Raw genomic sequence first — 179,119 nt, forward strand, 5'->3', positions numbered from 1 at the left:
TCAGCACTCACCGACGCGGCGGGAGGAGGGTGGGGGGTGGGGGTGCCCCGGGCGGGCCCGGGGCCCTCCTCCCGCCGCGACGGCGGGGAACCCCCACGGCGCGCCCGGTGGTGCCGTTCCGGGCCGGGGGCCGCCGGTTGGGGAGTAGCGGCCACGCCGTGGGGGTGGTTTGGGGGTCAGGAGGCCGTGACGGCCTCCTTCGGTACCGGTACCGGTGCCGCGCCGTGCGCGCCGTCGTCGGCCAGCGCCGCCTCGTCGAACGGCAGCCGACCCGCGAGGACCTCGTGCGCACGGGCCGTGTCGATCTCCTTCGTCCACGTGCCGATGAGGACGGTCGCCACCGCGTTGCCCGCGAAGTTCGTCATGGCGCGGGCCTCGCTCATGAAGCGGTCGATGCCGACGATCAGGCCGACCCCGTCGACGAGATCCGGGCGGTGGGACTGGAGGCCGCCCGCGAGGGTGGCCAGACCCGCGCCCGTGACGCCCGCCGCACCCTTCGAGGCGACGATCATGAACAGCAGCAGGGACACCTGCTGGCTCAGTGACAGCGGATTCCCCATCGCCTCGGCCACGAAAATCGAGGACATCGTGAGGTAGATGGCCGTCCCGTCCAGGTTGAACGAGTAACCCGTCGGCACTGTGATGCCGACCACCGGCCTGCTGACGCCCAGGTGCTCCATCTTCGCGATCAGGCGCGGCAGCGCCGACTCCGACGACGACGTCGACAGGATCAGCAGGAACTCCCGCCCCAGGTACTTGAGCAGGGCGAAGACGTTCACCCCCGCCACCAGCCGCAGCAGGCTCCCGAGCACCACGACCACAAAGATCAAACAGGTCACGTAGAAGCCGAGCATGATGACGGCCAGGGACTTCAGCGCGTCCACGCCCGTCGCCCCGACCAGCGCGGCGATCGCGCCGAACGCGCCCACCGGCGCCGCCCACATGATCATGGAGAGGATCCGGAAGACCAGCTTCTGGATGTGCCCGATCCCCCGCAGCACCGGCTCGCCCACCGGGCCCATCGCCTGGAGCGCGAAGCCCGTGAGCAGGGCCACGAGGAGCGTCTGGAGCACCTGGCCGCCGGTGAAGGCGGAGACGATCGTGGTGGGGATGATGCCGAGCAGGAAGTCCGACGTGGACTCGTGCGCGCCCTTGGCCTGGGCCTCGCCCGCGTGCCGCAGCGCGTCCGTGAGGTGGAGCCCGCTGCCGGGCTCCAGGATGTTGCCGACCACCAGGCCGATGGCCAGGGCCACCGTGGACATCAGCAGGAAGTACCCCAGTGCCAAGCCGCCGACCGCGCCGACCTTGGCGGCCTTCCGCACGGACCCGATGCCGAGCACGATCGTGCAGAAGACGACCGGCGCGATCATCATCTTGATGAGGTTCACAAAGCCCGTGCCCAGCGGCTTGAGCTCCATGGCCGTGCCCGGCGCGGCGAAGCCGACCACGACACCGACGAGCACCGCGCCGATCACCGCGAGATACAGATAGTGGCTCCGGTCCGGGCGGGCGGCCGACTGCTCGCCGGGGCCGCCAGGGCCTGCCGGGCCGGCCGGCTCGTCCGGTGGTGGGGGTGACTGCGCTCTCACGGTGGTCACGGTGATCTCCTCAAAGGGTTCTCGTGGGGTTCTCCCGAGGAAAAAGTGGGGTCGCGGAGACTATGCACGGCCCTGTGACGGTGGTCACGCTTATGTGCATTACGTTCATGAACCGGCCAACAGGCACACTGTCGGCCATGCGCAGACCTCGCATCCGTCTCCCCCACAGCCTGGCCGGCCGGCTCTTCGCGACACAGATCGCGCTGGTCGCCGCCGTGGTGGCCGGGTGCGCGACCTTCGCGTACCTCGCCGACCGGGACCAGGCCGTGGAATCCGCCCGCCGCCAGGTGACCGCGGCCGCCGTCGCCGTCGCCGCCTCCCCCTCCGTACGGGAGGCGGTACGGGAACGGGACCCGGCCGTCCGCCTCCAGCCGTACGCCGAGCAGGTCCGCAGGGACACGAGCGTCGACTTCGTGACCATCATGAGTCCCGACGGCGTCCGCTGGACCCACCGCGACCCCCTCCTCATCGGCGAGCGCTACCTCGGCCACATCGAGCCCGCTCTGGAGGGCCATACGTTCTCGGAGACGTACACGGGCACGCTCGGCCCGTCCGTACGGACCGTCGCGCCCGTACGGGACGAGGACGGCCGGGTCGCCGGGCTCGTCAGCGCGGGCATCACCGTCGACGCGATCAGCGCCCAGGTGCGCCGCCAGGTCCTGGTGTTCGTCGGCGTGGCCCTGACCGTGCTGGCGTTCGGCGGCGCGGGCACGTATCTGCTGATCGCCCGGCTGCGCCGGCACACCCACGGCATGAACGCCGCCGAGCTCGGCCGGATGCGCGACTACCACGAGGCCGCGCTGCACGCGGTCCGTGAGGGGCTGCTGATGCTCGACGGGCGACACCGGGTCGCGCTGGTCAACGACGGCGGCCGGGAACTCCTCGGCCTGCGCGGGGACGTGATCGGCCTGCCCGTCACCGAGCTGGGGCTGCCGCCGGGGCTGACCGGGGCCCTGCTCGCCCCCGGGCCGCGCGTCGACGAGGTGCACCTGACCGACGAACGGGTCGTCGTCCTCAACACCAAGCCGGTGGCGGGCGGGAAACGCCACGGCACGGTCGTCACCCTGCGCGACCACACCGAACTCCAGGCGCTCTTGGGCGAGCTGGACTCCGTACGCGGCTTCACCGAGGCGCTGCGCTCGCAGGCGCACGAGGCCGCCAACCGGCTGCACGCCGTGGTCTCCCTGATCGAACTGGGCCGCGCGGAGGAGGCCGTGGAGTTCGCCACCGCCGAACTCGAGCTCGCCCAGGCCCTCACCGACCGGGTCGTCGCGGCCGTGGCCGAGCCGGTCCTCGCCGCGCTGCTGCTGGGCAAGGCCGCCCAGGCCAACGAGCACGGCGTGGAGCTCGTCCTCACCGACGACAGCCACGTCGACGACGGGCTGCTGCCGCCCGGCCTGTCCGCCCGCGACCTGGTGACGATGCTGGGCAACCTGATCGACAACGCGGTGGACGCGTCCGGCGCGAGCGGCACCCGGCCGCCCCGGGTCACCGTCACGGTCCGGGCGGACGGCGCCGAACTGCTCCTGCGCGTCGCCGACACGGGCCCGGGCGTACCGCCGGAGGCGGTGGACGAGATCTTCCGCCGCGGCTGGTCGACGAAGGCGGTGAAATCAGCCCGTCCGGCGTTCGAGGACACCGCCTGCGGCGCGGCCCGGGAGCCCGGGGGCCCGGACTGCGGCACCCCCCTCCCCCACGGCCGCGGCCTCGGCCTCGCCCTCGTCCGCCAGGCCGCCCGCCGCAACGGCGGCACCGTCGCCCTGGCCGACGCCCCCGCCGGTGGCGCCGAGTTCACCGTCCGGCTGCCGCTTCAGCACGTCCGCACCACCGAAGGAGTCCCCGTATGACCACCGTGAGCCCGATGGGTCCGATGGGTTCGATGGGCCCGGCAGACCTCGTGAGCCCGCCGCAGGCCATCCGCGTGCTGATCGTCGAGGACGACCCCGTCGCCGCCGACGCCCACGCGCTGTACGTGGGCCGGGTGCCGGGGTTCAGGGTCGCGGGGGTGACGCACTCGCGCGGGGACGCCTCGCAGTTCCTCAAGCGGACGCCGGTCGATCTGCTGCTGCTCGACCTCTACCTCCCCGACGGCCACGGCCTTCAGCTGCTGCGGTCGCTGCGCGCCGCCGGGCACACGGCGGACGTCATCGCGGTGACGTCCGCGCGCGACCTCGCGGTCGTCCGGGAAGGCGTCTCGCTGGGCGTCGTCCAGTACGTGCTCAAGCCCTTCACCTTCGCCACCCTCCGCGACCGCCTCACCCGGTACGCGGAGTTCCGCGCCGCCGTGGGCGAGGCGAGCGGTCAGGAGGAGGTGGACCGCGCCCTCGCCGCCCTGCGAGCCCCGCAGCCCGCCGCGCTGCCGAAGGGGCTGGCCGGGGACACCCTTCAGGCGGTCATCGACAGCGTCCGGGCCGCCGGTCCCGAGGGCGTCTCCTCGGGCCAGACCGCCGACACCGTGGGCGTCTCGCGGATCACCGCCCGGCGCTATCTGGAACACCTCGTGGAGACCGGCCGCGCCGCCCGCGCCCCGCAGTACGGCCAGATCGGCCGGCCCGAACTCCGCTACCGCTGGCTGACGTCCACGCCACGCTGAGGCTCGCGGGGTACCCCGTACGGGCCCGCCGTGTGCGCGTGCCGCGTGGCGGGCCGGGGAACGCAGTACTCGACAGGCGCCGAAGGTGCCGGTGCCGCAGGTGCAGGAGGTCGAGCCGTGCGCCCCACCACCCCCGCCCACACCCCCGTACTCCTCGTCGCCCTCACCGCTCTCGCCGCCGCCTCCTTGGTGTCGTGCGGAAGCGGTTCCGGTGACGACGACCCGAACACGGTCAAGGTCGCCTACCAGCGCAGCACGGACAACAAGGTCCGGATCATGGACGACTACCTCGCCATGATCAAGAAGCGGTTCGAGCAGGAGAACCCCGGGAAGAAGCTGCGGCTGCTGCCCATCCAGGCCTCCCAGGAGGACTACTACACCAAGATCCAGCAGATGATGCGGTCCGCGAAGACCGCCCCGGACGTCGTCCGTGAGGACACCTTCCTCATCAACTCCGACATCACCAGCGGCTATCTCAGACCTCTGGACGACAAGCTGGCCGGCTGGAAGGACTGGGACCGCTTCGTGCCGGCCGCCAAGGCATCGGCGCGGGGCGCGGACGGGAAGACGTACGGGGTGCCGGACGGCACCGACACCCGCGCCCTGTGGTTCAACAAGGAGATCTTCGCCAAGGCCGGGCTTCCCGCCGACTGGCGGCCCCGGACCTGGAACGACGTCCTCGACGCCGCCCGCGCCGTCAAACGCGCCGTCCCCGGGGTCATCCCCCTCAACGTCTACACCGGCAAGGGCGCCGGCGAGGCCGCGACGATGCAGGGCTTCGAGATGCTGCTGTACGGCACGGGCCCGGACCCGCTGTACGTACCGGCGAGCCGGAAGTGGGTCGCGGGCAGCAAGGGCTTCCGGGACTCCCTGGACTTCGTCCGGACCGTCTACGCCGAGAAGCTCGGCCCGGACCCCTCCGACGCCCTCGACCCCAACATCTCCACGCATGTCACCACCGAGTGGCTCCCCGCCGGAAAGCTGGCCATCGACCTCGACGGCAACTGGCTCGGCAAGTACTGGATCGCCCCCGGGGCGAAGCCCTGGCCGCGCTGGACGTCGGTCATGGGCCGCGCAGCCTTCCCCACCCAGGACGGCGGCGCCCCGGGCCGGGTGAGCCTGTCCGGCGGCTGGACGTGGTCGGTCAGTGCCAAGTCCGTGAAGGCGGATCTCGCCTGGCGGGCGATCTCGTTCATGCAGACGCCGGAGAACGCGACGGAGTGGACCGTGCGCGACGGCGGGATCGCCGTCCGGGACGACGTGGCCGCCGCCGCGAAGTACCGGGCGTCCATGGCGGGCATCGACTTCTTCACCGACCTGGTCAAGGACACCCACTGGCGCCCCGCCCTCCCCGTCTACCCCCGGGTGTCGAACGCCGTCCAGGAGGCGATGGAGTCCGTCACGACGGGCGACGCCGACGCGGCGAAGGCGGCGCGGACGTACGACGAGCGGCTGCGGTCGATCGTGGGCGGGCAGGGCGTGACGACGCGATGACCGCCACCACGCACCGGATGCGCCGGGTGGCACGCTGGCTCCCCCTCGCCCCGGCCACGGCCCTGCTGCTCCTCTTCCTGGCGGGCCCGGTCGCGTACTGCGTCTGGCTCGCCTTCACCGACACCCAGCTGACGGGCCAGGCCACCGCGTCCTTCGTCGGACCGGCCAACTTCCGCCGGGCGTTCGGGGATCCGGACTTCCGTAACGCGGTGGTGCTGACGCTGGTCTTCACCGTGGTTTCCTCCCTTCTCGGGCAGAACTCCTTGGGATTCGCGCTGGCGGCTCTGATGCGACATGCGTCGAAGGCCGTACGGACGGCGACGGGCACGGTCGTCGTCGCGGCCTGGGTCGTGCCGGAGATCGTCGCGGGGTTCCTGCTGTACACGTTCTTCAACCGGCGCGGCACGCTCAACGCGGTGCTGGAGATGCTCCATCTCCCGCAGCAGAACTGGCTGTTCACCCTGCCGATCCTGGCGGTGTCGTTCGCGAACGTCTGGCGCGGCACGGCGTTCTCGATGCTGGTCTATTCGGCGGCGCTGGCGGAGATCCCGCAGGATGTGACGGAGGCGGCGGAGGTCGACGGCGCGCGTGGTCTCCGCCGCTTCTGGCACATCACCCTGCCGCTGCTACGGCGCTCGATCGGCACGAACCTCATGCTCAACACCTTGCAGACGCTGTCGGTCTTCGGCCTGATCTGGGCGATGACGCGCGGCGGCCCGGGAAACCGCAGCCAGACGCTACCGGTGTTCATGTACGACCAGGCGTTCCTGAAGTCGCTGATCGGCTACGGCACGGCGGTGGCGCTGCTGCTGCTGGTGGTGGGGGCGCTGTTCGCGGCGGTGTACGTACGGCTGCTGCGGGAGGAGGTGTAATGCCGGGCTGCAAATGCCTCTAGCCCGCCACCTGGACCGGCGGGTTGGGCTTGATGACGGCGTAGGGCGCCCCGAAGGGGTCCGCGAGCCAGGCCATGCGGCCGACGTCGGGGACGTCGGAGGCGGGCATCAGCACCTTGCCGCCGGCGCCCTGGGTGTTGGTGACGACCTCGTCGACGTCGGTGACCGCGAAATACGGGATCCAGCGCGGGACTTCCGACTCGTCCCGCAGGGGGACGACGCCGCCGAAGGAGGCCTCCTGAAGCTCGCCCTCCGCCGTGGACAGGACCGTGTACGTCATGCCGGGGACCTTCATGTCCTCGGAGCGCCAGCCGAAGAGGCCACGGTAGAAGGCCTTGGCGGCGGTGGGGTCGCCGGTGTGGAGCTCGGCCCAGCACAGGGCGCCCTCGTCGGAGGCCGCCTCCAGGCCCTCGACGGCCGCGGGCTGCCAGACGGCGAATTCCGCGCCGCCCGGGTCGGTGAAACAGCCCATCCGCCCGGCCTCCATCACGTCGAACGGCGCCACGCGGACCGTGCCGCCGCCCTTCTCGACGGCCTGGGCCGTGCCATCGGCGTCGGGCGTGCGGAAGTAGACCGTCCAGGCAGAGCTCGCGGCCTCGTCGGTGAGGGGGCCGAGGGCGGCGACGGTCCTGCCGCCGAGCTTGAAGAAGCCGTATCCGCCGGACTCGGGGCCGGCCGACTCGAAGTCCCAGTCGAAGACACGGCCGTAGTAGGCGGCGGCCGCATCCGTGTCGGGGCTGCCGAGGTCCAGCCAGTTGGGGGCGCCGGTGACAAAGTTCGTGGTGAGCATGGTGGCGTGCTCCTTCGGGACTCCGCGAGACCTCCGCCGGGTTTCCCCGGCCGGATCCCAGTCTCGCACCGGCCACTGACACTCGCCCGGGGAGCGGCGACGGGACCGGGCGTCACCCGAACGGAGCAGCCCTCCGATCGCCGGGCGGCGCGGGGAGGGAGACGATGGAGGTGCCGGGCACACCGGACCGGTCGTGGCCGTCGTGCCCGGAGCGACGAAGAGAGACGAGACTGACGAAGAGAGACGAGACCGAAGAGCGACGAAGGGAGTCCGACCATGGCCCGTACCGTCGGCGAACGACCGCTCAAGTGCCGCGACATCATGCACGAGGGTGTCCGGTGCGTCGGGGCGCACGAGTCCCTCTTCGAGGCCGCGAAGCTGATGCGCGAGCTGGGTGTCGGTTCGCTGCCCATCTGTGGCGACGACAACCGGCTGAAGGGCCTGGTCACCGACCGTGACATCGTCGTGGAGTGCGTGGCCACGGGCCGCGACCCGGCGTCCGTCGAGGCCGGGTCCCTGGGCGGCGCGCTGCACTGGATCGACGCGGACGCGAACGCCGCCGAGGCGCTGGAGTCCATGGAGATCCACCGGATCAAACGGCTGCCGGTGATCGACGTGGCCGACGGCCATCGTCTGATCGGCATGATCAGCGAGTCGGAGCTCGCCAAGAACCTCACGGACGAGCAGATCGCGGAGTTCGCGGGCCGGGTCTACGCGGCCCCCTAACCGGGCCCGCGCAAACACCTCGCGCAACACAGGAAAGTCGATGGAGGCGGGTCAGCATGACCAGAGCCAAGGACATCATGCACGAGGGCGCCCAGTGGATCACGCGTGACGAGACGCTGTCCCGGGCCGCCCAGGTGATGCAGATGCTCGACGTGGGCGCCCTGCCCGTCAGCGACGACAACGGGCGGCTGTGCGGCATCATCACCGACCGCGACATCGTGGTGAAGTGCCTCGCCCAGGGAAAGGACCCGGCCAGGACCACGGCGGGCGACATCTGCGAGGGGACGCCGCGCTGGATCGACGCCGGAGCCGATGTCGAGGACGTCCTCCACGAGATGGAGAGCCACAAGATCCGCCGACTGCCGGTGATCGAGAACAAGCGGCTGGTGGGCATGATCAGCGAAGCGGACGTGGCCCGGCACCTGCCGGACAACCAGGTCGCCGAGTTCGCGGGAATGATCTATTCGACGGCCAAGTGACGCTCCGCTCCTTTACGTTCACCGCGTATCTGGGCAGGGGTGACGGCACGTTCTAGCCTTGGGCCATGAGACGCGAACCTGCTGCTCTGGAAGGGCAGCGGCGGCGCCTCCGGCTGGGCCGGATATGCGCGTTGTCCGGGGCGGTCGTCTCCTGCGGCGCGCTCGCGGTGGGCGTGTGGGCGGACCCGGACGCCTCTCCGGAAGCTCCCGCGTGGATCGCAGGGGCGGCGGTGGGAGCGGGGACGGTGGCTTTGCTGCTGGAGCGCGCCTTACCGGGGCCGGCCCGGCCGGCTATGACGCGTGCGGCACCTGCGGCACCCGCGCAGCCCCCACAGCCTCCTGGGCCGGACTGGCCGGTACCGGCGCCCCCGCCCGTGCCATTGCGCCGCTCGCGTGCGATGCCGCTGACAGCGGTACTGCTGGCGGGGACGCTGCTGATCGCCGCCGCCTGGACGGCCTTGGTCCTCCCCGGCAGCGGGGGCCCCGGGGAAGGGGCCCCTCCCACGCGCCCGGCGCCGGGCGCCCCGGCAACGGAGAAGCCCCCCGCGGACCGCACCGGTCCGCCCCCGGGCCGCACGGAAGCCCCGGCTCCTGGCGCCTCGCCCCCGGACACCACCGGCGCCTCCCCACCGAGCCCCACCCCCGTAACCGTCCCCACGCCGATCGTGCCCGTACAGCCCGTACAGCCCGTCCCGCCGGTCGCCGCCACGGCTCCCACTTCCAAGGACGGCGGCGCGGACCCGGCAGCGTTGATCACCGCCATGGGCGGTCTTCTGACAGCGGTCAGCGGCTGTGTCACGGCGGCCGCCGCGTTGATGCAGGCCCGCGCGGCGGCGCGGCAGGCGGCACCGGGAACGCCCCCGGAACCGCCGCCCCCGTAGACCCGGGACCGGGTACGCCCTCTGCTCTCCGGCCCCTCCGCGCGCTACGCTCCGAGCGGCTGACCGCGCACGTCGCGCACGGAGGTGCCATGCGCCCGTCCCCCGCCTTCGTCCTCCCCCGCCGGCTTCGCCGGCGGCTGGCCGCCGACGCCGCGTTGCTCGTGCTGCTGGCCGCCTTCGCCGCTCCGCTCGTCTGGCTGCTGCTGGCGTCCGTCGACGCCGAGGCCGGGCTGCGGGTGCGGACGCCCACCGGGCCGACGGCGGAGAACTTCTCCGCCGTCCTCACCGACGAGATCACCTTCACGCCCATGCTCAACAGCCTGCTGCTGTGCGGCGGGGCGACCCTGCTGACGATCGTGTGCGCCGCGCTCGCCGCGTATCCGCTGTCGCGTCACCGGTCGCGCTTCACCAGGCCCTATCTGCTCGGCGTGCTCTTCGCGACGTGCCTGCCGATCACGGCGGTCATGGTGCCGGTGTACGGGCTGTTCGTACGCATCGACCTGATCGACACCATCCAGGGCACCGCGCTCTTCCTCGCCACCGCGCAACTCCCCTTCGCCATCTGGCTGATGAAGAACTTCATGGACGGTGTGCCGGTCGTCCTCGAAGAGGCGGCGTGGACCGACGGCGCGGGCCGTCTCCAGACGCTCGTACGCGTCATCCTGCCGCTGATGGGGCCGGGGCTCGCGGTCGTCACCATCTATTGCTTCATCATGATGTGGGGCAACTTCTTCGTCCCCTTCATGCTGCTGCTCACCCCGGACCGGCTGCCCGCGTCCGTCAGCATCTTCACGTTCTTCGGGAACTACGGGCAGGTGGCCTACGGCCAGCTGGCGGCCTTCTCGATCCTCTACTCGACGCCCGTCGTCCTCCTCTACGCCCTCATCGCCCGCCGCCTGGGCGGCGGCTTCGCACTGGGCGGGGCGGTGAAGGGGTGAGGGGACGGCTCAGTAGAAGCCCAGCATGCCGGGCGAGTCGATGTCCACGGTGACCACACCCGGCGGGTAGGCGTCCTCGTGGCTGGTCAACAGGATGGACATGCCCGTGAATTCGGCTCGCGGCAGGGCGCAGTAGAGGGCGTGGCAGGTGTCGGGGCCGCCGTAGCCGTCACGGATCATCTTGCCGACGCTGACGGAAGCGACGGTGTCGAGGGGGTCCACGACTACAGAGGAGTACGAGAGCGCTTGGCGAGAGGCGTTCTCCTCGTCCGCTTCGGCCTGCATGAGGCACAGCGCGGGAATGATCAGGCGATCGCCGGGTGTGCGGGCCATGTTGCCCGCGAGCATGTTCAGCGTCTTGTGACCGCGGAAGACCGCCTTGACCGCACTGGTATCAAGGATGATCACGCGGCGGCTCCCCGCCCCTGCTGGGCGCTCCGGGCAGCCCGGGCCTTCTCGGCGGCGATCTTGTAGATGTTGCCGAGGATGTCGGGCGCCTCGTCGAATTCCTCGTCGCTGATGTCGATGCCGATCAGCTCGCGCGCGTGCTCCCGGTCGGCGGCCAGCCGCTCCGCCCGCTGCGCGGCGGTCGGCTGCTCGGCGGCCAGGGCCTCGACCAGCTGGCCGAGGGTCATGCCGCGTTCCTTGGCGAGTTCGGCGAGGTGATCGCGCGTCTCTCTGGTGACCTGGATCGTCGTAACGGCCATGTCTGCACCATAGACCACCTACAGCGTCGGGTTCCGCTGCTTTCACCCCTGAGTGCATCCCACACATCGTGAGGATGAGCCCCGTCCGTCTGAAGTACTACGCGCCCGTGCCGTCACGGGACCCGAGACCGACCCCGTATTCCGGTCGTTCGGCTGACGTTTCGCGGGTGGGCGGCGGAAAGGATTGGAATCGCTGATTCCCCCCTTTCCCCACCCCTCCGGAGGAGACCCGTGTCCTACACGGCCGCTTACGCCGTCCCCCGCTCGCCCGCCGGCGCCGTCGCCGCCCGTGCCACCGGGCTGAGCAAGGTCTACGGGCAGGGCGAGACCCGGGTGGCCGCCCTGGACTCGGTCTCCGTGGAGTTCCGGCGTGCCGAGTTCACCGCGATCATGGGGCCGTCCGGTTCCGGCAAGTCGACGCTGATGCACTGCATGGCGGGCCTGGACTCCATCTCCTCGGGCTCCGCCCGGATCGGGGACGTCGAGCTCGGCACGCTGGGCGACCGGCAGCTGACGCGGCTGCGCCGGGACCGGGTGGGGTTCGTCTTCCAGGCGTTCAATCTGCTGCCCACGCTCTCCGCGCTGGAGAACATCACGCTGCCGCTGGACATCGCCGGCCGCAACGCCGACCCCGAGTGGCTGGAGCGGATCGTCGCGACGCTGGGGCTGTCCGGGCGGCTCGCGCACCGGCCGAGCCAGTTGTCCGGCGGGCAGCAGCAGCGCGTGGCCGTGGCCCGGGCGCTGACCGCCAAGCCCGAGATCGTCTTCGCCGACGAGCCGACCGGCAATCTCGACTCCCGCTCCGGCGCCGAGCTGCTGGGCTTCCTGCGCGAGTCCGTCCAGGCGCTGGGGCAGACGATCGTCATGGTCACCCACGACCCGGTCGCCGCCTCCTACGCGGACCGCGTGATCTTCCTGGCCGACGGCCGGATCGTCGACGAGCTCCGCCGACCCACCGCCGACGCCGTACTCGACCGGATGAAGGCCTTCGACGCCAAGGGCCGTACGAGCTGATCCCCGCCGGACCGAATCCCCAGGACTGAATCCCGAATCATGTTCCGTACCGCCCTGCGCAATCTCCTCGCGCACAAGACCCGGCTGATGATGACCGCCCTCGCGGTCCTCCTCGGCACCGCCTTCGTCTCCGGCACCCTCGTCTTCAGCGACACCGTCGGCGGCGCCTACCGCGACCGGCTCTCCAAGAGCCTCGACGACGTCGCCGTCTCCGTCACCGCGGGCGGCCCCCGCACCGACGCCAAGGAGCAGAGCGCCCTCGACGCCGGGATGGTGCGGCGGATCGCCGCCATCCCCGGCGTCGCCTCCGTACGGCCCTCCGTCAGCGGCCTCCCGATGATCGCGGACCGGCACGGCGACCCCGTCGGCGGCGAATGGGGCAGCGACGGCGCCAACTACGTCCCCGGCAAGGACGGCAAGGACAGCCGCTACCCGCTCGTCAAGGGCCGCGGCCCCGCCGCCGAGGGCGAGATCGCGCTGGACGGGAAGACCGCCGACAAGGTCGGCGCCACGCTCGGCGGCACCGTCCGCATGGCCGTCGACGGCCCCGTCGTCACCAAGAAGCTCGTCGGCATCGTCAAGACCGACAACCCCCGGGTGAGCGCGGGCGCCGGCATGGCGCTCTTCGACACCGCGACCGCGCAGAAGCTCTTCGGCAAGCCCGGCGAGTACAGCGAGCTCGTCGTCTCCGCGACCCGCGGCACCGACCAGACCGCGCTCACCGCGAAGGTCCGCGCGATGCTGCCGAAGGGCTTCGAGGCCACGAGCGGCCAACAGCTCGCGAACAGCCAGTCGAAGATGGTCGACGAGCAGACGAGCTCGATCCGCAAGACCCTGCTGATCTTCGCGGGCATCTCCCTCTTCGTCGGCGTCTTCATCATCGCCAACACCTTCACCATGCTGATCGCCCAGCGCACCCGTGAGATCGCGCTGCTGCGCGCCGTGGGCGCCACCCGTCGTCAGGTCGTGCGCTCGGTGCTGATCGAGGCCGGGCTGCTCGGCCTGGTCGCCTCCGCCCTGGGCTTCGTCCTCGGCCTCGGTGTCGCCAAGGGCCTCCACCCGGTGCTCAACCTGACCGGCGGAAGCCTGCCCGACGGCCCGCTGGTGATCGAGCCGTCGGCCGTGCTGTCCGCCCTCGCGGTGGGCGTCGTGGTGACCGTGCTCGCCGCGTGGCTGCCGTCCCGCAAGGCCGCGCGGATCGCCCCCGTCGAGGCGCTGGCCTCCGTCGAGGCGGCCCCGGCCGCCCGTGGCCTCGTGGTGCGCAATTCCATCGGCGCCGTGCTCACCGCCCTGGGCGTGGGCCTGATGCTGTACGTCACGAAGTTCAAGGACAGCGACGGCATCAACTACGCGATGGCGGGCTCGGCGCTCACCCTCGCCGGCCTGATCGTCCTGGCCCCGCTGCTCTCCCGCCCGGTGGTGCGGCTCTTCGGCCGGCTCGCGATCCGCGTCGCCGGTATCAGCGGCAAGCTCGCCCGCGAGAACGCCCTGCGCAACCCGCGCCGCACCGCCGCCACCGCCTCCGCGCTGATGATCGGCCTCACCCTGATCACCGGCCTGACCGTGGGCGCCGTCTCGGCGGACCGGGGCATGTCCACGATGGGCGAGCCGGACATGACGGCCGACTACAAGGTCAGCTCCAACAGCTACCAGGGACTCTCCCCCGAGATCGCCCGGGCGCTCGCCGGGCAGCCCGGCGTCGCGACGGCCGTACCGCTGCGGACGACCGGCTTCCAGCACGAGCAGCGCCCGGGGTCGGTCACGGGAACGGACGTCCGGGAGCTGGGCAAGGTGGTCGACGTGACCGTCGTCAGCGGCTCGCTCGCCGACGTCCGCGGTACGACCGCCGTCGCCGTCTCGGACAAGTTCGCGGCCGAGGGTCGTCTGACGGTGGGATCCACGCTGCCGATGGCGTTCTACGACGGCAAGAAGGCCACCCCGCGCGTCGTCGCCGTCTACAAGGACAGCCACATCCTCTCCTCGGTCCTCTCCGCCCCCGCCCTCGTCGACCCCCACCAGGACAAGGCGCGCGACGACCAGGTGCTGGTGAAGGCCGAGCCGGGCAAGGCGAAGGACCTCGCCGGGAAGATCAAGGAGACGCTCGGCAAGAACCCGGTCATCAAGGTCCAGAGCCAGGACGACCTGCGCCGCGCCGGCGCCGGGAGCATCGACGACATCCTCTACTTGATGTACGGGCTGCTGGGCATGGCCGTGGTCATCGCCGTCATCGGCGTCGTCAACACCCTCGCCATGTCGGTCTTCGAGCGGACCCGGGAGATCGGGATGCTGCGCGCGATCGGTCTGGACCGGCGCGAGGTCAAGCGGATGGTCCGGGTGGAGTCCGTGATGATCGCGATGTTCGGCGCGGTGCTGGGCGTCGGGGCCGGTGTCTTCCTCGCCTGGTCGGGCGGCCACCTGCTGCGCTCGTCCTTCCCGCAGTACGAGATGGTCGTGCCGTGGGGCCGTATCGCGGTGTTCCTGCTGCTGGCCCTCGCGGTCGGTGTGCTGGCCGCGGTCTGGCCGGCCCGCCGGGCGGCGAAGCTCGACACGCTGGAGGCCATCGGGGCGCAGTGAGCCCCGGGAGCGTATGAACGAGGGCCCCCGTCCGACTCGGTCGGACGGGGGCCCTCGTTCATACAACTCGACGTACAAGAGGTGGACTAGAAGACGGACTCCGCCTCGTCCATCCGGGCCTCCGGGACGCGCTTGAGCTCGGTGACGGCGTCGGCCAGCGGCACCATCTCGATGTCCGTGCCCTTGAGCGCCGTCATCTTGCCGAAGTCGCCCCGGTGGGCGGCCTCGACCGCGTGCCAGCCGAAGCGGGTGGCGAGGACGCGGTCGTACGCGGTGGGCGTGCCGCCGCGCTGGACGTGGCCCAGGATGACCGGGCGGGCCTCCTTGCCCAGGCGGCGCTCCAGCTCGGTGGCGAGCTTGGTGCCGATGCCGGCGAAGCGCTCGTGGCCGAACTGGTCTATGGCGCCCTTGGCGTAGTCCATGGACCCCTCGGCCGGATGGGCACCCTCGGCGACACAGATGACGGCGAACTTCTTGCCCCGGGCGAAGCGCTCCTCGACCATCTTGACGAGGTCTGCCGGGTCGAAGGGACGCTCGGGCAGGCAGATGCCGTGGGCGCCGCCGGCCATGCCGGACTCCAGCGCGATCCACCCGGCGTGGCGACCCATGACCTCGACGACCATCACCCGCTGGTGGGACTCGGCGGTGGTCTTGAGACGGTCGATGGCCTCCGTCGCGACGCCGACGGCGGTGTCGAAACCGAAGGTGCGGTCCGTGGAGGAGATGTCATTGTCGATGGTCTTCGGGACGCCGACGACGGGCAGGCCCGCGTCGGAGAGCATCTTGGACGCGGTGAGCGTGCCCTCGCCGCCGATGGGGATCAGCACGTCGATGCCGAGGTCGCGGGCGAGCTCCTTGGAGCTCTCGCAGGCCTCGCGCAGCCGGGCGCGTTCCAGGCGGGAGGAGCCGAGGATGGTGCCGCCGCGGGCCAGGATGCCGCTGACGGCGTCCAGGTCGAGCTTGCGGTGGCGGCCGTCCAGCAGGCCCTTGAAGCCGTCCTCGAAGCCGATGACCTCATCGCCGTGGCCGACGAGCGCCCGGTGCACCACCGAACGGATGACAGCGTTCAGGCCGGGGCAGTCGCCGCCCGCCGTGAGGACTCCGATGCGCATCGTGCTGTTTCTCCTGCTCGCTACTGGTACCTGTGAGCCAGGCCGATTGTTTCATGGGCCGACGGCCCGCGTCGCATTCCGCCATCACCCTCCTGACGGGCGCTTTATCCACGAGCGCAGGTATTGTCAAGAGGTCAAGCCCACCCTAACGGGTTTATTTTCAGTCGAGAACTAGCCGAGTAGGAGAGCACGCGTGACGCGCAGCGTGTACGTGACCGGGACCGACCGGGGCGACGGGCGCCAGGTCATCGAGCTGGGAGTCATGGAGCTCCTCACCCGCCATGTCGAGAAGGTGGGTGTCTTCCGCCCGCTCTTCCACGGCGACGGCCCCGACCGCCTCGTCGACCTGCTGCGGTCGCGCTACCGGATGGCGCAGTCCCCCGAGAGCGTGGTCGGCATGACCTACAACGAGGCGGCCGCCCTCCAGGCCGAGCGGGGCACGGACGAGCTCGTCTCCCAGCTCGTCGAGCGCTTCCACGCCGTCGCCCGCGACCACGAGTACGTCCTCGTCCTCGGCACCGACTTCGTGGGCACCACCCTCCCCGACGAGCTGGCCCTCAACGCCCGGCTGGCCAACGAGTTCGCCGCGTCCGTGCTCACGGTCGTCGGCGGCCAGGAGCAGTCGGCCGAGTCGGTGCGGGCCGAGGCCCGCAACGCCTTCCGCGCCTACCAGTCGCTGGGCTGCGACGTCGTCGCCCTGGTCGTCAACCGGGTGGCTCCGGCCGACCGCGAGGCCGTCGCCGAGCGACTGTCCGCGAGCCTGCCCGTGCCCTGCTACGCCCTGCCCGAGGACAGCGCGCTGTCCGCGCCGACCGTGCGCCAGATCGTCCAGCAGCTGGACGCCGAGGTGCTGCTCGGCGACGACTCCGGGCTCGCCCGCGACGCCAAGGACTTCGTCTTCGGCGGCGCCATGCTGCCCGTCTTCCTGCCCGCCCTGACCGAGGGCTGCCTGGTGGTCACCCCCGGCGACCGCGTGGACCTGATCATCGGCGCGCTGGCCGCGCACAGCGCGGGCGCCCCGGCCATAGCCGGTGTGCTGCTGACCCTGGACGAGCGCCCGGGCCCGGACATCCTGGCGCTGGCCGGCCGGCTGGCCCCGGGCACGCCGGTGGTCTCCGTGCCCGGCGGGTCCTTCCCCACCGCCGCCGAGCTCTTCGCCATCGAGGGCAAGCTGGAGGCGTCCTCGCCGCGCAAGGCGGAGACCGCGCTGGGCCTCTTCGAGCGCCACGTGGACACCGCCGAGCTGACGAACCGCATCTCCGTGGCCCGCTCCGAGCGCGTCACGCCGATGATGTTCGAGCACGAGCTGATCCAGCGCTCCCGCTCCGCCCGCCGCCGGGTCGTCCTCCCCGAGGGCACCGAGGAGCGCGTGCTGCGCGCCGCCGACGTGCTGCTGCGCCGGGACGTCTGCGACATCATCCTGCTGGGCGAGGAGGACGCGATCCGCAAGCGCGCCGCCGAGCTGAGCATCGACCTGGCCGACGCCCAGCTGATCGACCCGACGACCTCGCCGCTGCGCGAGCGCTTCGCCGAGATCTACGCCAAGGCCCGCGCCCACAAGGGCATGACCGTCGAGCTGGCCCACGACGTCGTCGCCGACGTCTCCTACTTCGGCACCCTGATGGTCCAGGAGGGCCTGGCCGACGGCATGGTCTCCGGCGCGGTGCACTCCACCGCCGCCACCATCCGCCCCGCCTTCGAGATCATCAAGACCGCGCCGGGCGCCCAGATCGTCTCCTCGGTCTTCTTCATGTGCCTGGCCGACCGGGTCCTGGTCTACGGCGACTGTGCGGTCAACCCCGACCCGAACGCCGAGCAGCTCGCGGACATCGCCATCCAGTCCGCCGAGACCGCCGAGCAGTTCGGCGTCGAGCCGCGCGTGGCGATGCTGTCGTACTCCACCGGCACCTCCGGCTCCGGCGCGGACGTCGACAAGGTCCGCAAGGCCACCGAGCTGGTCCGCGAGCGCCGCCCCGACCTCAAGGTCGAGGGCCCGATCCAGTACGACGCCGCCGTAGACGCCCGCGTCGCCGCGACCAAGCTGCCCGGCTCCGAGGTCGCCGGCAAGGCCACGGTGCTGGTCTTCCCCGACCTGAACACCGGCAACAACACCTACAAGGCCGTCCAGCGCTCGGCCGGCGCGGTCGCGGTGGGCCCGGTCCTCCAGGGCCTGCGCAAGCCCGTCAACGACCTGTCGCGCGGCGCGCTGGTCCAGGACATCGTGAACACCGTGGCGATCACCGCCATCCAGGCCCAGGGCGAGCAGCGCGGCGAGCGCGTCGAGCCCTGATCCGCCCCGCGGGGCCGGGGCACCACGCCCCGGCCCCGCACCCATGAGACCTCCGAACCCCCACACGGAAAGCCCAGATGACTTCCAACGCCACCCGAGTCCTCGTCCTCAACTCCGGCTCGTCCTCGCTCAAGTACCAGCTGCTCGACATGGCCGACGGCGCCCGGCTGGCCGCCGGTCTGGTCGAGCGCATCGGCGAGGAGACCTCGCGGCTGGCGCACACCCCGCTGGCCTCCGGTGGCGACAAGCGTGAGCGCACCGGCCCGATCGCCGACCACGACGCCGCCCTCCAGGCCGTCGCGGCGGAGCTCGCCGCCGACGGGCTGGGCCTGGACTCCCCGGAGCTGGCCGCGATCGGCCACCGCGTCGTGCACGGCGGCAGCGAGTTCACCGAGCCGACCCTGATCACCGACGAGGTCGTCGCGGAGATCGAGCGCCTGATCCCGGTGGCGCCGCTGCACAACCCGGCCAACATCACCGGCATCCGCACGGCCCGGGCGCTGCGCCCGGACCTGCCGCAGGTCGCGGTGTTCGACACCGCCTTCCACACCACGATGCCGGAGTCGGCCGCGCGCTACGCGATCGACACCGCGACGGCGGACGCGCACATGATCCGCCGCTACGGCTTCCACGGCACCTCGCACGCCTACGTCTCCCGCGAGACCGCGAAGCTGCTGGGCAAGGCCCCTGAAGAGGTCAACGTCATCGTCCTCCACCTGGGCAACGGCGCCTCGGCCTCCGCGGTGAAGGGCGGCCGCTGCGTCGACACCTCCATGGGCCTCACCCCGCTGGAGGGCCTGGTCATGGGCACCCGCTCCGGCGACCTGGACCCGGCGGTGCTGCTGCACCTGTCCCGCAACGCGGGGATGTCCGTCGACGAGATCGACTCGCTCCTCAACAAGAAGAGCGGTCTGATCGGACTGTGCGGCGACAACGACATGCGCGAGATCCGCCGGCGCATCGACGAGGGCGACGAGCGGGCGGCGCTCGCCTTCGACATCTACGTGCACCGGCTGAAGAAGTACATCGGCGCCTACTACGCGGTCCTGGGCAAGGTCGACGCCGTGGCCTTCACCGCGGGCGTGGGCGAGAACGCGGCCCCGGTCCGCGAGGCCGCCGTGGCGGGCCTGGAGGAGCTGGGCCTGGTCGTGGACGCCGGGCTGAACGAGATCCGTTCGGGCGAGCCGCGGCTGATCTCCCCCGAGTACGCGCGGGTGGCGGTGGCGGTGGTCCCGACCGATGAGGAGCTGGAGATCGCCACGCAGGCGTACGCGCTGGTCAGCTCTTGATCGGCGGATGCTTCATAAACCGTTCCTTGGTCTTTCCCACAGCTCGAATATTCCGCTCCGAAACAAACCGATAGGATCTGCCCCATGCGCCGTTCCAAAATCGTCTGCACCCTGGGCCCTGCCGTCGACTCCTTCGACCAGCTGAAGTCGCTGATCGAGGCCGGTATGAACGTGGCCCGTTTCAACATGAGCCACGGGTCCCACTCGGAGCACGAGGAGCGGTACAACCGCCTCCGCAAGGCCTCGGAGGAGACCGGCCGCGCGGTGGGCGTGCTGGCCGACCTCCAGGGCCCGAAGATCCGCCTGGAGACCTTCGCGGACGGCCCCGTGGAGCTGGTGCGCGGTGACGAGTTCGTCATCACCACCGAGGACGTCCCGGGCGACCGGACGATCTGCGGCACGACCTACAAGGGCCTGCCCGGCGACGTCGTCAAGGGCGACCAGGTCCTGATCAACGACGGCAACGTCGAGCTGCGGGTCACCGAGGTCGACGGCCCGCGCGTGAAGACGATCGTCATCGAGGGCGGTGTCATCTCCGACCACAAGGGCATCAACCTGCCCGGCGCGGCGGTGAACGTCCCGGCGCTGTCCGAGAAGGACATCGAGGACCTGAAGTTCGCCCTCGCCATGGGCTGCGACATGGTGGCGCTGTCCTTCGTCCGCGACGCCAAGGACGTCCAGGACGTCCACCGCGTCATGGACCAGGTCGGCCGCCGCGTGCCGGTCATCGCCAAGGTCGAGAAGCCGCAGGCCGTCGAGAACATGATCGAGGTCGTCATGGCCTTCGACGGTGTGATGGTGGCCCGTGGCGACCTGGCGGTGGAGTACCCGCTGGAGCGCGTCCCGATGGTGCAGAAGCGCCTGATCGAGATGTGCCGCCGCAACGCCAAGCCGGTGATCGTCGCGACCCAGATGATGGAGTCGATGATCACCAACTCCCGTCCCACGCGTGCCGAGGCGTCTGACGTCGCCAACGCCATCCTGGACGGCGCGGACGCGGTCATGCTCTCCGCCGAGTCCTCGGTCGGCGCCTACCCGATCGAGACCGTCAAGACGATGTCCCGCATCGTCGAGGCGGCCGAGCAGGAGCTCCTCTCCAAGGGCCTCCAGCCGCTCGTCCCGGGCAAGAAGCCGCGTACGCAGGGCGGTTCCGTCGCCCGCGCCGCGTGCGAGATCGCGGACTTCCTGGGCGGCAAGGCCCTGGTCGCCTTCACCAAGTCCGGTGACACCGCCCGCCGGCTGTCCCGCTACCGCACGGCGCAGCCGATCCTGGCCTTCACCACGGACGCCTCGACCCGCAACCAGCTCACGCTGAGCTGGGGCGTCGAGACCTATGTGGTCCCGCACGTGGACAACACGGACGCGATGGTCGACCTGGTCGACGCCGAGCTGCTCAAGCTCAAGCGTTACACCGAGGGCGACATCATGATCATCACGGCCGGCTCCCCGCCCGGCATCCCCGGCACCACCAACATGGTGCGGGTGCACCACCTCGGCGGCGAGAACCGCTAGGTTCCGGCGCCGGTACGCGCACGACGGCCGTGGCCGCCGTCCCCCTCGCGGGGGCGGCGGCCACGGCCGTTATTGCGGATACGTGCCGTCGGTCAGGTACTGGCGGAGGTTCGGGATGTGCAGCGTCCCGCCGAACTGCCCCGCCTGACGGATCTTCACATGGGTGAAGAAGATCGGGATCGGCAGCTTCAGCCCCGGGATCAGCGGCGGCAGGTGCGTCGGCGACTGGGTCGACGGGAGGACCCCGAGGAGATTCCCCTTCAGCTCCTCCGTGTACATGGTGATCTTGTCGCCCTTGGCGGCCTTGAGCGTCGAGGTCGTCCCCATCCCGGCCACGTGGTACTGCTTCCCCCGGCTGTTGACGATCTGGTGCAGATCCCTGATGTCCAGGGCGTCCGCGGTGAACTTGAGCACCTGCTTCTGCTGCCCGTTCGCCATCGTGATGCGCTTGACGCCCTCGTAGGTGAGACCGGTGAGGGTGAGCCTGCTCGCCTCCAGGTACCAGGGCTGCCCGGGAAAGGCGCGCTTCTCGTTCTCGTCGACGACCGTGCCCTTGGGACAGGGAACCGGCGGCTTGTCGCCGGCCTCCCCGGTGGGCGAGGGGGTGGGCGATTCCGTGGCGGACGCGGAAGGGGACGGGGTCGCGGAAGGGGACGGGGTCGCGGACGCCTTCGGTCCGGTCGTCGGCCCGGGCTGTCCGGCTCCCGGCGTGGCCTTGCCCGCCTGCGGCTGTGCCGACCGCGCCGACGGTGACGGCGCGGGCGACGGTGCGCGCGAGGGCGACGTCGACGGGCCGGTCGCGGTGGTCGGCGCGGCCGGCTGCGCCTCGCTCTTCCGGCCGGTCAGGATGTCGGTCAGCTTCTCGCCGAGACCCAGCGGATCCAGCGGGTTCACCTTCTTGGAAGGCGAGGAAACCGGTGCCGGAACGCGATCCGGTACGGGCGTGGGCTTCGCGGACGCGGACGGCGAGGGCTGCCCCTCGGGTACGGGCACGGGTGCGGGTATGGGCTTGGCCTTGGCCCCCGGGGCCCCCACGGCCCCGGGGCTCGCGCCCGTGCCCGTACCCGGGCTTTCGGTCGGCCCCGGGCTCGCGCCCGTGTCCTTCCCTGCCTGCGGCGAGGGCGTCCCGCCCTCCGGCGTCTCCGGGGTCACGTCCGGCGCGGTCACGCACCCCGCGTCCCCAAAGGGGTTCAACGGCTGTGCGGGCTTGGCCTGGGCCAGTGTGGGCGTGAGGCCCATGCCCATCAGCACGGCACCGGGCATCGCCGCCAGGGCGACCGCCTTGCCGGCCGGCATGTTCAGCCGGGCCAGCAGCGGCTTTCTCGGCGCGGCGTGACGCGGACCGCGCACGCCGCCGTGTGCGTGGTCAGTCGGCACGGTGCCTCCCCGCAAACTCGTCGGCCGGCGCGGGCTGCGGCTGCCCCGGCGCCCAGGACACCCCCAGGCCACCGCCGATCAGCGCCAGCAGGAATCCGATCAGGAAGGCGCCGAAGTTGGAGACGACGAGGGAGACCAGCGCGAGGAGGATCGCGGCGACACCGGCGAAGACCCTCGACTGCGGCTGGTACCACATGGTCAGGCCCAGCACGATCAGCAGCACGCCGATGATCAGCGATCCGGCGCCGGCCGTCGTGGCCATCCGGAACTGGAGATCGCCCAGCGAGACCGTCTGGTACGGGATGTACATGACCGGGACACCGGCCAGGATGCACAACAGCCCGCCCCAGAAGGGGCGTCGGCCCCGCCAGTCCCAGAACGAACGGCGGGTGCGGCCGAGCGTGTCGATCAGCCGTGGTCGCGTATCGGCGCTCATGGTGTACAGCTCCTCGGGACTGGCGAATCGGTGATGCGTGGCGCTCACGGACGCGGACGCGGTCGCGGCCACGAACGCGGTCGCGGAGGGCGGCCGGGTCCGGGCGTGGGCCGGGCGGCCCGGTCCACGCCCGTCCCGTCACTCCAGCTCCGAGTCCTTGAAGCACTCGTTCTTGCCGAAGCCGACGCTCATCTTCAGGCCCTTGAGAGTGAAGGTGCCCGCCGTGGTCGCCCACGCCCGCTGCTTGGCATTGGTGAAGGTGACCTTCTTGGCCTGCTGGGCGAACGAGCCCGGCACGTACTTGTCACCGGCGTGCGGGCCGGGGCCCTTGCCGGCGCCCTTGCCCTTGAGGGTGTCGTCCACCGAGACGCCGATGTCGATGTCCTCGAACTCCGCGTCGGCCTTGAGGACGTCCGCGTCGATGTAGAGCTGCTTGGCGTCGACCGCTTCCTTGTCGCCCGCCTTGAGCACCATCGAGACGTCCTGGCCGATGAGCGGGATGGGGACGACGACGGACTGGCAGAGATTGTTGATCGTGGCGTGGTTCACGCCGACGACCGCCACGGGATGGGCACCCTTCGAGTTCTGCTCGAGAGCGCCGTACTGGACGAAGTCCTCGCCCACCATCTTCCCGGCCGCGACCTTGAACTGCTGGCCCGAAACACTGAACGACGCCGCGAGGGCGCCCTGCGCGACCGCCACACCGACCGCGGCCGAGGCCGCGACACCGGGCACCATGACGACGGCGAACCTGCGCCATCTGGTCCCACCACGAGTCCGGTCCTTCACGACTTTCCTCCTTCTCGGACGTACATCCCCGGTGCGGGCCGGCGGCCCGCGCGGGGATGGGAGAAGAGCTACGTCCTCGGGAAGAAGAGCACCGTGGCGTCCGCTGGCGCCTGCCGCGCCCGTCACACACCGGCGATCACCCCCGAGCGACAACCACTGGCCACGCCTTCGCGCAACCGGCGGAACAGGCCCCGCCGTTGACGCACGGGGACCCCCCTGTCCCAGAACCGGCGGATGTGCCGCCGGCCCGCCCGGTGGGGACCCGCGACCCGCGCACGACCGACGGCCGGGCGGGGAGCGGACCGGGCTGGCCCGATCGTGGTCCATCGCGGGCCGGGGCACAAGAGGTTGATTACTTGCGAGTAACGAGCGGATAACCAACGGACGGCCGGTATGTATCGGCACTTGGCCGCACGACGCCGGAACGTAACCGCGACCGAGGGGGCACAACAGAAAAACCCGGGCGAATGCCCGGGTTTTCCTTACCGCGCGTAACAGTGGCCGCGTTTACCAAGTTTTGGTAAAGCGCAGTCGCCCGTTCCGCCTGTGACGAGGGAGGGACGAGTGCCCGTCGAGCGCCCGTCAGAACAGGGCGCGGGACAGCGCGGTACGCGCCGCCGTCACCCTCGGATCGTCGGGACCGATCACCTCGAAGAGCTCCAGCAGCCGCACGCGCGCGGCGTCGCGGTCCTCCCCCGCCGTCCGCTTCACGGCGTCGATCAACCGCCCGAAGGCGTCCTCGACATGCCCGCCGACGAGATCGAGATCGGCGGCGGCGATCTGCGCGGTCACATCGCCCGGCGCGTCGGCGGCCGCCTTGCGCACCGCCTGCGCGTCCATGCCCTGGACCCGCTGGAGGAGCTGCGCCTGGGCGAGCCCCAGCTTGGCCTCGGCGTTGGCCGGGTCGTCGGACAGCACGTTCTCGTAGGCGCGGACGGCACCGCCCAGGTCACCCGCGTCCAGCGCGTCGTGCGCGGCGGACAGGGCGATGTCGTGGGGGCCGGCGGGCGCCTGCGGCGCGGCGGCCTCGCCCCCCTCTCCCGGCTCTCCCGGCGCGACGGGCGCGCCCACGATGCCGAAGCGCTGCTCCGCCACCGCGATCAGCTGGTCGAGCACCTGACGGATCTGGGCCTCGGGGGCCGCGCCCTGGAACAGCGGCAGGGCCTGGCCGGCCACGACGGCGAACACGGCCGGGATGGACTGGACGCCGAACTGCTGGAAGAGCAGCTGATTGGCCTCGACGTCCACCTTGGCGAGGACGAAGCGCCCCGCGTATTCGTCGGCCAGCCGCTCCAGCAGCGGGCCGAGCTGCTTGCACGGCTCGCACCAGTCGGCCCAGAAGTCGATGACGACGGGCACCTCGGCGGACCGCTGAAGGACCTCCGCCTCGAAGCCGGCCTCGTCGACGTCGAAGACGAGGCGGCCCGCTGCCGGGGCCACACCCTGGCGCACGGCCTCCGCGCGCACCTGCTCCGCCTTCTGCTTCGCTTCCCCGGCCGCCTTCACCGCGGCGAGGTCGACCACTCCACTCATGGACATATTCCGTGGCTGCATGGCCCTATCCTCCCCCCTCGGCACGGCGAACCGGAAAACCGGCGGACAACGGCTGACTGTCGGCACCGGGTCCCCACCGGGCGCCTGTGGTTGTCGCTCTTACGCTACGAGCCGTAGCGTAACTGCAACGACCACTCCCCGGCCCTGTGATCTGCCTCATACCCGGCGACCTACTCGGCGGTAAGGTCCCTCCATGAGCTCCACCGCCCCTCCCCCGGCCCGCCGCACGGGCCGCCCCCGCAACGCCGAGGCCGACCGCGCCATCCTCGACGCGACCCGCGCGGCCCTGGTCGAGCTGGGCTGGGGCAAGCTGACGCTGGGCGACGTCGCGACCCGCGCGGGAGTCGCCAAGACCACCCTCTACCGCCGCTGGGCGGGCAAGAACGAACTCGTGGTGGACGCGGTGGCCGCCCTCTTCGACGAGCACCTGGAACTCCCCGACCGCGGCAGCCTCCAGGCCGACATCGAGGGCGTCGTCCTCCAGTTCGCCGCGCTGCTGGAACGGCCCGAGACCAAGACGGCCCTCATGGCGGTGGTGGCCGAATCCACCCGCGACGACGCGCTGCGCGACCGCATCCGCTCCGCGATCGTGGACCGCCAGAAGTCCCTGGTCCTCCTGGGCCGAGCCCGCGCCCAGGCCCGCGGGGAGCTGCCCTATGAAGAGGACACGGCCGCGGCACACCGCAACGCGGACCTCATCTTCGACGTCATCGCCGGCGCGGTGGTCCACCGCACCCTGGTAAGCGCGAAACCGGTGGACCCGGAGTGGGCGAGCGGCCTCGCGGGGCTGCTGGTGGGCGGGCTGGCATCGATGGCGGGGCCAGGGGGCCAGACATCGGGTCATGGGCCTGCCTCCGCATAGGCCCGCGCGAGGGCCGGGCGGCCTGCGGGGCACCTACCGGGCAGCCGGCATGTTGCCGTGCCGCCAGTCGTCCACGCGCTTCCGGATGCCGGGAACCATGGGAAGCGCGTCGATCTCCCCGGGCTCGAACCAACGGACGTCCGTGGACTCCTCGGACACCGCCAGACACCCCGCCACCTGGCGCGCCAGAAAGCAGATCGAGAATTCCTGCCGCACCTCGCCGTCGTCGTAGGCGAAGACGTGCCGAGGGTTGGAGTACGTACCGACGATCCCGATGACCTCGACGTCGATTCCGGTCTCCTCTTTGGTCTCGCGCACCGCGCAGTCCGGCAGCGACTCGCCGATACGCATCCCGCCCCCGGGGAGCGCCCACATGCCGTTGTCGCGGCGGCGCTGGAGGAGGACGCGCCCGGCGTCATCGACCACGACGGCGGAGGCAGCCGGAACGAGGCTGTTCGCGGCCGGGGCGTGCGGATCGTCCTCGTAGTCGCGCCTACCCATCGCGTCATTCTCCTCCCCATACCGGAGTTCCCCGGTTCCACAGTTGCTCGACGTGCGAGGCGAAGCGGTCGAACATGCCGTCGTTCTGGTGCCGGCGCAGATGCAGCGTGGGAGCATCGTGCCCGACGTGATGAGTGAGCAGGGGAGTCACGATCATGTCGTCATCGAAGCGGAACACCGAGAGGTACGCGTGCCCGTCGCTATACCTCGCGTCAATGCCTGCCTGCTCCTTGATCTTCTCAAGCTCGGCGAGCGTCACGCGGATACGAGTGGAGAGGGTCAGCGCGACCCCCTCCTCCTGCTCCCGCGCCTGTGTCAGGTCGCTCTCAGGATGGCCGAGCAAGAACCGCACACGGCACCCCTGCGTCGCCTTACGGCGCAGCGCCGTCCCGAACCGTGCTTGCTCGAGCCAGAGAAAGTAGTTCGTGTACCCAGCGAATGCCAGTTCCCGCTCCGCCTTGGTGATCAGTGAGCGCCACAGCGACGACGGACAAGCAGAGCGGTATGGATAGACCGAGATGACTTCACGGTCCGGCCCAACCTTGATCGCCTTCTTCGCGGCTGCCGGCCACAACACGGCTTCGTCCTCTCCGACCGCTTCGCAGACCGCCCAGCGGTGCCGGGCGTGAGGAACCCGTTCCGGCCTGGTGATCCATCGGCCAACGGTCTTGACGTCAACGCCGCACCGATCAGCCAACTGGCGGTCGGTCACCCGCGCCTGAGCCATGGCACGGCGCAGTGCTTCGTTCACGGATACCCCCAGGGACGTTTGGAACGCTTCGCAACGTACTCCGACTCCGTGCCCAACGTCCCCGGAAGGCGGTAGGAACGCCCCGTCCGGTTCGCAAGTGTTGGTTCTTGACCGAAGAAACCCCCGCGACCGCGCAATCGGTCCGGGGGCGTGGCCAACGCTGAAAAGGAGCGTCGACATGCGCAACTCTAGCTCGAAGCGGATTTGGTGGCTGAGGAAGCTCCTCGGTCTGGACCTGCATGCCCCCACCAGCGCCCCCGCACTTCACCAGGCGGCACCGCCGCCTGCCCCCACCCCGCACAACCGCGCTCAGGTGCCCCAGAGTTACCAGTGCGCCCCTCTTTCGGGCGGCGAGTACGTCGTGATCGCGACGGCCCACGGTCTGAACATCGTGCCCAGGCAGCCCTCGTGCGAAGAAGAGGTGAACCGGTGAACGCCTCCACGAAGACCCCCGTCGGCTCGTATGCCCTCGACCCCGTCTGGTACAGGGTTGGCCGAGTGGTGAGCATCGGCCGCGACGGCGTCAGGCTCAGGCCACTTGAGGGCGAAGGCGGCTCGGACTGGGACGCACACCCGTGCTTCCTTCGACCGGCGACGCCCAACGAAGTGATGTCCGCGAAGGTCAAGGCCGCGAACGCCGCCGCAAGAAGGGGAAGATGAGCACCCACGCGATCGTTCAACTACATAGCTCAGGTGTCATGCCCCCGGGCCCCAGAAGTGCCGCGAGGGGATAACCGCCAAACACCCAGGGGCCCCGACGGATCTTCATCCACCGGGGCCCCTGACGCCTACATGTGAGTTAGCCGCTATGCCTGTGCAAGCCGGTCGATCCACCGCCGACATACGTCCACGGTGACGGGCTCAAACAGTTCTGGGGTCGACACTTCGAAGAGGAACTGGGTCAGCAAATCAACATCTGGCTCGTCGAACTCCAAGCGATCCAGCATATGCACCGCTCCGGACCACTTAGGTAGTTCAACGATATTCAATTCTCCCGCTACGCACCGTTGCAGGACATCCCTGACAACAGTGCGATTCAGGCATACTGGAGGCCCATCGTGCCGATCACAACGATTGGCGTCTTCAATCAAGCCGTCCAAGGAGGCATTCCATCGGATCAGGCTAGTAAGCGCCGCACATGTCTCTGAGCCCATACTCGGCGGAATCCTTACTTGAACTTGACGTGGGCAATGTTCCCATCCGGAAGGAACGTCGTCTTGATGGTCATCTCCGTAACACCTTCGGAGTTAACTCGCTTCCGGTAGATCGCGAAAGACTTCGGAACTATCCCCGGGACCTTGTAACTGAACTCGGCGCCACCTCCAGCGAGGCGGACTATCTCGGGGATCTCAGCTGCACCAGGACTCCCCTTCATAAACTTGGTTAAACTCTTCCGCAACTCAGGAGAAAGATCATCTACACCACGCGCCGCCGCAACCTTTTCTCCCCGCGTCAGCTTGACAGCACAAGCTCCACTTGAATTATGGACGAGCACCGGAGTTGATCCCGCAAGCACATAGTACGTGTGGAGACCTTCAATAGAAAGGTTGTAGGTACGTGCGCGTTGATCGTAGGGGCGATTGGATTGAACCCGGAGCGCGGTTTGATCACTGCTCAAGAGACTGTTGCCGGGCTTTAGGTCCCCAGCTTCGAGCCACTTACGCTCCGACGGGCTCCAGAACGGGTGCTCGTGAGTTGCGGTGAGCTTCTCAAGCCCGCCCGGGGTGTCGATCGTCAGTTCATTGAAGTGCTTGTCGTCTTCCGTGACGATCAAATGGGCAACTCGACGTGGTGCCGTCTTCCCGCTCAGCGGGTCGGCTGCAAGGACCTGATCGCCTTGATGGACGTCCTCGATATTCTTTGTCGATCCATCGCCCATCAGCACTTTGGTGCCCGCCAAGAAGCATTTGCAGCCTTTTCGGAAGAAGCGCGTTTTCTTTACGAGCCATTCGACCCCTTCCGCCGCCTTCCCGCCCAACTTGGCAAGCTTCCCGCCCTTACCCACCGGGCCGATTGCCAAGGCTGCCCACCCGCAGGTCTTGTTGAAGCCAAATTCCTCCTTACACTCGAGGACAGCAGGACCATCAAGCAAGTTCCAGACGAACTTTTCTTCCTTGGTCCATGTCTCCGGGTCATCCCAGCGATATCCGTCTGGCAGCAAGGGGCGTACTTTACGGTCCCGGGCCTGGGCTTCTACTTCTTCGCGCTTGCGCTTTGCTACCGCTTTAGCCTCTTCGTGCGCTTGATCCTCGGCGTTCTTCTGAGCGAGTGCCTCTTCATATTCGATCGCCTGCAGTTCGAAAACGCGCGCTTGGACCTTTGCTGTATAAACCTTGGCGGCATCGGCATCTTCGCCGGCCTGCCGTGCGTATTCTTCTGCTATATCAGCCGACGCATATGCATCGTCGGCGAAGGAACTGGCCCAATCAGCCGATGTTTGAGCCTGGTCTGCATATTCTTCTGCGGCTGCGGCATCGCTTTCTGCGGCGGCAGCTGCCTCGGTGGCTGACTGTGCCGACTTGGCTGCATCTGTTGCCGATACTTCAGCCTGCTGTGCGAATCCCTTGGCCTGCGAGGAGTATTCAACTGCCTTACCTGCCGACTCGGCCGCTTGATCCGCATACTTCTTCGCGTCCGTAGCTGCTTTATCAGCCGTCAGCGCCGCGATGGCTGCTTCGGCGGCATTCTTCTGCGCGGTCGCGGCGGCTACCGACGCTTCGGCGATGAGCTGTTTGACCGAGGCTATGTGCGTCGCGGCAAGGTGGTCCTGACGAGCCGTGGCGTACTGCCCCATCTGGATAAAGGCATGCAGGTACTCGCGTGGCGCATGAAGAGCGACCTCGGCCGCCGCCTTGGTTTCGGGGCCTCCGCTGTCTGTGAGCTGGGTGGCACGGATGCGCTCGTCGATCTCCCGGGCGGCGTACTGGCCTTCGCTGATGAACTCCCGCAGCTTGTCGACCGAGCCGCTCAGGAGGACTTCGCGTGCCTCATCCTTGACCTTGCGGCCACCGGCGTCGGCGATCTGAGTGACACGGATCTGGTAATCGGTCCGAGCGGCCTCGTGCTGGCCCTTGCTCAGGAACTCGCCGATCTGCTTCGCGTCGCCCTTGAGCGCCTCCTTCGCTGCCTTGCGGACGTTGTCGAGGCTGCTTTCCAGAGCCAGGCGCTGGACCTCCCCGCGATCGTCCTCAAACGTGGCCTGCTGCAGACCGGTCCGTAAGTATTCGCGGATTTTGTCGTCGCTGCCGGCGAACGCGGTTTTGGCTGCCGCCCGGCTCCAAGGACCGCGAGCCCTCATCGCCCAGACGGCCACCTTGCGGCCCTTGACGGCCATCTCCTTGGCGTCGACGCCCGGCTTGGCTGCCTCGGCGGCCAGGCGGGCCGCCTCGTCGTCGAGATCCTTGCGCTTCTTCTCCGCACGTGCCGCTTCGGCCTTGGCCTTCTCCTTCGCCTGCGAAAGTGCCTTGGCCTGCGCGATCCTGGCGTTCTTCCTGGTCTCGAGCTCCTCTTCCTCGACCTGCCGGGCGACGTCCTGCACCTTGCGTGCGGTGGCCACAGCGGAGTTCGCTTGATCGGCTGCCTCCTGGGCGGCCTTCGCATGGTTCTTGGACTGCTCGGCCGCCGTGGCCGCTTCACCGGCGTGCTTGGCGGCTTCTTCGGCCGCCTTCGCCGCGTTCTCGGCGTGCACAGCGGCGGAGCGAGCAGCCCGCTCGGCCTCGTCCGCCGCGCCCGCAGCGACCCTGGCCAGGTACTGAGCTCGCTTGGCCGCACGAGCGGCCTCCCGAGCCTGGCTGCGAGCCGTACCCGCCCATTCGCGGGCCAGTGCGGCCTGCTCAGCTGCCTCACCCGCGTACCCGCCGGCCTCGTCCGCCGAAGCGGCTGCCACTTCAGCGTTCTCGGCAGCGCTGATGGCCGCACTTACGGCGACATCAACAGCTTGGGCAGCGGCCTTGGCCTGTGAAGCAGCCTCCGCCGATGTGACAGCAGCCTTGGCCGCGTTGTGCGCGACCTCGGCGGCCTCCTTTGCCGCGTCCGCAAGACCGGCATCCATAGCAGCGCCCGCAGCGGCGTCACGCGCTCGTGCCCCTGCCTCGGCAGCAGCTGCGGCCGCAGCCGAGGCCTGAGCCGCGGCATTCGCGGCCATCCTCGCCGCGTAGTTGGCGGCCTGCGCAGCCCCGATGGCCTCCTGTGCCGCCTGAGCAGCGCCTGCCGCGGCGTCCGCCGCACGGCCTGCGGCATCGGCAGCCCGGCCCGCGTCCTTGCCTGCTGCCTTCGTCTCGGCTGCCGCCCTCTTCGCGGCTTCCTTGGCCAGTTCTGCTGCCTTCACCGCGCGTTCCGAAGCCGCCTTGGCCTCTTCGGTCTGCCGCTTGGCGACTTCACCGGCTTCCTTCGCCTGCTGGGCCAGCTGGGAGACGGTGGCTCGCTCCTGGTCACGGGAACGGGCGATGTACTGGCCGACGTTCAGGAACTCCCGGATGTCCTCGATAGAGCCCCGTAGCGCGACCTCAGCGGCTTCCTTCGTCGCCGGTCCGCCCGCGTCCAGGATCCGGGTGACCCGGATCTTGTCATCGGAGTCGCGCGCCTCGTACTGGCCCTCGTCGATGAACTTGCGGATGTCCTCCACGGACCCTTGGAGCGCGGCCGTCCCTGCTCGCCTGACCGCAGGGCCGCCGGTGCTGACGATGCGCGTGGCCGCGATCTTCAGGTCCGTCTCATGCGGCTCTTGCCAGCCGTCCTTGAGGAAGTTGTGCAGGTCCTCGGCGGAACCAGTAAGGGCGTTGTACGCAGCCTGCCGGACTTTCGCCCCACCCGCCCCAGCGATGCGGGTCGCATCGATGAGGTCATCGCTGCGCTCAGCGGCGTCCTTGCCTTCGGCGAGGAACTTGCGGACGTCCTCGTCGCTCCCCATGAGCGCGGCTTCGGCCGCTGTCTTGACGTGGCGTCCACCGAGCTCCCATAGGTCGACGACTCGGCTCCGATCAGTGACGAGAGGAGCCCCGTCACCGTTCACCGGTGTCCCGTCCGCCGCAGCCGGTCCCGCCCCGAGCAGACCTAAGACGAGCGCCATCGGGAGCAGGCGCAGGCGCAGCGTATGCATGCCGAGCCCCCGCATCCCCCCGGATCTACTCAAGTAGAGGTTGTCTCTCACTACTGAATTCATTCCTTGTCACATACCGAGTGCCGTACTTCGGCGCGGTGAGCATAACCGCCCTTTGGGGCCTGCATAGCTCGTTCTTGACCCTGGTTTAACGGTTAACCCGGCACCGGTCGGGCAGATTGACTTCGATTCCTCCGCCCCATCGTCGACATACTCGAAGTAACGCACTCATTCAGGTCAAATAATGGCCTGAATGAGATTCAACGACCCATCGAAATCAGGCGAGATGATAGCTTTCGCCGAACTGCCTTTATCTCGCTATTACGCACGGCTGTTGCCGTTGCATTCACCTGTAAGGAAACTCTGGTGATATCGCACGCACGCAAGACGCTCTTTGCAGGCGTTGCCGGTGCCGTTTCGGTCGTCCTCGGCCTCTCGGCCCTCGGCGTTGCCGTAGCCGATCCGGCTCCTGGCGGCGATGACGACACACCGCCCACCGGGGTGGAGACCTTCAGCTACCCCGACGCGGCAAAGATCCAGGAGGAGCGCGGAATTACCCTGCGCAAGGGCGACGGCCACATCCTGCTCGCCGACTGCGGTGTCTCGAATGACATCGCCATCATGACGTCGAAGACGCACCCTGGACAGAACCCCAAGAACACGTACTGCTTCAAGGTGACCGGCGACGGCAAAAACGGCTACCTCACCCTCGAAGTCCCCGAAACCTTCAACATCATGACCGGTGGCCATGCGGTACGGGCGACCGGCATCGTTGCCGGGCGTACAGAGACCGTCGAGGTCAACAGCAAGAAGAAGGTCGGCAGCATCGGCGAGGGCAAACCTGACCAGGACGACAACACCGCGATCCTGGTCGAGCTCCGGCTCATCGGCTGACGGCCGGCCTCCCGCACCACCAGCACAACCGCCTTTTCTGCCTCAGACAGGAACACCATGCCCGCCAGACAACCGCGGATAGCCCGGGTGGCCGGACTGCTTGCAACCACTGCCGCGACGAGCCTATTGATCGCCACTCCGGCTGTTGCCGTCGTGGGTGACGGCGCCAAGGACGGCGCGTTCACCTTCACAGCAAAGCTCACCATCGGCGAACAGCACGGCTGCTCCGCCGCCCTGGTCGATGAGCAGTGGCTGATCACTGCCGCCAGTTGCTTCGCCGACAGCCCCGCACAGGACTTCAAGATCGCCGCTGGCGCACCCAAGCTCAAGACCACGGCAACCATCGGCCGTACCGGCACCACCGGTGAAGCCGGCCAGACGCGGGACGTCGTGGAACTTGTCCCTCGTCAGGACCGTGATCTCGTCATGGCCCGCATGGCTACTCCAGTCACCGGCATCGCTGCGGTGGGCCTTCCCGCCAAGGCCCCGACCGTGGGTGAGGACCTGCTGATCGCCGGATACGGCCGCACCAAGACCGAGTGGGTTCCGGACCGCCTGCACAGCGCCACGTTCTCCGTGGCTTCGGTCAAGGACTCGACGCTCCGCCTCACAGGCAAGTCTCCCGACGCCGTCATGTGCCAGGGCGACACCGGCGGGCCGGCATTCCGCCAAGTCAACGGCCGCTACGAACTTGCCACAGTTCATAGCCGTTTCTGGCAGGGCGGTTGTCTCGGCTCCGACCCCAAGGAAACCCGCACCGGAGCCGTCGACACTCGCGTGGACGACGTCACCGGCTGGATCCAGCAGGTCCGTTCCCTGCCCAAGCGGTACGCGACCACCACGGGTGACTTCGACGGCGATGGCAAAGCCGACGTCGCCATGCTTACGGACTACGGCCCGTCGAAGGACGGCATGAGCCAGGCCGCCCTGTGGGTGCACACCGCCAATGGTGAGGGCTTCAGGGAGCCGCGCGTGGTGTGGGAGACCGGCGCGGCGGGGGCGCTCGACGCCTGGCGGTGGGACGGCAGCAAGCTGACGTCCGGTGACTTCAACGGTGACGGCAAGACCGACATCGGCGTCCTCTACGGCTATGGCAAGACCAGCGATGGTGCCAGCAAGACCGGCCTGTGGACCTTCACCAGCAATGGCAACGGCTTCAACGCCCCCGAGAAGGTGTGGGAGAGCGGCTCGGGTGCCTGGAAGAGCTGGAACTGGGAAAACAGCAAGGTGACCGCCGGCGACTTCAACGGCGACGGCAAGGCCGACCTGGCCGTCCTCTACGGGCTGGGCAAGAACCCGCAGGGGCGCAACGAGACCACGCTGATGACCTTCACCAGCAACGGCAACGGCTTCGCCGCCCCCGTCAAGGTGTGGGAGAGCGGGACGGACAGCTGGAACTGGAACACCAGCAAGCTGACGTCCGGCGACTTCAACGGCGACAAGAAGGCCGACCTCGCCATCCTCTACGGGTACGGCAAGACCAGCGACGGCCGTAACGAGACCGCTCTGTTCTTCACCTCCAACGGCAACAACGGTTTCAGCGAACCCCACAAGGCCTGGGACAGCAACGCGTGGACGAGTGGCGGGCGGAGCTGGAACTGGGACACCAGCAAGGTGGCCGCCGGTGACTTCAACGGCGATGGCAAGGCCGATGTCGCCGTCCTTTACGGCTATGACAAGACCAACGATGGCCGCAACAAGAGCGCCCTGTGGATGTTCTACGGCACCGACACCGGGTTCCGTGACCCCCTCAAGCTCTGGGAGAGCGGCGTCCCGGGCTCCATCGACGCCTGGAACTGGAACGCCAGCGAACTGACCGCCGGGGACTTCAACGGTGACGGCAAGACCGACGTCGGCATCACCTACGACTACGGCCAGAGCACCGACGGCCGCAACGAGACCGGGCTCTGGACCTTCACCAGCAAGGGCGACGGCTTCAACGAGCCCCGCAAGGTCTGGACGAACAAGCTGTAGCACGGATTGATCTCGATGATGGGGGGCCGGCTCCTTGAAGGAACCGGCCCCCCATCATCACTTCACGGAGTTGTCTCACCCAAAGCGATTGACTGCCGGGCGAGGCCCGACTCCGGGAATTCAGAAACCCGCCGGTTCCGTGTACGTCCCCCACTCGGCCCGCAGCGCGTCGCAGATCTCCCCCAGTGTGGCCTCGGCACGTGCGGCATCCAGCATGGGGGCGATCATGTTGGAACCGTCGCGCGCGGCGGCCACCATCGTCTCCAGACAGGCGCGGACGCGGGCGTCGTCGCGGCGCGCCCTGCGGTCGGCCAGAACGCGCACCTGCTCGCGCTCCACCTCGTGGCTCACCCGCAGGATCTCCAGGTCGCCGGTGACCGAGCCGTGGTGGCAGTTGACGCCCACGACGCGCTTGGCGCCCTTCTCCAGGGCCTGTTGGTGGCGGAAGGCGCTCTCGGCGATCTCGCCGGTGAACCAGCCGTCCTCGATGCCGCGCAGGATGCCGGAGGTCATGGGGCCGATGGGGTGCCGGCCGTCGGGGTGGGAGAGCAGGCCGCGTTCCTCGATCCGGCCGAAGATCTCCTCGGCGTCGGCCTCGATGCGGTCGGTGAGCTGCTCGACGTACCACGAACCGCCCAGCGGGTCGGCCACGTTGGCGACGCCCGTCTCCTCCATCAGCACCTGCTGGGTGCGCAGGGCGATCTCGGCGGCCTGCTCGCTGGGGAGGGCCAGGGTCTCGTCCAGGGCGTTGGTGTGGAGGGAGTTGGTGCCGCCGAGCACGGCGGCGAGGGCCTCGACGGCCGTCCGTACGACGTTGTTGTACGGCTGCTGGGCGGTGAGGGAGACCCCGGCGGTCTGGGTGTGGAAGCGCAGCCACTGGGCCTTCTCGGTGCGCGCGCCGTAGATCTCCTTCAGCCGGCGGGCCCAGATCCTGCGCGCCGCGCGGAACTTGGCGATCTCCTCGAAGAAGTCGACGTGGGCGTCGAAGAAGAAGGACAGACCGGGGGCGAAGGCGTCGACGTCGAGGCCGCGGCTGAGCCCCAGCTCGACGTAGCCGAAGCCGTCGGCGAGGGTGTAGGCGAGCTCCTGCGCGGCCGTGGCCCCCGCCTCGCGGATGTGGTAGCCGGAGACGGACAGCGGCTTGTAGGCGGGGATGGCGCGGGCGCAGTGCTCCATCAGGTCGCCGATCAGGCGCAGATGGGGCTCGGGCGGGAAGAGCCACTCCTTCTGGGCGATGTACTCCTTGAAGATGTCGGTCTGGAGCGTGCCGTTGAGGACGCCGGGGTCGACGCCCTGGCGCTCGGCGGCGACGAGGTACATGCAGAAGACGGGGACGGCGGGGCCGCTGATGGTCATCGACGTGGTGACGTCGCCCAGGGGGATGTCCTTGAAGAGGATCTCCATGTCGGCGGCGGAGTCGATCGCGACGCCGCAGTGGCCGACCTCGCCGAGGGCACGGCCGTCGTCGGAGTCGCGGCCCATGAGGGTGGGCATGTCGAAGGCCACGCTCAGCCCGCCGCCGCCGTTGGCCAGGATCGTCTTGTAGCGCTCGTTGGTCTGCTCGGCGTTGCCGAAGCCGGCGAACTGGCGGATGGTCCAGGTGCGGCCGCGGTAGCCGGAGGCGTACAGGCCGCGGGTGAAGGGGTACTCGCCGGGCCAGCCGATCCGTTCGAAGCCCTCGTAGGCGTCGCCGGGGCGGGGTCCGTAGACGGGGGCGACCGCCGCGCCGGAGAGGGTGGTGAAGTCGGCGTCGCGCTTGTGGGCCGCGTCGAACCGGGCCTGCCAGCGGCGGCGCCCCTCCTCGATCGCATCTGCGTCCATGGTGGCCTCCGCCGCCTCGGCATTTAGTAGGACGTCCTAGTAAATCCTCGCGCAAGAACGCCCCGGACACAAGGGACGTGTCCGGGGCGCGCCGAGGTGCCGAGAAAGCGGGGCGGGGGCGTCAGGCCCGTACGGGACCGTCCGCCTCGTCCGTGACGACCGGCTCCAGCTCGCGGGAGACCTTGCGCTCGACCACGAACGCGGCGCCCGGGATGGTGCCGGCGATCAGCACCCACGCCAGCTTGCCGAACGGCCAGCGGGCCTTGGAGCCCAAGTCGAAGGCGAAGACCAGGTAGAGGACGTACAGCCAGCCGTGCGCGATGGCCACGACCCGGGTCGGGCCCGCGGCGCCGTCCATGTCCAGCAGGTACTTGGCGATGACGCCGATCGTCAGGAGGACCAGGAGGGCACCGGTGACGTACGCCATCACGCGGTAGCGGGTCAGCACGCTCTTCTTCATGCAGGCGAGCGTAACGGCATGTTCCGGGGCGATCTTCGCCGCCCCGCCCTACGCGTTCTCGTCGGCGGCGACGTCGCCGCCCGCCTCGTCGCCGCCCGCCTCGTCGCCGTCCTCCTCCGTGAAGTCGTCCGCCGCCACCCGCAGCGGCCGCAGCACCCGGAAGATCTCCGCGCACTCCTCGGCGTCGTACGCGCCGAGCCCGAAGTCCATCGCCATCAGGTCCCGGGTGGCCGCGTCGACGACCTCACGGCCCTTGTCGGTGATCGAGGCGAGCGTGCCCCGGCCGTCGTTGGGATTGGGGCGCTTGTCCACGAGACCGGCCGTGACCAGCCGGTCCACGGTGTTGGTGACCGAGGTCGGGTGGACCATCAGCCGCTCGCCGATCTTCGACATCGGCAGCTCGCCCGCCTTGGAGAAGGTCAGCAGCACCAGCGCCTCGTAGCGCGCGAAGGTCAGCCCGTACGGCTTGACGACCCCGTCGACCTGGCCCAGCAGGATCTGGTGGGCCCGCATGATCGAGGTGATCGCGGCCATGGACGGCACGGACCCCCAGCGCCGCTTCCAGAGCTCGTCGGCGCGGGCGATGGGATCGAAGGGGAGGCTGAGCGGCTTCGGCACGGCATCGAGCGTACCCGTCGGCCCCGCCCCGGCCGGGCCTGTTCCGGATTCCGGACATCCCCGGTCAGAACCGGGCCGGGCGGCACCGGGCCGGTACGCGGGCCGCGTTACGCCGGGTCCACCGCCTCGCGCACCAGCTGCACCGCCGACTTCAGGCTCAGCCCGGGCTCGGCCCGGCGCAGCGCCCGTACCGCGTGGACCTCCTGCTCCCGGGGGTCCACACCGGCCGTGGCGAGGATGCCGCGCGTCCACTCGGCCCGGATCTCGCGCTCGGGGCGGGCGGCGTGGAGCGCGATCAGGCCGGCGGCCCGCTCCAGGCCCGGCCGCTCGGCCTCGCTCGCCGTCTCCAGCGCCTCGCGGACGGCGTCGGCCAGGGCCTGCGAGTCGCGCAGCACGACGACGCCGGGATCCATGTCCCTGCCCTTGTCCCTGCCCTTGTCCCCGCCCTGGTCCCTGTCCTTGCTCCTGCCGAACATCGGGCCGCCTTCCTCGTTCTTGATCAGCGAGATCGTACGACCTCGCGGACGACCGCCGCGACGGCCACCGTCCCGACGAGCCCCGACCCGGCGACCACCATGTGCGGGGGCGCGAACTCGGCCGCCGCGCCCGCCAGGGCCATGCCGAGGCCCTGGACGGTCATCGTCCCGGCCGACAGCACCGTCATGGCGCGGCCGCGCAGTTCCTCGGGGACGGCGGCGATGAACCACTGGTCCGCGCCCAGCGTGTACGCCGTGCCCGCCCCGGCCACCGCCGCGAGCAGCAGCGACCAGCCGAGCGAGGGCCGCAGCGCGTACAGCAGGAACGGCAGCAGCAGCGCGGCCGCCAGCGGCAGCGCGATCCGCTCCCGCGTGCGCGGCCGGAGCAGGGCCCCGGCTAGCACCTCGCCGGTGATGGCGCCCACCGGCATGGCGCAGAGCAGCAGCCCGGTGGCCGTGGCTCCGGCGCCGAGGTCGTGGGCGTAGGGCGCGGCGAGGGACTCGGGGGTGACGAGGAAGAACGGGGGGATCCAGGAGAGCAGGATCAGGGCGCGTATCCGGCGGTGCGCGAACAGCTCGCGTATCCCGGCCAGGGAGGCCGTCATCAGCCCGCCTCCGCCCGCGCCGGAACGCGCGGAACGGGCGGGGCGCCGCCGGGTGCCGAGGCGCAGCAGCGCGGCCGAGGCGAGGAAGCCGACGGCCGTGGCGACGAGCGCGGTCCGTGGCGCGACGACCGTCAGCAGCACTCCGCCGGCCGCGAAGCCGACGAGCTGGGCGCCCTGCGCGACGACGCGCAGCAGCGAACGTCCCAGGACGAAGAGGTCGCCCTCGCCGAGGATGTCGCCGAGCGTCGCGGCCCGCGTCCCGGCGAAGACGGGCGCGACGGCGGCGTTGAGGCACCGCAGGGCGAGCAGCGCGGCCACGGGCGTGCCGGGCAGCGCCATGGCGACGGCACCGGCGGCGCACAGCAGATCGCAGGTGACCAGGACGCGCCGGGCGGGACGCCGGTCGGCGATCCCGGCGAGCAGGGTGCCGCCGAGTACGTACGGCAGGAATCCGAGCGCGAAGGTGAGCGCGCTGAGCAGCGGCGAGCCGGTCATCCGGTAGACGAGGACGGACAGCGCGATCTCGCCGACGACGATGCCGAGCAGGGACAGCGTGTGCGCGGCGAAGACGGCGCGGAACTCGTGGACGGCGAAGACGGCACGGTAGGGGGAGCGCGGAGGAGCGCTGGACGTCGTGGACATGCCCAACAGCGTGCTGGGCGCGTTGTGGCCCCTCTAGTCTTTCGGCCTCACCCGAAAGAAAGGACCACGGCGTGCCGTTCCACATGCGCTTCGAGGCGGACGACCTGTTGCGCTGCCGGTTCGGCGTCTCCCCGCTGTGGGAGACCCATCAGGCCCTCTACACGCTGCTGCGGCCGCGCCGGCACGTGTACCACCTGCCGTGGCTGCGGCGGATGCGGGAGCCGCTGGCGTCGCTCGACATCTCGTGGCTGTCCCTGGTGATCCCGGACCGGGGCTACCACCCCGATTTCCTGTGCCCTCCGCCGAGCGGCCCGCTGGACTCGTTCGAGGACGAGCTGGCGCGCGTACGGGCCACCGACCCGGACCGGGTGCGCGAGGAGCTCACGCGCTCGCTGGCCGAGACGCCCGGCGCGGCGGACTCGGCTCGGGGCCGGGCGATGCTGGCCGACCCGGAGGGCGCGGTACGCGAGCTGACGGCGGCCCTCGAACGGACGTGGCGGACGGTCCTCGCCCCGGACTGGCCGCGGCTGCGCGCCCTGCTGGAGGCGGACGTCGTCTTCCATGCGCGGCGGCTGGCCGAGGGCGGTCTGGAGCGCCTCTTCGCCGACCTCCACCCGTCGCTGACCTGGGCGGACGACACCCTGACGATCCACCGGCCCGGCCACCACAGCCGCCGGCTGGGCGGGCGGGGCCTGATGCTCGTCCCCAGCGTCTTCACCTGGCCGGAGGTGATCGGCGGCTTCGACCCGCCGTGGCAGGCGACCCTGGTCTACCCGGCGCGCGGCATCGGCGGCCTCTGGCACACCCCACCCCCGGCAGCCCCGGACGACGCTCTCGCCCGCCTCCTCGGCCCCAACCGCGCCGCCCTCCTCACCACCCTCGACGAGCCGTCCTCCACCACGACCCTCGCCGACCGCCACGGCCTGGCCCTCTCCTCGGTCTCGTCCCACCTCCACGTCCTCCGCGACGCGGGCCTCCTGACCTCCCGCCGCGAGGGCCACCGCGTGCTGTACGAACGCACGCCACTGGGGACGGCACTGCTGGGGGGTTGAACTTCCGGGTACGGGCCCCGTCAGACGCGGGCTTCCTCGCGGAGGGGCCGCAGCCCGGCGCGTACGCGGTGCCGAGGGGCGTCGGCGTCCCCGCGTCGGCCCGTCGGAGTCCGCGAAGCCCGCGTCGCAGACCAGCAGATCGGGGGTGGTGTGGTCGTCCGGATCGCCGGGCATCGGGACCGAGACGACTTGGAAGAGGCTCAGCCGCTCAGGCAGCGCCAGTCGCAACTGGTCGTAGAGATTGTTGACGATTCCGGCTTGCTTGCCTACAAGCCTGGGCTCCATCACCAGAACACCGTGGATGATCTCCGGCGACCCGGCCGGAAAACGGAAACGCCCTCCCCCACGAGGGGAAGGGCGCCCGATGGCCGGTGGACCCGTCGGTCAGGACGACAGGTACCGCTCCACCGTCTCCACCTTCGACGTCAGTCCGTCCGTCACTCCCGGCCGGATGTCGGCCTTGAGGACGAGCGAGACGCGGCCGCAGCGGGCCTCGACCGCGGCGACGGCGCGCTTGACGACGTCCATGACCTCGTCCCACTCGCCCTCGATGGACGTGAACATCGCGTCCGTACGGTTCGGCAGTCCGGACTCGCGGACGACGCGGACGGCGTCGGCGACGTATTCGCCGACGTCCTCGCCGACGCCGAGCGGCGACACGGAGAAGGCGACGATCATGCGTTGATCACGCTTTCCTTGCGGGCGCGGGCGGCGATGACCGTGGCCTCGGCCTCGCGGCGGAGCATGCGGTCGGCGAAGAAGCCGCCGGTCGGCAGGACGGAGAGGACGAAGTAGAGGGCGGCGGTCTTCAGCTCCCACTTGGTGCGCGACCAGGCGTCGATCCAGAAGACGACGTAGATGATGAAGAGGATGCCGTGGACGGCGCCCATCACCGGCACCGCGTTGAAGTCGGTGGTCCGCTTGAGCACCGAGCAGAGCATCAGGAGGAGGAAGGAAACACCCTCCGGCACCGATACCAGGCGGAGCCGACGCAGGGCGGAGGCGGTCTTGAGGTCCACGGGGCACACCTTCGGTCGCTAGTGGCGGGACGGTCACAGCTTGTGATGGCGTTCACAAGCCGCTCCATTGTCGCAGTACTGCAACGGATCAATGGCTTGGGGTCCGTTCCGGGCGTTCCGAGGGCCCTGGGGCCTGTTGGAGCCGTATGTCCGCCCGCTAGCGTCGGGGCGTGGCTCAGTTTCGGCTCCACGGGAGCAAAGTCCTCGCCGTCGACATGACGGGGGACGCGGTCAAGGCCAAGAACGGCTCGATGGTCGCGTACGAGGGCGAGATGGCATTCAAGAAGATGACGGGTGGCGGTGACGGCCTGCGCGGCATGGTCACGCGCCGGCTCACCGGTGAACAGATGGAAGTCATGGAGGTGAAGGGACACGGCACCTGCTACTTCGCCGACCGGGCGAGCGAGATCAATCTCGTCGCGCTGCGCGGGGAGACCCTGTACGTCGAGTCGAGCAACCTCCTGTGCACCGACTCCGCCCTCCGTACCGGCACCACTTTCACCGGTCTGCGCGGCGCCTCGCAGGGCAACGGCCTGTTCACCACCACCGTGGAGGGCACGGGCCAGGCGGCGATCCTCTCCGACGGCACGGCGATCGTGCTGCGCGTGACCCCGCAGATGCCCCTCCAGGTCGACCCGGGCGCGTACATCGCGCACACCGGCCGGCTCAAGCAGCACTTCCAGTCGGGCGTCAATTTCCGCACCTTCATCGGCGAGGGCTCCGGCGAGGCGTTCCAGATCCGCTTCGAGGGCGACGGGCTCGTCTACGTCCAGCCCAGCGAGCGCAACACCGTCGGGGGTGACCTCTGATGCCCTTCCGGCTTCTCAATTCACGCATGGTCGAGGCCCAGGTGATCCCCGGGCAGCGGCTGTTCAGCCAGCGCGGCGCGATGCTCGCCTACAAGGGCGACGTCTCCTTCACCCCCAGCCTCACCGGCGGCCAGGGCGGCGTCATGGGGATGATCGGCCGCCGGATCGCCAACGAGGCCACGCCGCTGATGTCCGTGGAGGGCAGCGGCACGGTGATGTTCGGCCACGGCGGGCACCACGTCCACGTCATCGAGCTCACCGGCGACACCCTCTACGTCGAGGCCGACCGGCTGCTCGCCTTCGACGGCACCCTTCAGCAGGGCACGATGTTCATGGGTTCCCAGGGCGGCGTGATGGGCATGGTGCGCGGCCAGGTGACCGGGCAGGGCCTGTTCACCACCACCCTCAAGGGGCACGGCGCGGTCGCCGTGATGGCCCACGGCGGCTTCATCGAGCTGCCGATCACCGGCGGGCGGCCGGTCGTCGTCGACCCGCAGGCCTATGTCGCCCACCGCGGCGAGGTCCGCAACAAGCTGTCGGCCGCGCTCGGCTGGCGCGAGGTCGTCGGCCGCGGCAGCGGCGAGGCCTTCCGGCTCGAGCTGTCGGGCCAGGGCACGGTGTACGTCCAGGCGTCGGAGGAGAAGCTGTGACCAGCCCCGTCATCCACGACGCGTCGACTCTCCCGAGCAACGACAACGTCAACCCCTACACCTTCAGCGTCGACCTCAAGGGGCAGTGGTTCCTCCAGAAGGGGAAGATGATCGCCTACTACGGGCAGATCAACTTCCATGGCATCGGCCACGGCCCCCTCGACCGGCTGATCGCCGGCAGCTTCCACTCCCCCCTCCACGCGGCGGACTGGGTCGTCGCCGAGGGCCACGGCAAGATGCTGCTCGCGGACCGCTCCTTCGACGTCAACTCCTACGACCTCGAGGACGGCAATCTCACCGTTCGCTCCGGCAATCTGCTGGCCTTCGAGCCCTCGCTCTCGCTCAAGCAGTCGATCATCCCGGGCTTTCTCACCCTGATCGGCACGGGGAAGTTCGTGGCCGCGTCCAACGGCCCGGTCGTCTTCGTCGAGCCCCCGATCCGTGTCGACCCCCAGGCCCTGGTGGGCTGGGCCGACTGCCCGTCCCCCTGTCACCACTACGACCACCAGTACCTCAGGGGCGTCATGGGCGGCGTCCGGAGGCTTACGGGGCTGGGCGGCGCGTCCGGCGAGGAGCACCAGTTCGAGTTCGTCGGCTCGGGCACGGTGCTGCTCCAGTCCACCGAGCAGCTGATGGCCGAGATCGCCACCGGCGACGGTCCGCCCGACGAGGCGGGTATCCCCCATGGCACCTCCGGGAATCAGTCAATGTCCCCGCGTTTGCCGGGCCAGCTGGGCGACCTCCAGCGCCGCTTCGGGCTGTGAGCGGTACCCTGCGGAGTGTGACGGGTCGAACAAACGACCTCCCGCACCACCCGGCACACCGTACCTTCATTAGTTAATCTTTCAACTTCTTAGGTAGACTCCCTCTATGGACACCGAGAACGGCACCCGCTGGCTCAGCGACGAGGAGCAGGCCGCCTGGCGTGCCCACCTGTACGTGAGCCGACTGCTGATGCACCAGCTCGAACGGGATCTCCAGCCGTTCGGCCTCACCAACAACGACTACGAGATCCTGGTCAACCTCTCGGAGTCGAAGGACCACCGGATGCGGATGAGCGACCTCGCGACCGCCACGCTCCAGTCGAAGAGCCGCCTCTCCCACCAGATCACCCGCATGGAGAACGCGGGCCTGGTCCGCCGCGTCAACTGCGAGTCCGACCGGCGGGGCCTCTTCGCGGTCCTCACCGACCACGGCTGGAAGACCATGCGTGAGGTCGCCCCGCACCATGTGGCGTCGGTGCGCGAGCACTTCATCGACCTGCTCTCGCCGGAGGAGCTCAAGGCGCTCCACGACTCCCTGGCCCCGGTCGCCAAGCACCTGCGCGGCACACGCAGCAAGTAGCGCGCGACAAGTAGTCAGCGGGCCGTTCCGGCAGCGCGGGCCTCGCACTCTCCAGGGGGAGAGTGCGAGGCCCGCGCTGTCTTTCAGCCTGCTATCGGCCTTTCAGCCCGCCGTCAGCCCCGCCACCAGTTCGTCCGCCGCCGCGTACGGGTCCAGCGCCCCGCCGACGACCCGCTCCGCGAGCGCGCCCAGGCGCCGGTCGCCGCTCAGGTCGCCGATGCGCTCGCGCAGCGCCGTGACGGCGATGGCCTCCACCTCATGGGCGGCGCGACGAAGGCGGCGCTCGGTGAGGACGTCCCGTTCCGCCATCCACGCATGGTGCTTCTCCAGCGCCTCGACGAGCTCGTCCGTGCCCTCGTTCCGCGCGGCGACCGTCTTCACGATCGGGGGCCGCCAGTCACCGGGGGCGCGGGACTCGCCCAGGCCCAGCATGTGGTTGAGCTCGCGGGCCGTGGCGTCGGCGCCGTCGCGGTCGGCCTTGTTGACCACGTAGACGTCGCCGATCTCGAGGATGCCGGCCTTGGCGGCCTGGATGCCGTCGCCCATGCCGGGGGCGAGGAGCACCACGGAGGTGTCCGCCTGGGAGGCGATCTCCACCTCCGACTGGCCGACGCCCACCGTCTCCACCAGGATCACCTCGCAGCCCGCCGCGTCCAGGACGCGGATGGCCTGCGGGGCGGCCCAGGCGAGGCCGCCCAGGTGGCCGCGGGTGGCCATGGAGCGGATGTAGACGCCGGGGTCGGAGGCGTGCTCGGACATCCGGACGCGGTCGCCGAGCAGCGCGCCGCCGGAGAACGGCGAGGAGGGGTCCACCGCCAGGACGCCCACCCGCCTGCCCTGCCGGCGGTACGCGCTCACCAGCGCGGACGTCGACGTGGACTTGCCGACGCCCGGGGAGCCCGTCAGGCCCACCACATACGCGCCGCCGGTCAGCGGGGCGAGCGCCGCCATGACCTCGCGGAGCTGCGGTGACGCCCCCTCCACCAGGGAGATCAGCCGGGCCACGGCACGCGGCCGCCCTTCCCGGGCCTGCTCGACCAGTGCGGGGACGTCCACCATCACGGCTCCCTCCTCGGGGGGACCTGCCTCGGGCCTACCTCACTTGTTGTTGCCCGGCACACGGAGGATCAGGGCGTCGCCCTGACCGCCGCCGCCGCACAGCGCGGCGGCGCCCACGCCGCCGCCCCGGCGCTTGAGCTCCAGCGCGAGGTGGAGCACGAGCCGGGCGCCGGACATGCCGATGGGGTGGCCGAGCGCGATCGCTCCGCCGTTGACGTTCACCTTTTCAGGGGATACGCCCAGATCCTTCATGGACTGCACGGAGACCGCCGCGAAGGCCTCGTTGATCTCGATCAGGTCGAGGTCGTCGACGCCGATGCCCTCCTTGCGCAGGGCGTGGTTGATGGCGTTGGACGGCTGGGACTGGAGGGAGTTGTCGGGGCCGGCGACATTGCCGTGGGCACCGATCTCGGCGATCCAGTGGAGGCCCAGCTCCTCGGCCTTGGCCTTGCTCATCACGACCACGGCGGCGGCGCCGTCGGAGATCTGCGAGGCCGAACCGGCCGTGATCGTGCCGTCCTTGGTGAACGCGGGGCGCAGCTTGCCCAGCGACTCCACGGTGGTCTCGGCGCGGATGCCCTCGTCCTTGTTGAAGAGGACCGGGTCGCCCTTGCGCTGGGGGATCTCCACGGGGGTGATCTCGGCGTCGAAGAGGCCGTTCTTCTGGGCGGCGGCGGCGCGCTGGTGGGAGAGGGCGGCGATCTCGTCCTGCTCGGGGCGGCGGATGCCCAGGCGGGTGTTGTGCTTCTCGGTGGACTCGCCCATGGCGATGCCCTCGAAGGGGTCCGTCAGCCCGTCGTGGGCCATGGCGTCGAGCATCTCGATCGCGCCGTACTTGTAGCCCTCGCGGGACTTGGGGAGCAGGTGCGGGGCATTGGTCATGGACTCCTGGCCGCCGGCCACGACGACGTCGAACTCGCCCGCGCGGATGAGCTGGTCGGCCAGGGCGATGGCGTCGAGCCCGGAGAGGCAGACCTTGTTGATGGTGAGCGCCGGGACGGACATGGGGATGCCGGCCTTGACGGCGGCCTGGCGGGCGGGGATCTGGCCCGCGCCGGCCTGGAGCACCTGACCCATGATCACGTACTGGACCTGGTCGCCCCCTATCCCGGCCCGGTCCAGGGCGGCCTTGATGGCCACGGCGCCCAGCTCGGCGCCGGTGAAGCTGCGCAGCGAGCCCAGCAGGCGGCCCATCGGCGTGCGGGCGCCCGCCACGATGACGGAGGTCGTACCGGTTTTTCCGTTCGCACCAGACATTGGGCGCTGCCCCTTCGAGCGGAGAGGGATGTTAACGACGGTTCCCGTCGGTTCCCGTCAATGTACTGAGCGGTACCGCACCCGGTCACCGGGCGGAAGGTGTGATCGCGCGCACGTTGCGTAACCGAGCGCGCGGCGGTGCACTGGACGCATGCTGACGCGAATCGACCACATCGGGATCGCCTGCTTCGACCTCGACAAGACTGTCGAGTTCTACCGTGCCACGTACGGCTTCGAGGTGTTCCACACCGAGGTCAACGAGGAGCAGGGCGTCCGCGAGGCGATGCTCAAAATCAACGGTACGTCGGACGGCGGCGCGTCCTACCTCCAGCTCCTGGAGCCCACCCGGGAGGACTCCCCCGTCGGCAAGTGGCTCGCGAAGAACGGCGAGGGCGTCCACCACATAGCGTTCGGCACCGCCGACGTGGACGCCGACGCAGCCGCCGTCAAGGACAAGGGCGTAAGGGTCCTCTACGACGAGCCGCGAAGCGGATCGATGGGTTCCCGCATCACCTTCCTCCACCCCAAGGACTGTCACGGGGTGCTGACCGAACTGGTCACCTCGGCGCCTCCCGCGACGAAGGACCACTGACCCTCCCCTGCCCCGGCCGGTAGAGTGCAGGTTCGGCCGGGGCTCTCATGGGTCCGCTCATGGGTCCGGGCCGGGCTGTACCGATGATCTGACACCATTTCTTCGGAAGGGCGGGCTCCGGGTTCACCACCGACGCAGTACGGGGCCGGCCGCCGACGCGACACAGGGGACGGATGGACCGCGCTGTGCGGGGCTACGAGCGCCAGGAGAGTCAGCTGGAGGAAGCCGACCACCTCTCGAAGTTCGAGGCCGAGATGAAGCGGCTGACGACGGAGCGGGAGAAGGCGGTCCAGCACGCCGACGACCTCGGCTACCAGGTCGAGGTTCTGCGCGCCAAGCTTCACGAGGCGCGCCGCAATCTCGCCCACCGTCCCGCCTATGACTCGGCGGACATCGGCTATCAGGCCGAGCAGTTGCTCCGCAATGCCCAGGTTCAGGCCGAGCAGCTGCGCAGCGACGCCGAGCGCGAGGTGCGCGAGGCGCGGGCGCAGACGCAGCGGCTGCTCCAGGAGCAGGCCGAGCGCCAGGCCCGGATGGAGGCGGAGCTCCACGCCGAGGCGGTGGCCCGCCGTCAGCGCCTGGACGAGGAGCTGAACGACCGCCGGCGCACCGTCGAGTCGCACGTCAACGAGAACGTGGCCTGGGCCGAGCAGCTTCGGGCCCGTACCGAGGCGCAGGCCCGCCGGCTGCTGGACGAGTCCCGGGCCGAGGCGGAGGCCTCGCTGTCCGCCGCACGCGCCGAGGCCCAGCGGCTGACCGAGCAGGCCAGCAGCCGGCTCGGGGCGGCGGCCGAGGAGGCCCGTGCGGAAGCGGAAGCGATCCTGCGCCGGGCGCGCGCGGACGCCGAGCGGCTGCTGACGGCCGCCTCCACGCAGGCGCAGGAGGCCACCGCCCACGCCGAGCAGGTGCGTACGGCCACGACGGCCGAGAGCGACCAGGCCCGGAGCTCCGCGGCCGAGCTGACGCGTACCGCCGAGGCGCGGATGCAGGAGGCCGACACGGCCCTGCGCGAGGCGCGGGCCGAGGCGGAGAAGGTCGTCACGGAGGCGAAGGAGGCCGCGGCCCAGCGGCTGTCCGCCGCCGAGTCGGACAACGAGCAGCGCACGCGCACGGCGCGGGCGGAGATCGCCCGCCTGGTGAGCGAGGCGACGAAGGAGTCGGAGGCGCTGCGGGCCGAGGCCGAGCAGCTGCGCGCCGACGCGGTCGCCGAGGCGGAGCGGATGCGTACGGAGGCGGCCGCGGAGGCACGCAGCGCCGTCGCCGAGGACTCCGCCGCCGCGCTGGCCAAGGCCGCCCGGACGGCCGAGGAGGTACTGGCCAAGGCCACGGAGGACGCCCAGGCCGCGACGAAGGCCGCGGCCGCCGAGGCCGAGCGCATCCGCAAGGAGGCCGAGAGCGAGGCCGAGCGGCTGCGGGCGCAGGCCGCCGACACGGCCGAGCAGCTCAAGGGCGAGGCGAAGGACGACACCGCCGAGTACCGGGCGAAGACGGCCGAGCTCCAGGAGGAGGCGCGCCGGCTGCGGGCCGAGGCCGAGCAGCTGCGCGCCGACGCGGTCGCCGAGGGCGAGCGCATCCGCGGCGAGGCGCGCCGCGAGGCGCTCCAGCAGATCGAGGAGGCCGCGAAGACGGCCGAGGAGCTGCTGGGCAAGGCCAAGGCCGACGCCGAGGAGACCCGCAGCAGCGCGACCGCCGAGAGCGAGAAGACGCGGGCGGAGACGGCCGAGCGCGCCGCGACCCTGCGCAAGCAGGCCGAGGAGACGCTGGAGCGGGCCCGCACCGAGGCCGAGGAGATGGCCGAGGAGGCCGAGGACCACGCCGAGCGGGTCCGTTCCGAGGCCGCCGAGGCGGCGAAGGCGATGCGCGAGGAGGCCGAGCGCGCGGCCCAGGCGCGGGCCGAGGAGGCCGCCGGCGAGCTGGAGCGGCTGCGCGGCGAGGCCGAGCAGCGGGTGGAGGCGGCGGAGGCCGCCCTGCGCGAGGCGCGCGCGGAGGCGGAGAAGCTGCGCCGCGAGGCCGCGGAGGAGACCGAGCGGCAGCGTACGGAGGCCGCGGAGCGGGTGCGTACGGTCACCGCGCAGGCGGAGGCCGACGCCGAGCGGCTGCGCGCCGAGGCGCAGGCCGAGGCGGCGGAGACCCGCGCCGAGGGCGAGGCCGCCGGCGCGCGGCTGCGCGAGGAGGCGGAGGCCGAGGCGGAGCGGCTGCGCACGGAGGCGCAGGAGGCCGCCGACCGGCTGCGCGGCGAGGCGAACGCCGCGGCCGAGCGGACGGCCGCGGAGGCCGCCGAGGCGCTGGCCGCCGCGCAGGAGGAGGCCGCCCGGCGCCGCCGGGAGGCCGAGGAGCTGCTCGGTGACGCCCGTACGGAGGCGCGGACCGAGCGCGAGGCGGCGCACGAGCAGAGCGAGGAGCTGCTGGCTTCGGCGCGCAAGCGGGTCGCCGAGGCGCAGGAGGAGGGGCGGCGTCTGGTCGAGGAGGCGGAGGCGCGGGCAGCTGAGCTCGTGGCCGCCGCCGAGCAGACCGCCCAGCAGGTGCGCGAGTCCGTGGCCGGGCTGCACGAGCAGGCCGAGGAGGAGATCGCCGGGCTGCGTTCGGCGGCCGAGCACAACGCCGAACGGACCGTCACCGACGCCCAGATCGAGGCGGACCGGGTCCGTGCCGACGCCTACGCCGAGCGGGAGCGCGCGGACGAGGACGCGGCCCGGACGCGGAGCGAGGCCAAGGCCGCCGCGGACGAGGTGCGGGCCGAGGCCGAGCGGCTGTCGGCCGAGGCGTCGCGGGCCCTGGACGAGGCCCGGGAGGCCGCGAACAAGCGGCGCGCCGAGGCCGCCGGGCAGGCGGACGAGCTGATCGCCGAGGCCACGGCCGAGGCGGAGAAGATGGCCACGGCGGCCACGCGTGCCCTGGACGAGGCGCGTGAGGCGGCGAACGCCCGGCGTACCGAGGCAGCCCTCCAGGCGGATGAGCTGATCTCCGAGGCGACCGCCGAGGCCGAGAAGATCGTCGCCGATGCCGCGGAGCTGACCGAGGCCGCGAAGGCCGAGGCCGTTCGTTTCGAGGAGCGGGCGCGGGAGGCGGCGGACGCCCACCGCGCGGAGGCCGAGGCCGACGCCGACCGGCTGCGCGCCGAGGCGGCGCGTACCGTCGACGAGGCCCGGGAAGCGGCCAACAAGCGCCGTGCCGAGGCCGCCGGGCAGGCGGACAAGCTGATCGCCGAGGCCACGGCCGAGGCGGAGAAGATGGCCGCCGAGGCCGCCCGTACGGTCGAGGAGGCCCGCAAGGCCGCGGAGACCCACCGGGCCGAGGCGGCGGCGGACGCGGACCGGCTGATCGCCGAGGCGGCCGAGATGGTCGAGGCGGCGCGCGCGGAGGCGGCCCGTTTCGAGGAGCGGGCGCGGGAGGCGGCGGACGCCCATCGCGCGGAGGCCGAGGCCGACGCCGACCGGCTGCGCGCCGAGGCGGCCCGTACCGTCGACGAGGCGCGGGAGGCCGCGAACGCCCGCCGGGCGGAGGCCGCGCTCCAGGCAGACGAGCTGATCTCCGAGGCCGTCGCGGAGGCGGAGAAGCTGGCGGACGAGGCCACGCGGACGGTCGAGGAGGCCCGGGAGGCCGCCGACGCCGAGCGGGCCGCGGCTTCGGTGGAGGCGGAGCGGCTGCGGGCCGCCGCGGCCGAGAAGAAGGCCAAGGCGGACGAGCAGGCGGACGCCGTGGTCGCCAAGGCGACGGCGGAGGCCGAGCGGCTGGTCGCGGACGCGTCCGCGAAGGCTCAGCAGATGCGTACCGACGCCTCCGACGCCCTGGCGTCGGCGGAGCAGGACGCGGCCCGGACGCGCGCCGAGGCCCGCGAGGACGCGAACAAGATCCGCGGCGAGGGCCGGACGGAGGCGGAGCGGATCGTCAACGAGGCGGCCGAGCTGACCTCCTCCGCGCAGGACGACGCCGACCGGATCGTGGACGAGGCCCGTAAGGCCGCGAACGCCCGCCGGGCGGAGGCGGCCGAGCAGGCCGACGAGCTGATCGCCCAGGCCACGGCCGAGGCGGAGAGGATGGCCGCCGAGGCCGCCCGTACGGTCGAGGAGGCGTCCGAGGCCGCCGACGCGCATCTGTCCGAGGCCGTCGAGCAGGCCGACCGCGTCGTCTCCGAGGCGAACGCGGAGGCGGACCGGCTGCGCGCCGACGCGGACGCGGCGCTGGAGAACGCCCGCGCCGAGGCGACCCGGACCACCGACGAGGCCCGTGAGGCGGCCAACACCCGCCGGGCGGAGGCGGCCGAGCAGGCGGACAAGCTGATCGCCGAGGCCACGGCCGAGGCCGAGCTGATGGCCGCCGAGGCCGCCGAGGCGCTGGCGGCCGCCCAGGAGAACGCCAACAGCACCCGTGCGGACTCCGCGCGGATCAAGGCGGACGCGGTCCAGGAGGCCGAGCGGCTGCGCGCGGAGGCGCGTGCCGAGGGCGAGCGGACCGTCGACCAGGCGCGGGACGCCGGGGCCAAGAGGCTCGCGGACGCCGCCGAGCAGGCCGACGCGCTGATCGCCAAGGCCCAGGAGGAGGCCGTGCTGTCGGCGACCGCCGCCGAGGAGCAGGCGGACGCCATGGTCGGCGCGGCCCGCAAGGAGGCCGACCGGATCGTCCAGGACGCCTCCAACGAGGGCAACGCGCTGGTGGAGCAGGCCCGTACGGACGCCAACACGATGCTCGCCGAGGCCCGTGGCGACGCCACGGCCATAAGGGACCGTGCCGAAGAGCTGCGCGGCCGGATCGAGAGCGAGGTCGAGAAGCTCCACGAGCGGGCGCGCCGGGAGGCGGCCGAGGCGATGCAGTCGGCGGGCGAGCGCTGCGACAAGCTCGTCGCCGCCGCCACCGAGCAGCTGGCGAACGCCGAGGAGAAGGCGGAGAAGCTGCTCTCGGACGCCCAGAGCGAGGCCAGCAAGGTGCGGATCACCGCCGTGAAGAAGGCGGACGCGCTGATCAAGGAGTCGGAGCAGAAGAGGAACGCCGCCGTACGCGAGGCCGACCGCCTGCGCACCGAGGCTCAGGAGGAGGCCGCACGCCTTCTGGAGGAAGGAAAGCGGGAGTTGGAGGTACTCGTCCGCCGTCGTGAGGACATTCAGGCGGAGATTTCCCGTGTCCAGGACGTGTTGGAGGCGTTGGAATCATTTGAGTCCCCGGGGGCGGGCGGCTCCAAGGACAGTGGGGTGAAGGCGACGGCCGGTGCCGGAGCTACTCGATCGGGTGGCAAGCAGGACCGAAAGTAGCCACTCAATCGAGGGGACATTTTCCGGATTCCCCAACTGTCTTAAACCATCTGCCGGATGACACGCCGCTCACGCCCCTAGGATTCCTCTATCACCTCACCGGTTCTCCAATGACAGGAACCCCATGAGCGACACATCCTCCCCCTTCGGCTTCGAGTTGGTGCGGCGTGGATACGACCGCGGCCAGGTGGACGACCGCATTACGAAGCTCGTAGCGGACCGTGACAGCGCCCTGACCCGGATCACCTCTCTGGAAAAGCGCATCGAGGAGCTCCACCTCGAGACGCAGAACGCTCAGGCCCAGATCAATGACGCGGAGCCGTCGTACGCGGGGCTCGGGGCGCGCGTCGAGAAGATCCTCCGGCTGGCCGAGGAAGAGGCCAAGGATCTGCGTGAGGAGGCCCGGCGCGCCGCCGAGCAGCACCGCGAGCTGGCCGAGTCGGCCGCCCAGCAGGTGCGCAACGACGCCGAGTCGTTCGCCGCGGACCGCAAGGCGAAGGCGGAGGACGAGGGCGCCCGGATCGTCGAGAAGGCGAAGGGCGACGCCGCCTCGCTGCGCGCCGAGGCGCAGAAGGACGCGCAGTCCAAGCGGGAGGAGGCCGACGCGCTCTTCGAGGAGACCCGCGCCAAGGCCGCCCAGGCCGCCGCCGACTTCGAGACCAACCTCGCCAAGCGCCGTGAGCAGTCCGAGCGCGACCTCGCCTCCCGCCAGGCCAAGGCGGAGAAGCGGCTGGCGGAGATCGAGCACCGCGCCGAGCAGCTGCGCCTGGAGGCGGAGAAGCTGCGCACGGACGCCGAGCGCCGGGCGCGCCAGACGGTGGAGACGGCCCAGCGTCAGGCCGAGGACATCGTGGCCGACGCCAACGCCAAGGCGGACCGTATCCGCAGCGAGTCCGAGCGGGAGCTGGCGGCGCTCACCAACCGCCGCGACAGCATCAACGCCCAGCTGACCAATGTCCGCGAGATGCTGGCCACGCTGACGGGCGCGGCGGTGGCCGCGGCCGGCGTCCCCGGCGACGACGAGCCGATCAGCCGGGGCGTGCCGGCGCAGCAGAGCCGCTGATCGGGTACCGCCTTACGCACGCTGTTCTACGCACGCTGTCGGGGGACCCTGTGCTCAGCGCGCCCTGTGCCGCCCGTCGGTGGTACAGGGCGCGTCGTGGTGCCGGGGGCGGAGCCTCCGGCTGCGGTGGCGGGGCCCGTCGGGCGCACTTACCGTGGCTGAATGATCGAGCTTGAGGGGCTGACCAAGCACTACGGCGACGTCCGCGCCGTCGATCACCTCACGTTCACGGTCCGGCCCGGCATCGTCACGGGCTTTCTCGGCCCCAATGGCGCGGGCAAGTCGACGACCATGCGGATGATGCTCGACCTGGACAATCCGTCCGGTGGCACGGTCCGTATCGACGGCCGGCACTACCGGGAGCTGCGCGACCCCTTGCGGGTCGTCGGGGCCCTGCTGGACGCGAAGGCCATGCACGGCGGTCGCAGCGCCTACAACCACCTGCTGTGCCTGGCGCAGAGCAATGGCATCCCCCGGGCCCGGGTGCGGGAGGTCCTGGACACGGTCGGCCTCACCTCGGTGGCCGGGAAGCGGACCAAGGGGTTCTCGCTGGGCATGGGGCAGCGGCTGGGCATCGCGGGGGCGCTGCTGGGCGATCCGCGGATCCTGATGTTCGACGAGCCGGTCAACGGCCTGGACCCCGAGGGCATCCACTGGATCCGCAATCTGATGAAGAGCCTCGCCACCCAGGGCCGTACGGTCTTCGTCTCCTCCCACCTGATGAGTGAGATGGCGCTGACCGCCGATCACCTGGTCGTCATCGGCCAGGGCAAGCTGCTCGCCGACACCAGCATGGCCGGCTTCATCAAGGAGAACTCCCGCTCCTACGTCCGGATGCGCTCCCCCGAGCAGGAGCGGCTGCGGGAGGTCCTGCGGGGCGCCGGGATCGACGTCACCCCCGGTGAGGAGGGGGCGCTGGAGGTCGAGGGCGAGGACGCGGCGCACCTGGGCGAGCTGGCCGCGCGGCACCGGATCACCCTCCACGAGCTGAGCCCGCAGTCGGCCTCGCTGGAGGAGGCGTTCATGCGGCTGACGGCCGGGTCGGTGGAGTACCACGCCCATGAGAACCACCGCCCGCCGGAATCACCGGCGGAATCACCGTCGGAGCCGGGCGCGGGCTGGGGAACCGACTGGCGGAAGAAGGGATCCTGAACCATGGCGGTGGTGACGCAGGTCCTCCGGTCGGAATGGACGAAGATCAAATCTGTCCGGTCCACGGTGTGGACGCTCGGCCTCGCGATCGTGGTGACAGTCGCTCTGGGAGCGCTGATCAGCGCGCTCACCAAGAGGGACTTCGGTAATCTGTCGCCCAAAGACAAGATCGCTTTCGATCCCACGTTCATCAGCTTCGCCGGGATGGGCCTCGGTCAGCTCGCATTGATCGTTTTCGGTGTGCTCGTCGTGTCGAATGAATACAGCACGGGAATGATCCGCACCTCGCTCGCCGCCGTTCCCCAGCGCGCCACGTTTCTCTTCAGCAAGATCACCGTCGCTGCGCTCCTCGCATTCGTGGTCGGCATGGTCACGAGCTTTGTGGCGTTCTTCGTCGGCCAGACGATGCTCGGCGACTACGGCGCCGCGCTGGGCGATCCCGGAGTACTGCGCGCGGTGATCGGCGGCGGTCTCTATATGACGCTGATCGCCGTCTTCTCGATGGGCGTCGCGACGATGCTGCGCAGCCCGATGCTCTCGCTGGGCATCCTCATGCCGTTCTTCTTCCTGATCTCCGCGATCCTCGGCAATGTCTCCGCGACGAAGAAGGTCGGGCAGTACCTGCCGGACCAGGCCGGGCAGAAGGTGATGCAGGTGATCACGGTGGGCAGCGACACCCCGTACGGGCCCTGGGGCGGCTTCACGATCATGGTGCTGTGGGTGGTCGCGGCACTGATCGGCGGCTATGTGGTGCTGAGCCGGCGCGACGCGTAGCCCTCGGCCGGCCGGGGTCCTCCACTGCCCGTTTCGGGGAGGGGAGGGGGTGGGGAGGGATACGGGCATGACGCGGTGGACCCTGCGAGCCCTCGGGCTGGACGTCGTCCCCGCGCTGCGCCCGCTGACCTACCCCGGCCGCCCGGCCACCGAGCCCGCCCTGCTCACCGGCCCGGAGCTGCTGCCGCTCGGCCCGGGGCCCGGGCCGCTGGGCGACTGGCGGCCGACCGGGCCGGACGGACCGGGCAGGCTGTCACTGGACGGCGCCCTGGCCGCCCTCGGCCGGGACCCCGCCGACCGGCGCCACCCGGTGCTGGCCGTCGGCTCCAACGCCTCCCCCGCCCAGCTGGCCCACAAGTTCGCCACCGCCGGCCTGTCCGCCGCGGTGCCGCTGGTGCCGGTGCGGGTGGGCGGCGTCGCCGTGGGCTGCTCGGGGCACATCGGGCGGCACGGCTATGTGGCGGCCGCGCCGTACGCCGCGCCCGGGGCGCGGACCACGCTGGTCGCCGGCTGGCTGGACGGCGAGCAGCTGGCGGCCGTCGACGCCACGGAGTTCAACTACCGGCGGATCCTGCTGCCGGGTGACCGTTTCCCCGTGACCCTGCCGTCCGGGGAGCGGCTGCGGGGCGCGTATCTGTACGTCAGCAAATGGGGCGTCCTCACCGGGCCGCCGGCCGGCGGCCCGCCCCGGCCGGGCGGCGGCGACCAGAGCGCGCTGCTCGCCGCGCTGCTGGCGGGCTCGGCCCGGCTCCGCGCCCTGCTGGGTCCCGGCCCCCGCGACTGGGTCGAGCGCGCGGCGACGGACCCGGCGCTCAGGGACGAGGGCACCCGGATCCTCGCCGAGGAGGGCTGGGTGGAGCGGGAGGCGGGCCTCCCGGCGTACGAACCCACGGGACCGGACGCCCTCACCTACGGCGACCTGCGCGAACGGCGGCCCGACGGGACGGGCGACGCCCCCGGCGGAGCCGCCCGGGGCGTCCCGCTGTAACGCCCGGCACATCGGGAACCGTCAACGACTCGTCTATCCTCCTAACCTTTACGAGGGCTTTGCGCTTGTACAAAGTCGAACGAACCGAAGCATGCCGGAGCTCCGAGGGGCGCAGAATGATCGAGGCAGTCGGCCTGACAAAGCGCTATGGCGCCAAGACGGCCGTACACAATCTGACGTTCCAGGTGCGGCCGGGTGCCGTCACCGGGTTCCTGGGACCCAACGGCTCCGGCAAGTCGACGACCATGCGCATGATCCTCGGCCTGGACCAGCCGACCGCCGGGTACGTCACGATCGGCGGGCACCCCTTCCACAAACTGCCCAACGCGCCCCGTCAGGTGGGCGCCCTCCTCGACGCGAAGGCCGTGCACGGCGGCCGCAGCGCCCGCCACCACCTGCTGTCCCTCGCCCAGCTCGCGGGCATCCCGGCCCGTCGCGTGGACGAGGTCCTCGGCGTGGTCGGCCTCCAGGACGTGGCGCGGAAGCGGTCCGGCGGCTTCTCCCTCGGCATGGGGCAGCGCCTGGGCATCGCCGCGGCGCTGCTCGGCGACCCGCAGGTGCTGCTCTTCGACGAGCCCGTCAACGGGCTGGACCCCGAGGGCATCCTCTGGGTCCGCAATCTGATGAAGCGGCTGGCGGCGGAGGGCCGCACGGTCTTCGTCTCCTCGCACCTGATGAGCGAGATGGCGCTGACCGCCGACCACCTGATCGTCATCGGGCGCGGTCAGCTGATGGCGGACATGAGCGTCAAGGACTTCATCGCCGCGAACTCCGCCGACTTCGCGCGCGTCCGCACCCCCGACGACGACCGGGAGGCCCGCGACCGGCTGAAGGAGGCGCTGGTCGCGGCCGGGGCGCAGGTCCTGCCGGAGCCGGACGGCGCGCTGCGCGTCACCGGCCTGCCGCTCCCCCGCGTCAGCGACGTCGCACACGGCGCGGACGTCCGCCTCTGGGAGCTCTCCCCGCACCAGGCCTCCCTGGAGGAGGCGTACATGCGGATGACGCAGGGCGCGGTCGACTACCGCTCGACGGCGGACCAGCGCTCGGGCTTCCAGCCCCCGGCGCCCCAGCCGGGCCCCGCACAGCAGCCCCAGGAGGGCTGGGCGGAACAGGCCTACCCGGTCCTCCCGGGCGAACGCCCGAACCAGTACGGGACGCCGCCTGCGGCGAGCACGGCGGCCCCGGGCGCCGGGCAGACCGTATCGCCTGCGGCGAGCGCACCGGACCGGGGCGCCGGGCAGGCCACCGCGGCGCCGCAGGCGCCGACGCAGCAGCCCACCGCCCCGGTCGCGGCGGCCGACGCCGACCCGACCAAGCGCGACAGCGAGGACGCCCGATGACCACCCCCCAGTCCCAGCCGACGCCCGCGCCCGCGCAGCCGCAGGCGGGCGGCCCCGCCCCGACGCCGAGCGCGGCCGCACCGGGCCGACCCGCTCCCCAGAGCACCCCGCAGGGGCAACCGCAGTGGCCCGGCCAAGCCCCCCTCGGGGGCTACGTGTCGCCGATCCCGATCCGGAAGGCGACGCTCGCCGACGCCCTCGCCGCCGAGTGGACGAAGATCCGGTCGATCCGGTCCACGGTGTGGACGCTCGGGACCACGGTGCTGCTCATCGTGGGGATGGGGCTACTCGCCGCCTCCGTCATCAGCGCGACGGACTCCACCGCGGCCATGGAGACCGATCGGACGCCCGTGCTCGTCCTCGGCATCTACGGCACGATGCTCTCCCTCATCTGCGTCATCACGCTCGGCGTGCTCACGATGTCGTCCGAGTACGGCACGGGGCTGATCCGGACCACCCTGACCGCCTGCCCGGACCGGGCACGGGTGCTGACGGCGAAGGCCGTCGTGTTCTTCCTGCTCACGCTCGTGACCACCACCGTCGCGACGACGCTGGTGGCCGTGGCCACCGAGGGGATCGCCGGCCGGCTGGGCGCCGTGCCGACCGCCGAACAGTGGCTGAAGGCCACGGTCGGGGTGAGCCTGTTCATGTCGCTGGTCGGTGTGCTCGCGCTCGCCGTCGGCGCGATGCTGCGCCACTCGGCGGGCGCGATCGCCGTGATGCTCGGCCTGGTGATGATGCCGCTGGTGCTGGCGATGTTTCTGGTGGCCTCGGATCTGAACGAGATCCGGTCGTGGCTGCTGGTCTACTCGATCCCCAACCAGCTGGGCGTCTTCTACGACGTCAAGGCCGGCACCGGACCCAGCGGCTGGGACCCGCTGTGGATCATGACACTGGTGACCGGCGCCGCCCTGGGCGGCGCGTACCTCTCGCTGGCCAAGCGGGACGCCTGACGAGACCCCTCAGTACCTCGGCGCGTTACGGGACCGCTGGAGCCGCGCGCTCCGGCGGTCCCGCGCGTTCCAGCAGGCCTTGTGCCAGTGCCGCCGGTCGTCGACGCCGGCGCCGAAGCGCGGCCAGGCGACCAGGTGCGGCACCCCGGGCGGGATCTCCTGGTCACAGCCCGGGCAGCGGTAGTGCTTGGCGGCCGCGCCGCCGCCGACGGCCCGGACCGTCCACTCCTCGCCCTGCCACTCCTCCGTGCTCTCCAGGCCGTAGCGCTCGCCGCCCTCGGCGCGCGGGAACGGGCTCTGGCTGGCGGCGCCGCCTCGCGGGCGGTTTCGGCGCGGGGACACAGGGCACCTCGGCAGGAACTCGGCTACGGGTCGTGACCAGCCTACGCGCCATGGTCACCCGTCCGGCCCGGAGTCGCCCCGGCGCTATGGCGCTTGCGCTCCGATCATCATGAAAACTTCACGCGCAGCCGTACCTTCGGCACGTGTCAGCCGTTATTGCCACCAGGGGGATACCGCGTCGGTCGCTAGGAGGTACAAGAGCGATGCGCGTAGGAACGTTTGTCCTCGCCGCCCAGTTCCCGGGTCAGGGCCATGCCGAGGCGCTGTACCGGGCGGTCCGCTCGGCCGAGGTGGCCGAGGAGGCGGGGCTGGACGCGGTCTGGCTGGCGGAACACCACTTCGTGCCGTACGGGGTGTGCCCGTCGGCGGTCACCCTGGCCGCCCTGCTGCTCGGCCGCACCCGCTCCATCAAGGTCGGCACGGCCGTGAGCGTGCTGCCCACCACCCACCCCGTGGCGCTGGGCGAGCAGGCGGCGCTGCTCCATCTCACCTCCGGCGGACGCTTCGTGCTGGGCGTCGGCCGCGGCGGTCCATGGGTCGACCTGGAGGTGTTCAACTCAGGCCTGGGGGCGTACGAAGAGGGGTTCCCGGAATCGCTCGAATTGCTGATGCGGTGGCTGCGGGAGCCCCGGGTCGGCTCGGCCGGGGAGCGGTTCGCCTTCCGGGAGGTCCCGGTCGTACCGCGCCCCGACGAACTCCTGGGCGCGGACGGGGACTCCACCGGCCCCGGGGTGATCGTCGCCTGCACCTCGCCCGCGAGCGTCCGGCTGGCGGCCGGGCACGGGCTGCCGATGCTGCTGGGGATGCACAGCACGGACGAGGAGAAGGCGGAGATGGTCGCCCTGTGGCGCAAGTGCGCGCTGGAGGCGGGGCGTTCGCGGGAGGAGGTCGCGGCGGCCGGTCATGTGGCGGCGGGCGTCGTCCAGGTCGGGGACCGGCGGGAGGAGGCGGCGGAGACGCTGCTGAAGGCCATGCCGGGCTGGTTCCACCACGGGCTCTCGGCGCATGTGACGGTCGACGGGCGGCAGCGCCGGATGCGGGATCCGCTGGCGTACACGGAACTGCTCTGCGATCTCCATCCGGTGGGCCCGCCCCGGCTGTGCGCCGACCGGCTGTCGGCCACCGCCGAGCGGACGGGCATCCGCCGCTTCGCGCTCCTGGCCGAGGGCTCCGGGGATCTGGCCGCCACCGAGGAGAACCTCCGCAGGCTGGGCTCGGACGTGCTGCCGCTGCTCGGCTGAGCCGCTCCCCGGTCGGTCCCGCCGGAGCTGCCGCTCCCCTTCGCTCGCACCTCCCCGCGCCCGGAGCGGCAGCACGGAACGCGTCAGCAGTCGCGGAGCTCCGGCGACTGGTTCAGCAGCTGGCCCCTGATCGAGGTGAATCGGGCCAGCCGCGCGTCCGCCGCGGGGGCCACCGGGAAGACCGCCACCCGGTGGCAGTTCTGGAACGCCAGGCGCACCCCGAAGTGGCGCTGAAGGGCACCGCGGATCGCGTCACTCGCCAGCGCGCGCAGCAGCTGGCCACGCGCCTGCTCGTCCGGCGGGGGCGTACGGTTGTCGGCGAACTCGCCGCCTTCTACCGAGAGCCGGTCCACCAGGGAGCTGATCATCTCCCATGCGTAGGGCAGGGAGGTCCGGACGCAGTCGACGAACTCTGCTTCGTCGACCTCGCCTCGCTCGGCCTGTTCGAGGAGGGCCGGTGAGACGTCGAGCGACATGGGTTCTCCTCTCGCGACCCCCCGTGGGGGATCTCAGGGATGGGCGAGCGGACGACGACGCCCCGTGCCCGTACGGCGACCGCCCGGTTCAACGGTAATCCGGCCACTGCTGCCCCACCAGGAGAACACCGACAACTGGCCAAAGCCGTAGGGCCCCTTCCTGGGCGAATCGCGTGAAGTGGCAGGAGTCGAGTAGCGTGGCCCACCATGCGTCTCGTCATCGCCCGTTGCTCCGTGGACTACGCGGGCCGGCTCACCGCCCACCTGCCCTCCGCCCCCCGTCTGATCCTGGTCAAGGCGGACGGGAGCGTCAGCATCCACGCGGACGACCGGGCCTACAAGCCCCTGAACTGGATGTCGCCGCCGTGCACCCTCAAGGAGGGTGACGACAACGTGTGGACGGTGATCAACAAGGCGGGCGAGAAGCTGATCATAACCATGGAGGAGATCCTCCATGACTCGTCGCACGAGCTGGGCGTCGACCCGGGGCTGATCAAGGACGGTGTCGAGGCGCACCTCCAGGAGCTGCTGGCGGACCGCATCGAGACGCTCGGCGAGGGCTACACCCTGATCCGCCGCGAGTACCCGACGGCGATCGGCCCCGTGGACATCCTCTGCCGGGACGCCGAGGGCAACACGGTGGCCGTCGAGCTCAAGCGGCGCGGCGAGATCGACGGTGTGGAGCAGCTCACCCGCTATCTGGAGCTGCTCAACCGCGACCCGCACCTGGCTCCCGTGCGCGGCGTCTTCGCCGCCCAGGAGATCAAGCCCCAGGCGCGGGTGCTCGCCACGGACCGCGGCATCGGCTGCCTCGTACTGGACTACGACGCGATGCGCGGCATCGAGGACGACAAGCTGCGGCTGTTCTGAGCCTCCTCGCGTACAAACGCTCGCGTACGAACGACGGACGGGCCGGGGTCACCACCCCGGCCCGTCCGTCGTTTCCGCTACGCCCGTTTCCGCTACGCCACCGGCGTCCCGCCCGTCGGCTTGCCCGCGGTGGGCTTGCCGCCGGGGGCCGGGCCGCTCGCCGAATTGGTGCCGCCGGCCGACGGCTGGGTCGTACGGGTCGGCTCCTTCGACGGCGGGGTGGGCTTCACCGTGGGCGTGGTGTCGCCGCCCTGCGACTTCGTCGGCGACGGCTGGTCCGACGGCGTCTTGGTCCCGTCGCCGCCGGGCGTCTTCGTCGGGGCGCTGGGCAAGGGATCGCCCGTGGGCGTCCGGCTGGACGAGGCGCTGGGCTCCGGGTCCGTGGACGGCTTGGCGGAGCCGGACGGCCGCGGCGAGGCGGACCCGTCGCCCCAGTCGCCCTTCTTCTCCCCCTGCCGGCCGCGCCGGGCGGGCACCTGCGGCGCCCCCGGCTCCCCCGCCGCCGGCTCGTCGGCGCTCAGCCCGCCGTCGCCGTCCTGCTGGGAGGCGGACTGGCCGGGCTTGACCGGGCCGGAGGGCGGGGCGTCGCCGCCGGAGGCGGCGCCGAGGGTGACGACGGTGCCGAGGACGGCGGCGAGCAGGACGCCCGCGCCGGCCGCGAGGAGGTTGCGGCGGTTGCCGCCGGACATCAGCTTCTGCGCCCACGAGCCCTTGCGCGCCCCCACCGGGCGCGGGGCGGCCGGGGCCGCCTGGGGCACCGGCGGCGCGGCGGCGGCAGCAGCGGCAGCGGTGCCGGCCGGGACCCTGCCGATGATCGCCGTGGTGTCCTCGCCGGTGACCTTGGCCTTGGCGGGCGGCGCGGCCGACTGCTCGCTGCGCGCGTCCGGGATCTCCTCACCGGCGGACGTCCGCCCGTCGACGCCGGCGCGCGGCGGCGGCAGCGGCGGGACCGCGCCCCCGGGGCGCGCCGGGGTGCTCCCGGGCAGCGCGCGGGCGCCCAGGGCCAGGCCGGAGCGGTCGGCGACGAGCGCGAGCGCCCGGCGGCCGGCGACCGTGCCGCGCTTGTCCGCGAGGACGCCGCGCAGCCCGATGGAGGCCTCCAGCTCGGCCCGGGCCCGGTCGAGATTGCCGGTGCACAGCGCCAGTACGCCCAACTCGTGGTGGAAATACGCTTCTTCACCGACCTCGCCGGTGAGCCTCGCCGCCTCCTGGCCGTAGCGGAGGCCGCGTTCCCAGGCGCCCCAGTGCAGCGCCGCGGCGAACGCGGGCGCCGCCGTACGGGCCAGCAGCACGGCGGACGCCCGGTGCCCGGAGTCCTCCTCGCCGGTCAGCGCGGCCAGCGCGGCGAGGATCGCGTCGGCCTCGACGGCGATCCGCTCGGGCGAGACGGACGGGTGCCCGGCCCACCAGGCGTAGTGCTGGGCGGCCGTGTGGGCCGTGGCGGCCGCCTGCCGGGCCCACTCCTCGCCGTATCCGGCGATCAGCTGGTCGGCGACGCCGGCCGCCAGCCGGTAGTGCGATGCGATGGGCGTGATCAGGCCGCAGGCCAGGAGCTCGCCGACGGCCGCGTCGGCGTGGGTGTCCCCCACGAGGGCGGGCAGGTGCGCCTGGTGGGGCAGCTCGCCGCCGAGGGCGACGGCGAAGCGCAGGGTCTCCCGCGCGGCCTCGCCGAGCGCGGCGGCCAGCAGCGTGGCGGGGGCCGCGGCCTGGGCGAGGGTGGGCAGCGGCGCGGGGCGCTCCCCGTCCGGCCCGGACGTCCCGTCCTCGGCGGCGGGCCGCTCGCCGAAGGCGTCGAACGCCTCCGTCGCGGCCGCGCCTGCCGTCGCGCCCAGCCGCAGCAGCGCACCGGCCTGGACGAACCGCAGCGGCAGCCCCTCGGACTCGAACCACAGGTCGGCGACCCAGTCGGCCTCCTCGTCCGTCAGCGCCCGGTCCACGGCGCGCTCCAGCAGCTCCAGGCAGCCGGTGCGGCCGAGCCCGCCGAGGAAGACCTCCTCGACGTGCGAGTCGGCCGAGGGGGCGGGGACGTCGGGCGTCGCGGAGAACACGAAGGCGCACTCGGGCGTGGCGTCGAGGAGCTCGTCGAGCGCGACCCCGCCGAACTCCAGGTCGTCCAGGACGACGACGGCGCCGATGCCCTGCACCGCGGCCATCAGCCCGGCCCGGTCGGGCCGGTGCAGCGGGGCGTGGTGGACGGCGGCGAACAGCTCGTGGAGCAGGTCGCCGGGGGTGCGGCGGTAGCCGCTGAGCCGGACGACTCCGTCGGGCGCGAGGCCCGCGCAGTCCTCGGCGACGGCGTCGAGCAGGACGCTACGCCCGGAGCCGGAGGGGCCGGTGAGCCGTACGGACCGGCCGCGCGACAGGAGCCGGCCCAGTCTCTCCCGCTCCTCCTCGCGGTGCAGCAGGGGCAGCTGGGGGCCGGCCTCGCGGGCGGGCCGCGGGGGCGCGGCGGCGCGGCGCAGCTCGGCGCGCTGCTCGGGGCCGTGCCGCTCGGGGCGGGCGGGGAGGGAGCCGGGCGGGCAGGGCTCTATCTCGCTGCCGTCGACCGGATTGACGGTCAGGAGATAGTCACCGGAGACGAGCTGGACGACGCGCACCGGGCCTTGGCCGCCGGGCGCGGTATCGGCCTGCGCCGGCTCCCGGGGTGGGCGGCGCTTCCGCGGGCCTCCCGCGGAAGACTGCTCGTCGTCGTGGAATGCCTCGGATCCCCGGTTCGTCGGGTCCATGGTTCTGAAGCCCCCAAGATGCGTGGCGTGCCGTCGTGCTCTCCGGCCTGTCCGCACTCCTTCGACCTTCGGCCCGGTGCCCGCCGAAGCCGGCGGGAAACCGAACAGACCTCGCCACAGTATCTATGACGCGGGTGGTGCCGCGGCGTCGTGGGACGTCACAGTCTCGTGAGGATCGGGGTACTCACACCTCAGGGGGGCTCGTCCGGCTCGTCCGGCGCCCCTGTCACCCGCCGCGCTGCGGGTGCTGACGGGTCACCGGCCGGGGCGCCGGGTGGGCGGCGACGGCCGGGGCCGTCGCGTCGTCCTCGATGGCGAGGATGCGGTGGAGCCGGGTGGCGACCAGGACGCGCTGCATCCGGTCGGGCACGCCGCGCAGGACCAGCCGCCGGCCGGTGCGCCCGGCCCGGCGGTGGGCGCCCATGATGACGCCGAGCCCGGTCGCGTCCCATGAGTCGAGCTCGGTGAGGTCCAGGACCAGGTCGCCACGCCCGGCGTCGAGGGCGGAGTGCAGGACCGTACGGGCGTCCGCCGCGCTGCGGACGTCGAGGCGTCCCCCGACGACCAGTTCGGCGTGGTCGCCCCTGATGTGCATATGCGCTCCCCGAGTGGTGCGTGGTGTGGGTGGGTCCTGGCTCTAAAGAACTGACTGCCTCTCACACGACAAAGTTGCCGTCTGTAAGCGAACCGATACTTATTTCACCCCACAGGGTGAAGAGAGCTGGCCGTACGGGCTCAGTACTGGTAGAAGCCCTGGCCGCTCTTACGGCCGAGGTCGCCGGCGTCGACCATGCGGCGCATCAGCTCGGGCGAGGCGAACTTCTCGTCCCGGCACTCGGTGTAGATGTTCTCGGTCGCGTGCATCAGGATGTCCACGCCCGTCAGGTCCGCCGTGGCCAGCGGGCCCATCGCGTGGCCGAAGCCCAGCTTGCAGGCGATGTCGATGTCCTCGGCGCTGGCCACGCCCGACTCGTAGAGCTTCGTCGCCTCGACGACGAGGGCGGCGATGAGGCGGGTGGTGACGAACCCGGCGACGTCGCGGTTGACGACGATGCAGGTCTTGCCGATGCCCTCGGCGAACTCGCGGGTCTTCGCCAGCGTCTCGTCGCTGGTCTTGTGGCCGCGCACCAGCTCGCACAGCTGCATCATCGGCACCGGGGAGAAGAAGTGCGCGCCGACGACGCGCTCGGGGCGCTTCGTGGCGGCCGCGATCTTGGTGATCGGGATGGCGGAGGTGTTGGAGGCCAGCACGGTCTCGTCCCGCACCAGACCGTCCAGGGTGCGGAAGATGCCCTGCTTGGTCTCGATGTCCTCGAACACCGCCTCCACGACGATGTCGGCGTCGGCGGCCGCGTCCAGGTCGGTGGTGGTGGTGATCCGGGCCAGCGCCTGCTCGGCGGCCGCGGCCTCCAGCTTGCCCTTGGAGACGAACTTGTCGTACGAGGCCTTGATGCCGTCCGTCCCGCGCTTCAGGGCCGCGTCGGTGACGTCCCGCAGCACGACGTCCCACCCCGCCTGGGCGGAGACCTGAGCGATCCCCGAGCCCATCAGTCCGGCACCGATGACGGCGAGCTTCTTGGCCACGGCTGTCCCCTTACTCCCTGTGCATGAACCTGTTCATTTACGGCTCTCCGCCCGGACCTTAGCGTTCACGGGCGCGCCGTTGGGCGGTAAGAGATGCGCGTCACGTCCCGGATGACGGACATCACACTGAGACGGCCACCGGCCGGGCCACACCCCGCAGTTGGGCCACCCGGGCCCCAGGAGCCCCTGGGGCCACAGGGTGGGGCCGGGTCAGACGGCGGGACGGACGCCGTACTCCAGCAGACGGTCGCTCAGCATCCCCTCGATCTCGTCGAGGACGACGAGGGCGGAACGGGACGCCTCGGCGGCGGTGCTCCCCGCCACCAGCTCGCGCTGGATGTGCTCGACGACATGCGCCTGGATCCAGCCCAGCTGACCGGCCACCAGCGCGGGCAGCGGGCCGGCGCCCTCGCCTGCCTCGCCTGCCTCCCGGGCCTCGTCGATGAGCACGTCGGCCAGCAGGTCGGTGGCGCGGCGCCGCATGTCGAAGACCCGTGAGCGGAGGGCCTGCGACTCCTCGATGACACGCATGAACCGCTCGTACCCGTCGATGAGCCCCACCCTCGGCGAGACGGCCACCACCTCCGCGCGCAGGGCGCGCAGCACGGCCGCGGCCGGGGACTCGCCCGCCCGGCGGCCCCGGACGGCGGAGGCGAGCCACTCGACGGCGTCGTCCTCGCGGTCGAGGAAGAGGTCTTCCTTCGACCCGAAGTAGTTGTGAAGTCTCCCCGGCAGCACGCACCGGGGCTCCCACTGCCCAGGTACCATGAATCACACGGTAGTCAGGCAGATCGGTTGACGATTCGGCCGCAGCCAACGCCGCGGCCTGCGTCTCCGCCAGGCGGGGACGCTGCGTCCGTCCACCCTGCTTCCCAGGGCGGCCAAGCTCGCCGATCCGCGCGGCCACACAACGGCACGGATGGCGTCGGTTTTGATGTTGTATGCGGAGTTCACATCCGCGTTGACCGGCCCATATCCGCACTCGGGGTTCGTGCACACGAATACCGCTTGGCTCTCACGGTTCTTCGCGTCCACCACCCCGCAAACGGAGCACCTCTGCGAGGTGTAGGGAGCCGGAACGCGCACGACGATGCCTCCGCGCTCGGTCGACTTATAGTCCAGCAAGGCATCCAGGCGGGACCAGCTCTCCCCGAGGATGGCCCTGTTCAGGCCCCGCTTCTGAGCCACTCCCCGGCCGGGTTGCTCCACACTTCCCCGAGCCGACGCGGTCATGGCTCGCACCTTCAACCGCTCGATCCCAATCAGGCCGTATCGGCTGGCCAGCACGGTGGTGATCTTGTGTTGCCAGTCCGCCCGACGCCGCTTCTCGCGTCCTCGCAGGTCCGCGATGAGCCCGTACGTGTGCTGCAACCTCCGTGATACCGGTCGTCCGGGGCGGGCGGTACGTCGCTGCCGAGCTGCCTTCCGTTCCAAGCGGCGCAGCCGCTCCTGCTCCTTACAGCTCAGCCACGGTTCATGAGTGAGGTAGGGCTCGTCCGGATCCGAGGTGGCCAGTGGCACGGTCACGCCCCGGTCCAGGCCTACAGCGGGGCCGTGATGAAACCCACCTGCCGGAAGCTGACGCTGAAAGGTGCACCGAAAGACGACGTACCAGCCATCGTGCTCGCGCACCAGCCGAGCACCCGTGACTCTCCCCGCCGACGCGCCCGCACCAAGACCCGGCAGCGTATGCGAGTACCGGAAGCGAACACGCCCAACGAGCGGCAGGTTGGCTTCCGCCCACTTGTGATTCAAGAGCGCGATCTTGAACGCATCGCCCTGCGGCATGTCGACCGACATCCTTTGGCGCCCCCGCGCGTGAAAGCGCGGACGGCCGCTAGTGCCCTTCCAATACGCCTGCCACGCTCGAACATACTGCTTCAGCACTTGCTGGCAGGCCTGAGCCGGCAAGGCAGACAACCACTCGACCTCGCGCCGCGCCTGTCGGATCGCCTCGTCTGCCTCCTTGAGCAACGGCCACCTGTGCGGGGCGTGGAAGGTGTACCACTCGTGCAGTAGGTTCCACAGCGCCCGGGCCGCATGGCCCTGGCCTTCCAGGCGCAGCTCCTGCTCAGACGTCGGATACAGCCGAAGCTTCACCATTCGCCGCACAACGGGCTGATCAATCGTTCCCACCACACCCCCCATGCCGAACAGGATCCAGCCCTACCGGGCTCCCGTACTCAAGTTCCCTGAACAGTCATCCATACGAGCGATCTGCGCACCTACTAACCAAACACGCGTGCCCATGTCCCTCGCGCCCGGCTGGCTCGACGCCCTCTCCCATGTGATGCCGTTGCGCTATCTGGTCGACGCGGTCCGCGCCGCCTTCGTCGGCCACTACTCCGACCCGGCACTGGCCCGCGGCGCTCTGACGGCCCTGATACTGATGGCCGTCTCGGTGACGGCCGGCACACGGTACTTCCGCGGGGCGGGTGGGGGAACCTCCCAGCGGTAGCCGGGGGCGTAGCTAGGCTCGTACCCATGGTCCATCTGACGCGCATCTACACCCGCACCGGCGACGACGGCACAACGGCCCTGGGCGACATGAGCCGCACCGTCAAGACCGACACCCGCATCGCGGCCTACGCCGACGCCAACGAGGCGAACGCCGCGATCGGGGTGGCCATCGCGCTCGGGCAGCTGCCCGAAGAGATCGTGAAGGTCCTCGTCCGGGTGCAGAACGACCTCTTCGACGTGGGCGCGGATCTGGCGACCCCCGTGGTGGAGAACCCCAAGTACCCGCCGCTGCGGGTCGAGCAGTCCTACGTCGACCGGCTGGAGGCGGACTGCGACCACTTCCTGGAGCCCCTGGAGAAGCTGCGCAGCTTCATCCTGCCCGGAGGCACGCCGGGCGCGGCCCTGCTCCACCAGGCGTGCACGGTGGCACGGCGGGCGGAGCGGTCGACGTGGGCGGCGCTGGAGATGCACGGCGACACGATGAATCACCTGACGGCGACGTATCTGAACCGGCTGTCGGACCTGCTCTTCATCCTGGCGCGGTCAGCGAACCAGGAGGTCGGGGACATCCTGTGGGTGCCGGGCGAGAACCGTTGACGACCGGGGGTCCCAGGGGGCGCAGCCCCCGGGACCCCCGCCGCAGGCGCTACCCGCGCGTTACCGCAAGCCGCTGTCAACAGCCGTCATCAGTGTCCCGCTGTCCCCCGACATCTCCCAGATCATCACGCCGCCCAGCCCCTTCCCCCTGAGCCACGCCGTCTTCTTCCCTATCGACCACGCGTCGTCGAACGTCCACCACTGCCCACCGTCCCCGGTGTACCCGTACGTCGCCACCGACGCCTCGTCGTGGTAGACGGTCAGATTCGGCACGGACGCCAGCAGATTGTCGTAGCCGCGCGTCCCGGACTCCTCGGGGAACTGGCCCGGGGCCGCGCCCCCCGCCGCCTGCCAGACGCCATGCGCGCCGCCGTCCGCGACCTGCTGCCAGCCTCGGCCGTAGAAGGCCAGCCCGACGACGACCTTGCGGGGGTCGACGCCCGCGTCGAGGTAGGTCCGGACGGTCTTGTCCACGCTGAACTTCGTGCTGTACGGGTCCTTCGCGTCCGCGTACAGATTCCCCTGGTGGCCCGTCCGGTTGGGCTCCCAGCTGTTGTCACTGCCCGAGCCGTGGAAGTCGTAGCCCTGGACGTTGGCGAAGTCCATGTAGTCGAAGACGCTGGGTGTGCCGTCCTTGGTGGTGATGTCCCAGCCCGCGTCGATCTTCGCCGGGTCGGCCGGCGTGAAGGCGGTCAACAGGTACTTCTTTCCCGTCGTCGCGCTCAGCGCGTCCAGCTGCTTGCGGAACTCCGCGAACAGCAGCAGGTTGTTGGCCTTGTCGTCCTTGGAGACGTGGTTGCCGGCGTGGCCGTCCGAGCCCGGCCACTCCCAGTCGATGTCGAAGCCGTCGAAGATCCCGGCCGCCGTGCCGGGGCCGCCACGGCCGTTCGACACGGGCAGATCGCCCTTGATGTACATGTCGACGCAGGACTTCACGAACTTCTGCCGCGAGGCATCCGTCTTCGCGACGTCCGAGAAGTACTTGCTGTACGTCCAGCCGCCGATCGACATATTGATCTTCAGCTTGGGGTACTTGGCCTTGAGCTTCTTCAGCTGGTTGTAGTTGCCGGCCAGCTTCTGGTCCCAGGTGTCGCCCACGCCGTCGACGGATTCGCCCGCGCCGAAGCCCTTCTCGTAGTCGGCCCAGGAGTCACCGGCGCCATCTCCCTGGCTGGGGTCCTGGGGGTTGGGGGTGGTGGCCTTGGTGACGCCGTTGAGGCAGGTCAGATTGACGGGGTCGATATTGGAGAAGGAGTAGTTGAGGTGGGTGAGCTTCGCGGCGGCGCCCGTGGCGTCCAGGGACTTCACGGTGTAGCCGCGCCCGTAGATCCCCCACTGCACGAAGTAGCCGACCTTGGCGTAGTCGCCGCCCGGCTGGGGGTCGCCGCCGCCTCCGCCCGTGGTCCGTACGGTCAGCGGGGCGCTGGCCGGGCCGGTCCGGTCGGCGGTGTCGCGGGCGACGACCGTGTAGGTGTACTCGGTGCCCGCGCTCAGCCCGGAGTCGGCGTAGGCGAGCTTGGCGACCGTCGCGATCTTCGTCCCGGAGCGGTGGACGTCGTAGTTCTTGATGCCCTTGCCGCTCGTCGCGGCCGTCCACTTCAGCGCGACGCTGTTCGCGGTGACGGACGCGGCAATCGGGGTGCCCGGCGCGCCCGGCCCTTCGTCGCCGGGTGAGGAGCCGTCGCAGCCGCCGCCGTTGACCTTGCAGCCGGTGGGGCTGCCGTCCCCGGCGGCGACGAAGCCGAAGGTGACGCTCGCGCCGGGCGCGATCGTGCCGTTGTACTCGCGGTTCTTGCCGGTGAAGTGCGTTCCGGAGCTGCTGACCAGGGCGTCCCAGTAGGAGCCGACCGTCGTCGTGGCGGGGAAGTCCCACTCGACGGTCCAGGAGTCGATGCCGGTCGTACCGGTGTTCTTGATGGTCCAGGCGCCCTGGAAGCCCGTCCCCCAGTCGGAGGTCTTGACGAATGTCGCCGACGCGGAGGCGGCGGCATGGGCCGGGGCGGCCAGGCCGACGATCAGGCCGATGGGGAGCAGCAGGGCGGTGAGGGCCGCCATGACGGCCCGTAAGCGGTTACATCTGAGAAGAGGATGGAGGGTTGCGTGTCCCGGTATTCCTGTGTGCACGGCGTGCTCCTCGGGTGAGGGCCAGAACAGGGTGGGGGGTGCGCGTTGTGAGGGGAGCGTAAGAAGGTCCGTACCAATGGTCAAGAGGTCTGGACCAGACCCCATTCCCGGGCCAGCACCGCGGCCTGCACCCGGCTGCGCAGCTCCAGCTTCGCCAGCAGCCTGCTCACATGCGTCTTCACCGTCGCCTCGGCCATCCCCAGCCGCCCCGCGACCTCCGCGTTCGACAACCCCTCCCCCAGGCACACCAGCACCTCCCGTTCCCGCCGGGTGAGCGTCTCCAGCGCGGCCGCGCCGTCCCCGGACTCCGGGCGGACGGGCGCGGGGCGCGCGAACTCCGCGATGAGCCGACGGGTGACGGCCGGTGAGATCATCCCCTCGCCCCGGGCCACCGTCCGGACGGCCGCCACCAGGTCCGCCGCCTCGCTGTCCTTCAGCAGGAAACCGGCCGCGCCCGCCCGCAGCGCGCCGAAGACGTACTCGTCGAGGTCGAAAGTGGTCAGCACCAGCACATCGGCGATCCCCTCGGCGGTGACCAGCCGGGTGGCGGACACCCCGTCCAGCCGGGGCATCTGAATGTCCATCAGCACCACGTCGGGGCGCAGCTCCCGGGCCAGCCGCACGGCCTCCTCGCCGTCGGCCGCCTCCCCGACGACCTCGACGCCGGGCGCCGAGCGCAGGATGAGCACCAGCCCGGACCGCACCGCGGCCTGGTCCTCGGCGACGAGGACCCGTACCGACCCTGTCATGACCGTCATGACTTCTCCGACCTCTCCTCGTCCACGGGCAGCACCGCCCGGATCGTCCATGTCCCGTCCACCGGCCCCGCCTCGAACTCCCCGTTCAGCAGCGCGACGCGCTCCCGCATGCCGACGAGCCCGGCGCCCGCGCCCGGCGCCCTGGGCCCCGGGCGGGCCGTGCCCAGGGGGCTCGTCACCCGGACGGTCAGCGGGCCGCCGCCGGCCACCCGTTCCAGCTCCACGGTCACCTCGCCGGAGGCGGCGTGCTTCACCGCGTTCGTCAGCGACTCCTGGACGATCCGGTACGCCGCGAGCTCCACCGGTACGGGCAGCGCGCCCGTTCCCCGGCCGTCGCGCAGTACGAAGGAGAAGCGGTCGTCCCGGACGCTGGTGCGGGCCCGTTCCAGCAGGGCGTCGAGGCCGTCGAGCCGGGGCGTGGGGGCGGGCCGGTCCGCGCCGGCCGTCTCCCTCAGCAGGCCGATCAGCCGGCGCATCTCCGCCAGGCCCTGGACGCTGTTCTCCCGGATCACCCCGAGCGCCTCCCGGGAGGCCCCCGGCTCGTCGATCGACAGCGCGGCCGAGGAGTGGATGGCGATGGCCGACAGATGGCCCGCGACCATGTCGTGGAGCTCCCGTGCCATCCGGGCCCGTTCGGCGGACACGGCCTCGCGCCGGTCCAGCTCCGCCAGGAGCGCGGTCCGCTCCGCCGTCAGCCGGGCGGCCTGCGCGGCGTCGCGGTGCACCCGTACGCCCGCCCCGGTCCAGGCGGGGGCGATGGTCAGGACGGCCAGCGCGATGCCGACCAGCAGCGCGGCGGGCTCCCGCATCAGCGCGAGGGCCAGCAGCGTGCCGAGCACGGTGAGCACCTCGGTGGCCCGGGGGATGAAGCGGTAGGCGGCGGGCGGGCCGTAGAGCACGGCCGCGTAGACGAGATCGGTGAACATCACGACATTGGCGATGAGGCTGCCCGCGAAGACGTCCAGGGTCAGGGCGGCCGTCCCGATGCCCAGCGCCACCAGCGGCGCCCTGCGCCGCAGCAGCTCCGCGCCCGCCATCGCGGCGAGGGCGAGCAGCGCGAACCGCCGCGGCACCCCCGGCAGGGCGGCGTGGCTGATCAGCCCCAGCGCGTACAGCAGAAGCCCGCCGAGCAGCCCGGTGACGGCGATGGCCGCGTCGACACGGCCGGGCGGGCGGAGGGGAAGGCTGGGCATGGGTCCATCTCAGCACGTCACCGGGCGCGCGGTCCTCGCCTCCGGCGCCGGGCCGAAAGGCGTGGAGTACATCGAAGGATGCAGTCCCACCTCCTCACACCGGGCGAAGAAACCGCAGGTCGTGGCGGTCAGTCTGGAGGTGAGGAAAGGGAGGGAACCGTGATCGTCACGCTGATCGTCGTCTGTGAGATCGGCTTCTGGATCCTGCTGGTGGCCGGGCTCAGCTTCCGCTACCTGGCCCGCATGCCGCGTACGGGGGTCGCGGTACTGCTGCTGGAGCCGGTGCTGGAGCTGGTGCTGCTGATCGCCACCGCGATCGATCTGAGGAACGGCGCGACGGCCGACTGGAAGCACGGGCTGGCCGCCGTCTATCTGGGCTTCTCGGTGGGGCTCGGCCACTCCACCATCAAGTGGGCCGATCAGCGCTTCGCCCACCGCTTCGCGGGCGGGCCGCCGCCGGTCAAGCCGCCGAAGTACGGCAAGGAGCGCACCGTCCACGAGTGGAGGACGGCCGGCCGCTGGATCCTCGCGGCGGTCGTGGCGCTCGGCCTGCTGCAATGCGCCGTCTGGTACGTGGGCTCGGGCGACATCAGCTCGCTGCGGAACTGGCAGACCAAGATGCTGCTGGTGATCGGCATCAATCTGGCGATCGCGGCGAGCTACACGATCTGGCCGAAGGAAGAGCCCGCGAAGGAAAAGACGAACGCCTAGGCGACGTTCACCCTCTGCCCCGGAGGCGCCGCCTCCAGCCAGGCCAGGAAGCCGGTCAGCGCGTCCTCGCTCATGGCCAGCTCCAGTCGCGTCCCCCGGTGGAGACAGACGAGCACCACGGCGTCCGAAAGGAGCGCCAGCTCCTCCTCACCCTGGGGGGTGCGGCGCTCGATGACCTCGATGGAGTCCCGCTCCAGCATCCGGCGCGGCCGGGGGGCGTAGGAGAAGACGCGGAACCATTCGATGCGGTCGCCGTTGTAGCGGGCGACCCCGTAGATCCAGCCCTTGCCGGCGGGCTCAGGGTCGTCCTCCGGAACGTTCCAGCGCAGACTGCAGTCGAAAGTGCCGCCGGAGCGCTGAATCAGCCGTCTCCGCAGCCCGAAGACGAAGAGCCCCAACAGCACCAGCAGAACGACGATGCCGCTCACGAGCAGAGCGAGGACCATCTCCACCGACCTCCTCGCATCATCTAGAGCAACCGCACCTGCGTTATTGCCTCAGCCGCGGACCGCCCTGGAGATATTCCAGGCCGGCCCGCGGCTGAGGGTCGTACTCGAAGCGGATCGGGGCTAGTGAACGCCCGTGACCGCCTTCAGCCGGACATCGGCGCGCCGCTCGGCGGCCGCGTCGGCCTCCGACTTGGCCCGCTCGAGCGCCCGCTCGGCGCGCTCGATGTCGATCTCGTCGGCAAGCTCCGCGATCTCGGCGAGCAGCGAGAGCTTGTCGTCGGCGAAGGAGATGAACCCACCGTGCACCGCGGCGACGACGACGCCGTCGGCGGTCTTGATGGTCACCGGGCCGGACTCCAGCACACCGAGCAGCGGCTGGTGGCCGGGCATGACGCCGATGTCACCCGATGTGGTACGCGCGATGACCAGAGTGGCCTCGCCGGACCAGACGCTTCGGTCCGCCGCGACCAGCTCGACGTGCAACTCAGCAGCCAACGTGGCTCCTCGGGTCTCCACCCGCCGGGTACGACGGGTGTTGGGTCAAAGAATAGGGGACGTACGGTCCGGGGGCGGGGGCGCCCCGCCCCCGGACCGTCGATCGCAGGGCTCCAAGGAGCCCCGGGATCAGGAGACGCCCAGCTCCTTGGCGTTCTTCTTGAGGTCCTCGAGGCCACCGCACATGAAGAAGGCCTGCTCCGGGAAGTGGTCGAACTCACCGTCGCAGATCGCGTTGAACGCGGCGATGGACTCGTCCAGCGGAACGTCGGAACCGTCGACACCGGTGAACTGCTTCGCCGCGTGGGTGTTCTGCGACAGGAAGCGCTCGACGCGACGGGCGCGGTGGACGACCAGCTTGTCCTCTTCGCCCAGCTCGTCGATACCGAGGATCGCGATGATGTCCTGGAGGTCCTTGTACTTCTGGAGGATCCCCTTGACGCGGGAGGCCGCGGCGTAGTGCTCCGCCGTGATGTAGCGCGGGTCCAGGATGCGGGACGTCGAGTCCAGCGGGTCGACCGCCGGGTAGATGCCCTTCTCCGAGATCGGACGCGACAGAACGGTCGTGGCGTCCAGGTGGGCGAAGGTCGTCGCCGGGGCCGGGTCGGTCAGGTCGTCCGCGGGGACGTAGATCGCCTGCATGGAGGTGATCGAGTGACCACGGGTCGAGGTGATGCGCTCCTGGAGGAGGCCCATCTCGTCGGCGAGGTTCGGCTGGTAACCCACGGCGGACGGCATGCGGCCGAGCAGCGTGGAGACCTCGGAACCGGCCTGGGTGAAGCGGAAGATGTTGTCGATGAAGAACAGCACGTCCTGCTTCTGCACATCGCGGAAGTACTCCGCCATGGTCAGACCGGCCAGGGCGACGCGCAGACGGGTGCCCGGGGGCTCGTCCATCTGGCCGAAGACCAGCGCGGTCTTGTCCAGAACGCCGGAGTCCGCCATCTCGTGGATGAGGTCGTTGCCCTCACGGGTGCGCTCACCCACGCCGGCGAAGACGGAAACGCCCTCGTGCAGCTTCGCCACACGCATGATCATTTCCTGGATCAGAACGGTCTTGCCGACACCGGCGCCACCGAACAGACCGATCTTGCCGCCCTTGACGTACGGGGTGAGAAGGTCGACGACCTTCAGACCCGTCTCGAACATCTCGGTCTTCGACTCGAGCTGGTCGAACGCCGGGGCCTTGCGGTGGATGGACCAGCGCTCGGTGACCTCGGCCTCGGCCTCGGGGTCGTTCAGGATCTTGCCGAGGGTGTTGAACACCCGGCCCTTGGTGACGTCGCCGACGGGCACGGTGATGCCGTCGCCGGTGTTGGTCACCACGGCCTGGCGGACCAGGCCGTCGGTGGGCTCCATGGCGATGGCGCGCACGACGCCCTCGCCCAGGTGCTGCGCGACCTCGAGCGTCAGGATCTTCTTCTTGCCGGCCTCGGCCGGGTCGGAGACCTCGACGGTCAGGGCGTTGTAGATCTCCGGCATCGCGTCGACGGGGAACTCCACGTCGACGACCGGGCCGATGACCCGGGCGACGCGGCCCGTCGCGGCGGCCGTCTCAACAGTGGTGGTCATTTATCGGTCACTCCCCGCGGTCGCGTCGGCCAGAGCACTGGCGCCACCGACGATCTCGCTGATTTCCTGGGTGATGTCGGCCTGTCGGGCCGCGTTGGCAAGCCGCGTGAGCGACTTGATGAGCTCTTCGGCGTTGTCGGTCGCCGACTTCATCGCCCGGCGACGGGCCGCGTGCTCGGAAGCGGCGGCCTGAAGCAGGGCGTTGTAGATCCGGGACTCGACGTACCGCGGCAGCAGTGCGTCGAGCACGGCCTCGTCGGAGGGCTCGAAGTCGAACAGCGGCAGGATCTTGTCCTTGGCCGTCTCCGACTCCTCGTCCTCCGTGACCTCGAGGCTCAGCGGCAGCAGCCGCTTGTCGACCGGCGTCTGCGTCATCATCGACACGAATTCCGTGAAGACGATGTGCAGCTCGTCCACGCCGCCCTCGGCCGTGTCCCGCCGGACCGCCTCGATCAGCGGACCGGCGACGCGCTTGGCGTCGGCGTAGGTCGGGCTGTCGGTGAAGCCCGTCCACGACCCGGCGACCGGGAGCTCGCGGAAGCCGTAGTACGCGACGCCCTTGCGGCCGACGATGTACGTCTCGACGTCCTTGCCCTCGGCCTTGAGGCGGTCGGTCAGCTGACCGGCAGCCTTGATCGCGTTGGACGAGTAGCCACCGGCCAGACCGCGGTCGCTCGTGACGAGCAGGACCGCGACCCGGGCCGGGTTCTCGACCTCGGTGGTCAGGGCGTGCTTGGTGTTGGAGCCGGTGGCAACCGCGGTCACTGCCCGGGTGAGCTCACTGGCGTACGGAGTGGACGCGGCCACCTGGCGCTGTGCCTTGACGATGCGCGAGGCGGCGATCATCTCCATCGCCTTGGTGATCTTCTTGGTCGCAGTGACGGACTTGATCCGTCGCTTGTAGACCCGGAGCTGGGCACCCATGCTCAGCCCTCGCCCAGCAGCTTGCCGTCCGAGGTCTCGAACTGCTGCTTGAAGGACGCGATCGCGTCACCCACGGCCTGGAGGGTGTCGTCGGACATCTTGCCGCCCTCGCGGATCGAGGTCATCAGACCCTTGTTCTCGCGGTGGAGGTGGTCCAGCAGCTCACGCTCGAAGCGACGGATGTCCTCGACCGGAACGTCGTCCATCTTGCCGGTGGTGCCGGCCCAGATGGAGACGACCTGGTCCTCGGTGGCGTACGGCGCGTACTGGCCCTGCTTCAGCAGCTCGACCATGCGCTTACCGCGCTCCAGGGCGGCCTTGGAGGCAGCGTCCAGGTCGGAACCGAAGGCGGCGAAGGCCTCCAGCTCACGGAACTGGGCGAGGTCCACACGGAGGCGGCCGGAGACCTGCTTCATGGCCTTGTGCTGGGCGGAGCCACCGACACGGGAGACCGAGATACCGACGTTCAGCGCGGGGCGCTGACCGGCGTTGAAGAGGTCCGACTCCAGGAAGCACTGGCCGTCGGTGATGGAGATGACGTTGGTCGGGATGAACGCCGACACGTCGTTCGCCTTGGTCTCGACGATCGGCAGACCGGTCATCGAACCGGCACCCATCTCGTCGGAGAGCTTGGCGCAGCGCTCCAGCAGACGCGAGTGCAGGTAGAAGACGTCACCCGGGTAGGCCTCACGGCCCGGCGGGCGGCGCAGCAGCAGGGAGACGGCACGGTAGGCGTCGGCCTGCTTCGACAGGTCGTCGAAGACGATCAGGACGTGCTTGCCCTGGTACATCCAGTGCTGGCCGATGGCCGAGCCGGTGTACGGCGCGAGGTACTTGAAGCCGGCCGGGTCGGACGCCGGAGCCGCGACGATCGTCGTGTACTCCAGGGCGCCGGCCTCCTCCAGGGCACCTCGCACGGAGGCGATGGTGGAGCCCTTCTGGCCGATGGCGACGTAGATGCAGCGGACCTGCTTGTTCGGGTCGCCCGAACGCCAGTTGTCGCGCTGGTTGATGATCGTGTCGATGGCCAGCGCGGTCTTGCCGGTCTGACGGTCACCGATGATCAGCTGACGCTGACCGCGGCCGACCGGGGTCATCGCGTCGACGGCCTTGTAGCCGGTCTCCATCGGCTCGTGGACCGACTTGCGGACCATGACGCCGGGGGCCTGCAGTTCGAGGGCGCGGCGGCCCTCGGTCGCGATCTCGCCGAGGCCGTCGATCGGGTTGCCCAGCGGGTCGACGACGCGGCCGAGGTAACCCTCGCCGACCGCGACGGAGAGCACCTCACCGGTGCGCTGCACCGGCTGGCCCTCCTCGATGCCGCTGAACTCGCCGAGGACGACCGCACCGATCTCGCGCTCCTCAAGGTTGAGGGCGAGACCGAGGGTGCCGTCCTCGAAGCGCAGCAGCTCGTTCGCCATGGCCGAGGGAAGACCCTCGACCTTCGCGATGCCGTCGCCGGCAAGGCTGACCGTACCGACCTCCTCGCGCGAGGCCGCGTCCGGCTTGTACGCCTGGACAAAGTTCTCCAGTGCGTCCCGGATCTCCTCCGGCCGGATCGTGAGCTCCGCCATTTGGGTTCCCTGCTCTCCTTGTTGGGCCCGAAGTAATTCTGGGGGTCTGGGGACGTTCTCCCACAGCAGCCGCGCTGCTCTGGGCCCCCAGAGGACACCGTCGACCCAACTCGGGCCGTCAGTTTGCTCTTGAGTTGGTGGCTGGTCAGCCGGCCATACGGCGGCTCGCGTCGGCGAGCCGGTCCGCGATGGTGCCGTTGATGACCTCGTCGCCGATCCGCACCTGGACACCACCGAGGACCTCGGGGTCGATGTCCAGGTTCAGGTGGACGCGTCGCCCGTACAGCTTGGCCAGCGCGTCACCGAGGCGCTGCTTCTGCTGATCGCTCAGCGGCACCGCGGAGACGACCTCCGCGACCATCCGGTCACGGCGCTCGGCGGCCAGCTTGGAGAGGGCGTTGAGCCCGCCTTCCAGGCTACGGCCACGCGGCGCGGTCACCAGGCGGGCGACGAGGCGCTCGGTGACCGGGTTGGCCCGGCCGCCCAGCAGCTCGCGCACCAGGGTCGCCTTGGCGGCCTTGTCCGCGACCTTGTCGGTCAGAGCCGCACGCAGCTCCGGGTTCGACGTGGCGATCCGGCCGAAGCGGAACAGCTCGTCCTCGACGTCGTCCAGGTCGTCGGCGCGCTCGGCGGCGATGAGCTCGGCACCGCTCGCCAGCTCCTCGATCGCGTCCACCAGGTCACGCGAACGCGACCAGCGGGAGCGGACCATGCCGGCCACCAGGTCGGCGCACTCGCCGCCCACCTGGCCGCCCAGCAGACGCCGGGCCAGCTCGGCCTTGGCCTCGCCGGTCTGCGCCGGGTCGGTGAGGACACGACGCAGCGAGACCTCGCGGTCGAGCAGCGCGGTGACGGCCGCGAGCTCATCGGCGAGCTTGGCGGCGTCCACGGCGGTGTTGTCCGCAAGCGCGTCGAGGCGCTCCCGTGCGGAGGCCAGGGCCTCCCGGCTCGCAAGGCTCATCGGGTGGCCTCGGCCTTCGTCTCGTCGGCCGCCTTGACCTCGAGCGAGTCGAGGAAGCGGTCGATGGTCCGGCTCTGGCGCTCGGCCTCGGTGAGGGACTCGCCGACGATCCTGCCGGCCAGGTCGATGGCCAGCTGGCCGACGTCCTGGCGCAGCGCGGCCGCGGCGGACTTGCGGTCGGCCTCGACCTGGGCGTGACCGGCGGCGATGATCTCCTCACGCTGCCGCTGACCCTCGGAGCGCATCTCGGCGATCAGCGCGACGCCCTGCTCCTGCGCCTCCTGGCGCAGACGCGCGGCCTCGTGGCGGGCGTCGGCGAGCTGGGCCCGGTAGTCCTCGAGAACCTGCTGAGCCTCGGCCTGTGCGGCCTCGGCCTTCTCCATGCCGCCCTCGATGGCCGCCCGGCGCTCCTCCAGAACCTTGTTGATGTTCGGGAGGAGCTTCTTGCCGAGGAACCCGAAGACGATGAGGAAGGCGATCAGGCCGATGATGAGCTCTGGCATCGGCGGGAGGAGAGGGTTCTCCATCTCCTCGGACGCCAGCTGCGTCAGGGCGTACACATCAGTGCCTTTCGTCGAAAAGGGGTTGTCGCTTGGGTCGGTTTACTTGAACACGAAGCCCATGACGATGCCGATGAGGGCGAGCGCCTCACAGAAGGCGAAGCCCATGATCTGGTTGGTGCGGATGAGGCCGGCCGCCTCGGGCTGACGGGCCAGGGCCTGGGTGCCGTTGCCGAAGATGATGCCGACGCCGACGCCCGGGCCGATGGCGGCCAGGCCGTAGCCGATCGCGCTGGCGCTGCCGGTGAAGGCGTCGGCGGAGGCGAGGGTCTGGAGAGCGGACATGCCGGTTCTTCCTTCTCTTTCACGGACCGGTGGGGGTTGGCCACCGGACGTCAATGTGGCTGGGTTGGTTGTTCTGCGGGGCGGGAGCGGGCTGGCTCAGTGGTGCTCGGAGAGCGCGCCCTGGATGTAGCTGGTGGCCAGGAGGACGAAGATGTACGCCTGGACTGCCTGGATGAAGACCTCGAAGGCGGTCATCGCGACCGTCATCAGGAACGAAGCGCCCGCGTAGGCGATGCCGATGCCGTTCATCAGGTACCAGCTGGCGATGGTGAACATCACGATCAGCAGGTGACCGGCGAACATGTTGGCGAAGAGCCGGACCGCGTGGGTGAACGGGCGAATGATCAGGTTCGACAGCGCCTCGATCACCACGATCAGCGGCAGAACCCAGCCCAGCTCCTTGTTGTAGCCGGTGATGTTCTTCCAGCCGCCCGCGAAGCCATGCTTCTTGAAGGTCAGGAAGACCCACATGACGTAGACGACCAGGGCCAGGCCGGCAGGGTAGGCAATGATCGACGTCACCGGGAACTGAGCCACCGGGATGATCGACCAGAGGTTCATGATCCAGACGAAGAAGAACAGCGAGACCATGAAGGGGACGTACTTGTCGCCCTGCTTCTTTCCGAGCGCCTCGTAGACGATTCCACGGCGGACGAAGTCGTAGCCCGTCTCACCGATCATCTGAAGCTTGCCCGGGACCACCTTGGCCTTGCCGAACGCTGCCCAGAAGAACCCCACGACGACGAGCGAGCCCACCAGGGCCAGCAGCATCGGCTTGTTGAACTCGAAGCCGCCGATCTTGAAAAGCGGCTCGAAGACGAACGAGTGGAGGCCCGGGGCCGGGAAGCCGCACCCTTCGAAGATGTGGCAATCGGTCTCGAAGGCGAGCAGCGTCTGGTCAGCACTCACCGCGAGCTCCTTCAGCGTGGCGCATAGGTACGGCAACCTCGTTGTGTCGGCGCGGCGCGCAGCCACGGAACGGCACTGGACTGGACTTACGGATAGGGGTGCGGCAGGCCGGCCACGGGCCGGCGGTCATCGCAGGCGTCAGCTGCACCGGAAGCCGATTCGAACCCGTGGGACCCGGGGATTCGGCTGCCTGCGCCCGCTGCACCTCAGATGGCACCGGACGATAGCAGGTGAGCACGCGACCATTTATCCCGGCCCTACCGGTCATGACGTCGACCCGGCCGGAGTGGACTTCTTGGCGTCTCCGGACTCGGGATCGACGTAAAGGATCTTCGCCTTCATGTAGGCACGCGCCTGGGCCCCGATCCACACGAGGGTCGCGGCGAGCAACGAGAAGGCAAAACTCTTGGTGTTGAAGAGCGTCGTGTCCTTGAACACCAGAAGGAAAATGGCCACGAGCAGGATCTGCGTCGTATAGAGCAGCAGACCCATGGCCTGGAACAGGTGGGGCAGAAGTCGCGCGGTGCGATTCAGGATGATCAGCCCCGTCCCCATGACGGCGCCGGTGAGGAGCACGCCGACGACAGCGCCGAGCCCGCCCTTGCCGCCGGCGACCACGGCGCTGACGGCGACGGCGACCAGGCCGACAACGGCGGTCGGGACGGCGCACTGAAGAAGCGTTCGGGCGTCGTTGGACTGCATGAAGGGTTTCTCCGGCGAAGGGTTGGAAGCAACGATTCGTCGTGAACGAGCGTATCCCCGGGAATGAGACGCGCAGCGCGACTGAAGGGCCGTCGCACTACGGTCCTTCGGCTCTACCAAGGGTTTCGTGAACGGTATCACAAACTATTTGATGAGGTCTTTACCTACATCGTGTGCCGCATGTCACACGCAGGGGTCAAGCACCTGGTCATGGGGCTGACGACGCCAATGGATCTCTGCTAATGCGGCGACTTCAGTGGTTGCTGCCGATCTTCCGGGCGTGGGCGAAACGCGACCGGTCGCCGATGGCCGTCGCCCCGTGCAGCCCCGCGGGCACGGGCTCCGCCTCGCCCCGGTCCTCCGCCGCCGCGACGGGCACGGGAGCGGCGGTCTTGCGGCGCCGGTAGCGCGGCGGAACGAACCGCTCCGCCCACCGCGGCGCCCGCGGCGTGAAGCGCGGCATCAGCAGCAGCACCAGGCCCATCGCGCTCAGGGTGACGATCAGCAGCAGGACCCAGACGCTCGCCGAGTTCACGGAGTAGGCGACCGTGCCGAAGGCGATCAGCGCCGACCAGAAGTACATGATGAAAACGGCCCGGCTGTGCGAGTGGCCGAGCTCCAGCAGCCGGTGGTGGAGATGCCCCCGGTCGGCTGCGAACGGCGACTGCCCCTTCCACGTGCGCCGCACGATCGCCAGCAGCAGGTCGGCCACCGGCACCGCGATCACCGTCAGCGGCAGCAGCAGGGGAATGTAGACCGGCACCATCGCCTGGATGGCGGCCCGCTCGGAACCCGCCCACAGCTTGAGGGCGTCGGGGTCGACCTGGCCGGTGATGGAGATGGCACCGGCGGCCATGACCAGGCCGATGAGCATCGAGCCGGAGTCGCCCATGAAGATCCGCGCCGGGTGCATGTTGTGCGGCAGGAAGCCCAGGCACATGCCCATCAGCACCGCGGCGAAGAGCGTCGCGGGGGCGGCGGCCTCCAGGCCGTGCCCGAACCAGAGCCGGTAGGCGTACATGAAGAACGCGGCCGCGGCGATGCACACCATGCCCGAGGCCAGGCCGTCGAGGCCGTCGACGAAGTTCACGGCGTTGATGGTGATCACCACCAGCGCGACCGTCAGCAGGGTGCCCTGCATCGGGGTCAGCGAGACGGAGCCCACGCCGGGCACGGGGATCCACAGGATCGTCAGGCCCTGGAGCACCATCACGCCCGCGGCGATCATCTGACCGCCCAGCTTCACCAGGGCGTCCACGCCCCACTTGTCGTCCAGCACCCCGAGGATCCAGATCAGCCCGGCGCCCGAGAGCAGGGCCCGTGGCTCGTTGGAGAGCTCGAAGACGGACTTCAGGTTGGACAGGTGGGCGGCCATCAGCAGGCCCGCGCACAGTCCGCCGAACATGGCGATACCGCCGAGGCGGGGCGTCGGTTCCCGGTGGACGTCGCGCGCGCGGATCTCCGGCATGGCGCCGGCCACGATCGCGAACTTCCGCACCGGGCCCGTCAGCAGGTAGGTGACCGCCGCGGTGACGCACAACGTCAGCAGGTATTCACGCACGGGCTGCCCCAGGGATAGCGCTGGACATCACAGCCTCACACCATATTCGGGTCCACCCCCGAACCGTGAACGGAGGGGAAGACGTAAGGCGCCCGGCCCCGGTTGCAAATGATCACAACTGGGCACGTTGTGGATCACCTCCGGCGGGCCGGCGGCCTCACCCTCCCGCGCGATACGGCGGGAAACCCGCGACCAGCTCGGTCACCTCCACCCTCAGCCGGCCCTCGGGACGGTCGCCGCGCAGGGCGGCCCCCAGGAGGGCCGCCACCCGGCGCGTCTCCGCCTCTCCCATCCCCTGGGTCGTGATGGCCGCCGTGCCCATCCGCAGGCCGCGTGCGGGCCCCGGGGGCAGTCCGCAGACATCCAGCACCATCCCCGCCGCCGCGAGCCTCCTACGGGCCGTGGCGGCCTCCAGGGCCAGCGGGGAGACGTCGGCGACGACCAGGTGGGTGTCGGTGCCTCCGGTGAGCACGCGCGGACCCTCGGCGGCCAGCGCCTCGGCCAGCGTCCGGGCGTTGCCGACGACCCGGTGGGCGTAGTCGGTGAAGGCCGGCGTCATGGCCTCGCCGAAGGCGACGGCCTTCGCGGCGACGGTGTTCATCTGGGCCCCGCCCTGGCTGAAGGGGAAGACCGCCCGGTCCACCCGCTCCGCGAGCCGGGAGCCGCACAGGAGCAGCCCGCCGCGCGGTCCGCGCAGCACCTTGTGGGTGGTGCCGCAGACGATGTCGGCGTACGGGACGGGGCTGGGCGCCGCTCCCCCGGCGATCAGCCCCATGGGGTGGGCGGCGTCGACGATCAGATACGCGCCCACCTCGTCGGCGATCTCGCGGAAGGCCGCGTAGTCGGGGTGGCGGGGGTAGGAGGTGGAACCGCAGACGATGGCCCGGGGCCGCTTCTCGCGGGCCAGGGCGCGCACCTCCGCGTGGTCGATGAGACCGGTGTCGGGGTCGGTGCCGTAGCCGGCGAAGTCGAACCAGCGGCCGGAGAAGTTGGCGGGCGAGCCGTGGGTGAGGTGGCCGCCCTGCCGCAGCGCCATGGCCAGGACCGTGTCGCCGGGGCGCAGCAGGGCCGCGTAGGCGGCCAGTACGGCAGCGGTGCCGGAGTGCGGCTGGACGTTGGCGTGCTCGGCTCCGAAGAGGGCCTTGGCGCGCTCCACGGCGGTGCGCTCGGCGAGGTCGACCAGCTCGCAGCCGCCGTGGTGGCGGGCGCCGGGGTAGCCCTCGGCGTACTTGTTGGTCAGCGGGGAGCCGAGGGCGGCGAGGACAGCCGGCGAGGTGAAGTTCTCGGCGGCGATGAGCTGGAGCCCGGTCGCCTGGCGCTCGGCCTCGGCGAGGAGGAGGCCGGCGAGCTCGGGGTCGGTGCGGGTGAGCGCGTCGAAGCCGCGTCCCCATGCGGGGAGCGCCGGGGAGCGTGCCCCGGTCGCGGTGGCACGGGGTGTGCCGATGTCCCTGGTGGGCGTGGGGCTGATGGGCATCGCTGGCTCCGGGCTGTGCGGCGCGACGGTCTCAGCACCAACTGTAGGCCCGCGATCGGCCGATTTGTCCGATTGTGAGCCGTCAGGCCCGGGTGGAGACTCCCGTGAGCGCGGTGACGACCGGGTCGAGCGCCTGGTTGATCTCGTCGCCGATGGAGCGGAAGAAGGTGATCGGGGCGCCGTAGGGGTCGTGGACCTCGTCGGCCTCCGCGTTGGGCGCCAGCAGCCAGCCGCGCAGGGCGGCGGCGGCCTGCACCAGGGCGCGGGCGCGCTCGACCACCCCGCCGGCCCGCTCGGGGTCCGGGAGGGTCGTGGGGTCTATGGCCCGTACCAGCCGGGTGAACTCCTTCAGGGTGAAGGTGCGCAGGCCCGCCGAGTGGCCCATGGAGATGACCTGGGCGCGGTGGTCGCGGGTGGCGGTGAGGACCAGGTCGGCGCGGATGACGTGCTCGTCCAGGAGCTCACGGCCGATGAAGCCGTGCGGGTCGGCGCCGAGGTCGGCCAGGACGGTGGCCGCGTGGGCCTCCATGGGAGCGCCCTCGTGACCCCAGGTGCCCGCGCTCTCCACCACCAGGCCGCCCCCGAAGGGGTCGCCGAGCCGGCGGATGAGGGCATGGCGGGTCAGCCGCTCGGTGATGGGCGAGCGGCAGACGTTGCCGGTGCTGACGTGGAGGATGCGGAAGGTGTCGGTGGAGGTGTCCGGTCCCGCTATGCCACGCCCCTGCGGGGCGATCAATTGGCCACCTCGAGGTCGGGTACCACCTCGCGGAGCTGCTCGGCGCTGATGGCGCCGGCGCGCAGCAGGACGGGCACCTTGCCGGTGACGTCCACGATGGAGGACGGCACGTCGGCGGGGGTCGGGCCGCCGTCGAGGTAGACGGAGACGGAGTCGCCCAGCATCTCCTGCGCGGCGTCGCAGGTCTGCGGCGCGGGGTGGCCGGTGAGGTTGGCGCTGGAGACGGCCATGGGGCCGAACTCGCTGAGCAGCTCGATGGCCACGGGGTGCAGCGGCATCCGGACCGCGACGGTGCCGCGGGTCTCGCCCAGGTCCCAGGTCAGCGACGGCTGGTGCTTGGCGACGAGGGTGAGGGCGCCGGGCCAGAAGGCGTCGACGAGCTCCCACGCCTGCTCGGAGAAGTCGGTGACCAGGCCGTGGAGGGTGTTCGGGGAGCCGACGAGGACGGGCGAGGGCATGCCCCGGCCCCGGCCCTTCGCGTGCAGGAGGTCGCCGACGGCCTCGCTGCTGAAGGCGTCCGCACCGATGCCGTAGACGGTGTCGGTGGGCAGCACGACCAGCTCGCCGCGGCGGACCGCGGCGGCCGCTTCGCGCAGACCGGTCTTGCGGTCGGTCGCGTCGCTGCAGTCGTATCGCCGTGCCATCTAACGGACCTCCTCGTACGGATTCTGTGTCTGGTGTCGTTCGCCGGTGACGGCCGCGGGGACCATCAGGGCGTCGCTTTGCGGGCGGTCGCGAAACGCGGCCGGTTGTTGAGGTCGGGGTGATCGGCCGCGTCGGCCCAGCCCCGCTCCTCGGTGAAGATCCACGGCACCTGGCCGCCCTGGGTGTCGGCGTGCTCGATGACGACGACGCCGCCGGGACGCAGCAGCCGGTGCGCGGTGCGCTCCAGGCCGCGGATGGTGTCCAGGCCGTCCTCGCCGGAGAACAGGGCGAGTTCGGGGTCGTGGTCGCGGGCCTCCGGGGCGACGTACTCCCACTCGGTGAGCGGGATGTACGGCGGGTTGGAGATCACCAGGTCGACCTGGCCGTCCAGCTCGGGCAGGGCCGCGAGGGCGTCCCCCTGGTGCAGCTGGACGCGCGAGCCCTCGGTGTTCTTGCGGGCCCAGGAGTGGGCGGTCTCGTCCAGCTCCACGGCGTGCACGCGCGAGCGCGGCACCTCCTGCGCGAGGGCGAGCGCGATGGCGCCGGAGCCCGTGCACAGGTCGACGATCAGGGGCTCGACGACGTCCATGGCCCGTACGGCGTCTATGGCCCAGCCGACGACCGACTCGGTCTCCGGGCGGGGCACGAAGACACCGGGGCCGACCTGGAGCTCCAGATAGCGGAAGAAGGCCCGCCCGGTGATGTGCTGGAGCGGCTCACGGGCCTCACGGCGCGCGATGGCCTCCCAGTAGCGGGCGTCGAAGTCGGCGTCCTTGACGTTGTGGAGCTCACCCCGCTTCACGCCGTGCACGAACGCGGCGAGTTCCTCCGCGTCGAAGCGGGGGGAAGGTACGCCGGCGTCGGCCAGCCGCTGGGTGGCCTGGGCCACCTCGGCGAGCAGCAGGTTCACTGGGCCTTCCTCACTTCTTGTCGGGCGCCGGTCGGCGGGGACGTGCGGGTCGGGGCGGAGATTACTGGGCGTCGGCGAGCTTCGCCGCCGAGTCGGCGTCGACGCACGCCTGGATGACCGCGTCCAGCTCGCCGTCGAGCACCTGGTCCAAGTTGTACGCCTTGAAACCGACGCGGTGATCCGAAATGCGGTTTTCCGGGAAGTTGTAGGTGCGGATCTTCTCGGAACGGTCGACGGTGCGCACCTGGCTGCGGCGCGCGCTCGCGGCCTCGGCCTCGGCCTTCTCCTGGGCGGCGGCCAGCAGCCGGGAGCGCAGGATGCGCATGGCCTGCTCCTTGTTCTGGAGCTGGCTCTTCTCGTTCTGGCAGGAGGCGACCACACCGGTGGGCAGGTGGGTGATGCGCACGGCGGAGTCGGTGGTGTTCACGGACTGGCCGCCGGGGCCGGAGGAGCGGTAGACGTCGATGCGGAGATCGTTCATGTTGATCTCGACCTCGACCTCCTCCGCCTCGGGCGTGACGAGCACACCGGCCGCGGAGGTGTGGATCCGGCCCTGGGACTCGGTGGCGGGCACGCGCTGGACGCGGTGGACGCCGCCCTCGTACTTCAGCCGGGCCCAGACGCCCTGGCCGGGCTCGGTGGCGCCGTTGCCGCCCTTGGTCTTCACCGCGACCTGGACGTCCTTGTAGCCGCCCAGCTCGGAGTCGGTGGAGTCGATGATCTCGGTCTTCCAGCCGACGCGCTCGGCGTAGCGCAGGTACATCCGCAGCAGGTCACCCGCGAAGAGCGCGGACTCGTCGCCGCCGGCGCCCGCCTTGATCTCGAGGATGACGTCCTTGTCGTCGCTGGGGTCGCGCGGGACGAGCAGCAGGCGCAGCTTCTCGGTGAGCTCCTCGCGGCCGCGCTCCAGCACCTTCACCTCGGCGGCGAAGTCCGGGTCCTCGGCGGCGAGCTCGCGCGCCGTCGCGATGTCCTCGCCGGCCTGCTTCCAGGCGCGGTAGGTACCGACGATCGGGGTCAGCTCGGAGTAGCGCTTGTTGAGCTTGCGGGCGTTGGCCTGGTCCGCGAACACGGCGGGGTCGGCGAGCCGCTTCTCGAGGTCGGCGTGCTCGCCGATCAGTTCCTCGACTGCCTCGAACATCAAGTTTCCCTAGCTGCTGGAAGTGACGGGCCTGCTGGACGACAAAGCGCCGGTCCGGGCGCCCAGCGTGAACTGGGCGGCCGAAGACCGGCGCCTGCGGGTCGCTACTTGGCCGCGGCCTGCTTGCCGAAGCGGGCCTCGAACCGCGCCACACGGCCACCGGTGTCGAGGATCTTCTGCTTGCCCGTGTAGAACGGGTGGCACTCGGAGCAGACCTCGGCGCGGATGTTGGCGGCGCCGATGGTGCTACGGGTGGTGAAGGAGGCGCCACAGGTGCAGCTGACCTGGGTCTCCGCGTACTCCGGGTGGATGTCGCGCTTCAAGGGGTTCTCCTAGGTTCGGGAGGGCTCCGGGTCGCACAGGCGGGATTGCCGTACGTGAACCGGGGCCGACGTACCAGTCTGCCAGTACTGGCCGTATCCCCCAAAACGGGGGGTGGCCGCCGGATATTCCCGCAGCTGGGGCCGGGGGCGCCGGGGCTACTTGACCACGCCGTCGGCCTGGGTCTTCGCTCCGTCGCCGTCCTTGGTCGCGGCCTCGGGGATGTCCTGGTCGTTCTTCAGCGCCTGCCAGAGCAGCTTCGACTGCTCCGTGAGCGGGACCACGCGGTCCTGGTCACGGGGGTCGGGGCCGACGGGGAGGGTCACCATGTGCATGTTGTCGGAGCTGATGCCCTTGAGGCTGTTGGCGAAGCCGTAGAGCTTGTCGACGGAGGCCAGGTCCTTGTCGGTGGTGAGCGACTTGGTGGCGGCGTCGGCGATTCCGTAGAGCTTGGTGGGGCTGGTGAACAGGCCGACGGACTTCACCTGATTGATCAGCGCCTTGATGAACGCCTGCTGGAGCTTGATCCGGCCGAGGTCGCTGCCGTCGCCCACGCCGTGGCGGGTGCGGACCAGACCGAGGGACTGCTCGCCGTTGAGCTTGTGGGTGCCCGCGTCGAGCTTGAGGTGGCTCCACTTGTCGTTGATGGGCTTGGTGGTGGTGACCTCCACGCCGCCCAGGTTGTCGATCAGCTTCTGGAAGCCGGCGAAGTCGACCTCCATGTAGTGATCCATCCGGACGTCGGTCATCGCCTCGACGGTCTTGACCGCGCAGACCGCGCCGCCGACCGAGTACGCCTCGTTGAACTGCTCGCGCTTGACCGCCGGGGCCGTCTTGCCGTTCGGGGTGACGCAATCGGGGCGGGAGACGATGGTGTCGCGCGGGATGGAGACGACGCTGGCCTTCTGGTGCCCCGCGTAGACGTGGACGATCATCGCCGTGTCGGAACGGGAGCTGCCCTCGTCCCGGCCGTACTTGTTGTTGGCGCCGGCCCGGGAGTCGGAGCCGAGGACCAGGATGTCCATCGAGCCGTTGTCGATGTTCTGCGGCCGGTTCTTGCCCAGCGCGCCGTTGATGTCGACGCTGCTGAGGTTGCCGTTGAGCTTGAAGTAGAGGAACCCCGCGCCGGTGCCGCCGAGCAGCACCAGGGCGCCGGCGCTCCAGGCGGCTATTCGGCGGCCCTTGCGGCGCACGGGAGGCTTACGGCGGCGGCCGCGTGTGCCCCCGGCACGGCGGCGGTGCGAACCCGCTCGCGTACCCCTGCTGTCGTCGGCCATGCGCTCCTCAGTCCTTCGCTGTACGTCGCCCCCTGCTGGTTGACGGGGAAGTCTGCGCCAGGGTTGCACAGCGGACTCTGAGGGCCGTCTTAGAAAAGCCGTGGCGAAAGTGGAGCGTGTGATCCCGTTCCGCCCCTTGCCACCTGGGATTTCGGCCATTCGGGGGCCGGTCGTTCCGGCCATTTCGGCGGTGGCCGGCTGTGGCGCATGTCTCAAAAGGTCACGGGAAGATCACAAAAAGCGAAACCTCCCCGGTCACAAAGGTGACGGGGGAGGTTTCGCGGGCCTGAGGGGCCCTGCCGGCGGTCGCCGTGGATCAGTCGTTGCCGTTGCCCGAGGAGGGCGTGGTCTTCGCGATCTGCATCAGGAACTCGGCGTTGGACTTCGTCTGCTTCATCTTGTCGAGGAGCAGCTCGATGGCCTGCTGCGAGTCCAGCGCGTGCAGCACCCGGCGGAGCTTCCAGACGATGGCCAGCTCCTCGCCGCCCAGCAGGATCTCCTCCTTGCGGGTGCTGGAGGCGTCCACGTCCACGGCCGGGAAGATGCGCTTGTCCGAGAGCTTCCGGTCGAGCTTGAGCTCCATGTTGCCGGTGCCCTTGAACTCCTCGAAGATCACCTCGTCCATCCGCGAGCCGGTCTCGACCAGCGCGGTGGCCAGGATGGTCAGCGAGCCGCCGTCCTCGATGTTGCGCGCGGCACCGAAGAACTTCTTCGGCGGGTAGAGCGCCGTGGAGTCGACACCACCGGACAGGATGCGGCCCGAGGCAGGGGCGGCCAGGTTGTAGGCGCGGCCCAGACGGGTGATCGAGTCCAGCAGGACGACCACGTCGTGACCCAGCTCCACGAGGCGCTTGGCGCGCTCGATGGCCAGCTCGGCGACGGTGGTGTGGTCCTCGGCCGGGCGGTCGAAGGTCGAGGAGATGACCTCGCCCTTGACCGACCGCTGCATGTCGGTGACCTCTTCCGGACGCTCGTCGACCAGGACGACCATCAGGTGGCACTCGGGGTTGTTGGTGGTGATCGCGTTGGCGATCGCCTGCATGATCATGGTCTTACCGGTCTTCGGCGGGGCCACGATCAGACCGCGCTGGCCCTTGCCGATGGGGGCGACCAGGTCGATGATGCGGGTCGTCAGCACGCCCGGGTCCGTCTCCAGCCGCATCCGGTCCTGCGGGTAGAGCGGGGTGAGCTTGCCGAACTCGGGACGGCCGCGGCCGGTCTCGGGCGCCATGCCGTTGACCGAGTCCAGGCGGACGAGCGCGTTGAACTTCTCACGCCGCTCGCCGTCCTTGGGCTGACGGACCGCGCCGGTGACGTGGTCGCCCTTGCGCAGGCCGTTCTTGCGGACCTGGGCCAGGGAGACGTAGACGTCGTTCGGGCCCGGCAGGTAGCCGGAGGTCCGGATGAAGGCGTAGTTGTCGAGGATGTCGAGGATGCCCGCGACGGGGATCAGCACATCGTCGTCGGCGACCTGCGGCTCGCCGGGGCCGAACTCCTCACGGCCACGACGGCCGCGACGGTCGCGGTAGCGGCCGCGACGGCCACGGCGGCCGCCGTCGAAGTCGTCCTCGTCCTGCGGGCCGCCCTGGGGGGCACGGTCGCCGCGCTGCTGCTGCTGCTGACGGCCCGCGCCCTGCTGGCCGGCGTCGCCGTCGCGGTTGCCGCGGCGGTCGCGCTCACGGCGCTCGCCACGCTCACCGCGCTCGCCCCGCTCGCCACGTTCCCGGCGCTCGCCCTTCTGGCCGCGCTCGGCGCGGTCCTGGCGCTCGCCCTTGGCGGACTTGCCCTCGGCGGTGTCGACGGCGGCCTCGGCCTTGGCCTCGGCGCGCTCCTCGACGCGGACCTCGGCCTTGGCCTCGGTACGGGCCTCGGCAGCGGCCTGCTCGGGGCTGCCCGCGGGGGCGGTGGCGCGCCGACGGCGACGCTCACCGGCCGGGGCCTCGTCCCCGGCCGGCTGGCCCGGGATCTCGATCTGCTGCTGGGCAGCCTTCTCGGCGGGCTTCTCGGCCGCGGCCTCGCCCGTACGGGCCCGGGAGGTCGCACGGCGCTTCGGCTTGGCCTCGGCGGCAGCGGCGGGCTCGGTCTTGGCCGGCGCGGCGGCGCCGCCACCGGCCTGCTTCTCCTTGATGACCTCGATCAGCTGGCCTTTGCGCATCCGCGCGGTGCCCTTGATGCCGAGGCCGGAAGCGAGCTGCTGGAGCTCGGCCAGGACCATGGCGTCGAGGCCGGTGCCCGAGCGGCGCCGCTTGGGGGCGGTGGCAGCACCGGTGGCGGACGCGGCGGGAGCGTCCGTGGCGGGCGCGGAGGCATTGCCGACGGAGCTGTCGGCGTTCACGCCCATCAGATCGGTGGTGTCGCTCACGAAGGGGTCCTTCCCTGGAGCGGGCGTCGGCCTGTCTTGGCTCGGCGACCGGTTGTGCTGTCCGGCTGCGGTCCTTGCGTGCGGACCGGGCCGGGGCGGTGGTTCGCCGCTTTGTCACGGCGGAAGAAAAAATCAGTGCGTTGCTGTCGGCGTGAAGAAATGAGGGAAGGGCACGACATAACGCTTCACTCATGTCGCCCACGCCGATTCCGGAGCGTGCTCGAAACTGCTCAGGCAGGCTGCTCAGGCAGTTGGGGAGGCTCCCGGAAGAAAAGCGGTCCCTGATCGGGACACAGAGCACCGAGCCGATGTGGCTTCGGGTGCAGACTTGAGGTTAACACTACCGGATCCCACAAACATTCCCCCTCTCCAAGACCGGCAATCGTGTTTTTTTCCTGGCCCGGGGCACCCCCTGGACACCCCGGGCACCGCTGGTCAGGCGAGCGGCAGCACGCTCGTCCCCCCGGAGTCGAGGGCCAGGCGGTTCGCCGCCCATCCCTCGCCCGCCAGCCGTGCGACCTTGTCGGCCGCACCGTCCTCGACCAGCGCGAGCACCGTGGGGCCCGCGCCGGAGATGACCGCGGGGACGCCGTCCGCCCGCAGTCGGTTGACCAGGGCCACGCTCTCCGGCATCGCCGGAGCGCGGTAGTCCTGGTGGAGCCGGTCCTCGGTGGCCGGCAGCAGCAGCTCGGGACGCCTGGTCAGGGCCTCGACGAGCAGAGCGGCACGCCCGGCGTTGGCGGCCGCGTCCACATGGGGAACGCTGCGCGGCAGCAGGCCGCGCGCGGTCTCGGTGAGTACTGCCGCCGACGGCACGAAGACCACCGGAACGATGGAATCCGCCGGGTCCATCCGAATGGCCCGCGCCACCCCCGACTCCATCCAGGCGAGGGTGAACCCGCCCATCAGACAGGCCGCGACGTTGTCGGGGTGGCCCTCGATCTCGGTGGCCAGCTCCAGCATGGCCGCGTCGTCGAGCTTCTCGGCCCCGCCTATGGTCACCGCGCGGGCGGCGACGATGCCCGCGCAGATGGCGGCGGAGGAGGAGCCGAGACCCCGGCCGTGCGGAATGCGGTTGGCGCAGACGACCTCCAGCCCGCGCGGCTGGCCGCCGAGCAGGTCGAAGGTGGTGCGCAAGGACCGTACGAGCAGGTGGCTCTCGTCGCGCGGGAGGGTGTCGGCACCCTCGCCGGCGATATCGATGTGCAGCCCCGATTCCGCCACCCGGACCACGACATCGTCGTAGAGGTTCAGGGACAGGCCGAGGGCGTCGAAGCCGGGACCGAGATTGGCGCTGGTGGCGGGGGTGCGCACTCGGACGGCGGCGGCGCGGAAGGCGGGACCGGCCATCGCTCGATGACTCTCCTTGGTGTAACCGTGGTTGATGACATGCGACATCCGCAAAGGCCGCGACGGCGATACCGCGTGGGGACGGCACGGTCAGCGACGGGGCGGAGTGAACACAGCCTATCGAAGGAAGGTTCAGTGGCGACATAGGGCGCACAGGAGGCGCACGATGCGTGTCGCACTGCTACCTGTGCATCTGTCGGCTTTGCACAGGGTGTGGGCAATCGTTCCGCAGGGCTGGGGGCACCTCCCAGCGGTAGCTGGGGGAGGGTGGGCGCAACCGGACCACGGACGTGCACCCACCCCGTTCCGCCCCACCGGGCGGCACCCGGCAACGGTCAGACGAGCCCAAGCTCCCGCGCAGCAACCCCGGCATCCACCGGAACGGTAAGCGGCTGGGGCGCCCCCGCCACAGCCCAATCAGGATCCTTGAGCCCATTCCCGGTGACCGTACAGACAATCTTCTGCCCCGGATCCACGAGCCCGAGCTCGGCAGCCTTCAGCAGACCTGCCACGCTGGCGGCCGACGCCGGCTCGACGAAGACCCCCTCCTGAGAGGCCAACAGCCGGTAAGCGGCAAGAATCTGTCGGTCGGTCACTTCATCGATCAGCCCGCCCGACTCGTCCCGGGCGGCCTCCGCGTACTCCCAGGACGCCGGGTTGCCGATCCGGATCGCGGTGGCGATGGTGTGGGGGTCCCGCACCGGCTCGCCCCGCACGATCGGCGCGGAACCGGAAGCCTGGAATCCCCACATCCGGGGGTTGTGGGTCGAGACCTTGTCGGCGGCGTACTCGCGGTAGCCGCGCCAGTAGGCGGTGATGTTCCCCGCGTTGCCCACAGGAAGCACGTGAATGTCGGGCGCGTCACCCAGCGCGTCCACAATCTCGAACGCGGCCGTCTTCTGCCCCTCGATACGCACCGGGTTGACCGAATTCACCAGCGCCACGGGGTAGTTCTCGGACAGCCCGCGCGCCAGCGTCAGACAGTCGTCGAAGTTGCCGTCGACCTGGAGGATGCGGGCGCCGTGCACGAGCGCCTGGCCCATCTTGCCCAGGGCGATCTTGCCCTGGGGTACGAGCACGGCGCAGACCATCCCGGCCCGTACGGCGTAGGCGGCGGCCGAGGCGGAGGTGTTGCCCGTGGAGGCGCAGATGACCGCGCGCGCTCCCTCTTCCTTCGCCCGGGTGATGGCCATGGTCATGCCCCGGTCCTTGAAGGACCCGGTGGGGTTGGCGCCCTCGACCTTGAGGTGGACCTCGCATCCCGTGCGCTCGGAGAGCACCTGGGCGGGGACGAGCGGCGTGCCGCCCTCCCGCAGGGTGACGACCGGGGTGTCGGCGGTGACCGGAAGACGGTCGCGGTATTCCTCGATGATGCCGCGCCACTGGTGGGTGCCGGAGGCGGCGGGACGGCTGATGTTGGCAGACATTGCTCTCGTTATCCCTTGTTCCCTGCTTCGCCTGACGCCTTACTCGCCTTACTCACCCTCGACCCGCATGATGCTGGCCACGTCACGGACCGTGTCCAGCTTGCGGAGGGCTTCGACCGTGGAGGACAGGGCCGCGTCGGAGGCCCGGTGCGTGACGACGACGAGGGAGGCCTCGCCGTCCTTGCCCTGCTGGCGAACCGTGTCGATGGAGACGCCGTGCTCGGCGAAGACCGTGGCGACCTGGGCCAGCACACCCGGCTTGTCGGCCACATCGAGGCTGATGTGGTAGCGGGTGACCACCTCGCCCATGGCGGACACCGGCAGGCGCGTATAGGCGGACTCGCCGGGGCCGGTGGCCTCGGCGACCTTGTTGCGGCAGACGGCGACGAGGTCGCCGAGGACGGCGGAGGCGGTCGGCGCGCCGCCCGCGCCCGGGCCGTAGAACATCAGCTGGCCGGCCGCGTCCGCCTCGATGAAGACCGCGTTGTACGCCTCGCGCACCGACGCCAGCGGGTGGGTCAGCGGGATCATCGCCGGGTGGACGCGGGCGCTGACGGAGCGGCCGTCGGCGGCCCGCTCGCAGATGGCGAGGAGCTTGATGGTGCAGCCCATCTGCTTCGCGGAAGCGAAGTCCGCGGCGGTGACCTCCGTCATTCCCTCGCGATGGACGTCGTCCAGCCGCACCCGGGTGTGGAAGGCGATGCCGGCGAGGATCGCGGCCTTCGCGGCGGCGTCGAAGCCCTCGACGTCGGCGGTCGGGTCGGCCTCGGCGTAGCCGAGCGCGGTGGCCTCGTCGAGCGCCTCGGAGTAGCCCGCGCCGCTCGAGTCCATCTTGTCGAGGATGAAGTTGGTGGTGCCGTTGACGATGCCGAGCACCCGGTTGACCCGGTCGCCGGCGAGGGACTCGCGCAGCGGCCGGACCAGCGGAATGGCGCCGGCGACGGCGGCCTCGTAATAGAGGTCCACGCCGTGCCGCTCGGCGGCGGCGTGGAGGGCGGCGCCGTCCTGCGCGAGCAGCGCCTTGTTGGCGGAGACGACGCTGGCGCCGTGCTCGAAGGCGGTGGTGATCAGGGAGCGCGCGGGCTCGATGCCGCCGATGACCTCGATGACGACGTCGATGTCGCCGCGTTTGACGAGGGCGGTGGCATCGGTGGTGATCAGCTCCTGAGGTACGCCCTCGCGCACCCGGTCGGGGCGCCGCACGGCGATTCCGACGAGCTCGACGGGCGCACCGATGCGCTGCGTGAGGTCGTCCGCGTGCGTCGTCATGATGCGCGTCACCTCAGAGCCGACGACTCCACAGCCCAGCAGCGCCACCTTCAGCGGACGCGTACGCATCATCCGACCTCGTTTCTCAGTACACCTTTGGTTGACCCACAGTCTCACCCACTGGACGGGGAATTCCTCCCCGTCCAGCATCCGAGACCGATTTCACCAAGGATTTTGTTCTTCTGTTTCCGTATTTTCCGTCAGCCGACGTCGAGGCGGAGGAGGTCCTCCTCCGTCTCCCGTCGGACGATCACTCGCGCCGCGCCGTCCCGTACGGCGACGACCGGAGGGCGCAGCGCGTGGTTGTAGTTGCTCGCCATGGAGCGGCAGTAGGCGCCGGTGGCGGGCACGGCGAGCAGGTCGCCGGGGGCCACGTCGGCGGGGAGGAAGGCGTCCCGTACGACGATGTCGCCGCTCTCGCAGTGCTTGCCGACGACGCGCGTGAGCATCGGTTCGGCGGTGGAGGCGCGGGAGACCAGGGCGACGGAGTAGTCGGCGTCGTAGAGCGCGGTGCGGATGTTGTCGGACATCCCGCCGTCGACGCTGACGTACGTCCGCAGTCCGGGCAGTTCCTTTGTGGTGCCCACCTCGTAGAGCGTGAAGGCGGTGGGGCCGACGATGGCGCGCCCGGGCTCGACGGAGATCCGCGGCACGGCGAGGCCGGCGGCGGCGCACTCACGGGTGACGATCTCGCGCAGGGCGGTGGCGATCTGGTGGGGCTCGCTCGGGTCGTCGTCGGAGGTGTAGGCGATGCCGAGGCCGCCGCCGAGGTCGATCTCGGGCAGTTCGACGCCGTGCTCGTCGCGGATCTGCCTCAGGAGCCCGATGACGCGGTGGGCCGCGACCTCGAAGCCGGAGGTGTCGAAGATCTGCGAGCCGATGTGGGAGTGGATGCCGAGGAGCTCCAGTCCGTCGAGCTTGAGCGCCCTGCGCACGGCCTCCGCGGCCTGCCCGCCCGCCAGCGGGAGCCCGAACTTCTGGTCCTCGTGGGCGGTGGCGATGAACTCGTGGGTGTGCGCCTCGACGCCGACCGTCACCCGGATCAGTACGCGCTGGCGCTTCCCGAGCCGCTCGGCGATGTGCGCGACGCGCGCGATCTCCTGGAAGGAGTCGACGACGATCCGCCCCACGCCGGCCTCGACGGCGCGGGTGATCTCGTCGGTGGACTTGTTGTTGCCGTGGAGGGCGATGCGCTCGGCGGGCATCCCGGCGTCGAGGGCGGTGAGGAGCTCGCCGCCGGAGCAGACGTCGAGGTTGAGGTCCTCCTCGTGCAGCCAGCGGACGACCGCGCGGGAGAGAAACGCCTTCCCCGCGTAGAAGACGTCGGCATCGGTCCCGAAGGCGTCCCGCCAGGCACGGCACCGCGCCCGGAAGTCGTCCTCGTCGAGGACGTAGGCGGGCGTGCCGAACTCCTCGGCGAGCCGCTTGACGTCCATCCCGCCGACGGCGACGACGCCGTCGTCGCCACGGGCGACGGTCCGGGACCAGACGCGGGGGTCGAGCTCGTTGAGATCGGTGGGCGGGGCGACGTAGTGCCCCTCGGGAAGGACGTCGGCGTAGCGGGGCCCGGCGGGGTGGGCGGAACGACTCATGACTGGCGATCCCCTTGTTACAGGTGTGCGGGTGCGGTGATGCCGAGCTGGGTCAGGCCGTTGGCCAGCACCTTGCCCGTGGCCTCGGCGAGGGCCAGGCGGGCGCGGTGAACGGCCAAGGGTTTCTCGTCGCCGCGGGGCAGGACGGGGCAGATGGCCTGCCATTTCAGGAAGGCGTCGGCGGTCCGCTCAAGATGCCGGGCGAGCCGGTCGGGGGCGCGGGCGGCGCTGACGCGGGAGTGGTCGGCGAGGGCGCCGAGGAGCGTGTCGGCACGGTCGTCGAGCGGCCCCACGAGCGAGTGGAACCCGAGATCACGGGCGTTACGCACCAAGGCCCGGCTCCGGGCATGGGCATACCGGACCCGGAAGAGCGGATTGCTGTCCTTCTGCACGAGCAGCAGGGACCGGTCGAGGCCGGGGGGAGAGAGCAGACTCCACCGGGCGGCATCACTCCCAAGCCGCTCGACATCTACGGCTCGGGGCCGCAAAGGCAGCGCATCCCCGCGAATCTCCGCCCCCAACACCTCCCGGACGATCTCCTCACCGGAGGCGCCATCAAGGGTGATGTTGAGGAAGCCGGGCCCGGCGATGTCGACGCGGGCGATACCGGGCCGTGCGACGAGCCGGCGCCGCAGTACTTCGGCGATCTCGCGGGCGGGACGGTCGCCGCCCTTGGCGAGCTGGAGCGCGACGTTGGTGGCGTAGTCCCCGCAGCCGGGGTGAGGGGGCACCCGCACACTGACCCGCTCCGGCACGGGCGCGCGCAGCTCGTCCTCCTCGACGGCGCGGCGCACGGTGTGCAACACGGTGCGGGAGAGATCGGCGGGGGTCACAAGGCCAGCCTAGGGGAGAAGGTGCGGCACTCCGCGAACCGGTTTCACCCTGCGGGACGGACGACGGGCTCGGCGTCCCCCGTCGCCCCCTCCGCCCCCTCCCCCTCCGGCCATCCCACCAGCCTCCGCACGAGCCGCACCATCTCCGCCGGCTCGAACGGCTTGGGCAGAAACGCGTCCGCCCCGGCGGACCAGCCGCTCTCGATCTCATAGGGGGTGCAGGCGCTGATGATCGCGATCGGGATGTCCCTGGTCCGCACGTCGGCGCGCAGCCGAGCGGCCGTGTTCAGCCCGTCGAGCCGGGGCATCACGACATCCAGGGTCACCGCATCGGGACGCACCCGGTGCACGATCTCCAGACACTCGGCACCATCGGCCGCGGTCACGACCTCAAAGCCCTCCAGCTCGAGGTTGACCCTGATCAACTGCCGGATGACCTTGTTGTCGTCCACAACAAGGACCCGGCCGGACAAGCCAGGCACACCCCGAGAGTAGGCGCGCCCCCGACCCCGCGTCCGGGTTTTCCCCACTTCCACCCCTCCCGAGCGACCTCCCGGCCCCCTGCCCCCACCCCTTTTCGATCAAGGTTGCCGGGCACCCTCCCGGAGCTGGTAGTGTTCTACCCGTCGCCGCGAGCGAGACCGCGAATCGGCCGACACGCCCCCGTAGCTCAGGGGATAGAGCAACGGCCTCCGGAGCCGTGTGCGCAGGTTCGAATCCTGCCGGGGGCACTTCGCAAGAAGTGCCGGAAGACCCCGCCGCCAGCGTTTCGCTGGATGCGGGGTCTTTTTCATGCGGTCACAACGGTCACACCTTCGGGAACCCGAAGCCGTAGCCCTCGCCCTTCAGCCAGTCGATGCAGCGGGCCAGGGCCTCGACGCTCTGGCTGCGGTCTCCGCCGCCGTCGTGGAAGAGGATGATGGGGCCGTTGGGGAGTTCGCGTTTGATGTTTTCCATGATGCGGTCGACGCCCGGGCGTTGCCAGTCCCGGGTGTCGACGTCCCAGCCGAGTGGGCGCATGCCGTTGTCGGCGGCCAGGTGGCGGCTGTACGGGGTGAAGGCGCCGCCGGGGGCGCGGTAGTAGGGGATCGTTCCGGCAGGGCCGCCGCCGGCCGCGTCCTCGATCATTTTCTTGGCGCCGAGGATCTGCTGCTTCTGGTAGTCCTCGGACCGTTTGTCCATGGCGGTGTTGTGGTCGACGGAGTGGTCGCAGAGGCGGTGGCCGTCGGCGATGACCTGTTTGACGAGGTCGGGGCGGGCCTTGGCCTGGGGGCCGATCATGCAGAAGGTGGCCTTGATGCCGGACTTCTTCAGCAGTTCCAGGACCTTCGGGGTCCACTTGGGGTCGGGGCCGTCGTCGATGGTCAGGGCCACGACCTTTCCGCCGGTCTCCGCCTCGTGGACGATCTCCGGGGAGACACGGCCCGCGTTCGAGGTGGGCGTGGCGGGTGCGCCCGGTGTGGTCGGTGGGGTCGGGGTGCCGCCCTTGCCGTCCGGGGACTTGCCCGGGGCCTTGTCCGGGGCCGGCGTCGGGCCCTGGGCGATCGTTTCCTCACCCCGGGAGCTCCCCGAGCCCTCGGTGGCCACGGCCACGGTGCCCGATATCACCCCCGCGATGGCGATCAACCCTCCCGCCGCGATCACCAGATGCCGCCTACGGGCCGTCAATCGTGTCATGACTTCCCACACCCCCTCGCGCAGCTGAGTCCATTCCTGCCCGCGTAGGACGGCGATGTACCGCAAAGCGTTCCGTAACACGGCATCGCTCACAGAATTCAGACAGGACAGGCACGGCTCCTCTGTAAAGTTCCCGGCAGCCCCACTACCGTTACCCTTCCGCGATCGTCCGGGTGACCTCTTCCGTACGGGCTGCTTCCTCCGCCGCGAAGCGTCGGGCGTCGAGTTGTTCGGCGATCTCCTCGTCCTGGGCCATGAGTTGGTCGAGGCTGGCGTCGCCCATCTCGAACACCCCCATGTCCGCGTAGGCACGCTGGAGCCTCTCGCCCCACAGGCCGATGTCCTTCACACACGGCACAATGCGACTGAACAGCAACTTCCGGAAGATCTGGAGGAATTCGGAGCGCTCGCTCAGCTCCACCGCGTCCGCCGCCGGCACGCCGAAGTCGGCGAGGACCTCCTCGCCGCGCAGCCGGTCGCGCATCAGGTAGCAGCCCTCGATGACGAATTCCTCGCGATCGCGCAATTCGGCATCGGAAAGCTGTTTGTAGTACTCGCGCAGCGCCATACGACCGAAGGCCACATGCCGGGCCTCGTCCTGCATGACGTAGGCGAGGATCTGTTTCGGCAGCGGCTTCTCCGTCGAGTCGCGCAGCATTCCGAAGGCCGCGAGGGCGAGCCCTTCGATCAGTACCTGCATCCCCAGCGAGGGCATGTCCCAGCGGGAGTCCCGCAGGGTGTCCTCCAGCAGCGAGCGGAGGCTGGGGTTGACGGGGTAGATCATGCCGATCTTCTCGTGCAGGAAACGGCTGTAGATCTCCACATGTCGCGCCTCGTCCATCGCCTGGGTGGCGGCGTAGAACTTCGCGTCCAGGTCGGGGACGGCCTCCACGATGCGGGTCGCGCACACCAGCGCCCCCTGTTCGCCGTGGAGGAACTGGCTGAAGTTCCAGGAGGCGTAATGGCGGCGCAGATCACGCCTGTTGTGCTCGCTCATCTTGTCCCAGTAGGGCGTCCCGTAGACGACGAGGTTCTCGTCGGGCACGCCGAGCGGGTCGTACGGGTCGACCTCCAGGTCCCAGTCGACGCGCTTGGTGCCGTCCCACTGCTTGTCCTTGCCCTTCTGGTAGAGGGCCAGTAGCCGTTCGCGGCCCTCGTCGTAGTCCCAGCTGAAGCGTGCCGCCCCCGTCGCGGGGACCTCCCAGACGGACGGGCCGGGGTCGTGGCGGTAGAGGTCGCGCGTCATCGTGGACGCCTCCTGTCCCTTGCTCATCAGCACTGTTGGGCAGGTGTATCTCTTGAGCAGGTGTAACCCTTGAGCAGGTCATATGACTCTTCTGGCTCTTCTGAAGGCTCACACGGGGTTACCGCAGGGTCAATGAGCCGTTCGAGGGGTCCACGAGAAGCCTTGACGGGCTTGCTGACAAGTAGTCTCATAAGGGCGTACCGCCGGTAGTCCGAAGTCCAGAGAGCACGCTCCAGTCCGACGATGAGGTGGCTTCCGTCATGGCGACCGTCCCCGATACCAGCGGTGTCCCCGGCGCCCGCGACGCGCTCGGCCCGCTCAAGGACCGTGAGCGGGTCGCCCAGCGGCTGCTCGAGTCCTCCGCCCGGCACTCCTTCGACCCCGACACCGACCTCGACTGGGCCGCGCCCCTGGAGCCCGGCAAGTGGTACTGCCCGCCGGAGCTGGTCTCCCTCTACGGCACCCCGCTGTGGCGGCGGATGCCGGAGGAGCAGCGGATGGACCTCTCCCGGCACGAGATAGCCTCGCTCGCCTCCCTCGGCATCTGGTTCGAGATCATCCTGATGCAGCTGCTGGTCCGTCACGTCTACGACAAGCCCGTGACCAGCTCTCACGTCCACTACGCGCTGACCGAGATCGCCGACGAGTGCCGGCACTCGAAGATGTTCGCCCGGATGATCGACAAGGTCGGCGCCCCCGCCTACCCCGTCGCCCGCCGCCACCACAACCTCGCCCGGGTCCTCAAGACCGTCTCCACCACACCGGGTTCCTTCGCCTCCACCCTGCTGGGCGAGGAGATCCTCGACCACATGCAGCGGCTGACCTTCCCCGACGAGCGCGTCCAGACGCTCGTCCGCGGCGTCACCCGCATCCACGTCGTCGAGGAGGCCCGCCACGTCCGCTACGCGCGGGAGGAGCTGCGGCGGCAGATGGCCACGTGCCCGCGCTGGGAGGCGGAGCTGACGCGCGTGAGCACGGGCGAGGCGGCCCGCGTCTTCACGGCCGCGTTCATCAACCCGCAGGTCTACACGAACGTGGGACTGGACCGCCGCGAGGCCGTGGCCCAGGTCCGGGCCAGCGGCCACCGCCGCGAGGTGATGCGGGCCGGCGCCGAGCGCCTGACGGGCTTCCTGGACGACATCGGGCTGCTGCGCGGCGCCGGGCGGCGGCTCTGGCGCAGCTCCGGGCTGCTGGCCTGACCCTTTGGCCACCGACCGCGCCGGGCGGCATACGCCTGACGGCCACGCGGCGGAGCCGCACATCGAAACAGCCTGGACGACATCGGGCTGCTGCGCGGCGCCGGGCGGCGGCTCTGGCGCAGCTCCGGGCTGCTGGCCTGACCCCTGACGCCCTCTGCCGCCGGAGTCCGGCCCGTTACGCTGCGATCCATGACCGGCAGCGGAACCACCTCCTACCGCAGGCTCGGCGTCGCCGAGCGCCGCGCCCAGCTGATCGCCACCGCTCTCCGCCTGTTCGCCCACCGCGTGCCCGAGGACGTCTCGCTCGACGACGTCGCGGCCGCCGCCAAGGTCTCCCGCCCGCTGGTCTACCGCTACTTCCCCGGCGGCAAGCAGCAGTTGTACGAGGCGGCCCTGCGCAGCGCGGCCGACGAGCTCGAGCTGTGCTTCGCCGAGCCCGAGACCGGCCCGCTCACGGGTCGGCTCTCCGCGGTCCTCGACCGCTACCTCGCCTTCGTCGACGAGCACGACGCGGGCTTCGCCGCCCTGCTCCAGGGCGGCAGCGTCGCGGAGACCTCGCGGACGGGCGCCATCGTCGACGAGGTGCGCCGGGCCGCCGTCGCGCAGATCATCAAGCACCTGTCCGTGGCCGAGCCGGGGGTGCGGCTGCGCACCATGGTGCGCATGTGGATCACGGCGGTCGAGGCCGCCTCGCTGATCTGGCTGGACGAGGGGAAGCGGCCCCCGCCGGGCGAGCTGCGCGACTGGCTGGTCGACCACTTCGTAGCCCTGCTCGTGACGACGGGCGCGAGCGACCCCCAGGTCGCCTCGGTGGCCCGCTCGGCGCTGTCCCGGGAGCCGGCCGACGGGCCGGCGGGCGACCTCGCCCGCCGGGTGCTCCCCCTGCTGGAGGACGCCGGTCACCTTCTTTGACCGGTCACCTCCTTTGATCCGTCTCCGGCCTGCGCCGACGACCGGACTCCGGCCCGTTGTCAGACCCCGCCCCTACGCTCGTACGCATGCTCGTGAACCGCGCTTACGTACCGCCCGAGCTCGTCGGTGACGACGGGGCGGACGCCTGGCCCTGGTCGGTGCCCTGTGTGAAGGAGCTGCTGGCCGGCGGGATCGTCTTCGACGCGCCCGTCACCTTCCTCGTCGGGGAGAACGGCTCCGGGAAGTCGACGATCGTCGAGGCGATAGCCGAGGGGTTCGGGCTGGACGCGCAGGGCGGCCGTGCCGGGCGGAAGTACGGCAACAACCGGCCGAGGACGGCGCTGGGCGAGCGCGTCCATCTGGACTTCACGTCGCGCGGCGCCCGCATGATGGCCGGCCCGCGTACGAGGAAGAAGGGCTTCTTCCTGCGGTCGGAGACGGCCTTCGGTCTGATGGGGACGGTCTCGGGGCTGCCCGGCTACTGGGAGGAGGACACCTCCGAGATGAGCCACGGCGAGGGCTTCCTCGCGGTCTTCGAGGCGATGTTCCGGCAGCCGGGCCTGTATGTGATGGACGAGCCGGAGGCCGCGCTGTCCTTCGCGTCCTGCCTGCGGCTGGTCTCCCTGATGCACCGGCTGGGGCGGTCCGGCGCCCAGGTCGTCTGCGCCACCCACTCCCCCGTCCTGGCCTCCACCCCCGGCGCCCGGATCCTGGAGGTGGGCGAGCACGGCATCCAGCCCGTGGAGTGGCGGGATCTGCTGCTGGTCGACCACTGGCGGCGCTATCTGAGCGAGCCGGAGGCCTATCTGCGGCACCTCATACCGGCCGACGAGCGCAGCCGATGAGCGCCGCGGCCACGTCCTGACGGAGACTGACGGAGACTGGTGGCGTGAGAAGCGAGAAGACGCCCTTCGAGGGCGGGCCGCTGGACGGCCGTGTGCTGGACGTCCTGCTCGGGCTGAACGGGCTGCCGCCCAAGAAGTACGAGGTGCCGGTCCCGGCCGAGGAGCCCGGCGCGGCCCCCACCGTGTACGTCTACCGGCGGGAGCCGGCGGCCGTGACGCGGCGCCTCGGGCTCCCCAAGGGCTGGAAGTACGCGTACGACCCGGAGGGCAAGCCGGGTGTGGAGCTGAAGTGGCCCTGGTCCCGCCCCTCCCAGGGACCTCAGGGATCCGACGCACCCCAAAAACCCCACCCGCCTCGCACGGACTGATCGCCGCGCCGGATCAACGTACGGGTGACCCTGATGACGCCCATTGGGCGGTTTCGTCCACGTCGTTCCTACTAGTCATATCGTCCATGGCAGGATCGCTTTCCGGGCGTGATCACGCCCGCCGCCGGAGGTGAGCCTGTGTCAGGACGGTTCGTGCGCGTCGTCAGCGTCGTCCGTGTCGTCCGCGCGTCGGCGCTGGCCGTGAGCACCGCGACCGCCGTGCTCGCCCTGACCGCCGCCCCCGCGCCGAAGGCGTTCGCGGCCCCCGCCGATCCGCCCGGACAGCCGGTCAGCGCCCTGCTCACCAGGCTCCGGGCGCTCTACCGCCAGGCCGAGGAGGCCACCGAGGCCTATGACGCCACCGACGACAAGCTGAAGAAGCAGCGCGCGCGGACCGACAGACTCAACGAGGAGCTGGTCGACGCCCGGATCGCGCTCACCACCGGCCGCGAGGAAGCGGGCCGGATCGCCCGCGAGCAGTACCGGGGCAGCCGGGGCCTCTCCCCCTATGTCCAGTTCCTGCTCAGCGACGACCCCCGGCAGGCCATGGCCCGCGGCCACGAGATGAGACGCGCCGCCGGCCGCCGGGCCGACGCCGTGGAACGGCTCACGGACGGCGAGCGGCGTGCCGCCGTCCTCGCCCGCGAGGCCCGCGAGGCGCTCAACGCGCAGCAGACCCTGGCCGCCGAGCAGAAGCGGCAGCGCGACGCGATCCAGGAGCGGCTGGGCGAGGTGGAGCGGCTGCTGGCCTCGCTCGACGGCGAGCAGCTGGCCGCGCTGCGCCGCGCGGAGGCCGACGGCGTCGGCGACGCCCAGCGCAGACTGCTCGCCTCCGGCGCGCTCAGCGGCGCCCAGGCGCCGTCGGAGGAGGGCGTCCGGGCCCTCGACTTCGCCTTCCGGCAGGTCGGCAAGCCCTACGTCTGGGGCGCGGAGGGCCCGGACGCCTTCGACTGCTCCGGGCTCACCTCCCAGGCCTGGGCACACGCCGGGGACGTCATCCCCCGCACCAGCCAGGAACAGTGGAAGACGCTGCCCAAGGTGCCGCTGAACCAGCTGCGCCCCGGTGACCTCGTCCTCTACTTCGAGGGCGCCACGCATGTCGCCCTCTACCTCGGCCACGGGCAGGTGATACAGGCCCCGCGCCCCGGCGACGTCGTCAAGATCTCCCCCATCGCCGCGAACCCGCTGCTGGGGGCCGTGCGCCCGGACGCGGGCAAACCGCCGATGACCGGCTACGTTCCGCCCGCCGTCAGCGCCCTCGTCTCCGCCATATAGGCCTCCGCCGACGCCGCGTCGTAGAAGTAGTCGTCGAAGTCCGAGGGGTCGTCGAAGCCGTTGGCGATGCGGTCGGCGACCGGCTGGAGCCCCGCCGCCGCGTCGATCAGGGCGCGGATGTGCGGGGACCGGGGGCCGAGCATGGTGTTGGTCCAGCGGGTGACGTGCCGTGCCGAGGCCCAGTACCGCTCGAACGCCGTCCGCATCCACTCCGCGTCGAAGGGCTCGTCGCCCCGCTCCACGATCGAGGCGAGGTACGAGGCGGCGCATTTGGCCGCCGAGTTGGCACCCTGCACGGTGAGCGGGTCGTTGACGACGACCGCGTCACCGACACCCAGCACCAGCCCGCCGGACGGCAGCCGGCCGACCGGATCGCGGACGGCCGGGACATAGCGCCCGGCCAGCGTGGCGCCCGGGTCGGTCAGCTCCACGGCGGTGGCCCGCCCGTACTCCCACGGAACGAACCACTCCAGCAGCTCCAGCGTCCGCGTCAGATGCTCGCCCGGGCCCTCGACGTCCTGGAAGACGTCGAGGGGTCCGCCCGGCAGGCCCTCCCAGAAGAGGATGTCGGCCCGGCCGGAGGTGGTCAGCGTGGGGATGACCCACAGCTCGCCGACGCCGGGGACGACGGTGCAGCGCGCCGCGTCGTACTCCGGGTGCTCGGCGCGCGGGCCCAGACCGTGGACGTAGGAGAGCGCGAGGCAGCGCTGCGGCGTGGTCCACGGGGAGCGGGCGGGGTCGCGGCGGAAGAGCGAGACCAGCTCGCCCTTGCCCGCGGCGACCAGCACCAGATCGTGGCGGGGGGCGAGGAAGTCCAGGTCGGAGACGGCCGCCGCGTGGACGACGAGCCGACCGCCGCGCTCGGCGAAGGCGTCCAGCCAGCCGGCCATCTTCACCCGCTGGTCGACGGACTGGGCGTAGCCGTCCAGCCGGCCGATCCAGTCGACGGGCCGCTGGACACCGGGCACGCCGGGGACCGTCCCGGCGACCGAGAAGCCCAGGCCCAGGGCGCGCGGGGCCAGGCCCTCCCAGAAGTTGAGGCCCAGCTCGCGCTCGTAGCGCAGCGCGGTGCGGAACATCATCTGGGTGGACATCACCCGGCCGGAGCGGATCTCCTCCGGGGTGCGGTTCGACATGACGGTCACGTCGTACCCCTTGGCCTGAAGTCCCAGGGCCAGCTGGAGCCCGGACTGGCCGGCTCCGACTATGAGGATCCGTCGCAACGCCCGCCTCGGCTCGGCTCGGGTGCGGCGCTCGGCGCGGCACGGTGAACGGCCCGGGAGACGGCTCCCGGGGTGATCTCCAGGGCCCGGCCCACCAGTGTCAGCAGCGTCTCCACGACGGTGATCCGGTGCCGGGCGTCCATGGTGACCACGGGAACGTCCGGTTCCAGGGACAGGGCCTCGCGCACCGCCTCGGGAGAGTGGCGCGCGGTGCCCTCGAAGTGGTTGACGGCGACGACGTAGGGCAGCCGGCAGCTCTCGAAGTAGTCGAGCGCCGCGAAGGAGTCGGCCAGCCGACGGGTGTCGACGAGCACGACCGCGCCGATGGCGCCGCGCACCACGTCGTCCCACATGAACCAGAAGCGCTGCTGGCCGGGGGTGCCGAACAGGTACAGCACGAGGTCCGCATCGAGGGTGATGCGGCCGAAGTCCATGGCGACGGTGGTCGTCGCCTTGGCGGGGACGGCGGTGTGGTCGTCCACGTCCTCCCCGGCGGTCGTCATGACCGCCTCCGTGCGCAGCGGGGTGATCTCGGAGACGGAGCCGACGAAGGTGGTCTTCCCGACCCCGAAGCCCCCCGCGATCACGATCTTGGTGGCGGCGGGGGCGCGGGAGAGGTCGGTCTGCCAGCCCGGGGCCGGTCCCCGGGCAGGTCCCTGGTCGTGGGGGGCCGTCGCGTCAGAGCCTGCGTAGTCCACTCAGCACCCTTTCGAGCAGCGCGCGGTCGGGTCGTCCGGTGAGGTGGCCGGTGCCGTAGACGCGGATCCTTCCCTGGTCGGCCAGGTCGCCGAGGAGGACGCGGACCACGCCCAGCGGCATCCTCAGCAGGGCGGAGACCTCGGCGACGGAGCGCAGCCGCCGGCACAGCCCGAGGACGGCGCGCACTTCCGGCAGCAGCCAGGAGGTGAGCGCTCCGCCGGGCCCGGCCGGGGCGCCGGGGCCGCAGGCGTCGCCCCGGCCGTCGTCGGCGTCGGCCAGGGCACCGACGAAGGTCTCCATGAGCAGCACATGGCCGCAGCGGCCACGCCCGCCGGTGAGCGAGTACGGGCGTACGCGCGCGGTGCGCCGGTCCGGTACGGGCCCGGCGGGGGCGCGCAGCACGGGGGCGGCGGTGCTCATCCGGCGGCCTCCACCGACTGTCGCAGCTCCCTGCGGAGTTCGGGGGTCAGGACGTGTCCGGCCCGGCCCACGAAGAGGGCCATGTGGTAGGCGACCACGCCCATGTCGCAGTCGGGCGCGGTGTGGACGCCCAGCAGCGAGCCGTCGCTGATGGTCATGACGAACAGGCCGCCCCCGGCCATCGCGACCATCGTCTGTTTGACGGGCCCGCCGTCCATCAGCGCCGCGGCGCCCGAGGTAAGGCTGCCGAGTCCGGCGACGATGGTGGCGAGGTCGGCGGTGGAGCCGCGCGGCCCCTCCGCCGCCCCGCCCACGCCGCCCGCGCCCGGCTGGTCGGGGGTGGAGGAGAGCAGCAGCAGTCCGTCGGAGGAGACGACCGCGACGGAGCGCACGCCCGGTACCTCCTCCACCAGATCGGTGAGCAGCCAGTGCAGGCTCCGGGCCTCCTCGCTCAGTCCGTAGGCGGTGACGCCCGTGGTACGGGTGGGGGTTACGGGCGTCGCCCCCTGGGAAAATGCAGTCAACCGCGTGCCTCCTCTACAGTGCCGCCCTCGTCCGGCGCCCCCGCTCGGTTCCGATCAGTACCACGATCACGCGCGCTGTGATCACGTCCCGTCAACCCCGTCGTATGCGTCAACTCCACTTCGACGTCCCGGCGTCCGTCGCGCGCGCCCTGCTGGAAGCCCGCCAGCTTGCGGCGGAGCGCCTCCGCGTCGACGCCCTGGCGGACGCTGAGCGGCACGGGCTTGCGGGCCACGACACGGGGGGTGCGCTTGGGCAGGCCGTTGCCGGTCATGCCGGGTACGTCCGTGGCGCCGTAGCCCGGCGGGGGCGGTGCCATCGCCGGGCCGGCCGGTGCCGCGCCGGCCGCCGTCGAGGGCCCCGCCGCCGGTCCCGCGGGCCCGTGGGCGGGCGCGGGGCGGGCGGACTGCTGCCAGCGGGGCTCCGGGATGGGGGCCGGGGCCGGGGTGGCCGGCGGGGGCGTGGCGCTCCGGGAGTGCCGTCCGGCCGGATACGGAGTGGTCGAGTGGGGCGGCGTCGGGTACGGCGCGGCCGGGTGCGGCGGCGCCGGTTGCGGAGGAGCGGCCGGGTGCGGCTCTTCCGGCGCGGGTGCGGGCCTGCGCACGGTGGTGAGCTGGATGGTGTGCTCCTCCTGCTGGGCCCAGGGGGCCGAGCGCCGGGGTCCGGGCACCACGGGCGGCGGGCCCTGCGGGTGGGACCGGCCGTGCAGCGTATGGGAGTTGGCCTCGGCGACCACGCCGGGCAGGTCGATGTGGGGCGCTGTCCGTACGGCGCCCGGGAGCCGGTTCCCGGCGAGGTCGGTCGCGGCGGCCGGGGGCTCGGCGGGGAGCAGATGGCCGGGCAGGACGACGACGGCGGTGATGCCGCCGGGGCGCTGTTCGCGCAGCTGGACGCGGACGCCGTGCCGGGCGGCGAGGCGGGCGACGACGTACAGGCCGAGGCCCATGACGGGGTCGCCCTGCTCACCGAATCCGGTGCCGCGCGGGTCCGGATCGGCTTCGGCGAGGAGGGCGTTGAGCTCGTCCAGCCGCTCGGGCGGCATACCGATGCCCTCGTCCTGGATGGAGAGCATGACCTCGCCGTTCTCCAGCAGCCAGCCGGAGACCTGGACCTGGACGTCCGGGGGCGAGAACGTCGTGGCGTTCTCCAGCAGTTCGGCGACGAGGTGGCTGACGTCGTCGGCGGCGAACCCGGCGAGCTGGGCGCGGGCGGGCAGGGAGTGGATCCGGACGCGCTCGTACCGCTCGATCTCGCTGACGGCCGCCCGCAGGATGTCCAGCAGGGGCACGGGGCCGGAGTGGGTGCTGTGGTGGTCGGCGCCGGCGAGGGTGAGGAGGTTCTCGTTGTGGCGGCGCATCCGGGTGGCGAGGTGGTCGAGCTTGAAGAGCACCTCAAGCCGGTCCGGGTCGGCCTCGTGGGCCTCCATGGACTCGATGACGGTCAGCTGCCGCTCGACCAGGCCGAGGGTGCGGCGGGAGAGGCTGACGAAGGTGGCGTGGACCCGGCCGGAGAGCCCGCTCATCCGGTCGTCGATCTCCTGGCAGCGGGCGCGCAGCGCGTCGCGCTCGTCGGCGAGGTCCTGGCGGGCCACGTCGAGGCGGTTGCGCTCGCCCTCCAGCAGGGCGACGCGCTCGCGCAACCGGACGATCGTGCCGTGGAGGACATTGACCGAACGGGCGACCTCGGCGAATTCGTCGTCGCGGCCCCGGAAGGCGACCGGTTCCTTGTCCACCGGGTCCGCGCAGACGCGGCGCGCCCCGAGGCGGAGCGCGGCGAGCGGCCGGGTCACCGAGCGGGCGGACTGCACGCCGGTGCCGAGGATCAGGAGGAAGGCCAGCGCTGCGAGCGCGCCGCGCACCTCCAGCGCGGTGGTGTCGTGCTCCCGCAGTCCGGCGAGACGGGCCATCTCCTCGGTGCCGAGGCCGGATTCGAGCCCCCGCATCTGGTCGACGCGGGCGGTCAGCTGCCCCCGTACGGTCCCGGGCCGCTCCGGTTCGGCGGCGACGGCCTGGGGCCGGGCGGCCAGCCGGGCCAGCCGGGCCTCGGCGGCGGCGGTCTGGGGGCCGCCGACGGTACGGGCGTACTCGGCGCGCAGCCCAGCGGGGGCCAATTGGTGGAAGTCGTCGAGGGCGGCCTGCTCCTGCAGTCGTCGCTGCTGGGCGGCGACCAGGAGCGGCGTCTGGGCGGCGCCGCGGGCCGCCAGTGCGGCCAGGAACAGGCCTCGGGTGGCGGAGGCCTCCTCGACGGCCCGGCCGAGGGCGGGCAGCGCGACGGCCTCACCGGGCCGGGCCCGGCCGGGCAGCCGCTGGACGAGCCCGGTCTCCACGGCGTGGAGGGCCTGGACGGTGGCGGTGTAGGCGGTGAAGACGGCGAGGGCGTCGTCGGGCCCGGCCAGGGCGCGTCGGCGCAGCTCGGGCAGGGCGGCGAGGCGGTGCCGCAGGGAGTCTGGCGCGCTTGCGCGGAACTCCTCGATCTGCCGGTCCACACCGGCCCGTTGCTCCTCCGAGGCCGCGCCCGCCCCGCCCGCGTCGGTACGGCCTCCGGCCACGTACTCGGTCATGGTGTCGCGCTCGTCGGCCAGGGCGTGGGCGAGGGCGACGGCGCCGCTCGCGGTGGTGGCCTGCCCGGCGAGGCGCCGGGAGTCGGTGAGGTCGCGTATGGCGTCGGCGATGCCGAAGGCGCCCGCACCGAGGGCGCCGAGCGAGACGACGGCGACGGAGGCGATGAGCCTGTTGCGTACGCGGGCGGTGCGCTCCGGTACTCCTGTGGTCTGCTGTTCGCGCGTGCCGCCGCGAAGCCGCTTCTTGCGCACCGGTGCTCGCATTCTGCTCTGGTCTTCCGCTCCACCCGCTGGTGGCCCCTGCCGGATGTCACCCACCGCTTCCCCCCCGGCAAGTGCCCCACCCCATCAACCGCCGAGCACGCCGGAAGGATGCGCGTCAACGGGCAAGGAAATTCGGGCATCCGGCACACTGGGCGCATGCGCATCGAACTCTCCACCCAGCCAGGGGATCCGGGCCGTCCGAACGAGGATTTCGCGTCCGTCGCCCTGCCCGCCGGCGGGCAGGGCGGAGTCCTGGTGCTGCTGGACGGGGTGACGCCGCCGCCGGCCGGGGAGTCGGGGTGTACGCACGGGGTTCCGTGGTTCACGGCGCGACTGGGCGGGGCGCTGCTGGAACTCGCCTCCTCGCGCCGTGAGATGCCCCTGGCGGAATGTTTGTCGGCCGCCATCTCCCGTACGGCCGACGCCCATCGGGAGACCTGCGACCTGACGCGCCGGCTCACTCCGCAGGCGACGGTGGTGGTGGCGCGCTGGGACTCGGAGGCGGTGGAGCACCTGGTGCTGTCCGACTCGGCGCTGCTGATCGAGGGGGCGGACGGCACGGTGTCGGCCGTCCTGGACGACCGCATCGCCCGGCTGGCCGCCGCCGGGCGGGTGACGGATGCCCAGCGGAATGTGGAGGGCGGTTTCTTCACGGCCGCCGCCGATCCGGCGGTGAGCGCCCGCGCGGTCACGGGTACGACGGCGCGCGGGGACGTCCGTGCGCTGGCGGCGCTCACGGACGGCGCGGCGCGCTGGGTGGAGGTCTTCCGGCAGGGGCGCTGGGCGGACTGTTTCGCGCTCCTGGCGAAGGAGGGCCCGCAGGCGCTGATCGACCGCGTCCGGGAGGCGGAACTGGCCGACCCTGACGGGCGCGCGTTCTGCCGGGGCAAGGCTCATGACGACGCGGCGGCGGTTTACGCGGAGCTGTGAAGGATGGGCATCCCTAATCCGCCGCGACGGTGATCGGCCGTCACGGCGGAGCCCGGCGGTGGCCGGGCGCCGTCGCGGCGAGACGGGTGCGGGCCGTCGGGCGTTACGCCTCAGCCCGCTCGTTCAGCTGGTGGAGCAGGCGGGCCAGCTCGGCGACCTCCATGCGGTTCCAGTCCGCGAACTTGCGGATGTACTGCGCACGACGGGCGTCCCGCACACGGGTGAATCGTTCCCGCCCCTCCGCCGTGATCCGGATCAGCGCGGCGCGGCCGTCGGCGGGGTCCGGGTCGCGGGCGATGAGGCCCAGGTCGCCAAGGGCGCGCAGCTGACGGCTCATGGTGGCCTTGCCGACGCCGAAATAGCCGGCGAGGTCCGTGGCGCGCTGCGGGCCGCCCTCCTCCAGCCGTACGAGCAGCCCGTACGCGGCGGGCTCCAGGTCGGGGTGGACCTCGCGGGCCATCTCGCCGGAGGACGCGCGGGCGCGGCGCAGGAAGACCGCCAGCTCACGCTCCAGGGCGAGGAAGGCGGGGTCGACGGCGGGACCCTCACACGGGTCCGCACCGGTGTCCGAACCGGTGCCCGTATCGGCGTCGGCGCCCCGGCCGGGGACGTCTTCCGCCGGGAGCGGGGCACTGGTCTCGTGGGTCTCCTGCACGTGAGGCCCTTTCCTGCTTTCAGCCGCTGAAAAAATCATTTCGGCCGCGTCGTGTCGCCGCAGCTCCGTAAGTATTTCGCAGGATTAGTCCAACGGCAGCACCCCGGGTCCCCATCACGGTGTGCGACACCGCTCCTCACCCGATTAATGACATGGTCATACCAATTCGATAGCCGTTGAATTCTCCCCCCTCTCCCCCCACCCTGGCTTTCGGAGGCACCATATGCCCGCACATCGCTCAGGGCCGGGCCGCCCGGTCCCCTACAGACCCGCGGCCCGACCCGCCCCCTTGGCCCCCCTCGTCCCCCTGCTCTCCCTACTGGCCCTGCTCCTCACCCTGCTCGCCCTGCCCGGCACCGCCGCCGCGGCCACGGCCGGCTCCCGGCAACGCCCCTTCCACCCCGAGCGCGACTGGATGGGCTCGACCGTCCCCGCCCACGAGGCGGGCAGACCCCCGGCCGGGGCCGGCGAGGCGATCGCCACGGTCGAGGGCGTGGACGTCAGCAGCCACAACGGCAACGTCCCCTGGTCGACGCTCTGGAACAAGGGCGCCCGCTTCGCCTACGTCAAGGCCACCGAAGGCACCAGCTACCGCAACCCGTCCTTCTCCCAGCAGTACAACGGCTCCTACGACGCCGGCATGATCCGCGGCGCGTACCACTTCGCCCTGCCGAGCAACTCCGGCGGCGCCGACCAGGCCGACTACTTCGTCGACCACGGCGGCGGCTGGTCCGACGACGGCAGAACCCTGCCGGGCGTGCTCGACATGGAGTACAACCCCTACGGCAGCACCTGCTACGGCATGAGCGCCGACGCGCTGCTCGACTGGGTCGCAGACTTCCTCTCCGTCTACCGCCACCGCACCGGGCGCGACGCGGTCATCTACACGACCACCGCCTGGTGGAAGAAGTGCACCGGCAACTACGGCCGCTTCGGCTCGGACCACCCGCTGTGGGTGCCGCGCTACGGCTCCTCGGCCGGGGAGCTGCCGAACGGGTGGGACTTCCACACCTTCTGGCAGTACACCGAGACCGGCTCGACCGTCGGCGACCACAACCTCTTCAACGGCTCGCTGAGCAGGCTCAAGTCGCTGGCGTACGGCTGACGGCACGTCGTCGTCCCGAAAGCACGAGGACCGGGCCCCGGCGTGTCGACGCCGTGGGCCCGGTCGTAAGGGTCGTAGGGAGGGACCGGCGACTCCGCGAGCCGCCGGTCCCGGGGGTCAGCTGCAGTTGCCCGCCGGGCGGGTGCGGGTGACCAGGTCGGTGTAGCCGGTGGTGCCGTCGATCCACACCACCTGCTTGCCGCCGGCCGCCGCCGCGGAGAGCTGCTCACCGCGGTTGCAGGAGACGCGGGCGCGGTCGGTGCCGTTCGCCCCGCCGAACTGCCACAGCTTGGACATGGTCTCGTTGTGGTACTTGGGGTCCGGCAGCGACGCGGTCACGGTCAGCGCCTCGTCGGAGGCGGTGAGGCCCTGGGCGAACAGGGCGCCCTCGCCCTTCTCCTTGCTGAGGTCCACGGTCCCGGTGCCGTCGAGGTTCGACCGGCGCACGGCCACCTGGCCGTCGTCGACGACCTCGTCCGCCAGCCAGAAGACGTACTTGCCGTTGATCGCGGTCTCGCCGATGCTCTCGGGCCGGCCGAGCTGGTTCATCAGCTTCCGCTCGCCGCTCTTGAGGTCCAGCACCTCGACGCCCATGCGGTAGTCGCCGCCGTCGGCGTAGGTCTTGGCGTACGCGAGCCGGCCGCCGGAGAGCGAGGGGAACGCCGAGCCGGTGTCGGCCTTGCCGCCGTCGGCCCAGGTCGCCTCCTTGTCACCCGTACGCATGAAGCCCACGTGCCGGGCGCCGAAGGCGTCCATCTTCTCGAAGGCCACGACGCCGCCCTCGACCCGGACGTCCAGGATGTTGTCGGAGGTGCTGTACAGCTTCCTGACCGGTCCGCCCGCGAGCGGCCGCGACAGCACCTCCATGCCGGCCGCGCTGTACGCCGCCCACGCCACGGTCTTGCCGTCGGTCGCCGGGTTGACATGGAAACGCCCGTCATTCGGGCTGATCAGCTTGGGCGCGCCCTTGCCGTCCGTGCGCCCGGCCCACACCGAGAAGGCCTCGGTGCCGTCATCGTTCGACTTGGACGTGGCCCACCAGCCGCCGCCCGCGCCGACCTTGGTGCTGTAGACGTTGAGCTTGCCGAGCAGCTGGTCGGAGTCCACACCCATGGCCTGTTCCCAGTTGGGAACGATGCCGTGGGCGTTGAAGGAGCGCTGGACGACGTTCAGGTCCTTGGCGGAGACCTTGAGCGCCTTGGCGGCGGCGATCACCGCGTTACGGCCCTCGGTGAACCCGTCGAGCGGGGTCATGTACTCGGTGAGCGCCTTGTAGGCGATCTTGTCGGCGAGGGTGCGGCCCAGGTCCTCGCGGATGTCCCAGAGGGCGCCCGAGAAGATGGTGGAGTTGAGGTGCACCCCGCCGTTGTCGCTGGCGAAGGAGACGCCCAGGAAGTTCTTGGACGTCGTCGCCCCGTCGTTGAGGTCGCGGAAGGCGCACTGGCGCGGGGTCTTGGTCCGGCAGAGGTTGCCGCCCATCAGTCCCGCGTCCGGGTCGTCCATGGACATGCCGGCCGCGTCCACGGCGATGGCGTTGCCGAAGTAGTCGGCGATCGCCTCGTTGAGCGCGCCGGACTGGCCCGCGTAGACGAGGTTGGCGCTGTTCTCGACGACACCGTGCGTCATCTCGTGGCCGACCACGTCGAGGTCGGCGGAGAGCGTCTTGAACTCCTCGTCGCCCCCGCCGTACACCATCTTGGTGCCGTCCCAGAAGGCGTTGACGTACGGCATCCCGAAGTTCGTCACGCCCACGAGGGAGTTGATCGCCATGCCCCGGCCGTCGAGGCTGTCCCGGCCGTGCACCTTCTTGTAGTAGTCGTACACCTTGCCCGCGGCCCAGTGCGCGTCGACCGCGCCCGCGTCCGTGGCGTCCTTGCCGAACTGCGGGCCCTTCGAGCCGAACTCCTTGAGCCCCTCGGGCCAGCGGCCGCCGCCCACCTCCGAGACGTCCTTGCCGCGCGCGTCCCAGGTGGAGATCACGTTCTTGCTGGTGTCCCACATGCGGGAGTGGTCGTTCATGACGTACTCGCCGCGGGCCGTGTCGAAGAACAGGCCGAGCTCGACGGTGGTGCCGTCGTACTTCACGCCCGATCCGGCGACGCCCGGGTGCTTGGCCGGGCCCCCGGCGGGCTCGCCTTCACCGGCCGCCTTCACCTCACCGGTGGCGGCGGTGGCGGTGGCGGTGGCGGCCTTCGGCGTCCCGAAGGTCTTGATCCCGCTGTACTGGAGCACCGGATAGCCGGACTTGGCGTCGACGTACACCTCGTGCAGCACGGGCTGCCCGGTCGCGGGGTCGGTGCCCCGGACGGTGACGTGCTGGGTCAGCACACCGGCGCCCTTGGGCAGGACGACGAGGCCGCGCGCGGTGCCCTTGAGCGAGGCGGCCGCCTTGGGCTTGGCCGTGAGCTTCTTCCCGCCGATCCGCGCGAGCGTCGCACCGACCGCCCGCTGGACGGCCAGCTCCTCGCCGACCTCGGGCGTGGTGCCGGTGGTGAGGCCCGTGAAGTACTTGCCGGAGGTGCCGGTGACGACGCGCTTGCCGTCCTTCTTCTCCATCCGGACGACGTACTGGCCGCCGAGGACGTCGACGCCCTTGTGCTTCTGCTGGAGCCTGACCGTCTCGTTCGGCCCGGTCGTGACCGACTGGACGGCCTTCAGGTCCCGGCCCGGATCGGCGATGCGATAGCGGCTCTTCTTGTCCGCGAGGTGCCCACGCGCGGCGTCGGCCGCGCTCCCGCCCGCCTTCACGCCCTCCCGGATGCCGTCGACCAGGGAGGGGGTGGAGGTTCCCTTCCCCGGAATGACATCCGCCGGATCGCCGGCGGCCGGCGCGGCGAACGCCTGCGCGGGCACGGCGGACACGACAAGGGCGGCAGCGCCCATCAGCGCCGCCGCCCCTGCTATGCCGCTCTTCGCGACCTGTCTTCCTGAACGTGCTCTGGAACGTGCTCTGGACTTACGCAAGGTTCCCCCTCCGTACGTACGGAACGCCGGAACATCTGTGGTCGGGGCATATGCAACAGGCGGGGAGGAGGCTGATCAATGGTTCGCGCGTTGAGGGGGGTTACTTTCGGCCTAGGTGGGTTGGGTGGGGCGGGGAGGCAACCGAGGGGGTCTTCTTCACCTCCGGGCCGGGGCCGGCCGCCTCGAAATCAGTGGTGACTCGGCCAGTCGCGGGCGAGGATCGCGCCATGCGCACCTTCCTGGAGACCGACCGCCTCGCCCTGCGCGCGTTCACGGAACCCGACACCGACCACCTGCTCGCGCTGGACAACGACGCGGAGGTCATGCGCTTCATCAACGGCGGCCGCCCCACGACTCGCGAGGCGATCCGGACGCGCGTTTTGCCGCGGCTGCTCCACGACCACCCCTGCTCCGGGACGCGCGGCTTCTGGGCGGCGGAGGAGAAGGCCACCGGGGCGTTCCTCGGCTGGTTCGAATTCCGTCCGCTGGACGACCACGACCCGGCGGTGGTCGAACTCGGCTATCGGCTGTGCCGGGCGGCGTGGGGCAGGGGCTACGCCACGGAGGGCTCGAAGGCCCTGATCCACAAGGGATTCACGGAGCTGGGCGTGGAGCGGGTGACCGCGAACACGATGGCCGTGAACACGCGCTCCCGGCGCGTGATGGAAAAGGCGGGCCTGTCGTTTCTACGGAACTTCACCGGTGACTGGCCCGAGGCGATCGATGGCTCGGAGCACGGGGAGGTCGAGTACGAGCTCACCCGGGAGGAGTGGGAACGGCACCGCCGCGAAACGCGGCCCACGCGGTGGGTGTGAAGACGAGTACCGGGCCGCCCGGGTCCTTGCTGTCACGGACCGGGACGGCCCCGGGTATGTTGTCGGCGATTTCGAGGCAGTTGCCGCCGTCTGGGTTGCTGTAGGAAGACTTGCGCCACGCTGCGGCGCTCAGGTCTATTCGGACGGATTGCATCTCAAGCTGTCCTCCGCGACTTGCTTGACGAACGCCACGGACTCCCGGGGCGAGAGGGCGTCGTCACGCACGAGATCGTAAACCAGACGCATGCGCTCCACGGGCTCTGGATACTCGGTCAGTTCTCCCGCGAAGGCGTCCTCCGTGTAGGCCACCGTCTTGCCGCCCGGCAACCACAGGAGTGTCAGCGAAGTGCCGACGAGGCCATGCAGCCCTGCTGAAAAGGGCAGTACCTGAAGCGTGACGTTCGGCATGGCGGCCACGTCGAGCAGGTGGGTGAGCTGCGCCTGCCATGCCTTGGGCCCCTTGGGCGCCCTCATCAGCACGGCTTCGTCCAGGATGGCCCGATACACGGGCAGATCCTCGCGGAACAACCACTCCTGACGAGCCAGTCGTGCGACCACCTGCTCCTCAAGCTCCTCCAGTCCCCTGGACGAAGCAGCTCGCAGAACTTCACGAGCGTAATCCTCTGTCTGAAGCAAGCCGGGCACCGTGCTGACGGAGAACTCGTATCGAGACGTCGCTTCGCTTTCCAGCGCCATGAACCGCTTGTACTTGTCCGCGATTACGTCCTCGGTAGCGAGCTCCCACAGCAGACTCAGGTGCTTGTCCGTCCCGTACACCTGGTCCAGGGCCTGCATGACCTCCGGCGATCCGAGGCGGTCGCCCTTCTCCAGCTTGTGCAAGTACGCGCGGTCGTACGTCGTCTCCTCCGCCAGCTCGCTCAGCGACCTGCCCGACTCCTCGCGCAGACGCGCCAGTTCTTCCGCCAGCGTCCGCCGGGCCGAGGGCTTGCGCCCCGAAGTGGACTTACGTGCGGGCACTACTACTCCCCTGTGGTCCATGCGCCAAGGGCTACAGCCCTGCTCTTCCGGAGCCTAGACCCGCACGGTCACGCTGTAAGTCCCCTCGCACGGACAGTCATGCGGGGGACGTAGTGAGGGATGAGTGAAAGGCGTACCGCGGTGACGTACAGGATCGGTGCCTATGTCGTGGATACCCGCGACGACAGAATCGCCCAGGTGGTCGGCGAGGGCGAGACCCTCGTGGCCGTCCGGCAGCCGGGCGGCGAGGCGGTCTGGGAGGTGCCGCCCTCCGCGCTGCGGCTCGCGACGCGCGAGGACCGGAACGCGGCGGGGCTGCGGCCGTATCTGAGCGGCTGTGCCGAGTGCGTCGAGCTGGACGACGCCCTGCGGAAGGCGGTGGGCGAGGATCGCTCCCGCGCGGGCGCGGCTGTGCGGATGCACTGGATCGTGACGCACGGCGTGGTGACGGAGGGGCGACGATGAGGGGCGTCGGACGGCTCGTGAACCACTGTCCGCACGACGGAGGGTGGGCCTCCGCCAGCGGTGAGCAGCGCTGTACAGCCTGCGGGACGCGGCGTTTTACGGACTACCGGGGCGTATGGCAGCCGGGGCTCCCGGAAACGGTGACGCCGTCCGAGAAGCCCCGCCCCGGTGCGGACCGCTCAGCCGCGACGGCGATCGCGAACCGCTTCCGGTTGCGCCGACGGTTCAAAGGAACGGCGCTCCGCGCCGCCTACTGACAGGCCTCATGTCCCACCTTGTCCCGGCACGGACTTCAGGCGTACCGACCACCACCCGCGTGGTCCCCCACCCCCGTCGGGGGACCACCGGCGGTGGGCTCACTCGTCGACCGGCTCCCAGAGCGCCGGGGTGCCGGCGCCGTTCTGGTGGGTGCGGCCGAACGCCACGTCGGCGAAGTGGATGCCGAAGCCGATCGTGCCGGGCGCGGACAGTTCCTCGACCAGCCGGCGGCGGTAGGCCGCCGAGCGCTCCGCGTCGTGGTCGACGATGGCGGACCATTCCGGGTGGCTGACCTGGACCGGTGTGTGCATGGCGTCGCCGAAGGCGATCAGTCGGCGGCCGCCGCCGGTGATGACGTACGAGGCGTGGCCCGCCGTGTGGCCCTGCGAGAGCGCGACGCGCACGCCGGGGAAGATCTCCTCGCCGTCGGCGACGGTGCGGATCCGGGGTTCCAGGATCGCGGTCATCTCCTTGGAGATGCCGTGCTCCTCCAGGAGATCGCGATGCGTCCACTCCTCCTCGCTCACGAGGTGGTCGGCGTGGGCGAACGGGAGCTGCTCGGCGCCCGGGGCCGACTGCCAGAGCCAGCCGATGTGGTCGATATGGAGGTGGGTGACGGCCACGGCTTCTATGTCGGCGGGGGCCCGGCCGATCTCGGCGAGGCTATCGAGCAGACCGCCGCCGGAGATCGCCCCGATGGGGCCGCCCTCGCCGGCCGGGTGCGACTGAGGTCCGAAGCCCGCGTCGATCAGCAGGGCGCGGTCGCCGTGCTCCACCAGGAGACCACCCATGCCCGCCACGAAATAGCCGGAGTCGTCCAGATATGCGGAGTAGGCGGCCCAGTCCTCCTCCGTACTGGTCGGCAGCCAGGCGCTCGGCGAGAGCTGGACCACGCCGTCCGGGACGTACGTGACCTTGATGTCACCGAGCTGGAGGCTGCGGATCCCCGACGGGCGGAGCAGTCGATCGCCCGGACTGCTCTGGGAGTTGGTCGTCATGCGTCCACGATAATCTTCCAGCTTGAATGATTCAAGCTATAAAGATGTCCACTTGATGCAGTGGGCCTAAGATGGCTCCATGAGCAGCCCAGAACCGCAGACCCTCGCCGAGCGACAGCTCTGCGGCCTGGTGAACGGCCTCGCCCGCCAGATCTCCGACCACGTGCGCGTGGCCGCGACCCGCCTCGGCCTCACCGCGCCACAGGCCACGGCCCTGCGCGAGCTCAACGGCCCGATGACGATGCGGGAGCTCGCCGACCGGATGAGCTGCGAGCCGTCCAACGCGACCTTCGTCATCGACAAGCTGGAGTGCCTGGGGCTCCTGGAGCGTCACCCCCACCCCACGGACCGCCGCGCCAAGCAGTTGATCCTGACGGCCGAGGGCACGGCGGTGCGCGAGCGCCTCATCGCCGTCCTCTCCGAGGACTCCCCCCTGCGAGCCCTCACCCACGACGAGAAGGTCACCCTCCACGCCCTCCTCGACCGGGCGGTCACCCACCGCCCCTGAGATGAGGGAGGCCCCCGGACGGGGGCCTCCGCCACTCACGCCGCCAGCGGCACCCGCTCACCGGAGACCGTCGTCGCCGGCGTCAGCGCCAGATCCAGGACCTGGCGGACGTCCGAGACGGCGTGGACCTCCAGCTTGTCCAGCACCTCGGCCGGCACATCGTCCAGGTCCGGCTCGTTCCGCTTGGGGATGATCACCGTGGTGATCCCCGCCCGGTGCGTGGCCAGCAGCTTCTGCTTCACCCCGCCGATGGGCAGGACGCGGCCGGTCAACGACACCTCGCCCGTCATCGCCACGTCCGGGCGGACCTGGCGGCCGGAGAGCAGGGAGGCCAGCGCCGTCGTCATCGTGACGCCCGCGCTCGGGCCGTCCTTGGGCACCGCGCCCGCGGGGACGTGCAGATGGACGCCGCGTTCCTTGAAGTCGCCGACGGGGAGCTCCAGCTCGGCGCCGTGGGAGCGGAGGAAGGAGAGCGCGATCCGCGCCGACTCCTTCATCACGTCGCCCAGCTGGCCGGTGAGCGTCAGGCCCGCGCCGCCGCTCTCCGGGTCGGCCAGGGACGCCTCGACGAACAACACGTCGCCGCCCGCGCCGGTGACCGCGAGGCCCGTGGCCACGCCGGGGACGGCCGTGCGCCGCTCGGCCGGGTCCTGGGCGGACTCGGGCGTGTGGTGCGGGCGTCCGATCAGCGGGCGCAGCTGCTCGGCGCCGATGGTGAAGGGCAGCTCCTGCTCGCCCAGTTCGTGCTGGGCCGCGACCTTGCGGAGCAGCCGGGCGATGGCGCGCTCCAGGTTCCGTACGCCCGCCTCGCGGGTGTACTCGCCGGCGAGCCTGCGCAGGGCGTCGTCCTCCAGCACGACCTCGTCGGGCTCCAGGCCGGCGCGCTCCAGCTGGCGGCGGAGCAGGTGGTCGCGGGCTATGACGACCTTCTCGTCCTCGGTGTAGCCGTCGAGGCGGACCAGCTCCATCCGGTCCAGGAGCGCCTCGGGGATGGCTTCGAGGACGTTGGCCGTGGCCAGGAAGACGACGTCGGAGAGGTCGAGCTCGACCTCCAGGTAGTGGTCGCGGAAGGTGTGGTTCTGGGCGGGGTCGAGGACCTCCAGGAGGGCTGCGGCCGGGTCGCCGCGGAAGTCGGAGCCGACCTTGTCGATCTCGTCGAGGAGGACGACCGGGTTCATGGAGCCGGCCTCCTTGATTGCCCGGACGATCCGGCCGGGCAGCGCGCCCACGTACGTCCGCCGGTGGCCGCGGACCTCGGCCTCGTCGCGGACGCCGCCGAGGGCGACGCGGACGAACTTCCGGCCCATGGCCCGGGCGACGGACTCGCCCAGCGAGGTCTTGCCTAAACCCAGTTGGGGGAGCTAACTTCCCCTCATGACCATGGAGCGAGTGACCGGCATGGCGTACCACGCGGCAGGTTATGACAGGCAGTCCGAGGCCCGGAAGAACCAGAGCGCCACATCCCCCGCTGTTCAGCGGGCCAACAACCGGGCCGAAGCAGAACGCCGGGCCCGTGCTGGCGAGGACATTGTATGGGTCGGTCATTTCTCCGAGGCACTCGGCACCTCCGCATTCCGGTCCGATAAGGAACGGCCAGAATTCGAGCGACTGCTAACCGCGTGCCGCAGGGGTCAAGTCAACATGATCATCGTTGACTATGTGAGCCGGTTCTCTCGCCTTGAAGTCATGGACGCAATCCCGATTGTCTCGGAGTTGCTGAATCTCGGCGTAGTCATCGTGTCCACCTCGGAGGGGACGTTCCGTAAGGGAAACCTTATGGACTTGATCCACCTCATGATGCGCCTTGACGCTGCCCACAACGAGAGCAAGAACAAGAGCCGAGCCGTTCAGGGCGCGCACAAAATGGCTAAGCGTCTCGGCGGGTTCATGGGCAAGCCCCCCTACGGTTTCGAGCTGTACCCGGTTGAGGTCCCCAACCCGGACAGCCCCAAAGAGATCATCGTTATTCAGAAGCTCCGCCATGCACGCACCAAACTTTCCGGCCCTTTCAAGACCGAGGGTGACGTACTGCGCCAAGCGGCCAACCTGTTTGAGGCCGACATGGGCGGGGCCACGCAGAACCGCCGAGGAGAGGGGAACAGGCCCGGTTCGCTTAACGGCATCTGCGTTGGATTCCGTGAGTCCAAGGTTCCGACGCGCGGCCAAATCGTGGGCAAGAAGACGGCCGACAGCGAATGGGACCCTGCGGCCCTCAAGCGCATGTTGCGTGACCCGCTGATTGCCGGATTCGACCGGGACCCGATCAAGAACGATTCGGGCAAGGTGACCGGCTACAGAATCAAGCGCGACCCTGTGACTATGCGACCGATTGAACTTGAGTGCGGAGCAATCATCCCGCCCGCTCAATGGTGGAAACTTCAGCCCGGCCTAGACGCCACCGGCCGAGGAAAGGGCCAGACTCGCAGCACTGAACAAGCGCTGCTCTCAGCAATGGACCGCCTTTGGTGCGAGTGCGCCAACGTGATGGTTGGTCATCGCAAGTTGGCCAACCCTTCCAAGTCGTCGTACCACTGCAAGCGCGGCAACAAGATCAAGCCGGGGCAGCATGAGGGCACGGTTACGATCAACATGATTGGTCTCGACGACTACGTAACGCGTCAGGTGTTCGCCCTCATCATGACGGCCGAAGACGACCCCGAGACAGGTGACATCTTGGCCGAGGCTGCCCGCCGGTGGGGTGTGCTTCACGAGGCCCCCGAACGGGCCGGTGAGCGCTCCGAATTGCTCGCCGAGAGGGCGGACGCCGTACGGGCCCTTGAGGAGCTATACGAGGATCGCAAGGCCGGTGGCTACTCAGGCAAGATCGGGCGGCGCGCATTCCTCAACGCCGAGGCGGAAGCGTCCATGCGGCTGGAGGCCACCGAGGAGCGGCTAGCCGAATTGGACGACAGTGCAACGCCCGTGCTGCCTATCGCTGAATGGACCGCGCGGGACGACGGTTGGGACGGAGACCCGATCGGCAAGGGGACATGGTGGCACAGGGCCAGCATTGACGACCGGCGCGAATTGATCCGGCTGTTCATCGACCGCATCACGGTCCGCAAGTCCAACGTCATCGGGTCGGCCCCCGGCAAGAAAGCCATCATCGGCCCTCGGGTAGAGATCACATGGGCCGAGCCTCCCGCCGAGGAGGACGAAGACGCCGAGGGCATGGCCGCGTAGGCACGACAGCGAGCAAGGGCCCCGTTCCTGGATTCACAGGGAGCGGGGCCCTTCGCTATTCCCACAGAAATCCAGGAGGCTCCGAAGCGACTTCCCAGCCTCCCAGCGGAGTAGGTGTGCCGAGTGCTGTTTCTGATGGTCACTTTTGGCCCCCCTATAGAAACTCTTATAGGGACCCAACTTTCTATTCAGAATCGACACTCACAACATAACCCCAGGTAGGAGAGGGTCTAGAGCCATGTCAATTCCGCCGGGCCGTGCTGATCCCCTTTCGCTGAAATAGACGACCTTTTCTTCTCTGCAACGAATAGGTAACGACAGTGTCATGAATGTCCGTTCCGTCTGCGTTTGCGGTTTACAAACTCGCTCGTAGTAGGTAGAGGCGCACGCGCGTGATTCGTTGTCCTGGCGTCCCAGGGTTTCGCGCTGACCTCCCCGGAGCGTTACGGGGTGAGTTGCAAACGCCCCTTGCGGCTGCATCCGTAATCCCCCTAATTCGTCGGCGAGTCGAGTCACGCGCGCATACAGCGGCGCATTCCTCGCTGGTGGGCCCCCTTGCCCGCTGTGGTCTATGCAGAGACCCGGCGCGCGAGGGGGCCTTTTTGTTTATCTGTTTGGATTCCAGATGCTTTCCGTTCTCAAGGGCGATGCCCTTTGTGTCTTCACCCGCTATACCTCCGGCGCCATGGAGGACCCATGTGAAGCTCTCGACGCGCACCGCGCATTTGCTACCGAGCTTCTTTGTGATGACGCAGTCACCACCGAAGAAGTGCGCGAATCTGTGCGGTCTCTCATAAGGGCGCTCAATTATGTGACCACTCAGCGAAATGGCCGACCGGCCGAATCTAATCCCATCTAAGGAGTTCTGACCATGGCCAACATCTTTGCTGTTAGCGATGCAGTCGCTAAGCATGCGGCCTCGCTACTTAAGGCTGAACTAGTCCTAGGGCGTCTGGTTTTCCGTGACGCTGAGGCCGAGTTCACCGGTGGCCGGGGAGACACTGTCCGGGTGCGTGTTCCCCGGGTAATTGCCGCTAAGCCGTTTACCGGCTCCACCGCTGCGGTCACGAGCCCTCTCAACGAGCAGGCCGTACCTGTCAAGCTCAACACTCACGCGATGAGTGGTATTGAGCTGACGGCTAAGGACATGACGCTCAATGTTGAGAGCTTCGCCGCACAGGTTCTAATGCCCCAGGTGGCCGGAGTTGCCGAGATGATCGAGGATGAAATTTCCAACGTAATGCAGCCGATTATTGACGCTGCCACGCTGACGATTGATCCGGCTAACCCTCGTGATGCGATTACCAAGGCGGGCGAGATTCTCGATACGCGCAAGGTTGGCGCCAAGTCTCGTGTCCTGGTAGTGAGTCCGAACGTTAAGCGTGCTCTCCTAATGGACCCGAACCTTTCGCAGGTCGATTCGGCCGGTTCTCCGTCTGCGCTGCGTGATGCGATCGTGGGCCGCCTGCACGGTTTCGACGTCTACATGTCGCCCTTCATCAAGGATGGCGCTGTTGCCATGACCACGGAGGCTTTCGCCGCAGCAATCAAGGCACCGGCCAAGCCGTATTCCGTCAATGGCGCATCCGCGACCGATGAAAACGGCCAGGGCTACGCGATGACTTGGTTTGTTGCTTTCGAGGGCGAGACCCGACAGGAACGCAGCATCGTTGAGGCATTCGTGGGGGCGACCGTTCTGGATTCTCAGCGGGCGGTTGGTCTCAAGTTCGTTCCGGCACCGTAAGGAGTGGTGATTGTGGCTGAGGTCGAGAACACGCCTGAGACGCCGCAGGGAGCCGCTGTAAGCCCTACTGAGGCTACGGAGGTGGAATCGACCCCCGAGGTTGAGGTCACCCCGGATGCGGGCGCTGAGGGTCTTTCTGGGCTCACGGCGGAGCTTGAGGCTTCCCGCGCGGAGACCGAGGAAATGCGTACTGCGCTGGCCGAGGCTGAATCCCGGGCTAAGGCGGCCGAGGTGGCCTTAGAACGGGAGCGAGCGGCCCGCCGCAATGGCCTGCCGGATGAGCTGGTCTCGTTCCTCCGGGGCGAGTCTGCCGAGGAGCTAGCGGCGGAAGCTGCGACGCTGGCTAAATACGCATCGGCGGGAAGTGCCGGAATCGGTACGGGTGGCCTTGACCCGACCGATACGGGAGACGGCGGGATCGTTGCCCGTATCGTCCGGAAGTCTCGCGAACTCTAATGGCCGGTGAGTGTGATGTGCATTGCCGCTACTGCGGAGTTCAGGAGTTGAATCCCGGATGCCCTTTGCGAGGCGTGCGGCCGGAAGCGTGCCGCATGGTGACGACGATGACTTGGGATGAGTACCAGCGGTGGAAGGCGGAGCAGAAAGCCAGCCGTTCCAAGTGACGACGCTCCCAATTGAGCCATAGAATCCAAGGTGAGGGGTGGGGGGTGACCCCCTTTTGACGCCTTTCCGGACCGCATGCGTATAGCAGGCCGACCCGGGTACGGGTTTTGGAGTCGCCGAAGCATGGGCTGCCTTTGATCAAAAGGTCAGACTTTCGCCGGCTGCGGGGTCCAGGGTGCCACTCGCCCTGTCGCCCCAAGGGTTTGCGGCACCTTCGATTCAACGACCAGCCCCCGGGACCGCTCCCTCGCTGGGAGGGTTGCGGGGGCTTCGCTGTGGGGTCAAGTGCCCCGTGGCCAGGCGGTCTTGACGGACGCGCCCGAGCGAGTGAGGGTCTTGCAATCGGCCGCAATCCGATCGACAGAGGGAGAGTGCAGACATGAAGCTGCGGTTCCTTGGGATCATCCCGAACACGCCCGTGGACGACTCGCCGACGATCTGGCTAGACGAGGACAGCGGGGATCTGCTGATCCAGTCATACAAGGCCACTGAGGACGAGGTGAAGGCGTGCCAGGAGATCGGCTCCATCCCCGGGCACAGCACAGATGTCCCGAATCACGAGACGATCATTCGGCTCCCCGCTGTGATGCTGAAGTACATCCCGCGACCGGAGGACAGCAACGGTGAAGTACCCCGTACGTGAAGGGATCTCCAAGGCACAGCGCTCCGCCGTGCACCTGGAGATGCGCGACAGCTACACCCCGGGTGATCCGGAGTTTGCCCGCTGGCGCGCTGGCCATCGGTACCACGGCGACCCGGCCAAGCTGCCGGACTGGTGGGGTACGTGGCATGAACTAGTGCAGAAGACGACGGCGCGCGGAGTTGTCATGCGGCGGGCCCGCATCGTCTCCGAGCCGGTCACGGACTACATCAGGTACGAGCACGACCTGACGTTCGCCAACGTCGCAGCGGGGGAGCTTGTCCGCTGGTTGCCACGACGCCGAGCCGCCGACATCCCGCTACCGGGTACTGACCTATGGATGTTCGACGGCGAGTCGGTGCTGTTCACGTACTTCTCTGGCGTCGGGGAAGTCGTTGACCGAGAGTGGCGAACAGAGCCCGAAGTCGTTCAACTAGTCTCCACAGCCTTCGAGTTGGTGTGGCAGCGGGCTACGCCTCACGAGGAGTACAAGCCGGTCTACTGAGCCATGCCCCAATCAGCATCATCTAGCGTCCAGCAAGCCCGGCAGATCCTTGCCGACCGCCTTCGGGAGATGGTCAAGGACGCCGGGCTTGACGGCAAGGATCTCGCCGCGCGTTGCGGCTGGCACCCGTCCAAGGTGTCTCGGATCTCGACAGCCAAGACGCAGCCCAGCGCGGACGACATTCGGGCCTGGTGCCGGGCATGTGGCGCGGAGGGCCAGGCAGAGGACCTGATTGCCTCGCTGCGGGCTGTTGAAGGCATGTGGGTGGAATGGCGTCGCATGGAGCGCGCGGGGCTGCGACGGGCGCAGGAGGCCGTTCTACCCCTGTTCGAGCGAACCCGCCGGTTCCGCGCCTACTCCTCGTGGTTCGTGCCCGGCCTGCTCCAGACCCCCAGGTACACCGAGGATGTGTTGCGCGCTGTCCAGCGGAGACGGGTCACGGTCGACGACGTGGCCGACGCCGTGGCCGTCCGCATGGAGCGTCAGCGCGTGCTCTACGAGGGGCAACGGCGGTTCGCGTTCCTTGTCGAAGAGGGTGTTTTGGGAAACGGGCTCGGTGACGCCGAGACGCAGGCGGAACAACTTGATCACTTGCTCACGGTCGGCGCACTGCCCAACGTCAGTGTTGGCGTGATCCCCGTCCGCCTTGGACGGGCACGCATGCCAGTCGAAGGGTTTTGGATCTTCGACAAGGCGCAAGTGAACGTTGAGCTTGTGTCCGGGCACCTCACGCTGACGCAGCCCAGCGAGGTAGCGATGTACGCCGACACATTCGCCACGCTGGCCGACATGGCGGTCTACGGGGACAGGGCCCGTGCATTGCTCGCCAGGGCCCGCGACTCCCTCGTGTAATCGGCGCGCAATCGCGTGCAATCCGCTGTGAGTTGAGAGGCCACCGTTCCTAGCGTGGTCCCTTCTCGGACCACGTGAGGGGACGGCGAGATGGGCAGTCGCACGAGGATGCCGGACACCGGCGCAGAGCAATGGGACTACGTGACGTACGCCCCGCCCGGCCAGAAGTGTCTCAAGTGCAGAAGGCCGATCGGTGCGCTTGAGCCGTGCCGACGCAGGGACGACGACAGGGCATCCCGTGGCCCTCTGGTGACCTACACGCACATCGCTTGCCCCGAGGCTGGGGGCACCAAGTGAGACGACAGACGTTCAAGTTCGCCGACTGGACGACGACGCCGGATCCGAAGGCGTCCGCTGAGTACACGGTCATCTGTCGGGACACCCTGAACGGAGCCGACGATGACCGGGACGAGGACGCGGAGCCGTGCGGGTGGTCATTCAGCGTCCTGGACGACAAGGGCGAAGCCGACAAGCAGCAGAAGGCCCACGCCGACGCCACGGAACACCGGTTCTTCTTGGAAATCTCCCGGTGCCCCACGGTCATCACGCCCCCGCCGGGATCGGTCTTGGCGGGCCGTCTCGCCCGACGCGAACGCGCGACCCAATGACAGCCCCTGCGAGGCTCCGCAGGCCCCCTGTGCGCCCGTTACCCGCCCCGGAGCTGGTAGAGCTGGTGGACCTCACGCAGGATCCTGACGGCCCTTACGCCGACTCTCCCGAGGGCTGGTGGACTCAGTACGGCGGAGCGATAGACCGACGTTCAGGGGTGGTCTACATCCCTCCGCACCGGGCCCACGAGGTGCCGCGCAAGGTCTACCCCGAGGCGGCCGAGGGGTGAGGCGCGGGTGCGTCCTGGCGCTGGCCGTTCTGTCCGGCCTCGCTCAGTTCCTGACCTGGGCGCTCGTGGGCCTGGTGCTCACACTGCCCCTCTAGGTTTCCCACCCTTCCCGTGATCGCGGCGGCGCGGGGCGGTAGGGGTGGGAGGACAGACCCGGCTGGTTGGGCTACGCCGATGGCCCGGCCGACCGGACAGCGGCACTCCCGATCGGACAAGCCCAGGGTAGGGACAGGCCGTGTCCCGTCTGAGCTGACGTGCTCAGGCTCTCGCCCCGATCCGCCCTCGTACGCGGGGTGCCACTTCCCCTCGGGAAGCGGTGAGGGTGTCGCTGTGGCCCCGTCTGTGCGCTGCCCCCGTGGCGCATGGGCGGGGCCTGTGGCTGCCCGTGCTGGCCTTATGGTTCCCGCATGCTTGTTGCCTGGGAAATCGACGCCGAGGACGTAGCCGGAAGCGAGGAGCGACCGGACGCTCAATCGGCATCGGAATTGATCACTGACGTTTTGCTGAACGTCTTTCAGGGCGAAGAAACCATGACCCGCGCTCACGTGATATTGCACGTTGCGACACCCCTGCATATGCAGATGATCAGCGAGGGGGCTGCCGCTGTGGAGCGGGGCGAGGAGTGGACGGCCGAGGAAGGGCCGATTCGGGTAACGCTACGCCCATAGCCACGTTTTCGCAGGTCAGAGCGGGTCCACCCAACTGTGTTAGCCTTTGCCGACACCGGGCGGGCCGACGAGCGCGAGCACCGCGCCCCCGCGCCGCCCGCCGACCACGCCCAGCCCCCGGTCGGCGCGTCGTTTGCGCACCGCCAGGTACTCGGTGATCCGTTCCTTGACGTCCTCCAGGCCCGCGTGGTCGGCGTCGAGCACGGCCTTGGCGCCGGGGATGTCGTAGGCGTCCTCGGTGCGCTCGTTCCACGGCATCTCCAGGACCGTGTCGAGCCAGGTGCGGATCCAGCCGCCCTCGGGGCTCTGGTCGGAGGCGCGCTCCAGCTTGGCGACCTCCTTGAGGGCCGCTTCGCGGACCTTCTCGGGCAGGTCGGCGGCCTCGACGCGGGCGCGGTAGTCCTCGGACTCGTTCTCCGGGTCGCCGTTGAGCTCGGAGAGCTCCTTGCGGACGGCCTCCAGCTGGCGGCGGAGCAGGAACTCGCGCTGCTGCTTGTCGACGCCTTCCTGGACGTCCTTGGCGATGGACTCGGCCACGTCCTGCTCGGCGAGGTGGTCGCCGAGCCACTTCACGGCGAGCTTCAGCCGGGCCACCGGGTCGGTGGTCTCCAGCAGCTCGACGCGCTGGGCGACGGTGAGGAAGGGCGAGTAGCCGGAGTTGTCGGCGAGCAGGCCGGGGTCCTCGATCTGCTGGACGCGGTCGACGACCTGCCAGGCGCCGCGCTTGCGCAGCCAGCTGGTGGCGAGGGCCTTGTACTCCTTCATCAGCTCGGCGACCGAGCCCGGGATGGGGTCGGGAGTGAGCTCCTCCATCGAGGTGCCCTCGACCCACAGGGCGGCGCCGGGGCCGGTCGTGCCCGCGCCGATGCGCACGCGGCGGTCGCCGCGGATGAGCGCGCCGGGGTCGCCGTCCGACAGCCGGCCCACCTGCTCGACCGTGCCCAGGGTGCCGACTCCCGCGTACGTGCCGTCGACGCGCGGTACGAGCAGCACGCGCGGCTTGGCGCCGGTGTCCTTCGCCGCGGCCTGGGCGGCCTCGACGGCGGCCCGGACCTCCGCGTCCGACAGGTCGAGCGGCACCACCATGCCGGGCAGCACCACCTCGTCGTCGAGCGGCAGCACGGGCAGGGTGAGCGGTGCGGACATCGAAGCCATGATCTCCCCTTCGGCAGGCAAGTTGAGCTATGCCGACTCAATGCACGGGGAACGGTGATTGTTCCCAGGCGCACGGTGGCAGCGTGTTCGCCGTGAGCGATCGCCCCGGGGACGGGTGGCGGAAGGTACGCCGAAGTCGGGTGTAGCCCGTCGGAGTGAATTAGGGCCCGGCGGGGCCCGGCGCTCAGCGGCCGTGGAGGGCGGTGTCCGCCGTGGGGCGCGGATCGTCGCCCTCGGCACACGGCCGCGAGGGCGCCGGGACGACGGTGCCGGCGAGGCGTCCGTGGAACGCTTCGGCGTCGACGGCCGCCTGGGCGGGCGGCACCGCGTCCGCCTCCGCCCGCTCGCGCGGGCGGCGCGGGCGGCGCGGGCCCGGCAGCCCGTCGCGGATCAGCGACCGGCAGGCGATTCCCGTGAGCAGCGCGATGGGGTGCCCGGCGCTGGCCAGCGGATCGATCAGCTCGATGAGGTCCTGGGCGCACATGGCGCCCGCCACGCCCAGCATGGTCCACCGCGCCGGGCGCGACACCAGCCCGGAGAGCGCGCCGATGCAGGCCATGAGGCCGAAGCTGATGCCGTAGTCGAGCCGGTGCAGCGAGGACTCCGGCAGCTGCCCGGCCGCGACGGCGCCGGCCACCGGGAGTTCCGTGGCGAGCGTGGCGAGGACGTGCCCGACGAGGAAGACCCCGGCCGTCCGGGCGCCGCCCACGCGCCGCTCCAGCGCGGTGAGGACGAGCGCGAAGGCCACGCCGTAGGCGGAGTAGAGCCCGCCGGCCACCCACAGGGCGCTGGCGACCAGGACGACCAGCGGCTGTTCGGTCAGGTGGGCGGCGTCCGTGCTGGAGTCGCGCAGCAGTTGGTTGACGGTGGCCTGGTCGCCGAAGTCGGCGTAGACGGCCGTGCCCAGCAGGATCAGGCCGTAGCAGAAGGTGAAGGGTGTGCCGGTGGGCGTGGGCAGCAGCCGGCCGAGGCGGCGGAGCGCCGTACGGAGGCGGCCGGGGGCGGCGGCCGCCCCGGGGGCGTTGCCGTCGGCGTCAACCGCAGTCACTCGGCCAGCCCCTTTCTGCGCATTTCTCCGGGCCTCCTTGAACATTAAGGTCCACGATCGGGCGCCGGATCAACCTCTGGTCGTGACTCCCGTCACCTTTGTCAACCTCTTGATGCGCAGCGGCGTCGGCCGATGCGTCGACAGTCACCGAACGGTCAACAGGAGGCAGCAGCACATGCAACACATGAAGCACAGCGACTCCACCGCCACCGTCCTCGACCGCCGCGACGGCCCCCACGGGGAGGTCGTGCTCAGACGGCGGGGCGAGCACTTCGAGATCATCGCCAACGGCTGTTTCCTGATGGACACCTCGGACGGGCGCTCCGAGCGGCTGCTCGTCGACGCGGCCCTGGCCGCCCTCCCCGCGGACCGGAAGGAACCGGCCGTCCTGATCGGTGGCCTCGGTGTGGGCTTCTCGCTCGCCCGGGCCGTCGAGGAGCCCCGCTGGGGGCGGATCGCCGTCGTCGAACGGGAGGCGGCCGTCGTGGACTGGCACCGCTCCGGCCCGCTGGGCGCGTACTCGGCGGCGGCGCTCGCCGACCCCCGCGCCGAGATCGTCCACGCCGACCTCGTGACGTATCTCCGGGCGCCGGGGCGCGGTTTCGACGCGCTCTGCCTGGACATCGACAACGGCCCCGACTGGACCGTCACGGAGGACAACGGCAGCCTCTACTCCCCCACCGGACTCGCCGCGTGCCGGGACCGGCTGACGCCCGGAGGGGTGCTCGCCGTGTGGTCCGCGCAGCCCTCCGCGGCGTTCGAACAGGCCCTCCGTAATGCCGGGTTCGCCGGGGTAACGACGGAAGAGATCACCGTTGCCCGAGGCGTCCCGGACGTCGTTCACCTCGGCATCCGTGCCGCGTAGCCGAGTCCCGCCGGGTGCCCGTACCCTGCCTTGCACAGGTGCAGGACCCGTAGTCACTTCGCTACGGGAACACGCTTAGGGGCGGGGCGCATGGAGCACACACACATCGGCCCGAGCGGCGTCGTGGCGTCGACCGGAGCGCAGCGCCGGGTGCTGATCGTCGAGGACGACCGGACGATCACCGATGCCATCGCGGCCCGGCTGCGGGCCGAGGGCTTTCAGGTACGCACCGCGGGCGACGGACCCGCCGCCGTCGACACCGCCGAGGCATGGCAGCCGGATCTGCTGGTCCTGGACGTGATGCTGCCCGGTTTCGACGGCCTGGAGGTCTGCCGCCGGGTGCAGGCGCAGCGGCCCGTGCCCGTCCTCATGCTGACCGCGCGCGACGACGAGACCGACATGCTGGTCGGCCTGGGCGTCGGGGCGGACGACTACATGACCAAGCCGTTCTCGATGCGCGAGCTCGCCGCCCGGGTGCACGTGCTGCTGCGCCGGGTGGAGCGGGCCACGCTGGCCGCGCACACCCCGCGCAGCGGCATCCTGCGGCTGGGCGAGCTGGAGATCGACCACGCGCAGCGCCGGGTGCGGGTGCGCGGCGGGGACGTCCATCTGACGCCGACCGAGTTCGACCTGCTCGTCTGCCTGGCCAACACCCCCCGCGCGGTCCTCTCCCGTGAGCAGCTGCTCGCGGAGGTGTGGGACTGGGCGGACGCGTCCGGCACCCGGACCGTGGACAGCCACATCAAGGCGCTGCGCCGCAAGATCGGGGCGGAGCGGATCCGTACGGTGCACGGGGTCGGCTACGCGCTGGAGACCCCGGCGGCATGACGGCGCACATGGCCCGGGGCGGGTGGCATGACTCTTTACGGTGATCCCGGTGTCCGGTGAGCGCCGGCCGCCGCAGGGTCTGTGGAGCAGGCTCTGGGAGGCGCTGCGCCCCCTGGACCCCTACCGGTCGGTCAAGGCGGCACTCGGCGCGCTGGTGATCGGCTCGGTGGTGATCACCACGTTCCTGGTGTTCGTCGCCATCCACTCGGCGACCGAGCTCCGGGTGATCACCGTCTTCTCGATCATCGCCTCCCTGCTGATCACCCAGTTCGTGGCGCACGGCCTGACCGCGCCGCTGGACGAGATGACCGAGGTCACCCGGTCGATGGCACAGGGTGACTACACCCGCCGGGTGCGGGCCGGGCGACGGGACGAGTTCGGGGATCTGGCCGAGGCCTTCAACCGGATGGCGGCCGACCTGGAGGCGGTGGACACCCACCGCAAGGAGCTCGTCGCCAATGTCTCGCACGAGCTGCGCACCCCCATCGCGGGGCTGCGGGCCGTGCTGGAGAACGTGGTGGACGGGGTCTCGGCCCCCGACCCCGAGACGATGCGCACCGCGCTGCGGCAGACCGAGCGGCTGGGCCGGCTGGTGGAGCAGCTGCTGGACCTGTCCCGGCTGGACAACGGGGTGGTGCCGCTGCACGCCCGGCGCTTCGAGGTCTGGCCCTATCTGGCGGGGGTGCTCAAGGAGGCGAGCATGGCCTGCGGCAGCGGCTCCTCGCCGCGCGCCCGCAAGGACGTCCATCTGCACCTGGACGTCTCTCCCCCGGAGCTCACGGCGCACGCGGACGCCGAACGGCTGCACCAGGTGGTGGCCAATCTGGTGGACAACGCCGTCAAGCACTCTCCCCCGCACGGCCGCGTCACCGTCCGTGCCCGCCGGGGCGAGGGGGCCCAGTCGCTGGCCCTGGAGGTGGTGGACGAGGGGCCGGGCATCCCCGAGGCCGAGCGGCACCGCGTCTTCGAGCGCTTCAACCGGGGCACCGGCGCCTCGCAGGGGCCGGGCACCGACGGCGGTACGGGCCTGGGCCTGGCCATCGCGCGCTGGGCGGTCGACCTCCACGGCGGGAGCATCGGGGTGGCCGAGTCCCCGCGTGGGTGCCGCATCAAGGTCACGCTTCCGGGAGGTCCTCGTGAGCCGAGTTGACGTAGGGTCGGTGGTGGGAGCACACATCCGACCGGATGCAGGGCAGGATTCGGCGAACCCAGGAGAGCCCGGGGTCAAGCGGAACCTTCGGGTTTTCCCAGCTCTTCGTGCCCTGAAACCCGACGTCGAGTGTGACTTAGGCGACGACTGGCCCGGGTGGCCTGCATTAAGGGTCCCGACAGGCGTAGCCTTTATTCCCGCTGTCCACCACCTTAGGAAGCGGAAGAGGGCGGTTGCCGCCGTGTCGCCACAGTCCCCCAACACCTCGAGCGTCTCGACCGACCAAGCAGGGCAGGGCAAAAGCCCTGCCGATGTGTTCGGTCCCAATGAGTGGCTCGTCGACGAGATCTACCAGCAGTACCTCCAGGACCCGAACTCGGTCGACCGAGCCTGGTGGGACTTCTTCGCCGACTACAAGCCGGGCACTGCCCCGGCTCCGCCGGGGCAGGCAGTGACCGGGGGCGCCCCGAGCGCCGCCGCGCCGGTCGCCACCCCTGCCGCGCCTCCGGCAGCACCGGCCGCTCCGGCCGCCGCCCCGCAGGCCGCTCCGGCTGCCCCTGCGGCCCAGGCGCCGGCCGCGCCCGCCGCGGCCCCGGCCGCCGCGAAGCCCGCCGCCGCTGCCGCGGCGAAGCCCGCGGTTACCAAGCCCGCCGTGGCGAAGCCCGCTGCCGCCAAGGCGGCCGAGCCGGCCGTCGGTCCGGAGTTCGTGACGCTGCGCGGTCCGTCCGCCGCGGTCGCCAAGAACATGAACGCCTCCCTGGAGCTGCCGACGGCCACGTCCGTCCGCGCGGTCCCGGTGAAGCTGCTGTTCGACCAGCGCATCGTCATCAACAACCACCTCCAGCGCGCCCGCGGTGGCAAGGTCTCCTTCACGCACCTCATCGGCTACGCCATGGTGCAGGCGCTGAAGCTGATGCCGTCGATGAACCACTCCTTCATGGAGAAGGACGGCAAGCCGACCCTCGTCAAGCCCGAGCACGTCAACCTCGGTCTGGCCATCGACCTGGTCAAGCCGAACGGTGACCGCCAGCTCGTCGTCGCGGCCATCAAGAAGGCCGAGACCCTGAACTTCTTCGAGTTCTGGCAGGCCTACGAGGACATCGTCAAGCGCGCCCGCGTCGGCAAGCTGACGATGGACGACTTCACCGGGGTCACCGCGTCGCTGACCAACCCCGGCGGCATCGGCACCGTGCACTCCGTGCCGCGCCTGATGCCCGGCCAGGGCCTCATCATCGGCGTGGGCGCCATGGACTACCCCGCCGAGTTCCAGGGCACCTCGCAGGACGCCCTGAACAAGATGGGCATCTCCAAGGTCATGACCCTGACCTCGACGTACGACCACCGGGTCATCCAGGGCGCCGCCTCCGGCGAGTTCCTGCGGATCATGCACCAGCTGCTGCTCGGCGAGAACAACTTCTACGACGAGATCTTCGAGGCGCTGCGGATCCCCTACGAGCCGGTCCGCTGGCTCAAGGACATCGACGCCTCGCACGATGACGACGTCACCAAGGCCGCCCGGGTCTTCGAGCTGATCCACTCCTACCGGGTCCGCGGCCACGTCATGGCCGACACCGACCCGCTGGAGTACCGCCAGCGCAAGCACCCCGACCTCGACATCACCGAGCACGGCCTCACCCTGTGGGACCTGGAGCGCGAGTTCGCGGTCGGCGGTTTCGCCGCCAAGTCGATGATGAAGCTGCGCGACATCCTGGGCGTGCTGCGCGACTCGTACTGCCGCACCACCGGCATCGAGTACATGCACATCCAGGACCCGAAGCAGCGCCGCTGGATCCAGGACCGCGTCGAGCGCCCGCACCACAAGCCGGAGCGCGAGGAGCAGCTGCGCATCCTGCGCCGGCTGAACGCGGCGGAGGCTTTCGAGACCTTCCTGCAGACGAAGTACGTCGGCCAGAAGCGCTTCTCGCTGGAGGGCGGCGAGTCCGTCATCCCGCTGCTGGACGCGGTGCTGGACGCGGCCGCCGAGGCCCGCCTGGACGAGGCCGTCATCGGCATGGCCCACCGTGGCCGGCTGAACGTCCTCGCCAACATCGTCGGCAAGTCCTACGCGCAGATCTTCCGCGAGTTCGAGGGCAACCTCGACCCGAAGTCGATGCACGGCTCCGGCGACGTGAAGTACCACCTGGGTGCCCAGGGCGTCTTCACCGGCCTGGACGGCGAGCAGATCAACGTCTCGCTGGCCGCCAACCCCTCCCACCTGGAGACGGTCGACCCGGTCGTCGAGGGCATCGCCCGCGCCAAGCAGGACATCATCGGCAAGGCCGGCACGGACTTCACCGTCCTGCCGATCCAGCTGCACGGCGACGCGGCCTTCGCGGGCCAGGGCGTCGTGGCCGAGACCCTGAACATGTCGCAGCTGCGCGGCTACCGCACCGGCGGCACCGTGCACATCGTCATCAACAACCAGGTCGGCTTCACCGCGCCGCCGGAGTCCTCGCGCTCGTCGATGTACTGCACCGACGTCGCCCGGATGATCGAGGCGCCGATCTTCCATGTGAACGGTGACGACCCGGAGGCCGTGGTCCGCGTCGCGCGGCTCGCCTTCGAGTTCCGCCAGGCGTTCAACAAGGACGTCGTCATCGACCTGATCTGCTACCGCCGTCGCGGCCACAACGAGTCCGACAACCCGGGCTTCACCCAGCCGCTGATGTACGACCTGATCGACAAGAAGCGCTCGGTGCGCAAGCTGTACACCGAGTCGCTGATCGGCCGTGGCGACATCACCCTGGAAGAGGCCGAGCAGGCCCTCCAGGACTACCAGGGTCAGCTGGAGAAGGTCTTCGTCGAGGTCCGCGAGGCCGACACGGCGCCCGCCGAGGCCCCGGCCCCGGCCCCGCTGGACGGCTTCCCGATCGCGGTGGACACCGGGATCTCCCAGGAGGTCGTCAAGCGGATCGCCGAGTCGCAGGTCAACCTCCCCGACGGCGTCACGGTGCACCCGCGTCTGATGCCGCAGCTCCAGCGCCGCGCCTCCAGCGTCGAGGACGGCACCATCGACTGGGGCATGGGCGAGACCCTGGCCTTCGGCTCCCTGCTGATGGAGGGCACCCCGGTCCGGCTCGCCGGCCAGGACTCCCGCCGCGGCACCTTCGGCCAGCGCCACGCGGTGCTGGTGGACCGGGAGACCGGCGAGGACCACACCCCGCTGCTCTACCTCTCCGAGGACCAGGCCCGCTTCAACGTCTACGACTCGCTCCTCAGCGAGTACGCGGCGATGGGCTTCGAGTACGGCTACTCGCTGGCCCGCCCGGACGCGCTCGTCCTGTGGGAGGCCCAGTTCGGTGACTTCGTCAACGGCGCCCAGAGCATCGTCGACGAGTTCATCTCCTCCTCCGAGCAGAAGTGGGGCCAGACCTCCGGCGTCACCCTGCTGCTGCCGCACGGCTACGAGGGCCAGGGCCCGGACCACTCCTCGGCCCGTGTCGAGCGGTTCCTCCAGCTCTGCGCGCAGAGCAACATGACGGTCGCCATGCCGACGCTGCCGTCGAACTACTTCCACCTGCTGCGCTGGCAGGTCCACAACCCGCACCACAAGCCGCTCATCGTCTTCACCCCGAAGTCGATGCTGCGTCTGAAGGCCGCGGCGTCGAAGGTGGAGGAGTTCACCAGCGGTCGCTTCCGTCCGGTGATCGGCGACGAGAGCGTCCAGGCCGAGGCCGTCCGCAAGGTCGTCTTCTGCTCCGGCAAGGTCTACTACGACCTGGAGGCCGAGCGGCAGAAGCGCGGTCTCACGGACACCGCCATCATCCGTCTCGAGCGCCTCTACCCGCTGCCGGGTGAGGAGCTCCAGGCCGAGATCGCCAAGTTCAAGAACGCCGAGAAGTACATCTGGGCGCAGGAGGAGCCGGCGAACCAGGGTGCGTGGCCGTTCATCGCGCTCAACCTGATCGACCACCTGGACCTGGCCGTCGGTGCCGACGTCCCGGCCCGCGAGCGACTGCGCCGGATCTCCCGTCCGCACTCCTCGTCCCCGGCGGTCGGCTCGGCCAAGCGCCACCAGGCCGAGCAGGCGGCGCTGATCGCCGAGGTCTTCGACGCCTGACCTCTCGCCCTCCGGGCATGAAAGGGGCCCGCACCGCTTCGGCGGTGCGGGCCCCCGCCGTTTTCCGGTGCGGCCCGGTGGGCACAAACCAGGGCTCAGCCCAGATACGGCTCGAAGTCCCAGTACGGGCGGATGCGTTGGCGGGCGGCGAGGGTGTGGGGGTGCTGGGCGCCCAGGGAGCGGGTGAGCCGCTGGAGGGCGTCCTCCTCGATCTTGCCCGCCTCCTCGTGCTCCCGGAGCCCCCGTAGATCCATGGCGAGGGCCACTTCGCAGGAGAGGGTGAAGGGGTGGTCCTCCCCCAGCGCGTGCCGGGACCGCCGCAGGGTGTCGCGGCTGAGCTCCAGGGCGCTCTCGATCCGCCCGGTGAAATTGCGGCCGCCCGCCGCGTTGAGGGCGCAGCCCAGGACCCAGGGGTGGTCCGGGCCGAGGGTGGCGGTGAGCCCGGCGAGGGCGGCTTCGAACATGGTGAGGGCCTCGGAGCGCTCCCCGGCGGCCTGGAGGATCAGGCCCGTGTTGGAGAGCATGCCGGTGCTGATGGGGTGGGCGGGGCCCAGCAGTTCACGGAAGCCGGCCTCGCCCTCGGCGATGAGGTCCTTGGCCTGCGCCAGGTCGCCGTGTTCGCGGGCGTAGTTGCCGTGGTCGACGATGAGGCCGATGGTGGCGTAGTGGCGGCGGCCGTGGACCTGCTCGGTCTGTTCGAGGAGGCTGGCCAGGGCGCCGCCCATGTCCGCCAGGCCGCCGGCGCGCCGCTCGCACAGCAGCAGGTTGTGCCGGGCGCGCAGGGTCTGGGGGTGCTGGGGGCCGAGGACCTGGACGTGGATGCGCATGCCGAGCTCCTGGCGGGCCAGCGCGTCCCGGTAGCGGCCCATCAGCCGCAGGTCGCGGGCGCAGGCCATGGCGGAGACGAGGGTCGAGGCATGCCGGGCGCGCAGCAGGGTCTCGCGTTTGCGGAGGGTCTCCAGGTCGATCTCGTACGCCTCGGTATAGCGGCCGAGGAGGCGCAGTCCGACGCCGAGGTTGTGCTGGGCGAGGAGGGTCAGGTAGTCGTCGGGGCCGAGGAGTTCGAGGGCGGTCTCCAGCACCTCGCGCTGGGCCTGGAGGGCTTCGTCGTACTGGCCGAGGTAGCGCTGGTCGGCGGCGAGACAGCTGGTGGCGGTCATCAGCCGGGTGCCCCCGTGGCCGGGGGTGGCGCGGAGGCGTTCCAGCAGGGTGCGGTCGAGTTCGTAGGCGGGGCGGAAGTGGCCGTAGGCGCGGAGGATGTTGCCCTGCTGGGTGGTGAGCTCGACCATCCTGGGGTGCTCCGGGGGGTGGAACTCCGACCAGTGCTCGCGGACCTGTTCGGCCAGGGCCGTTCCGGTGCGGAACTCGCCGCTGCGGAAGCAGTAGCGCAGCAGGTTGAGGACGGTCTCCTGGACCCGGGCGTCCCGGCTCGTGAGGGCGCCGGAGGGTTCGAGGTGGGGCAGGAGCTCGGCGTAGCGGGGCCAGAGCCGGGAGTCCTGGGGGTTGCCGGGGTCGGCCGCGGCGAGCATGGAGCGGACGACATGGCGGTGGGTCTCACGGTCCGCGGGTGAGGTGAGGCGGCCCACGATGTCGTGGACGATCCGGTGCATGTGCACGGATTCCTGCTCGGGGCCCGGTTCCTCGCCGGCGAGGGCGGAGCGGGTGTCGCGGGTGACGACCGAGTAGTTGACGAGGGTGTCGAGGGCGCGGGTCCAGGCGGCGAGGTCGGTGGCGAGCCAGCCGAGGCCCTCAGGGAGCTCGGCGGCGGGCAGGTGGCGGACGAGGCCGATGGGGATGCGGCCGGGGGCGAAGGCGGCGCACAGGGAGAGCAGCTCCACGGCGTGGGGCTGGTCCTCGCGGAGGCGGTTGATCAGTATCGACCAGGAGGTGAGGGAGGAGCGGGGGACGCCGTCGAAGCCGCCCTGGTCGGCCAGTTCGGAGAGTTCGCCGTCGCGGACCATGCGGAGGTAGTCGGCGACTTCCATGTCGGACTCGCCGAGCCAGGCGGCGGCCTGGACGAGCGCGAGGGGGATGTCGGCGAGTTCGGCGGCGATCTCGTCAGCCTCCGCGGCGGTGAGCCGGGGGGCGCGGCGCATCAGATAGCCGGTGCTCTCGTGGCGGTCGAAGCCGGGGATCTCGACCAGGGTCGTCCGGCTGTCGCTCCAGCTGCGGTTGCGGGAGGTGATCAGGACGTGGCCGGGACCCTCGGGCAGCATGTCCTCGGCGCTCTCGATGTCGTCCCAGCCGTCGAAGATCAGCAGCCAGCGGCCGTAGGGGTCGCCGCGGCGCAGCGCCTCGTGGAGGGCGCGGATGCGCTCGCCGGGCTCGGAGCCGCTGATCAGGCCCAGTTCGGGGGCGAGTTCGCCGAGGCGTTCGCGCAGGGTGCCGCGTGTATCGGAGTTGATCCACCAGATGACGTCGTAGTCGGAGCTGAAGCGGTGGGCGTACTCGGCGGCCATCTGGGTCTTGCCGATGCCGGACATGCCGAGGAGGGTGACGACGGCGGTGCCCTGCTCGGCGTCCATCAGGTGCTGCTGGAGGCCGTTGAGGAGGTCGTCGCGGCCGGTGAAGCGGACGTTGCGCCGGGGGACCTCGCCCCAGACGGCCGGGGGGTCATTGGGGTAGCGGGAGCCGGGGCCGGCGGGCAGGGGGCGGCGGGCGCCGCCGGTGGGCAAGCCGAGCCGGGTCAGGAGCCGGCGCTCTGCCTCCTGGGCGCCGACGCTCCACAGGTCGACGGGCTCCAGGACGGCGGTGGCCGGGAGCAGCGCGCGGTTGGTGAGGTTGACGGCGGCGAAGCGCTCGGCGTGAGCGGCGACGATGCCGCGCAGGGCGGCGCTCCACTCGCCCTCGCGGCGCGGGCCGAGCTGGAAGAACCAGTCGCTGAGCACCAGCAGTATCCGGCCGGAGGCGAGCAGCAGGTCGTCGATGGAGCTCTCCAGGGGCACCTCGCGGCGCGGGTCCCAGCGGTGGAGGGTGACCCGGTGTCCGTGGGACTCCAGCCGGTGGGCGATCCAGGTGGCCCAGGGCCGGTGGAACCCGGCGAAGACGACGACGAAATGCTCGCCGTCCCGCCCTTGCGCGCCGGTGCCGGCCGCTTGCCGCTGCGTGGCCATCCGCAGGTCTCCCTCACTGTTCCGCGCCGCGTCGGCCGGGGCCGACCCTGGACACGAGATTACCGTACGTCACCGACAGGTGACGCTGTGCCGATCGTCACGTCGGGTCCGCCGGGCCGTGTCAGCCCCGCGAGGTGCCGTTCCATGGCGATCACGAACTCCCCTCCTGCGGGAGTCAGTTCAGCCGATTCAAGCAGGATATTCAGGGCTCGCGCGACCTGTCGGAGGCAGGAATCACGGCGGGTACGGGCCTCGTGCCGGGCCGTGGGCGTCAGGCCCGGGAGCAGCGCCGCCCGGACCCGGAGGTCGGCGAGGGCGAGGTGGGCGTAGGCGCCCTGGAGGACGCCGCCGACGGGCCGGGGGTCGGGGCGCCAGGCCACCCGGTGGAGGGCGGGCCGGCCGTGCGGCGGCGGGGCGTGCAGGGGGACGAGGTCGTGGAGCACGGCGAGTTTGCCGTGCTGGGTCTCGTGGACGAGGACCTCGGCGAGCTCCCACGGGGAGGACGGCGGGGTGGTGAGGACGGCGCCGGGCGCCACCCGGTAGGTCGCGCTGACCTTGGTCCCGGGCCGGCCGGCGGGGGCGAGCGGCACCAGGCAGCGCAGCAGGGCCGTCACCTCCGTGGCGCGCGCCGGGTCGGCGGCGCGCAGCAGGGCCAGGGCGGCGCGCCAGTGCCGGGCCCAGGGCCCGCCGGCGGTCCGGGGCGCGGCGGGGAGCGCGTAGCGGCCCGCGCCGCCGGGCGGGGCGCGGTACGGGTCCAGGTCGTCCAGGCGGACCGGGCCGCCCGCGAGCCGGAGCAGCCCCTGCCAGCCGGGCCCGTGGCCGGTGACACGTCCGGCCGCGCGCAGCAGCAGGGCACCGCCGTGCCCGCCGGGCGGGGCCAGCCGGGCGGCGGGGCCGTGGGCGGTCAGCCGTACCGGGGAGTCCGTGGTGCGCAGCAGGCCGGTACCGGGGAGCGCGAGCCGTCCGCCGGGGGCGGGGAGGTCCAGGGCGAAGTCGGCGCCGGCGCGCAGGGCGGCGGTGGCGGCGACGGCGCCGAAGTGGCCGAGGCGCAGGGCGAGCGTCTCCCCGTCGGGGGCGGCGAGGGTGTGGGCGAGCCAGGTGCCGACGGAGGGGTAGTCGAGGGTCTCGGCGACCCGGTCGGGGTGGTGCGCCTCGGCGTGTTCGAGCAGTCGCCAGTGCTCCTCGAAGCGCGCGCGGGCGGGGCCGGGGACGGCGGGGGGCCGTTCCAGCCGGGTCAGCAGGGACTTCAGCAGCAGGAGCCGTCCGCTGTGCAGGCCGTCGAGGAGGAGGGCGACGTCGCCGGGGGCGCTCCGGGTCCGGGCGAGCCGGGCCAGGGTCGCGGGGGTGACGCGGCCGGGTCCTTCCGGGCGGCCGCCCGGGATGCCGTCCGCCGGCCGGGGTCCGGTCACCGGCCGGGGCGCGCCCCGGTGACCCCGCCCTCGCTGCCCTCGCCGCCCGAGTGCCATGCCTCCGCGAGCCGCCCGGTGCAGCGCAGCACGCCCTCCACGGCGGCCGCCAGGGCGGGGTCCCGGGAGGCTCGTAGGGCGCGCAGGCCGGTGCGGGCGAGGTCGGGCAGGGGCGACGGACCGGGCGCGCCGTCCGTGCGACCGGTCACCGGGGCGTTCTCCAACTGGTTCACGCTCTTCTCCTCCCTGCCGCCGTCCGCCGGAAACGGGCCCGCGCGGCTGCACGGTTCTTCCCAACGCCCCCGGTTCGGAAACCCGTTCGGTGGCCGGTCCGGTGGGGCGTGCCGGTGCCGGACGGTCAGTTGACGAGCCGCGCCACCGCCTCCCGGGTCGCCTGGACCTCGGCCCAGGGCACCTCGGCCAGCCGGCCCGTGAGGTCGCGCCATTCGCGCTGCCCGTCGCGGTAGGCGGCCAGGGCCGCGCGGCGCAGCCCCATGCGTTCCAGGGCGTCGCCGTAGCGGTGGAGAGCGCGGGCGGCGGTCACCGAGCCCGGGCCGTCGGGGGCGGGCAGCCGCCGGGCCTCCTTGGCGGCGGTGTCGAAGGCCGCGGCGGCGTCGGCCACCGGCAGGGCGCCCTGCCGGTCGCTGAGCAGCAGCCGTGCGGTGCCCAGTTCCAGCCATGCCTCGGCACGGGTGGCGCCGTCCGGGGCCCGGCGCGCGGCCTGTTCGAGCAGGTGGCAGCTTTCGTAGAGGTCGGGCAGGTACCCCTGGCGGCCGAAGCGCAGCACCAGCGCGCGGCCGAGCGCCAGCTGGGCGCGGGTCCGCAGGGGCGACCGGCCGGGGCTGACGGCGTACGCCTCGCGCAGCACGGACTCGGCGCGGGTGACGGGATCGGCGGCGTCCCCGGCGTCGCCGCCCGGGGTCCCGGCGGCCGGTGCCCGGCCGAGCAGCGACTCACCCCATTCCACGAGGAGTTCGCAGCGCCGGAGGCTGTCGCGGGCGGTGAGGCCGACGGCCGCCGCGTACGCGTCGTCGGCCTCGGGCCACTGGTCCGCCGCCGCGTGGGCGCGGGCCTGTTCGGTGCGGCAGCGCAGCCGTTGGGCGTCGTCGGTGGTGGCCGCCACGGCGGCGTCCAGGACGGCGAGAAGTCCGGCGCCGGGGGCACCGGCCGCCCGGAGCGCGGCGGCGAGGTCGAGGAGCGCGGCGCAGCGCTGGACGTCGGGGGCCTGCTCGCGTTCCAGCAGGCGGCAGGCGGTGCGGAGTTCGGCGGCGGCCTCCTCGGCGTACGGGCCGGGCGCCGTGCCGGTCCCTGTCAGCGCCAGCAGGGTCCGGCCCAGGCGGAGGTGGCGGGCGGAGGTGCCGGGGGGCAGCGCCCGCAGGACGCGGGCGGCGGCGACGAGGTGGTCGCGGTCGCCGTCGTCCTGCCACAGCGCGTAGGAGACGTCGGCCAGGCGGAGCGCGGCGGTGGCGCGGGTGTCGCCGTCGGGCGGGGCGTGGGTGAAGGCGTCCTGGAGGTGGTCCGCGGCCTCCTCCAGGAGGGCGCGACGGGACGTGGCGTCGTTCCGTACGGACTCCGTGCCGACGAGGGCCTGGAGCACGCCGCCGAGGACGAGCCGGGCGCGCAGCCCCTCGGCGGGTGCCGCGCCGGGGAGCGGGGCGGTCGCGGCGGGACCGGCCAGGGCGCGGGCCTGGTGGAGCAGCGAGGGGTCGCCCTGGACCTGCCAGAGGCGCAGCAGCCGTTCCGCCTCGGCGACGGGGCCGCTCTCGACGGGCACGGGCCGGTACCAGCGGACCACCCGGGCGGGGACCTCGGCGAAGAGCTCCGGTTCGGCGGCGTCCCGGCGCTCCTCGGGCGGGCCCGGGGGCGCGGGGGCGATGAGCTCCTCGCCGGCGAGCTGGGCGGCCGCGCGGGCGGAGAAGTTGCGGGCGCCCTTGCCGAAGTGGCGCTCCACGTAGTCCGAGCAGTGCTTGAGGACCAGGGCCGCCGCGCCCCGGTCGAGGGAGTGCAGCAGCATCTCGCGGACGCCGTCGGCGAATTCGTACCAGGGACCGGTGCCGGTGTCCGGGTCCATGTCGGGCAGCCGCCACAGCAGCCCGCTCAGCAGCACCTCGGCGAGCTCCATGGGCCCGGTGTCGGGCAGCATCGCGCGCTGGACCAGCTGCATCACCGGGAGGGTGAGCGGGACGGCCGCCAGGTGGACGGCGAGCCGGAGGGCGCCCGGCGAGGCGCCGGCCCGGAAGGCGCGCAGGAGTTCGTCGGCGCTCCGGGTGCCGGGGGCGCCGGGGGCCGGCGCGGGGCGGGGCGGATGGCCGGGCAGCAGCCAGCCGGCGGCGCCGCGCACCGTCGTACGGCCGGGGCCGGACAGCAGCCGGGCCCAGACGCCGAGCGCCTCGGCGGTGGGCAGCAGGACCGGTACGGGCAGGGCGCCGGGGCCGGGGCCGGGCCCGTAGCCGTCGGGGGTGAAGCGGGTCCTGCCGCCGGTGGCGGGGTCGCGGCGGAGCAGCCCGGGTTCGGCGGGCAGCGCGGTGCGGGGCCACAGGCGGGGCGGCAGGGGCTGGACGACGGCCAGCGGGGCGGTGCGCGCCCAGTGGTGGAGCATGCTCTGGGCGCGCCCCTCCTGCCACAGGGGGCCCACGCAATCGCTGACGACGAGGGTGAGCCGGCGCCCGGTGGGGTCGCGGAACTGGCCGGCGGGGCGCGGGCGGAGATGCCGGGCGCCCCCGGCGTCCCGTCGCGCCATGGTGCCGACGAGGGGCGTGCCGTCGGGGGCCCGGTGCAGATAGCGCACCTGGACGTCGCGGAAGACCCCGAGCTGGGCGCAGGTCTGCCGCAGTTCCTCCAGCATCCGCTCCCAAACCACCATGGAGGGTGAAGTGTCCATCACCAGCTGTACGGCCGCCGGGCGGCGCTCGCCGGGCCGGTGGACGGGCTCCAGCAGCCCGGTGCGGGCGGCGGAGTCGGCGGTGGCGTCCTCGTCGAGGGGGCCCGGGAGGGGCGCGGCGAGCGTGCGGTAGCCGCGCAGGGGCCGCAGCGCGCGCTGGAGGCCCAGGAGTCCGGGCAGGGACGAGGCCATGGGGACACGTATGGGGAAGGTGTCCACGGCGCCCGGGTGGCCCTCGCCGCGCGCGTACAGGGACACCCGTTCCCGGCGTCGCGCCCGCGGCGGGTCGTCGCCGGGCCCGGACGGCCGGACGGCGCCGCCGGGGCGGTCCGTACGGGCGCCGGGGGCCGGGTCCGCGGCACGGGAGACCGAGGCCGCGCTGTCCAGCCGTCCGGTGGCGGCCGGCCCGTCCGGCGGTTCACCGGCGGCGCCCGGGCCGACCCACTGGGCCAGCCACAGGGCGTCGGCGATCTCTTCCGCCGTGAGGTCCCAGTCCGCGGCCCGGAGCCTGCCGACCAATTGCCCCAACCGCCGGTCGGGGGGCGCCGTCATCTCTCATCACCTCGGGCGGTCGAGAGGCTGCATGAGCATGTCCGCGAGCCGGTCGCGGGTGACGCGTTCGGTGCGCGGGGCGTGCTGGGTGAGGAAGAGGGCGTTGAGCAGCTGGTCGGCGGCGATGACCTCGCCGGGCTCCCGGTCCAGGAAGCGCTGGATGAGCTCGTCGCCGTCGGTCACGGCGTCGTCGCCGAGGTGGGCCCGGACCATCGCGGTCAGCTGCTCCTCGCCCGGCGCCTCCAGCTCCAGCTGGACGCAGCGGCGCAACAGGGCGGCCGGGAAGTCGCGTTCGCCGTTGGAGGTGAGGACGATCAGCGGGAAGGTGGTGCAGCGCACCCGGCCGCCCTGGATCGCGGCCCGGCCGCCGTCGTCGGTGAGCACCTCGACCTCGGGTTCGAGGTCGGCGATCCGCTCCAGCTCCGGAAGTCTGAACTCCCCTTCCTCCAGCGCGTTGAGCAGGTCGTTCGGCAGGTCGAGATCGCCCTTGTCCAGCTCGTCGACGAGCAGTACCCGGGGCTGGGCGACCGGCAGCAGGGCCGTGCCGAGCGGGCCCAGCCGGACGTACGAGCCGATGGAGCGGCGCCCGGTGCCGGTGGCCTCGCCGCCGGCCCGCTCCAGCTGGACGTCCTGGAGGCGGGCGATGGCGTCGTAGTGGTAGAGGCCGTCGCGCAGGGTGGAGCGGCTGACGATGGGCCAGCGCAGCACCCGGCCGAGGCCCAGCTCGTGGGCGACGGCGTGGGCGAGCGTGGACTTGCCCGTTCCGGGGTTGCCGGTGACGAGGAGCGGGCGGCGCAGATAGAGGGCGGCGTTGACCGCCTCGACCTCTTCGGGGCGCGGGTGGTGGTTCTCCACCAGGCGGCGCAGCACGCCGAGCCGGCGGGCGGCGCTCGGGTCCGCTTCGGCGCCGGTGTCGGGGCCCGAGGAGGCGAAGTCCCGCCAGGGCGGGGGCGGCGGCAGCCGCCGGATTCCGTCGTGCGGCAGCCCGGCTCCCCGGTAGATCCGCCAATCGTTCACACTCGGCTCCTCGTGGCTGGTGGGTGACCGTGAGACCGACGGCGCCGCCCGGGGCCCCGACACGGCCCGCCCCCGCCCGACGGTACCGTCCGGGGACCGCCCTGCCGACCCCTCTTCACCCTTCCCTGTACGCGCAATTGACGCGCTGTCATGCCGCGCCTCCGGGTCTGGGCAGCGGGGCGTACAGCGGCTCGCCGGGCGACGGCGGATGGTGCGGCGAGTCGTAGAGCAGGGCTATCGAGCGCGCCCATTCCGCCTCCGGGTCGGGGGCCTCCGGGTCGGCGCAGGCGATCCGGAGGCTGCGTATCAGCTGGGGCAGTCCCCCGGCGGTCCCGGCCTCGCCCACCAGCAGGGAGACGCGCCGGTGGAATTCGGCGCAATCCGTGTGCCCCGTGGCGCATCGTCGCCAGATCACCACCGCGTGCCCGGCGGCCAGCGCCGCCTCCATGGCCGTAGCGCCCGCTCCGACAGCCGCCTCGCCGCAGTAGACCGGAATGGCGGAGTCCGCCGCGAACGACAGCCTGCCGTACGCCGCGTGCCCGCCCTCCCGGCCAGGTCCGCCGTGGCCCTTGAGGGGCGCCTCCCGGCGCAGCGGCACGGCGGTCAGCGGGCCCCGGGAGGTGCCGTCCCAGCGCTGCTGCCACTCCGGGGTCGGGGGCTGGTCGCGGCGGCGGCGGTCCCGGACGACCACCACCCGGCGCTGTCCCAGCGGCAGCGTGTGCGGGTCGATGCCGCCCCCGTCGGCGCCGGGCGGCGACAGCTGCCAGGAGTCCACCGGCTCGTCGAACAGCTCACGCGGCAGCATCATGTGCAGCTCCGCGAGATGGCCGCCGGCGTCGCCCTGCCGCAGCGCCCGCGCGATGGGCTCGCGGAGCGTCTCGCGCAGCTTCGCGCGGGGGACGCCGATCTCGTCGCCGACGAGCGGGTTGACCACGCCACCGTCCAGCAGCAGCTTCACGCGCCACGGGTAGCGGTCGCCGTAGACGGGCGAGTCGACCTGGACGAGCACGTCGGCCCGGGCCCCGGAGGGCGCCGCCACGCCCGGCTCCACGTCCCGGCGCTCGGGCTTGCGCAGTTCGACCGTGCCGGGCGGCGAGGGAGCGCGCGGGCCGTCGGGGTCGTCCGAACCCCCGTGGAGGATCCGGTGGATCTCCACCCTGATGACGTCCGGCAGCGGCTCGGCCTGGGCCGCGATCCAGGTGGACAGCTCGCGCAGCGGCTCGGTGTCGTCCAGGGCCCCGAACCGGCTGACGGCGGCCGCGACCCGCGCCGCGTACAGCAGCACCGCCTCCAGCTCCAGATCGCGGTCCGGGCCGGCTTCCACGCGGCCGTGACCGCCCTGCCCGCCGTCGCGCAGGTCGTAGAGCAGGCCCACGCCCTCCCGCCAGCTGCGCGGGTCGTGCTCGACGCCCGGCTGGTACGGCTCCTGGATCACGCGGCGCTTGACGGTCTCCACCAGCGCCATGACCTCGCCCGGGGTGGCGGGCGGCGACAACTCCGCGAGCCGGGCGAACAGGTGGGTGCGCAGGACGGGCGTGAGGCCGTCCGCGGGGCCCGGCCGCAGCGCCTGCTGCATGCCGGTCCAGCCGGCTCCGGTGCCCACGGCGCGGTAACGGGCGTAGTGGTGGCGGTCGTGGGCGCGGATGACGGCGTGCAGCCGGTCGCGGCCGGGGAGGTCGTCGGCGAGCCGGCGCAGCGCGGTGATGGGCACGGCCAGCCCGGCGGTGTCCTTGCCGCGCCCCTTGCACACGCCTATGACCGCGCCGCGCGCGGTGTCGACGACGGGCCCGCCGGAGCAGCCGGCGACGGGTATCTCCCCGCGCAGCAGCATGGCCGTACCGTCGGCGCCGTCCCCGCCGGTGGCGGTGCCCACGCCGAAGCGCAGCCCGAGCTCGCCCATGTCGAACGACCAGCCGTGGAGGCTGATCGGGGCGGGCACGACCGCCGAACGGTCGCTCAGCCAGAGGCACTCGGCGCCCTCCGCGCCCTCGACCTCCAGCAGCGCGAGGTCCGGCAGCCGCCAGGGCCTGGGGGGCACGTCGGGGTCGGCCGGCATCGGCAGGGCGAAGGCCACCCGGCCGGGGGCGGTCCGCCCGTGCCAGTCGGTGACGTCGACGGCCGTGGCTCCGCGCAGCACGTCGCCACCCCCGTTCCCCACGACATGGGCGCACGTCAGGACCCAGCCGGGGGCTATGAAGAATCCGCTTCCCCAGAACCGGGCGCCGCTCGCGTCATACCCGCCGCCGGGCGCGGAGATGCGTACGACGGCACGGCGCGCGGTGCCCTCCAGGGCGCTCAAGGGGCGCCGTGGGCCGTGGGCTCCGGCCCGGCGGCCGCCGGGTCCTCCCGGCGGCCGTCCCACTTCAGCGTCACCGTGATCGACGCCTTGGACTCGCCGTCGGCTATCAGGCTGATGACCTGGCCCGCCTTGGCGGACAGCTCGATGCCGAACTCCACGGACACCTCGTCGGGCCGCGCCGCCGCGAGGCCCATCCGCACGGAGTCCGCGACCCCCCGGACGGTGTCGGCGAGCCCGCCCGCCATGCCGGCGACGCGCCGGGCCGCGCCGGAGTCCGCGTACGAGGAGTCCGCGTACGGGGCGTCCTCGTCCTCGTACCCGCCGGGCCCGGCGTTCTTGGGCCCGTCCAGTTCCTGTGCCTCGGTGACCCGCGCCCAGACGACCGTGCCGTCGTCGAGCCGGACCTGAGTGATCCCGTCGGCCATACGCCCGTCCACCCCCGTCGACCGCGCGTGATGCGGCAGGCACAGCAGGCTAGTCCCAGGGCGGGACGGACGCGAGAGGCCGTGGCCAAAGGCGGGTGGCCCGCGCGGCCTATCCTGGGCGGGACCGATTGGCTCATCCCCTGACGGAGATCACGTTGTACTTCACCGACCGCGGCATCGAGGAGCTGGAGAACCGGCGGGGCGAGGAGGAGGTCTCCCTCGGCTGGGTGGCCGAGCAACTCCGTACGTTCGTCGACCTCAACCCCGACTTCGAGGTCCCGGTCGAGCGCCTGGCGACGTGGCTGGCACGGCTGGACGACGAGGACGACGAGTAGGGCTGACAAAGTCAGCCCGTCCGGCGTTTGAGGACCGGGGGTCCGGGGGCGGAGCCCCCGGAGGAAACGGTGAAAGGGCGGGGTCGGGGCCCCTCACGCCTTGCGCGACCGCCACACGTCGTACGCCAACGTGAGCGCCCCGTCCACCACAAGCGCCGCACCAGCCACCCGCAAGCCGCGGCGACCGCCCCGCCGCCCGAGCGCCCAGAGCGACACCCCCGCCGCGACCTCCACCGCGCCGAGCGTCCGCGCCCGCGGCCCCCGTATCCAGCGGCCCAGCGCCCCCCGCTCCGACGCGTCGAGGCCGTCGCGCACCACCGTGCGCCAGCCCGGCCACTCGACGGTCTCCGCCTCCGGGGCCGCGTCCGCCGCCGCGCGCAGCCCGGCGGCGCCGGTGCCCGGGGCCAGGCCGGGCGGCAGGTGCAGTCCGGCGCGGGCCAGGACGGCGACGAGCCCGAGCACCCGCGCGGTCGCGTCGGCGTCCGAGTCCGGCAGGGTGAGCCGGTCGAACGCCTCCGCGTCCAGCACCGGGTCCAGGCCCAGCCGGGCCCGCAGCGCCGTCATGGCGCTCTCCTCCCCGAGCGGGGAGCCGTCCGCCAGCCAGGTGTAGCCGACCGTGCGGCGGAAGCCCGCCGCGACGACGAAGCCGGCTCCTTCCGCGTCCCACCACAGGCCCACGGCCGGCCAGGGTTCGGCGACGGTCAGGGCGTGCGCCCACTCGGCCGTCAGGGCGGCCGGGGTCGCGTCCTCCGCGTGCCAGGCCTCCTCCCCCGGGACCAGCACGGTCCACTCTTCCCCCGCCGGGGCGAGGAACAGCGGCTCGCGCAGGAGCTGGGCGGAAGGACGGACGCGGTCGGGCTCGGCCCGGCAGAGCAGCAGGACCCCCGCCGCCGGACTGTGATCAGTAGCGGACATGCGTCAACGCTATGCCACTCCGAAGCCCCTTGACTTCCCGGGGCCACGATATATCGTGTTCCGTGGAAGACGCGATATATTGCGTCGCGAGTATCCGAGGTGTGCCGCACGACGCCTGCCATGCCGCACGCCCCACCACGCAGTACGCCTGTACGGAGGAGGCCCGGAATGCCGGACCGGTCGCAGTGGTCACTGGCCGCACCCCAGAAGCTCACCTTCGAGGAGCCCGTCACGGCGCTCGCGGTGCGCATCGTGGGCGGCACCGTCAATGTCGTGGGCAAGGACAGCGGCCCCGCGGGGCTGGAGCTGTCCGAGATCGAGGGAGCCCCGCTCGTCGTCACCTTGCGGGACGGCACCCTCACGGTCGCCTATGACGACCTGCCCTGGAAGAACATCCTCAAGTGGTTCGACCGCAGCGAGTGGAAGCGCTCCGCCACGATCACGCTGACCGTGCCCACGGCCACCCGCGTCGAGACCGGCGTCGTCGGCGCGAGCGCCGTCGTCTCCGGCATCGCGGGCCCCACGGCGGTCAAGGGCGTCACCGGGGACATCACCCTCGTCGGGGTCAGCGGTGACGTCCGCGCGGAGTCCGTCTCCGGGCGGCTGGAGGCCCAGTCCCTCGGCGGCGACCTGCGCTTCAACTCCGTCTCCGGCGACCTGACCCTGATCGAGGGCACCGGCGGCCGGGTCAAGGCGGAGTCCGTCAACGGCGACATGACCATCGACCTCGCCGGCGCCGCCCGCACCCCCGACCTCGCGCTGACCACCGTCTCCGGCGAGGTCGCCATCCGGCTGCCGCAGCAGGTCGACGCCGACGTCGAGGCCAACACCACCAGCGGCCCGGTCTCCTGCGCCTTCGAGAACCTGCGGGTCGGCGGCCAGTGGGGCGCCAAGCGGATCACCGGCACGCTGGGCGCGGGCGGCGGCAAGCTCAAGATCACCACCGTCTCCGGCGCGGTCGCGCTCCTGCGCCGGCCGCCGTCCCCCGATGACGACGCCCCCGCGTCGGGAAAGGTCCTCTGATGCCCCCCGTCTTCGGCCACGGCCGACTCCGCCTGTACCTGCTGCGCCTCCTCGACGAGGCCCCGCGCCACGGCTACGAGGTCATCCGCCTGCTGGAGGAGCGCTTCCAGGGGCTCTACGCCCCCTCCGCCGGCACCGTCTACCCCCGCCTCGCCAAGCTGGAGGCGGAGGGCCTGGTCACCCACACCACCGAGGGCGGCCGCAAGGTCTACTCGATCACCGACGCCGGCCGCGCCGAACTCGCCGACCGGCGGGGCGAGCTGGCCGAGCTGGAGCTGGAGATCCGGGAGTCCGTCGCCGCGCTGGCCGCCGACATCCGCGAGGACGTGCGCGGGGCCGCCGGCGACCTGCGCCGCGAGATGCGCGAGGCCGCGCTGAAGGCCCGTACGGACTCCGCGGCCGGCGGCTCCGGAGGTCCTGGAGACTCCGGAGGGGATTACTTCGCCGGGGCGAAGGAGGAGTTCCGCAAGGCCAAGGAGGAGTGGAAGGAGCAGGCCCGCCGGGCGAAGGAGGAGAGCCGCCGCGCCCGCCAGGACGCCCAGACGGCCCGCCAGCAGGCCCGGCAGGCCCAGGAGCAGGCGCGCCAGGAGGTGCGGCGCATCACCGAGCGCGTCCAGGAGCAGGTCCGTGAGCACGCCCGGCACGGCGACTGGCCCGCGGGCATCACCGAGGGCGTCAGCGCGCTGGCCAAGGAGCTCGGCACGCTGGCGGGGCAGATGCGCACCGGACGGTCTCCGGGACACTCCGCCGACGAGCCGGAGCCGGAGCCGGTGATCGTCGTGGAGCGTGCCGAGGACGAGCCGCTGCGCGCCTCATATCCACTGCCCGAGTGGGCGGTCGCCGATGACGCCCTCTCCAAGGAACCGGCCCGTGACCTCGACCGGCTGCTGGACCGCTTCCGCGACGAGGTCCGCGACGCGGCCCGCGATCAGGGGGTGACGCCGGATCAGCTCCGGCAGGCCCGAGGACACCTGGCGGCGGCTGCCGCGCAGATAGGGGAGCTGCTGAAAGCGCCCAAGGCGCCGTAGGCGCCGAAGGGGCGCGGGGAACTGCGCGCTCAGCCATGGACGGCCCGCAGCCGTCCCTCGGCGCCCCGTGGCTCGCTCGGCCAAGCGTTCTGCCGGAGGTCGGGCAACCGCGGGCCGTCCGTGGCTGGTCGCGCCCACGCGGCGGTAGCCGCCTGTTGACACGGCCCCGCGCCCCTATGGGGCGTCCCCCGCATCCCGGGGGCACTCAAACGCATCCCCCGGCCCCCATGTCGTCTTCTCGTCCCCGCTGTCGCGGACCCCGCACTCCAGCGCCACCTCGGGGCCCTGCCGGGTGTCGTGGAGGATCAGCAGCCGCTTGTCCCGGGGCACCTTCCGGCCCTGGTCGTAGACCAGGGTCCCGGTGGCACCGCGCACCCCGTCGCCACCCCCGGCCCCCGCCGCCAGCACGGTCTGCACCGTGTCGCGCGAGAAGGAACCGGTGCCGGAGGTCTGACGGGCGGTGTTCACGGCGGTGGCCAGCAGCCGCAGCGCGTCCCAGGCGACGGGGGCACGGCCGTCGTTGCTCCACAGGTCGTCCTTGCCGTATGCGTCGAGGTACTGAGTACGGAAGGCCCGGCCCACCTCGTTGGGCCAGTAGCTCTTGGGCACGGCGTGCGCCGCGTAGTAGAGCCGTACGCCCGAGTGGCGGCTGCTGGGCTGCTGGGCGTCCACGACGGCGCTGGTCAGATCGTTGCCACCGAGGGCCGTCACATGGCCACGACAGGAGGTGCCATTGTCGAACTCGTCGAGGAACGCGGAGAACTCGGTACCTCGACCCGCCCAGTACACCACCGTGCGGGGCTCGGCCCGGATCCGCCGGCAGACGGAGGCGGCCATGTCCGCCAGGGTGCGGGCGCGTTCGGTCCGGTCGTCCTGCGGCGGGTCGAAGGGGGCCTCCGGTTCCGCCGTGTAGAGGATCGTGCGGGTGTTCTTGAACTCCTGGACGAACCGGCGGCGCAGATTGTCGCTGTACCGGTCGGTCGGGTCCGCGACGACCACCGCCTCCCGGGCGGGAGCGCACACACCGGGCGAGGTCTCCACGATATTGCCGTGGCGGGCGAACTCGGCGGCGATACGCGCCTCGCGCCGGTTGTCCGGGGCCACCTGCCGGTACATATGGTTCTGCTGCATCTCCTCCGCGGTCGTCACCGTGCCGATCACGGGCAGCCCGACGGCGCCGAGGATGTCCCGGGCCCTCAGGGTGGCCGCCCGGCTCTGTCCCAGCCCGGCCACGCCCATGATCTGCTGGCTTCCGCCGCCCTTCCGCTCCTCCTCGGCCTCCTTGGCGATCCGCTCGGCCGCCTCGGGTGCCTTCGCGAACTGCTGGCCGCCGTCCTCGACCCGGACCCGCAGCCATACCTTGCGGGCCACGTCCCGGGACGCCTCGCGGTTGAGCGCCTCCTGGGCGAGGGCGATGCCGCGCAGTTCGGGGATGGAGCCGCTGTACATGCCCTCCTTCCAGGTCTCGGCGACGGCGGGCACCCCGAGGTAGACGACGGTGCGGACGGCCGTGTTGGGGCGTTTCGCCGCCGCGTCGGCCTCCGCGTTCTGCGCCCTGATGGAGGCCAGCGCCTGCTCGTACAGCTCCTTCGGGGCGATCTCGGGGACCTTGCCCGGGGCGGCCGACTCCGGCATGGCGACGCTCGCGCCGACGCACTCGGTGCTGGTCTCCGCGCCGATCCGGGCCACCGCGAACTGGGCGACGAGCGACAGCGCCGCGACCGCCGCCACCGTCATGACGGCGGCCTCCACACGCGGCGCGGTGTCGGAGTACACCCTGCGGGGCTGGATCTCCGGGTAGCCGCGCAGCCTGCTCTCGGCCTCCTCGTCGGGACGGCCGTCGTAGGGCCCCGCCCCCACGGTCACGGTCCGGCCCCGGCCCCGGCCCTGGCTGCGGGTCCAGGAGTCGATGGTGGTCGTGGCCGCCGCGAGGGTCTGGGCGGTGTCCCGCCCGTCCCGGCCGACGGCCAGCAGCACCACCGCCGTGCTGCCCGTCCGCTCGACCGCGTCGGGGAAGCCCCGGACCACGCTCTCAGTGACCGAACCGGGCGCCCCCGCCCGGGGCAGGACGAGGACGAACCGGCTCCTGCGCCGCCGGGCCCACGGTGACAGCGCGCGCCTGCGCTGAACGGCGTCCTCCAGATCGCTGAGCAGCGCGCACAGCAACACGTCGTTCCGGCCGACGACGACCGCGTCGTGGTGGGCGAAGAAGTCGCCGCGCCCTGAGGGGATCCCCGCCCAGCTCCGGAACCAGCCGTTCTTGCCCATCATCCGGCGCTGCTGCCGCCGCCCGTACAGCCAGCGCGGCAGCGCGCCGAAGAGCGGCCGGCGCGCCCAGTGCCACAGCCAGCCCGGGACGCTCGCGGGCGACTGGCCGTCGCCGCTGATCGCGTAGAGGGCCTTGAGGAAGAGGGAGGTCTTGCAGCGTTCCGCGTAGCACTTGTCGCGCAAGTCTTTTGCCTGTACCGCCGCTTGGGTCTCCCGGGTGCGCGCGTCGGCGAAGGCGCGCACGAGTTCGTAGCGCGGCAGCCGTAATCGGCCGAAGCCGGCGGGCCGGTTGTCGCGCAGGGCGATCTCGATCTGTTCGAAGACGTCGCGGGTGCGCGAGGTGACGCCGACGCGCCGCGTCGTCTCCTGGACCCGGGCGAACGGGACGAGCGCCCGCCCCCGGACCCTCAGCCGCTGACACTCGCCGTCGGCGATCCGCTCCGCCTCGTCCCCGCCCGGCGGCGACACGAGGAGAACCAGAGCGGAGGGGCCACGGCGGCCCGGCGGCACCAGGACGAACTCCTCGAAAGCCGTGACGAAGTCCCCCACGGACGGCAATGGTGGTACAGGCGTGGACACGCTTCACCCCCGAACGGCCCGGAGCCGGGCCGGCAAGTCCCTCCCACGACAGGCGGTCATGGCAAGGGACACGGGGATACGCCCCCGTGCGCCCATCATCCCCAGCACTCCCGGAGCGCGCCACCCACTCCGGCGCACTTCCGTTACACGCCCGGCGCGCCCGGCGCGACCACGACCGTGACCGCGCCAACGGCCTGCCCCATCGCACGACCCCTCGCGTGGACGAGCACCGTGCCGCGCCGCCCCGGTCGTACGGTCGCGGTGTCGGCCCGCGCCGGCCCGGTCACGGTGACGTGCCAGCCGTGGGGAGCCGGCGGCAGGGACAGCTCGGTGGTTCCGCCCGGGGAGGCCCGGTAGGTGAGCCGGTAGGAGCGCGCGCCGGGGTCGTACGCCTCGGCGCCGGGAGTACCGGCCACGGCGGGGGCGTACGGGCGGGCCGTGCGCTCCTTGTTGGGGCGGAAGCGCCCTTGCCGGTCCATGGCGCAGTACGTCTCCCCGTAGCACCACTGCCAGCTCGCCCACCCGGAGGCGTAGCGCCCGATGGAGGCGACGGCGTCCTCGTAGAACCGGCCCATGTGGGGCAGTGAGCTGTCGAGCGGCCCCCACTCCCCCACCACGACGGGCACGCGGTGCTCGCGCGGGTAGCGGACGACGGCCGCCTCGTAGGCCTCCAGCCAGCCGGACGCGGGGTCGTAGTCGCGGCCCGCCTCCATGGCGGCGTTGTAGAAGTGCGGCGCGTAGACGATCTTCGGGTCGGCCACCCGGCCCAGCCCGGTGGGCTTGCCCTCGCCCGCCGCCGGGGTGGGCTCGATGAAGATCCAGTGCTTTCGGTCGACGGCGCGGATCGCCCGCGCGATACGCCGGTACATGGGGGTGACCTGGGTGGCCTCGATACGACGGGCGGCCGTGAACATGTCCTCGCCGGGGCGCAGCCGGCCCATGGGTTCGTTGATCGGGTCGTAGCCCAGGACGGCCGGGTGTCCGGCGAGCCGGCCGGCCAGCACCTGCCACATTCGCGTCTGGGCGAGCCGCAGGTCGGTGTCCTCGTAGAGGTGCTCGAAGGCGGCCTGGACGGCGGGTTCGAAGTACTCGGCGAACCAGTCGTCGGGGTGCTGCCGGTAGGGCAGCCCGTCGGTGCGGGTGGCCCAGGCGGGGATGCCCCGGTGGTCGCCGAAGGCCGGTCCGTAGACGTCCTGGTGGGCGTCGACGAGCACCCGGACGCGGTACTTCGCCGCCCAGTCCAGGACGCGTTCGATCTTCCGTAAATAGGGTTCGCTGTACTCGCCGCGCCGGGGTTCGAGATCGTCCCAGAAGACCGCCAGCCGGGCGAAGTTGAATCCTTGCCCGGCCATGTCGCTCAGCGAGCGCTCGGTGATGTCCTCCAGGGCGCGTTCGCCCCGGTGCTCCTTGTCCGCGAGGTTCCAGCCCCGCAGGGTGAGCGCCCGGCCGTGCTCGTCGGTCAGACGGGGGATGCCGGAGCGAGGAGGGGCCTCAGCGGCGTGGGCCCCGGGAGCGAAAAGGGTCAGGACACAGCTGATCGCGGCGAGGAACGCCGCCGTGCGCGAGCGTCTCTTCGGCATCCGTCGTTCATACCGTCAGCACGACCTTCCCGAACAGATCGCCGCTGTACATCTTTTCGAAGCCCTCACGGGCCCGGTCCAGGGGCAGCACCGTGTCGATCACCGGCCGGACACCGGTGGCCGCGCAGAAGGCGAGCAGGTCGGCCAGCTCCTCCTTGGTGCCCATCGTCACGCCCGCGACATGGAGTTCATGGAAGAAGATCCGCGTCAGCTCGGCCGCCGGGGGCCGGTCGCCACTGGTCGCGCCGGAGATCACCAGAGTGCCGCCGGGCCTGAGCGACTTGACCGAGTGCGACCAGGTGGCCGCGCCCACCGTCTCGACGACCACGTCCACGCGGTGCGGCAGCCGGGCCCCCGGCTCGTACGCCGCCTCGGCGCCCAGCTCCACGGCGCGCTCGCGCTTGGCCGCGTCGCGACTGGTCGCGAAGACCCGCAGCCCGGCCGCCGCGCCCAGCACGATCGCCGCCGTGGCCACCCCGCCGCCGGCGCCCTGCACCAGCACGCTCTGCCCGGGCCGCGCGCCCGCCTTGGTGAACAGCATCCGGTAGGCGGTCAGCCAGGCCGTGGGCAGACAGGTGGCCTCCTCGAAGGACAGCTCCTTCGGCTTGGGCAGCACGTTCCAGGTGGGCACGGCGACGCGTTCGGCGAAGGTGCCCTGGTAGCGCTCGGTCAGGATCGAGCGCGGCTCGTCGGGCCCCACGCCATGGCCGGTCTCGCCGACGACGGAGTGGAGGACGACCTCGTTGCCGTGTTCGTCGACGCCCGCCGCGTCACAGCCGAGGATCATTGGCAGCGTGTCCTCGCCGATCCCCACGCCGCGCAGCGTCCACAGGTCGTGGTGGTTGAGCGAGGCGGCCTTGACGTTGACGATCGTCCAGCCGGGCCGTGCCACGGGCTCGGGGCGCTCCCCCAGCTCAAGGCCGTTCAGCGGCTGGTCGCGGTCGATGCGTGCGGCGTAGGCGGCGAACATGAGCCGAACCTAGTGGCGGGGCACGGCGGAGGAAACCACATGGCGCTGTGACACGCGCCGCGTCCAGGCACTCACTCCGGCAACGGCCGTATCCGCGACGGAGCCCGTCGCACATCGCATTGACCGGGGACCGACCGGACTGTTGGCTTCCTCCGCGTACTCCACGCGCATATGCGCGACCACGCGAGGGGGGAACAACCATGCGTCGACCCGGTCGACTCAGACATGCCGCCCTGACGGCGGCGGCGATATTGGCCTGCTCCACGACCGTCCTGCCGACGGCCACGGCAGCGGCGGACACCCGGGCGGACCGGCCACCGCACACCGAGCGCGTGAGCGTCACCGCCTCCGGGGCCCAGGCGAACAACTCGTCCATCACGCCCACCGTCAGCGCCGACGGGCGGTACGTCGCCTTCCTCTCCGAAGCGACCGACCTCGTGCCCGGCGGGCGGCCCGGCAGACACCTCTACGTCAAGGACCTCCACACCGGAGCGGTCGAACAGATCGCCGTCCCGGACAGTGCCGGGATCGAGGGCGAGCCCGCCCACGTCTCGATCAGCGGTGACGGGCGGTACGTCGTCTTCGAGGGCGTCTACCTGCTGCCGGATCGGGCCGGCATCCGGCGCGACGTCCTCGTCCACGACCGCCGGGCCGGGCGGACCGGCCGCCTCCTCCCGGACCTCACGACACCGGGCGACCTCTCCGACCCGGTCATCAGCGCCGACGGCCGCCACGTCGCCTTCGCCTCCGGCCGCGCCGACCTGGTGCCCGGCGGGACCAACGGGTACAGCCAGGTGTACGTACGCGACCTGGCGAAGGGCACCACGAAGCGGGTGAGCGTCAACGGCGACGGCGCGCCCGGGAACGACTCGTCGGCGGAGCCCGTGATCAGCGCGGACGGCAGCCGGATCGGCTTCCGGAGCAAGGCCACCGACCTGGCCACCGACCTGGCCCCCGGCCAAGCCCCGACCCCAGGGGACCAGGGGCCCGGGAAGCCGCGCTACCGGCCGCTCCGGCTCCACGTGTACGACCAGCGCGACGGAACGACGCGGCGGGCCTCCGAGACCCTCGACGGCCGGGCCGCCAGGCTGATCCCCGGACTGGGAATCAGCCCCGACGGGCGCTACGTCGTCTTCTCCAGCAACACGGACGGCATCGTGCCCGGCCCGGACACGGGCCATACGGACGTCTACGTCCGGGACCTGGAGACCGGCGAGGCACGGCGCGTCAGCGTCACCGGCGACGGCTCCCCGGCCGACGGGGGCTCCTACAGCAGCGGGATCATCAGCGCCGACGGCCAACGGGTGATCTTCACATCCGACGCCGGCAACCTGGTGCCCGGCGACACCAACAACACGACGGACGTGTTCGCGAAGGACCTGCGGACCGGCGCCGTCCAACGGCTGAGCGTCGCGAGCGACGGAACGCAGGGCAACGCCATGTCGACCACGGCCGGCGCCGACGCCTCCGGCCGCACGGTGGCGTTCAACAGCATGGCCGACAATCTGGTGCCGGGGGACACCAACGCCACCTGGGACGTCTTCGTACGCCACACCCGCTGAACGCTGAACGAGGGGAAACGATGCGTCACTTCAGACAGGCCGCCGTCGTAGCGGCGGTATTGGGAAGCTTCGTGGCGGTACCGCCCGTCACCACGGCGGCGGCCGCCGGGGAGGAGCACCGGCAGCAGCAGCGACCGCGCACTGAGCGGGTGAACACCGCCTCCGACGGCGCCCAGGCGAACGCCGAGAGCATCGGCGCGCGCATCAGCGCCGACGGGCGCTTCGCCACCTTCGAGACCGGCGCCACGAACCTCGTGCCCGGCGCCACCGAGCCGATGCGCCGCGTCTACGTCAAGGACCTGCGCAACGGCCGCACCGAGCTCGCCAGCGTCGCCTCCGACGGCACCCCCGCCGACAGGTCGTCGTGGACGACCTCGATCAGCGGCGACGGCCGGTACGTCGCCTTCGACTCCGAGGCCAAGAACCTCGCCCCGAACCGCAATCCGGGCGACTACTACGACGTCTTCGTCCACGACCGGGCCACGGGCCGCACCGAGGTGCTCGTCGAGAACAAGGGCACCAAGCCGGCGCACAGTTCGTCCCCGTCCATCAGTGCCAACGGCCGCTTTGTCGCCTTCTCGTCCAACCGGGACGACCTCGTGCCCGGCGACACCAACGGCCAGACGGACGTCTTCGTCCGCGACCGCCTGCGGGGCACCACCACGCGGGTGAGCGTCACGAGCGAGGGCACCCAGGCCGACGGCTTCTCCGTCTCCCCGGTGATCAGCGCGGACGGCGGCAAGGTCGCCTTCCTGAGCCTGTCCGACCTGGCCGCGCCGCCCGGTGAGGAGAAGTCGCTCCAACGGCCGCGCGCCCGGGGCCTCTACGTCCACGACCTGCGCACCGGCCGCACCCAGCGCGGGGCCCCGTCCCTCGACGGCGGGGGCGTGGCGGTCGACGGCGACTTCGCGCTGAGCCCCGACGGCCGGTACTCGCTCTTCTCGTCCGCCTCCGACGCCGTGGTGGAGAACGACACCAACGGCAAGGCCGACGCCTTCGCCACGGACCTGCTCACCGGCGTCACCCGGCGCGTCAGTGTCGCGGCCGACGGCTCGCAGGCCGACAACAGCTCGTACCGCGGCGCGGTCATGAGCGCCGACGACCGGCATGTGTTCTTCATGTCCCTGGCCGCCAACCTGGTGCCCGGTGACACCAACGGCGTCGAGGACGTCTTCGCCAAGGACCTGGTGACCGGCGCCGTCGAACGCGTCAGCGTCGCCGCCGACGGCTCCCAGGCGAACGGCTGGTCCGACGGACCGAGCGTCGACCTGGCCGGGCGCACGCTTGTCTTCGGCAGCGCCGCGGACAACCTCGTGCCCGGCGACACCAACAAGGTCTTCGACGCCTTCGTCCGCCGACTGGGCTGACCGGCCCCGGCCCCGGCGCCGACGACGAAGGGCCGGCCCGGACCCCACGGTCCGGACCGGCCCACTCGCTCAGGGGGGCGTCAGCGTCGCGCGACGCCGTCCGCCCGCGCCGCCGCGGCCACGGCGGCGGTGACCGCCGGGGCGACCCGCTCGTCGAACGGCGAGGGGATCACCTTGTCCGCGCTCAGCTCGTCCGCCACCACGGCGGCCAGCGCCTCGGCCGCCGCGATCTTCATGCCCTCCGTGATCCGCGAGGCCCGCACCTGAAGGGCACCCGCGAAGATGCCGGGGAAGGCGAGGACGTTGTTGATCTGGTTGGGGAAGTCGCTGCGCCCGGTGGCGACGACGGCCGCGTACTTGTGGGCGACGTCCGGGTGGATCTCCGGGTTCGGGTTGGCCATCGCGAAGATCAGGCAGTTCTCGGCCATCTTCGCGACCGCCGGCTCCGGGACCGTGCCGCCGGAGACGCCGATGAAGACGTCCGCGCCGTCCAGCGCCGTCTCCAACGCACCCGACAGCCCGGCCTTGTTGGTGAAGCCGGCCAGCTCGCGCTTGACGTCCGTCAGGTCGGTACGGTCGGCGGAGACGATGCCCTTGCGGTCGCACACGGCCACGTCGCCGATGCCCGCCTCCACCAGGATCCGGGCGATGGCCACACCGGCCGCGCCCGCGCCCGAGATCACCGCGCGCAGCTCGCCGAGCGTACGACCGGTCAGCCGCGCGGCGTTGCGCAGCGCGGCCAGGGTGACGACGGCGGTGCCGTGCTGGTCGTCGTGGAAGACGGGGATGTCCACGCGCTCCTGGAGCTTGCGCTCGATCTCGAAGCAGCGCGGCGCGGAGATGTCCTCCAGGTTGATGCCGCCGAAGGAGGGCGCCATGCGCGCCACGGTGTCGACGAGTTCGTCGACGTCACGGCAGTCGAGGGCGATCGGGACCGCGTCCACGCCGCCGAACTGCTTGAAGAGGATGGCCTTGCCCTCCATCACGGGCAGGGACGCCTCGGGGCCGATGTCCCCCAGGCCGAGCACCGCGCTGCCGTCCGTCACGACCGCGACTACCTGGGACTTCCAGGTGTAGTCGTAGACCAGCTCCGGCTGTTCGGCGATGGCGCTGCACACCTTGGCGACTCCCGGCGTGTAGGCGAGGGACAGGTCGTCCTTCCCCCGGAGGGGAACGGTCGCCTGAACCGCCATCTTGCCGCCACGGTGCAGCGCGAAGGCCGGATCGAAGAACTCTGCGCGAGCCCCTTCGTCCGTCCCGCTGTCGCTGCGAGGATTCACGATCTCCGCTGCCACTTTTCTTGACCCCTTTGTCGTAAGTGCAGATCGAGGGTAACCGCCTCTGGGTGTGGGAGGCGGGTCGGGCACATGTCCGAACCATGTCCGGACCCCGGACGGCGGATGACTTCCGTGCGACGGGGCGGTACGGACAAAGCGGGCGCGCCGCACATGCGCGCCCTGAGCCCCGGGTGAGGGGTGTAACTGGTCTTTCTACCGGAAGACCACTACGGCCGACGAGTGAGTTCCGGGTCCCGATGGCGCGAACCCGACACGCGATCACGGCGGAAACGTGTCAACTGGTCCTGGACGCGACAAGGTGTCCACGAAGTGAGACGGTGCGGGCGTGACCTGCGTCTCGCGACAGGAAGCCGATCAGAACAGACACAGCAGCCCAAGGGGTGCGAACCGACCGGTAACGAATGGGGATCACCCGTTATCCGATTTTGACATGGCTGGCCCCCCGAATGGGGCAGTCCGGATGGCAAGATGCGCACACCGCACGAGGTCGCGTCGCACGAGGAAGTGTGCTGCGACTTCTTCCGCGTTCTCGCGTGATTGCCGAATTACCTGTCGTATACCCCCTCAACCGCAGGAGGAACGAGCAATGACCGCAAGCACCACCCCTCGCCCGGCTGCCGCCTGGAGTCGTTTGGCCGCCGTCGGCGCGATCGCGGTCGCCGGCACCCTGCTGCTGACCGGTTGCGGCGACCAGAGGAACAAAACCGGCAACGAGTCCGGCCAGTCGTCCGCCCAGGGCTCCTCGGCCCCGCTCTTCGCCAAGCTGCCGGAGAAGATCAAGAGCGCCAAGGTGATCAAGGTCGGATCCGATATCGCCTACCCGCCCGTCGAGTTCAAGAAGGACGGCAAGACGGTCGGCATCGATCCCGACATCGCCGCGGCGCTGGGCAAGCAGCTCGGCGTCCGGGTCGAGTTCGACAACGGCACCTTCGACGCCCTGCTGACCGGATTGCGATCCAAGCGTTACGACATCGCTATGTCCGCGATGACGGACACCAAGGAACGGCAGGAGGGTCTCGACCCCAAGACCCACAAGAAGGTGGGCGAGGGCGTCGACTTCGTCGACTACTTCAACGCCGGTGTCTCGCTCTACACCAAGAAGGGCGACACCAAGGGCGTCAACGGCTGGGACGACCTCTGCGGCAAGAAGATCGCGGTCCAGCGCGGCACCGTCTCCGAAGACCTGGCGAAGTCCCAGTCGGACAAGTGCGAGAAGGACGGCAAGGACAAGATCTCCATGGAGGCCTTCGACACCGACCTGGAGGCCCAGACCCGCCTGCGGGCCGGTGGCGTCGACGCCGTCTCCAGCGACTTCCCGGTCGCGGCCTTCGCGGTGAAGACCTCGGGCGGCGGCAAGGACTTCGAGACCGTCGGCGACCAGGTGCAGGCCGCGCCGTACGGCATCGCCGTCGCGAAGGACAACGCCCAGCTGCGCGACGCCCTCAAGGAGGCGCTCGACGCGATCATCAAGAACGGCGAGTACGAGAAGGTCATCAAGACCTGGGGCGTCGATGCGGGCGCCATCAAGGAAGCGAAGATCAACGGCGGTTCCTGACCTTCGTTTGTCCCTTCGTTTGTCCTGGCTGTCCCCCTCCTCGTAGGCAAACGCTGAAAGGCACCCCCAGTGACTGCTTCCCCCGACAAGCCCGACAAGGCGTCCGAGCCCGACAAGGGGCCGGAGCCTGACAAGGCGGCGGAGCCCGCCGAGACGCCCGAGCCGGAGCAGAAGGCCCCGGCCGACAAGGCCGACAAGGCGCCCGAGCCCGAGAAGAAGGCTTCGGCTGAGGAGAAGGTCTCCACGGAGAAGGCCCCCGCCGAGACGAAGGCGTCCGCGGACAAGGACCCCGTGGACCCGGACCCGGACCCGGACCCGGACCCGGCCGACCCGCCGGCCGACCCGCCCGCCGACCCCCCGGCCCCCACCGCCAAGGCAAGCGCCGGCGAACCCGTCGAGCCCGAGGCGATCAAGGCCATCCCGGTCCGCCACTACGGCCGGTGGATCGCCGCCGTCCTCGTACTGGCCGTCCTCGGCCTGCTGGTGAACGCCTTCGCCTCGGCGAACGTCCACTACAGCGCCATCCCGGACTACATCTTCGACTCCTCCGTCATCTCGGGCCTCGGCAAGACAGTCCTGATCTCGCTGCTCGCGATGCTGCTGGGCCTGGTCCTCGGCATCGTCCTGGCCGTGATGCGGCTGTCGAAGAACCCGGTGACATCGGCGGTCTCCTGGCTCTATATCTGGTTCTTCCGGGGCACCCCGGTCTACGTCCAGCTGCTGCTGTGGTTCAACCTGGCGCTGATCTTCCCGTACATCAACCTCGGCCCGATCTACCGGGACGAGATGAGCGACTTCATGACCCCCTTCATGGCCGCGCTGCTCGGCCTGGGTCTTAACGAGGCCGCCTATATGTCCGAGATCGTGCGGGCCGGCATCCAGTCCGTCGACGAGGGCCAGACCGAGGCCGCCCACGCGCTCGGCATGAGCCAGGGCAGGACGCTGCGCCGGATCGTGCTGCCGCAGGCGATGCGTGTGATCGTGCCGCCGACGGGCAACGAGTTCATCAACATGCTCAAGACCTCGTCGCTGGCCGCGGCGGCGGCCCAGTACCTGGAGCTGCTGCGCTCCACGTCCGACATCGGGCAGACGACCGGTGCGACAGTGGAGATGCTGTTCCTCGCCGCCACCTGGTACCTCATCCTGACCAGCGTCTTCAGCGTCGGCCAGTTCTATCTTGAGCGGCGCTTCGCCCGTGGCGCGCTGCGCAGCCTGCCGCTCACCCCGTGGCAGAAGGTCAGGGCCAACCTGGCGGCCTTCGGCAACCGCTCCAAGGAAGGCGTCAGCGCATGAACGCGATGGTGAAGGCGCAGGGCGTCCACAAGTCCTACGGCGCCGTGCAGGTCCTCAAGGGCATCGACCTGGAGGTCGCCCCGCGCGAGGTGTTCTGTCTCATCGGCCCCTCCGGTTCGGGCAAGTCCACCTTCCTGCGGTGTATCAACCACCTGGAGAAGGTCAACGCCGGCCGGCTCTACGTCGACGGCCAGCTCGTCGGCTACCGCCAGAGGGGCGACAAGCTCTACGAGCTCAAGGACAGCGAGGTCGCCCAGAACCGCCGTGACATCGGCATGGTGTTCCAGCGCTTCAACCTCTTCCCGCACATGACGGCGCTGGCCAACATCATGGAGGCGCCGGTCCAGGTCAAGGGCGAGTCGAAGGCCGTGGCCCGGGAGCGCGCCCTGAAGCTCCTCGACCGCGTCGGCCTCGCCGACAAGGCCGGCAGCTACCCCTCCCAGCTCTCCGGCGGCCAGCAGCAGCGCGTGGCCATCGCCCGGGCGCTGGCGATGGAGCCGAAGCTGATGCTCTTCGACGAGCCGACGTCGGCGCTGGACCCGGAGCTGGTCGGCGACGTCCTGGACGTCATGCGGGGCCTGGCCGAGGACGGTATGACGATGATCGTGGTCACCCATGAGATGGGCTTCGCCCGGGAGGTCGGCGACTCGGTCGTCTTCATGGACCAGGGCGTCGTCGTCGAGTCGGGTCACCCGAGGGATGTGCTGACCAACCCCCAGCACGACCGGACGAAGTCGTTCCTGTCCAAGGTGCTGTAGCCGCGGGGCGTATGGGACGAGGGGCGGTACGGCCTGGTGGACCGTACCGCCCCTCCCCCTTGCCCGTGGGTCACTTCAGGGCGAGCACCATGGCGTCCGCCGGGGAGCTCCACACGGCGCGCGCCTCGGCGAAGCCGGCCTCGCGCAGGGTGCGGGCGTGCCAGTCGACCGAGGGAGTGTCGCCGTCGGCGTGCTCGCCGTAGATCGCGAAGCGCTCGGCGGTCGGGCCGGCGAGGACGGGGTCGGCGGCGGCCAGCCGCCACCAGTCGGCCCAGTCGAGGACTCCCCCGGCCTTCGCCCGCTCCTGCCGGGCGTGGCGCAGGGCACGTTCGGCCTCGTTGATGCGCGGGGTGGCGGGGTCCGGCATGCGGTCGGCGTTCATAAAGACGCCCCCGTCGCGGACCAGCCCGGCGAGCTGCCCGTAGAGGGTGCGGAGGGGGTCGGAGTGCAGCCAGTGCAGGGCGGTGGCCGTGAGGACGGCGTCGTAAGTGTCGTAAGGCAGCGTGCCCGTCCACCGCAAATCTTTCAGATCCGCGGTGACGAACGTGGCCCGGTCGTCGCCCTCGAAGGTGCCCCGGGCGATGGTCAGCAGGGCCGGGTCGAGATCGACGCCTACGGAGGTCGCTCCGGGGAATCGTTCCAGTAGGCGGGCGGTGATGGAGCCCGTGCCGCAGGCGAGGTCCAGCACGCGGGGCTCCGGCCCCGCGAAGGCCTCCACCATGTCGAGCATGACCCGGAACCGCTCCTCGCGGTCGGGCAAGTACCACTCCTGCTGGCGGTCCCAGCTGGTCTGCCAGGCGTTCCAGTCCATGGCGGTGATGCTCTCCGTCATACCGTCGCCTTCCCTCCGTGGTGCCTTGTGAATACCCGGCTTGTAATACCCTCGAAGCAGAATCGGCCATTACTGGTCGACGACAGCGACCCTAGCCCGGCTGCGTAAGGACTACAAGTGGAACTGGCCTATTACTCGGACTTCGCCGTGCGGCTGGTCAACACCGAGCAGCCCGCGCGCGGCACCGACACTCTCACCTCGCTCGATGTGGCCCGCGAGCTCTTCGGCACCGCCTCGCAGGCGGCCCGCCGGCTCGTCGACGGCGACCTCACCCGGATGCGCTCGGCACGGGTCCGGCTGCGCGCGATCTTCGAGGCCGCGTCGGAGGGCGACGAGGTACGGGCGGTGGACCTGCTCAACGCCCTGCTGATGGAGTTCCCCGTCAGCCCCCAGATCTCGGGCCACGAGTACCGGGACGAGGACGGCCGCCCCAAGTGGCACATGCACATCGCCGACCACGCCGCCAACGCGGGCGCGGTCTACACCGCCACCGCGAGCATGGGCCTGGCCGTCCACCTCACGGAGTACGGCGTCGACCGCCTCGGCATCTGCCAGGCCGCGCCCTGCCGCAACGCCTACCTCGACACCTCCACCAACCGCTCCCGCCGCTACTGCTCCGACCGCTGCGCCACCCGCGCCAACGTCGCCGCCTACCGCGCCCGCAAGCGCCTGGAGAACGCCCGCCCCGCCGAACCGGCGGACCGCATCGGCCGTACGGCGGCCGCCGCCCAGGACAGCAGCGCCCCCGCCGACCGCTGACCGGCCCCGGGCGGCGGCCGCAGCCGCAGCCACGCCCGGGCCACCACGAACTCCTCCGGCACCGTGCCGAACTCCCGGCTGTCGTTCTCCACCAGCGGGTTGTCCCCCGTCACCCACCAGCCGCCGTCGCGCCGCTCCACCGCGCGCTTGACGATCAGCAGGTCCTGGCGGAACGGATGGCGCAGCACCACCACGTCCCCCGGCCGCACCGGGGCCCCGTACCGCACGACCAGCTGGTCGCCGGGGTTCAGTGTGGGGACCATCGAGGGGTTGTACACCTCGGCCAGCCCGACCCGCAGCAGTCCGCGACGCTCCCGCTCCAGCTCATGGCCGCGCTCGTCCAGCTGGTCCTGCATCACGGCAACCTCCGCGTCCGTCGCTCCACCGGTCCCAGACTGACACTGGACTTTTGTCCTAAGCCCCCCGGGGCACCCGAGAAAAGCCTTCCCGCACCGAGTAATCTCGCACCTGAGAAGACGATCACGAGGAAGGACAGCACATGCTCTCCCGCCTGTTCGCCCCCAAGGTGAAGGTCAGCGCCCACTGCGACCTCCCCTGCGGTGTGTACGACCCGGCCCAGGCCCGCATCGAAGCCGAGTCGGTCAAGGCCGTCCAGGAGAAGTACCAGGCCAACGAGGACGCGGCGTTCCGCGCCCGCGCGATCCTCATCAAGGAGCAGCGCGCCGAGCTGGCCAAGCACCACATCTCGGTGCTCTGGAGCGACTATTTCAAGGCCCCGCACTTCGAGAAGTACCCCCAGCTGCACCAGCTGGTCAACGACACCCTCAAGGCGCTGAGCGCCGCGAAGGCGTCGACGGACCCGAAGACGGGTGAGAAGGCGCTGGAGCTCATCGCCGAGATCGACAAGATCTTCTGGGAGACCAAGAAGGCCTGACGCCTTCCTCTTCCACTTGTCGCGCGCCGAGGGGCGCCACCGGTTTCCTGGCCGGGGGCGCCCCTTCGGTGTGTCCGGGCGCGGCGCCTACGGAAGCCGCCACCACCATCTCGTGCGGCGGGCCCGCGCCAGGCCGAGCGCGGCGGCGCGGTCGGCGGCGTGGGGATCCCGGGGCGCCGGGGTCATCACGGCGGCCAGCCCCGGTGGCCGCAGCGCGCCGTAGCCGCTGAAGCGGCGCACCCCGCACGAGTGACAGCGGGATTCGCCGTCGGCGTGGGTCCAGCGCGAAGGGTTGTGCTGGCAGCGGCCCACGGCCAGGGTCGCCGCGCTCATCGCCGGGTCCAGTACGGCAGCACGTGCGCGTCACGGAAGTGCGTCCGCACGGCGACCATGGCGTCCACGACTCTCTCTTCGTCCCCGCTCTCCCCGGCCTCCCGGCGCGCCGCCGCGAGCTCGGCGCACTCCGTGCAGCCGACGGGGGACGCGCTGGCCGGGAACCCGGCCGCGTCGCGCTCCTCGCGGGTGGCCAGCCGCAGGTCGGTGGCCAGTACCTCCCACTGGAGGCCGCCGCCGGGTCGTTGCACCTGGACGTGCGCGTCGGTGCTGCCGATCACTTGCGCGAGTCTGTTCTCGCGGATGTCCATGACGTAGGCACCGTTCCGGTAGGTCATGGCCTATCGCCTCCCGATTCGACTTGAGTGGGCCACTCACGATGCCTCCAACCCGCCCATTTCAGGGCTGCACAGTGCGAAATTAACCTGTGTGAGTGACCGCCTCCCCGTGCCCCGGAAGGATCCGCACACCTGCACCACACTGGGCCGCAACACGGAGCCAGGGGAGGAAGTCGTGGGACAACCCGCTCGCCGTACGGCACGTCGCCGCAGGCTGGGAGCAGAACTCAAAGCGCTTCGGGAAGCTGCCAAGGTCACCTCCGAGGAGGCGGCCAGGGCGATCCACGGCGACAGGACGAAGATCAGCAGGCAGGAGACCGGCCGTCACCGCGTTCTGCGACTGGAGCTCGACGTACTGCTCGACCTCTACCAAGTCGGGGACGAGAAGCTACGCGAGTGGCTGATCGCCCTCGCATCGGAGGGCGGAAAACGCAGCTGGTGGCGCCAGCACAGCGATAAGATTCCGCCCGGATTCAAGGAGCTGCTGACGCTGGAGTCCGACGCAGAACGCATCGCTGTATTCCAGTCACAGCTCATCCCCGGACTTCTCCAGACCCGGGACTATGCCACCGCAATCATCAACGGGCACTCGGCGCATCTGGCCGATGACAAGCGCGAATTCTACGTAAACCTCCGCATGGAGCGGCAGGAAATCTTTCAACGCGCCGTCCCGCCGCAATACCTCGCCATCATCCAGGAAGGCGCTCTTCGCCAGGAGATCGGCGGTCCCAAGGTGCTGACCGAGCAGCTCCGCCACCTGGTGGCCTTGAGCCGGGCACCGGAGATGACGATCCAGGTCATCCCCCTTCTCTCAGGGCGTCTTCACCGCCACGCGCGGCTCCTTCGTTCTTTATTCCTACCCGGATCCGTTGGACTTGGACGTTGTCCAGGTCGAATACCTCGACGGCGCCCTGTACCTGGAGGAGGATGAGCCGGTGACGAGGTACAAGCAGGCTCTCGACGGGCTGCGCGCCTCAGCACTGTCTTCCCGCCAGTCCGTTGAGCTGATCTCGTCGATCGCGGACGAACTCGGACACAAGTGAGGTACGGCACGTGATTCGCCATGGTTTACCCCACCAGAAATGGCGCAAGTCGTCACACAGCGGGGACGATGACGCAACCTGCGTCGAGGCCCAGCCCACCACCGACGGCCTGATAGCCATAGGCGACAGCAAAGCCCGCGCGCGCGGCGCGTTCGTCTTCACGCCCCAGGCGTGGACCGCCTTCACCAGAGGCATCCCCGGGGAGACACCTTGAGCGAGCCCCAGGACCAAGTTCTGCCCGACTTCGCAAGGAGCAGCTACAGCTCCGGCGGCCAGAATTGCGTCGAAGTCGCCGCACTCGGCGCAATAGCCTTACACGACTCGAAGCGGCCGGACGGCCCCATAATCCGCATCGGCGCCGACGAGTTCGGCGCCTTCACGCGAGCCGTCAAGGACGGACAGCTGTAGACGGCCCGACACGCTGACAAAAGTCACGGCCGCTTGAGGACGCTTCGCTCTGCTGCCAGGGCGGCGTCTCCCGGGAGTCTGTACGTGTCCCCACCAGGGGCGCGGACGACGACACGGAGGGGCCCGCCCATGCAGACGCAGACGCTCACCACCACCCCCGCACCCGCCGGGGAGCGCCGGGCGCTGGCGCAGAGCCTGACGCCGCTGGTCGTGGACGCCCTCGTACCCATGGCCGGGTACTACGTTCTGACCGACGGATTCGGCATGGGCACCGTCGCCGCGCTCGCCTGGACCAGCGTTCTCCCGGCGCTGCGCTCGGTCTGGTCCCTCGTCAAGGACCGCCGGCTCAACGGCCTCGCCACCCTGATGCTCGTCGTCAACGCCGTAGGCCTCGCGCTGAGCACGGTCACGGGGGACGCGCGGCTGATGCTCGCCAAGGACAGCGCCGGCAGCGGGGCGATCGGCGCGGCCGTGCTGGTCTCCGTGTTCGCCGGGCGGCCGATGATGACGGCGGGGCTCAAGCCCTGGATCACCAAGGGTGGCGACCCTGCCAAAACCGCCGCGTGGGACCGGCTCTCGTACGAATCCGCCCGATTCCGCCGCGCCGAACGCAGGTTCTCGCTGGTGTGGGGACTGGCTCTGCTGACCGAGTCGACCTCCCGGGTGGTCGCGGCGTACACCCTGCCCGCGCACACGGTGGTGTGGCTGGGCAACGTCCTCGCAGGCGCGGCGGTGCTCGTCGCGATCGTCGTCACGGGGGCGGTCGCGGTGGACCCGATGGAGAAGATGGTGGAAGCGGAAGTGACGCCCTCGGCTTAATCGATGGCCTGGACCATTGCGGGCCGGTTGGATGATCGAAAACATCCAGTTCGACGAGGGACCCATGCGCGACGTGTTCTTCCTGGCCCTGCCGGGGCTATTGGCCGCCGGCGGCATCGCGGGAATGGTGGCCGCCGTGGTGCGGATGCGGCGGCTCAGCGCCGTCTGGCGCAGCGGGGTCACGGCCGAGGGCGTGTGCGTCAGCGCGTACGTGGTGACCACGAGCCATGGGCACGGGCATGGACACGGCGGCGGGCCTAGCCACAGCACCTGGCACCACGTATACGAGTTCACCACCCCCGAGGGGGAGGTCCTGCGGTTCGAGGAGGCCGGCGGGCCGCGCACGGTCGTGGGCGGGGACCGGGTCGTCGTCCGCTACCCGGAGGGACGGCCCGACCGGGCCACGGCCATTCCGCCCGGCAAGCGGAACGAGAACCTCCTCGCCACGGGCTGCCTGCTCGCCTTCCTGACGGTCTTCGTCCTCGCGGCGCTCTCGTTCATCGGCTTCTATCTGACGGTCCTCCGGCCCGGGGCGAACGCGGTGGAGGACCGGATCAAGGACACGGTCCGTCACGTCCGGGAGAGCCCGCAGCCCGGACCGACCGGCGGGTTCCCCACGGGGTTCCCGAGCGGGCTCCCCACCGGTCCCCCCGACGGCTGGCCCAGCGACATGCCGCCGCCCCCGCCACTGCCGTAACAGGGGCAACGCAGGGCAACGGTGCATCCGCGCGTCGCGCGACGTTCAGGTCCGCGTCGCCGACGCGCCATCGCCCGTCGTGAACATGCCACACATGAGCGAAACGATCACGGCCCGCCGCGCCGTCGCGACCGTCGCGGCCACCGCCGTGCTGGCCCTCGCGGGCGCGGCCGCCACCCCCGCCGAGGCGGCCACCCCCACGAGGACCTCCGGAACCGCCGGCCTCAAGGGCATCGACCACGACGCATGGCTGAAGGACGTCCAGGCGGTCGTCGACCAGGCCAAGCCCTACGTCGCCGACCGCACTGCCCACACCAACGGGCACAAGCAGGCCGTCGTCCTCGACATCGACAACACCTCGCTGGAGACGGACTTCCACTGGGCGACCATCCCCACGCCCGCCGTCGCGCCCGTCCTGGAGCTCGCGCGCCTCGCGCACGACCGCGGCGCGGACGTCTTCTTCGTCACCGCGCGCCCCGGCGTCCTCACCCCGGCCACGGAGTGGAATCTGCGCCGGGTCGGCTACCCCGTCAGCGGCCTGTACGTGCGGCACCTCCCGGACCTCTTCCAGGACGTGAGCACGTACAAGACCGCCAAGCGGGCGGAGATCGAGGCCAAGGGCTACACGATCATCGCCAACATCGGGAACAACACCACCGACCTGGTGGGCGGGCACGCGGAGCGGACGTTCAAGCTGCCGGACTACGACGGCAAGCTTTCCTAGCCCTCCTCAGCGCCGCTTCCGGCGGTCGTACCAGGCGATGCCCAGGGCCGCCAGGACGATCTGGACCACCCAGACGAGCCAGGTGATGCCCTTGGTGTCGTAGAGGCCGAGCGGATGAGAGATGAGGGCGCCCACGAAGGCCGCCACGATGCCGATGACGACCGTCATCACGACGCCCACGTGCTGACGGCCCGGAACGACCAGCCGGCCCAGGATGCCGATGAACGCGCCGATCACGATCGCGCTGACGATTCCCGAGATTTCCATGACCTCCCCCTTGTGACCGTTTCCTGTCGATACACCCTGCCCATCCCGCAGCGGGTGCATGTCGGACCGCCGGCCCGGCGCGATGCCTAGACTGGGGCCTTCCGGGCGTGCGGACCGCCGGGAGATCCACGGGGATGGGAGAGCGACAGTGACGGCACGCGTCGGGAGCTTCGGGAGTCTCGAAGGGCCCCTCGACGACACATGCGACCCGTCGGCCGAGGTACTGGCCGAAGCGGCCGCCGCCTTCGGTCTGCTCGCCTCCTCCGCGCGGCTGCACCTGGTCTGGGCGCTGGCCCAGGGCGAGAGCGACGTCAGCGGACTGGCCGAGCGGGTCGGCGGCGCGCTGCCCGCCATCAGCCAGCACCTGGCGAAGCTGAAGCTCGCCGGCCTGGTGCGCTCGCGGCGCGAGGGCCGCCGGGTGGTCTACCTGGTGGACGACCCCGACGTGGTGACCATCGTCCGGCTCATGGTCGGCCAGCTCGCCGACCGCAAGGCCGACACCGGGGTGAACGCCGGCGCCGGACGCCTCCGTGGTCTGGGCGCCTGAGGCCCGTACGGCCCCCGGCCGGGACACGGGCGGCACCTCGCTGGAGGTGCTGCGCGCCCTGGAGAGCGGGCCGCGCGGACTGACCGAGGCGGAGGCGGAGGACCGCCTGGCGCGCCACGGCGAGAACGTCTTCCCCGGCCGCCGGCCGGCCTCCTGGCCGCGCCGCTTCGCGCGCAGCCTGCGCGACCCCTTCACCGCCGTCCTGATCGGCCTCGGCCTGGTCTCCGCGCTCATGGCCTCCTGGGGCACGGCCTGCGTCATCGCCGTCCTGGTCACGGTCAGCTGTGTGCTGCGGGCGACCGGCGAGCACCGCGCCGACCGTTCGGCGGCCTCCCTGCGCGAACTGGTCGCCACCACCGCGACGGTCCGCCGCAGGGCCACCGAGTCCGCTCCCCCGGCCACCCGGGAACTCCCCGTCGAACAGCTCGTCCCGGGCGACCTGGTCCTCCTCGGCCCCGGCGACCTCGTCCCCGCCGACCTGCGCCTGCTGCGCGCCACGGGACTGACCGTTCACGAGGCGGCGCTGACGGGCGAGTCGGCGCCGGCCGACAAGGCCGCCCCGGCCGCGACCACCGCGACCGCGCCCGGTCACCTGTGCTTCCAGGGCAGCAGCGTCGTATCCGGCACCGGCAGCGGCGTCGTCGTCGCCACCGGCCGCGACACCGTCCTCTCCGGTGCTCTCCCGGCGAGCGGTGGGGACACCAACAAGGGCAAGCGACTCCTCCGCCCCTTCGACCGCTCGGTCAACGGCATCGCCTGGACCCTCATCCGGTTCATGCTGCTCACCGCGCCCCTCGTCCTGCTCGCCGACGCCCTGGTGCGCGGGCGGGGGCTCGCGACCCTGCCGTTCGCCGTCGCGGTCGCGGTCGGGCTGACGCCCGAGATGCTGCCGGTGATCGTCACCTCCGCGCTGGCACGCGGCGCCGCGCTGCTCGCCCGCGACGGCGAGGTGATCGTCCGCCGGCTGCCCGCCCTCCACGACCTGGGCGCGGTCGACGTGCTGTGCGTCGACAAGACCGGCACCCTCACCGAGGACCGGCCCGTCCTCGCCCTCGCCGAGGACCCCGAAGGCCACGCCGACCAGGACGTCCTGCGCTGGGCCGCCGTCAACGCCCTGTGGACCCTCCACCTGGCCGAGCTGCCCGTACCCGACGCCCTCGACGAGGCCGTCCTCGAAGCCGGGGACGCGTTGGGGGACGACCCGGCCTTCGAGGGCGTCGACGCGCTGCCCTGCGGACCCGGCCGCCGGCTGTCCACGGCCGTCGTCCGCCGCCCCGGCGACCCCCGCTTCGCCCTCGCCGGGACGCACACGCTCGTCGTCAAGGGCGCCCCCGAGGACGTCCTGGACCGCTGCGCCCTCGACCCCGCCGAACGGGCCCGGCTCACCCGCCGCGCGGACGACCTGGCCGCCGAGGGCCTGCGCGTCCTGGCCGTCGCCCGCGCCGAGCGGCCCGCGCGCGACCGCCCGTACACCGAGGCCGACGAACGCGACCTGACCTTCACCGGCTTCGTGGGCCTCTCCGACGCGCCCGCACCCACAGCGGCCGAGGCCCTCGCCGGACTCGCCCGCAACGGCGTCACGGTCAAGGTCCTCACCGGCGACCACCCGGGCACCGCCGCCCGCGTCTGCCGCGAGCTGGGGCTGGACCCCGGCACCCCGGTCACCGGCGACCGCATCGACGCGCTGGACGACGCGGAGCTCGCCCGGCTCGCCGCCGGCACCACCGTCTTCGCCCGCTGCGCCCCCGCCCACAAGGCCCGGGTCGTCGGCGCGCTGCGCGGCGCGGGCCACACCACCGGCTTCCTGGGCGACGGCGTCAACGACCTGGCCGCCCTCCACGCCGCCGACGTCGGCGTCTGCCCGCGCGACGGCGTGGACGTGGCCCGGGAGGCCGCCGACGTCGTCCTCGCCTCGAAGGACCTCACCTCCCTCGACCGGGCCATCGTCGCCGGCCGGGGCGCCACCGCGAACATCTCGGCCTACCTGCGGATCACCCTGTCGTCGAACTTCGGCAACGTGATCGCGATGCTGGTGGCCGGGCTGATGCTGCCGTTTCTGCCGATGCTCCCGGCCCAGGTGCTCGTCCAGAACCTCTTCTTCGACGCGGCCCAGCTCTCCCTCGCCTTCGACCGCCAGGACGACCGCGCCCACACCCGCCCGGCGGTACTGCGCCCGCGCGCCCTGCTGCGCTTCGTGACGGGCTTCGGCCTGCTCAACGCCGCGGCCGACCTCGCGACGTTCGCGGTGCTCGCGCTGGCGGTGCGGTCGCTGGGGGCGGAGGCGGGGCAGGACGCGTTCCATGCGGGGTGGTTCACGGAGAACTTGCTGACGCAGGCGATGGTGATGGCGTTGTTGCGGTCGGGGCGCGCGGGGGCGCCGCGCCCTGTGCGGGCGGCTGTGGCCGGGCTGGCAGTCGTCGGCCTGCTGCTGCCCGTGTCGCCGCTGGGATCGATGCTGTCGATGTCCCCGCTACCGGCGCTGTACTACGGGCTGCTGGCGTTGGTGCTGGTGGTGTACGGGTGCGCGCTGACGGTGGCCAGGTCAGGGAGGTTTTCTCCCCAGCCCCGCCCCTTCCCGTAACCGGGGCTCCGCCCCGGACCCCGCTCCTCAAACTCCCCCAGCTACCGCTGGGAGGTGCCCCCAGGGGGCTGGATTGTGGCCCGGACCGGGGCCTCACCACCCCCCGCCACCGAAGTCGCCACCGCCGCCCCCAAAGTCCCCGCCACCCC

General features: G+C 71.0%; 162 protein-coding genes, 1 tRNA gene and 4 pseudogenes. 78 read left to right on the forward strand and 89 right to left on the reverse strand.

Annotated features, from left to right (window positions below):
* Window positions 1–176: 176 nt before the first annotated feature.
* On the reverse strand, window positions 177–1,589 hold the full coding sequence (locus tag RM609_RS17370) for a cation:dicarboxylate symporter family transporter (RefSeq protein WP_438828470.1): 1,413 nt from the start codon (window positions 1,587–1,589) through the stop codon (window positions 177–179).
* A 146-nt stretch (window positions 1,590–1,735) separates the two neighbouring features.
* On the opposite strand from RM609_RS17370, the gene RM609_RS17375 reads away from it, so the two are divergent.
* The 4 genes from RM609_RS17375 (at window position 1,736) to RM609_RS17390 (ending at window position 6,557) form a co-directional block, all read left to right on the forward strand.
* Entirely contained in the window at window positions 1,736–3,445 is a 1,710-nt protein-coding gene (locus RM609_RS17375) for a sensor histidine kinase (protein WP_311611906.1), read from the forward strand.
* Between the two features lie 32 nt (window positions 3,446–3,477).
* Window positions 3,478–4,191 carry a response regulator gene (locus tag RM609_RS17380; protein WP_311612157.1) on the forward strand — a complete coding sequence of 238 codons (714 nt, stop codon included), beginning with the start codon at window positions 3,478–3,480 and terminating at the stop codon, window positions 4,189–4,191.
* A gap of 117 nt (window positions 4,192–4,308) precedes the next feature.
* Entirely contained in the window at window positions 4,309–5,685 is a 1,377-nt protein-coding gene (locus tag RM609_RS17385) for an extracellular solute-binding protein (protein WP_311611908.1), read from the forward strand.
* Window positions 5,682–6,557, forward strand: coding sequence for a carbohydrate ABC transporter permease (locus RM609_RS17390; RefSeq protein ID WP_311611910.1), 876 nt, complete (start codon window positions 5,682–5,684; stop codon window positions 6,555–6,557). Before RM609_RS17385 ends, RM609_RS17390 begins: the two co-directional genes overlap by 4 nt.
* 19 nt (window positions 6,558–6,576) lie before the next feature.
* Here RM609_RS17390 and RM609_RS17395 read toward each other — a convergent pair whose 3' ends face one another.
* Window positions 6,577–7,368: a VOC family protein gene (locus RM609_RS17395; protein WP_311611911.1), complete on the reverse strand. Its 792-nt coding sequence runs from the start codon at window positions 7,366–7,368 to the stop codon at window positions 6,577–6,579.
* Between the two features lie 276 nt (window positions 7,369–7,644).
* Here RM609_RS17395 and RM609_RS17400 point away from each other — a divergent pair, with 276 nt between their 5' ends.
* The 4 genes from RM609_RS17400 (at window position 7,645) to RM609_RS17415 (ending at window position 10,392) form a co-directional block, all read left to right on the forward strand.
* On the forward strand, window positions 7,645–8,094 hold the full coding sequence (locus tag RM609_RS17400) for a CBS domain-containing protein (RefSeq protein ID WP_311611912.1): 450 nt from the start codon (window positions 7,645–7,647) through the stop codon (window positions 8,092–8,094).
* Between the two features lie 56 nt (window positions 8,095–8,150).
* Complete coding sequence (locus tag RM609_RS17405; RefSeq protein WP_311611913.1) at window positions 8,151–8,573, forward strand: CBS domain-containing protein; 423 nt, start codon at window positions 8,151–8,153, stop codon at window positions 8,571–8,573.
* A gap of 65 nt (window positions 8,574–8,638) precedes the next feature.
* The gene (locus RM609_RS17410) at window positions 8,639–9,454 is read left to right on the forward strand and encodes a hypothetical protein (protein WP_311611914.1); all 816 of its coding nucleotides are present in this window, start codon (window positions 8,639–8,641) and stop codon (window positions 9,452–9,454) included.
* 89 nt (window positions 9,455–9,543) lie between these two features.
* Window positions 9,544–10,392, forward strand: coding sequence for a carbohydrate ABC transporter permease (locus tag RM609_RS17415; RefSeq protein ID WP_311611915.1), 849 nt, complete (start codon window positions 9,544–9,546; stop codon window positions 10,390–10,392).
* A 9-nt stretch (window positions 10,393–10,401) separates the two neighbouring features.
* Here the strand turns inward: RM609_RS17415 and RM609_RS17420 are convergent, their stop codons facing one another.
* Complete coding sequence (locus RM609_RS17420) at window positions 10,402–10,800, reverse strand: PIN domain-containing protein (RefSeq protein WP_311611916.1); 399 nt, start codon at window positions 10,798–10,800, stop codon at window positions 10,402–10,404.
* The gene (locus RM609_RS17425; protein WP_311611918.1) at window positions 10,797–11,099 is read right to left on the reverse strand and encodes a hypothetical protein; all 303 of its coding nucleotides are present in this window, start codon (window positions 11,097–11,099) and stop codon (window positions 10,797–10,799) included. The genes RM609_RS17420 and RM609_RS17425 overlap by 4 nt, the downstream gene beginning before the upstream one ends.
* Before the next feature lie 231 nt (window positions 11,100–11,330).
* On the opposite strand from RM609_RS17425, the gene RM609_RS17430 reads away from it, so the two are divergent.
* Both RM609_RS17430 and RM609_RS17435 read left to right on the forward strand, forming a co-directional pair.
* Window positions 11,331–12,113, forward strand: coding sequence for an ABC transporter ATP-binding protein (locus RM609_RS17430; RefSeq protein ID WP_311611920.1), 783 nt, complete (start codon window positions 11,331–11,333; stop codon window positions 12,111–12,113).
* 39 nt (window positions 12,114–12,152) lie between these two features.
* Window positions 12,153–14,687 (forward strand): ABC transporter permease, encoded by a 2,535-nt coding sequence (locus RM609_RS17435; protein ID WP_311611922.1) that lies wholly within the window; start codon window positions 12,153–12,155, stop codon window positions 14,685–14,687.
* Between the two features lie 86 nt (window positions 14,688–14,773).
* Here RM609_RS17435 and RM609_RS17440 read toward each other — a convergent pair whose 3' ends face one another.
* Window positions 14,774–15,799 carry an ATP-dependent 6-phosphofructokinase gene (locus RM609_RS17440; RefSeq protein WP_311611924.1) on the reverse strand — a complete coding sequence of 342 codons (1,026 nt, stop codon included), beginning with the start codon at window positions 15,797–15,799 and terminating at the stop codon, window positions 14,774–14,776.
* A gap of 193 nt (window positions 15,800–15,992) precedes the next feature.
* On the opposite strand from RM609_RS17440, the gene pta reads away from it, so the two are divergent.
* The 3 genes from pta (at window position 15,993) to pyk (ending at window position 20,890) form a co-directional block, all read left to right on the forward strand.
* Entirely contained in the window at window positions 15,993–18,089 is a 2,097-nt protein-coding gene (pta, locus tag RM609_RS17445) for a phosphate acetyltransferase (protein ID WP_311611925.1), read from the forward strand.
* Window positions 18,090–18,166: 77 nt separating this feature from the next.
* The gene (locus RM609_RS17450; protein ID WP_311611926.1) at window positions 18,167–19,378 is read left to right on the forward strand and encodes an acetate kinase; all 1,212 of its coding nucleotides are present in this window, start codon (window positions 18,167–18,169) and stop codon (window positions 19,376–19,378) included.
* A gap of 84 nt (window positions 19,379–19,462) precedes the next feature.
* Window positions 19,463–20,890 (forward strand): pyruvate kinase, encoded by a 1,428-nt coding sequence (gene pyk / locus RM609_RS17455; protein ID WP_311611928.1) that lies wholly within the window; start codon window positions 19,463–19,465, stop codon window positions 20,888–20,890.
* Window positions 20,891–20,959: 69 nt separating this feature from the next.
* Here the strand turns inward: pyk and RM609_RS17460 are convergent, their stop codons facing one another.
* From RM609_RS17460 to RM609_RS17475, 4 genes and pseudogenes are all read right to left on the reverse strand, one after another.
* Entirely contained in the window at window positions 20,960–22,267 is a 1,308-nt protein-coding gene (locus RM609_RS17460) for a hypothetical protein (protein ID WP_311611930.1), read from the reverse strand.
* 31 nt (window positions 22,268–22,298) lie between these two features.
* A pseudogene (locus tag RM609_RS17465) lies at window positions 22,299–22,703 on the reverse strand (DUF6114 domain-containing protein); the annotation flags it as partial.
* Window positions 22,704–22,841: 138 nt separating this feature from the next.
* On the reverse strand, window positions 22,842–23,492 hold the full coding sequence (locus RM609_RS17470; protein ID WP_311611932.1) for a DUF6230 family protein: 651 nt from the start codon (window positions 23,490–23,492) through the stop codon (window positions 22,842–22,844).
* Between the two features lie 582 nt (window positions 23,493–24,074).
* On the reverse strand, window positions 24,075–25,046 hold the full coding sequence (locus RM609_RS17475; RefSeq protein WP_311611933.1) for a tetratricopeptide repeat protein: 972 nt from the start codon (window positions 25,044–25,046) through the stop codon (window positions 24,075–24,077).
* A 193-nt stretch (window positions 25,047–25,239) separates the two neighbouring features.
* Here RM609_RS17475 and RM609_RS17480 point away from each other — a divergent pair, with 193 nt between their 5' ends.
* A complete protein-coding gene (locus RM609_RS17480) occupies window positions 25,240–25,908 on the forward strand; it encodes a TetR/AcrR family transcriptional regulator (RefSeq protein WP_311611934.1) in 669 nt (222 codons plus the stop codon).
* A 33-nt stretch (window positions 25,909–25,941) separates the two neighbouring features.
* Here RM609_RS17480 and RM609_RS17485 read toward each other — a convergent pair whose 3' ends face one another.
* Complete coding sequence (locus RM609_RS17485; RefSeq protein WP_311611936.1) at window positions 25,942–26,409, reverse strand: NUDIX hydrolase; 468 nt, start codon at window positions 26,407–26,409, stop codon at window positions 25,942–25,944.
* A 4-nt stretch (window positions 26,410–26,413) separates the two neighbouring features.
* A complete protein-coding gene (locus RM609_RS17490; RefSeq protein ID WP_311611938.1) occupies window positions 26,414–27,160 on the reverse strand; it encodes a DUF5919 domain-containing protein in 747 nt (248 codons plus the stop codon).
* 429 nt (window positions 27,161–27,589) lie between these two features.
* On the opposite strand from RM609_RS17490, the gene RM609_RS17495 reads away from it, so the two are divergent.
* Window positions 27,590–27,820: a hypothetical protein gene (locus RM609_RS17495; protein WP_311611939.1), complete on the forward strand. Its 231-nt coding sequence runs from the start codon at window positions 27,590–27,592 to the stop codon at window positions 27,818–27,820.
* A 146-nt stretch (window positions 27,821–27,966) separates the two neighbouring features.
* Here RM609_RS17495 and RM609_RS17500 read toward each other — a convergent pair whose 3' ends face one another.
* Window positions 27,967–28,095: a hypothetical protein gene (locus tag RM609_RS17500; protein WP_311611941.1), complete on the reverse strand. Its 129-nt coding sequence runs from the start codon at window positions 28,093–28,095 to the stop codon at window positions 27,967–27,969.
* Between the two features lie 233 nt (window positions 28,096–28,328).
* A complete protein-coding gene (locus tag RM609_RS17505; protein WP_311611942.1) occupies window positions 28,329–32,258 on the reverse strand; it encodes a polymorphic toxin-type HINT domain-containing protein in 3,930 nt (1,309 codons plus the stop codon).
* A 366-nt stretch (window positions 32,259–32,624) separates the two neighbouring features.
* On the opposite strand from RM609_RS17505, the gene RM609_RS17510 reads away from it, so the two are divergent.
* Window positions 32,625–33,152 (forward strand): hypothetical protein, encoded by a 528-nt coding sequence (locus RM609_RS17510; RefSeq protein WP_311611944.1) that lies wholly within the window; start codon window positions 32,625–32,627, stop codon window positions 33,150–33,152.
* A 153-nt stretch (window positions 33,153–33,305) separates the two neighbouring features.
* Entirely contained in the window at window positions 33,306–35,126 is a 1,821-nt protein-coding gene (locus RM609_RS17515) for an FG-GAP-like repeat-containing protein (RefSeq protein ID WP_311611946.1), read from the forward strand.
* A gap of 120 nt (window positions 35,127–35,246) precedes the next feature.
* Here the strand turns inward: RM609_RS17515 and icmA are convergent, their stop codons facing one another.
* From icmA to RM609_RS17540, 5 genes are all read right to left on the reverse strand, one after another.
* Window positions 35,247–36,947, reverse strand: coding sequence for a coenzyme B12-dependent isobutyryl-CoA mutase large subunit (icmA, locus tag RM609_RS17520; protein WP_311611947.1), 1,701 nt, complete (start codon window positions 36,945–36,947; stop codon window positions 35,247–35,249).
* 121 nt (window positions 36,948–37,068) lie between these two features.
* On the reverse strand, window positions 37,069–37,407 hold the full coding sequence (locus RM609_RS17525) for a DUF3817 domain-containing protein (RefSeq protein ID WP_311611948.1): 339 nt from the start codon (window positions 37,405–37,407) through the stop codon (window positions 37,069–37,071).
* Between the two features lie 48 nt (window positions 37,408–37,455).
* A complete protein-coding gene (locus tag RM609_RS17530) occupies window positions 37,456–38,025 on the reverse strand; it encodes a MarR family winged helix-turn-helix transcriptional regulator (RefSeq protein WP_311611950.1) in 570 nt (189 codons plus the stop codon).
* A gap of 107 nt (window positions 38,026–38,132) precedes the next feature.
* Window positions 38,133–38,501: a hypothetical protein gene (locus RM609_RS17535; protein ID WP_311611951.1), complete on the reverse strand. Its 369-nt coding sequence runs from the start codon at window positions 38,499–38,501 to the stop codon at window positions 38,133–38,135.
* A gap of 23 nt (window positions 38,502–38,524) precedes the next feature.
* Complete coding sequence (locus tag RM609_RS17540; RefSeq protein WP_311611952.1) at window positions 38,525–39,748, reverse strand: MFS transporter; 1,224 nt, start codon at window positions 39,746–39,748, stop codon at window positions 38,525–38,527.
* 71 nt (window positions 39,749–39,819) lie between these two features.
* Here RM609_RS17540 and RM609_RS17545 point away from each other — a divergent pair, with 71 nt between their 5' ends.
* A complete protein-coding gene (locus RM609_RS17545) occupies window positions 39,820–40,800 on the forward strand; it encodes an ArsR/SmtB family transcription factor (RefSeq protein WP_311611953.1) in 981 nt (326 codons plus the stop codon).
* Between the two features lie 384 nt (window positions 40,801–41,184).
* Here the strand turns inward: RM609_RS17545 and RM609_RS17550 are convergent, their stop codons facing one another.
* Both RM609_RS17550 and RM609_RS17555 read right to left on the reverse strand, forming a co-directional pair.
* Window positions 41,185–41,478, reverse strand: coding sequence for an MTH1187 family thiamine-binding protein (locus tag RM609_RS17550; protein ID WP_311611955.1), 294 nt, complete (start codon window positions 41,476–41,478; stop codon window positions 41,185–41,187).
* A complete protein-coding gene (locus tag RM609_RS17555) occupies window positions 41,475–41,819 on the reverse strand; it encodes a DUF3817 domain-containing protein (protein WP_311611957.1) in 345 nt (114 codons plus the stop codon). Before RM609_RS17555 ends, RM609_RS17550 begins: the two co-directional genes overlap by 4 nt.
* 170 nt (window positions 41,820–41,989) lie before the next feature.
* Here RM609_RS17555 and RM609_RS17560 point away from each other — a divergent pair, with 170 nt between their 5' ends.
* From RM609_RS17560 to RM609_RS17575, 4 genes are all read left to right on the forward strand, one after another.
* Window positions 41,990–42,628 (forward strand): AIM24 family protein, encoded by a 639-nt coding sequence (locus RM609_RS17560; protein WP_311611959.1) that lies wholly within the window; start codon window positions 41,990–41,992, stop codon window positions 42,626–42,628.
* Window positions 42,628–43,278: an AIM24 family protein gene (locus RM609_RS17565; RefSeq protein WP_311611961.1), complete on the forward strand. Its 651-nt coding sequence runs from the start codon at window positions 42,628–42,630 to the stop codon at window positions 43,276–43,278. Before RM609_RS17560 ends, RM609_RS17565 begins: the two co-directional genes overlap by 1 nt.
* Window positions 43,275–44,042, forward strand: a complete 768-nt coding sequence (locus RM609_RS17570) for an AIM24 family protein (RefSeq protein ID WP_311611963.1) — start codon at window positions 43,275–43,277, stop codon at window positions 44,040–44,042. The genes RM609_RS17565 and RM609_RS17570 overlap by 4 nt, the downstream gene beginning before the upstream one ends.
* A gap of 106 nt (window positions 44,043–44,148) precedes the next feature.
* On the forward strand, window positions 44,149–44,622 hold the full coding sequence (locus tag RM609_RS17575) for a MarR family winged helix-turn-helix transcriptional regulator (protein ID WP_311611965.1): 474 nt from the start codon (window positions 44,149–44,151) through the stop codon (window positions 44,620–44,622).
* A 102-nt stretch (window positions 44,623–44,724) separates the two neighbouring features.
* Here RM609_RS17575 and meaB read toward each other — a convergent pair whose 3' ends face one another.
* Window positions 44,725–45,681 carry a methylmalonyl Co-A mutase-associated GTPase MeaB gene (meaB, locus tag RM609_RS17580; RefSeq protein ID WP_311611967.1) on the reverse strand — a complete coding sequence of 319 codons (957 nt, stop codon included), beginning with the start codon at window positions 45,679–45,681 and terminating at the stop codon, window positions 44,725–44,727.
* Window positions 45,682–45,720: 39 nt separating this feature from the next.
* The gene (locus RM609_RS17585) at window positions 45,721–46,938 is read right to left on the reverse strand and encodes an acetyl-CoA C-acetyltransferase (RefSeq protein WP_311611969.1); all 1,218 of its coding nucleotides are present in this window, start codon (window positions 46,936–46,938) and stop codon (window positions 45,721–45,723) included.
* A gap of 151 nt (window positions 46,939–47,089) precedes the next feature.
* On the opposite strand from RM609_RS17585, the gene mce reads away from it, so the two are divergent.
* The 8 genes from mce (at window position 47,090) to RM609_RS17625 (ending at window position 59,046) form a co-directional block, all read left to right on the forward strand.
* Entirely contained in the window at window positions 47,090–47,530 is a 441-nt protein-coding gene (gene mce, locus RM609_RS17590) for a methylmalonyl-CoA epimerase (RefSeq protein ID WP_311611971.1), read from the forward strand.
* A gap of 173 nt (window positions 47,531–47,703) precedes the next feature.
* Complete coding sequence (gene scy, locus RM609_RS17595) at window positions 47,704–52,776, forward strand: polarized growth protein Scy (RefSeq protein ID WP_311611973.1); 5,073 nt, start codon at window positions 47,704–47,706, stop codon at window positions 52,774–52,776.
* Window positions 52,777–52,900: 124 nt separating this feature from the next.
* Window positions 52,901–53,839 carry a coiled-coil domain-containing protein gene (locus RM609_RS17600; RefSeq protein ID WP_311611975.1) on the forward strand — a complete coding sequence of 313 codons (939 nt, stop codon included), beginning with the start codon at window positions 52,901–52,903 and terminating at the stop codon, window positions 53,837–53,839.
* Between the two features lie 162 nt (window positions 53,840–54,001).
* Window positions 54,002–54,991, forward strand: a complete 990-nt coding sequence (locus tag RM609_RS17605) for an ABC transporter ATP-binding protein (protein ID WP_311611976.1) — start codon at window positions 54,002–54,004, stop codon at window positions 54,989–54,991.
* A gap of 3 nt (window positions 54,992–54,994) precedes the next feature.
* Complete coding sequence (locus RM609_RS17610; protein ID WP_311611978.1) at window positions 54,995–55,765, forward strand: ABC transporter permease; 771 nt, start codon at window positions 54,995–54,997, stop codon at window positions 55,763–55,765.
* A gap of 67 nt (window positions 55,766–55,832) precedes the next feature.
* Window positions 55,833–56,753 carry a hypothetical protein gene (locus tag RM609_RS17615; protein WP_311611979.1) on the forward strand — a complete coding sequence of 307 codons (921 nt, stop codon included), beginning with the start codon at window positions 55,833–55,835 and terminating at the stop codon, window positions 56,751–56,753.
* A gap of 116 nt (window positions 56,754–56,869) precedes the next feature.
* Complete coding sequence (locus RM609_RS17620) at window positions 56,870–58,093, forward strand: ABC transporter ATP-binding protein (protein WP_311611981.1); 1,224 nt, start codon at window positions 56,870–56,872, stop codon at window positions 58,091–58,093.
* Window positions 58,090–59,046 carry a DUF2705 family protein gene (locus RM609_RS17625; RefSeq protein ID WP_311611982.1) on the forward strand — a complete coding sequence of 319 codons (957 nt, stop codon included), beginning with the start codon at window positions 58,090–58,092 and terminating at the stop codon, window positions 59,044–59,046. The genes RM609_RS17620 and RM609_RS17625 overlap by 4 nt, the downstream gene beginning before the upstream one ends.
* Window positions 59,047–59,055: 9 nt before the next feature.
* Here RM609_RS17625 and RM609_RS17630 read toward each other — a convergent pair whose 3' ends face one another.
* Entirely contained in the window at window positions 59,056–59,388 is a 333-nt protein-coding gene (locus RM609_RS17630; protein WP_311611984.1) for an Rv1322 family protein, read from the reverse strand.
* A 203-nt stretch (window positions 59,389–59,591) separates the two neighbouring features.
* Here RM609_RS17630 and RM609_RS17635 point away from each other — a divergent pair, with 203 nt between their 5' ends.
* Window positions 59,592–60,629, forward strand: coding sequence for an LLM class flavin-dependent oxidoreductase (locus RM609_RS17635; RefSeq protein WP_311611987.1), 1,038 nt, complete (start codon window positions 59,592–59,594; stop codon window positions 60,627–60,629).
* Between the two features lie 83 nt (window positions 60,630–60,712).
* Here the strand turns inward: RM609_RS17635 and RM609_RS17640 are convergent, their stop codons facing one another.
* Window positions 60,713–61,105 (reverse strand): SCO5389 family protein, encoded by a 393-nt coding sequence (locus RM609_RS17640; protein ID WP_311611989.1) that lies wholly within the window; start codon window positions 61,103–61,105, stop codon window positions 60,713–60,715.
* 207 nt (window positions 61,106–61,312) lie between these two features.
* Between RM609_RS17640 and nucS the strand changes: the two genes are divergently transcribed.
* Complete coding sequence (gene nucS, locus RM609_RS17645) at window positions 61,313–61,975, forward strand: endonuclease NucS (RefSeq protein WP_311611990.1); 663 nt, start codon at window positions 61,313–61,315, stop codon at window positions 61,973–61,975.
* Window positions 61,976–62,067: 92 nt separating this feature from the next.
* Here nucS and RM609_RS17650 read toward each other — a convergent pair whose 3' ends face one another.
* The 5 genes from RM609_RS17650 to RM609_RS17670 all read right to left on the reverse strand — a co-directional run bounded on the left by RM609_RS17650 (window position 62,068) and on the right by RM609_RS17670 (window position 68,433).
* Window positions 62,068–64,701: an ATP-binding protein gene (locus tag RM609_RS17650; RefSeq protein WP_311611991.1), complete on the reverse strand. Its 2,634-nt coding sequence runs from the start codon at window positions 64,699–64,701 to the stop codon at window positions 62,068–62,070.
* 226 nt (window positions 64,702–64,927) lie between these two features.
* Window positions 64,928–65,296, reverse strand: coding sequence for an STAS domain-containing protein (locus tag RM609_RS17655; RefSeq protein ID WP_311611993.1), 369 nt, complete (start codon window positions 65,294–65,296; stop codon window positions 64,928–64,930).
* A gap of 140 nt (window positions 65,297–65,436) precedes the next feature.
* Complete coding sequence (locus RM609_RS17660) at window positions 65,437–66,285, reverse strand: 3-hydroxyacyl-CoA dehydrogenase family protein (protein ID WP_311611994.1); 849 nt, start codon at window positions 66,283–66,285, stop codon at window positions 65,437–65,439.
* Between the two features lie 210 nt (window positions 66,286–66,495).
* Entirely contained in the window at window positions 66,496–67,053 is a 558-nt protein-coding gene (locus RM609_RS17665) for a TetR/AcrR family transcriptional regulator (RefSeq protein WP_311611996.1), read from the reverse strand.
* A 3-nt stretch (window positions 67,054–67,056) separates the two neighbouring features.
* Window positions 67,057–68,433 (reverse strand): RNA-guided endonuclease InsQ/TnpB family protein, encoded by a 1,377-nt coding sequence (locus tag RM609_RS17670; RefSeq protein WP_311611998.1) that lies wholly within the window; start codon window positions 68,431–68,433, stop codon window positions 67,057–67,059.
* A 94-nt stretch (window positions 68,434–68,527) separates the two neighbouring features.
* On the opposite strand from RM609_RS17670, the gene RM609_RS17675 reads away from it, so the two are divergent.
* Both RM609_RS17675 and RM609_RS17680 read left to right on the forward strand, forming a co-directional pair.
* Entirely contained in the window at window positions 68,528–68,743 is a 216-nt protein-coding gene (locus tag RM609_RS17675) for a hypothetical protein (protein WP_311612000.1), read from the forward strand.
* Between the two features lie 26 nt (window positions 68,744–68,769).
* On the forward strand, window positions 68,770–69,342 hold the full coding sequence (locus RM609_RS17680) for a cob(I)yrinic acid a,c-diamide adenosyltransferase (protein WP_311612002.1): 573 nt from the start codon (window positions 68,770–68,772) through the stop codon (window positions 69,340–69,342).
* 60 nt (window positions 69,343–69,402) lie between these two features.
* Here the strand turns inward: RM609_RS17680 and RM609_RS17685 are convergent, their stop codons facing one another.
* The 3 genes from RM609_RS17685 to RM609_RS17695 form a co-directional block, all read right to left on the reverse strand.
* On the reverse strand, window positions 69,403–71,397 hold the full coding sequence (locus RM609_RS17685) for a glycosyl hydrolase family 18 protein (RefSeq protein WP_311612003.1): 1,995 nt from the start codon (window positions 71,395–71,397) through the stop codon (window positions 69,403–69,405).
* 149 nt (window positions 71,398–71,546) lie between these two features.
* Entirely contained in the window at window positions 71,547–72,215 is a 669-nt protein-coding gene (locus RM609_RS17690; RefSeq protein ID WP_311612159.1) for a response regulator, read from the reverse strand.
* A gap of 5 nt (window positions 72,216–72,220) precedes the next feature.
* Window positions 72,221–73,417, reverse strand: a complete 1,197-nt coding sequence (locus RM609_RS17695; RefSeq protein ID WP_311612005.1) for a sensor histidine kinase — start codon at window positions 73,415–73,417, stop codon at window positions 72,221–72,223.
* Between the two features lie 159 nt (window positions 73,418–73,576).
* Here RM609_RS17695 and RM609_RS17700 point away from each other — a divergent pair, with 159 nt between their 5' ends.
* On the forward strand, window positions 73,577–74,128 hold the full coding sequence (locus RM609_RS17700) for a hypothetical protein (protein WP_311612007.1): 552 nt from the start codon (window positions 73,577–73,579) through the stop codon (window positions 74,126–74,128).
* Here RM609_RS17700 and RM609_RS17705 read toward each other — a convergent pair.
* From RM609_RS17705 to RM609_RS17825, 25 genes are all read right to left on the reverse strand, one after another.
* The gene (locus RM609_RS17705) at window positions 74,125–74,574 is read right to left on the reverse strand and encodes a DUF2550 domain-containing protein (RefSeq protein WP_311612008.1); all 450 of its coding nucleotides are present in this window, start codon (window positions 74,572–74,574) and stop codon (window positions 74,125–74,127) included. The genes RM609_RS17700 and RM609_RS17705 overlap by 4 nt on opposite strands.
* Before the next feature lie 123 nt (window positions 74,575–74,697).
* On the reverse strand, window positions 74,698–75,072 hold the full coding sequence (locus RM609_RS17710; RefSeq protein ID WP_311612009.1) for a F0F1 ATP synthase subunit epsilon: 375 nt from the start codon (window positions 75,070–75,072) through the stop codon (window positions 74,698–74,700).
* Window positions 75,073–75,201: 129 nt separating this feature from the next.
* A complete protein-coding gene (gene atpD / locus RM609_RS17715) occupies window positions 75,202–76,644 on the reverse strand; it encodes a F0F1 ATP synthase subunit beta (protein ID WP_311612011.1) in 1,443 nt (480 codons plus the stop codon).
* Window positions 76,645–77,568: a F0F1 ATP synthase subunit gamma gene (locus RM609_RS17720; protein ID WP_311612012.1), complete on the reverse strand. Its 924-nt coding sequence runs from the start codon at window positions 77,566–77,568 to the stop codon at window positions 76,645–76,647.
* Window positions 77,569–77,570: 2 nt separating this feature from the next.
* The gene (gene atpA / locus RM609_RS17725; RefSeq protein ID WP_189451408.1) at window positions 77,571–79,142 is read right to left on the reverse strand and encodes a F0F1 ATP synthase subunit alpha; all 1,572 of its coding nucleotides are present in this window, start codon (window positions 79,140–79,142) and stop codon (window positions 77,571–77,573) included.
* A gap of 145 nt (window positions 79,143–79,287) precedes the next feature.
* Entirely contained in the window at window positions 79,288–80,103 is an 816-nt protein-coding gene (locus RM609_RS17730) for a F0F1 ATP synthase subunit delta (RefSeq protein WP_311612016.1), read from the reverse strand.
* Window positions 80,100–80,663 (reverse strand): F0F1 ATP synthase subunit B, encoded by a 564-nt coding sequence (locus tag RM609_RS17735; protein WP_311612017.1) that lies wholly within the window; start codon window positions 80,661–80,663, stop codon window positions 80,100–80,102. Before RM609_RS17735 ends, RM609_RS17730 begins: the two co-directional genes overlap by 4 nt.
* 42 nt (window positions 80,664–80,705) lie before the next feature.
* On the reverse strand, window positions 80,706–80,948 hold the full coding sequence (gene atpE, locus RM609_RS17740) for an ATP synthase F0 subunit C (protein WP_030280712.1): 243 nt from the start codon (window positions 80,946–80,948) through the stop codon (window positions 80,706–80,708).
* Window positions 80,949–81,044: 96 nt separating this feature from the next.
* Window positions 81,045–81,857 (reverse strand): F0F1 ATP synthase subunit A, encoded by an 813-nt coding sequence (atpB, locus tag RM609_RS17745; protein WP_311612019.1) that lies wholly within the window; start codon window positions 81,855–81,857, stop codon window positions 81,045–81,047.
* A 264-nt stretch (window positions 81,858–82,121) separates the two neighbouring features.
* Entirely contained in the window at window positions 82,122–82,559 is a 438-nt protein-coding gene (locus RM609_RS17750) for a Cg1360 family ATP-synthase-associated protein (RefSeq protein WP_311612020.1), read from the reverse strand.
* Between the two features lie 253 nt (window positions 82,560–82,812).
* Window positions 82,813–84,120, reverse strand: coding sequence for an MraY family glycosyltransferase (locus RM609_RS17755; protein WP_311612021.1), 1,308 nt, complete (start codon window positions 84,118–84,120; stop codon window positions 82,813–82,815).
* A 157-nt stretch (window positions 84,121–84,277) separates the two neighbouring features.
* Window positions 84,278–85,594, reverse strand: coding sequence for a serine hydroxymethyltransferase (gene glyA / locus RM609_RS17760; RefSeq protein WP_311612022.1), 1,317 nt, complete (start codon window positions 85,592–85,594; stop codon window positions 84,278–84,280).
* An 82-nt stretch (window positions 85,595–85,676) separates the two neighbouring features.
* Window positions 85,677–86,330: an arsenate reductase/protein-tyrosine-phosphatase family protein gene (locus RM609_RS17765; protein WP_311612024.1), complete on the reverse strand. Its 654-nt coding sequence runs from the start codon at window positions 86,328–86,330 to the stop codon at window positions 85,677–85,679.
* Window positions 86,327–86,974 carry an L-threonylcarbamoyladenylate synthase gene (locus RM609_RS17770; protein ID WP_311612025.1) on the reverse strand — a complete coding sequence of 216 codons (648 nt, stop codon included), beginning with the start codon at window positions 86,972–86,974 and terminating at the stop codon, window positions 86,327–86,329. Before RM609_RS17770 ends, RM609_RS17765 begins: the two co-directional genes overlap by 4 nt.
* Window positions 86,975–87,039: 65 nt before the next feature.
* The gene (gene prmC / locus RM609_RS17775) at window positions 87,040–87,885 is read right to left on the reverse strand and encodes a peptide chain release factor N(5)-glutamine methyltransferase (protein WP_311612027.1); all 846 of its coding nucleotides are present in this window, start codon (window positions 87,883–87,885) and stop codon (window positions 87,040–87,042) included.
* A gap of 61 nt (window positions 87,886–87,946) precedes the next feature.
* Window positions 87,947–89,026, reverse strand: a complete 1,080-nt coding sequence (prfA, locus tag RM609_RS17780; RefSeq protein ID WP_311612029.1) for a peptide chain release factor 1 — start codon at window positions 89,024–89,026, stop codon at window positions 87,947–87,949.
* Between the two features lie 104 nt (window positions 89,027–89,130).
* Window positions 89,131–89,349 (reverse strand): 50S ribosomal protein L31, encoded by a 219-nt coding sequence (gene rpmE / locus RM609_RS17785; protein WP_311612030.1) that lies wholly within the window; start codon window positions 89,347–89,349, stop codon window positions 89,131–89,133.
* Window positions 89,350–89,505: 156 nt separating this feature from the next.
* Window positions 89,506–90,624, reverse strand: coding sequence for an LCP family protein (locus tag RM609_RS17790; protein WP_311612032.1), 1,119 nt, complete (start codon window positions 90,622–90,624; stop codon window positions 89,506–89,508).
* Between the two features lie 316 nt (window positions 90,625–90,940).
* Complete coding sequence (gene rho, locus RM609_RS17795) at window positions 90,941–92,986, reverse strand: transcription termination factor Rho (RefSeq protein ID WP_311612033.1); 2,046 nt, start codon at window positions 92,984–92,986, stop codon at window positions 90,941–90,943.
* A 435-nt stretch (window positions 92,987–93,421) separates the two neighbouring features.
* Window positions 93,422–94,336 carry a homoserine kinase gene (gene thrB, locus RM609_RS17800; protein WP_311612034.1) on the reverse strand — a complete coding sequence of 305 codons (915 nt, stop codon included), beginning with the start codon at window positions 94,334–94,336 and terminating at the stop codon, window positions 93,422–93,424.
* A gap of 335 nt (window positions 94,337–94,671) precedes the next feature.
* Complete coding sequence (gene thrC / locus RM609_RS17805) at window positions 94,672–95,763, reverse strand: threonine synthase (RefSeq protein WP_311612036.1); 1,092 nt, start codon at window positions 95,761–95,763, stop codon at window positions 94,672–94,674.
* Window positions 95,764–95,811: 48 nt separating this feature from the next.
* A complete protein-coding gene (locus RM609_RS17810) occupies window positions 95,812–97,104 on the reverse strand; it encodes a homoserine dehydrogenase (protein ID WP_311612037.1) in 1,293 nt (430 codons plus the stop codon).
* Window positions 97,105–97,232: 128 nt separating this feature from the next.
* A complete protein-coding gene (gene lysA / locus RM609_RS17815; RefSeq protein ID WP_311612039.1) occupies window positions 97,233–98,624 on the reverse strand; it encodes a diaminopimelate decarboxylase in 1,392 nt (463 codons plus the stop codon).
* A gap of 17 nt (window positions 98,625–98,641) precedes the next feature.
* The gene (nrtL, locus tag RM609_RS17820; protein WP_311612041.1) at window positions 98,642–99,457 is read right to left on the reverse strand and encodes an ArgS-related anticodon-binding protein NrtL; all 816 of its coding nucleotides are present in this window, start codon (window positions 99,455–99,457) and stop codon (window positions 98,642–98,644) included.
* Between the two features lie 44 nt (window positions 99,458–99,501).
* On the reverse strand, window positions 99,502–99,987 hold the full coding sequence (locus tag RM609_RS17825; RefSeq protein WP_311612043.1) for a response regulator: 486 nt from the start codon (window positions 99,985–99,987) through the stop codon (window positions 99,502–99,504).
* Window positions 99,988–100,116: 129 nt separating this feature from the next.
* Between RM609_RS17825 and RM609_RS17830 the strand changes: the two genes are divergently transcribed.
* Window positions 100,117–100,188: transfer RNA gene (locus RM609_RS17830), tRNA-Arg, on the forward strand.
* A 76-nt stretch (window positions 100,189–100,264) separates the two neighbouring features.
* Here RM609_RS17830 and RM609_RS17835 read toward each other — a convergent pair.
* Window positions 100,265–101,134, reverse strand: a complete 870-nt coding sequence (locus RM609_RS17835; protein ID WP_311612045.1) for a polysaccharide deacetylase family protein — start codon at window positions 101,132–101,134, stop codon at window positions 100,265–100,267.
* A 151-nt stretch (window positions 101,135–101,285) separates the two neighbouring features.
* Complete coding sequence (locus RM609_RS17840; RefSeq protein WP_438828468.1) at window positions 101,286–102,407, reverse strand: ferritin-like domain-containing protein; 1,122 nt, start codon at window positions 102,405–102,407, stop codon at window positions 101,286–101,288.
* A gap of 233 nt (window positions 102,408–102,640) precedes the next feature.
* Between RM609_RS17840 and RM609_RS17845 the strand changes: the two genes are divergently transcribed.
* The 5 genes from RM609_RS17845 to RM609_RS17865 all read left to right on the forward strand — a co-directional run bounded on the left by RM609_RS17845 (window position 102,641) and on the right by RM609_RS17865 (window position 106,979).
* Complete coding sequence (locus RM609_RS17845; RefSeq protein WP_311612047.1) at window positions 102,641–103,579, forward strand: AurF N-oxygenase family protein; 939 nt, start codon at window positions 102,641–102,643, stop codon at window positions 103,577–103,579.
* A 189-nt stretch (window positions 103,580–103,768) separates the two neighbouring features.
* On the forward strand, window positions 103,769–104,491 hold the full coding sequence (locus RM609_RS17850) for a TetR/AcrR family transcriptional regulator (protein ID WP_311612049.1): 723 nt from the start codon (window positions 103,769–103,771) through the stop codon (window positions 104,489–104,491).
* 86 nt (window positions 104,492–104,577) lie between these two features.
* The gene (locus RM609_RS17855; protein ID WP_311612050.1) at window positions 104,578–105,336 is read left to right on the forward strand and encodes an AAA family ATPase; all 759 of its coding nucleotides are present in this window, start codon (window positions 104,578–104,580) and stop codon (window positions 105,334–105,336) included.
* Window positions 105,337–105,380: 44 nt separating this feature from the next.
* The gene (locus RM609_RS17860; protein WP_311612051.1) at window positions 105,381–105,704 is read left to right on the forward strand and encodes a DUF8847 domain-containing protein; all 324 of its coding nucleotides are present in this window, start codon (window positions 105,381–105,383) and stop codon (window positions 105,702–105,704) included.
* A gap of 138 nt (window positions 105,705–105,842) precedes the next feature.
* Window positions 105,843–106,979 carry a C40 family peptidase gene (locus RM609_RS17865; protein WP_311612053.1) on the forward strand — a complete coding sequence of 379 codons (1,137 nt, stop codon included), beginning with the start codon at window positions 105,843–105,845 and terminating at the stop codon, window positions 106,977–106,979.
* Here the strand turns inward: RM609_RS17865 and RM609_RS17870 are convergent.
* The 5 genes from RM609_RS17870 to RM609_RS17890 form a co-directional block, all read right to left on the reverse strand.
* The gene (locus RM609_RS17870) at window positions 106,937–108,202 is read right to left on the reverse strand and encodes a styrene monooxygenase/indole monooxygenase family protein (protein ID WP_311612055.1); all 1,266 of its coding nucleotides are present in this window, start codon (window positions 108,200–108,202) and stop codon (window positions 106,937–106,939) included. The two genes, RM609_RS17865 and RM609_RS17870, sit on opposite strands and share 43 nt — an antisense overlap.
* Window positions 108,184–108,900 (reverse strand): GTP-binding protein, encoded by a 717-nt coding sequence (locus RM609_RS17875; protein ID WP_311612056.1) that lies wholly within the window; start codon window positions 108,898–108,900, stop codon window positions 108,184–108,186. Before RM609_RS17875 ends, RM609_RS17870 begins: the two co-directional genes overlap by 19 nt.
* Window positions 108,881–109,321, reverse strand: coding sequence for a DUF742 domain-containing protein (locus RM609_RS17880; protein WP_311612058.1), 441 nt, complete (start codon window positions 109,319–109,321; stop codon window positions 108,881–108,883). Before RM609_RS17880 ends, RM609_RS17875 begins: the two co-directional genes overlap by 20 nt.
* Window positions 109,318–109,776 (reverse strand): roadblock/LC7 domain-containing protein, encoded by a 459-nt coding sequence (locus RM609_RS17885; RefSeq protein ID WP_438828471.1) that lies wholly within the window; start codon window positions 109,774–109,776, stop codon window positions 109,318–109,320. The genes RM609_RS17880 and RM609_RS17885 overlap by 4 nt, the downstream gene beginning before the upstream one ends.
* 65 nt (window positions 109,777–109,841) lie before the next feature.
* Window positions 109,842–112,667, reverse strand: a complete 2,826-nt coding sequence (locus tag RM609_RS17890) for a sensor histidine kinase (RefSeq protein WP_311612062.1) — start codon at window positions 112,665–112,667, stop codon at window positions 109,842–109,844.
* A gap of 156 nt (window positions 112,668–112,823) precedes the next feature.
* On the opposite strand from RM609_RS17890, the gene RM609_RS17895 reads away from it, so the two are divergent.
* A complete protein-coding gene (locus RM609_RS17895; protein ID WP_311612064.1) occupies window positions 112,824–113,597 on the forward strand; it encodes a protein phosphatase 2C domain-containing protein in 774 nt (257 codons plus the stop codon).
* Between the two features lie 103 nt (window positions 113,598–113,700).
* Here RM609_RS17895 and RM609_RS17900 read toward each other — a convergent pair whose 3' ends face one another.
* Window positions 113,701–114,252 (reverse strand): MarR family winged helix-turn-helix transcriptional regulator, encoded by a 552-nt coding sequence (locus RM609_RS17900; protein WP_311612065.1) that lies wholly within the window; start codon window positions 114,250–114,252, stop codon window positions 113,701–113,703.
* 223 nt (window positions 114,253–114,475) lie between these two features.
* Between RM609_RS17900 and RM609_RS17905 the strand changes: the two genes are divergently transcribed.
* Window positions 114,476–115,357, forward strand: coding sequence for a lysozyme (locus tag RM609_RS17905; RefSeq protein ID WP_438828469.1), 882 nt, complete (start codon window positions 114,476–114,478; stop codon window positions 115,355–115,357).
* 117 nt (window positions 115,358–115,474) lie between these two features.
* On the opposite strand, the gene RM609_RS17910 is transcribed toward RM609_RS17905, so the two are convergent.
* Window positions 115,475–118,240, reverse strand: a complete 2,766-nt coding sequence (locus tag RM609_RS17910; RefSeq protein WP_311612069.1) for a M4 family metallopeptidase — start codon at window positions 118,238–118,240, stop codon at window positions 115,475–115,477.
* Between the two features lie 308 nt (window positions 118,241–118,548).
* On the opposite strand from RM609_RS17910, the gene RM609_RS17915 reads away from it, so the two are divergent.
* Window positions 118,549–119,136, forward strand: coding sequence for a GNAT family N-acetyltransferase (locus RM609_RS17915; RefSeq protein WP_311612071.1), 588 nt, complete (start codon window positions 118,549–118,551; stop codon window positions 119,134–119,136).
* Here the strand turns inward: RM609_RS17915 and RM609_RS17920 are convergent.
* Complete coding sequence (locus tag RM609_RS17920) at window positions 119,078–119,290, reverse strand: DUF397 domain-containing protein (RefSeq protein WP_311612072.1); 213 nt, start codon at window positions 119,288–119,290, stop codon at window positions 119,078–119,080. The two genes, RM609_RS17915 and RM609_RS17920, sit on opposite strands and share 59 nt — an antisense overlap.
* Window positions 119,272–120,114 carry a helix-turn-helix domain-containing protein gene (locus tag RM609_RS17925; protein WP_311612074.1) on the reverse strand — a complete coding sequence of 281 codons (843 nt, stop codon included), beginning with the start codon at window positions 120,112–120,114 and terminating at the stop codon, window positions 119,272–119,274. Before RM609_RS17925 ends, RM609_RS17920 begins: the two co-directional genes overlap by 19 nt.
* A 141-nt stretch (window positions 120,115–120,255) precedes the next feature.
* Here RM609_RS17925 and RM609_RS17930 point away from each other — a divergent pair, with 141 nt between their 5' ends.
* Both RM609_RS17930 and RM609_RS34535 read left to right on the forward strand, forming a co-directional pair.
* Window positions 120,256–120,579 (forward strand): hypothetical protein, encoded by a 324-nt coding sequence (locus tag RM609_RS17930; protein ID WP_311612076.1) that lies wholly within the window; start codon window positions 120,256–120,258, stop codon window positions 120,577–120,579.
* Window positions 120,576–120,836, forward strand: coding sequence for a DUF6255 family natural product biosynthesis protein (locus RM609_RS34535; protein WP_369016245.1), 261 nt, complete (start codon window positions 120,576–120,578; stop codon window positions 120,834–120,836). The genes RM609_RS17930 and RM609_RS34535 overlap by 4 nt, the downstream gene beginning before the upstream one ends.
* Window positions 120,837–120,935: 99 nt before the next feature.
* Here RM609_RS34535 and RM609_RS17935 read toward each other — a convergent pair whose 3' ends face one another.
* Entirely contained in the window at window positions 120,936–121,835 is a 900-nt protein-coding gene (locus tag RM609_RS17935) for an MBL fold metallo-hydrolase (RefSeq protein WP_311612077.1), read from the reverse strand.
* Between the two features lie 79 nt (window positions 121,836–121,914).
* On the opposite strand from RM609_RS17935, the gene RM609_RS17940 reads away from it, so the two are divergent.
* Window positions 121,915–122,343 (forward strand): MarR family winged helix-turn-helix transcriptional regulator, encoded by a 429-nt coding sequence (locus tag RM609_RS17940; protein ID WP_311612078.1) that lies wholly within the window; start codon window positions 121,915–121,917, stop codon window positions 122,341–122,343.
* Window positions 122,344–122,378: 35 nt separating this feature from the next.
* Here the strand turns inward: RM609_RS17940 and RM609_RS17945 are convergent.
* Window positions 122,379–123,692 (reverse strand): annotated as a pseudogene (locus RM609_RS17945) (S16 family serine protease); the annotation flags it as partial.
* 25 nt (window positions 123,693–123,717) lie between these two features.
* Between RM609_RS17945 and RM609_RS17950 the strand changes: the two are divergent.
* The 8 genes from RM609_RS17950 to RM609_RS17985 all read left to right on the forward strand — a co-directional run bounded on the left by RM609_RS17950 (window position 123,718) and on the right by RM609_RS17985 (window position 131,397).
* Window positions 123,718–125,526, forward strand: coding sequence for a recombinase family protein (locus RM609_RS17950; protein ID WP_311612080.1), 1,809 nt, complete (start codon window positions 123,718–123,720; stop codon window positions 125,524–125,526).
* 871 nt (window positions 125,527–126,397) lie between these two features.
* The gene (locus tag RM609_RS17955) at window positions 126,398–127,270 is read left to right on the forward strand and encodes a major capsid protein (protein WP_311612082.1); all 873 of its coding nucleotides are present in this window, start codon (window positions 126,398–126,400) and stop codon (window positions 127,268–127,270) included.
* A 12-nt stretch (window positions 127,271–127,282) separates the two neighbouring features.
* Window positions 127,283–127,726, forward strand: a complete 444-nt coding sequence (locus RM609_RS17960; RefSeq protein ID WP_311612084.1) for a hypothetical protein — start codon at window positions 127,283–127,285, stop codon at window positions 127,724–127,726.
* Between the two features lie 547 nt (window positions 127,727–128,273).
* Window positions 128,274–128,537, forward strand: a complete 264-nt coding sequence (locus RM609_RS17965; RefSeq protein WP_311612085.1) for a hypothetical protein — start codon at window positions 128,274–128,276, stop codon at window positions 128,535–128,537.
* Window positions 128,518–129,039 carry a DUF6879 family protein gene (locus tag RM609_RS17970; RefSeq protein WP_311612087.1) on the forward strand — a complete coding sequence of 174 codons (522 nt, stop codon included), beginning with the start codon at window positions 128,518–128,520 and terminating at the stop codon, window positions 129,037–129,039. The genes RM609_RS17965 and RM609_RS17970 overlap by 20 nt, the downstream gene beginning before the upstream one ends.
* A gap of 3 nt (window positions 129,040–129,042) precedes the next feature.
* A complete protein-coding gene (locus RM609_RS17975) occupies window positions 129,043–129,891 on the forward strand; it encodes a helix-turn-helix domain-containing protein (RefSeq protein WP_311612088.1) in 849 nt (282 codons plus the stop codon).
* 293 nt (window positions 129,892–130,184) lie between these two features.
* On the forward strand, window positions 130,185–130,499 hold the full coding sequence (locus tag RM609_RS17980; RefSeq protein WP_311612089.1) for a DUF7848 domain-containing protein: 315 nt from the start codon (window positions 130,185–130,187) through the stop codon (window positions 130,497–130,499).
* Window positions 130,500–131,136: 637 nt separating this feature from the next.
* A complete protein-coding gene (locus tag RM609_RS17985) occupies window positions 131,137–131,397 on the forward strand; it encodes a hypothetical protein (protein ID WP_311612091.1) in 261 nt (86 codons plus the stop codon).
* A gap of 45 nt (window positions 131,398–131,442) precedes the next feature.
* On the opposite strand, the pseudogene RM609_RS17990 reads toward RM609_RS17985, so the two are convergent.
* Together RM609_RS17990 and RM609_RS17995 are read right to left on the reverse strand one after the other, a co-directional pair.
* Window positions 131,443–132,552 (reverse strand): annotated as a pseudogene (locus RM609_RS17990) (LON peptidase substrate-binding domain-containing protein); the annotation flags it as partial.
* 184 nt (window positions 132,553–132,736) lie between these two features.
* Window positions 132,737–133,600 (reverse strand): rhomboid-like protein, encoded by an 864-nt coding sequence (locus RM609_RS17995; RefSeq protein ID WP_311612093.1) that lies wholly within the window; start codon window positions 133,598–133,600, stop codon window positions 132,737–132,739.
* Between the two features lie 175 nt (window positions 133,601–133,775).
* Between RM609_RS17995 and RM609_RS18000 the strand changes: the two genes are divergently transcribed.
* From RM609_RS18000 to RM609_RS18015, 4 genes are all read left to right on the forward strand, one after another.
* Complete coding sequence (locus RM609_RS18000; protein ID WP_311612095.1) at window positions 133,776–134,465, forward strand: spermidine synthase family protein; 690 nt, start codon at window positions 133,776–133,778, stop codon at window positions 134,463–134,465.
* Window positions 134,466–134,555: 90 nt separating this feature from the next.
* Entirely contained in the window at window positions 134,556–135,293 is a 738-nt protein-coding gene (locus RM609_RS18005) for a response regulator transcription factor (protein WP_126916018.1), read from the forward strand.
* A gap of 49 nt (window positions 135,294–135,342) precedes the next feature.
* Entirely contained in the window at window positions 135,343–136,443 is a 1,101-nt protein-coding gene (locus RM609_RS18010) for a HAMP domain-containing sensor histidine kinase (RefSeq protein ID WP_311612097.1), read from the forward strand.
* A 241-nt stretch (window positions 136,444–136,684) separates the two neighbouring features.
* A complete protein-coding gene (locus tag RM609_RS18015) occupies window positions 136,685–140,503 on the forward strand; it encodes a multifunctional oxoglutarate decarboxylase/oxoglutarate dehydrogenase thiamine pyrophosphate-binding subunit/dihydrolipoyllysine-residue succinyltransferase subunit (RefSeq protein ID WP_311612099.1) in 3,819 nt (1,272 codons plus the stop codon).
* 95 nt (window positions 140,504–140,598) lie between these two features.
* On the opposite strand, the gene fxsT is transcribed toward RM609_RS18015, so the two are convergent.
* The 7 genes from fxsT to RM609_RS18050 form a co-directional block, all read right to left on the reverse strand.
* Entirely contained in the window at window positions 140,599–143,616 is a 3,018-nt protein-coding gene (fxsT, locus tag RM609_RS18020) for an FxSxx-COOH system tetratricopeptide repeat protein (protein WP_311612101.1), read from the reverse strand.
* 59 nt (window positions 143,617–143,675) lie between these two features.
* Entirely contained in the window at window positions 143,676–145,025 is a 1,350-nt protein-coding gene (locus RM609_RS18025; RefSeq protein ID WP_311612102.1) for an aKG-HExxH-type peptide beta-hydroxylase, read from the reverse strand.
* The gene (locus RM609_RS18030) at window positions 145,022–145,255 is read right to left on the reverse strand and encodes an FxSxx-COOH-like cyclophane-containing RiPP peptide (protein WP_311612104.1); all 234 of its coding nucleotides are present in this window, start codon (window positions 145,253–145,255) and stop codon (window positions 145,022–145,024) included. Before RM609_RS18030 ends, RM609_RS18025 begins: the two co-directional genes overlap by 4 nt.
* Window positions 145,256–145,380: 125 nt before the next feature.
* Window positions 145,381–148,455 carry an SAV_2336 N-terminal domain-related protein gene (locus RM609_RS18035; RefSeq protein ID WP_311612106.1) on the reverse strand — a complete coding sequence of 1,025 codons (3,075 nt, stop codon included), beginning with the start codon at window positions 148,453–148,455 and terminating at the stop codon, window positions 145,381–145,383.
* Window positions 148,456–148,461: 6 nt separating this feature from the next.
* Window positions 148,462–149,472 (reverse strand): AAA family ATPase, encoded by a 1,011-nt coding sequence (locus tag RM609_RS18040; RefSeq protein WP_311612108.1) that lies wholly within the window; start codon window positions 149,470–149,472, stop codon window positions 148,462–148,464.
* Between the two features lie 148 nt (window positions 149,473–149,620).
* A complete protein-coding gene (locus RM609_RS18045; RefSeq protein WP_311612110.1) occupies window positions 149,621–151,771 on the reverse strand; it encodes a VMAP-C domain-containing protein in 2,151 nt (716 codons plus the stop codon).
* Window positions 151,768–152,196, reverse strand: a complete 429-nt coding sequence (locus tag RM609_RS18050) for a CU044_2847 family protein (RefSeq protein ID WP_311612112.1) — start codon at window positions 152,194–152,196, stop codon at window positions 151,768–151,770. The genes RM609_RS18045 and RM609_RS18050 overlap by 4 nt, the downstream gene beginning before the upstream one ends.
* 155 nt (window positions 152,197–152,351) lie before the next feature.
* Between RM609_RS18050 and RM609_RS18055 the strand changes: the two genes are divergently transcribed.
* Window positions 152,352–152,531 (forward strand): DUF6104 family protein, encoded by a 180-nt coding sequence (locus RM609_RS18055; protein ID WP_126916014.1) that lies wholly within the window; start codon window positions 152,352–152,354, stop codon window positions 152,529–152,531.
* Between the two features lie 93 nt (window positions 152,532–152,624).
* Here the strand turns inward: RM609_RS18055 and RM609_RS18060 are convergent, their stop codons facing one another.
* Complete coding sequence (locus RM609_RS18060) at window positions 152,625–153,446, reverse strand: hypothetical protein (protein ID WP_311612115.1); 822 nt, start codon at window positions 153,444–153,446, stop codon at window positions 152,625–152,627.
* A gap of 168 nt (window positions 153,447–153,614) precedes the next feature.
* On the opposite strand from RM609_RS18060, the gene RM609_RS18065 reads away from it, so the two are divergent.
* Both RM609_RS18065 and RM609_RS18070 read left to right on the forward strand, forming a co-directional pair.
* Window positions 153,615–154,469: a DUF4097 family beta strand repeat-containing protein gene (locus tag RM609_RS18065; protein WP_311612116.1), complete on the forward strand. Its 855-nt coding sequence runs from the start codon at window positions 153,615–153,617 to the stop codon at window positions 154,467–154,469.
* Window positions 154,469–155,497: a PadR family transcriptional regulator gene (locus tag RM609_RS18070; protein WP_311612118.1), complete on the forward strand. Its 1,029-nt coding sequence runs from the start codon at window positions 154,469–154,471 to the stop codon at window positions 155,495–155,497. The genes RM609_RS18065 and RM609_RS18070 overlap by 1 nt, the downstream gene beginning before the upstream one ends.
* Before the next feature lie 174 nt (window positions 155,498–155,671).
* Here RM609_RS18070 and RM609_RS18075 read toward each other — a convergent pair whose 3' ends face one another.
* The 3 genes from RM609_RS18075 to RM609_RS18085 all read right to left on the reverse strand — a co-directional run bounded on the left by RM609_RS18075 (window position 155,672) and on the right by RM609_RS18085 (window position 160,894).
* Window positions 155,672–158,314: an ABC transporter substrate-binding protein gene (locus RM609_RS18075; RefSeq protein WP_311612119.1), complete on the reverse strand. Its 2,643-nt coding sequence runs from the start codon at window positions 158,312–158,314 to the stop codon at window positions 155,672–155,674.
* A gap of 173 nt (window positions 158,315–158,487) precedes the next feature.
* Complete coding sequence (locus RM609_RS18080; protein WP_311612121.1) at window positions 158,488–159,924, reverse strand: cellulase family glycosylhydrolase; 1,437 nt, start codon at window positions 159,922–159,924, stop codon at window positions 158,488–158,490.
* Between the two features lie 7 nt (window positions 159,925–159,931).
* Window positions 159,932–160,894 (reverse strand): zinc-binding dehydrogenase, encoded by a 963-nt coding sequence (locus RM609_RS18085; RefSeq protein ID WP_311612123.1) that lies wholly within the window; start codon window positions 160,892–160,894, stop codon window positions 159,932–159,934.
* Between the two features lie 200 nt (window positions 160,895–161,094).
* Here RM609_RS18085 and RM609_RS18090 point away from each other — a divergent pair, with 200 nt between their 5' ends.
* A complete protein-coding gene (locus RM609_RS18090) occupies window positions 161,095–162,456 on the forward strand; it encodes a TolB family protein (RefSeq protein ID WP_311612124.1) in 1,362 nt (453 codons plus the stop codon).
* A 20-nt stretch (window positions 162,457–162,476) separates the two neighbouring features.
* A complete protein-coding gene (locus RM609_RS18095) occupies window positions 162,477–163,823 on the forward strand; it encodes a TolB-like translocation protein (protein WP_311612126.1) in 1,347 nt (448 codons plus the stop codon).
* A gap of 80 nt (window positions 163,824–163,903) precedes the next feature.
* On the opposite strand, the gene RM609_RS18100 is transcribed toward RM609_RS18095, so the two are convergent.
* The gene (locus RM609_RS18100) at window positions 163,904–165,118 is read right to left on the reverse strand and encodes an NAD(P)-dependent malic enzyme (RefSeq protein WP_311612127.1); all 1,215 of its coding nucleotides are present in this window, start codon (window positions 165,116–165,118) and stop codon (window positions 163,904–163,906) included.
* Window positions 165,119–165,707: 589 nt separating this feature from the next.
* On the opposite strand from RM609_RS18100, the gene RM609_RS18105 reads away from it, so the two are divergent.
* The 3 genes from RM609_RS18105 to RM609_RS18115 all read left to right on the forward strand — a co-directional run bounded on the left by RM609_RS18105 (window position 165,708) and on the right by RM609_RS18115 (window position 168,727).
* Entirely contained in the window at window positions 165,708–166,676 is a 969-nt protein-coding gene (locus tag RM609_RS18105; RefSeq protein WP_311612129.1) for an ABC transporter substrate-binding protein, read from the forward strand.
* Between the two features lie 291 nt (window positions 166,677–166,967).
* A complete protein-coding gene (locus RM609_RS18110) occupies window positions 166,968–167,969 on the forward strand; it encodes an amino acid ABC transporter permease (protein ID WP_438828472.1) in 1,002 nt (333 codons plus the stop codon).
* Complete coding sequence (locus RM609_RS18115) at window positions 167,966–168,727, forward strand: amino acid ABC transporter ATP-binding protein (protein ID WP_311612130.1); 762 nt, start codon at window positions 167,966–167,968, stop codon at window positions 168,725–168,727. The genes RM609_RS18110 and RM609_RS18115 overlap by 4 nt, the downstream gene beginning before the upstream one ends.
* A gap of 70 nt (window positions 168,728–168,797) precedes the next feature.
* Here RM609_RS18115 and RM609_RS18120 read toward each other — a convergent pair whose 3' ends face one another.
* Complete coding sequence (locus tag RM609_RS18120) at window positions 168,798–169,559, reverse strand: class I SAM-dependent methyltransferase (RefSeq protein ID WP_311612131.1); 762 nt, start codon at window positions 169,557–169,559, stop codon at window positions 168,798–168,800.
* Between the two features lie 117 nt (window positions 169,560–169,676).
* On the opposite strand from RM609_RS18120, the gene RM609_RS18125 reads away from it, so the two are divergent.
* Window positions 169,677–170,318, forward strand: coding sequence for a CGNR zinc finger domain-containing protein (locus RM609_RS18125; RefSeq protein WP_311612133.1), 642 nt, complete (start codon window positions 169,677–169,679; stop codon window positions 170,316–170,318).
* Here the strand turns inward: RM609_RS18125 and sodX are convergent.
* Window positions 170,210–170,674 (reverse strand): nickel-type superoxide dismutase maturation protease, encoded by a 465-nt coding sequence (sodX, locus tag RM609_RS18130; RefSeq protein WP_311612164.1) that lies wholly within the window; start codon window positions 170,672–170,674, stop codon window positions 170,210–170,212. The two genes, RM609_RS18125 and sodX, sit on opposite strands and share 109 nt — an antisense overlap.
* A 143-nt stretch (window positions 170,675–170,817) precedes the next feature.
* On the opposite strand from sodX, the gene sodN reads away from it, so the two are divergent.
* Window positions 170,818–171,213 (forward strand): superoxide dismutase, Ni, encoded by a 396-nt coding sequence (gene sodN, locus RM609_RS18135; RefSeq protein WP_311612135.1) that lies wholly within the window; start codon window positions 170,818–170,820, stop codon window positions 171,211–171,213.
* Between the two features lie 87 nt (window positions 171,214–171,300).
* Here the strand turns inward: sodN and RM609_RS18140 are convergent, their stop codons facing one another.
* Window positions 171,301–171,546 (reverse strand): DUF6255 family natural product biosynthesis protein, encoded by a 246-nt coding sequence (locus tag RM609_RS18140; protein ID WP_311612136.1) that lies wholly within the window; start codon window positions 171,544–171,546, stop codon window positions 171,301–171,303.
* Window positions 171,543–171,884, reverse strand: a complete 342-nt coding sequence (locus tag RM609_RS18145; RefSeq protein WP_311612138.1) for a hypothetical protein — start codon at window positions 171,882–171,884, stop codon at window positions 171,543–171,545. The genes RM609_RS18140 and RM609_RS18145 overlap by 4 nt, the downstream gene beginning before the upstream one ends.
* On the opposite strand from RM609_RS18145, the gene RM609_RS18150 reads away from it, so the two are divergent.
* The 7 genes and pseudogenes from RM609_RS18150 to RM609_RS18180 all read left to right on the forward strand — a co-directional run bounded on the left by RM609_RS18150 (window position 171,883) and on the right by RM609_RS18180 (window position 175,575).
* Window positions 171,883–172,815: a helix-turn-helix domain-containing protein gene (locus RM609_RS18150; RefSeq protein ID WP_311612139.1), complete on the forward strand. Its 933-nt coding sequence runs from the start codon at window positions 171,883–171,885 to the stop codon at window positions 172,813–172,815. The genes RM609_RS18145 and RM609_RS18150 overlap by 2 nt on opposite strands.
* A pseudogene (locus RM609_RS18155) lies at window positions 172,748–172,927 on the forward strand (Scr1 family TA system antitoxin-like transcriptional regulator); the annotation flags it as partial. The gene RM609_RS18150 and the pseudogene RM609_RS18155, both read left to right, overlap by 68 nt.
* Window positions 172,928–172,937: 10 nt before the next feature.
* A complete protein-coding gene (locus RM609_RS18160) occupies window positions 172,938–173,141 on the forward strand; it encodes a DUF397 domain-containing protein (RefSeq protein ID WP_311612140.1) in 204 nt (67 codons plus the stop codon).
* On the forward strand, window positions 173,138–173,335 hold the full coding sequence (locus tag RM609_RS18165; protein WP_311612141.1) for a DUF397 domain-containing protein: 198 nt from the start codon (window positions 173,138–173,140) through the stop codon (window positions 173,333–173,335). Before RM609_RS18160 ends, RM609_RS18165 begins: the two co-directional genes overlap by 4 nt.
* 129 nt (window positions 173,336–173,464) lie before the next feature.
* Window positions 173,465–174,154 (forward strand): VC0807 family protein, encoded by a 690-nt coding sequence (locus RM609_RS18170; protein WP_311612142.1) that lies wholly within the window; start codon window positions 173,465–173,467, stop codon window positions 174,152–174,154.
* A gap of 31 nt (window positions 174,155–174,185) precedes the next feature.
* A complete protein-coding gene (locus RM609_RS18175; RefSeq protein WP_311612143.1) occupies window positions 174,186–174,851 on the forward strand; it encodes a DUF3592 domain-containing protein in 666 nt (221 codons plus the stop codon).
* 94 nt (window positions 174,852–174,945) lie between these two features.
* The gene (locus tag RM609_RS18180; RefSeq protein ID WP_311612145.1) at window positions 174,946–175,575 is read left to right on the forward strand and encodes an HAD family acid phosphatase; all 630 of its coding nucleotides are present in this window, start codon (window positions 174,946–174,948) and stop codon (window positions 175,573–175,575) included.
* 6 nt (window positions 175,576–175,581) lie between these two features.
* On the opposite strand, the gene RM609_RS18185 is transcribed toward RM609_RS18180, so the two are convergent.
* Complete coding sequence (locus RM609_RS18185) at window positions 175,582–175,842, reverse strand: GlsB/YeaQ/YmgE family stress response membrane protein (protein WP_311612146.1); 261 nt, start codon at window positions 175,840–175,842, stop codon at window positions 175,582–175,584.
* Between the two features lie 148 nt (window positions 175,843–175,990).
* Between RM609_RS18185 and RM609_RS18190 the strand changes: the two genes are divergently transcribed.
* Window positions 175,991–176,389: an ArsR/SmtB family transcription factor gene (locus tag RM609_RS18190; RefSeq protein ID WP_311612148.1), complete on the forward strand. Its 399-nt coding sequence runs from the start codon at window positions 175,991–175,993 to the stop codon at window positions 176,387–176,389.
* A complete protein-coding gene (gene mgtA / locus RM609_RS18195; protein WP_311612149.1) occupies window positions 176,373–178,970 on the forward strand; it encodes a magnesium-translocating P-type ATPase in 2,598 nt (865 codons plus the stop codon). Before RM609_RS18190 ends, mgtA begins: the two co-directional genes overlap by 17 nt.
* Window positions 178,971–179,119 lie beyond the last annotated feature (149 nt).

Source organism: Streptomyces hesseae (genome assembly GCF_031845785.1).
In the GTDB taxonomy this organism is placed as follows: Bacteria; Actinomycetota; Actinomycetes; order Streptomycetales; family Streptomycetaceae; genus Streptomyces; species Streptomyces hesseae.

Coding starts and splice junctions, on each gene's coding strand:
- RM609_RS17375 (WP_311611906.1), top strand. CDS start 1,736: ATGCGCAGACCTCGCATCCGTCTCCCCCACAGCCTGGCCGGCCGGCTC.
- RM609_RS17380 (WP_311612157.1), top strand. CDS start 3,478: ATGGGCCCGGCAGACCTCGTGAGCCCGCCGCAGGCCATCCGCGTGCTG.
- RM609_RS17390 (WP_311611910.1), top strand. CDS start 5,682: ATGACCGCCACCACGCACCGGATGCGCCGGGTGGCACGCTGGCTCCCC.
- RM609_RS17395 (WP_311611911.1), bottom strand. CDS start 7,368: ATGCTCACCACGAACTTTGTCACCGGCGCCCCCAACTGGCTGGACCTC.
- RM609_RS17400 (WP_311611912.1), top strand. CDS start 7,645: ATGGCCCGTACCGTCGGCGAACGACCGCTCAAGTGCCGCGACATCATG.
- RM609_RS17405 (WP_311611913.1), top strand. CDS start 8,151: ATGACCAGAGCCAAGGACATCATGCACGAGGGCGCCCAGTGGATCACG.
- RM609_RS17410 (WP_311611914.1), top strand. CDS start 8,639: ATGAGACGCGAACCTGCTGCTCTGGAAGGGCAGCGGCGGCGCCTCCGG.
- RM609_RS17415 (WP_311611915.1), top strand. CDS start 9,544: ATGCGCCCGTCCCCCGCCTTCGTCCTCCCCCGCCGGCTTCGCCGGCGG.
- RM609_RS17425 (WP_311611918.1), bottom strand. CDS start 11,099: ATGGCCGTTACGACGATCCAGGTCACCAGAGAGACGCGCGATCACCTC.
- RM609_RS17435 (WP_311611922.1), top strand. CDS start 12,153: ATGTTCCGTACCGCCCTGCGCAATCTCCTCGCGCACAAGACCCGGCTG.
- RM609_RS17440 (WP_311611924.1), bottom strand. CDS start 15,799: ATGCGCATCGGAGTCCTCACGGCGGGCGGCGACTGCCCCGGCCTGAAC.
- RM609_RS17450 (WP_311611926.1), top strand. CDS start 18,167: ATGACTTCCAACGCCACCCGAGTCCTCGTCCTCAACTCCGGCTCGTCC.
- pyk (WP_311611928.1), top strand. CDS start 19,463: ATGCGCCGTTCCAAAATCGTCTGCACCCTGGGCCCTGCCGTCGACTCC.
- RM609_RS17475 (WP_311611933.1), bottom strand. CDS start 25,046: ATGCAGCCACGGAATATGTCCATGAGTGGAGTGGTCGACCTCGCCGCG.
- RM609_RS17480 (WP_311611934.1), top strand. CDS start 25,240: ATGAGCTCCACCGCCCCTCCCCCGGCCCGCCGCACGGGCCGCCCCCGC.
- RM609_RS17485 (WP_311611936.1), bottom strand. CDS start 26,409: ATGGGTAGGCGCGACTACGAGGACGATCCGCACGCCCCGGCCGCGAAC.
- RM609_RS17505 (WP_311611942.1), bottom strand. CDS start 32,258: ATGCATACGCTGCGCCTGCGCCTGCTCCCGATGGCGCTCGTCTTAGGT.
- icmA (WP_311611947.1), bottom strand. CDS start 36,947: ATGGACGCAGATGCGATCGAGGAGGGGCGCCGCCGCTGGCAGGCCCGG.
- RM609_RS17525 (WP_311611948.1), bottom strand. CDS start 37,407: ATGAAGAAGAGCGTGCTGACCCGCTACCGCGTGATGGCGTACGTCACC.
- RM609_RS17535 (WP_311611951.1), bottom strand. CDS start 38,501: ATGTTCGGCAGGAGCAAGGACAGGGACCAGGGCGGGGACAAGGGCAGG.
- RM609_RS17540 (WP_311611952.1), bottom strand. CDS start 39,748: ATGTCCACGACGTCCAGCGCTCCTCCGCGCTCCCCCTACCGTGCCGTC.
- RM609_RS17550 (WP_311611955.1), bottom strand. CDS start 41,478: ATGATCGTCGCCTTCTCCGTGTCGCCGCTCGGCGTCGGCGAGGACGTC.
- RM609_RS17565 (WP_311611961.1), top strand. CDS start 42,628: ATGCCCTTCCGGCTTCTCAATTCACGCATGGTCGAGGCCCAGGTGATC.
- RM609_RS17575 (WP_311611965.1), top strand. CDS start 44,149: ATGGACACCGAGAACGGCACCCGCTGGCTCAGCGACGAGGAGCAGGCC.
- meaB (WP_311611967.1), bottom strand. CDS start 45,681: ATGGTGGACGTCCCCGCACTGGTCGAGCAGGCCCGGGAAGGGCGGCCG.
- RM609_RS17585 (WP_311611969.1), bottom strand. CDS start 46,938: ATGTCTGGTGCGAACGGAAAAACCGGTACGACCTCCGTCATCGTGGCG.
- mce (WP_311611971.1), top strand. CDS start 47,090: ATGCTGACGCGAATCGACCACATCGGGATCGCCTGCTTCGACCTCGAC.
- scy (WP_311611973.1), top strand. CDS start 47,704: ATGGACCGCGCTGTGCGGGGCTACGAGCGCCAGGAGAGTCAGCTGGAG.
- RM609_RS17600 (WP_311611975.1), top strand. CDS start 52,901: ATGAGCGACACATCCTCCCCCTTCGGCTTCGAGTTGGTGCGGCGTGGA.
- RM609_RS17605 (WP_311611976.1), top strand. CDS start 54,002: ATGATCGAGCTTGAGGGGCTGACCAAGCACTACGGCGACGTCCGCGCC.
- RM609_RS17610 (WP_311611978.1), top strand. CDS start 54,995: ATGGCGGTGGTGACGCAGGTCCTCCGGTCGGAATGGACGAAGATCAAA.
- RM609_RS17615 (WP_311611979.1), top strand. CDS start 55,833: ATGACGCGGTGGACCCTGCGAGCCCTCGGGCTGGACGTCGTCCCCGCG.
- RM609_RS17620 (WP_311611981.1), top strand. CDS start 56,870: ATGATCGAGGCAGTCGGCCTGACAAAGCGCTATGGCGCCAAGACGGCC.
- RM609_RS17625 (WP_311611982.1), top strand. CDS start 58,090: ATGACCACCCCCCAGTCCCAGCCGACGCCCGCGCCCGCGCAGCCGCAG.
- RM609_RS17635 (WP_311611987.1), top strand. CDS start 59,592: ATGCGCGTAGGAACGTTTGTCCTCGCCGCCCAGTTCCCGGGTCAGGGC.
- RM609_RS17640 (WP_311611989.1), bottom strand. CDS start 61,105: ATGTCGCTCGACGTCTCACCGGCCCTCCTCGAACAGGCCGAGCGAGGC.
- nucS (WP_311611990.1), top strand. CDS start 61,313: ATGCGTCTCGTCATCGCCCGTTGCTCCGTGGACTACGCGGGCCGGCTC.
- RM609_RS17650 (WP_311611991.1), bottom strand. CDS start 64,701: ATGGACCCGACGAACCGGGGATCCGAGGCATTCCACGACGACGAGCAG.
- RM609_RS17655 (WP_311611993.1), bottom strand. CDS start 65,296: ATGCACATCAGGGGCGACCACGCCGAACTGGTCGTCGGGGGACGCCTC.
- RM609_RS17665 (WP_311611996.1), bottom strand. CDS start 67,053: ATGGTACCTGGGCAGTGGGAGCCCCGGTGCGTGCTGCCGGGGAGACTT.
- RM609_RS17670 (WP_311611998.1), bottom strand. CDS start 68,433: ATGGGGGGTGTGGTGGGAACGATTGATCAGCCCGTTGTGCGGCGAATG.
- RM609_RS17680 (WP_311612002.1), top strand. CDS start 68,770: ATGGTCCATCTGACGCGCATCTACACCCGCACCGGCGACGACGGCACA.
- RM609_RS17685 (WP_311612003.1), bottom strand. CDS start 71,397: ATGGCGGCCCTCACCGCCCTGCTGCTCCCCATCGGCCTGATCGTCGGC.
- RM609_RS17690 (WP_311612159.1), bottom strand. CDS start 72,215: ATGACAGGGTCGGTACGGGTCCTCGTCGCCGAGGACCAGGCCGCGGTG.
- RM609_RS17695 (WP_311612005.1), bottom strand. CDS start 73,417: ATGCCCAGCCTTCCCCTCCGCCCGCCCGGCCGTGTCGACGCGGCCATC.
- RM609_RS17705 (WP_311612008.1), bottom strand. CDS start 74,574: ATGGTCCTCGCTCTGCTCGTGAGCGGCATCGTCGTTCTGCTGGTGCTG.
- atpD (WP_311612011.1), bottom strand. CDS start 76,644: ATGACCACCACTGTTGAGACGGCCGCCGCGACGGGCCGCGTCGCCCGG.
- RM609_RS17720 (WP_311612012.1), bottom strand. CDS start 77,568: ATGGGTGCCCAGCTCCGGGTCTACAAGCGACGGATCAAGTCCGTCACT.
- atpA (WP_189451408.1), bottom strand. CDS start 79,142: ATGGCGGAGCTCACGATCCGGCCGGAGGAGATCCGGGACGCACTGGAG.
- RM609_RS17730 (WP_311612016.1), bottom strand. CDS start 80,103: ATGAGCCTTGCGAGCCGGGAGGCCCTGGCCTCCGCACGGGAGCGCCTC.
- atpE (WP_030280712.1), bottom strand. CDS start 80,948: ATGTCCGCTCTCCAGACCCTCGCCTCCGCCGACGCCTTCACCGGCAGC.
- RM609_RS17750 (WP_311612020.1), bottom strand. CDS start 82,559: ATGCAGTCCAACGACGCCCGAACGCTTCTTCAGTGCGCCGTCCCGACC.
- glyA (WP_311612022.1), bottom strand. CDS start 85,594: ATGCCCATCAGCCCCACGCCCACCAGGGACATCGGCACACCCCGTGCC.
- RM609_RS17770 (WP_311612025.1), bottom strand. CDS start 86,974: ATGGCACGGCGATACGACTGCAGCGACGCGACCGACCGCAAGACCGGT.
- prfA (WP_311612029.1), bottom strand. CDS start 89,026: ATGTTCGAGGCAGTCGAGGAACTGATCGGCGAGCACGCCGACCTCGAG.
- RM609_RS17790 (WP_311612032.1), bottom strand. CDS start 90,624: ATGGCCGACGACAGCAGGGGTACGCGAGCGGGTTCGCACCGCCGCCGT.
- thrB (WP_311612034.1), bottom strand. CDS start 94,336: ATGGCCGGTCCCGCCTTCCGCGCCGCCGCCGTCCGAGTGCGCACCCCC.
- thrC (WP_311612036.1), bottom strand. CDS start 95,763: ATGTCTGCCAACATCAGCCGTCCCGCCGCCTCCGGCACCCACCAGTGG.
- RM609_RS17810 (WP_311612037.1), bottom strand. CDS start 97,104: ATGATGCGTACGCGTCCGCTGAAGGTGGCGCTGCTGGGCTGTGGAGTC.
- lysA (WP_311612039.1), bottom strand. CDS start 98,624: ATGAGTCGTTCCGCCCACCCCGCCGGGCCCCGCTACGCCGACGTCCTT.
- RM609_RS17835 (WP_311612045.1), bottom strand. CDS start 101,134: ATGACACGATTGACGGCCCGTAGGCGGCATCTGGTGATCGCGGCGGGA.
- RM609_RS17840 (WP_438828468.1), bottom strand. CDS start 102,407: ATGAGCAAGGGACAGGAGGCGTCCACGATGACGCGCGACCTCTACCGC.
- RM609_RS17845 (WP_311612047.1), top strand. CDS start 102,641: ATGGCGACCGTCCCCGATACCAGCGGTGTCCCCGGCGCCCGCGACGCG.
- RM609_RS17850 (WP_311612049.1), top strand. CDS start 103,769: ATGACCGGCAGCGGAACCACCTCCTACCGCAGGCTCGGCGTCGCCGAG.
- RM609_RS17855 (WP_311612050.1), top strand. CDS start 104,578: ATGCTCGTGAACCGCGCTTACGTACCGCCCGAGCTCGTCGGTGACGAC.
- RM609_RS17880 (WP_311612058.1), bottom strand. CDS start 109,321: ATGAGCACCGCCGCCCCCGTGCTGCGCGCCCCCGCCGGGCCCGTACCG.
- RM609_RS17890 (WP_311612062.1), bottom strand. CDS start 112,667: ATGCGAGCACCGGTGCGCAAGAAGCGGCTTCGCGGCGGCACGCGCGAA.
- RM609_RS17895 (WP_311612064.1), top strand. CDS start 112,824: ATGCGCATCGAACTCTCCACCCAGCCAGGGGATCCGGGCCGTCCGAAC.
- RM609_RS17905 (WP_438828469.1), top strand. CDS start 114,476: ATGCCCGCACATCGCTCAGGGCCGGGCCGCCCGGTCCCCTACAGACCC.
- RM609_RS17910 (WP_311612069.1), bottom strand. CDS start 118,240: ATGGGCGCTGCCGCCCTTGTCGTGTCCGCCGTGCCCGCGCAGGCGTTC.
- RM609_RS17915 (WP_311612071.1), top strand. CDS start 118,549: ATGCGCACCTTCCTGGAGACCGACCGCCTCGCCCTGCGCGCGTTCACG.
- RM609_RS17920 (WP_311612072.1), bottom strand. CDS start 119,290: ATGCAATCCGTCCGAATAGACCTGAGCGCCGCAGCGTGGCGCAAGTCT.
- RM609_RS34535 (WP_369016245.1), top strand. CDS start 120,576: ATGAGGGGCGTCGGACGGCTCGTGAACCACTGTCCGCACGACGGAGGG.
- RM609_RS17935 (WP_311612077.1), bottom strand. CDS start 121,835: ATGACGACCAACTCCCAGAGCAGTCCGGGCGATCGACTGCTCCGCCCG.
- RM609_RS17940 (WP_311612078.1), top strand. CDS start 121,915: ATGAGCAGCCCAGAACCGCAGACCCTCGCCGAGCGACAGCTCTGCGGC.
- RM609_RS17950 (WP_311612080.1), top strand. CDS start 123,718: ATGACCATGGAGCGAGTGACCGGCATGGCGTACCACGCGGCAGGTTAT.
- RM609_RS17955 (WP_311612082.1), top strand. CDS start 126,398: ATGGCCAACATCTTTGCTGTTAGCGATGCAGTCGCTAAGCATGCGGCC.
- RM609_RS17965 (WP_311612085.1), top strand. CDS start 128,274: ATGAAGCTGCGGTTCCTTGGGATCATCCCGAACACGCCCGTGGACGAC.
- RM609_RS17975 (WP_311612088.1), top strand. CDS start 129,043: ATGCCCCAATCAGCATCATCTAGCGTCCAGCAAGCCCGGCAGATCCTT.
- RM609_RS17985 (WP_311612091.1), top strand. CDS start 131,137: ATGCTTGTTGCCTGGGAAATCGACGCCGAGGACGTAGCCGGAAGCGAG.
- RM609_RS18000 (WP_311612095.1), top strand. CDS start 133,776: ATGCAACACATGAAGCACAGCGACTCCACCGCCACCGTCCTCGACCGC.
- RM609_RS18005 (WP_126916018.1), top strand. CDS start 134,556: ATGGAGCACACACACATCGGCCCGAGCGGCGTCGTGGCGTCGACCGGA.
- fxsT (WP_311612101.1), bottom strand. CDS start 143,616: ATGGCCACGCAGCGGCAAGCGGCCGGCACCGGCGCGCAAGGGCGGGAC.
- RM609_RS18035 (WP_311612106.1), bottom strand. CDS start 148,455: ATGACGGCGCCCCCCGACCGGCGGTTGGGGCAATTGGTCGGCAGGCTC.
- RM609_RS18050 (WP_311612112.1), bottom strand. CDS start 152,196: ATGGCCGACGGGATCACTCAGGTCCGGCTCGACGACGGCACGGTCGTC.
- RM609_RS18060 (WP_311612115.1), bottom strand. CDS start 153,446: ATGTCCGCTACTGATCACAGTCCGGCGGCGGGGGTCCTGCTGCTCTGC.
- RM609_RS18065 (WP_311612116.1), top strand. CDS start 153,615: ATGCCGGACCGGTCGCAGTGGTCACTGGCCGCACCCCAGAAGCTCACC.
- RM609_RS18070 (WP_311612118.1), top strand. CDS start 154,469: ATGCCCCCCGTCTTCGGCCACGGCCGACTCCGCCTGTACCTGCTGCGC.
- RM609_RS18080 (WP_311612121.1), bottom strand. CDS start 159,924: ATGCCGAAGAGACGCTCGCGCACGGCGGCGTTCCTCGCCGCGATCAGC.
- RM609_RS18085 (WP_311612123.1), bottom strand. CDS start 160,894: ATGTTCGCCGCCTACGCCGCACGCATCGACCGCGACCAGCCGCTGAAC.
- RM609_RS18090 (WP_311612124.1), top strand. CDS start 161,095: ATGCGTCGACCCGGTCGACTCAGACATGCCGCCCTGACGGCGGCGGCG.
- RM609_RS18095 (WP_311612126.1), top strand. CDS start 162,477: ATGCGTCACTTCAGACAGGCCGCCGTCGTAGCGGCGGTATTGGGAAGC.
- RM609_RS18105 (WP_311612129.1), top strand. CDS start 165,708: ATGACCGCAAGCACCACCCCTCGCCCGGCTGCCGCCTGGAGTCGTTTG.
- RM609_RS18115 (WP_311612130.1), top strand. CDS start 167,966: ATGAACGCGATGGTGAAGGCGCAGGGCGTCCACAAGTCCTACGGCGCC.
- RM609_RS18120 (WP_311612131.1), bottom strand. CDS start 169,559: ATGACGGAGAGCATCACCGCCATGGACTGGAACGCCTGGCAGACCAGC.
- sodX (WP_311612164.1), bottom strand. CDS start 170,674: ATGCAGGACCAGCTGGACGAGCGCGGCCATGAGCTGGAGCGGGAGCGT.
- sodN (WP_311612135.1), top strand. CDS start 170,818: ATGCTCTCCCGCCTGTTCGCCCCCAAGGTGAAGGTCAGCGCCCACTGC.
- RM609_RS18140 (WP_311612136.1), bottom strand. CDS start 171,546: ATGAGCGCGGCGACCCTGGCCGTGGGCCGCTGCCAGCACAACCCTTCG.
- RM609_RS18150 (WP_311612139.1), top strand. CDS start 171,883: ATGGCCTATCGCCTCCCGATTCGACTTGAGTGGGCCACTCACGATGCC.
- RM609_RS18145 (WP_311612138.1), bottom strand. CDS start 171,884: ATGACCTACCGGAACGGTGCCTACGTCATGGACATCCGCGAGAACAGA.
- RM609_RS18170 (WP_311612142.1), top strand. CDS start 173,465: ATGCAGACGCAGACGCTCACCACCACCCCCGCACCCGCCGGGGAGCGC.
- RM609_RS18175 (WP_311612143.1), top strand. CDS start 174,186: ATGATCGAAAACATCCAGTTCGACGAGGGACCCATGCGCGACGTGTTC.
- RM609_RS18180 (WP_311612145.1), top strand. CDS start 174,946: ATGAGCGAAACGATCACGGCCCGCCGCGCCGTCGCGACCGTCGCGGCC.
- RM609_RS18185 (WP_311612146.1), bottom strand. CDS start 175,842: ATGGAAATCTCGGGAATCGTCAGCGCGATCGTGATCGGCGCGTTCATC.